The sequence below is a fragment of the Shimia sp. R9_1 genome (genome assembly GCF_017743775.1).
Lineage (GTDB): Bacteria > Pseudomonadota > Alphaproteobacteria > Rhodobacterales > Rhodobacteraceae > Shimia.
Genome location: NZ_JAGHRN010000007.1, coordinates 1 through 218211 on the forward strand (window position 1 = coordinate 1; position 218211 = coordinate 218211).

Consider the following 218211-nt stretch of genomic DNA (forward strand, 5'->3'; position numbering starts at 1 on the left):
GCCAAAAATGGCCCAAGATCAAAAGCGTCGCGGGATGGAGCAGCCCGGTAGCTCGTCAGGCTCATAACCTGAAGGTCGTAGGTTCAAATCCTACTCCCGCAACCAACAAATATCACAGTAGATCAATGCACTAGCGCCTCAAGAGGCGATCCTCGCGTTTGCGCTTCAAGAACCGTGGAAGCAATTGGAGCGAAGTCAGGGTGTGATATAAACGCTGCACAAAGTTTTGGGGTCTTGATTGCGCAGAGGTTTGGATGAAGGTCGGTTTTCGATCACACAGACAAAGCATTTATTTTTCTTTACGGGCAAGTATGGATTGGTTTACCCCTTTGGGGTGAGGAGCGAGTCCTCGATCCTAAACGAGCTCGAGATGTTTAGAATAAAACGCAATTTACAGCTCGGCTGTATCGGGATGTTCTTTTTAGCACTGACTTCGCCTTGCCATGGCCAAGATGGAAAAGAGACAAGTGCTTTGCGCTATTTGATAGCATCGGAAAATACACATATCTCAGATGCTATTGTGACTCTTTTTGATACATTCAACTTGGTTTTTTATGACGCTATCAAACTTAAACCGTCGAACCAGTTTGATTTCATATTTGTTCAAAAAGAGCACGCAATAGTCGATGGAAAGATATCAAGTGATACTTTGAGTGGTATTGAGGGCGACGTGAAGACGCGATTGCTTGAGGCAACCTCAGAAAGCGATGAATGTTACATAGAGAAATTTGATATCGAAGGGGGATGGTCACTTACAATTGTTGTTAGCACCACGACAAAAGATCTAAATAAGTCGCTGCAATGTTCTACCGTTGCGCTTTCTTATCATTTTACTATGCAATTACCTGCCGACTTAAATCAACATTGGCAAACGACCTATGTTGAACTGCTAGAAAAAAGGCAACAAGGTGACAGAGCCAAAGAATTCTAAGTCTGTAAGCGTTTTCGTAAAGCCACGCGATCCGAACCCCCCATATAAAGACTACCAAAATCCTATTGTTGACTCAGAGCAAAAGTTTGGGGGAGTCCATCAGTATCGGTGGTATCGTCGCTTTCTCGAACACGACGTCCTCCAGCAACTTTGGCGCAAAAAGTATCTCCAAAGATGTTGGAGGCGCGACTGTCATCATCGAAGACAACCAATCGATCACTGTGAAATCAAATACTGCGCCTCTTTCTGTCGGCGCTAACAGCGATGGGAACATTGTGATTGACGTGCAACCTGGCGCAAAAGTTGGTGGGACCGGGGTTGAGCTTTCTGGTGGAGTTACAGTCGAAATCAACCCTACTATAATCGCTCAGAACATTGGCACCGCACAGCATAACTATAATACTTGGACTGCAAATACAGGGTTTGCGCGGTTTCTTGGTGGGCTCCATAGCTTTATGAATGATCGGATTTATCAGTCCGCCGTAAGTGGTGTACGCTTGTCTTTCGCAGATGAGCGAGACTCGGGGGGTAGCGCAGGTTCCAGTAGCAGGCCTGCAGTCCCCGGCGGCTCGAATCCGACTTCAGGCCCGCAAGACCCCGGGGACTCTGGCGACAAAGATCCATGGAACGGAAATGATAACGACAACTCATCTCCGCCAGACAACGAAGGCTCCAACGGCATAAACGACGGCGGCTTAGGCGTCGGCGGCTCAAACGACGCTGATAACAACGGTCACGAGGATAGTGATAACGATAACAATGCTTCTGGCAGTGGAGGGTCTGCAGACCATACTGGTGAGGCAACGGGGCAGCATGATGGCAGTGACAACGACGCCTCGTGGTGGCCTGTTGTTATCGACCTTGATCAAGACGGGGTTGAGCTCGCATTTGGCAAACCGATTTACTTTGATTGGGATGACGACGGCTACTTAGAGGATTCCACTTGGGCGGCTGCGGATGATGGCTTCCTTGTCCTCGACCTGAATGCGGATGGCTCGCGCGGCGGGCGCGACGGCAAGATTGATCAGGCGCGCGAGATCGCCTTCTCGCTGTGGGGAAATGCCTCTGACACCGATTTGCAGGCATTGGGCCGTGCTTTTGACCTCAACCGCGATGGTGTGCTGAATGCCTCGGACGCGGTGTGGGCTGAACTGCGCATCTGGCAGGATCTGGATCAGGATGCTGTGACGGATGACGGCGAGCTGAGGACGCTGGCTGACTGGGGCATCACAGAGATCAACCTGACCTATGACAACGGTGCGGCGTTTGAGAACCGCGATGATGACATCACGGTGTTTGGCAATACCTTGGCAGGATTGGCGTCCTATACCCGTGATGGCGCGGTTGTGGCAGGTGGGGTAGGCGATATTGCGCTTTCGGCAAGCACGCACGGCTGGAAGCGGGTGGAGACCGATGCCGGGTTTGACCTGCTGTCAGAGACTGGTTTCGGTTTGCCGCAGCGCTACATTGACCTGTCGAAGTCCGGCTCTGCGAATTATACGAGCTCTGACTACGTTGTTGGTGTTCTTGGAGACGACAGAAGCAATGTTCTGAACACAGCTGGCGCTGTTTTGGGGGTGCTTCTGGACGGTGCTGGCGGGAACGACAGCCTGACTGGCACGGCTGTAAACGATACCCTCCTTGGTGGCGAAGGAAACGATACGCTCATCGGGGGAGATGGCGATGACCTATTGAGCGCTGGGGCCGGTGATGGTGGATGGCAGGAGCTATTAGGACAAAACGGAAATGACACCTACAGCTATGGCGTTGGCGACGGTAACGTACTGATAACTGGCGCGGCTGAGAATTCTTCCAGTGGCTCCGCTGATCGGATCATTTTCCAAGGCCTAAAATTAGAAGATGTAACTTTCGCTTTGGCAACGGATGCGACCTCGGCCAATGACGGTCCCATTCTTGATATCAACTGGTCCAAAAGCGGGCAGTCCGGGACGCTCCGCGTCGCCAATATGGGCGAACATATAGAGGAGTTTGTGTTTACAGATGGTACCAGCTACAACTCCATTAACATCGGCAGTCAGAACAACGATCAGATTGTTGGCGGTGCTGGCGACGATTTGATTGACGCTGCAAAGAATTATTCGATCCAATTTGACAACGTTCAAGGTGGTTTGGGTAGCGACACATATCTTGTTAAATCGAGCTACGGCAATCTGAGCATCAGCGGCGAGACTGAAGGTGGTGTCGATCATGACCGGGTCATCTTCACCGATCACAACTTCGAGGACCTGACGTTCAACCGCCACCCTAACCCTGCGCTGACCGACAGTCTTGTCATTACCGACAAATTTGGTCTCAACCTGCATATCACGGGTGCTGTTGGCTCCGATAACGGGATTGAAGAATTCATCTTCGCAGATGGCTCGACGTTCTATAGCGTTGATGAATTTGTACTTTCGTAGACAATCTTCCTGTAGGTGCCCGCGAAGGGAAAAAACAGAGCGGGTCGCCCGCTGTTTTTAGTTCAACTGATATTTCGCTCCAGCCTTCGCGATCCGTTCTGCGATTGGCTGGGGATGGTCTGCGGCCAACCTCTCAAGCGCTTCCACGTGGTTTGCCATAAACTCTGGGAACTCCTCCGCACTTACGCCCGATATCGCCACCCGCGTGACAAACAGCCCAAGCAATTGGGCGTCCAGCTCTCGCATTTTGGCCAGGCGGTTGGCCTTCACCACGTCACAAGGCAGCACGCCCGCACAGTTCTCGGTTAAGTCGATGCCAATGACATCTTCAAACTGCCGCCAGAGGCCGTGTAGGGGCCATCTGGCGCGGTTGCTGTCTGTGGTCGGTTTGCTGTAGCGCATGCGGCTCAGAGCGTCTGTGAAGGCATCTCCGATGATGTTGTGCTTACTACAACAACGTTCGGCACCGGTCCCAAGCGGCCATCAGCACTCGTTGAAAAGCTTACTCGACGCTGACGTGACGCGACATCGTCCAGACAAGCGCGCGCACTCCCCACTAATTGAAGCAACATCCCGCTAACGCAGCCGCGCAGTCTTAGAAAGACTTCCGCAGTGCCGATGTTCTTTCTGCACCAGAGAAGGCGAGAAGCGCGGAGACCTCATCTATCGCAGCGGTTCTCGCCTTTGGGCCAGGAGCGTGACATTTCTCATGTTAGTGCTTCAGCTTCGCTGGCATCGTCCCCTGGGCGGGAAGCGGTTCTTCGCTGCCAATGGAACCAAGGTCCGCTTTGCGCTAAATACTCGTTTGGTTTGCCGCCAGTCTAAGGCTATCCATGAATGACAATTACAGCTCAAGCGCATCCACGGAGACCGTGGAACCTTCAAACTACATTGGGACTACTGCATGAGTGAGACCGAAAGACGTCTGAAAGACCATTTGAATACAAACCAAGCAAAGCGTGAGCGAATGTGCTTGGAAATTCTATCAGTCCAAGACGATTACACCGATGTCCGCCCAAGGTTGCCAAAGGGTGGACCAGACGGGGGGCGTGATCTTCAAGGTTTCCATAAAGAAGACCTGCTATTTGGTGCTGTAGGTTTCGTGAACGATGCAACAGACTTGAAACAACATAGAGATCAAATCAAAGCGAAGTTCAAAGAAGACCTCGAAAACGCATTAAAAGTAAAGAAAGATGAGACCCCTCAACCGAAAGCTTTTGTCTTTTTTACAAATGTTGGTCTCACGCCAGGGATAATTTCGGGACTTCAAAAGCTTGCCTACGCGAAGGGTGTCGATTTTTGCGACATATTCGACCGCGAGAGGATCAGAATCGTTTTGGATTCAAATCGCGGCTATGCGATCAGATTTCGATATCTTGATATTCCCTTGAGTGATGCCGAGCAAAAAGACTTCTTCGGCGCTTGGGCTGACGAGATCAACTCGGCCATTGGCTCAGGGTTGAAGGGGATAGATCAAACAACCAAGAGGATTCAGTTCTTACTGGAATCTCAGATGCTGTTGAACAGCCTTGGGGCTATTGTGAAACTCGACACCTCAATTTGGGATGTTTGCAAGGGCGAGTTTTTCTTTCAAACGATGTTGTCTCTTAGGGTTCACTCCGAAGGCCTCATAGGCGTGACATTTGGAGGTGGAACAGAGGAAGTTACCGAAACGCTCGACGAGTGGAAGTCTAGAGCAGGTGGCCTGACCAGGAATGGACAGTATGGTTTTGGATTCAGTTGGTTAATACCCGAAACGCCTATGTACCAACGCTACGTTGACGGTGCAGAGAAGTTGGAACACCCAAGGAACACAAAAGAAGACGAACGTCTGGAGTATATTCGAACATCAAGTTCGAGCGGCATCTTGGAAGTTGACAAGTCGCATTTGTATTTTCGGGCGCTTTCCGAACCCTTTCTCGATAGATTTCAGCCGACCTGCAAGATGATAGAGCTGGATGGCTGTATGATACTTTTTGAATGTACGGCAGAGATCGCGGAACATATTGAACAAATCACTATTGTTGGGGGCGGCTACGAGCTATTGAAGCTTTCCAAGGCAGACTTTCGTCCGGTGAAAGGCAGCTATGATCGCCTGAAGGTTCCGATTGAGGGAAAACAAGAAGAAGACAGTCACGACTGGGTAACGCTCAGGCCATCTGAGATGTCTTCTTGTTTTTCAATTGATTTGATGTCGAAAACGCCCAGGCGTTACGATTGGTAACGGGGGCACCACAATAGAATGACTACCCGTCTTTCAGGTACAACAAGTCTGCGCCCGATACGCTTTGGCTTCTTGGTCCGTCCGAGTGACAAGAAATCCGTCAGCCGCATCATGCGCTGGTCCACCTGTCTTTGGGGTGGGCGTTGCAACCCGATTATCCCGGTAGGTCGCTACCCGGCGCAATGGCGATCAAGCGAGCCGTTTCTTCGCAAGCCAGACAGGGAAATTGCACGAGACTACATGCGCTTTTTTGAACCAGACATCATTGTTGAGGCGGAGTCAGGCTTAGCGGAGTCAATTGGCTTCGACGCTGTTTCCAACTCAAGTTTGGAATCGCAGCTTATCTCACTTGATGAACTCCACTCGAAGAAATGGACCGGCCACCGGATGGACCTGTACGTTGGTCAATCTGTGGTCGACATATATCAAGCCGACTATGAGGCTCGGCATCAATTTGTTCTTCGTGAAGATGTGCCAGCGCTATTGTTCAAGGAAGATCGGCTGGCGCCACTTGTGGAGGCAATTTTTGGCGCATTTCCACGAGAAGAGGATGCGGACTACTTCAAGAAACTCTACGAAAGCGCCTATTCTCCGAAGTTGGCAACTGCGGGCCCAGATATCTGGCGGTCGGTTTTTAGCGGTAAGGCAAAACCGCCATTTTATCCGACCTTCTTGGACTTGGAAATTGAACCCAAGATTCGAAGAGAAGCGACGTTCTTCATATTTGATCACACCAAGACCAGCGACTTGATCGACTATTGGAATACACGGCTCTTTGAGTCGCCAGTGTTCCCAGTGCCGCTATGCTGGCTGAATGAACTGAAAGGCTTTGTTTCGAACGCAATCCAAACCAATCATCGTCCGATCCCGAACAACAAGTTTGGGACAATGTTTACAAGTCAGGTGGTTTTCGCTCGGAGCGTTAGTGAAGAAGTTGCGAAGAGTGCCGTTGAATCATTTTCTTCCGATTGCCCCGACGGATCATTTTTCGTTGGCCGCTCCATGCACCCTAAGCACTCCGATAGCTGGAATGGACCGAGATGTGAGCGTCACAGCGTCAAGTCAGACGAGGCCAGATTGTCGCTGGAAGTCGAAGAAGGATCAGTCTCGTTCCCTATGCCGTATCCGAAATTTTCCGAGAGATTTGGCGGCGGACGTTATCGGTGGGCAAATGTCGTTAACCTCGGCGCACACGGTCCGAGTGACTTGGCACTCTGCTACCCATCAAACATCGAGGACCGCACTTTTCCGCACATCGCGATGGGGCAGCAGGGTCCGATTGTTTCACGCGAAGGTTGGGTTCTTCTTGAACACTACCAGGAGAGCAGCGGCTATCTGCGGATAGACTCAGGTACAGATGCCATCTGTCGTTGGCTGAAAAAGAAAAGAATTGAGGCCAAGCCTTCTTCCGCCGGTCGTATTGCGTCACAAATGGTTGAGAAGCTTGCATCTCTTCGTGCCGCCGACTTGATCGCGGACAAGGATACGATCCGGCTTTTGAACAAGATGGCGATGCAGGAACGCACAAGCAATTCGAAATCTACGTCCAATACCAAAACATTTGAAGGTCGAACTGCAGATACCGGGCGATGGCACGAACTCATAAAGAAGAGGGCGAAGAACTCACTTCGCTTTCGAGTTTCGCTTGAGCAGTTCACGAGCCGAGGCATCCTAAAGCTGGGACTTGGGCTGAATTGCCCACACTGCACCCACAGCAACTGGTACGGACTTGATGGAGTCGACTACAGCGTAACCTGCGAGCGCTGTCTTAAGGAGTTTTCCTATCCGCAGGGCAGCAAAGAGCCCCGATGGAAGTACCGTGTGACCGGGCCATTTTCTGTCCCAAACTTCGCTGAAGGTGCTTACGCTGTAACGCTTACGCTAACCACGTTCGCGAAGAGTCTATCTCCAGTTGGAGACATCGGCATGACCATGTCCACCGGTTTGAACCTCAAGTGCGACGCATTCGAGCGAGAGATAGATTTCGCTTTTTGGTACCGTAAAGAGCGAATGCTCGATCAAAAAAGCGAACCGCGTTTTGTTGTTGGTGAAGCCAAGAGCTTTGCAGAGGAAGCAATCGAGAAGGGCGATCTTGAAGCTCTTCAAGCGGTAGCGAAAGAACTCCCCGGAACCGTATTGGTCGTGTCAGTTTTGAAAGAGAATTTCTCGGAAAAAGAAAAACGGCTATTGGAGAAGCTGGTTCGTTGGGGTTGGGTACCGGTTGAAGGGCGTATGAGAGCACCTGTGATCATGCTGACAGGTGTTGAACTGTTCGCTGACTGGACGGTTGAAAAGTCATGGCAACAGAAAGGAACTCCTTACCCGGCTGACGCTGACATGAGCGTGTTTTCAGATTTGGAGTTGTTTGCGATGGAGACGCAGCGCATTCATTTGGGGATGGACTACTATTCTCATCTTGCAAAAAAACATAAGGCTAGAAAGCCAACCTAAACTCGAATCAAGGTCTGCTTTACGCTTGGGCAGCGGACTATTGCGTCGAGAAACGCGAACGGCAGGTTTGGGCCGTCCTCGATGGTAGCGTTGGCCTAACTCAGTGCAGTTGCTGCATCGGCTCCGATGACCGCGAAGGGCCCACTTTAACCGATGCTGCAAAGTCACCAAACGTCCGCTAAAGTCGTCTGGGGGAATGATCTAAGTGTCCAGCATCGATAGTGGACTCTGTGGGCGCGCGCTGTAAGTAGGTGGTAAAAGCGGTTTGGGGTGGCCGCTCACGACTAAGTTAAAGCCCCAGTTGTCCTTTCATCATAGCAAGGTATTCAGCGTCATCCATTGCCTTACGGGCTGCGATTACCTGCTCGGCATCCGGGCCTGCGATGTAGCGCAATTGATCGCTGCCATCTGTGGCGGCCTGCATGATCGTTTCTGCCACAAGAATGGGGTCAGATCCTTGTGAGCCAGCGGCTTGCATAGCGGCGAGCGCCTTGTCCATGAAGGGACCATACTCAGCCTGCTCCGGGTCATAGTTAATCATTGATCCAGTTGTTTCAGCAAAGTTGGTATTGATCATTCCTGGCTCGATCAGCTTCACTTTGATTCCTATGGACTCAAGCTCGTAGGAGAGTGATTCCATCATGCCCTCCACGGCAAATTTTGAACCGTGATAGAGCGTGCCAAGCGGGAAGGTGATTTTGCCGCCCATTGAAGAGATGGTGATGATGGTTCCGTCACCTGCTGCCCGCATGTAGGGAAGCACGTTTTTCGTGACCAGCAGCGCACCGATGACGTTCACGTCGAACTGCATACGGATCGCTTTTTCGGGCGTGGATTCCAATATGCCATATGCGCCGTAACCAGCATTGTTCAAAAGCACATCGATCTTGCCGAAGCGCTCAATCGCTTCAGCCATCGCGCCTTTGATGGTCTCTTCGTTGGTCACATCGAGAGCGGTCACCAACACATTGTCTAACGCGTTCAACTCGTCATCATCTTTTGGGTTGGACCGCACGGTTGCGACAACGTTCCAGCCCTTCTCCTGAAAGAACTTGGCGGTCATGCGCCCGATGCCGCTGGAGCACCCAGTGATTAGAATTGTTTGTGTCATATTCATCTCCTGTCATGGTCTATGTATGCCTCGCCGGATTGGCGAAATGGGGCGCGGTGCCAAACAAAAGACCGCGCCATTTTTAGTCATCCCGGTGGGCGCAATACTCACCGAATTAAATCAATGGGCTGTCATCAAAAGTCTTTGCCGTGCAGGCTGTCCAAGGCCATTTGTCCTGCGAGCTTGGCGAACCGGCCCCAGCTTTGATCAACCGAGTACTTGGACGCGTTCACCAACATGTGGTCCACTTGCTTTCGGTTCGTGAATGCGAAGGCAGACGCCCCAAAATCATCAATAATCACTGATTTCACGACGTTCTCAAAGTTCAGACCGTTGCCGAAATTGCCAACCCCGGAAACGAAGTCCTCAGTCGTCTCGCCACAACCGCCCCAAGTCAGATAGGCATTGAGCCAGATATTGGGTGGCACATTGTTGACTGCGATACCGCCATAGTCGAGTTCGTGAACGGCCAAGTGAACGGCGGCTTCGTTCGCTTTGAACGTGTCGTTGTCCACCAGCATCATGCAGCCAAGCGTGCCGAGCAGACGATTGTTGCAAAAGTCCACGGCTTTGGTGAGGAAATCGCCAGCGTCGCTTTCTGTATCCAATGGAAGTTCGCTGAAGATTTGGCAGAAGGCTTCATTGCTGACCGCAAAATCATCTTCACCGATGCCCGGAATGAACACGAAGTCACTGTTCGGGTGATTGCCGCCTTCGGGTTTTAACACCTCTGCGGTTGGCTGGTTTTCGAGGAACGCTTCCTTGGTCTTTGCAAAGCCCGGATAATAGGTAGAGGTTCCGAAGGTTGTCTCAGAGATCGCATTTCGCAGCGCATTGATGAACTGATCGCGCTGTGGCCAGTTTTTCGATGTGATGATCGTTTGTGGCCGTCCACAAACCGCACCGCCATTGAGCTTACCCACTGATGCCAGTTGGATCGCCCAATGCTCGATTTCCTTGTCAGTCCACTTCCCTGGCACAATAAGGCACGGGTTATTGCCACCACACTCTGAAACCAGCGGAGCGCTCGCTGCGTTCTGGATCGCATGAGCAACGCCGGTTGATCCGGTAAAGTAAATCGAGTGAAGCCCCTGGAGCGCGGACATTTCGCGTCCTTGATCGCCGTCGATGAAGGCCAACGCGCCGCGTTCAATAAGCGGGGCGAAAATCTTCGCCCACACTCTATCTGATTCCTCGTTGAGCTGGTGCGGCTTGTGGATTACGGCTTTGTTTTCCAAAAACAGCGCCATCGCCATCTCGATAGAGGAGCTATAGTTGCCTGCTCCTGAGACAGCGATAATGCCGGCAGGCCTGTCGAGCGGGTTGACCTGCTTTGGCTCACCGGCGACGTGGAGGAACCCTCTTACTTTGCCCGCAATCAGCTTGTCTTTTTTATAAAGCGGAAACACCTCGATCTCAGAGCGATCATCCGGCAATTGCTTGATGGCGATTGGCTCTGGCAGTTCTCCGTTAACAAGCGACTCATAGAGATGTCGGATCCCCATCAGTGTATTGCCCATCGCGTTGACGGTCGTCACGATTCCTTCCGAGTGTGAAACGCCCACTGCGCCAACCTGTTCATTCTTCATCGCTGCGTCGGCGGCACCCAATTCATCGCAGTATTTCAGGATGTTCTCCTGAATCTCCACAATAAGGGCTAGCCGTTCCACGACCGAGGTTTCGGCCCATGCTGTCGGATTGAGGCTGTCAAATGCGTCCTGCGCTTTCATGGGCAGTTCCTTAGGTAATGGATTGAATTCACAGAAATTTTTAACAAGCACTCAAAAAACCAACAATATCATTTGGTGCCATTAGACTTGCCGAAGAGGACGGATCACTCTGCTCGATTTGTCTTCGCCCTGTGGACGCGGTCCCGAAGCTCGGCCTCCCACTCACTTTGCGTCTCCTGATATTTGGCGACCATTTCCTCGTTTTCATGTATTGCGACGCCAGGCTTGTGAAGCTCGGCCGTCTCCAACATGCGGGTTCGCTCAAACGCGTCATACTCATCCATCATGCGTCCTGCGGCGTCTTTGCTATGCCCCAGAGCCTCCAACGCTGATCGCGCAGTGCGTATCGAGCTGTCATAGGTTTCACGGATGATGTCGCGGCACCCTGCATCCCACAGATCGAAGACGTGAAGGCGGTCATAGGCACGGGCAATCACATGTACATTTGGATGGGTTTCGCAAACATAACGGACGAGCTCAGTGGTTTGATCCTTGCCATCAATGGCAACAATCAAAAGCTTGGCTTCATCGATGCCCGCAGCTTTCAGGAGGTCGTGGCGAGTGGCATCTCCATAGTACACTTTGAGGTCGATTAGGCGCAGCATCTCCAATTGCTGGCTGCTGTAATCAACGACAGTCGTCTCATAGCCAGACGCACGCAATGCCGTATTGACGATTCCGCCAACGCGTCCATGCCCGGCGATGATGATACCCGAGTGATCTTCGATCTCGTCTGATGCGGTGTCCTCATCAGAAATGTAGCGCGGTACGATCAAACGCTCATAGACGATAAACATCAGCGGTGTTGCCAGCATTGAGAGCGCAACCACCAACAACAAAGTGTCGGCGACACCGCCAGGGATGACGGCATTTGCAACGGTGAAGGAGAGCAAAACAAAGCCGAACTCACCTGCCTGCGCGAGACCCAGACCAAAGAGCCATTGGTCGCTGCCTCGGATTTTGAAACCCCGTGCCAAAGCCAGCAATATGATGGCTTTGACCGCGATCAGGCCAAAGGTCAGCCCCATGATGGATCCGAAGCTGCCAAAGAGCAGATCGAAATCCATACCGGCGCCAACGGTCATGAAAAACACGCCCAGGAACAGGCCGCGAAACGGATCAATATCGCTTTCAATTTCGTGGCGATATTCGCTGCTGGCGAGAACGACACCCGCGAGGAATGTGCCAAGTGCCGGCGACAGGCCAACCATTGTCATCAGAAGCGCAATGCCAAGTACCACCATCAGGGCTGTGCTCACAAAGAGCTCGCGCAGCCGCGCTCTGGCAACAAAGCGGAAGAGGGGAGTGACGAGATATTGTCCGATCACAATCACCCCACCAATGGCCATGACCGTCACGATGGCGGTCTGCCAACCGCTGAGATGTTCAACCAGAGAAATGTTGAACCCGGAGCCGCTGTGATCGTCTGCGTGGCCCGAACCGTGGCTAAGCGCTTCGGTAAGCTCCGGCAGGGCGAGAAGCGGGACCAATGCCAGCATTGGGATTACAGCGATGTCTTGCGCGAGTAGCACAGAGAAACTGGACTGCCCGCCATCGGAGCGTGACAGGCCTTTCTCCTTCAGGGTTTGATTGACAATCGCCGTTGAAGAAAGAGCGAGCACCAAGCCAATAGCGAGCGAGACGGTCCAGGGCTGGCCGAGCACGAGAGCGATTAAGGCAAAGGCCATGGTCGTCAGACCGATCTGCAGGCCTCCAAGTACAAAAATTCGATTGCGAAGTGTCCAAAGCTCGCGTGGGTTCATTTCCAGGCCGATCAAAAACAGCATCATTACAACGCCGAACTCGGCGAAATGCTGGAGAGCGATGACGTCTGCTCCGATCGCGCCAAGTATGGGGCTGAGCGCAATGCCCGCGATCAAATAGCCAAGGACGGACCCCAGGCGAAACCGCGTCGCCAGTGGGACCGCGATCGCACCGGCAAAGAACAATGAAAATGTGATGAGCATGAAATCAGCCGACAAACTCAAACTCCCAGAAAAGGTTGATATGTGTCGCGCGCAGCCTGATGACCGTGCTGTCCTCGTTGTAACCCCGCCACTTCATTTATTTAGAAAATTCAGTTCAACCTTTGACACACCTCTCGCTTCCGCTGGGGTCTTGCCCGTCCAGCGTTGGAAAGCGCGATAGAATGAGTTTGGCTCTCGGTATGCCAACAAAAACGAGATTTCTTCGATGCTTAGATCTTCTTTGTTCAGATAGTGCATTGCCAGTTCCAAGCGCGTTGATGCGAGAACCTTCTTGAAAGTTTCGCCTTCTTCACTCAATTGGCGCTGTAGAGTGCGTTTGGATATGGCCATCTTTTCGCAGATCGCTTCAATACTTGCTTCTCCAGATGGCAACATTTCGCGTAGGGCGTTCTTAACCCTAGTTACGAAGACCACTTCCGGCTCCTGTGCTGCCATTCGGTCTCGAAGTTGCTTCTCGAATTCTGGCCAGGTTTCCTCGTTCTCGGTGACCAAGAGTAGATCAGCATCTTGCCGATGCAGAGAAATCTGTGCGCCTCTCTCAGGTTCGCATCCTAAGTATGAAATCGCTTCATCCACTGGATGTTCAATGAGTGGTAATTCTATGCGCGCCGGAACGATATGCCTGATGGTGTGGCAACGAATGCATTCCAACAGAAAGATTGCTTCAAACCAGACCATTTGCGGCGGGATTTGAATTTTTGGGTCTATTGATCCGATTGCGACATGCAGGTAATCACCTTCCTCGGAGACTTTCAGGGTTACCGGTGCCATCAGTGGTTTGAACACTGACAAGCGGTGAAGGCCGGTCCGAACATCAGGCGAACAAGAAAACGCAAACATCGCAGGTGTAAAATGCGCGTGTGCAAAGAGTTTGCCCAAAGTGAGCGATAAATCGGGGCGACCGGCTTCAGCTTCAACAGCTCGCCAAAGATCGAACACTTGCGAAGGCGTCAACTCGACACGCTCGTCGCGTGTCAAATCTGCGGTGAGCCGGGCTCGGCGCGCGATCCGCTCGGGTGAAATATTTAGTAATTTGGCCACCTGCGCGACGTATTTGGCCATGGGGTAAAGGCGGTTTGGCGTTTTAGCCTCCTATAACAGGGTTTTGGGTCACCCCTTAGTGTACGCGTCACTTCAAGTGGGCCATAGGCCTAAAGAAAATTGGCACGTTCAGATGGTATTTTGGCGCAATGTGATTGTCTGGTCGGTTGATTGCCCATGGGAAATGACCCGGTAGCCCAATAAATTTTCACTAAGGATTGTCCCATGCGTGCGAACGGCCCTGACGATTTGGGTTATGGAGTTATGGAGTGTTCAACATCGGGCTTTTGGAGTGTAATCAACGCTGGGCATTGCGCGCACAACGCGTCCGGTTCCTTACAACATTGAGCAACGCTTAACGAACCACGACTTCAAATATAATAAAACCTAAGTCGCGCTCGCCGGACACACTGTTGTCGATAGTCAGATTGGTCACCGGATAAAACCTAAACTCCGCCAGTGAAAATGCGAAGAAAGAACTAGAGTCAGTCTTGGCGATATGAGGGCAAGGCTCGCGGATATGCGGGCATCGTCTCCATAGCGGTCACTGGCGCAGCCGCAGCGAAAGCTCACTTTGTCCCGCATTGTGTAAGTTCGCATGAGTCCAGATATTGCGCTCGCAGCGAATGTTCGGACTAGAAGCCACGCTAAAGCGTTTGGCGGCCGTGAGATCGGCCGGTTCGGATCGCCTTTTTCAGTGCGACAGTTGCATTCACTTTGAAGCACTCATGGGACGGCAGAATTGTCAGCTAGTTATCTGTTGGCCTCTGTTCCACATTTTTCCAGTGTTTATTCTCGGGTAGTTGTCCTGCACGCTGAACGATGTCTCCGCAGGTGACCGGCGAAAAATTCCAGACATCGACACCAACATTCACCGAGTTTCGTGTGCCTTGCCAATTGTTGTGGACGTGGCCAAAGAACTGCAAAGCCCCTTTGCGAGCATGATTCCAGGTGATCATTGGGTAGTGACATAGAGTATTCAACTGGTTCTGCGGGCCATCACGCAGCTCGGCGATATGGGAGACGGAGTCCCAAGGAAGCTCAAGCGTTGGGTCAAGGTCATGGTTTCCAATCACGAGATGTCGTTCAGAACCCGGCAGTTGGGTGAATATCCGTTCGACATAGGCACCGTCTTTCGCTTTGGACCCAAAGGCAAAATCACCCAAAATCCACAGTTGATCTTCGGGCCCAATGACTTTCCACATGTTTTCTAAAAGCGCCGCATCCATCTGCGAGACAGACACGAATGGGCGTTTGCAAAAACGTATGATGTTTTCATGGCCGAAGTGGGTGTCGGCTGTGTACCAGATTGTCATGATCTTGTCATTTAGTTCAGTCAGCCCATTAGCCTTCGAAATTCCTCTGGCGTGTAATCCAACGCGAGCAACTTCAACAGGAGCAGCCCCAATGGGAGCTGTGTCTCGGTCCTACACAATTTGTCCGTTTCGACCGCCAGATCATATCCGCCACGCTTATTAATGCTGATTTTCAGCAAGCGCCCATTTAGGAAATCCCAAATAAGTTTTGGCCCAGGATATCCTTGATCGTCGGGATGGCTACCGAAACCAGAGCATTGCGTCATGACAGCAGGCAAAGCGACCAGCAGGCGGTCCCATGCCTGTTGTCTCTCGCGTGAGGTTAGGAGACCGCTATCGGGTGTGAGCTGTGAAGCGGAAGCTTTAATCGCGAATACCGGAGCAAACGTCGATTGGATTGATGATTGTTCCACGGAGTTTCTTGCTGTCACAGTTTGATCTCGCCGGCTGGTGCTGTTTTCTGCAGCGCCTCATTGATCTGCCGGTCCGTTTCATCTCGATTTGCCCGCGTTAGTGCGTAGTCAATCAGGCTGAAACGGATTGTCGTGTTGGCAACGCTATTCTGAACCGTGATCCGGAAAACCAGATCACAAGTCCCAATCCAATCTCCTTCTCTTGGAGATCTGAACTTATATATTGGCGAGCGACCAATTGCGGTTTTGCACGGGGCACCATCACTCAGGTAATCTGAAGACCCGACACCAACAGCACTCGGATTCGGATCGGCTGCTTTCAGGTCATGAACCAAAGTCCCCCCAGCATGGGCATAGATCATCTCAGATTCGTAAGTATCGAAGTGCTGCAACGACGGGGTGCCAAAGGCATCCTCGATTTGCTTGAATACCGATCCTGCAGAAGGCCGATCAGTCCCGGTTGCAACAATCACCCGCTCGACCCCAAGGACGCGTCCATCGAGAACACCGGTTGCAAGAGAAACATTGACCTCTTCATAGGGATCGCTGCCCATCCGAACGAATGGTGATACCCAAGGTGAAACTAATCGCTGTGCATACTCGAGCCGAAACGATCGCCCGTTTGAACTTTGCACATTCAAAGCGACGACTTCATCTTCCAGATTGCGATCAAAATATTCGGTAAGTGTTTCTGCAGCCTCCAATTTGGCGTTACCTGGGGCTACTCCTAGCACCATATAAGGGTGGCTAGTAACTTGGAGCACTGGCGACACCGGGGTTAGCGTGTCTTCCGCAACTGCCGACAATGGTGCGGCGACCAACAAGAATGACATAGAGGCCAGTCTGGCCACTCGACACGCCACGTCTAACATCTCTGATGACTCTGAAATCTGACATCCCATAATTCTCTTCCTCAACAGCAACTGAGCACGAATGTATGTTAAAACAGGTAGAGCTAAAACAGGTGATCCTCAATAGAATAATGTGTGAAGAGGACACCCAAAAGCCCACTGCGAGACATAGTCGCCCGCAATATGAGACTGCTTCGTGCGGAACGAGGCTGGTCGCAAGAACGATTGGCCGAAGAAGCCGGCTTGAACCGCACGTACTTGAGTGCGGTCGAACGGTCGGAGCAAAATATTTCGATCGACAATTTGTTCCGGGTGGCTACCGGATTGGGTGTTGAGAGCTGGACATTGCTTAAAGATCAATGAATTCAAATAAATACCTGGCAGGCTCACAGCTCTAACGTCAAAGGTAGTTTTAACTTTTAACCTAATAATATCAACAGCTTAGGTGTTGACGTGGAAAGGGGGCTCCGATTACCCTCAACCAACAAATGTTGGTGAGAAAATTGGAATACGGCGCAAAGATTTCAAAAAAAGAAGAGATAAAGGCCCGCCTCCGCACGAAGGGTCTTTCGCTTTCAGCAATCGCTCGTCGGCTAAATCTTCAGCCATCCACGGTTTCAGGCGTTCTTAGCGGGCACGCCCGATCGGTCAGGGTAGAACAGGAACTGGCAGAAGCTCTGGATACGACTGTCACCGAGCTTTTCCCAAACAGAATCTACAAATCGGAGGAAAAACAGTGAGCCCATAAAAATGAGAAAGCCTCAAATTTGCCTGGCCGCAAATTCGAGGCTCAGAGACAGTTCACCTCCATACTCTTAGGTGTAGCCTCTCCAAAATCACACAAAATGTCAAGCCGAAGCCGGGTTCGCCGAACCTGTTTTTGTGCTTGGGAAAATCGCTAAATGGAGAGCTTTATGAAAAGCACGACCAGACGGATCGTGGACCTCTTGTGGTGTCCCGATGAAACAAACACATCAATCGCTCGAAAAACTGGAAAGCACCGAGATTCAATTCGCAAATATCGAGCGAACATGCAGGTCTCAGGTTTGAACAAGATGGAGCTGGATGCGCTAAATGACGCCCAGTTGGATCGGTTAATCAAGGGACCTAAACGGGTACGATCACGCTTCTACGAGCCTGATCTGGACCAGGTTCTGATCAATAGGAAAAAGCCTGGTGTCACTCTAAGAATCTTACACGGCCAATATGTTGATGAAGTAAACAACTTCAACGACCCCAACTTGGTGCCCATGAGTGAAAGTCTATTCTATCAAAGGGTTAGAGAGTACAAGAAGACGCGCGGGCCAGAATTTCGCCACGAACATGTCCCTGGCGGCTCCCTACAGTTCGATTTCTCAGGGAAGAGGCCCACGTACGTTGACAATGGCGGGCGGGTCCTTTCAGCAGAGCTAGCGATTGCCGTCTTGCCATATAGCGGGCTTACATTCGCCATGGCGATTGCGAGTCAGTCTCTGCCACACTGCACTGAGGCTTTCGTGGCGGCATTGGAGTATTTCGGAGGTGTGCCGGATGATGCAGTCTTTGATAACTTCAAAGCAGCGGTAGACAAACCCCGTCGAGGGAGTGTGCCGGCAAAAATCAACCTGAATTTCCAAGCATGTCTGGACCACTACAGTCTTTTCCCAGATCCGACACGAACCTACGCGGCACGCGACAAGGGTATGGTTGAAAAAATGGTTCAGGAAGTTCAGCGGAGCTTTCTTGGCAAGGAACGTTACCTGAATTGCTATTCGCTATCTGATCTGAACGATAAGCTCAAAGAAGCGCTTGATGAAATCAACCATCGCCCCATGTCAAAGCACGCAGGGATGTCCCGATGGCAAATTTTCAAAAACCAGGAAGCCGCGTGTTTAGCCCCGTTACCCACCACCAGATATGAATTTGGACGCTGGCAGGTCGGGCTGACTGTCCCTCTCCACTATCATGTATTTGTGGACGGCGTTGGGTACAGTGTCCCCTCTCGTTTCGTTGGAGCTCAGGTCAATGTCAAGGCGACTGCGAATTCGGTTGAGATATTCACTGACGGGCTCCCGATAGCTATTCACCGACGATCAAATGAATTGTCTGGGCGAAAGACCAGCCCAGATCACTTACCTGCCCATCACAAAGCAATGACATCTTATCGCAAGGAAGCGGTGCTTCGATTTTCCGAAAGCTTAGGCCCGGTTGTCGCGACATTCGTCCAAGAGCATCTGAACTTGCACAGAAATGTCAAAGCAGCTGGCGATATGGTCAGAAAACTGTCGAACAAAATTCATCACTACGGTCGCCTGGCCGTCGAAAATGCAATCACAGAAGCCCTCAAGCGTGGTCAGATAAATGCGCTGGCCGTCTACGGTATTCTCGAACGCGGGAGTACCAGCTTTCAAGAAGATTTGCCGTCACCTTCGAAACCGACCGGTAATGTCCGAGGTGCTGAATACTACTCCGACGAGGGAGATGACTGATGCAGTTTCATACAGTACTTGAACTGGCGCGAGAGCTTCGTCTTTCTGGCCTTGCCGATGCACTGGAACAGCAGCAATCAGATTCCAGCCATGACGAGCTTTCGTTCACCGAACGTTTAGGGGTTCTGATGTTGTCAGAGAAGGAAAAACGCGACAATAACATGCTCGAACGCCTGACCAAAGACGCGCGATTGAAGCTGAATGCGGTGCCTGAAGAACTGAATTATTCGGTCGACAGAGGCTTTCAGTCAGCGCAGATGCGTGAGCTCCTTCAGTGCTCGTGGGTTAAGCGCGGATGGAACATCCTGATATCTGGTGAAACTGGCACAGGAAAAACCTGGATCGGATGTTGCATCGCAACGGCAGCAATCAGGAACGCGATCAAATCCAAGTATTATAAGGTCGATGACCTTCTATATGAGATGGCCTTGGCGCGAGCAGATGGCAACTATCTAAAGTTCAAAACCAAGCTGGAGAAATACGAGTTGTTGGTGCTGGACGACTTTGGCGTCACGCCAATGACGCAGCAGGGTAAATCTGACCTTTTGGCAATTGTCGAAGATCGTGTGCATTCACGATCGACGATCTTCATCGGACAGAGACCGTACAATGATTGGCACGCGTTCATCGACGATCCTATCATCGCAGACGCGGTCCTCGATCGGCTTTCCCACAACCGGTACCACATCAAGCTGAAAGGTCGCTCTAGACGAAAGAAGGAAGCGTCATTTGATGAGGCCTAGATATCAAACGTAACTTTCGTTTTGGTTCGGCGCTGATTGTTGTTTGCAAACAGCGCCGAACTTCAATTCCAAAGGATGCTGACTGGTTTTGGAATCTGCAATGTTGTGAACATCCTCCCAACTGCGTATCTCAAAGCGGTTGCGAAGCTGTTTTGAGCCAAGCCGCATTTCAAAACGCCAAACTTGGCTGGCGTCGCGATCTTTCAAGTCCAAAGTTGGTCTGTTCTGCGCCTCAAGGGCCGCATTCCAGATGGACAGCCACCCCATTTTGTTTTGCTGAATGATCTCTGCGCGTTTGTCGTAAATCGCAAGCTGGCGGTTGGCGACGGCCCCCGCACGCAGGCCAATCACGCGCGCACCGCTGGAAACTGTCGCTGTCTCAGCCACGCCAGTATATTCGGTCACTTTGGTGCCCGGTGGCACAACCAAGGCCTCTCTGTCTGGTTCAAACCACGGGGCGAGGTAGTCAACCGCAAAATCCGCTCGGGCAACGCGGAGCTGTGTTTCCACGTAAGGTATGCCAAAGGCAGACATGCAGTCCCTAAAGTGTCTCTCCGCGCCCTCTAAGCCGCCTGTCGCAAGCCCAAAGGCCCGAAAGTCTACGGTGATACCGGGATTGTTGGGAATGCGGTCCTCTGGGTCTTGAAAGAGCCAGACAGCGCCATGATCGCCTGTATGGGCGGTAAAGCCGCGTGCGCCTTTATTGGTGACGTTGAGGGTGATGTCTCCAAACTCCAAGACGCAGTCGCTAAGGGTCTCTTTGGCATGGGCTTTGGCAGAAAACAGCTCTTCGCGGAAGCTGGCTGGAATGTCTGTGGTCAGAGTGAACTTCAACCCATCAAATCCAGAATGCAGGATCACCCCGTCCATTTACGCTCTCTTTCGTTTTCGTATTCGTGGAGGGGGGTGTTACAAGACCCCCCTCTTTCGCGGCCTATCGCGCCGCAGTTGGTTTTGAGATGTAGGGAAAAGAAACGGGGGCCTTATGGCCCCCTTTTGTGCCTCCGGCGGGGCAGCATGTGTTTTGGGGCCGGGCATGGCCCGGCGCTGGGTCACTTTGCAGTCAGTTGACGGCCAATCCAGATTTCGGCGCGTTCTGCGCATTTAGCCAGATTGAGCAGGTCGGAATGATGGAAACTGTTGGTGTTGCGCCATTTGCCGGTGTCGGATTTGTAGCTGCGGGACAGATCAACAGAATAGAACCCGTCATTCTGCCAGACGGTGGCCGTGATCAGGCCGATTTTGAACTTATGTGCAGGCTGGTTTGCCATGGGGGGTGTCTTTCAATTGGAATGTGGTTTGAGCGGGGACACCACTTCATGCTGGCGCAAAGGATTTTGCGCACTTTCTACAGACATTTTGCTTCGGGACTGACCGGGATCTCGAGCTTGGGATTCGACGCTTATCGTCATGAGAAGAGAGCGGAGTCCCAATATCGCCGTCTATCTGTGGCGGGGTTTGAAGGTCGAAAATCGGCCGGTCGTTCGGCTGAGTCTTTTAAGTTAAGTAACGGTCGACTCATCTATGGCTCGCTCGATCAGAGATTGCAGGGATGTCGCAAATAGACCGCTTGCTTATGGGTCCCCTCTCACAGACTCGCTAGAACATTGCATTATATGTCATTTTCTGACTTAAAGATGTTGTGAGGGCTTGGAGGGGGTGTCGCTTTTGAACAATTCGCTGCAGGCTGGTTGGGTTTACGCTGAGGAACCCAACTCTGAAAAATCAAAAATCGACAGGGAGTCATTATGACAAAAAAAGACCAACAGCTTCTCAACCGACTGGCCGACGCAGCCCGCAAGGGCGGTATCTCGCGCCGGAGTTTTATGCATTATTCGTTGGCCGCAGGGATGACGGCGACCGGCGCCACGGGCTTGTGGACCACTCAAGCGGCCGCTGCGCCTCAAAAAGGCGGCACCTTCCGTTGGGGTATTCACGACGGCAACACCGGCGACACACATGATCCGGGCACGTACTTGACCAGGACGATGATTTTCCTGGCGCACACGCACCGCTCCTATCTGACGATGATCAACGGCGACGGCTCTCTGGGGGGCGATCTCGCAACCAGCTGGGAAGGCAGTGCAGAAGCGTCGCAATGGACCTTCAAGCTGAATGAAAATGCCAGCTTCCATAGTGGCAAAAAGCTGACGGCAACCGATGTGATTGCGTCGCTCAACCACCACCGGGGCGAGGATTCCACATCTGCTGCCAAAGCGCTTTTGGCGGATGTCACCGACGTTTCCGCTGATGGCGACTACACCGTTGTTGTGAAGCTGTCCGGCGGCAATGCTGACTTCCCGTGGCTGATGACAGACTATCACCTCGCCATCTGCCCAGCTAATGACGACGGAACCATTGATTGGAAATCCGGCGATGGCTCTGGCCCTTACAAGATCGATTCAGGCGAGTTCGGCGTTCAGTTCAGCCTCAGTCGCCATGATGGCTGGCACGGTGAAGGGGCCTACTTTGATGCGGTGGAAATCATCACATTGAACGATCCGAACGCCCGTCAGACCGCTTTGGTGACAGGCGATGTGGACGCGGTTTCGCTGATCGAGCTGAAAACTATGGCGCTGATGAGCCGCAACCCGAATGTGACCGTGCACAACATTCCATCTGCGGGTGCGATCACCATGCCGATGCTCACCGACATTGCGCCGTTTGACAATGTGGATGTGCGCAACGCCCTGAAACTGGCCATCGACCGCGACGAAATCATCGAGAAGATCGCCTTTGGCGCGGCCACCAAGGGCAATGACTTCCACCATTCGCCTGCGCAGCCCTATTGGCCTGAGGACATCCCGCAGCGCGAGTATGATCCGGATCAGGCCAAGTCCTTGTTGAAGAAGGCTGGTCATGAAGGGTTGGAAATCAGCATCAGCGTGGCAGACAGCGTCTACGCAGGTGCGGTGGATATGTGCGTGCTTTATGCAGAGCAAGCTAAGAAGGCTGGCATCAACATGAAGGTCGTGCGTGAGCCCAACGATGGCTATTATTCCGATGTTTGGCTGAAGAAGCCCTTCTGCGCCGTGTCTTGGGGTGCCCGCCCGACACCGGACGTGATGTACACGCTGGCATACAAAGACGACGCGGCCTGGAACGAAAGCCGCTGGCAGAACGCAGATTTCAACAAACTTCTGCTGCAAGCAAAGGCCGAGCTGGACGACACTCGCCGTGGGGAAATGTATCGCGACATGGCCATGTTGGCGCGCAATGACGGGGGCACGGTCATCCCCTTCTTCAACAACTTCGTCTATGCGAACCGCTCCAATGTTGGCACGCCGGAGGCTTTGGCGGCGAGCTGGGAGTGCGATGGCGCCCGCGCCGCGAGCCGTTGGTGGTTTACCGGCTGATAAAGCCTTCACAAAGAACGTGGAGCCCGGATGGACCGGGCTTCGCATCTCTGAGCCGTCAGACACAATAAGATGGCCAAAGGCCAAAAAGGCCGCTTCCGGCAGGTCGGACCCGTCGGAACATCAACAGGAGGGAGTCCATGGGGGACATTTCCAAACTCATAGCCAAGCGTCTTGGGCTTGGCTTGATCACGCTTGTTGTGATCTCCGCCATCATCTTTTTTATGGTTTTGCTGCTGCCCGGCGATCCGGCACAGGCCGTTCTTGGGCAAGGTGCTACCGAAGAAAACCTTGCGGCCCTGCGCGAGCAAATGGGGCTGAACACACATCCGGTTGTCCGGTATTTTGAATGGCTTGGCGGGGCGGTTACGGGCAATTTTGGAAACTCCATCGTCTCCGGAGATCCTGTCATGGATCTTATCTCTGACCGCTTTGTGAACACCCTATTTCTAGCAGCTTATGCGGCGGTGATTGCGGTGCCTTTCGCGATCACGCTGGGCATCATTGTGGCCTTGCTGCGCAACACGCTGTTTGACCGTGTGGCCAATGTGCTGACCCTGACGTCCATTTCCAGCCCAGAGTTTTTTCTTGGCTATATCCTAATTCTGTATCTGTCGGTGAAATCCAACATGTTCCCCGCCATTGCGAGTTTGAATGACGGCATGACCTTTAGCGAACTGTTGCACCGCACTTTCCTTCCTGCTTTGACTTTGGTGCTTGTGGTCACGGCGCATATGATGCGCATGACGCGTGCGGCAATCATCAGCCTTCTCGCCTCGCCTTACATCGAAATGGCCCGTCTCAAGGGCGCACCTCCGTGGAAAGTCGTTGTCAGGCACGCCTTGCCGAATGCCTGGGCCCCGATCATCAATGTTGTGGCGCTCAATCTGGCCTATCTGATCACAGGGGTAGTGCTGGTTGAGGTGGTGTTTGTGTATCCTGGAATCGGCCAGGCGTTGGTCGATGCCGTGTCCAAACGCGATTTCCCTGTGGTGCAAGCCATCTGCCTGATTTTCGCAGCTACATTTATCCTGCTTAATCTCGCGGCCGATGTCGGCTCCATCCTGACCAACCCGCGCCTGCGGCATCCGAAGTGAGGACAGACACATGAACGTATTTGTAATCTCATACTTCGCGATCCTGATCATCGCTTCCTGCCTCGCGGCCTTTTACGGTAAGCGCAGCATTTTCCTGACGCTCTTCACGCTCACACTGGTCAGCTTTGTTGTTGGTATCGTGGGCGGCGCGGGCGCGCTACGTGCCATCTCCATGGGCGCCATAATTCTGGCCTTCGCCGCCGGGGTCTCCTACTGCTTCCGTGAGTTCCTGGTGATCATCTCTCCAGCCAATGTGTCAAAAGAGCTGAAGACCGCGCCGCTGACTGCCGCGTTTGGTATGTTCATCATTTTCACCTACGCAATCGCGGGCATCTTTGCGCCTTGGATTGCGCCTTATGGAGAGTCTGAGGTCATATCTTCAGCTTTTGCGCCAGCCGATGAAAACATGCTGTTGGGCGCAGATCAGCTGGGCCGTGATATGTTTAGCCGCATCATCTTTGGCGCGCGCAACACTGTCGGCCTCGCGCTTACGGCAACGGCGGCGGCCTTCTTTATGGGGGCGACGGCAGGTCTGATCGCAGCCACACGAGGTGGCTGGATTGATCAGGCTTTGGGGCGCTTTGCGGATGTTATCATGGCGATCCCGTCGCTGATCTTCGCGCTGCTGATGCTGTCGATTTTCGGTCCGCATGTCTTTGTGATTATTGTGGCTGTGGCCATCATCTACGCGCCGCGTGTATTCCGCCTTACACGTGCGGTGGCTGGCAACGTCGTGGTTATGGACTATATCGAAGCTGCGAACCTGCGTGGCGAGAAGAACGCTTATCTCATTCGCAAGGAGATCCTGCCCAATGTCACTGCTCCGTTGGTGGCGGAGTTTGGTCTTGAGTTCTGCTTTGTGTTCCTGCTGGTCGCTGGCCTCAGCTTCCTGGGGCTGGGCATTCAACCTCCTACCGCTGACTGGGGCTCCATGGTGCGTGAAAACGCGACGCTGATTTCTTTCGGAGAAATCACACCCTTGATCCCGGCGGGGGCCATTGCGTTGCTGACGGTCGCCGTGAACTTTGTTGTCGACTGGATGCTGTTCCGGTCCTCCGGTCTGAAGGAGTGATAGAAATGTCCGCAGAAAACAAACAAGTCCTTCTGGACATCAAAGACCTTAAAATCGAGGGCTATACCGGTGAGGAATGGGTGCCCATCATCAAGGGGGTAGACCTCAAGCTACACCGTGGTGAGGTGATGGGCTTGATCGGGGAATCTGGCGCCGGCAAATCCACCATAGGCGCGGCCGCGATGGGGTTTTCCCGGGATGGCACGCGGATTTCCGGCGGCTCAATCGAGTTTGACGGTATGGAGCTGACCACAGCCACAGAAGGCGAGAAACGTGCCTTGCGTGGGGCCCGGATCGCCTATGTTGCGCAATCGGCGGCCGCGAGTTTCAACCCGGCACATAAGATCATCGATCAGCACACCGAAGCCCCGCTGCACTACCGCATCCAGAAACGACTGGAGGCGCAAGAGGACGCCACTGAGCTTTATCGGCGGCTGCGTCTCCCGAATCCGGAAGAGATTGGGTTCCGCTATCCGCATCAGGTGTCCGGTGGGCAGCTGCAACGTGCCATGACGGCGATGGCCATGGCATGCCGTCCGGATTTGATCATCTTTGACGAGCCAACGACGGCGCTGGACGTGACCACACAGATTGAGGTTTTGGCCGCGATCCGCGATATCGTGGATCAGTTCAACACGGCGGCGATTTACATCACCCATGACCTTGCCGTGGTGGCGCAGATGGCTGACACCATCAAAGTGCTGCTCAAGGGTGAAGAGGTGGAACAAGCACCAACCGAAGAGATGCTCGACAATCCTCAAGAGGATTATACGAAGTCACTTTGGGCGGTGCGCAGTTTCCAACGGCCTCAGAAAGATCGGCCCAAGGACGCCACTCCGGTTGTGTCCGTGCGTGGGGTGGATGCGGCCTATTCCGGCGGGCCCAAGATCCTCAATGATGTCTCTTTTGACATACACAAAGGCATGACCGTTGCTGTTGTTGGTGAATCCGGGTCAGGCAAATCGACCACTGCGCGAGTGATCACTGGCCTGCTGCCACCGTCCAAAGGTGAGGTTTTATTCAACGGAGAGGTCTTGCCGCCGAACTTCCGAAATCGCTCCAAAGACCAGCTGCGCCAGGCGCAGATGATCTACCAAATGGCGGACACAGCGCTTAATCCCAAGGTGCGTATCAGCGAGATTATCGGGCGTCCGGCGCAATTCTATTCCGGATTGTCTGGGGCAGCGCTCAAATCGCGCGTTGACGAATTGCTGGATTTGATCGAGCTGGAGCCGTCCAAATATTATAACCGCTATCCGCCGGAGCTCTCAGGTGGTCAAAAGCAACGGATTGGTATTGCTCGCGCATTGGCGGCGGAACCCAGTTTCATCATTTGTGACGAAGTGACTTCGGCGTTGGACCAATTGGTTGCAGAGGGTATTTTGCGTCTGCTGGACCGGCTCCAGAAGGAGCTCGATCTGGCCTATATGTTCATCACGCATGACCTTGCCACCGTACGCTCCATCGCAGATGAGGTGGTTGTGATGCAAAAAGGGAGGGTCGTGGAGCAGGGGCCGAAAAATGAGATGTTCACGCCACCGCACCATCCCTACACTGACTTGCTCCTGAGTTCAGTGCCGGAAATGGATCCAAACTGGCTAACTACACTGCTGGAGGAACGCGGGGTCGACAACGTCGGAGAGTCCGCTGGTCTTTGACACCATCAGATACAAAGGTTCAAGCCGCCTGGAGAGGTCTCGGGCGGTTTTTTATTCAATATGAAAGTGTTGCGCGCAGGGCTTTCAGCGGCGTATTGCCGACCATTGATCAGACGACGGCCATACCCGTGAGAACCAATGTGCCCAACAAAATGCCATAAAGTAGGATCACAGCCGGAAATGTACCCGCACGCGTGCGGTTATCGCGAATGACTTCATCACGTGTCAGCATGGCCAAATCCTCGTACCAGCTTTGGGCTTGATCTGTTCAGAAAGGTGAGGTTTTCAAAATTTCTGCCTCAAGCGGCACGTAGGGGATGCGCTTGAGTCTTGCAAGTGCAAAGGTTCGCTTTTTTGATTGAATTTGAGAGATTCCGCTGAGCGGCGATTGCAGGGCTTGCGTACATCGCAGCCGCGGTGGGTTTGCTTTGAGAACACGCTCCGCAGCCTGACTAAGGCCCAATAGGTAAGCGGCGAGCAGGCAGGACCAACAAAACGCGGCCCTGACCTCGTATTTACCGGCTTACCCCAGAACAGCTTTCACAGCGGCAACCGTTCCTGACACGATGTCATCCGCCTCTTCACGGCTCAGACAGAAGGGTGGCGCAAAGCCAAGGATATCGCCTTGCGGCATGGCGCGAGCGATGATTTTTGAATGCTCAAGCAGCGCCGCCGAGATTTGCGGCCCGATCTTGTCGCTTGCATCAAAGAAAGTGCGGCTGTCTTTGTCCTTCACAAGCTCAACGGCGCAGAGCATGCCTTCGCCACGCACATCGCCCACATGGGCGTGATCCGCCAGCGCAGCTGCCATGGTTTGGTTCAGATATGCACCAACTTCACCGGCGTTTTGCACGAGGTTCAACTGATCAATGAGCTTTAGGTTGGCAACGCCTGCTGCGGCGCCAATCGGGTGCGCTGAATAGGTCCAGCCATGGCCGATGGGGCCGTTTTCATCTGTGCCTTGCTCCAGAACTTGCCAGACCCTGTCGGACACGATGGAGCCAGAGAGCGGCGCATAAGCCGAGGTCAGCCCTTTGGCGATGGTGATGATGTCCGGCTCCATGCCGTAGTGATCGGAGCCAAACATAGTGCCAAGACGGCCAAAGCCCGTGACAACCTCATCCGCGACCAGCAGGATGTCGTGTTTCTTCAGCACGGCCTGAATCGCTGCCCAATAACCTGCTGGCGGGGGTACAATGCCGCCGGTGCCCAAGACCGGTTCGCCAATGAAAGCGGCGATGGTGTCGGCACCTTCACGTTCGATCAGCGCTTCCAGTTCGGCCGCGCAATGGGCGACAAACTGCGCTTCTGTCTGATCCAGGTTGTCGCGGCGATAGTAGTATGGCGCTTCGGTGTGGACCACCTGCTCAACCGGCAGATCAAATTTCTTGTGGAACAGTTCAAGCCCAGTTAGCGATCCGGTTACCAGCCCCGAGCCGTGGTAGCCGCGCCAGCGCGAAATGATCTTCTTCTTTTCGGGACGGCCAAGGATGTTGTTATAGTACCAGATCAGCTTGACGTTGGTCTCGTTTGCATCTGAGCCGCCAAGGCCGAAATAGACTTTGGACATGTTTTTCGGTGCGCGGTCTAGGATCATCTTAGACAGCGTGATCGAGGCTTCTGTGCCGTGACCTACGTAGGAGTGATAATAGGCAAGCTCCTTGGCCTGCGCGCCAATCGCCTCGGCTATCTCCTGACGGCCATAGCCAACATTCACGCAATACAGCCCTGCAAAAGCATCCAGCAGCTTGGTGCCGTCTCTATCCTCGATAAATACCCCACTGGCGGTCTTGATCACCCGGCTGGGGCTTTCGCCGCGCGCATGCTGCGCCAAATGTGTCGATGGGTGAAAAAAATTGTCGCGATCCCATTGGTCGAGTTGGTCGTTTCTTAGCATCTGTACTCCTTTCTTAGCCGTGTTGGATCACGCCCAATCACGGCAGGCATATTTGATCGCGGAGTGCCCTATGATGCTGAGCCTCGCGCCTTCGTAGCTTGGGCCGGGCGCATGCCTTGCCCGCGATGTGCGTCGGCGTACAAGGCGCTGTTTCTAAAGCCGAAAACCCTTTCGTATCGCGGGAGAAGGTGGCGGGTTCTTTCAGAGGATGTGACCAAATTTTGTGATTTGAGCAGATGAATCAGCTATCAGCATTGTCGCCAAGCAGCGCATTCAGAGGTGGTCCGGCTTTTCCCTTAACTGGCTTGGTCACAATATAGGTGAAATAGCGGGACAGGCCGATACGGGCCTCCAGCATCTCGTCAATCAGCCGTTGGTAGGCCTCGATGTCGCGGGTCACAATCTGCATCAGGTAGTCGAACCCGCCGCCAAGCGCCCAGCAAGCGGTGACTTCATCATAACGCTGCATGGCCGCCTCAAAGGTGCGGAAACTGGCGGCGGTATGATCTGCGATCTCGATGGAAACAAATACTGTTACATGCGGGGTCAGTTTTTTAAGGTTGATCCGTGCGCCATAGCCTTCGATCAGCCCGGCACTTTCCAGTTTTTTCAGTCGTTCCCAGCAGGGCGTGGGCGACAGACCGATCCTTTCGGCCAGCGCTGCTTTGGTAATTCGCCCTTCTTGAGAAAGAACAGACAGTATCTGGATATCGCGATCGTCGAGTTTCATCCGTCTATGCCTGAATAACGGTTCCGGCAGCGCCGAAGTATTTGCGGACATGGGTTGCGATTGCTGTGTCCTGCGCACCGGTGCCGGTGAGATCGCAGATGGTAATGCTTTCAGGCGAGGCGCGGCCCGGTTTAGCGCCTGTGATGACCTCTCCAAGTTCCGTGGGCGTGCCTTTGTTCCAGAGCCCGGCAGCCTTGGCCGCTTCCAGCTCGCCGGAAACTTCACATTGGCTGGCGCTGTCACAAACATATGCATCTGCGGCGACCAAAGCGGCGGGATCAATCTCGTTCTTGCCGGTCTGGTCTGAGCCCATGGCCGTGATGTGCAGTCCCGGATGTAACCATTTGGCTTTCAGCACCGGCTCGCGCGCGGGCGTGGTGGTGACCACCAGCTGAGATTGAGCGACAACCTCGGCGGCGTCCGGCATCGCCTCCGCCTCAATCCCCAGCGCCTTGGTCAGATCAGCGGCACAACTGGCGGCTTTCTCCGGGTCACGGCCATGTACCAAAACCCGTTTGAACGGGCGCACGAGATGGGCGGCGATCATTTGCAGGCGGGCCTGCACCCCTGTGCCAATCACTCCGGCGGTGACCACATCATCTGGAGCCAAGTGCCGTGCGGCTACAGCACCCGCTGCCGCGGTCCGCACATCGGTCAGATACCCATTGTCCAGAAAGAGGCTTTCCACCAGGCCGGTCTGCGCCGAGAACAGGATCATCAACCCATTAAGGCTTGGCAATCCCAGTTTGGGATTGTCAAAAAAACCGGGGCTAACCTTGATGGCAAAGCCGTCAAAGCCCTGAATATAAGCGGTTTTTACATCAACCTCACCATTGGTCTCGGGCAGGTCCATAGATAGGATCGGGGGCATCACCACCTTGCCGGAGGCCAGCGCCGCAAAAGCCTTTTCCACCACATCCACAGCGGTAAGGTCGAGTTTAACGGCCGCTCTCAGCTCTGCTTCGGTGACGACTTGAATGTCATGCGCCATAGGTTTTGCCTTTCATTGCTAGATCCCCGATCATCACATCCTGACCTGTCATGAGTTTGGCAAAGGTTTGCATGTCAAGATTGCGCCCTGTAATTACCGTACCCACGGGCCCGTCCGGCTTGGGCAGCTTGCCCGCAAGCATAGCCGCTTGGCCCACAACTGATGCGCCCTCAGCCACCATGCGATCCTCAAAGAACATGACCTGCATCGCGTGCAGGATTTCATCTTCAGTCACCAGAATCGTGTCATCCAGGAGATCGCGGCAGATAGGGTAGGATAGTTTGTTTTTTAGCCCAATGCCGCCGCCAAGGCTGTCTGCCAGCGAGGCAAATTCGGGCACTTCGACCGGTTCGCGCGCATGGATGGACGCATGCATGGCCGCGCCGCGCTCCATGCTGATGCCGATCACGGAGATATCGGGTTTGATCGCTTTGGCCGCCGTGACAATACCCGCGGCCAACCCGCCGCCCGATAGTGGCACAAGCAACATCTCCAAATCGGGCCGCGCCGCCAGCATTTCCAAGCCGATGGTGCCCTGACCGCTGATCACGTGGGGATCATCAAACGGGGAAATCTCCACCAGCCCTTCAGCCGAGCACAGGCGTTGGCTTTCCTGCATGGCTTCGTCTTGCGAGGTGCCGATGATCCGCACATCTGCGCCAAGCGCCTTGATCCCGTCAATCTTGGCCTGCGGCACCAGCCCGGACATACAGATCACCGCCTTCATACCCCGCAGGTTGGCCGCAAAACTCACCCCGCGCCCGTGATTGCCTGTTGAGCAACAGGTTACACCCTGCACCTCGTCAGGCAGAGCCATCACCGCCGACATCGCACCGCGCAGCTTAAAGGCGCCAACGGGCTGCATGGTTTCCATCTTCATCAAGAAGTCATGGCCCGCCACAGTCGTCATGTAAGGGGAGGGGATCAAAGGTGTATTGTCTGCCACGCCGCGAATGCGGTTCTGCGCATCCATAATGTGGTGAAGCTCAAGGGGCATTCCAGTCATCTGAGTTTGTCGCCTTCCTTGCTTGCCATGCTGACAAGCCGCAACCAGATTGATCGGGGTTCGCTCTGGGTGCCACAATTTGTGTACAACCCTATAGTAAGATTGCTTTGGCTAGCCCGTGAAAACGACATTCGAGCGCCGCTTTTTGCAATTAAGTTCCCTTTTTTTACGATTAGTTTGACTGTGAGGGGCGCAGTTTGATCATTGTTGTGCACAACTGCTATATTTTCATTCATGAGGTTGCAATGCCAGCAGACCACGTACCGTTCAGCCAAGCCGAATACGAACGCCGCATTGCCAAGACGCGAAGAGCAATGGAAAAAGCAGGACTGGACCTGCTGTTTATCACGGATCCGTCAAACCAAGCTTGGCTGACTGGCTATGACGGCTGGTCTTTTTATGTCCACCAAGGTGTGCTTCTGGGGCTTGAAGGCGAGCCGATCTGGTGGGGGCGCTATATGGATGCTTTGGGCGGGCGACGGACCTGTTGGATGTCCCACGACAACATTCACGGATACGCGGACAATTATGTGCAATCCACCGAGCGTCACCCGATGCAGGATCTTGCCAGCCACATCCGTGCACTTGGCATGGAAACCGCCCGGATCGGGGTGGAGATGGAGAACTACTACTATTCCGCCAAGGCCCATGGGGTACTGGTTGAGGAGTTACCGAACGCCAAGCTAATGGACGCAACCGCCATGGTGAACTGGCAGCGGCTGATCAAATCCGAGGAGGAAATCGCCTTCATCCGCAAAGCAGCGCGCATCTCCGAAAAGGTGATGCATACCGCCCTTGATCGCGCCGCGCCGGGCGTGCGCAAGAACGATCTGGTGGCCGACATTTTCCATGCTGGGATCTCGGGTGTCGACGACGATTGGGGCGATTATCCCGCGATAGTGCCTCTGACCCCCTCAGGTCTGGATGCAACCGCCGCCCATCTCACGTGGAACGGCGCCCCGATGCGTGAGGACGAAGCAACCTTCTTCGAACTGTCAGGCTGCTATCGCCGCTATCACGCGCCCCTGTGCCGGACGATCTATCTCGGCAAGCCGCCTGACGAGATGCGCGCCGCGGAACAAGCCCAGATCGAAGGCATCGCCGCCGGATTGGAGGCAGCGCGCGCGGGCAATCGAACTTGCGACATTGCCAGGGCGTTCCTTGATGTGCTGGCAAGGCATGGTATTTCGCGTGAGGGACGCATGGGCTATCCAATCGGGCTGAGCTATCCGCCGGATTGGGGTGAGCGCACGGCGTCGATCCGCATGGAGGACCAGACCGTTCTTAAGCCGGGCATGGTGTTCCACTTTATGCCCGCGCTCTGGATGGAGAGCTGGGGATTGGAGACAACCGAAACCATTTTGATCACCGAAAACGGGCCGGCCGAAGCCCTGTGCAATATGGATCGAAAACTCTTTGTGAAGGACTGACTATGAGCACACTTGCAGACACAAAGACCCTGCTTGCGGAGCTGATTGGTTTCCCCACTGTGTCGTCAGACAGCAATCTGCACATGATCCGGCATTTGGCTGAGCGGTTGTCTCATTGTGGGGCGGAGATTGAAGTCTGGCATGACGAGACCGGGACCAAGGCCAATCTGTTTGCCACGCTAGGTCCCAAACTTGATGGCGGCATCGTGTTGTCAGGGCACTGCGACGTGGTGCCGGTGGCCGATCAGGACTGGACATCTGACCCCTTCAGGATGGAAGAACGCGACGGCAAATGGTTTGGACGCGGAGCTTGCGACATGAAAGGGTTCATTGCTGCGGCAGTCGCCATGGCGTCGCATTATGCGGCGCTAGACCTACAGCGCCCGGTGCATTTCGCCTTTACCTATGACGAGGAAATCGGCTGTTTTGGTGCCCGCGCATTGGCCGAAACCCTGCGCGAAAAGGGCCTCAAACCGGCGGTGGCGATCATCGGAGAGCCAACCTCAATGCGGATCATTGAAGGTCACAAGGGGTGCTATGAATACACCACGCATTTCACCGGCCTTGAGGGGCATGGCTCTGGTCCCGACCGAGGTGTGAACGCGGTGGAATATGCTGTGCGGTATGTTTCGAAATTGCTTGAGCTAAAAGAAGATTTGCAGAGCCGTGCCCCCGAGGGTAGCCGGTTTGAGCCGCCGTGGACGACCATCAACACTGGTGCCTTGGTGGGCGGCGTGGCGCACAATGTGATCCCCGGCAAAGCTCGGGTGGAGTGGGAGATGCGGCCGGTACAAAAATCCGATGCTGACTATGTGAAGGGGGCGCTACACCAATTCTGCGCTCATATGCTCATCCCCGCGATGCAGCTCGTGCATCCAGATGCCGAGATCAAGACCGAGGTTATTGGCGAAGTTGATGGGCTGACCCCTATGGAGGAGAGCGAAGCCCGCGATCTGGTGATGGAGTTGACGGGTGCAAATGGCGCTGATGTCATGCCTTTTGGGACCGAGGCTGGCATTTTTCAGGGGCTTGGTATGTCCGTTGTGGTCTGTGGCCCCGGATCGATCGATCAGGCGCACAAGCCGGATGAGTATGTGTCTGTTGATCAGGTGAAGCAGTGCCTGGGCATGCTCGAACGCCTCGCGTCTAAGCTGGTCTGACCTGTTCTGGTAAGAGATGTACTCGCCGTTTATCAGGGCTGTAACTCAGGGTCTACCAGCTCTAGAGTGTCGAGCCTACCAAGGATTAAGTCCGTGACCGCAACCATGTTTGAAAATAGTGATTTCAAGGCGCGCGACCGCTTTGAAATTCTGCACCAAGAGCTTCGCAATCGCATCTGCTTGCTGGACTACGCCCCAGGCATCAAGCTCTCGGAAACAGAATTGGCCGAGGAATTTGGCGTTTCGCGCACTCCGCTCAGGCGCGTTTTGGCACGACTGGAAGGCGAAGGGCTGGTGCGCTCGGTTCAAGGCGTTGGAACTTTTGTGACTGACGTGAACATCGAAGAGTTGGCGCAGACCTATCAAATGCGTATGGAGTTGGCGGAATTGGTGGGCAAGTTGTCTCCGAAACAGCCGGACGCTGCTTTGTCTGCGCAGCTCGCCGATTTGTCGCGCCAGGCCAAGGCTTTGGTCCAAACGCCAGAGCCGCGCGCCTTTGCGCAGCTCAATATGGCGTTTTTTCTCGCGCGGCTTGCGCTCACCGACAATGCGCCACTGCGTGAGATGTCTGAGCGTCTTTATGTAAAGACGGCTCGGATCTGGCTGAAATCCTTTTTTGCTTCCATTATCGACCTCAATGAAGAAATCCGCGTTTTTGCACGTGAGGTTGATGAAGTCATCGCAGCGATCGAATTGGGTGATCTTCAGGCTGCTGCACTTATCCAGCGGGCCCACATCTCGATGAGCTACAGTCGTATGAGGGGCTGATTTCCGAGAGGCGTTTTTGCGACATCTGGACATGGCGGCAGTCAAGGGAAGCTGTGTCAGCGATGCGCTTGATGTTGGCGCGTGCGGGTTGGTCCAAGGCAGCGGACCGAAATGCGACCAGGCATGTCGCTCTGAAGCAAGCGTTTCTTTTCTATCGTTCAGTAGGTTTGCTTCATGGGGTCGAGGGTCGGCCCCTCTGTATTGATGTTTCGCTCGGCGGCGGGGGCACATGAACAGGCACTATAGCATGAACCGTAAGATCGACCCCACTCAAGGCAAGCGACTGGGCGATGGAACGGCAAACACGGGGGATCGGGTTGAGATCGGGCCAACCGCACTTGCTTTCTCGGAGTGGCGCGAAGCGGGGCTGGAGCTGCCTGACCTTGCCGAGATGCGCCGAGCCCGGCATCAACGCCTGACCGCGGCGATTGTAGCCCGAGGCTATGGGGGGCTTCTGATGTTTGATCCCCTGAATATCCGCTACGCAACCGACACGACCAACATGCAGTTGTGGAACACCCACAACCCGTTTCGGGCCTGTCTACTCTGTGCCGACGGCTATATGGTTCTCTGGGATTACAAGAACGCCCCCTTTCTGGCTGAGTATAATCCGCTTGTGCGTGAAAGTCGTTCCGGCGCGGATATGTTCTATTTTGCGCGCGGCGACCGGATCGGTCCAGCAGCTGACGCCTTTGCCGCTGAGGTGGCTGATTTGCTGGCTGCCCATGCCCCCGGGTATGCCAGGGTCGGTATCGACAAAATCCAACCTGCCGGGCTGGACGCGGTCCGCCGAGCTGGGTTGGAGTATCGCGATGGTGAGGAGGTTACAGAGCGCACGCGGGGTATCAAGACCGAACATGAATTGCGCGCCATGCGCTGCGCTGTCCATTCCTGCGAGCGGGCAATGGCCGTAATGGAAGACTTTGCGCGCAGTGAAATTCCGAAAGGCGGAGTAACCGAGGATGATGTTTGGGCCGTGCTCCACGCCGAGAACATCAAGCGTGGCGGCGAATGGATCGAGACAAGGTTGCTCACCTCGGGGCCGCGCACGAATCCCTGGTTTCAGGAATGTGGGCCACGTGTTATCTCCGAGAACGAAATCCTCGCTTTTGATACGGATTTGATCGGGCCATATGGCATCTGCGCTGATCTCAGTCGCACGTGGTGGATTGGTGATGACCTGGCTCCAGCCCATATGCGGGAGAGTTACGCGGAAGCCGTCGAACATATCCGTTACAACACGGCACTCTTGCGGCCCGGGCTACATATGACAGACCTGACACGGTCTCTGCACGTGCTTCAGGATAAGTATCAGGCGCTGAAATACTCCTCACCGATGCACGGGGTCGGTATGTGTGATGAATGGCCTATGATTGCTTACCCAGATCGGTTGGTCGAGGGCGCTTTCGACGCTGTTCTTGAGCCGGGCTTAACGCTCTGTGTCGAGGCGCTGGTGGGTGAGGTTGGCGGCGACCACATGATTAAGCTGGAAGATCAGGGTGTTGTAACGAACAGTGGATTCGAGACGATCTCAACCTATCCTCTGGATGAGCGTTTTCTCTAAAGGCGACAAGACATCGGTTTGCCAGATTCGGTGTGCGAGGCTTCGTTTATTCCGTGAGGAGTCTGTTCGCATCTCGGTATTGATGTCAGTAGCAGCTGGTGGCCTCGCGCCAGAGAAGGTTTGCGCGTAAGTGCAGTAGGTCAACGCCTTGCTAGTAAGACTGGTTCAGCTCATCCCGTGCCGGAATTTCTCTTTCACGTCGCGCGATATATGCCAGCAGTTCTTCGTCTTTGGCCTCATCCAGTTTGGGTTCCTGATATTCGCCAAGCAACAACCTTGCGCGTTGCAGTGCGCGCTCGGTGATCTCGACAGAGCCCTCCGCTGCCCATTGCTCAATCGAGTTGTTGTCAAACAACTCGGGCATGAAGAAAGCCGACTGGAAGTTTTCTTGAGTGTGCGGGTGCCCGAGATAGTGCCCGCCGGGGCCGATATCTGGCACCGCGGCAACCGCGGTGTCAAAATCCCCCCATTTTGGGCCTTCTGCCATCCGGTATCCCATCGCGCATTGCTCGGCGTCCACAATGAATTTGGCCACTGAGCAATGCATACCCGCTTCGTTCCAGCCCGCGCTGTGCCAGATGTAGTTTGCCCCCGCATGAAGCACCGCGGAAAGTGTCGATGCGCTCTCATAACCTGCTTGTGCATCAAAAGTTTTCGCGCCGCCGAGTGTGTTGGATGTACGCCAGGGCACATCATAGTAGCGCGCCATCTGGCCAATCATGAAATTCATGAGGCTGATCTCGGGCGTCCCCGCCATTGGTGCGCCAGACTTCATGCTCACGGTCGAAAGGTAGTGCCCGTAGATAGCCGGGCAGCCTCGGCGTATGATCTGAGTGTAGGCCAGCGCGCTAAGCGCTTCGGCATTGAGCTGCGCCACAGTCGCGGGCACGGATGCCGGCGTATTGGCGCCCCCCAAAACGAAGGGCGAACATAAAACAGGTTGATTGCGCCTACAAAACGCGCGCATCGCTCCCAGCATCGTTTCATCCCAGACAAGTGGCGAGTTCCCATTGCAGTTGCCCGTGGTTACAGCGTGGCTTTCCATGAAGGACTCGCCAAAGAGAATCGCGCACATGTCCATGACGTCTTCCGCGTTTTTTGGCGATGTGGTCATGCCCATAAATGTCTTGTCGGAGTATTTCATGGACGAATAGGTGATCCGCAGATGCCGATGGCTGATCGGATGATCATAGGGCTCGACAATGTGATGCGCGGAAGAATGCAGCGCAGGAGACATATGCGCCAGCTTGTGAAACATGGCGAGATCATCAAGGGTCGGATTGCGGCGCACGTCATCGAGGTCGCGTAAATAGGGCGCCCCGGTCATTGGCACAAAAATCGAGTGGTCCTTGCCAAACGGCAGGTTATTGGCCGGGTTGCGGGCGTGGTAAGTAAACTCGGTCGGGATCGACGCGATCAGCTCTCTCACCATGCCCCGGTCAAGATAAACGGTCTCGTCCACCACCTTGGCGCCGACGCTCTTCCAATCCTCAATCGCTATTGGATCGCGGAAATGCACGCCGACGTTTTCCAAAATATCCATAGACGCCGCATCAATCGTTTCCACCTGCGCACCGTCCATAACTTCGCACAACGGGATGTTTCGGCGGAGTGCGGGCTGCATGGTGACATCCAGAGTAGAGCGTAGCGCGCGACGCGCGCTGCGACCGCCAGATCGGGAACGGGATGTCATGGGTTTTCCTCCTCACCTTGGCATCTTCTCTTTGTCTTACGAAAAATACGGTTTGTATACAAAATGTATTTTTGTTAGCTTTCACTCAATCGGGCAACGGACAAACCACATGAAAGACGCCACTACTCACAAGAAGGCCAAATTGATCCAGCACCTAAAGGGTGCTGTCCTAACGCTTCAGCTGGAGCCGGGGCAGGACTTGGATGAGGCAGCGCTGTCTGACGCCTTTGGGCTGTCGCGGACTCCCTTGCGCGAAGTTTTTGCGCAGCTCGCTGGAGAGGGCTTTATTGAGCTTCGCAAAAACCGGGGTGCTTGGGTTTCGGCGATGACCCATACCACCTTGCGAGACTTCTTCCTTGCGGCTCCGATGGTCTATGGGGCGATCCTCAAACTCGCGGCGCGCAACGCTAAGTCTGCGCAAATCGAAGAACTGCAAGAGACGCAAGACCGCTTCAAGGCGGCGTTGCGCAAAGGGGCGCCAGAAGACCGTGCGCTCGCCAACAACCGGTTCCACGAGGTCACTGGCGATATGGCGGACAATATATATCTGCTGCCGTCCTTCCGTCGTCTCCTCATCGACCACGCACGTATCGGCATGACGTTCTACCGTCCACAAGACCGTGAGATGGCCGATAAACTGTCCGAAGCCAGCGCGCAGCACGACACCATCATTGAGGCCATCGCAGCGCGCGATGAGGACGCAGCTGAACGGCTTGCGGTGGATCATTGGAACTTGTCTCGCGAGCAGATTGAAAGATTCGTCACCCCTCGCAGCCTCGACATGCCGCTTGGCGGGGCGGCGCGCAAAACATCAGCATGAGAACGATATGGCCCCTATTTTTAAATTCGAAGGCATCTATACCCCCGTGGTGACGCCCTACCATGATGATGGCAGCGTAAATTGGGATGCGCTTGCGCAGGTGATTGAGTTTCTGGTCGAGGGTGGCGTGCACGGGCTGATCTCCGGCGGCTCTACAGGGGAGAACTACGCCCAGACCGTGGAAGAGCGGCTCGAGCTCGCACACTTCACACACAAACAACTTAGCGGTCGCTTACCACTGGTTGTTGGCACCGGTGCCATGCTCACGCCGGACTCTGTGGCTCTGGCCAGCGGCGCGCGGGCGTTAGGGGCGGAGGCCATCCTTTTGGCCAGCCCTCCTTATGCGATTCCCACAGATCGTGAAAATGCGCTCAATGCGCTCGCTATCGACAAAGCCGCCGATCTGCCGATCATGCTTTATAACTACCCGCATCGCACGGGCACAATGATGGGCGCGGAATTTCTGGACCGGGTCGGCCGCTCCCGCAATTTCTGCGGCATCAAAGAAAGTTCGGGCGATATCAACCGTGTCCATCTACTCGCCCGCGACTATCCGCATATCCAACTCGGATGCGGGATGGACGATCAGGCGCTTGAATTCTTCGCTTGGGGTGCGCCTTTCTGGGTCTGCGGCGGGTCCAACTTCCTACCAGTTGAGCATGTCGCGCTCTACAATGCTTGCGTTTTGCAGGGCGACTTCAACAAAGGTCGGCGCATCATGTCGGCTATGTTGCCACTGATGAATGCGCTCGAGCAGGGCGGCAAATTCATCCAGACCATCAAACATGGGGTTACCATGAACGGCCTTGCAGCAGGTCCCGTCAGACCGCCGTTAAAATCTCTCAACAAAGACGACAAACGCGCGCTCGAACAAGTGGTGCGCGTGCTCAAACGCAAGATCGCTGACATCGTGGCGGAGGATTGAAAATGACACTGCTGACTCATGACGAATACCAATCCATCGCGACCAGTCTGGACTTTCCGACAGGCGCATTCATAAACGGGGGCTACCGCCCAGCAATATCGGGAGACACTTTTTCCTCCTTGAATCCTGCGACGGGGGACAAGCTGGCCGATATAGCATCCTGCGGTGCTGAAGATGTCGACTTTGCGGTTGAGAAGGCGCGCGAGGCCTTTGAAGATGGCCGCTGGTCACGAAAGCATCCTTCAGAGCGAAAAGATGTCCTGATCCGGCTGTGCAAGCTGATTACACGAAACGCGCGTGAACTGTCCGTCATGGAAAGCCTGGACAGTGGTAAAACCATTTATGATTGCGAAACGGTGGACATTCCTGAAGCCATCAATTGCATCAAGTGGCATGCGGAGGCGATTGACAAAATCTACGACTCCGTCTCTCCCGCCTCTGATGACCACATTGCCATGGTGGTCCGGGAACCTTTCGGTGTTGTGGGGCTTGTGCTGCCTTGGAACTTCCCGCTCCTTATGCTGGCTTGGAAGATCGGCCCAGCGTTGGCTGCCGGGTGTTCGGTTGTTCTAAAGCCCGCTGAGGAAACGAGCCTTACGGCTTTGCGGGTGGCAGAGCTTGCGGCGGAAGCCGGGCTGCCTGCAGGCGTGCTCAATGTGGTTCCGGGAGATGGTCCGTCGGTGGGCGAGCCCATCGGGCGGCATATGGGTATCGATATGGTTTCCTTCACCGGCTCCACGACCACAGGCAAACGGTTTCTCGCTTACGCAGCAGAATCCAACGCAAAAGAAATTGTCCTTGAAATGGGGGGTAAGAACCCGGCCGTTGTCTTGGATGACGCCGAAAACCTGGACCGGGTCGCCCAGCATATCGTCAATGGCGCGTTTTGGAACATGGGCGAAAACTGTTCTGCCACCTCGCGTTTGATTGTCCATAGAGACGTCAAAGTTGACCTGCTGGCGCGTATTGCCCATCACGCCAAAGAGTGGAACGTCGGAGATCCGCTCAATCCTGAAACGCGCGTCGGCGCATTGGTCAGTGCAGCCCATTTCAAAAAGGTTAGGGCCTATCTCGACCAACCTGGCAAAGTCATCCTCGGCGGCACCGCCAAAGACGGCTTTGTGCAAGCCACAGTTATTGAAGTGAGCAGCAACGACGCAACACTCGCCCGTGACGAGATCTTCGGACCGGTCTTGTCGGTGATCGAAATTTCGAGCTTTGATGAGGCGATCTCGATTGCCAACGACACAGACTACGGGCTTTGCGCGTCGATCTTCACCGCCAATGTAAAACACGCGATCCGCGGGGCGCGGATGCTACAGGCTGGGACGGTGACGGTGAACAGTTTCGGTGAGGGTGACATCAGCACACCCTTCGGCGGCTACAAACAATCCGGCTTTGGTGGGCGCGACAATGCGATCCACGCCCATGATCAATACACGCAACTCAAGACAATCTGGATTGACCTTGCCGACGATACGGATGAGGCCGTGGAGTGACACGTTACGCGGCCAAATCGTTGCCTGTTCATCGGGGGGCAGCGGCTTGGAATGCGATCCTTGGCGATCAAGGCGAAGCCGCCGAACTGGACAGCGATATGACCGCTGACTTCGCTGTGATTGGCGGCGGTTTTGCGGGGCTTGCCGCCGCGCGGCGCCTGCGACAACTGCAGCCTGATGCGCGGATCGTCGTGCTGGAGGCCGGGCGCATCGGCGAGGGGGCATCTGGACGCAATTCAGGTTTTATGATCGACCTGCCGCATGAGCTTTCGTCAAAAGACTATGCCGGCTCTGGTGATGATCGCCTCATGACCCGTCTGAACCGTCAAGCTATTGCTTTTGGCAAAGCGGCGGTCGAGGACTACAGGATAGACCCAAATTTCTTTGACGAAGCGGGCAAAGTGAATGGTGCGGCAGGTGATGCAGCGCTGGCCCATAACGCGACCTATGCGCAGCACCTCGAGAGCATGGGCGAGCCCTTCAGCCTGTTGGATGCCAAGCAAATGCAGGACTTGACCGGGTCGGCACATTACAATGGCGGGCTTTACACGCCTGGCACTGTCATGTTGCAGCCCGCAGGATATGTGCGCGGACTGGCTGCTGGATTGCAGCGGGACGGTGTTCAAATTCTGGAAAACTCTGGCGTCAAAACTTTTGTCAAAGAAGGGCTGTCATGGAAGGTTGAGACATTGAAGGGCAGCGTTTCGACGGGGGCTGTGATCCTCACGGTGAATGGACATCTGGAAAGTTTCGGCGTGGCGAAAGGCCGGCTGCTTCACCTGTTTCTTTTTGCCATGATGACACCTGAACTGGACGCTGATCAAATCGCATGCATGGGGGGGCAGTCGAGATGGGGTATCACCCCGTCTGATCCGATGGGTACAACCATGCGCAGGATTGATGAAGGGCAGGGCGGCAACCGGATTATCACCCGAACAAGCGCTGCTTTGCGCCCAGAGATGCGCCCCACCGACACCGACATGAAACGTTCGGCGTTGGCAATGCGACGCAAGTTTGATCAGCGATATCCACAATTTGCAGATATGCAAATGGAGTATCACTGGGCTGGGCATCTATGCCTCAGCTTAAATGGTGTTTCCCACACGCATGAAGTCGAGAAAGGGGTCTATTCAGGCTGTGTGCAAAACGGACTGGGTGCGACGCGTGGTACACTCACAGGCATCACCGCAGCGGAATTGGCTTGCGGGGCGCGATCTGAAATCAGCGATCATTTTCGCTTTGAGGTTTCGGCACAAAAGCTTCCACCGAACCCGCTATTAGGATTCGGTGGCAACTTGTTTCTTCGTTGGAAAGAAATGCGGGCGCGGAATGAGTAAGAACTGCCGAACATCGCGTTCAGCGCTGTCAGACGGATTCGAATTCGTAACAGTCGAGCTCTCACTTAGTCTGCGCAAATTAGATTCCGAGGCTTAAAGTCAGGTGCCTCAGTGAAGTGCCTCTATACTCTGCAGCACAATGTCGTTCGGCAACGGCGGTTGCGTGCTCCCGCAGCCAATACTTTCCCTCAATAAAACAAGACATGTGAGCCAGTTTGAGGCTCATATAACGCGAACGCCTAAATCAAGCGGTGCTACAACTGTGCTACACCACACAGCAAACTTAGCCACACTGGTCACCCAGCTCCGCACTGCATCACAAGCCGCCCTCGGGCGGCTATTTGCATTTGCAACGCAACGAAGTGGAAGCACTGTAACGTGGACATTTTCCTTTGCTGAAGTAGTATTTCTTCCAATCCACGCAGGCTGAAATTGAAATGAATATACAGTGACATTGCATGGGCAATGATCTGAAGGGGTAAGTTGATGACGTTCGTGGTGGATTGACGGTGAACTATTGATGTCGCGAAGGTCCAGATAGTGTCATTGTCAAACGAATGATCGTTAGCGTGACAAGACCACCTAATACGGCTCTTTACCCAAAGCAACTCGAAACAAATTTGCCAAAGGCATCCGTTTTTGAAGCGGATCGGGCTTCGGGCGGGTAGACGAACCAGATCGGGGCATCTGGTTTCCAGAGCGTGCCCGGTGCGACCTCTACCAAACGTCCTTCCGCAAACTCATTCTGAACGGCCAAGCGGGATTTTATTGCAAGACCAAGGCCTTGTGAGACAGCTTCGGTTAATGTGTCCGAGTTGGAGACCAGCACGCTGGACCGCACCGTTGCATCCTTCCGTTTGCCTTTTGCATCCTTGAAAGCAATCCGCGTCTGCCAGGGCAGACAGACCCAAGGCAGATCTACGGTCGCTTCAATACTCTGCGGTTTTCCATGCTGCGCCAGAAACTCAGGTGATGCGCAAACGATGCGATGGTTGTCGCTGAGCTTGCGGGCAATCAGCGAGCTATCAGACAAATCCCCGACCCGCACGGCACAGTCCTGCCCCTCTGCAGAAAGCGCTACAAAACGATCCACCGCGAGAAAATCAAAAGTCAGCTTAGGATGTTCCCGTTGAAAAGCCGGCAGCGCGGGCAGAATGAAACGGGATAGTATCCACGGCGACATCGTCACACGGATATGGCCGGTCAGTTCGGCTGATCCGCTGCCCGCATCGCGCTCCGCCTGCGCCAGATCTGCGAGAATGGCTTCCGTGCGATCAAAGAAGATCTGTCCTTCGTCAGTCAGTTTTAACATGCGGCTGTTGCGGTGAAACAGCGTCAGCTTAAGCGCGGCCTCAAGTTTATTGAGCCGATGGCTGGCGGTCGCGGGCGATATGCCAACCCGCCGCGCACCGGCTGTGACCCCGTTTGCATCAGCGATGGCCACAAAGGTCTTGAGATCGTCAATGGAATACATTCGAAATCTTCAAACGCTAGTTTCAGATTATAGCATATTTATCTAATTTATTCGACTGCGCTACTCCAATGTCAGAGCTATGGAGGAGAGAAAATGAAACATCTGTTGAGTGCCGCCAGCGTGGTCGCCATTTTATCAAGCCCGCTCGCCGCGGCAGGGCTGGAAACCTATCTGGAGTTTCCCAAGGAGATGCCGCCGGGCAATCTGGCGATTGGGCCGGACGGCCGGATGTTCATGTCAGTGCACGAGTTTTACGGCCCGGAGCTGCGCGTTGTTGAGGTCATGCCGGATGGCAGCACAAAGCCCTACCCGACCGAAACCTGGGCCCGCGCTCCTGAAGAGGATGGCGATGGCTTGCGGGGCGTTTTGGGACTGCGCGCGGATCGCGAAGGCATTCTCTGGATGCTTGATGGCCAGGGCGAGGGGCAAACCGGTCGTGTTGTTGGCTGGAACACCAAAACCGAAGAGCTGCATGCGATCTACTATGTGGGGCAGCCCGCCGCGCGGCCGACATCATTCCTCAACGATCTGGCCATCGACCGGGAACACGGGGCGATTTACATCTCCGATACGGGTGACGGCGCGAACTCCGCAGTGATCGTGATCGACATGCAAACTGGGCGCGCTAGGCGCGTACTGGAAGGCAGCGCCTTCACCGTGCCGGAAGATATGCCGATGATCATCGACGGTCGCGAGATCAAGCTGGGCGGCAACCCCGCCAAGATCGGGATCAACCCTATCACCATCGATCCGACCAACACCTGGGTGTACTTTGCGCCGATGACCGCGTCGTCCATGTACCGTGTGCGGACAACCGATCTGCTTGATACGAGCTTGAGCGATGTCGACCTCGTAACCCGCGTCCAAAGATACGGAGACAAGGTCATCTCGGATGGGTCTACCGTGGATGCGGATGGGAATGTCTATATCACGGCGATGACAGACAACGCTCTTGGCGTCACAAAGCCCGATGGCACCTATGAAGTGCTGTTCCAATCCGACGAAGACTTGCCTTGGCCGGATGGCTTTTCGATGGGTGTCGACGGCTATGTCTATGCCACCATCAACGAATTGCACCGTTCACCGGTACTCAACGGTGGCGAAGACGCCTCGATCGGCACCTATCGCATCGTGCGTTTCCCGGCGCTCGGCACTGCCATCAGTGGGAGGTAAAGCATGCTGTATCGACTGGACTTCACGGTGGAGTATGACGCCACATTGCAGCAGCAGGGTCTGTTGGGTGTCTGGGCAGAGGAGGCTGAGGCGGCGCTTGGTGCCAAATCGGCGGGCGTTGTGAAAGACCTGTGGAAAGTGGTCGGAGAGCGCAAAGTGCTGGCGATTGTCGATGTCGATACCCCAGATGCGCTTGATCAGATCCTTTTTGATCTGCCGATCATGCAGAAGATGGGCCACCACGTTCAAGTCGACGTTCAGTCGCTGCGTCGTTACGAAGACTTCGCAGCAGACGTCAAAGACCGCATCGGTCGCTGAAGAGAAAGGCATCTTTCATGGCAAAAATGGTTCACTCCTGTATCCGGGTCCTGGAGGATGACAGGTCGATTGCGTGGTACAAATCCGCCTTTGATCTGGACATTGTTGATCAGCTCGATTTCGAGAGCTTTCGCCTCACGTATCTCGCAAACAAAGAAAGTGGGTTTGAGCTGGAGCTGACGCTCAACAAGGACCGGACCACACCTTATGAGCTTGGCGATGGCTACGCGCATTTGGCTTTTGTCGTGGAAGATGTCACCGCCTATCACAAAACCATGATCGCAAAGGGGCTCGATGTTGGCGAACTCGTCGAATTCGCACCTGATGGCGAACTGGTGGCGCGGTTTTTCTTCGCCACCGATCCGGACGGCTACAAGATTGAAGTCCTGCAGAAGGCCGGGCGCTTCAAATAGACTAGGGAGCAGGCGCATTTTAGGTGCGAGGCCGCAAAACAAGATGCGCCTGCATATCACAAACCTTCGGAGCCTTTAGGCAGAGCGAAAATGCAAGTGCTTTGCTCTGCTCGATTCCCATTCTTCGCACAGTTCCCAGCCAACGATAGGCGCATACAACTGACCTGAACTCTCCGTGAGACAGGCTATCTCAGCAGAGTCCGCAGCTCTAAGCTTCAGGAGATTGCACGCCACGGGGCTCTGGACAGAATGCAAACACCACCCAAACCAAAAGACGCTCGCAAACCGCTTCGGGAGGGGTTGCAGGCCGCCGGTCAATACGATGCGCTTCAAACAGCGGGGCGTTTTTTTCCGGTCGCCTGTGTCGCCTTGGAAATCACCCAGAAATGCAATCTGGACTGCACGCTTTGCTACCTGTCAGAACATGCGGAGCAAGCCCGTGATGTCCCTCTTGTGATCCTCTTCCAGCGCATCGCGATGGTTCATGCGGAGTATGGAGAAGGCACCAATATTCAGATCACGGGGGGCGACCCCACTTTGCGCGCCATCGAAGATATCGAAGCCATTTGCAAAGAGATCAAGCGCCTGAACATGCGGTCCTGCCTGATGACAAATGGCATCCGCGCCACCCGCCCGCGTCTTAAGCGCTTGGCTGCGGCGGGACTGAACGATGTGGCCTTTCACGTCGATCTGACACAGGAACGTCAGGGGTATGACAGCGAAATTGCTCTGAACAAAATCCGGGAGAAATATATCGCAAGAGCGCAGGGGCTCGGTCTGCGCATTCTCTTTAACACAACGGTTTATGAGGGAAATCTTGCTGAAATACCTGCGCTTTGTGCGTTCTTTAAAGGGCAATCCAGGCATTTGGCGTTGGTGTCTTTTCAGATGCAGGCGGATACAGGGCGCGGCACGGAGGACAAGCGTCGCACGGGGCTGACCCAAGATGTGCTGTCAAAGCAGATTGGCAAAGGCTTTGGCGTGGACTTCCCCTCAAAGATCGGGATCGGCCATTCTGGGTGCAGCCGCTATGATCATCTGGCCATCGCAGGTGACACCGCTGTCTCGATCCTTTCAGACACGCAACTGGTCAAACGCGCAATCCGCGCGCTGGAAGCCGCAGACACCGATGAACACGCCGTGGCCAATTCACGCAAAAACTGGCGCAAGGCCCCGCTCCATGATCCCAGCCTGATCTTACATGCGGGAAAAACACTCCTGAAAGTACTCTGGCGCCTCAGATCGGGGCTATTGTCCAGCCGTTGCGTGCCTTCGCGGATGAGTGTGGTACTGCATTCTTTCATGGATGCCAAAGCGCTGGAGCCCGAGCGTTGCGCCTCCTGCGTGTTTATGGTCGCCACAAGTCAGGGGCCTGTGTCCATGTGCGTGTTCAATGCCGAAAGGGATGCGCAGCTCTTTGCCCCAGTACCGCTTGAAAAGGGCAAGCAAAAGCTTTGGTGGAGCGCGGCCACCGGTGAGCTCACAGAAACCCCGGTAGAAGCACGCCCCGAGGTGCCAAAATTCAAAAACATGAAAGGCCGGCAACGCGCCAAAGCTGCCAGTCAACGGGAGCATTCTACATGATGCGCTACCTTCTTTTCCCACTACTTATGCTGCTGGGCGCCTGCGCCAGCATAGAGCGTGTGGCCTTGCCAAAGCCGACACTCCTGTCGCCGGGTTTTGCGTTGGCTGAAGACACCACACGCGCGCGCGTCGATCACACCGCATGGGATAGTTTTCTGGGCATATACGTCCGTCAGGATGCATACGGCATCAATCGTGTGGCCTATGGCGAGGTCACCGATGCCGATCGCCAGAAACTGCAGGGTTACCTTGCGGAACTTGCGCAAACCGAGGTTGAGGTTCTGACGCGAGAGCAGCAGCTGGCCTTCTGGATCAACCTCTACAACGCGGAAACTGTGGAGTTGATCCTGCAACATTATCCGGTCACGTCCATTCGCGACATCACCGACGGGGCCTTGTCTTTTGGGCCATGGGACCGTCCGGTCACAACGGTGGACGGTCAGGCGCTGACCCTCAACGATATCGAGCACCGCATCATCCGCCCGATCTTTGATGAACCACGCATCCACTACGCGTTGAACTGCGCTGCTGTTGGATGTCCGAATTTGATGAACCGCGCCTGGCGCGCCGCCACGCTTGAGCGTGATCTGGAGGCAGCGGAGCGCGCCTATGTCAACGACGACCGCGGCGTGCGTGTCGACCCAAACGGCGCTCTAACGCTTTCCAAGATCTACATCTGGTTTCAGGAAGACTTTGGCGCAAACGAAAGAGAGGTCTTGGACCGCCTGCAAAAGGTGGCAGATCCAGAACGGGCAGCGGCAATCTCTGCGCGCAAAGGTGTGAGGCGCTACGCCTATGACTGGTCGCTGAATGAAGCTTTGCAGTGAATGAGAATGCTAGAGTGAGAGCTTCTACCTCAGCCGGTTAACTTTTTTCTCGCAAAGCTGCCCTGACTGACCTGTCGCCTCCTAACCGGAAGATAGCGCCGCGCGCGAAAGAGATACGCTAGCCACTCTCTTGTGCACATCGCAATGTGGGTGGTTTCAGAGCTATAGAGGGCTTCGTAAGGGCACTATAGCTGCCCAGAAATGAAGGCATATCTTTGGTCGATCAGTGCAGCCAACAAGCAGTAACATTCATAAGGCTTTTGCTCTTCAGCTTTGGGCAGGGCAGGTGATGCCACGGCGGCTTATGAAGGCCCTCATGATGGCGTCCTGCATGACCTGGCTTGCCGGAGTTGCGCAAGCGAGTACGGATCAGGGATGCGCCGCGGCACCGGAACCGGTTGTTTCACTGGATCACGGCAGTCGCTACATCGCGGATGACAGTTCCCGCTCGATTGTTGATCCCACCTCAAACGCGGATGTGAATGCCCAACTTAAGCCGATCGATGCTTTTATCCGCAGCCTTGCCCAAGAAGCCAACAGCGTGCTTGCACAAAAAGGCGATCCTGCGCAAAGCGCCAATTGCGTGGTTGCTCAACTGGCCCACTGGGCCCGAGCGGATGCCCTTTCGGATCTTAAAAATCTCACAGCCAATTTTTCAGTTGGCTCTAGGTTGGTCGGATTTGCATTCGCCTATGCGCAGGTGCGCCCCTATGCAGATTTAACCCAGGAAAAGACTGTCATTGAGGCATGGCTGCTGCAGCGGGCCCGCGAGCAAATGGCGTTTTGGGAAGAAGATGCGACGCCCGGTTCCAAGCGTGGAAACTTGCGGGCCTGGGCGACACTCGCAATCAATCTGGCGGGGTTTCTGACCAAAGATGACAGTGCCTTGCGCTGGTCCGCTTGGTCGGCGACCTTTTTGCAATGTCAGGCTCTTGAGGATGGCAGTCTTCCGCAGGAGATGAAACGCGGAAAATATGCGTTGCACTATCAATTGCACGCCATCGCGCCCTTGGTTGTCACAACTTTGTTGCTGGAGAGGCAAGGTTTGTCCACTCGGGGTGTTTGCGATTGTGCGCTCGTCAGAATTGTGAATTTTGCCGTGAATGACCTGAAAACGGGTGAGAAGAGCCAGGCTCATTCGGGAAAAACACAGAGCTTTTTTGACGGGTCTGAGAGTTTGGAAAAGTACCAACTGGCTTGGCTTGAAGCCTATCTGCTTCTCTACGAAGATGCGCGATTGGAGCATGTTGCCGAAAGCTTGCGCCCGCTGTCGCATTCAAAGCTTGGCGGACGGCAAGATATTCTCTGGCAGGCCTGGGACCCGCGACACGATTTCTAAAACTGCTCGAAACGTTTTTCAACATGTGCGGCTCCGTTCCGACAGAAACGGAGCACACATGACATGCTCAAACATCATGTCTCCCGCGCAGAAGACGCATAGCGTGTGGAAGCCTCATAGTAGTCGTCAAACCCGATCCGTTCGCGGAGTTCGCTGAATGCCATCAGACCCGGGCGACTGTCTTCTCGCATGGCTTGCAGGCAGCTCACCATGGCCTGCATGGCGCTTGCCATGAGGGAGAGCGGGTAGGCGGCGATGGAATAGCCGATGTCTTTTAGGGCTTCGTTGGACAGATCGGGCGTTTCGCCGCCTTCAACGATATTGGCCATATGGGGCAGCGAAGAAATGGCGCAGATTTCCCGCATTTCCGCTTCGCTGCGCGGGGCTTCTACAAAGAGGATATCGGCGCCCAACTTGGCAAATTCTTCCGCGCGGGCAAGCGCTTCTGGTAAGCCATGTTCGTGGCGTGCGTCCGTGCGTGCTAGAATAAGGATGTCGCTTCCTTGCGAACGGAGCTCTTCCCGGGCATCGACTGCCGCGCGAATGCGGTCAAAGGCTTCGTCGCGTCCAACCACCGCTTTGCCGGGCGTGTGCCCGCAGCGTTTGGGGGCCAGTTGATCTTCGATCATCACTGCCGCACAGCCTGCACGGGCAAAGCCTTTCACGGTGCGTTTCACGTTCATCGCGTTGCCGTAGCCGGTATCGCCGTCGCCGATCAGGGGAATGTTGACTGCATCCGCAATATTGCGCGCCTGATCGACAACTTCGCCATAGCTCATAAGGCCAAGGTCCGGCTCGCCGATGCGGCTGGCGGATGTGGCGAAGCCTGACATGAACGTCAAATCATAGCCTTCCTGTGCAATCAGCTTTGCGGATAAAGCGTCAAAACAACAGGGCATGATGTGGCATCGGTCTTCGGCGAGAAGCGCGCGGAGCTTTGCGGCTTGGGTCATAGAGAGATCACCATTTGAAAGGAATGTAGAGCGCCAGATCTGGCACGATGTAGAGAATTGCAACAGACAGCAGCATCAGCGCGAGGAACGGCCAGACGCCGCGTGCGACCTCCCCAAGCGAAACGCGCGCAACCGCTTGGATCACATAGAGGTTCAGGCCAACCGGGGGCGTGATTAGCGCACATTCGACCATGATCACCATGAAGATGCCAAACCAGATCGGGTCAAAACCGAGGCTCATCGCAGCAGGGAGCAGCACCGGCGTCATGATCAGGATCATCGACAGCGCTTCAAACACAAGTCCCATCACCAGCAACACCACACAGACCAGCAAAATGAACACAAGAGGCCCGTCGATATTGGCGGCAATGAAGGCAGAAATATCCTGCGGGATCCGGTAAAGCGCGATGGCTTTGCCAAACACCTTCGCCCCGGCCACGATCAACAGGATTGCGGTGGTTGTGATGGCGCTTTCCCGAACCGCTTCCCAGAAGGTTGCCCAGGTGAGTGTGCGCAGCCAGAAGACTGTGATCAGTATAGCCGCAGCAAATCCAACGGCCGCCGCTTCGGTCGGGGTGAATGCGCCGGAATAAAGTCCCAGAACGATCAGCAGCGCGAGGGCAAAGGAGGGCAGGGCGCGGACAGAGCTTTGCAGGCGCTGTGCCATGTCCGCTTTCTCAACCGGTGTGTAGGCGGGGGAAAGGCGGGCATAAAGCATGGCAAAGGCCACAAAAAGCGCAACCAGCAAAAGGCCGGGGCCAATCCCGGCCAAAAACAGCGCGATGACGGATTCTTCGGCGACAAAACCAAATACAATCATCGGGATGGACGGTGGGATCAGAATTCCGAGTGTGCCGCCGGCCGCAAGCAGCCCATAGACAAAGCGCTTATCATAGCCACGGCTGACCATTTCCGGAATAGCGACTGTGCCGATGGTCGCTGCTGTGGCAACGGACGATCCGGAAATCGCGGCAAAGAGCCCGCAACTCAGGATCGTGGCCACCGCAAGCCCGCCGGGCCAGTGACCCACCCAGGCTTGTACCGCCGCAAAGAGATCACGCCCGACACCGCCTTTCAGCAGAACGTTGGACATCAGGAGAAACAGCGGAACAGCCAGCAGGATAAAACCATCCAGCGTAGAGAGAACAGCCTGAGGCGCCATCAGTGGAGAGAAGCCACCCAGCATCAACATGCCAAGCCCAAGCCCTCCGAGCGCAAAGGCAACAGGCACACCGATGAGCAAGAGAGCAAACAGGCAGGCGAGGATCAGGACAATGGTCATTCGTGGCTCGCTCCCAATGAGGCGACGTGCTGAAAACGCAGAGAGAGCAACTCAACTACGGCCTGAGCCGTCAGCAAGCCAAAGCCGACCGGAACGGAAAGCTCCGCAATCCAGCTGGGCAGGTTCAGAAGTGATCCGGTGGTGCGCCCACGCTCCCAACTGTCGTGAAATATGTCCCAGCCCCAGTAGGCAACGCAGGCAGAGAAAAGAATGAGCACCACCAAAGACAGCGCCACGCATAGGCGCTGGGCGGCAGGAGGCAGCAGCGCAGTGATCGCATTCACCGTGATATGACGACGGGTGCTGAGCACCCATCCCAGTGAAAGCAAGCAGCCCCAAATCAGACAGAGCTGGCTGAATTCTGCAGCCCAGATCGTGGGTTTGATAAAGAAATACCGCGCGATGACCTCATAGGTCAGCATCGCGCCCGTAGCTGCCACCAGGCACGCGCCAAGCAGCCCGGCGAAGCGCGAGAGTGTCGTAATCATATGCATGAAATCAGAAGCGGGCGGCTCTCATATAGCGCCGCCCGAACCCTTTTCTTAGTTGCTGCCAGCGGCGTTGAGAACGGTTTGACCGGCCTCACCGGACGCCGCGAGATAGGCGTCATAAACGGGCTGTGCCACGGCTTTCCACTGCGCAAGCTCATCATCGGTCAATTCAACGATGTTCATGCCGTTTTCCTTGGCTGCAGCATAGGCCTCAGCCTCAATGGACGCCATCTTGTTTCGTACACTGGCCTGCGCGACCGCTGCGGCCTCGGTGATGTGCCCGCGAATGTCGTCTGACAGGCCGTTCCACCACTCATTGTTGACCACCACAACAAATTCGATGTCCGCATGGTTCGTGACAGTGATGGTGTCCATCACTTCCCAGAGTTTGCGGGATTTCACGCCGGATACGCCGGTCATGCCCACATCAACGGTGCCGCGCTGATAAGCAAGATATTGTTCTGAGCCAGAGATCAGTGTTGGTGCGCCGCCCGATGCTGTCACGAAGTCACCAAGGGTTTTGCCGAAAACGCGCACCTTCTTGCCTTCCATGTCTGCCGGGGTGCGGATCGCGCCACCGTTGGACAGCATGATCGCGCCGCCATAGGCCTGCCAGTAAAGGACCTGCCCACCGGTCTTTTCGATCTCGGCCTCAATGGTCTCGCGCACCTCGGAGCCTTCAGCGACCGCCGCGCGTACTTTCTCTTCATTGTTCAGCAGGAACGGCATGTAGAAAACATCCACTACCGGTGCGTCGCCGACATAGCGGGTCAGAGACGCGACGCCCGCTTCAATGGCACCTGAGCCGACCGCCGCAGGCACTTCTTTGTCTTTATAAAGCGTTGCGCTGTCATAGATTTCCACGTCAATCGCACCGTCCGTGCGGGCCTCCACTTCCTTTTCAAACAGAAGCAAGTTTTGGCCCAGATGGCTTTTAAGCGGAAGTTGAAGCGAAATCCGCATCTTTTCCTGTGCCACAACCGCAGAAGCCGTCAGGGCAACGCCAGCGGCGGCCCCTAAAATAACTTTGAACATAATTTCCTCCCAAAGAATGCCCGCAGTACCGCGCGCAATTCACTGAACAATGCAATCAAATTTCTGTGAGCTTGGCAAGAATAAAGCCCCGCAAGCGTGTGGAGCACCAATGGTCTTCGCCTCAACGCCTATGTCAGGTTTCAAAATTCGCCGGACCTCACGATCAAGGTTCTGGAGAGGCAGGTTGAGTCGTCTATGGATCGGCTCTGAGGTCGTGTGGCGCTGGATCAGGGGATCGAGCGCCACAGGTTTTGTTCAGAAAATCGGGGAAACGGAGCAGTCAGCAGTCTTTTTCCGCTCGCTGCCCCGTCCCCAAAGCAAAGCGTTACGCCGCCATATCATCACGCATCTCTGCGCTGTTTTGCTGGCTGCCGATATCAAACGTCGCAACCGTGTCGCGCAGCTTGCTGGCATCTTTGGTCAGCGAGTTTGCTGTCTGTGAAGATTCATAGACCAGGCTCGCATTTTGCTGCGTGTTGTGGTCAAGGTTTGACAGGGACGCAGACACCTCAGACATTTGAACAGATTGTTCCTGTGTTCTGCCCGAGACCGCCGAAATCAATTCATTGATGTTATCCATCTCGGTTTTCACAGCCTTGATCAGCTCATCAACACGACCCGCCAGACCTTTGCCCTCCGATACGCGATCGTTGCTGGTTTTGCTCAGATCGCTGATCTTTGTTGCGGCATCCGAAGTATGCTGCGCAAGGCTCCTAACTTCGGTCGCCACCACGGCAAAACCGCTGCCGGATTGCCCCGCACGCGCCGCTTCCACACCTGCGTTCAGTGCCAAGAGGTTGGTTTGGAAGGCGATGCTGTCGATCAGGTCAGAGATCTGCAGAATTTCGACCGAAGATTCGGCAATGGACTTCATAGCGTCCATCACGCGGTCAAACTCTTCGGCCACATTGTTGGCGCTCTGGCCCGCTGTTTGGGCGGCTTCCCGCACCTTTTCCGCATTTTGCGAGGTTTGGCGGACAGAGTCTGTGAGCGATGTGGTCACCGCATTGGCTTCTTCCAGAGATGCGGCATGGTCATTTGCAGCTCGTGACACGCCATCCATCATTTTGGAGAGATAAGAGGCGCGATCGTCAAGCGTATCCGCACCCATGCGGGCCTTTGACACGATCTGTTTCAACTCCGAACGTGCAGTTTCCGCATAGGACAGAAGCTCCGCATAACGGCCTTCCAGATCTGTCGAGACCGGTTCTGCAAGATTGCCTGTGGCGATCTTTTTCAGAATGGTAGAAATCTCGCTGAAGGCTTTGTCCAATTTGGTCATCAAGCCGTTGGTGGCATCCACGATGCCCTCGCCGCCAGAAACATTGGTCTGAATGCGGCCGGAGAAGTCGCCAAACTGCGCGCGCTCAGCAATCTCCTGAACCTCTGCGCTCAACATCTCATTGTTGCGCGCAGCTTCGATCGCAACATTCAAGCTGCGGGCAAGCTCGCCAAACTCATCCTGGCGCTTTGCACCGGGGACTTCATCAACGGCCTCACCCTTGAAGTGGGACTGCATGGTGCGTGTCAACAACCCAAGGGGGCGCAGCATACCAAGCATAACCATCAAACCCATCAGCAGCACCGCGGCGATGATCACAAAAACCGAGATTTTTGAGGCTTGTTCCGCAGACTTATACTCTTCGGTCAAAGCAGAAATCTGTCCCGAAATCCGCAGCTCCGGCGACGCAAGGAACTCGTCCAGCGGCGCCATGATTTCTGCCTTATACTGGTGATACTGTTTGGAGTGCATCAGATCACGCGCGAGCGCAAAATCTGGCTCGGCGTTCACGGTATAGGCGCCGGTGCTATCCTGATAGATCCCTTTCACCGCATTCATTGCGCGGACTTCCAGCGCGACCAGCCCATCGGAATTTGCCTTGGCCTGTGCCAGAAGTTCGAACTCGGCGTCGGTGAAGCCCGCGTCTCTCATGAGGTCTTCAAGTGAGCGCGTAATGCCGCTGCCTGCGGGCACTGGATGGCCCGCCGCCACAAAATCCCAATAGATGCGATGATAATCCGAGGGTCTTTCCTTCTCACCGTTCCGGATTGCAAGAATGTCCATATATTGCGCTTCGTAGGCCGGATCGGCCGTCACCACATAGGTCCGCGCAAGCCGCGTGAGGTCATCGCTGGACTGGCGCAATTCGTCTGCAAGAAGGTATGATGTATATTGCTGCTCATAGGCGTTGCGCAGTGCTTCGCCGGATTGGGTCCGCATACTGCTGGTTGTATAGACCAAGAGCGCGCTCAGCAGGCCGATGGCGCTTAGAGCGATGCCTAAAATGCTAATTCGATTTCGAGCAAACATTTGATTCCCCGTTGGTACATGTTCAGGGACCGCTTTTGCATGGCGTTCGTTGATAACTAGATAATCAAAGGATGAAATTTTGAGCAGAAATTCTGCGTTTCCGGAGCTGTTAGCGCTGAGTTTTGATGAATTTAAGAAGATATTAGGATTTATGTCGGTTGGCGGAAGATCTTGATAAATATGCGAAAAATTTCTTCCAGAGGTTGTTTTTGATGTCCGAGGTCAAACAGGCGGTATTCTCAATCGGTGAACCCAATAATTTTGAGTGTCTGAAGCGTTTACATGTCTGATCGTGTCGCCTGTCTAGAGCCTCAAGCTGAGACTTTGCTGAGAGTAGGAGTGCTCATGCAGCGTATCTATATAGCCTGCCTTTAAAGAACCAAAGCGCCGCAAAGGGATTCTCGGTTTTGCGGGCGTGAGCGCTATTGGGGCAAGAGGCCGACCACCGACGATCAAATCTACTGACCGCAAGCGAGGGCGATTGGCACGCGGCATGTCGCAATAAATCAGAAGACGCGAGAGACTTCAGAAAAGGTCTTCCGCGCTGTCCCTCTATAAGAAACCCAGATTTCAACCACCTGTTGTGCGCTGCAGGTAACACGATCGCCGTTTTTTCAGCTTTCTACGCGACCGGATCACCGAAAATTGGCAGCCTTCGTTGCAAAGTGGTACGGAGATCCAAAGGCAAATTGGATCCGTCCTATCGGGCGGCGCTGAACAAGACGGAAGGCAAATGCATTTTCTGAGCTCTGGTTACCGTACGGGGTGCCATGCCCGGTATTGAAACCCTGGATGTGGTGCCCAACCACTGGGTGCGATCCATTCTCGCGTTGCCGCATCTTTCTAAGCACCGGCAGGAGGCGCTCGACGCTGCGGGGCTTTCTCGCCGCAGTCTGGAAGACATTGGCGGCCCAATCCCGCGCGGCTCTGAAACGGCGCTTCTGGATTTCTTTTCCGACCGTCTCAATAGCGCCTACGTTGGGGCCGAAATTGGTGTCGCGCTTGATCCGCGCAACAACTCGCTGCTGACATATATTCTGTTCAATTCACACACATTGCATGATGCGATCCACCATGTGCAGCGGTTCACGCCCATCACCCGGCCACGCGCGCGGATTGAGCTGCGAGAAACCAAAGATCACATCGATTTTATTGTCGACGGGGTTGGTCCGAACCTTCTGCTGAACCTCCACCTGATCGAATTCTCGCTTGGCGCGATGTTGGGGGCGCTGCGGACGGCCACCGACACGGCGGGGCTGGCAATCCAGGTCGGTCTGGCCAATCCGCGTCGAAACGGCCGGCGGGAACTGGCAGAGATCTACGGATGCCCAGTCCAGCTGGGCGCGGATCAGAACTATTTGCGCTTCCCTGTCTCGGTTATGGACACAGCCATTCGCGGGGCTGATGAGCATCTTCTGGGGCATCTGACCAGCTACGGCGAAGTGCTGCTCAGTCGCAATACACGCCATCCCGCAACGCTGGCTGAAACCGTTGAACGGCATCTGTTGCATGGCATGGCATCCGGTCGCCCCAAGCTTGGGGATACGGCAGATGCGCTGGGGATGTCTGAGCGCACCCTCAATCGCCGCCTTCAGATGGAAGGCACCAGCTTTCGCGATCTGGTGTCCAACACACAGATGAAACTGGCGCGTGCCTTTCTGAGTGACCCAAATCTGTCCTTGGCGGAAACCGCGCATCTTTGCGGATTTTCGGATCAGAGCAGCTTCACGCAGGCCTATCGCCGCATGACCGGAAAAACACCCAAAGCTGACAGAATATTGCTCATTAAAAGCAACGGGTTGCGATAATCCGCCGATGGCGAACTTCCTAAAAGGAATGGCCGTACATCAACATAAAATCTGTGTTTCAGTTGACCCAAGCGACCACCACTCGCGGAACGACTAACTTGAAACAAGGGCAAACAATTGATGTCAAACGGCACTTTCTCCGACTTCCTATCGGCACTTCTGGCGTTTGAGTCGGGCTGGGATCGGGATCGGTATGAAACCGGCGTCATTCAGGATTGGCAATTGGACACTTGGGCCGGAGGTCCGGTCAAGGATTTCTTCCCGGGCTACAACAGCTGGGGCGACCTGAGCGACAGTGAATGGGAGGCGATGGCCTATCGCTCAACCAATTCGCTTGGCTTTGTCGGGTTTCAATTTGGCGAAGCCCTTCTGATCGATCTCGGCTACTATGACGACGATCAGTTCTATGGCAACGGCGCCTCTACCAACACGTGGGATGGAAGTTGGACGGGGAAAAACGGCGTGACCTCTCTTGAAGAGTTCATGACCAAAGAGGCGCAGACGGTCGCCATTCAGGAGGCGTTTGGCCTCAACCTTCAAATCATCACCAACGGCTTGGAAAACGCGGGACAGAGTCTCGATGATTTTCTCGGTCAGACCACGACCTATACGGATGGGAGCGGCAATACCGTCACGGTGGAGCTGACGCTGACAGGCATTCTGGCCGCGGCCCATCTGCGGGGCGCTTACGGCACGCTGAATCTGTTGCAAAGCGGTGCTGTTTCCACAGACGAATATGGCACGTCGATCCTGCAATATATCGACCAATTTGGCGGCTATGATGCGGCGTCAGTGGAAGACATGATTGCGTTTTTTGAGGATCGCAAAACCGGCGACGAAGGGCTGGGGACCCCGGACGGAAGCACTGGTGGGGCAGACGGGGGTAATACTGGCGGGGAAACTGACAGCGGCTCCGACGGCACTGGGGCTGGAACCACGGGGACAGCGGTCGGCAACGGCACCGCTGGTGTCGACAAAGACAGCGCAAATGTGGTGCTGACATGGACCTATGGGGTGGCCGCACAGGTCACGGATTTTGATCCAGCCACAGATACAATCTTCGTTGATTGGATCTCCGCAAGCGATCTTGAAGTGATCGAAACCAACGGCTCTGTTGTGTTTTCCGTACCCTCCAATCAACAATCGCTTACGCTTGTTGGCGTCACATTGGCGGACTTGTCCGCAGCCAATTTCACCATTCTTGATAACTCGGCGGCGCAGAAAATCCTGAGCCTCATTGGGGATGGTGACAACACTGCAGACAACATCGAGCCAGATACGGACAGCGGTTCTAATACGGACAGTGATGCCGGCGAAGGGGGTGAAACCGGAGGCGGCACCGGCGACTCCGACACTGGCTCCGGGGACAGCGGCGGCGATGACGATGGAACGGATAGCGGCCAAGGCGAGGGCAATACGCCCGAGCCGACGCCAAGCGGGTCAGCAGAGGATTTTGATAACCCGGCGATCAACAAGACAAACGCGGATGTCGTGATCACCTGGGCCTACGGCACGGCGCGTGTCGTGGCGGATTTTGATCCTCAGAGCGATACCATATTCATTGATTGGATCGGTGCAGATGCGCTTGAGATCACCGAGGAAAATGGCTCTGTTGTGATTGCAGTGCCGTCCAACGCGCAGTCGCTGACTTTGCAGGGTGTCACGCTGGATATGCTTGTGGCGAGCAACGTTCACGCGCTCGATGCGACCGCGCGGGCTGAACTTTCCACGATTGTCGGGCAAGGCGATGGGCACGACGGTGGCTCAGATGTCGGGGATGGGGACACCAGCCACGGAAGTGGCGGCCATGGAGATGAGGGTCATGGAGGTGACGGCGAGGAAAGCGACGGGCATGGCGACGGCCATGATGGTGGCGCTGGGCACAGCCATATGCATGTCACGATCAGCTATGACAGCCCCGCACGTGTGATTGATGGCTTCCTGCCCAATATGGGGGATGTGATTGAAATCAGTGCTGATGTGACCGCCGCAGATTTTGAGATTTTTGAGGAATCCGGCGATGCACTGGGCCAGACCGTGCGGGTTGCGATCACCCAAAACGGCGTGACCACTCAGACCATTCTGACCGGCTTTGGCTTGGATGATCTCTCCATTGCCAATTTTTCAGCAGACAACCAGGGTGTGCTCAACGAAATTGCCAGCGCCATCGGCACCCAGATTTCCACCCCAAATGCGGGTGGTTACACCCTCAGCTATGACGCCGACGGCTCTAACCCGGCAGAAGTCACGGGCAGTACGGATGCGGGCGGACGGATCTTTCGGGCTGACAGCAACGCGGATGACATCGTTGGGTTTGATGCCTCCGTCGACCAGATCGATTTTGGCGGAACGTCGGTCCACGGCATGATCGTGACCAAATCTCTTTCGGGCGAAATTGTCATCGACAGCCCTTGGTCCGAGGCCGCCCAGATTGTTCAGGGGGTCACTTACCAGGATGTCAGTATCGAAAGCTTCGGCATCGTCAGGAACGAGCATTTTCGGCAGGACATGGGTGGTGTGATTTCCTGGGAGCAGGGCATTGGCCCCCGCGAGGCGGACACAGTCTACATCCGCAGTCACGAATACGGCAGAGCTGAGGTGATCGACAACTTTGATCCCACCTCAATGAAAATCAGCTTCCTCTACTTCGGCACCCGGGAACGTTTGAGCGTTGAGGATACCGAAGCGGGTTTGATGATCTCCTCTCTGCCCAGTGGGCAAAGCTTTACCTTCGCGGGGGTGAGTAAGGCTGATCTGATCCCGGGCTTGGTCGAGTTCCACTTTGATCAGGTGATGGAGGATAATCTAGAAACGCCGTTTGGCTTTGATCAGAATGAGGTCACGCTTGTCGATCGCACGGTTCTTCTGACACCGGAGGCCCCTCTTGGGGCCACCACAGATGGCTATCAGACCCGCACGGGCGATTTGACGGGCAGCACGGGTAATCCCGATGGTCCAGACCTTGGTGGCGGGGGCGATGGCGATGCAACCGAAACCGGCGGCAATCCTGATGACACGTCTGGTGGCGCAGGGCCAGGCGCGGCGCCCAGCGGTGTGGTGACCCTTGGAGAAGGCATCGATGTTGTTGATATCGATTGGAACTGGGGCGCGCGCACCACAATTGATGGCTTCAATCCCGATGAGGATATGTTTGATTTCAAGTCTCTCAGCGGAGATCAGGTCGACATCAGCGAAGTGGACGGCGATCTGCAGATTGAAGTCCTCAACAATGGTGGAAACGTCACCACATTCACCGGTCTTCAGGCTGAACAGCTGAGCCTTGATAACTTCACCGCAAGTCCAAACAATCCAATCCTTGATGAGGCTGGTTTGTTGATGGCGCAGCTGACCGAATATGGTTTTGACCCGTTGGGGTAACCTGTCTCAGGAAGGGGGCGCGCGCTGACCCTTCTTCCCCTTTGGTCCGGATTTGTTGCCCACGGTTTCGCGTGTGACAAGTCTCGACTGAACTTCAATTGGTGCTGGCGGGCGTTGATCAACAACCCAATTTGCAATGCCTTCGGCCGCCTGCCTGCCCATTTGTTGCACCGGCAAATGCACCGTCGTCAGACGTGGATAGGTTTCCGCGGAGGCCGGCAAATCCTGAATACCCATGACTGATATATCTTTGGGCACAGATTTTCCGGCCCGGTGCAGAGCGTTCAGAGCACCAAACGCGATGACATCTGACAGGCACAAAATGGCGTCATAGTCATTTGGCTGGCTGAGCAATTTCCGCACAGCCTGTGCCCCTCCCGCGACCGAAAGCTCCGTTTCTAGCGCGTTGCGCAGCGCGCCGCCCTGCAGCTCAGCGATGGCGTCAAGGCGCGCTTGTGTGCGGTCATTGAACGCTGTTGGACCATGAACCACCGCGACGTTTTCATGCCCCGATGACCTGAGGTGCTGATAGGCCAGCGCGGCTGCCTTGTGGTTGTCATATCCAATTGTGGGTAAACGATATTCCGGATCAAAACAGGAAATCACCAAGGCTGGCACGTCTCGGCGCTCCAGCATATCAAAGAGCGCCTTTGTGTGGGATTTGCCGGTGAGAACCAGCCCTTCCACCCCATTGTCCAAAAGCTCCTTTGCTTTGCGGGCTTCTTTTTCGGGGTCTTCATCCGTCGTCGCAACCACAAGCGAAAACCCCAGCTCCACAAGGCGGTTTTCCATCGCATTCAAGGTGATCGCAAAGATGTCGTTGTCCAGTGTTGGCACCAGCGCGCCAAGGATTTGAGTGCGGCCTGAATTGATGGCCCGCGCCGCGGCGCTGCGCACAAACCCAAGGTCGTCGATCACCCTTTGCACACGGGATCTGGTGGCTTCTTGCACCAGGTCTGGCGTGTTCAGAACACGGGAGACCGTTGCCACCGAAACCCCTGCTTCGCGCGCGACGTCGCGCAGGTTGGCGCGTTTTTTGTGAGAAGGTGGCCGTGACATTCTGCGACAATACGAGGGTTCTGTAACTGGTTACAGGAAAATCTTGACTCGTTGCGATTTTCGCCATGTAACTAGTTACATCAAATTAAAAGGAGAGTTGCGTGCAGCAAACGCCGGTTCTCAGAGAGTTTAGCAATATGGGGTTTGACGGCACCCGCCGCCGCTTCCCCGGCTTTCCCTCGCGTGCCCGGTTGCTGTCACAGGCGCTCTTTCCGCGAGAGGCCAGCCGGTTTGAGTTGAAGGCCGGTGACCTCCTGTCTTTTGAAACACCACTGAGCGCGCAACAGATCACCCTGCTGGTTTTGGATGCCCGAGGCCAGATTGCTCCCGGCGCTTTGGGCCTGTCTGCGAACGGGCGGCTGGATCTGGAGAGCTTTGACCACCGCGCGCTACTCGGCTGGAATGCCCGTCATGGCGGTGACGATCTTGATGGGGTCGTTGTCACTGAGGTCGAGGCAGACGGGCTGCTGGTGTTTGCGGCCAAGACAGATTGCACGGTTTGGGTAATCCGCGCCTTGCCGGTGGCGGCGCTGGTTTCCGGTGCGCATGTTGGCCAGATCTTCGTCACACGTACCGCCGACACCCCGAATATTGAGGACCTCCTCCCGCCGCCATTGGGGGAGATAAGAGATGAGTTCACGGTCAAGCGTGGCACAGCCATGGCCTATGAGCTGGCAGAAGGCGAGACCGTTCAGATCATCGATGTCGAGGGGCAGCAATGCTCCGATTTCACGGCACTCCGGGAAGATGCGCTCGACCGGGGGCTGGAGCGCGACATCGACAGCACCGCGACCCGCACAATGGTGCGCGGCGCCTATCCGGGGCCGGGGCTGCTGGATAAGTTCTATGACCGCGATCTGAACCCCATGATGCGCGTGCTGCAGGATACATGTGGCCGCCACGACGCCTTTGGCATGGCCTGCACCGCGCGCGGCTATGAGGAACGCGGTTTTCCCGGCCATTTGAATTGTTCTGACAACATCTCCCACGCAGTTGCCTCCTACGGGGTTGGGGCGCGTGTGGCGTGGTCCGCGATCAATTTCTTCTGGAACACTTGGGTTGATCACCAGTCCCATCAACTTCAGACCGAAGAAAGCCACTCTCGGGCCGGGGACTATGTGGCGCTACAGGCATTGCAGCCCTTGGTCTGTGCCTCAACGGCCTGTCCGGACGATCTTGATCCGATCAACGGCTGGAACCCCACCGACATACATGTGCGCATCTACAAAAAAGACGCACCGATCCGCCATGCCGTGGCCTACCGCGAAAAGGAAGATGCGCCCATGTCGATCAGCCAGCAGAGCGCCTTTGCGCCGGAAACCTCCAAGCTGACCAAGCGTTTTGCCCCGGCGCGGGATCTATGGGCGCCCGTCAGTTTCCCTGCCACCGGCGCCATCGGAGAGTATTGGGCCTGTCGCGAGGCGGTCACAATTCAGGATATGTCCGGCCTTAGGAAATTTGACATCATCGGCCCGGATGCGGAGCGGTTGCTGCAACGCGCCACCACCCGTGATGTCTCCAGATTGGCGGTTTGGCGCGGCAGCTACACCTTGATGTGTGATGAGGCAGGGCAGGTCATTGATGACGGCACGCTCTTCCGGCTGGGGCCTGAGCTGTTCCGCTGGTGCTGTGGCTCTGAGGAAAGTGGCCGACAGCTTGATGCGCTCGCCAAGCAAGAAGGCCTGCAAGTGCGTATCCATGCGATGGGCAATGCTCTGCCCAATCTGGCAGTCCAGGGACCAAAATCGCGTGACCTCCTGCGCAAGCTGACCTTTACCCAAAGCACGGTTCCGGCTCTCGATGATCTCAACTGGTTTGGTGTCACCGTGGCGCGGGTTGAGGATCGGGATGGTATACCCTTCATGCTCTCACGCTCCGGCTATACCGGAGAACTGGGTTACGAACTCTTCTGTGCGCGCGAAGACGCTGCCGCTCTCTGGCGGGCTGTTGTAACTGCGGGTGCGGAGTTTGGCATCACGCCCATGGGATCAGCGGCATTGGAGCTTCTGCGTGTGGAGGCGGGGCTGGCCGCCGCACATGCTGAATTTGCGGCGGGTGTGGATGCCTTTGAAGCTGGGCTGGGCTTCGCCGTCAGCCTCAAAAAGGATGGTTTTGTCGGCCATGCCGCACTGAGCCGGAACGCGCAAGCTCCGCGCAAGCTGCTGCGCGGGCTGTGGTTTGAAGGAGATGACGTGCCAGCACATGGCGCGCCAGTCTTCGCCGGAGAGCGTCCGGTGGGCCAGATCACCTCCGCTGTGCGCTCGCCGATGTTTGAGCGCGCCATCGCCATGGCGCGGCTCTCAGTGGAGTTTTCCGCCACCCACACAGCTTTGGAAGTGGGCCAGCTGGATGGCCACATGAAACGTCTCCCCGCCAAGGTGTGTGACATCCCATTTTACGACCCGAAACGAGAGAAGGCCCGAGCATGAGCGATGCGGTTGTCGAAATAGACGGCGTCTGGAAAATTTTTGGTGCTCAGGCGGATGAGGCCATGGCCGCGATCCGGTCAGAAGGCATTGGCAAGGCCGAGGTGCTGGAGCGCTTCGGCGCGGTTGTGGGCGTGAAAGACGCCAGCTTTCAGGTCGCTGAGGGAGAGATCTTTTGCCTGATGGGGCTGTCAGGCTCTGGCAAGTCGACACTTGTGCGCCACATCAACCGATTGATTGAGCCTACCGCCGGTGCCGTGCGCATTCTGGGCGAAGACATTGGCAAAATGCGTCAGGACGCCCTGCGGGCAGTAAGGGGCACCAAGATCGGCATGGTGTTTCAGAATATGGCCCTGCTGCCGCATCGCTCTGTGCGCGACAATATTGGGTTCGCCCTCGAGCTGCGTGGCATGGATGCGTATCACCGCGCACAGCTCGCGGATCAGGCGCTCGAAACGGTGTCATTGCACGGCTATGGGGACAGGCTTCCCTCAGAGCTCTCCGGCGGGATGCAACAACGCGTGGGGCTCGCCCGCGCATTGGCCGCAGATCCTGAAATCCTGCTGATGGACGAGCCGTTCTCCGCACTGGATCCACTGATCCGGCGCAATTTGCAGGACGAGTTTCTTGGGCTGTCCGAAAACCTGAAAAAGACCACAGTGTTTATCACCCATGACCTCGATGAAGCGATCCGGATGGGGGATCGCATCGGCATCATGAAAGACGGCGAGATTGTTCAGATTGGCACCGCCGAAGACATCGTCACCGCTCCGGCTGATGATTACGTGGCGGATTTTGTCGCGGGTATTTCGCGTCTCAAGCTGGTGTCGGCGTCCAAAATCATGGTGTCGCCAGATGCCTATCAGGCCAAGCGAAAACCGCTTGATCTGGCACTGGACCACCCGGAGGCCCGGCCGGAGGATGATCTGGACGCTCTTGTCGAGCTGAGCACGCACTCGGACTTGCCGGTCCTCATCAAGGCAGACGGCGCGCTTGTGGGCGTGGTCGACAAAAACACACTGTTGCACGGACTTCAGGGGAGTGCAGACCAATGAGCATGCAGGCGAGCACAGGGGCCGAACAGCGCAAAATCGAAGACCGCGACGTCTCGATCGAGGCGTTCTGCGTCACCAAAGTGGACTACTACGCCCCGATCTTTGAGCGCCACCAACGCGGGCAACTGCCGCGCTGGCATATGAATATCTGGGGCGTGATTGCGCCTTGGCTCTGGGCCGCCTGGCGGGGTGTCTGGCTGATGTTCTGGGTCTCTCTGGCAATCGACATCATTGCCATTGTCTGTCTCATGCAGGTGATAAAATTCGCCCCGCTTTTGGCAGAGGCACAACTAGATCCGAATGCCAATAAAACGCTCATTCCCCGCTACACCAACTGGATCAGCACCTACGGCACCATCGGCTGGATGCTCCTGATCTTGGGGCGTCTCTGGATGGGGAGTCAGGCGAACCGGTGGTACTACGACCAATACAATCGCTGGCGCATTGATCCGACTGTGGCCAGCGGCGTCACGCCAAAACGGTTGGGAATGGGATTGGCCATTATCCTGATCTGCAGCCCGATCACCACCTACCGCGCGACACAGCTGCGATTGGATGAACGGGCCTGTTTCAACCAGATCCGGGCCGCCGAAAGTGTCGAGAGCCTGATGGCGCAGTACCAGCTGCCCGACGTTGCCACGCTCGGCACAACGGTGCGTGCCGATGCCACTGCGGCGCAGGCGCTTTATGACCAGCTGGACGCGATTTCTGACCGCACCGCAGAGCAGAACACCGCCCGCAGTGCCGCCCGGCGCGATGCGCGTGACCTTGGGCGCAGCGCCGATCTGGTTGAGGAATATGCGGGCATCACAACACGGGACCGGTTTGACTGCTTCTTTATTGATGATTTCCCAACACTGGCACGCCTCGATCCTCCGGAAGACGTGACCTACCGCCGTGTCACAGATGACGCGGGCAATACCGAGGTTGTCGCGCAAATCAAACCGCCGGTTGAAGGCCGCAAAGTCACGCTGTTCACCTATTCTGCGGAAAGCATCGACATCTCCATCAACTGGCTGCGCGCCTCCTTTGCCGGAGCCTTTGACGCGATGACCAATGTGCTGCGGCAATCGCTCATCCGGGTGGAGGTCGCCTTCATGCAGACCCCCTGGCCGGTTGTGGCCTTCCTGTTTTTGGTGCTGAGCTGGACCTTTACCGGCATGGGCACCACGGCGTTCGTGGCCTCGTCTCTGGCCTTTCTCGCGCTGTTTGAGCTGTGGCAGATTGCCATGCAAACCATGGCGCTTGTGGTTGTCTCGACCGCGGTCTGTGTCTTTGTAGGGCTGCCAATCGGCATATGGATGGCGAAAAACAAAATCGCGCGTTTCTTCACCGAACCCATTCTGGACGTGATGCAGACCATCCCGTCGCTCAGCTATCTGGTGCCGGCGGTGGCCTTTTTTGGCATCTCACAGCCGCCTGCGGTTTTGGCCACGGTGGTCTTTGCGATGCCCCCCATGATCAAGCTGACAGCGCTTGGTATTCGGCAGGTGCCCGAAAGCACCAAAGAAGCTGCGCTTGCTTTTGGCGCATCAGAACGACAGCTCCTGCGCAAGGTGGAGCTGCCAATGGCGGTGCCTTCAATCATGGCCGGTCTCAATCAAACCATCATGCTGGCCCTCTCCATGGCCACCATATCCGCCTTCATCGGCGCCGAAGGCCTTGGCGCTATTGTGACGGCCGCGCTGGGCGATGCTCAGGCCGGCAAAGGCCTGCTTGCGGGGATCGCCATCGCGCTGGTTGCGATGATGATCGACCGCATCCTGCGCGGCATTCGAAACTCGTTCAGCCGCATCTAAACCAACCAAAAAACACACAGGGAGAACCTCTCATGAAAACTCTTAAGACATCCGTTGCACTGGCGGTCCTTCTCGGAGCGGCCGCGGGAGCCTCTGCTCAGGAGAAAGTCACCTTCTCAGATTTGAGCTGGAATGGGGCTCAGGCCATTGGCCATGTGCTCTCTACCATCATCGAAGACCAGATGGGCGGAGATGCGGAAATCGTGTCCGGCATGAACCAGGCCGCCGTGATCATGGCCGGTATGGACAAGGGCGATGGCTCCATCGACGTCTTTACCGACCTTTGGATGCCAAACCAGCAGGCGCTCTGGGACGAATATATCGATGGCAACCAGACCGTTGTGACCAACGCGCCTTATCAGGGCACGTCTAACATCTATGTGCCGTCCTACATGAGCGACACGGTCAAAAGCATTGAGGACCTCAAAAATCCCGAAGTGGCCGCCATGTTTGACACCGATGGCAACGGCAAAGGGGAATATTGGGCAGGCGACGTCACATGGGCCTCCACCAAGCGCTGGCAGATCAAGTTCAAATCCTACGGTCTGGACGGGCTGTGGGAGCCAAACATCGTGTCTGCCGACACGTTCAAGGCAGGTCTGGAGGCCGCGTATACAGCTGAGAAACCGCAGCTTTTCTACTATTGGACACCCGAAGCCATCCACGTCAAATATGATCTGACCGCCGTGCAAGAGCCAGCCCGGACCGATGGCTGCGAGGATGTGGATCTCGATGCAGAGGACTGGCTCGAAGTGTCCGAATTCAACTGCGTGATTGCCTCCAACGACATCTACGTCGCCTACTCAAAATCACTGGAAGAGCGCAATCCGCCGGTCGCGCAAATGCTCTCCAACGTGCAGTTTACCGGAGATGAGATCAACGGCTGGATCGTTGAGATGTTTGAAAACAAACGTGATCCGCGCGAAGTGGCCGAAGACTGGATCGCAGACAATATGGACACGGTGAAATCCTGGATTGAGGGCTAAGTCCGACCTGCCTTCAAACGGAAACAGGCCGCATCAGATGCGGCCTGTTTTTTGAATTTGAGTGCGGACGTTTCAAGTGATCGCCGAAAGAGGGCGCTTAGTTCTGCCCACGTGCTTCTTTTACCCAGGCCACAATCAGCTCGCGGGAGTCGCGATCCATCTCGATCGCATTTGGCGGCGGCATGGCGTGAGACAGACCGGCCTGCAGATAAATCTGATCCGCATGACGTGCCACATCTGCCTCGGTTTCCAGCACAACGCCTTTTGGGGGCCAGTGCATGCCCTCCCATGAGGGTTCGCGTGCGTGGCACATAGAGCAGTTCCCGATCACCGCATAATAGGCGTCTTCAAAGCGCTCCGCAGATGCGTATTTCTGCTCGTAAGGCGTCAGTTGACGTGCTTCTGAATCCTCATAGCTTTCACCTGAGCGCGCGGTGGACAGCCACGCAATCACCACCATGAGAACCGCAGTGGCAAGCCAGGTCCAGTTCGGTCCTTTCCCGGTTTTGTGCATGGTGTTGAAGTAGTGGCGGATGGTCACGCCGGTCAGGAAAATCAGGCTTGCGATGATCCAGGAATACTCCGTCGCAAATGCCAGAGGGTAGTGGTTGGACAGCATCAGGAACACGACCGGCAATGTCAGATAGTTGTTGTGGGTCGAGCGGACCTTGGCAATTTTGCCGTATTTCGCATCAGGCGTCCGGCCGGCTTTCAGGTCTGCCACCACAATCCGCTGATTGGGCATGATCTGAAAGAAAACATTGGCGGTCATGATGGTCGCCGTGAACGCCCCCAGATGCAGCAGCGCCGCCCGGCCCGTGAACAGCTGATTGTACCCCCAGGACATGAACACGAGGATGGCAAACAGCAGCAGCATCAACAGTGTGGGCTGTTCGCTCAGCTTGGATTTGCACATCGCGTCATATGCCAACCAACCAATCGTCAGTGAGCCGCCGCTGATCAAAATCCCCTGCCAAAGCGCCAGATCGGCTTTGGTTGGATCGAGCAAAAAGAGTTCGCCGCCAACCCAGTACACAATCATCAGCAGCGCGGCACCAGACAGCCAGGTCGTGTAGCTCTGCCACTTGTGCCATGTCAGGTGCTCGGGCATCTCAGCAGGCGCCACGAGGTATTTCACTGTGTGATAAAACCCACCGCCATGGACTTCCCATTCCTCTCCAAACGCGCCCTTGGGCAGGTGCTCGGCGGGTTTGAGCATCAGGTCGAGTGCGATGAAATAGAATGAGGCCCCAATCCAGGCCATCGCTGTGATGACGTGAAGCCAGCGTACTGAAAATGCGATCCAGTCCCACAAGATTGCCATATCGTACATGGCGGTCCTCCTAAAAGTCGTGTTCTGACACACTCTATTGGAGGCATGTTTATTCTGCTATCGCAGTCAAAAGCCAAGCAGTATCAAAAAAAACGAAACAATGGTCGGCTTTCGGGCCAGCTGCGCCGGGATGGTGCGTATGAATTGGGCGGATAGGCGGTTTCTGCGCGTCAGGATTGGCGGGGTCTGACACGCAAAAAAGCCCGGCATCATCAAGACACCGGGCCGCGCATGCAGTCAGGGGAGTGAGTGGAATGCGCAGAAAGCGTTAGAAATCGACCTCGATGGCGACGCCTTTTTTGACAGCCAGATCGACAACCGCCGCCGCAACCGCGAGATCCTGAAGGCCGACACCGGTGCCATCAAACAGCGTGATCTGATCTGGCGATGTGCGGCCGGCAATCGTGCCATTGATGACAGCGCCGATCTCGGCAACATCAGCGTCTTTGATCAGCCCCTGACCAACCGCGTGCTGCGCTTCGCCGATGGATACCGATTGGGCAACCTCATCGGTGAAGACGTTAGCCCTGACCAAAAGTTCCGCCTCAACCTCTTGTTTGCCCTTGGTGTCGGTGCCCATACAGGCGATGTGGGTGCCCTCTGAAATATGACCCGCCATCACCGAAGGTGAAAATGCCGAGGTGATGGAAATGATCACATCCGCCTCTCTCAGATCGGGCAACGCGACTGCCTCAAACGGCAGCCCGGCCTCATTGGCGACCTTCTCAATGTTTGGCAGCATTTCAGGGTGATAGTTCCAACCAATCACCTTTTCAAAGTTGCGCTGTTCCAGTGCCGCGCGCAGCTGGAATGTGGCCTGATGTCCCGCGCCAACCATACCAATCACCTTTGCATCTTCGCGCGCCAGATGTTTGATCGACACAGATGAGGCGGCAGCGGTGCGCAATGCGGTCAAGAGGTTGCCGCCAACCATCGCTTTGGCCTTCCCGGTGTCCGGATCAAACAGCAATACCGTGGACTGGTGGTTGATCAGATTGCGCTTTTCCAAGTTGTTGGGCCAATAGCCGCCTGCCTTCAACCCGAGGGTCAGTCCCGCTTGATCAAAGCCCCCTTTGAAACCGTAGAGCGCTTCCTCATGGCCGATGGCTTCGCGCACAACCGGGAAATTGTAGGCGTTGCCTGAGGCCATGGCTGCGAAGACTTTCTCCACAGCGTCAAAGGCCGCTTCCCGCGTCATCAGGTCGGCAATCTCGCGTTCAGGAACAATCAGCATATTTTTCTCACTTTGCGTTGGTGCGCCCGCGCGTCGGATCGGAAGAGAAACCGGCACACGGACGTCTTTCTGGCAGCTTCACCCTGCCGCCGCTTTTGCCTCAGGCGTTCAATCAATAGGCCCGGCCGCGCGCTGACACCGGCCAGACGCATTCCACCTTGCCATTGCGCACACCGACGTACCAATCATGCACATTTGCGGTTGGGTCACAGTGCCCCGGCACCAGTTTGAGCTTGTCATTCACTTTCAAGGCGCCGTTCGGATCCATGACAACACCGTGTTCGTCAGAGCATTTGATGTATTCCACGTCATCACGCCCAAAGATCACGGGCAGACCTGAATCGACGGATTGCGCCTTGAGGCCCGCGTCCACAATCGCCTTGTCGGATTTTGCATGGCTCATCACGGAGGTCAGGATGAAGAAAGCGTTTTCCCATTCGCCCTGATCGATGCGGTTGCCGTCTTTGTCCAGAATGCGGCCATAGTCCGCGTCCATGAAGGCGTAGGAGCCGCATTGGAGCTCGTTGTAGACGCCCGAATTGGACTCAAAATAGTAGGAGCCAGTGCCGCCACCGGAAACCAGCTCACATGTGATGCCCGCATCCTTCAATCCGGCAACGGCGTCTTCCACCATGGCAATCGCGATATCCAGTTTGGCTTTGCGATCCTCATAGCTGTCCATATGTTGCATGGCCCCCTGATAGGCCTGAATGCCGCTGAATTTCAGGTTGTCCGCCGCCTTGACCGCCTTGGCGATTTTCACGACCTCCTCGGTGGAGGTCACACCACAGCGCCCTGCGCCACAGTCGATCTCGATAAACACTTCCAGTTCTGTGCCATGTAGCCCTGCAGCTGATGATAGGTCGGCGACATTCTCCAGATCATCAACGCAAACGATGGTGCGGCTGCCGAATTTGGGCAGGCGGGCCAAACGGTCAATCTTGGCGGGGTCACGGACCTGATTGGACACAAGAATGTCTTTGATCCCGCCGCGTGCAAACACCTCGGCTTCCGAGACTTTCTGGCAACACACGCCAACCGCGCCGCCCAGTTTCTCCTGAAGCTTGGCCACATCCACCGATTTGTGCATCTTGCCATGCACCCGATGGCGCATGCCGTGCGCCTTGGCATAGTCTCCCATTTTCTTGATGTTGCGCTCCAGCGCATCAAGATCCAGCACCAATGCCGGTGTCTGAATATCCGCTTCGTCCATCCCCGGTTTGGCGGGAATGTCATAGCCGACTTCGAAATCATTGAGGTTGCTCAGGTCTTTCATTTCATGCTCCTCCGTCAGAATTTGCCCGCGCCTTGGGGCTGTCTCGATGTTTGGGTCAAGGGGCCGTGAGCCAGGGCAGGGTGTCGAGATCGACATTCCCACCGGTGACAATCAGGCCGACACGTTTGCCTTTGAAGGCCTCGGGGTTCTTCAGAACCGCGGCCATCGGCACCGCACTTGAGGGCTCCATCACGATCCTCAGGTGCTTCCAGATGAGTTTCATCGCGTCGATGATCTCTTGCTCAGAAGCGGTATAGATCTCGCTCACGTGGCTGGACACAAAGTGCCATGTCAGATCTTTGAGCGGCACAAGCAGACCATCCGCGATGGTCTTGGGGGCATCATCGGCAATGATATGACCCGCCTTGAAGCTGCGGTAAGCGTCGTCGGCCTGTTCCGGCTCGGCGGCAATCACCTGCGTTTCCGGCGCCAGCGTGGCGAGTGTCAGGCAGGTGCCCGAAATCATCCCGCCGCCGCCAATGGGCGCCACTACCGCATCGAGCCCGTCCACCTGCTGGACGAATTCCTTGGAACAGGTGCCCTGACCCGCGATCACCCGCGGATCGTTGTAAGGATGGACAAAATCGCCACCGCTTTCCGCCTGCACCTTGGCAAAGGTCTCCTCGCGCGACGATGTCGATGGCGCGCATTCGGTGATTTTGCCGCCATAGCGACGCACAGTGTCTTTCTTCGCTTGCGGCGCCGTGCTCGGCATAACGACATTGCAGGGAATGCCGCGTTTCATGGCGGCGTAGCTCAGGCAGGAGGCATGGTTGCCCGAAGAATGCGTCGCCACGCCTTTTGTTGCCTGCGCGTCATCCAATCCAAACACGGCATTGGTCGCGCCCCGCACCTTGAACGCGCCCGGTTCCTGAAAGTTCTCACATTTGAAGAACAGCTTGGCCCCGGTCAGCTCATTAAGATAGTCCGATGCCCGCACCGGGGTTTGGCGAATATAAGGCTTGATCCGCGCGTGAGCGCTCAGCATGTCGTCATAGGTCGGGATATACATTCCAGCTGCCTCTCTCTTATGCGGCGTCTTGCCGGGGCACAGCTGTGTTGCCGCGGTAATAGTCCTGCGCGGCGGCGACGCCTGAGCCCAGAGTGATATCCAGTCCCAAGTCGGCCATGCACATTTCAGCCGTGGCGATGCCGGACAGGGCCATCACATCGGTGAGGCTGCCCAGATGGCCAATGCGGAACACCTTTCCGGCCACCTCGCCAAGTCCAACACCAAAGGCGACGCCGTATTTGCTGGCCGCGTGGGTCACGATGTCGGTGGCGTTGAAGCCCTCGGGCGTGCGGATGGCGCTGACCGTATCTGAGTAAAGCGACGGGTCAGCGGCACAAAGGTCCAGCCCCCAGGCCCGCACAGCCGCCCGCACACCTTCCGCGATGCGATGGTGACGTGCAAAAACGTTTTCAAGCCCCTCATTGAGCAGCATGGTGCAGGCTTCATTCAACCCATTGAGCAGCCCAACGGCGGGCGTGTAGGGATAAGCGCTATTGGCATAGCCTGCGCGCATGTCGGCAATGTCAAAAAAGGTGCGTGGCAGCGCGGCGCTCTGGCTGGCCTCAACCGCTTTCGGGCTGAAGCCCACAATGGCCAGACCCGCGCTCAGCATGAAACCCTTTTGCGAGCCGGTCACCGCAACATCCACACCCCATTCATCCATGCGAAAGTCCATCGACGCGATAGAGGACACGCCGTCCACAAACAGCAGCGCAGGGTGCCCCGCCGCATCCAGCGCCCGGCGCACGGCGGCGATGTCAGATTTCACTCCGGTTGCGGTTTCATTGTGCGTGGCCAGCACGGCCTTGATTTCATGCTGCGTGTCTGCGCTGAGGATCTCTTCATAGCGCGCCGCCGGCAGGCCTTCTCCCCACGGGGTCTCCACAACCTGAACATCCAGGTCATGACGCTCGCACATGTCGATCCAGCGGTGGCTGAACATCCCATTGCGCGCCGCGAGAATTTTGTCGCCAGCCGACAGGCAGTTGGTCAAAGCGGTCTCCCAGCCTCCGGTGCCGGTGGCGGGAAAGATGAAGATTTCCGCGTTTGCGCTTTTGAGAATCTCGCGCACGCCTTTGCGGGCCGGATGCAGGATTTGCCCAAACAGCGGGGACCGATGGTCAATCGTTGGCATGTCGCAAGCCTTGCGCAGGCTTTCGGGAATATTCGTCGGGCCGGGGATGAAGACGGGGTTTTGAAAGCTCATGGATAATCTCCTTGCGTCACAGAAACGACGATAAGCAGGAGTGCGGCACCGCGATATTTTTTTGATTTTTGGTCGTGAAGTCCGGGTGGATCAAAAAATCTGTTTGTTGTCAGGTGCTTGATTTTTTTATATAATGAATTTGGTTTTCACTTCGAAAATATGAGTATTTATGGATTTTCAAGATAATCAGGTTTCGAACGCTCGAAAGTCCCGGGGAAGGCCCCGTGGCTGGGATGACAAGACCGCGCAGAACACGATCAAATCTCTGGATCGCGCCATGGAGGTCTTCGAATATCTCAGCGAGGCGCAAGGCAAGCCCTTGTCTCAACTCGCCGATGAGATGGGGCAATCTCCGGCCACGGTTTACCGGGTGCTGATCACGCTTGAGGGCCGCGGTCTGGTGGAATTTGATCGCTACGAGCAGGTCTGGCACATCGGCCCCCGCGCCTTTGTGATCGGGGCAAGGTATCTGCGCCGAACCAGCTTGGTCGATCGCGCCCGCCCAATCATGCGCCGTCTTATGGAAGAAACAGTTGAGACCGCCAATCTCGGCGTGGAACGCGAAGGCGCGGTGCTGTTTCTCAGTCAGGTGGAAACCCATGCCAGCATTCGGGCGTTTTTTCCACCCGGCACCCTGTCTCAGATGCACGCCTCTGGGATTGGCAAGGCACTCCTCGCACATATGGATGCTGACCGGCTGGAGCGTGTCCTCTCGGCCAACGCGCTTGAGGCCTTCACCGACTTTACCATCACAGACCGGGCTGCTCTGCACGCCGATCTCGCGCTAATACGCGAGAGAGGGTATTCGTTGGACAATGAGGAGAAAAATATCGGCATGCGCTGCATCGCTGCGCCGGTGTTTGATCTCAACAATGAAGCGGTTGCCGGGATTTCGGTCTCTGGCCCTACAAGCCGTGTTGGATCTGAAGAGATCGCCCGTTTCAGCCAACCGGTGTTGGAAGCAGCGCAAGCTCTGACCGTGGCCATCGGGGGAGAAGCGGCGTCAACAACGTCCTGAAGAACGGCGCACCGTGCTCGGGCTATCCGGGCTTAGTGTGCAGGCCATCCACGGAAGGTGTTGAGGCAGCCTGCACATTTGGTGCCTTTGGGGGCTTATTCCGCCGGTGCCGGAGCGTCTTCCACCACCGCGTTCTGGTTCACCATGTCGTCCTCACGGTGAAAGAGCGGATAGATATAGAGGAAGGCTGCAGAGATCAGGTAACCGGCGGTCACACCTGACAGTTCAGGCCAATGCAGGCTCGCGCCGTGGATGATACCAACCGCTGACATGGCTGACGCAGCCAGGGCAAAGCCTCCGGCATTGCGGAAGCGGCCATCAATCACACTTGCAACAATCGCGCCCCAAATAAGGCCCGTCAGAATGGCCCCTTGAGACAGGGCGAGATGGCCTTCAAAATGCGCCCCTTGCTGAAGCAGGGCGGCGGTCAGCGCCTCGTCACCAAGCTGAGGCAGCCCGGCAACCCCGACCGCACCCAAAGCGCCCATGAGGGAGCCCCATTTGACCATAAGAAAGGCTGAGACATGCGGCATCATCGCGATGGTCACAGCGGCCATATGCTCGGTTTTGACCGAATGCGCGGTGTTGGTGATCAGACTCAGCGCCACAAACACCAGAACCGGCGCGGCGGCGGCCACCGGTATAAGGTTGTTGAGGAAGGCCAGCAGCCCCAGAAAGGCAGCCACTGGAATGACCACGCCAACCCCGATGATATAGCCCGCACGCGCGCCCATGCGCTTGTAAGCCGGATGCCCGATATAGGCCGTGGTTGGGAAGGGCGAGCCAAACACCGCGCCCACCATGGTGCCCAGACCATCGGTGATCTGGCAGGTTGCCACAGGATAGTGATCCCCTGCCGCTTCCGCGCTCTCCACGTTGTTCATCGTCTCAATGAAGTTGTAGATCTGAACCGGTATCAGCACCAGAAACAGCTCCGGATTGGCAAACAGATGCTGAATGCCGGCAATCAGATCGCCGAAATAGGGCAGGGGCGCATAAAAGCCAACACCGTCCGCGCTCAACTTGGCCTCACCGATGCTCAGCGCCACGATTGTGCCCACGATCAAGGCCAACAGACCTGCCGGAATGTTATAAGGCAGGCGGAAGCGCCCAACGAGGCCCCAGAGAATGATGATCATTGAGGCAAAGCCGATGAACGGGTTCTCAAACACCGTGGCTAGCGGCACGGTGCCAATGAACACCAGCGCGATGCCGCACAGGGTGCCCAGCATCCCGGCGCGCGGCGTGACCCGTTTGAGCCACGGGCCAATCACCGCCCCCAGAGCGGCGACGATGCCCCCCATAAAGCCAGCGCCAATCCCGACCTGCCAGGCCAGCATCGGATCATTTGTGGACCAGTAGATCGGGCCGATCACACCAAACAGGTAGACAAACATAACCGGTGTCGAAATGCCGTAAGGCATCGCGGTCACATCACGCCCATGCTGGGCGGCGGCGCGTTTGGCGAGGCCGACATAGACGGCAATACCGGCGAGAATGGCTACAGCAGCGCCCGGCACGATCCGGCCGTAAACGATGTCTGCGGGCATGTTGAACACGAACTGACAGATCCCTGCCAAGACCATCAGATTGATCAGGTTGTCGGTAAACAGCGCCCAAAACGCGCTGAAATCGCTGCGGTGAAACAGCTTGTAGGTATAACTACCATCCCTCATTGGGACCTCCATCTGTTAGCCGTGTGGGCGGTTTCTCCTCAAACCGCGCACACGGCGTTTCTCACTGCGCCGCGATATGCGGAACAGAGCCCCAAACTTGGGGAATTGCGGCAGTTTCAGAGGTCAGAGCAGTGGTGACGTCGGCTTTAACAGTCGCGCCAATCTCTGCAGGCCGCTTGTCGCGGCTACCGCCTGCCCCGATAGGGCAGATAAAGGGTGCGATGGATCGCCCATCGCGGAATTCAGCACATCCGGGTTTGAACCGGGCGCGTTTGGTGTGAGAACCGGTCAGGCAGACATAGGCGTCGGCTCCCATCACAGGAAGCGCGACTGCACCACTTTGGCAGCGTATTTCATCCTGATGCGCCATGTGCCCTAGAGGCCTCCTCCGGTCCTATCCGAGGTTTTCAGATTGTCGGCAGTCTAGGGATTCTGATTGCGCAAAATAGCGGTGGCTTTCCCGAAATATTTTCAATGGATTTTTGATAAAGCACGCCGCGATTCAGGTGCGCTTTGCGCTGTTTGACGTATCTAGAACGCGCCCGCAACCCAGCGAACCCGCATAGGATGCACGGGTGAGGTGTAGTCTCAAAGAAACGCTTCGCGGGCCTCTCAAACGCCAATTTGATAACTTGACAAAAATAATAAGACAAATCTATCAGTGCGCAGCCCATGGCCGCCGCCATGGGAAACATTTTCAGGGAGAGACCCATGTCCGTCACATCATTGACGCGGGGTCTTTGCTCCGCCGCCGCAGCTCTGACGCTATCCATCGCGTCCGCCACGTTCGCATTTGCAGAGACCATCAAATTGACCGACATCGCCGGGCGCGTTGTCGAAGTAGAGAAAAATCCGTCCAAAGTGGTGATTGGCGAAGGTCGCATGATCTACTCCATCGCTCTGCTGGATCAGGAAAACCCGTTTGCCCGTGTCGTCGGCTGGAAAGACGACATGATCAACTATGATCCCGATGCCTACCGCAAATATCTGGCAACCTATCCAGAGATCGAGGATCTGCCGAGCTTTGGCAGCCCCTATTCTGACGAGTGGAATCTTGAGGCCGTGATCGCGCTGGGCACCGAGGTTGTGTTCATGAACCTTGGCAACCTGCTCAAGGCGCAGGAAAGCGGCATCATCGACAAGCTGGAAGAAGCCGGTGTTGCGACCGTCTTTGTGGATTTCCGCCAGAACCCGACAGAAAACGCCCTGCCCAGCATTCAGCTGATGGGCCGTATCTTTGACAAACGCGACGAAGCAGACGCCTTTGCCGATTTCTACCAGCAGCAAACCAAGCTGATCTACTCCCGCGTGGCGCAGATCCCGGCGGAAGAGCGCCCTATCGTCTTCATTGAAAACGCAGCGGGCTACAATCCAAACAAATGCTGCTCCACCTACGGCGCGGCAAACCTGGGCCGCTTGGTGGACCTGTCTGGCGGTCGCAACTGGGGCTCGCTCAAATTCCCGGGCTTTAAAACCAATGTCAGCCTTGAGGCCATCTTTGCGGATGACCCGGACGTGATCATCGGCACCGGTGCCAACTGGTCAGAAGCCAACCCGGACACCATCGCTGTGCTCTTTGGCTATGAGGCCGATGCCGCCACGGTGCAGGAACGTCTGGCAGGTCTTGCCGCACGTGAGGGATGGCCAGAGCTCTCTGCCGTGAAGAACGGCCGTTTCCACTCGGTCTACCACCAGTTCTACAACAGCCCCTACCACTTTGTGGCGATGCAGGCCTTTGCCAAATGGCTGCACCCGGAGCTGTTTGCCGATGTAGATCCAGAGGCCACCGTGCAAGAGCTGCATGACCGCTTTCTGCCGATTGACTATTCGGGCGTCTTCTGGGGCACCCTGAAATCCGGCAGCTGATCACGCTGCTCTTCGCCCCGATTGGCTTTGTGTCAGTCGGGGCTTTTTGCCTTAAGAGGATTTTTGATGAGTGCGGAACTGACAGCGCAGCAGATGCGGCAGAGCTATGGCGCGCAGGTCGCCCGGCGGTACGGCATGATTGGCGTGATTGCCACGCTTCTGGCCATAAGCTTCTTTCTGGATGTGGCGACCGGCCCCGGGCATTATCCACTGTCGACAGTGGCCGAGGTGTTTCTTGACCCGCTCTCACACGGTGTTCGGCTGAAGGTCATTGTCTGGGACTATCGCTTGCCGGTGGCGGTCACCGCCGTGCTGGTCGGCGCGCTGCTGGCCGTGGCCGGCGCGCAGATGCAGACCATCCTGAACAACCCGCTGGCAGAGCCTTTCACATTGGGCGTGTCTGCGGCGGCCAGTTTTGGCGCCTCCTTGGCGATCGTGCTCGGGGTTTCGGTGATCCCGGCGGTCGGCCCGCTGCTTGTGACAACCAACGCCTTTGTTTTTGCGCTTGCCACATGTGGGTTCATTCTCTTGGCCACACGCCTCAAAGGCGTCGGCTCTGAAACCATGATCCTCTTTGGCATCGCCATTTTCTTCACCTTCTCGGCGCTTCTGGCGTTGATGCAATATATGGCTTCTGAGGATCAGATCGCGCGGATTGTTTTCTGGATGATGGGCTCTCTCAGCCGCGCGAGCTGGGAAAAGATCAGCATCGGCGCGCTTCTCTTGGCCGTCGCAATCCCGTTCAACCTGCTGCGGACCTGGCCCATGACCGCCCTGCGCATGGGCGAGGCCACTGCAGAAAGCATGGGGGTCGATGTGGCCCGCTTGCGTGTGGAGATGCTGATCTGCGTATCGCTGCTGGCCGCGACAGCGGTGTCCTTTGTGGGCACCGTTGGTTTTGTCGGCCTTGTCGGGCCGCATATTGCCCGCCTTCTGGTTGGGGAAGATCAACGCTTCTTTGTGCCCCTGTCCGCCCTGGTGGGCGCATTGGTGTTGTCGCTCACATCGCTCATCTCCAAATCCATCACCCCAGGCATCATCTACCCGATCGGCATCATCACCTCGCTGATCGGGGTGCCGGTCTTCATCTCCATCATCCTCAGCACACGACGGGAGAAATTGTCATGACACTGCGTGTCACAGATGTGAATGCCGGATATGGCAAGGTGCAAATCCTGCGCGATGTCTGCCTTCCCGACATCGCCCCCGGCAGTTTTGTCGGGCTGATCGGCCCCAATGCCGCGGGCAAATCCACGCTGTTCAAAGTGCTCGCGGGGCTGCTTGCGCCCTCTTCAGGACAGGTAATGTTGCAGGGACAAGACATTACCCATCTATCCCGCAAAGAACGGGTGCGCCGCATCGCCTATATGCCGCAGGCCTTTGGCTGCAACGCTTTGCTTACGGTGTTTGAGAGTGTTTTGCTTGCGCTCAAACAAACCACAGGCTGGCGCGTGCGCAATGACAATCTGGACCGCGTGGCGGACACGCTCAACGCGCTTGGCCTGTCTCATCTTGCAGATCGTGGAATAGCGGATCTGAGCGGCGGTCAGGCGCAGATGGTGGCCGTTGCCCAAACCATCGTGCGCGCGCCGGATGTGATCTTGTTGGATGAACCAACCAGTGCGCTGGATTTGCATCATCAGCTGTCGATCATGACCTCAATCCGCAGCGAAATGGAGCGCAAGCACCCCATCGTGATTGCCGCTTTGCACGACCTCAATCTCGCAGCCAAATTCTGTGACCGTCTGGTGCTCCTGCGCCAAGGCGCCATCCTCGCTGATGGGACGCCAGAAGACATTCTTGCACTGTCAGAGATTGGCGCCACCTACCGGGTGCAAACCGATCTGGAGCGCACCAAACGTGGCGTGCTCTATGTGGACGCAAGGCTGTCTGCCTGAACGCAATCAAACGAAGAGGGGGCGCAGATCTGATCCGCGCCCTCTTTGCTTCGTTCCGCCTGCCCATCAATTTCACCAAATAACCTCTTCTGTCCGCTACGAAGTGGCGCGTGACGGCAACTCTTGTGTCGGCACGGGCGCCTGAACCGCGTTTTTTGTTTACCGGTTGTTTTGTTGGCGGCTAGGCTTGTCGCAGGTTGCACCTTTGGTTTTGGTATGTGCTCTATGCGGTTGTCTTTGCGTGATTGCGCCAGTTTTGTTCTCTGTTTTGCGGTTTGGGCTGTTCCCCTGCGTGCGCAGAGCTGGGATGCGCAAGCCACCCACAGCGTCAAAGGCGTCACCGTTTATGACGCCGACGTCCTGCTCACCTTTGCCGGCCAGGTTGCCTTCGAGCGTCACGGGCCGATCACAGCAGAACAGGTTGCCGCCGCGATTTCACAGATCTATCGCGAGGACGGCTATTTTCTGGCCGAGGCCCGTGTGGCGTCTGATGGCCGCGCAATCGTGGTGGATGAAGGTCACATTCAGGAGGTGATCATCGAAGGCGTCGACGCGCGCACATACGCCGCTCTGGAGCGTCTGTTTGCGCCGCTGATCTCTGTGCCTGCACTGCCGCTCAAACGTTTTGAACGCGCGGTGATGCTGGCAGAAGATATCCCCAACATTGACCTCTCCACCGAGATAGATTTCCCGTCGTCCAACGGGGCTCGTCTGCGTGTGTTGGTTGAGGAACAAGCCAAATCCGCAGGCACGGCCACGCTCGACAACCCGCCGCGGGAATTTGGTGAAGCCCTGAGCCTCTATCTGGCACAGGAATTTTATTCCGCCTTTGCTGTCGGCGATCTTCTCCGGCTTGAGGCCTCAGGCACCATCAACTGGGATCAGGACAACGAGGAGTCCCTTTGGGGCGCACTTACCTACCGTTTGCCTCTGCACAGCAACGGGCTTGATGGCGAGCTCTATTATGGCTCAGTGAATGCGCGCCGTGACATATCCGGCAGCTTTGCGAGAACAGAGATCGACGGGTAAAACCTAGCGCTCGCTCTGGGCTACCCGGTGGTCAGAGACGTTGAAAGCTATGGCTACCTGCTGCTGGATTATCGCCTGTCCCAATCAGATTCAGAAAGCGGCGGCGTTCCTCTGTCCAGCGAAGCGGATGTCATCGGTCTAACCTATCTTTACGGCAAGAGCTTCGCCAGCGGCGGGGCCTTGGAAGCGGGAGCCACGCTGTCTTTTGGAGAGAACGAAGACAGCAATACCGCACCGGGATTTGATGATGGAGATGCCTCCTTCTGGCATCTGCGCGGCGGTTTTGGATACGAGAGCCCGCTCAGCGCGCTTGCCGCCAATACTGCGTGGCGCACAGAAATCTGGGGCCAGTACACCAATGATCGACTGCCTTCTGTCGAAGAGTTCTTCCTCGGCGATCGCTACGGTTTGCGCGGCTACCGCTTTGACGAAGTGGATGGAGATTCCGGCGTCAGTGCTCTGTTCGAGCTGTCTCAAAGCTATTTTCCAGACACGCCCGGCATCAACCGTGTCTCGCCGTTTGCGTTTTTGGACCTTGGCTATGTGTCCAACAACGCACCTGCAGATTTTGAAGTCGATGACGCCACGCTGGCCTCTGTTGGGATTGGCGTCGACATCGACTTCCGCCGCAATCTCTTCCTGTCAAGCTACGTGGGATTTCCGCTGAAAGACGGCCCATTGACCGAGGCTGGGGATGCGGCCGCCTATATCGCTTTGACAACCAGTTGGTGAGGGGACCATGCGCAGACAAACACTGATGATGTTCCTTGCCACCTGCTTGAGCGCAGAGCTGTTCTCCGGTCCGGTCCTAGCGCGCGGAAACCACTACGGATGGTGTCGTGGAGTCGGTAATCCGCACCAATCCGCGCAGGGCTGCGGACAATCCGGATCACAGCACCACAATACCCAAACCTCTGGGCCTTCACGCCCGACAGCCACCCAATTGCCTCCCAAAGGCACGCCCAGCACGCCGCAATCTGTCGCAGTACCTGTTTTGGCCCCCACGGCGATGCCTGTCTTGGCACCCCAGAGAACGCCGATCGCAACACCAGTGGCCATCCCGCCTCAGGTGCCGCCCTTGATTGTCGCGCCGCCCCTTGCACCGCAGGCCACGCCTCAGGCAACCCCAACGCCCACACCCGTGGCTGTCCCCAACGCCGTGCCCACGCCGGTGATCGCACCGCCTCTGGTCCCGCAAGCGATCCCGACACCCACGCCCACGGCGGTTCCCACTGCGGTGCCGCCCTTGCCAAACGCGCCGGTCCCAACGCCACAGGCTGTGCCTCAGGCCACACACACCGCGATCCCTTACGCGGTGCCTGCCCGCATTCCACAGCGCGTTCCCGAGGTGATTGCGACCCCAACCGCAACGCCGCAGGCGATCCCTCAGGCGACACCAACACCCCTGCAAACACCAATAAAAACACCAGTGCCGACTCCCGTGGCGGTGCCCAACCAAATCCCTCAGGCCATTCCCCAGCCCGTTACCAACACCGCCAAACCTTCGGCGACCCATCTGGCAGTTCCCGGTCACAAGTCGCCCACCGGATATGCCGTCATTGTGCGCCCGAAGCCCCGCCCGGCAAAGCTCACCGCCCCCAAAGGGCAGACCGCAGCTTCCGCCACGCATCAGCCAAAGATCCAATCCGCACCCAAGAAGTTTCAGCACATCGCCGCCGTACCAGGACGACACGCGCCACATGATCCCCCGCGCTTCAAGGAGAGCGCTGCGGGTGAGGAATGGGAATGTGTCGCCAGCGGCTTTGGGCCACGCCGCACGGCAAATGCGAGAGGTCAATTGCTGGCATCAGGCGCGCTGCGCCACATCGGCAATGTGGACGCAATGGCCAGAGATGTACCGGCGCGCCACTTGAAACACTCGGGCTGCATCATCTCGATCAAACGGCGCAAATAGAAAGCCTGACAGCGATTTGCAGTTCTGCGCAGCAAGATCGCATCAGCCCTTCAAACAGGCGCACCGTCCAGCAGGATCAACGGTCTGCAAATTCACCGCCAAGAGCGGCGCTCCTCTGTTGACATGCCTTCAAGGCCTATCTAATTACCTCCGTTACCGGGCCCTTAGCTCAGCTGGATTAGAGCAGGGAACTTCTAATTCTCAGGTCGGGGGTTCGAGTCCTCCAGGGCTCGCCATTTTTCTGTTTTTCCGTAAGTGCTTACATGCTTGTGCCTTTGGCGTCGCACGCGTGTTTGAACACACTCCACAAAGCCAGCACCCGCCCTTTGTCACTCACGCAGACCTGTACAAGCAGGCTCACCAAGCCTGCTCTAGCAAGCGCACTGTTTCTGCAATGATCGGGCGGTTTATGTGACGTTCCAGCGTGACAAAACTGAGGCTCGCGGGCACCGAAACGGTCTCACAAATCACCAGACCGAATGTCTGCTTCTGGTGCAGAGCGATTGAGTCACGGCACAAACTCAACCCGATACCGGATCTCACCATCTCCAGCATTGACGCCTCCTGATCCACCTGCGCCACAACATTTTGGGTGCAGCCGTGCTCCTTGAACACACGTTGCAAAAGGCGATGATGCACCGACAGCTCCGGTGTGCCGATCCAAGGCAAGTTGGCAAGCTGTTTCCAGTCCGCATGTTCCGCCTGCGCCCCCCAGCCAGCTGGCGCAATGACCCGATAGTTGAAATCCGCGAGATGTACCGCGTGGATCGGGTTTTCGGTATCTGGAGTGGTGCTTGGAACATCACCGGGGCCGCTCAGATAAAACCCGGCGTCAATCTGTCCGCGGCTGAGCCACGAGAGGATATTTCCGCTCACTCCGTGCAGCAGATGCGTCTCGATGGCGGCATGCTCGCGCCGCAAGATCGCCAGCAAGCGTCCAAGGCGGATAAACTCGGGATCAACGATCGTGCCCAGTCGCAAGGTGCCACTGATCTGGCCGGACCGGCGCCGGGCGCTCCGGCGGAATTCGCTCATGGCCTCCAGCACATTCTCGGCCTTTGCCAGAATCGCTGCTCCATCGGGTGTGAGTTGCAGACCGGTTGTGGTGCGGGTGAAGAGGGTCAGACCGGTTTCCTCTGCAAGTCGCCTGATCTGATGGCTGATCGCTGGCTGGGTGAGATTGAGCACATCCGCCGCACGGGACACACTGCCCTCACGCGCCACGGTAACAAAGGCCAAGAGATTGTTAAGGTTCGAGAATCTGTCCATATAAAAATTTGTAATATAGCTCTGAGGTATTTGTCATTAGCTTCCCGCCGCTGAATGTCGAATACCTATGCATCAATTGCGTTTCGGGGAGGAAATGCAGATCAGTCTTTTGAACACAGCCCAATGGCGCGCTGTGTCAGGCGTTTCGCACTTCTCTCCCTCTGTAATCACGAACTGAGCGACCCGGTGGCAGAAGGATCAGACATGGCGGATCAAGCAAACGAATTTGACTACATCGTCGTCGGCGCGGGCTCTGCTGGCTGTTTACTGGCCAATCGCCTGAGCGCGGATCCTGCAAATCGTGTGCTTTTGCTGGAAGCGGGCAAGGCTGACACTTACCCGTGGATCCATATTCCTGTGGGCTATCTTTACTGCATCGGCAATCCCCGCGCTGATTGGCTCTACAAAACGCAGCCTGACAAAGGGCTGAACGGCCGCAGCCTGCTCTATCCGCGTGGCAAAACCCTGGGCGGCTGCTCCTCAATCAACGGCATGATCTACATGCGCGGACAAGCGCGCGACTATGACAACTGGGCTGCGTTGACCGGCGAAGCAGAATGGAACTGGGAAAATTCTCTGGAGTCCTTCAAATCGCATGAGGACCACTACAAACTGGATGATGGCGCTGACCCCAAAACCGGGGACAACAGCCGTTTCTCGGATATGCATGGCCACGGTGGCGAGTGGCGAATTGAGAAGCAGCGCCTGAACTGGGAGGTGCTGGACAGCTTTGCGGATGCCGCAGAGGAGACCGGCGTCCAGAAAACCGATGATTTCAACAGCGGCGACAATGCCGGCGTTGGCTATTTTGACGTCAATCAGCGCTCAGGCTGGCGCTGGAACACTTCCAAAGCCTTCCTGCGTCCCGCCAAAGCGCGCCCCAATCTGACAATCTGGACCGAAGCGCAGGCGGAAAAGCTGCTGTTTGATAAAGAAGGCGACCTGCGTTGTTCTGGGGTGCGTGTGAACCGCGCCGGTCAATCCGTTGAGGCCTTCGCGCGCAAAGAGGTTGTGCTGTCTGCTGGCGCGATCAACTCTCCGCAAATCCTTCAACTGTCGGGCATTGGTCCTGCGGACCTTCTGAAAAAGCACGGCATCGATGTGGTGATGGACCAGCCCTATGTTGGGGAAAACCTGCAGGATCACCTCCAGATCCGTGCGGTCTTTAAGGTGAAGGGCACCCAAACCCTGAACACCCTTGCCAACTCGCTGCTGGGCAAGGCCAAGATCGGGCTTGAGTATGTGTTCAAACGGTCCGGTCCCATGAGCATGTCACCGAGCCAACTGGGGGCTTTCACCCGCTCTGATCCGGGCCGCACGCATGCCAATCTGGAATACCACGTACAGCCGTTGAGCCTTGAGGCCTTTGGTGAGGATCTGCATGACTTCCCGGCCATGACCGTGAGTGTTTGCAACCTCAACCCCACCAGTCGTGGCCATGTGCGCATTGCCTCCGGCAACTTCCGTGACGCGCCAGAGATCACACCAAATTATCTGGATACCGAAGACGATCGCAAAGTGGCGGCCGACAGCCTGCGTCAGGTGCGCGAGATCATGGCGCAGCCTGCGATGCGCAAATATGCGCCAGAAGAGTTTAAGCCGGGCACACAGTACCAAAGTGATGAAGAGCTGGCGCGCCTTGCCGGAGACATCGCAAGCACCATCTTCCACCCCGTTGGCACCGTAAAGATGGGCAGCGATGATGATGCCACCGCCGTCTTGGATCCGCATCTGCGCATGCGCGGGGTGAGCGGCTTGCGGGTGGTGGATGCTTCGATAATGCCGGAAATCACCAGCGGCAACACCAACTCTCCTACCATCATGATTGCCGAGAAAGCCGCTGGCTGGATCCTGAACGGTCAATAACCGCGCAACTCAAATTCCTGAACGATCGGAGGACACATGCGTCATTCGTTTTCCAACCTGCCGTTGACCGGCGTGAAAGTCGTGGACTTCGGCCAGTATATCGCCGGCCCTGCCGTTGCGATGCTGCTCGGGGATTTGGGGGCAACGGTTGTGCACATCGACCCGCCCGAGGGCGCGATGTGGGACAGCCCGGCCAATGCCATGCTGAACCGCAATAAGGTCATCGTAAATCTCGATCTGAAAACGCCAGAAGGTCTTGAGCAGGCGCTTGCGCTATGTGCGGAGGCCGACATTCTTATCGAGAATTTCCGCCCGGGAAAACTGGCCAAACTGGGCATCGATTTTGCCGCCATGCGCAATGACCGTCCAGAGTTGATCACCCTCAGCATTCCGGGTTTCGCCTCTGACGACGAAGAACGCCGCGAGCTGCGCGCTTTTGAGAGCATCGTGGCCGCAAGTTCCGGTGTCTTCACCGACATGGGTCTGAACCGCGTGCTCATGGGTCTCAACCCGTCCTTCTCCCCATTGCCGCTATCTTCTGCCTATGCTTCCCAGATTGCCGCTTCGGCCACCGTGCTGGCGCTGCAAGCGCGGCAATTGACCGGGCAGGGGGACGCCATCGAGGTGCCTCTGGCTGCCGCGGTGATGGAGGGGCTTTGCTATAATTCCATCCACGTTGCGGACATGCCCCAGCGCTATCTGACCCAGCGCGAAGTAGAGATCGAGCGCCGCCGGATCGAAGGCCTGCCGATGAACGTAAGCTACGAGGATCTGCAGGAGCTTTTGGACCCGTTCTTCCGCAGCTACATGTGCAAAGACGGCCGGATGTTCTATGTGGTCTGCCCCAGCCACAAAAACCACGCGCGCCGCTGCCTGGAAGTGCTGGGGATTTACGACGAACTGGTCGAAGAGGGCCTGACCTCCGAAGAAGACACCTACAAGCCGTGGTCGGAGTGGGAACACAACACCTCGCTGGGCGTTTACCCCATGCCAAAGGACTGGGCCGATAAGATCGCTGCGCGCATGAAGGAGGTGTTTATGACCCGCACCTCCCATGAGTGGAAGAAGATGTTTGGCCGCGGCATGATCCCGGGCGCGCCGCAAAGGTGGCTCCAGGAGTGGATTCACGACGAATATGCCGAGACCTCCGGGCTGATGATCGACGTTTGGGATCCGGTCTACGGTGACATGACACAACCCGGGCCAGTGGTGTGGCTTGAGGAAAGCGGCGAAGAGGCGCTGAAGCCGGAACCGCGTCGCTGGGCCGGATTTGACGAAGCTCTGAAAATTCTCAAAAAGCACCGCACAGAATTGCCGGAGCCCGCTCAAACGGAAAGCCGCGAAGGCTGGCTGTCTGGCGTACGCGTCCTCGATCTATGCAACGTGATTGCCGGGCCTCACTCTGCCAGCTATCTGGCGCGCTTTGGCGCTGAGGTGATCAAACTGGATCCGGCAGAGCCGATGTATGATAGCTGGAACACCGTGATCTACGGCATGTCGCAGATGCGCGGCAAAAGCTCCATTCTGGCAGATATCACCTCGCGCCATGGCCGTCAGGTCTTTGAAGATCTGGTGAAAACCGTTGACGTGATTGTCTGGAATGCGCCGGACAATCAGATCCGTAAAATGGGGCTTGATGCCGACAATCTGCGCAAGCTCAATCCGGATGCGATCTTCTGTAAACTGGATTGTTTCAGCGGCGTCCGGCGGGGCACGCGGACCGACTATATCGGCTATGACGATCTGGTGCAGGCTGCGACCGGCATCATGCTGCGCTTTGGGGGGGCCATGGATCGCCCCGAAGAGCACGCCCATGTTGGCACCATCGATGTCATGTGCGGGTTTGGTGGAGCGTTGAGTGTCGCTGCGGCGCTCTATCAAAAGCATCGCTTCGGTCGCATTGGCCGGGGCCGCACCTCTCTGACGGCCAACAGTGGCCTGCTGCAGGCGCCTTTTGCCTTTGACTTTAAGGGGCGCGGTTTGTTCGACGAGCCTTCCGGCCCTGAGGCCAACGGATATGACGCTCTGACCCGCTTCTACTATACCGCCTCCGGCCGCTACATTCTGCTGAGCGCCTATGAGAGCGATTTACCACGTTTTGCACAGGTTGAAGGGTTGGAAGAGTTGCCAAACTTGCCCGAAGAAGAGCGCGCGGCCTATCTCTCTCAGGCATTCCAACTGCAGCCCGCCTCCGAGTGGGTGGCCCGTTTGCGTGCAGCAGATATTGCGGCCACGATCTGTGAAAACCTCGAAGCCCTGCGCGCGCTGAACACGCGTGAAAGCGACGGTCTGCCAGGGATTGACAAAGGCAGCTATTCTTTCTCGGTCTACCCCGATCATCCAAGCGGCCGCGAGGTGACACAACTTGATCCCTACGCCGTGCGTCCAGCGCAAAGCAAGGTCTATGCCCTTGAGCCCGCTGAGAAGTTCGGCACTTCCACGCGCGCGATTCTGCGCGACCTTGGCTATGCGGAGAAAGCCATTGAACAGATGATCGCCAGCGGCGATATCAGCACATCATGGGCTGACGAATATCTTCCAAGTTAATCCAACACACCGCTCCTGCTCGAAGGGGCGGTTTTTTGTGAGCGCGCCGCCATTTGGCTGAGCACTCCGAAACCGGAACATGTGAATTCTTGCGCCAAAAGGAGGAGTTATGGCCAAAGAACCCCCAATGATGGATCTGTCGATCCCAACGGCTGAAACGGGCTTTTATGCCGGCTTCAGCAAAACCGTAGCGATATCTTCCAAAATCCTGGTCAGTGCGCTGATCGTTTGGGCGATTTCTGTACCTGAAAACGCCGCCGCTGTTCTGGGCGCGATGAACGGCTTTCTTCTGAAGAATTTTGCTAGCTGGTACATCTATGCTGCGGCTTTCTTCACCATTGTTTGTGCGGCGCTGGCAGTGGTTCCCGCCACAGGCAGGCTGCAGCTTGGTCAGGCCGGGGATACACCTGAGTTCTCCAACTTCTCCTGGTTCTCAATGATGTTTGGTGCCGGGATCGGTATCGGGATGCTGACCTTTGCCACCGCAGAGCCGATGTATCACTTCGCGAACAATCCCAGCGTGATTATGGGGGAAACCACGGCATCCGGCGCGGACAACGTGACCTCTGCCTATGTTTGGTCGTTCATGCACTGGGGCTTTGTCGCATGGGCGTGTTATGCGTTGGTGGGGTTGTCGCTTGCTTACTTCTCCTATCGCCGCAACCTGCCACTGACCATTCGTTCCGGCCTGGCGCCGCTGTTTGGGGAACGTCTGTCAGGTGGCATCGGCCATGTTGTTGACGTTGTTGCTGTTGTGGCGACCATTCTTGGTGTGGCACAAACGCTTGGCTTTGGTGTGGAGCAATTCGTTTCGGGCCTGACCCGTATCGGTCTGGGCGACTGGCTGGTCAATGAGGCGGGCAAGCCGTCGACCGCTGGGATTGTCGTCTCGCTGGCTGTCATCATGGGCGCATCAACCCTGTCCGCGCTGTCAGGCGTTGGCAAAGGCATCAAATGGCTGTCGAACCTGAACATGGGTCTTAGCTTCTTCCTGCTGGCCTTCTTCCTGCTCTTCGGTTCGACCTTCTTCGGTCTCAGCGCTCTGGTGAACGGCTTTTTTGCTTATGTGACCCAACTGCCGGCCCTTCTGTTCACTGTCTGGAGCCCGGATGGCACCGAGACGGGTGACGCACTGGCAGGCTGGCAGGGTGGCTGGTCAGTGTTCTACTGGGCTTGGTGGATCGCATTTGCCCCCTTTGTTGGTGTGTTCCTGGCGCGTATCTCGCGTGGCCGCAGCCTGCGTGAGTACATCGTTGGTGCCATTCTGGTGCCTTCGTTGATGTGCTTCATCTGGTTCACTGTTGTTGGCGGCACCGCTATCGACCTGACGCTGAACGGTGGCGTGGGCGATGCAATCTCGGGCGCAGGTCAGTCAAACCAGCTGTTCGTGATGCTGGATCTGCTGCTGTCCCCGGCATTGGGTTGGATCATGGCTGTTATCGTTGTTGTTCTGCTGCTGACCTATCTGGTCACCACGGCAGACTCTGCGGTTCTGATCGTGAACACCATCAACGCAGCCGGTGACGAAAGCCCCCGTGGCCGTCCGCACATCATCTTCTGGGGTCTGGCACTTAGCTTTGTTGTCGGCGGCCTGCTGATGGTTGGTGGCCTTGGCGCTATTCAAACCGCCATGGTGATCGGCGCGCTGCCTTTCAGTTTCGTGATGGTTCTGATGGGCTTGGCTCTGATCAAAGCGGTTATCCGTGACGGCGTGCGCGAAAAGAATGGCGTTCAATCCGTACACCAGTAACTGAAACTATCGGTCGAGGGCGGTCATCTGCCCTCGGCAACATCTTTGCAATGCGATGGGCAGTTCCGTCTGACGCATTAAAAAAGCCGCCCAGAAATGGGCGGCTTTCTTGTTTTTCACGGCGTGGCGACCTTAGCCGATGATCGCGTTCAGTGTCGCGCTTGGGCGCATCACTTTCGCTTTCAGCTCCACAGACGGACGGTAGTAGCCGCCGATGTCTGCTGCTGGGCCTTGCGCCGCTGCGAACTCCGCCAGAATGGCCTCTTCGCCTTCTGCCAGCGCTTTGGCCACACCTGCGAACTCTGCCGCCAGATCGGCGTCGTCAGACTGTGCCGCCAAGGCTTCGGCCCAGTAGCGGGCAAACCAGTAGTGGCTGTCGCGGTTGTCAGGCTGACCGACTTTGCGGGAAGGCGAGCGGTTGTCGTCCAGAATGCCCTGAGTTGCGGCTTCTGCGGCCACACCCAGAACACCGGCTTTGGCGTTGCCTTTGACGTCCGCGAGGAAGTTCAGGCTTTCACCAAGGGCACAGAACTCACCCATGGAGTCCCAACGCAGGTGGTTTTCCTCAACCAGCTGCTGCACGTGCTTTGGTGCGGAACCACCCGCGCCGGTTTCAAACAGACCGCCGCCCTGCATCAGCTTCACGATGGAGAGCATTTTGGCGGAGGTGCCAAGCTCAAGGATCGGGAAGAGGTCGGTCAGGTAGTCACGCAGCACGTTGCCAGTGATGGCGATGCTGTCGTTGCCTGCGGTGATGGTTTTCAGGGACTGTGCGGTGGCTTCGCGTGGCGCGAGGATCTGGAACAGGTCCGCTTTGCCCGCCGCTTCCAGCGCAGGGGTCACGTATTTGATCAGCTCTGCGTCGTGGGCGCGGTTTGCGTCCAGCCAGAAGATCGCCTCGGAACCGGTCAGGCGCTGACGGTCCAGTGCCAGCTCAATCCAGTTCTCAATCGGCGCTTTCTTCACGGTGCAGGAGCGCCAGATGTCACCCGCTTCAACGTCGTGGCTGTGCAGGGTGTCCCCATTGGCGAGAACAACACGGATGGTGCCCTCAGCAGGCGCTTCAAAGGTGGTTGGGTGGGAGCCGTACTCTTCCGCCTTCTGTGCCATCAGGCCAACGTTCGCGACGGAGCCTGCGGTGGTCACATCCAGCTCGCCGTTGGCTTTGAAGAAGTTCACGGTCTCATCGTAAACGGAGGCGTAGCAGCGATCCGGGATCACACAGTTGGTGTCACCCTTGTTGCCAGCCTCATCCCAGCCTTTGCCGCCTGCGCGGATCACGGCAGGCATGGAGGCGTCGATGATCACATCGGACGGCACGTGCAGGTTGGTGATGCCCTTATCGCTGTCCACCATATACATGGAAGGACGTTCCAGCGCAGCGATCTCGGCTTTTATCGCCTCGGCATTGTCCAGCGTGTCGATGGCTGCCAGAACCGCACCCAGACCGGAGTTCGGGGAGCCGCCCGCTGCTGCGATGGCGTCGCCATGCGCATCCCAAACCGGGCCAAGCCATGCTTTGACCGCGTGGCCGAAGATGATTGGGTCAGAGACCTTCATCATGGTGGCTTTCATGTGCAGGGAGAACATGGTGCCGTCGGCTTTAGTGTCCTCAATCGCGTCAGCAAGGAACGCACCCAGTGCTTTGGCGGACATAAAGGTCGCGTCAGCCACGGTGCCTTCTTCCAGCGGCCAGCCGTCTTTCAGAACGGTCACTGCGCCGTCTTTGGCGACAAATTCGATTTTCGCGTCACCGGCCTGATCGGCAGAAATGGTCGCGGAAACTTCGTTTGCGTAGAAGTCGTTGCCCGGCATGGAGGAGACTTTGGTTTTGCTGTCAGACGCCCAGGCACCCATGGAGTGCGGGTTGTTCTGTGCAAAGTTCTTCACCGCGCGCGCGGAGCGGCGGTCGGAGTTACCTTCGCGCAGCACAGGGTTCACAGCGGAGCCTTTGATGCCGTCATAACGCGCGCGGATGGCTTTTTCTTCGTCAGACTGCGGATCTTCCGGGTAGGCTGGGATGTCGTAGCCCTGCCCTTGCAGCTCTTCGATGGCCGCAACCAGCTGTGGCACGGAGGCGGAGATGTTTGGCAGCTTGATGACGTTGGCATCAGGTGTCTTCACCAGCTCGCCAAGCGCGGCCAGATCGTCAGACTGGCGCTGATCGTCGGTCAGGTTTTCCGGGAAGGTTGCGATGATGCGGCCGGCCAGCGAAATGTCCGGTGTGCCCACGGTGATGCCAGCGGCAGACACGAACTTGCGGATGATCGGCAGGAAGGAGGCAGATGCCAGCTCCGGCGCTTCGTCTACAATTGTATACAGAATGTCTGGTGTCTTGTTATCAGCCATATTTATCACAACCTTTTTTAAGTCAGGGGTGTCTCTAGATTTGCGGGTTCTGGGCAGAATGCCCGAAGTAATCCGTGTGGTCCTTCCGCCGTCGAGTGCTTTTGGCGGCAGCTAAAAGCCCGCACGACGGCATCGTGCGGGCTCCGTATAGGCCGCATGCGGCCAAAGATCAATTCCGCGATCTCTCTCAGGCGGAGGCTTTTTGCCGCGCAGCCTGCATATGGACGTTGAGCACCTCAATTTGTGTCTCCGAGAGCCGCAGGCCCAGCTTTGAGCGTCGCCAGACCACATCTTCGGCTGCCCGCGCATATTCCTTTTCCATCAGCCAGCGCACTTCGGCCTCTGTCAGGGTTGCGCCAAAATCGACCCCCAGATCCGCCGCCTCTTTGGCGTCGCCCAGAAGGGACTCGGCCTCGGTGCCATAGGCGCGGATCAGGCGCTTGGCCCAAGCTGGTGTCAGGAACGGATAGCGGCTTTGCAGCGCGGCAATCTTGCCGTCAACCTCATGCACCTGAAAATCGCCGCCGGGCATGGCGACGCCCGCTGTCCACGGGGCGGTGGCTTCGGGGAAGAACGGCACAATCTTGGCCATCGCCGCTTCAGCCAGCTTGCGATAGGTGGTGATCTTGCCGCCAAACACATTGAGCACCGGCGCGCCGTTGTCATCCAGCTTCAGCACATAGTCGCGGGTCGCCGCGGTCGCGGAGGTGGCGCCATCATCATAAAGCGGGCGCACACCGGAATAGCGCCAGACAATGTCTTCCATCGTCACCGGCTTTTCAAAGTAGTTTGAGGCAAAATCACACAGATACTGCGCTTCTTCATCGGTGCAGGTCGGGGCTTCATCGGCGTTGGTGTGCTCCTGATCGGTGGTCCCGATCAGCGTGAAATCTTCCTGATAAGGAATGGCAAAGATGATGCGGCCATCCTCGCCCTGGAAGAAATAGCAGCGGTCATGATCAAACAGGCGCTTGGTCACAATGTGCGAGCCGCGCACCAGACGCACGCCCGCAGAAGAGTTCTGTTTCAGCACACCTTGAATGACATCAGCTACCCACGGGCCGCCCGCATTCACCAGCGCCTTGGCACGGGCCGTGCGGCGGGCGCCGGTCTCCACATCTTCCATCTCGATCTGCCACACACCATCGGTGCGCGCGGCAGAGAGCACTTTCGTGCGGGTATGGATCGTTGCGCCGCGTGCTTCGGCATCTCGCGCGTTCAGAACCACCAGACGGCTGTCCTCGACCCAGCAATCGGAATATTCAAACGCCTTGGCAAATTTGCCTTTCAGCGGCTTGCCCGCTTCGTCCGACTTCAGATCCACGGTGCGCGTGCCGGGCAGGATTTTGCGGCCCCCAAGGTTGTCATACATAAAGAGGCCCAAACGGATCAGCCAGCTGGGGCGGCGGCCCTTCATCCACGGCATGACCAGCGACAGAATGCGCGATGTCGGTGTGTCGTTGTCAAACCGCATGTCCTTATGCATCGGCAGCACAAAGCGCATCGGCCAGCTGATATGCGGCATGGCGCGCAGCAGGGTTTCCCGCTCAATCAGCGCCTCACGCACCAGACGCACCTCAAAATACTCCAGATAGCGCAGCCCGCCGTGAAACAGTTTGGTGGAGGCCGAGGAGGTCGCCCAGGCCAGATCGTTCATTTCTGCCAGTTCGACCGAGAGGCCGCGGCCCACCGCATCCCGCGCGATGCCGCATCCGTTGATGCCGCCCCCGATCACAAAGAGATCTACGGTGCTGTCTGCCTGCGCTGTCATGGGATTCCCTTTCGCGGAACGCTTACGAACATTTTCGCGCATCTTCGAACATTTTCGCGTCTGAGAGTCAAGAAAAACCACCCCCGCAGCGCAGGTTTTCATTGTAAATTCACAAAAACCCTGCCACGGCTGAAATCGCAAAACGAAGATAACCGAACATGCACAGCAGTTTCCGAGACCGTGAAATCCTCGAAATCGCCCGCACAGAGGGCAAAGTGACCGTCGAAGGGCTGGCCGCGCATTTTGATGTGACGGTGCAGACCATCCGCCGCGATCTCACCCAGCTGGCCAACGCCGGGCGGTTGGAGCGCGTGCATGGCGGCGCGGTTTTGCCCTCAGGCGTGCGCAACATCGCCTATGAAGAGCGCAGCCGCGTGAATGCAGAGGCCAAAGTCGCCATGGCACAGGCCTGCGCGGCGGAAATCCCCAATGGCTCAGCACTCTTTATCAATATTGGCACCAGCACCGAGGCGCTCGCCCGCGCGCTTCTGGGTCATGACGGCTTGCTGGTGGTCACCAACAACCTCAATGTGGCGCAAATTCTCTCCGGCAACGAACGCTGTGACGTCTTGCTGACCGGCGGCAAACCTCGCCCCGAAGATGGCGGGCTTGTTGGCCCCATCGCAGAGCGTATGGTGCGTGATTTTGCCTTTGATTACGCCATTCTGGGCTGCTCCGCGATCTCCGCGGACGGCGCAGCTTATGACTTTGCCATGGATGAAATCGCGGTGTCACAGGCCGCGCATCTCGGCGCACGCGAGACCTGGCTTTTGGCCGATCACAGTAAATTCCAGCGCAACGCCCCCGCGCGGATCTTGGATTTTGTCGAAGTAGACCGCCTGTTCACCGACGCGCTCCCCGAGGCGCTACAGATCATCTGCGCAGAGAAAACCATCCGCGTGCAGGAAAGCGGTTAGGCTGGCAGACAGGAGGGTCTGGCGAAGGGGCGCGAGAGGCCATCAGACCCGCTTGGCATTCGGTCTGCGCGGGCCAATGTAACACGATCACATTTTCTGCAGACAGGTGCCCCGTGACCGAGCTCACCATTGATCCTCAGCGTTTGAAATCCGTGCGCAAGGCGCGCAAGCTCGGGCGCCCCAAGCTTGCCAAACTTACCAGCCTCACAGAGCGTCAATTGACCAAGCTTGAAACCGCCTCCAAAGGTGCGGCTCTGCCAGAGACGACGGTCATCCGCATCGCCGGCGCGCTTGGCATTCCTGCGCTCGCGCTCACCGGTGAGTTGCCGTTGATTGAGGATGATCTGCAGCCGGCAGCCAAAACCTCATCCTGCAGCTGCTGCAGCTAAATGTGTCTCGGGCCGCGCCTGCCAGCGGCCCTAAACCGGCACCTGCAGCCCGGCTTTGACGCGGTCAATCACCACATTGCTGTGAAACCTGCGAATGTTCGGGTTGTCGTTGAACACCCGGCGGCTGAACTCTTCATAGGCCGTCATGTCCGGCGCGGTGACGACAAGAATAAAATCCGCCTGCCCGGTGACGTAGTAACATTGCTGCACATCATCCAGCTGCAGCATCGAGCGGCGGAACTCATCCAAAAGGTCGGTGCGTTCCCGTTCCATTTCGACCTCCACAATGAAGGTCATGGGCCGCCCCACGGCCTTGGCGGACACCACCGAAATATCCGCTTCAATCACGCCAATCTCCCGCAGCCGCGTGACCCGCCGCTGCACGGCGGAGCGTGAGACCCCCGCGATCTCTCCCAGCTCATCTGCGGTCAGCCGGTTGTTCTTTTGCAGCGCGGTCAGCAGCCGCCGGTCAGTGTCATCCAATGTCATGGCCAACTTGGTCGCTCATTTTTGAAAATGAGAGCACATTGCCTCTCATATGCCAATTTGAGGGCAAGATGCCCAGATCTTCGCGCTACCCTCCGCTCTGCACCTCTCTTCTGTCAACCCAAAGCAATCATTGCCATTCCCGCCTGCGGCACCCAATCTGGCCGATGAACTGGCCACAATCGGAACCACCCCATGCGCTTCACTCATGAGCACCACCACCACGTTGTCTTTGGCGACTGCGATCCGGCTGGCATCGTCTACTACCCCAATATCTACCGGTGGATGGACGGCACCTTTCAGCGGTTTCTACAAGCCTACGGCGGTCACGCGCAGGTCTGCGCGCACCTCGGGGCAAAGGGTCTTGGCCTCATGGAAACCCAAGCCAAATACCGCCGCCCGCTCAGGGATGGCGATCTGCTGACCATCCGCATGGAAATCACCGATTGGGCCGCCAAATCTTACCGTCTGTCCCATCTCGGATATATCGGGGAGGATCTCGCCTTTGAGGGCACCGAAGTGCGCGCGTTGTTTGAAATGCGCGATGGCCGGATGCGGGCAGGGGAGGTGGCACGTTTGAAATCCCTTTTGGAAAGTCCCCCAACCCCATGACCGATACCCTAGCCAACCCGTTTCGCAGCCAAGGCCTCCCGACCCGTCAATCTGATACGCTCCCCAGCCGGGATGCCGCAGCGGTGGCCAAGCTGCTCGCGCTTTGTCCGGCCCACGCCGAAACCCCGCTGCGCGATATGGCCGCTCTCGCGGCCACGCTTGGGGTGGCGCGCTTCCACATCAAAGACGAGCGCAGCCGTATGGGCCTTGGCTCCTTTAAAGCGCTCGGCGCAGCCTACGCCATCGCCCACGATGCGGCCCGCACAGCCCCGTCCGACTGGTCAAAAGCCCTGACGGGTCGCACCTATGTCACCGCTTCCGCAGGCAATCACGGCATGTCCGTTGCGGCGGGCGCGCGCATCTTCGGGGCCAAGGCGGTGATCTACCTCGCCCACACGGTCCCCGCCGCCTTTGGCGCCCGCCTTGAGGCACAGGGGGCAGAGGTCGCTTGGGCGGGTGACGACTATGAGGCCAGCATGGCCGCCGCCGAAGCCGCCGCAGAGGCCAACGGCTGGACGCTGCTCTCGGATAGCACATGGATGGGCAATGAGGCGTCGGGCTACCGCGTCATGGAAGGCTATCTGCAAATGGCCTCAGAAGCCGCCACGCAGATCCCCGCGCCGCCCACACATATCTTCCTTCAGGCCGGTGTTGGTGGCCTCGCCGCCGCCGTTGCTGCCTTTGCCCGCGCCACTTGGGGCGATGCGCCGCAGATCACCGTGGTGGAGCCCAAGGCCGCACCTGCGCTGATCGAATCCATCCGCGCAGGCCAGCTTGTGGACACCACCGGTCCGGTTTCCGATATGGGCCGTCTGGACTGCAAAACCGCTTCCATGGTGGCGCTCAATGGGCTGGCGGTGGATGCCGACACCTTCGTGACCATTTCTGAAGAAGAGGCCCGCGAGACAGTTGCGACCCTCACAGCCCACGGCATCGCCAGCACCCCCTCCGGTGTGGCCGGTGTTGCTGCCGCGCTGCTCAAGCGCCCGCAGCTCGGCCCGGACGCCCGCATCCTCACCATCGTCAGCGAAGGGCCGGAAGATGTCTGAGCCGATGCTAACCCGAGGCTTCCCCCCCGCAGAATTCCAAACCCGCATCACCCGGCTTCAAACAGCCATGGCCCGCGCAGGCCAATCCGCCCTGCTGCTCACCTCTGCCGTCGACATCTTCTACACCACGGGTTTTCTCACCCGTTTCTGGGAAAGCCCCGCCCGCCCGTGGTTTGTCCTTATCCCCTCAACAGGCATCCCCATCGCCGTGATACCCGCCATCGGCGCAGACCTCATGGGCAAGACATGGATCACCGACATCCGCACATGGGACGCCCCCTTTCCGGGCGACGACGGCCTCAGCTTGCTCAGCGACACCCTTGCTCAAATTGTCCCTGAAACCGGCACCATCGGTCTGCCCATGGGCCTTGAAACCCAGCTGCGCATGCCGCTGGCCGATTACACCCAGCTCAGGCAAACCCTCGCGCCGCGTCGCTTTGTCGACGCCACAGACACCGTCCAACGCACCCGCGAAATCAAATCCGAGGCCGAGATCGCCAAAATCCGCGCCACCTGCGCGGTGGCCGATCGCAGCTTTGCCCGTATCGCGGAATACGCCGCTGAAGGCCGCACCCACGCGCAGGTCTTCCGTGATTTTCAGCGAGTGCTGCTGGAGGAAGGTGCCGATTGGGTCAGCTACACCGCTGGCGGCGCAGGGCAGGGCGGCTACGGCGATGTCATCTCCCCCGCTGGCGATCAGCACCTCACCGCAGGCGACATCCTCATGCTCGACACTGGCGCAGTGCTGGATGGCTACTTCTGCGATTTTGACCGCAACTTCGCCATCATCCGCGCCGATGACGCCGCCAAACGTGCCTACGATGCGCTCTACCAGGCCACCGACCACGTGCTCTCCAGCCTGCGTCCCGGTAACCGCGCCTGTGACGTGCACGCCATGTTTGTCGACAGCCTCACCGCGCAGGGTGCCACCCCCGGCGGCGGGCGGCTCGGCCATGGCCTTGGCATCACGCTCACCGAATGGCCCAGCTTCACCCCACATGACACCACAGAGCTGCGCGCTGGCATGGTGCTCACGCTGGAACCGGGCGTGGAAATCGCTCCGGGCCTCTATCAAGTGCACGAAGAAAACATCGTCCTGCGCGAGCATGGCTGCGCGCTCCTTTCCACCCGCGCCCCCGCCGCCCTCCCGATCCTGAGGTAACCCTATGGACACCGTCCCCTTCACGCTCGGCACACCCGCCTCTGGTCACCACACATTGGGCCTCATCGTGCTCAAATTTGACGAAACGCTGGAACAGGATTTTCGCCGCCTCTTCCCCTCCCGCGACCTCGCGCTTTACACCAGCCGTGTGCCGTCCGGTGCCGAAGTCACCACCGACACGTTGCAGGAAATGTCCGAAACCCTGCCTGCCAGCGCCGCGCTCTTTCCGCCTGCCGCCCGCTTTGATGCGGTCGGCTACGGCTGCACCTCCGGCACCACCATGATCGGGGCCGCCAAAGTCGCTGGGCTGGTGCAACAGGGCGTAAACACCCCCGCGGTGACCGACCCGCTCACCGCCGCCATCGCCGCCTGCCGCGCGCTCAACATCACGCGCCTCGGCATGGTCACGCCCTATGTGGCCGAGGTCTCCCTCCCCGTGCAGCGCGCCTTTGAGGCCGCAGGCATTTCGGTCCCAGCGCTTGTGTCTTTTGGCGAGGCAGGGGAGGAAAACGTCGCCCGCATCACCGCAGACTCTGTCAAATCCGCCGCCCTCAAGGTGGGGCAACAGGCGGTTGATGCCGTCTTTCTCAGCTGTACCAACCTGCAGACGCTGGATGTGATCGCCGATCTGGAAGCCACCCTCAGCAAACCGGTGTTCAGCTCCAACACCGCACTCGCCTGGCATATGGTGCAGCTCTCCGGCGCGCCGCTTTCGCCGGAGGCACCGGGGCAGCTCTTTGCCCATAGATCAGCCAAAAACGCCACAAATGTCGCTCCTTGACCTGATCTGCCGATACCCCCCGCACAGGCTGGGGGCAATCAATATGCGGGAGAGATCATGAAAATCGGCTTCATCGGATTGGGCAATGTGGGCGGCAAACTCAGCGGCAGCCTGCTCAGAAACGGCAAAGAGCTTTATGTCCATGATCTGAACGTCGATCTGGTGGCGAACAAACTGGCCGACGGAGCCAAAGCGGTCTCTGGCCCGGCAGAGCTGATGCGCCTTTGTGATGTGGTCATAACCTGCCTGCCGTCCCCCGCCGCCTCAGATGCGGTGATGCAGGAGATGCTGCCGGAGGTGCGTCCCGGCAAAATCTGGATGGAAATGTCCACCACCGATGAAGCCGAGGCCAAGCGCCTTGGCGCGCTGGTCATCGCCGCAGGCGGCGCGGCGGTGGATTGCCCGGTGTCGGGCGGCTGCCACCGCGCGGATACCGGCAATATCTCCATCTTTGCAGGCTGTGACCGCGCCACATTTGAGCGCATCCTGCCACTGCTGACCACCATGGGGCGGCGTGTGTTGCACACCGGCGATCTCGGCTCGGCCTCAGTGCTCAAAGTGGTCACCAACTATCTCGCCACCGCGCATCTCGTGGCCAGTGCCGAGGCGCTCACCACCTGCGCCGCCGCAGGCATGGATCTCAACACCGCCTATGAGGCGATCAAGATCAGCTCCGGTAATTCCTTCAGCCATGAAACCGAAAGTCAGGTCATCCTCAACGGCTCGCGTGACATCTCGTTCACAATGGATCTGGTTAAAAAAGACATCGGCCTGTTTCAGGATGTGGCCGACCGCGCCGGCGTGCCGCTGGAGCTCAACCCGCTGATGATCTCGATGTTTGACGACGCCATCGCGCGCTTTGGGGCCAGAGAGTTCAGTCCCAACATCATCAAGCGGTTGGAGGAGGCCACCGGGCTTTCCGTGTTGGCCCCCGGCTTTCCGCCTGAGATGGTGGATGATGAGCCCGAAGAGCCCGGCTATGAGGTCGTGCCGCAGGGGCGCGGCTGAGACTGGCCGGTTGGGGCGTGCGCGCGGTTGGTTAGACGGTTGACGCCCATGCCCCGTCAACGTGAGAGGCTTCCTGATCACCCGGCCATGGCGGCATGGTGATGCATATGAATGTCAGCGGCACCTCGCCGGTGCACCGGTACTGAAACGCGGTTCCCACCGGAATATCAATCGACACACCGGGCGCGAGGGAGGTCACTCTTTCTTCGCGCTCGTCACGCCGCCAGATCTCCCCCTCTCCTTCCAGAACATACCAGAACTCGCTGACGCTCCGATGAACGGTTGCCCTGTTGATCTGGCCCGGGGGAACGGTGCTGTGGATCATATTCCCCGTAGTGCCATCCATAATGAAACGAATGTCGGCACCGGCGGGCGATTTGGCATCTGGGGCATCGGGTAGCACGGTTTCTTTCATATGAGACCTCCTTGAGCATTTGGCACCAATAGCAAAATACGGGCGCAGCATCGCCCAGTCTTCTCATTCCCTCAATATCCCGGGGGTGAGCCGCGTCTCATAAACTGTCCCGTGGACAGTTTTAGCGGCGAACGGGCGGAGCCCCACGCAGCTTGCTGCGGTGGAGGGGCTGGCCCCTCAACCCCCTGCGATGTCGCCCGGTTAACCATTTTGGGCCCCGATTTTCGCACCTCCGCGATACAGCCGCGATACAGACGCAATACCGACGTTCAAAACAGGCGATTTTCGCCGTTAACCTTTGGGCGTTCAGGCCTTTGGATGGGTGGCGTTATAGACTTCCATAAGACGTGCCGCATCGACCTGCGTATAGGTCTGCGTGGTCGCAAGAGAGGCATGCCCCAGCAGCTCCTGAATGGCGCGCAAATCACCTCCGGCGCTCAAGAGATGGGTGGCAAAACTGTGCCGCATCGCATGGGGGGTGGCGGTCGCGGGCAGGCCCAGCTGTTGCCGTGTCTTCTGCATGGCCATCTGCACAATCCGCGCACTCAACGGGCCGCCACGCACGCCGCGAAACAACGGCGTATCCCGGCTAAGATCATGCGGGCAAAGGGAAATATAATGGTCAACCGACACCCGCGCCGCGTCCAATACGGGCACGATCCGCTCTTTGCCGCCTTTGCCGAGAATGCGCAATGTGCTGGGCAGAGGGGCATCTGCGCCGGTAAGGCTCAGCGCCTCAGAAATCCGCAGGCCACAGCCGTAAAGCAGGGTGATCACAGCGGTGTCCCGAGCGCCGACCCAATCGTCTTTGGACTGTAACTCAACGGTTTCAAGCACTTGCTTGGCCGCATCCTCAGACAGCGGACGCGGCAGCTTGGCATTGAATTTGGGTGCGCGCGTCGCCAGAACCGCGGTTGGATCACAGCCTTCCCGCTCCGCAAGCCAGCGGAAAAAGCTCTTTACTGCCGAGAGCTTACGCGCCAGCGAGCGCGGCGCAATTCCGGTTTTTCGCGCGTTCGCCATCCAGCTGCGCATGTCCTGCACCGTCACCTGCATCAACGGCGCAAGCCCCTGAGGCGCGCCCTTGTGCAGGGTCAGAAAGCTCATGAATTCAATAAGATCGCGCTCATAGGCGGCGATGGTGTTGTTTGAGGCCGCCTCCAATGCGGCCTTATGGGCCAGAAAGCGCGTGATCGCGTCAGACGCTGCGGCGCTGATCACGCCAGCCAGCGGCGCATGGCGCGCTCAAAAACACCGGCAAAAAACGCCAGCAAATCAGTGCCTTGCTGTGGGGTGAATTGGTGCGGATCCTCCGCGCCCATTACCAGCAGTCCCGGCAGGCGGCCCTTGCCAAAATCCAGTTTCAGACAGGCTTCCGAGCGGATCCAGTCACTGTCTTCGCCATAGACCTCCGTGCGCACGCCCTGCACCTGGCGCAACGTGACCTGTCGTTGTGGTATGTTGCGCCCGCCAGTCAGGTAGTCCTCGACAAACCCCGGAGCCGCTGTTGACAGCACATCACCAAGCCGCGCCAGAGCATTGTCGCCTTCGGTTTCCTGCTCGGTTTCCAGCACCAGCCGGATCGCGTCCACACGCAGAATATCGGCCACTTCGCCGCCAAGATCATGGAGGAACCTTTCAAATTCCACCGGATCCAGCATCCGCAGGATCGCACGATGCACCTGATTGGTGCCCGCCAGATTGTCATAAGCCGCTGCAATCACGCTGCGGTGGGTGTCCTCCAGCCGGTCCAGACGCGCCTCAAGACGTTCCATGGCAATGCCACGCAGGTCGACAATATTGCCGCCCATGGTCTTTTCATTTGCCGCGATCAACGCGCGCATCAGATCGCGATCTTCAAGGATCACATCCGGCTGCGAGATGATTTTCTCACGCAACCCGTCTTCAATCTTAGGAGTGCTGCTCATATCGGTGCCATTTACGGTCGTTGCCCAGAGTCTACCAGAGCGTTCTGCCAAATGCCGCAACTTTTTGCGCCAATCCGCCGAACGGATGTCATTGGCGCAAAAATGTTTCGAGCGGCACCTTAGCGGGGCATGAGGCTCTACAAGGTCTTAGCCTGCTCCCGCAGTGCAAACTTCTGGATTTTGCCGGTCGAGGTCTTTGGCAATTCGCCAAACACAACTTTCTTTGGTGTCTTAAAGCCCGCCAGATGCTCACGGGCAAAGGAGATCACCTCCGCTTCTTCCGCATCCGCACCTTCCAACAGCTCGACAAAGGCACAGGGCACCTCTCCCCACTTCTCATCAGGCTTGGCCACCACAGCCGCCAAGCTGACCGAAGGATGGTGCATCAGCGTCGCCTCCACTTCGACAGAGCTGATGTTTTCACCGCCGGAAATGATGATGTCCTTGGCGCGATCCGTGATCTGGATATAGCTGTCGGGGTGCTGCACTGCGATATCGCCAGAGTGGAAATACCCACCGGCAAAGGCCTCTCGGGTCGCCTCCGGGTTCTTCAGATAGCCTTTCATAACGGCGTTGCCACGGATCATGATTTCGCCATCCGAGACGCTATCCATCTCAATCTGTTCCAGTTTTTCGTTGGTGACAGTCACCTCTTCGATGAAGGGCATCGTCACACCCTGTCGTGCTTTGATCGCAGCACGCTCTGCTGTGTCCAACCCGTCCCAACGGGTGTCGTCCCACAGGCATTCGGTGACAGGGCCGTAGACTTCCGTCAGCCCATAGATCTGGGTCACGTTGAAGCCCATGGGTTCGAACTTGGCCAATATGGCAGGGGCAGGTGGCGCACCTGCTGTGAAGACTTCGACCACATGATCAAAGCTGCGGCGCTCTTCCTCCGGGGCGTTCACCATCATATTGAGGACAATCGGCGCGCCTCCCATGTGGGTCACGCCTTCATCGGCGATGGCATCAAAGATCGGCTTTGCGGCAACGTCGCGACAGCAGATCAGCGTGCCCCCCATCATGGGCATCAGCCATGTGTGGCACCAGCCGTTGCAATGAAACAGCGGTACCACCATCAGATACACAGGATAGAGCGTCATCTGCCAGCTCAGAACCTGCCCCATCGCATTCAGATAAGCGCCGCGATGGTGGTACACCACGCCCTTCGGCTGACCCGTGGTGCCGGAGGTGTAGTTCAGCGCGATGCTCTCCCACTCATCCTGCGGCATGATCCAGTCAAACGCCGGATCTCCGGACGCTAGAAGCGCCTCATAGGCCATGTATCTGTCGCTCGCCGGGAAGCCTGCGGCGTCATCTGGCACCTCGACAATCGTGGGGCCATCGCCGTCCATTTCTGCAATGGCGGCCTCTGCAAGCGCCACAAAAGCGCTGTCTACGAGCACAACCTTGGCTTCGCCGTGCCCAAAGATATAGGCCACCGTGTGCACATCGAGCCGGATGTTGATGGCATTGAGCACCGCGCCGCAGGCAGGCACACCAAAATGCGCCTCTGCAGCTGCGCGAACGTTGGGCAACAGCGTGGCGACTACATCGCCTGAGGCCACACCCAGTTTGGCAAGGCCGGAGGCCAGCCGCGTGCAGCTTTCGTGGTAGTCTTTGTAGGTCAGACGGGTGTCACCACTCACCATCGCGATGCGGTTGGGAAACACCGTCGCCGCGCGTCTCAGTCCCGAAAGCGGTGTGAGCGGTACAAAATTTGCAGCGCATTTTTCCAAGCCAGTTTCATCTGCCATCCAACCCATCGACGCATCCTCCTTGTCGTCCACCGTTTCAGCGGTGTGTTTTTTGGTCTTCGAATAGAAACCCGTTAACCGCATCTGGATCAAGAAACTTTGGCGTTCTGGCGGCACTGAGTGTGATTCAGCGGAGCGCCAAATTCGGCTTTTGACACGGCAGATTTGCGGCGCGGCACCTTTTCGCCGCCATCGTTCGGACGTGATTTATAATAAGTTTGGAATGAATGATATTTAAGCAACTGAGATTGTTCACTCTTTTTCAACACTGACACAAAACAATCGCATTTGGGGCGCATTGCTTCCTCAGTGGGGGCGTGCAGTGGATTTATGGAAAGCGTTGGGGACTTCGCGGTGCCGATGGAACATCCGGTGGGATCAATTCGTGATAAGGCGATCAAGGCCTTGGCTGCGCGCAAACAGGCTGCGGGGATACGGCCTGTTCTGATCACGGCAGGCTGTGGATTTGTGCAAGGCACGCGGGTGGCGACACCCGGCGGCTGGGCAACGGTCGAAAGCCTGAGTGTGGGTGACGAAGTGCTCACCTTTGACGCCGGATTTCAGCGCATTATGGCGATGTCATCGGATCTGATCCTGTCGCCTGAACAGCTGACGCCAAACAAGCTGCGGCCCTTGCTGGTGCCCAAGGGCACTTTGGATAACCGTCAGGACATGATCGTGCAGCCGCATCAGGGCGTCTTGATTGAAAGCCCGACTGTGCGCGACAAATGGGGCGATCCGTTTGCGGTTATCCCCGGCGCTGCGCTGGAGGTTTTTGAGGGCGTTTCACGGCTTGAGCCTGCAGATGAATTGAGAGCCTATCTGCCCGCTTTTGCCGAAGATCAGATGGTGTTTGTCAACGGCGGTGCCCTGTTGTTTTCTCAATCTATCTGGGGGGTGCGGGCTGGTGTGCAGCCCCGCTTTGGCCACGCGGCCTATTACAACCTGATGCCGGTCTTTGAGGCCAAGGCGCTTTTGCAAAGCGGTTCGGTTCAGGCCGTCTATGGCAACCTGGAAGAGCTGCGCCGCGCCGCATAATCACGCCGCGCAGCACTTTCTAAATATCGTCTTTCACAACAAAAAAGCGCCCGCCAAAGGGCGAGCGCTTCTTGTCATCTGTCTGCGATGATTACGCAGCCGCTTTTGCTTCCGGGCCAAAACGACCGTAGAAGGTTTCACCCTTCTCTGCCATTTCGCGCAGCAGGGGCGGGCAGGAGAAACGCTCGCCATACTTCGCGGTCAGCTGGTCACAACGCTCTGCCGCCCAGGCTGCACCCACGATGTCGAGCCAGCTGAACGGGCCACCGGACCAAGGCATGAAGCCCCAGCCAAGGATCGCGCCCACGTCACCTTCACGGATGTCTTCCAGAACACCCGCTTCCAAAGAGCGCACAGCTTCCAGAACCTGAGGGAACAGCAGGCGGTGCTGCACGTCGATCAGCTCTGGCTGTTCTTCCAGAAGTGGGAACTTCTCGTTGAAACCTTCCCAGTAGTCCAGACGCTTGCCTTTTTCGTCATAGTCAAAGAAGCCAGCCTTTGCCTTACGGCCCAGACGGCCTTCTTCCACCATCCAGAAGGTCACATCGTCAGCGACGGACTTCGGATAGGCATCGCCCATCGCAGCCATAGTGGCTTTGGCGATTTTTGCGCCGAGATCCAAAGAGGTTTCATCCACCAGCTGGATCGGACCAACCGGGAAGCCAAGCAACTGTGCCGCGTGGTCCAGAAGTGGACGGGACACACCTTCGCCAGCCATCATCGTGCCTTCGTTGATGTAAGGGATGATGCAGCGGTTGGCATAGAAGAAGCGCTCGTCGTTCACAACGATCGGGGTCTTCTTGATCTGACGCACATAGTCGAGCGCCTTGGCAACGGCACGTGGGCCGGTTTCTTTGCCTTTGATGATCTCAACCAGCGCCATCCGCTCCACAGGGGAGAAGAAGTGGATGCCGATGAACTGATCTTTGCGCACGGATGCCTCGGCCAGACCGGTGATCGGCAGGGTGGAGGTGTTGGAAGCAAAGATCGCATCCTCAGGAATGATCGCCTCGACCTTTTTGGTCATCTCGGCTTTCACGCCCACGTCTTCAAACACCGCTTCGATGATCAGATCGACGTCAGAGAGGGTGTTGAGATCGGTGGTCGCAGTGATCTGCCCCAGCACGGCCTCTTTCTTCTCTGCGGTGATCTTGCCGCGCTTGATGCCCTTGTCGAGGAAGGTCTCAGAGTAGGATTTGCCGCGGTCCGCTGCCTCTTGTGAGGTGTCGATCAGCACAACTTCGATGCCGGCCTGCGCCGACACAAGCGCGATGCCCGCACCCATCATGCCTGCGCCCAGAACGCCGACTTTCTTGACGGTCTCATCGGCAACGTCAGGACGGTTGGCGCCTTTTTCCAGCGCTTCCTTGTTGATGAACAGGGATTGGATCATCGCAGAGGAAGACGGGTTCATCAGTACGTTCACAAACCAGCGCGCTTCGATCTTCAGGGCGGTGTCAAATGGCACCTGTGCGCCTTCATAGATCGCAGACAGCATGGCTTTGGCGGCCGGGTACACGCCCCAGGTGTTGCCGTTGACCATGGCAGATGCGCCTGCAAAGGTCATGAAGCCTGCTGGGTGATAAGGCTCGCCACCTGGCATTTTGTAGCCTTTGGCGTCCCAAGGCTTCAGGATGTCCGCGTCGGTTGCGTTCAGCACCCATTCGGTTGCCGCGGCCACTGGATCGTCCACCACTTCGTGGATGATGCCCGCTGCTTTGGCTTTCTTGGGGTCTACCAGCTTGCCTTGCAGCAAGAAGGGGGAGGCCGCCATTGCGCCCATCATACGGATAAAGCGGGTGGTGCCGCCCATGCCCGGGAAAATGCCAACCATGATTTCCGGCAGACCAATTTTGGCCTTCGGGTTGTCAGCCGCAAAGATGCGGTGTGTCGCCAGCGGGAGTTCCAGACCAATGCCAAGCGCGGTGCCGGGCAGGGCGGTTGCAATGGGCTTGCCGCCTTTGTTGGTCTTCGGATCCATACCCGCGCGCTCGATTTTGCGCAGGAATTTGTGGCCGGTCATGGTGAAGTCAAACAGCGCCTGCGCTGGCTCGTCACCTGCATCCGCACGGATGGTGCCCAGCACGTTCAGGTCCATGCCGCCCGCAAAGGTACTCTTGCCGGAGGTGATCACGGCCCCTTTGATGTCGTCGTTGGACAGCACTTCATCAATCAGCGCGTCCAACTCGCCAAAGGAGTCACGTCGCAGGACGTTCATGGATTTGTCAGCCACGTCCCAGGTGATGATGGCGACACCGTTGTCGCTGACGTTCATTGTGAAATCAGTCATGTCTCTTATCCTGTTGTCGGCGGATTACACGCGTTCGATGATGGTGGCTGCACCCATGCCGGAGGCGATGCAGAGCGTGGCGAGGCCAACTTCTTTGTCCTGACGCTCCAGCTCGTCGAGCAGCGTGCCGATGATGATCGCGCCGGTCGCGCCCAGTGGGTGACCCATCGCGATGGAGCCGCCGTTCACGTTCACCAGATCCGGATCCACGTCGAAGGCCTGCTGGAAGCGCAGCACAACGGATGCAAAGGCTTCGTTGACTTCAAACAGGTCGAAGTCGCTGATTTGCATGCCGGAATCCTTCAGGATTTTCTGGGTGGCAGGCACCGGACCGGTCAGCATGATGGTTGGGTCCAGACCGATTTTTGCGGTCTGCTTGATCACGGCGCGCGGCTTGATGCCGTATTTCTCACCGAATTCTTTGTTGCCAATCAGAACGCCAGCAGCCCCGTCCACGATGCCGGAGCTGTTGCCCGCGTGGTGGATGTGGTTGATCTTGTTCAGGTGCGGGTACTTCATGATTGCGAGCTTATCAAAGCCCGGCATCACTTCGCCTTGCTCTTTGAACGCTGGTTTCAGGCCGCCGAGGGACTGCATGTCAGTGCCTGGGCGCATGTATTCGTCGCGGTCCAGAATGGTCAGCCCGTTGATGTCTTTGACAGCCACGATGGATTTGTCAAAACGGCCTTCGTCCCAGGCCTGCGCGGCGCGGCGCTGAGATTCCATCGCCAGCTGGTCCGCCTGCTCGCGGGTGAAGCCGTATTCGGTTGCGATGATGTCTGCAGAGATGCCCTGAGGTACAAAGTAGGTGTTCATCGCCACGGAAGGGTCCACAGCAATCGCGGCACCGTCAGAGCCCATTGGCACGCGGCCCATCATTTCCACACCACCGGCGATATAGGCTTCGCCTGCGCCGCCTTTGATCTGGTTGGCTGCGAGGTTCACAGCTTCCATGCCGGATGCGCAGAAGCGGTTGATCGCCAGACCGGGGATGATCTCATCCAGTTCAGAGGCCAGAACCGCGGTACGGGCCAGACAGCCGCCCTGTTCTTTCACCTGAGTCACGTTGCCCCAGATCACATCCTCGACCGCGTGGCCTTCGAGGTTGTTGCGGGATTTCAGGTTGTTGAGCACGGTGGTTGAGAGGGCAACGGAAGTCACCTCATGCAGGCTGCCGTCTTTGCGGCCCTTGCCGCGCGGGGTGCGCACGGCGTCATAGATATAGGCTTCGGTCATTTTGGTCTCCTATGTCAGGCGAAATCAGGCTCGGTCGCTTGGGCGGCCGGGCATCAGGTCGTAGGGATGTTTCCATCCCGGTGTTTCAGAAATATTGGTCAGCCAACGGTCCATATTGGGCCAGTCGGCGCGATCAAACCCGAAGTTCTCCGGGTAAAACAGATAGCCGCAGCAGGTCATGTCGGCATTGGTCAGGCTGTCGCCGACAATCCAGTCACGTCCCTCAAGATGTTTGTTGAGCACATCATAGGCGCCGGTCAGGCGGCTTTGATTGAAGGCGATCACCTCTTTGGGCTGCTTGTCCGCCGGGATCAGATGCATCAGGAATCGGGTCACTCCGGCCACAGCGCTGAGCTTGTGGTTGTCCCAGAACTGCCAGCGCAGGATCTCGCGGCGTTCCGCAGCATTTTGGCCGCCATGTTTGCCTGATTTTTCAGAGACATAGTCCTGAATAACCGCAGATTGTGTGAGGGTCGTGTCACCGTCCACGAGCACAGGCGCTTCGCCCATCTCGTTCACATTGGCGCGGAAGTCCTCGCCACGTGTCTCTCCTGCGAAGAAGTCGACTTTCACCGGCTCCCAGGCAAGGCCCGACAGCTCCAGCGCCAGCGCGGCCTTGTAGGAATGCCCGGATTCCCCGAAGCAATAGAGTTTGATCGTCATGCCGTCCTCCCCTTGGCATATCGTGAATTGGGGGTTTCACACCCCCAAACCCCCGTGGAGTATTTTTGGCAGAATGAAGGGGAGCGCTTAAGCTGCCTGCGGGGTGGCCCCACTACTTCATTCTGCCAAAAATACTCTCGCCGAAGGCCTTCTTCGGCTTGGCTTGACAACGAGGCTTGCAGATGATGCGCGACAGTTGCTCCCATCACCGTTTTCTCGCATCCAGAGTTGCATTGAACTGGCGCAAGCGATGCGCCAGTTGATCGGTGTCTGTGACCGCGTCAAAATTCTCAAACAGAAAGGACAGCGCCTCGCCTTCATCCAATCCCGCTTCTGCCGCAAAGCTCTTGAGCTTGCGGTAGCCATCCTCGGTCATGGCGACCGGGAAGCGGCGGGTCAGGCGAAAACGTTTGGGCATCTGTTCTCCTTGGAGACGCCAGTGACTGAAGCAGCGGGCGGGGAAGACCCCGCCCAACCAGTGCATCAGAAGTTTTCGGCCGCCAGCGCCATGACGGTGTCACCGCCGGACTGGATGCGCGCCAGATGCATACCGGTCGCAGGCAGACGACGTGCCATGTAGTAGCGGCCGGTGGCAAGCTTGGTTTCATAAAACGCTGCGTCGCCTTCGCCTGCGGCGAGCGCCGCATTGGCCGCTTTTGCCATCTGCGCCCACATCAGGCCGAGGCAAACATGACCAAAGAGATGCATGAAGTCATTGGACCCGGAGAGCGCGTCGTTGGGGTTCTTCATGCCCGTTTGCATGAAGTACATGCCAGCGGCCTGAAGATCCTTGGAAGCGGCTTTCAGCGGCTCAATGAAGTCTTTCAGCGCTTCGTCTTCGCCATTTTCCTTGCAGAAGTTTTTGACGATTTCAAAGAAGGCCATCACGTGCTTGCCGCCATCTGCGGCCAGTTTGCGACCCACAAGATCCAGCGCCTGAACACCGTTTGCGCCTTCATAGATCATGGCGATACGGGCATCACGGGTGAACTGGCTCATGCCCCATTCTTCGATGTAGCCGTGACCACCGTAGACCTGCTGCGCCTTGACGGTCATGTCATAGCCTTCATCGGTCAGGAAGCCTTTGATGACAGGGGTCAGCAGGGAGATCAGGCCATCTGCGTCCTTGTCATTGCTGCGGTGCGCCTTATCGATCATGGTGGCGCCCCAGAGGATGAACGCACGCGCGCCTTCCACAAAGGATTTCTGATCCATCAGGGAGCGGCGAATGTCTGGGTGCACGATCAGCGGATCGGCTGGACCGTCCGGGTTTTTCACGCCGGTCACATCGCGGCCCTGCAGACGGTCTTTGGCATAGATCAGAGCGTTCTGATACGCGGCTTCCGCCTGTGCCAGACCCTGCATGCCCACACCAAGACGCGCTTCGTTCATCATGGTGAACATGGCACGCATGCCTTTGTTCAGATCCCCAATCAGGTAACCTTCGGCTTCGTCATAGTTCAGCACACAGGTGGAGTTGCCGTGGATGCCCATCTTCTCTTCGATGCTGCCCACGGACACGCCATTGCGTGCGCCGATGTTGCCTTCATCGTCCACAAGGAACTTTGGTACGATGAAGAGCGACACACCTTTGATGCCTTCAGGGCCACCAGGCACTTTGGCAAGCACGAGGTGCACGATGTTGTCGGCCATGTCGTGGTCACCGGCTGAGATAAAGATCTTCTGGCCGGAGATTTTATAGGTACCGTTGTCCTGTGGTTCCGCCTTGGTGCGCATCAGGCCCAGATCGGTGCCGCAATGCGGCTCGGTCAGGTTCATGGTGCCTGTCCACTCACAGGAGACCATCTTGGGCAGCCATTTGTTCTTCTGCTCATCGGTGCCGTGGGCAAGGATCGCCGCCGCGGCGCCGTGGGTCAGGCCCTGATACATGGTGAAGGCTTGGTTGGAGGCCGAGAACATCTCGCCAACCGCGGTGCCCAGAACATATGGCATGTTCTGCCCACCGTATTCTTCTGGCATATCAAGGCCGGCCCAACCGCCTTCTTTGACTTGCTCAAACGCATCCTTGAAGCCGGTCGGCGTGTAGACAACGCCGTTTTCCAGCCGGCAGCCTTCATGGTCGCCCACAACGTTCAGTGGCGCCAGCACTTCGCCGGTCAGTTTGCCTGCTTCTTCCAGCACGGCGCTGGTGAAGTCAGCTTCCAGCTCGTTGTAGCCGGGGATGTCGGAACCGGAGACATTTAAAACGTTGTGAAGGACAAACTGAAGGTCTTTCACGGGTGCGGTGTATGTTGGCATTTGGCTCTTCCCTTTGGGTGATCCGATACGGAGGTCTTGGCGGCGCGCTTACTGCGCAGCGTCTTTATGTGTGTCGAGGTCAGCGAGAAATCTCTCGCCCCATTTCAATTGCTCACGCAAATCGTCGATGGCTTCGGTGAGCTCATCACGCTGTTCTTCCATGTCCTGCAGGCGCTGCTGAGCCACTTCATAGGTGCGCTGCAGTTGGGTCGCTTGCTGGTCTCCCATGTCGTAGAGATCCAGAAGTTGGCGGATCTCCTCGAGGGAAAAACCAAAGCGTTTGCCCCGCAGGATCAGCTTCAGGCGTGCGCGGTCACGTTTGGTGAACAGACGTTTCTGGCCTTCTCGAATGGGGAACAACAGTTCCTTGGCTTCGTAAAAGCGCAGAGTGCGAGGTGTTACGTCAAAGGCGTCGCACATCTCGCGGATGGTCATCGTTTCTTCGCTCATAATTGCGTCCTTTCTTGAAGGAAGTTGAGGAACAAAATGGGCTTCGGGAATGGCGATACTATACCACTTGACGTTAACGTAAGTAAGACGTCACGTCATAAATTAAAGTGACGTTAGATCATTTCCGATTTCACGATTTGGTGCGCGCGCGTGGCATCCGATCCGCTCGATTTCGCTCAGGGCGCCGGGTGTTGCGTTGATATTGTGAGCAATTCACATGATCGGCCACACAGGCGATTGAACGCTCGCGCCCAAAAATAAAAGGGCCGCGCGAGTTGCGCAGCCCAAATCATCATGCAGCATGGAGGGGTTAGGCGTCGCGCCTTAACCGTTATCTTTCACAAGAAAAGCGGCGGTCTCATCGCGCAGCTCTTTGAGTTCACGCATCGCCTCTTCCAACGCAAGGCGCTGTTCTTCCAGCTCTGCATACTGGCGGTCCGCCATGTCCACAAAAGCCTGCATCTGCGCCGATGTGCCCTCATGTTCGTAGATCAGAAGCCACTGGCGGATGTCTTCCAATTTGATTCCAAATCGACGGCCACGCATGATCAAAGTCATCCGGGCGACCTCTTTGGGGCCGAAGAAGCGGCTGCGACCGGAGCGCTCAGGATGCAGTAGTTCAATATACTCGTAATATCGAAGCGTGCGCGGGGTCACATCGAACTTGGTGCACATTTCTTTGAAAGATAGGCGAGTATCAGTCATTGGCGTGGTCTCCTTGCGACCGCAAACTTAGTTTGCATCTGCAGCGAGAGCAACCGCCCCCTTGCGGCTGATTGAATTTGCCGCTCATAAATAGTCCGATGATTGCGGGAGGCGGAGCATGAACTCACAAAAGGCAAAGATGGCGGAGCATTTCATAAATGCGATTCCCCATTGTAAAGCGCTCAATATGAAGCTCACGGACATCGGAGATGGCAAAGCGTCCATGGAATTGCCCTATGATTCCAAAATTGTTGGCGATCCCGAAACCGGCGTTTTGCATGGTGGAGCTGTTTCTGCACTGATGGACACCTGCTGCGGTGCAGCGGCGATGTGCCACCCGTCTTCGCCCTCCGGCACAGCCACAATTGATCTGCGCATCGACTACATGCGCGCCGCAACGCCGGGGCAAACAATCCGCACCACGGCGGAGTGCTACCGCATCACGCGCTCGGTCGCCTTTGTGCGCGCCACCGCCACGGATGACGACACAGATCGCCCGGTCGCCACGGCCACTGGTGCCTTTACAGTGGAGCGTAAATGATGACCCGCGCACGACCGGAACCGGTTCAGGTGGTAAAGCAACGCCGTGATGCAGCGCTGAGTGCGCTGGTGCATGGCGTGCCGTACATCAATTTTCTTGGCATCGAATTTGAGCGTCGCGGTGATGAACTCACCGCGATTTTGCCGTTTGACGACAAGCTGATCGGCAATCCGCTACTTCCCGCGATCCATGGCGGGGTCACAGCGGGGTTTCTTGAAACCACAGCCGTGATTGGTCTGGCGTGGTCCGGCCTTTGGGATGACATCGAAAGTGGGCGGATCACCATGGAAGGCCTCACGGAGGGCCATCTGCCGCGCATGCCCAAAACCATTGATTTCACGGTGGACTACCTCCGCTCTGGTCTGCCGCGCGATGCCTATGCGCGGGCGCGGGTGAATAGGTCAGGCCGGCGCTATGCCTCCGTTCATGTCGAAGCCTGGCAGGATCAGCGCGACGTGCTTTTTGCGCAGGCCACCGGGCACTTTCTGATGCCTAAGCGGGATGACTGACAGCGCGCCGTCTGCAGGCGGGGTGGGGGAAATCACCCATCGTCGCATTCTGCACACGGCGCTGCCGATTGTTCTGTCCAATGCCACCGTGCCGATCCTTGGAGCGGTCGACACCGGGGTCGTGGGGCAGATGGGGGAGGCTGCACCCATCGGTGCGGTCGGGATCGGCGCGATCATTCTGGCGGGTCTCTACTGGATCTTTGGGTTTCTGCGGATGGGCACAACGGGCCTGACCGCCAAGGCCATCGGGGCCGGGCGGCAGGGCGAGGTGGCTGCGATGCTCACCCGCGCCGTGATGATCGGTCTTGCGGGTGGCCTGTTAGTGATCTCTGGGCAGGTCTGGCTGTTCCGCGCCGCGTTTTGGCTCTCTCCGGCCTCGCCAGAGGTTGAGGGGCTTGCCCAGCAATACCTGCAAATCCGCGTCTGGTCGGCGCCGGCCGCGATCGCAATCTACGGGCTGACCGGCTGGCTGATCGCGCATGAACGGACCAAGGCTGTTCTGGCGATCCAGCTCTGGATGAACGGGCTCAATATACTGCTCGATTTGTGGTTTGTGCTGGGGCTTGGCTGGGGTGTTGGCGGCGTGGCCACCGCCACAGTGATCGCCGAGGTCACAGGCGCCATGCTGGCGGTGTGGTTGTGTCGGGATGTGTTCCTTAACCCCGCATGGAAAGAGCGCGCACGCATATTTGACGCCGCCGCTTTGCGTGAAATGGCCACGGTCAACCGGGACATCCTGCTGCGTTCTTTGCTCCTGCAGGGCATTTTCATGTCCTTTCTCTTTCTCGGAGCGGACTTTGGCGATGTGACCCTGGCGGCCAATCAGGTGCTTTTGCAGTTTCTGGAGATCACGGCCTACGCGCTGGACGGATTTGCCTTTTCCGTAGAGGCGTTGGTCGGGCAGGCCTTCGGGGCAAAAGACCGGCAAACCCTGCGCAGAGCCTCTGTGATGTCAAGCCTGTGGGGCGTGGTCTGCGTGATCCTTCTGTCGCTCACGTTTGCGCTCACCGGCAGATGGATCATAGATGTGATGACAACCTCACCAGAGGTGCGCGCAGAGGCGCGTATCTATCTGCCGTGGATGGTGTTGGCACCCACACTTGGGGTGGCGGCTTGGATGCTCGATGGGATCTTCATCGGCGCCACGCAAACCCGTGAAATGCGCAATATGATGTTCATCTCGGCATTGGTGTATCTCTGTGCGGTGCTGGTGCTTTTGCCGGGTGTGGCAAACCATGGGCTGTGGCTTGCGCTGCTGATCAGCTTTGTGGCGCGGGGCGTCACCTTGGGACTGCGCTATCCGGCGCTTGAGGCCAAAGCGGCCTGAAGCCTCTGATTTCATTGTCGTAAAACCGCGACGTGCGTTTGGTCGGTCGGATGCGTTTTGCCGCGTTTTGCATGTGTTTTCGAAACCCCCTTGATCCGCTCGGCGAGTCGACGTAATTATATGAACAAGTGTTCAATAATGGGAGGAGGGGCTCATGTTCACGCACACCATGAATTTTGATCTGGGCGAGGACATCAACGCATTGCGCGAGATGGTGCACCGCTTCGCGCAAGAGCGCATCAAGCCTATGGCTGCCGAGATTGATCAGAAAAACGAGTTTCCAAATGAGCTTTGGAAAGAGTTTGGCGAGCTTGGTCTGCTGGGCGTCACCGTGCCGGAGGCCTACGGCGGTGCAGAGATGTCCTATCTGGCCCATGTGATCGTGGTGGAGGAGCTAGCCCGCGCAAGCGCATCGGTGTCGCTGTCCTACGGCGCGCATTCCAACCTCTGCGTCAACCAAATCAAGCTCAACGGCACGGAAGAGCAAAAGCAGAAATACCTGCCGCGCCTGATTTCAGGCGAACATGTCGGGGCGCTGGCGATGTCTGAGCCGTCTGCCGGTTCTGATGTGGTGTCCATGAAGCTGCGTGCTGAGAAGCGCAACGACCGCTACATCCTGAACGGAAACAAATATTGGATCACCAACGGCCCGGATGCCGACACACTTGTGGTCTATGCGAAAACCGATCCGGACGCCGGTCCGCGCGGCATCACCGCCTTCCTCATCGAGAAAGAGATGAAGGGTTTCTCCACCAGCCCGCATTTTGACAAGCTGGGCATGCGTGGCTCCAACACCGCAGAGCTGATTTTTGAAGACTGCGAAGTGCCGTTTGAAAACGTGCTGGGCGAAGAGGGCAAGGGCGTCGCAGTGCTGATGTCAGGGCTGGACTATGAACGTGTGGTGCTTGCGGGCATCGGCACGGGCATCATGGCGGCCTGTCTGGATGAGGTCATGCCCTACATGGTGGAGCGCAAGCAATTTGGCGCCTCCATCGGGAACTTCCAGCTGATGCAGGGCAAGATCGCGGATATGTACACCGCGATGAATTCTGCCCGCGCCTATGTCTATGAGTGCGCGAAAGCTTGTGATCAGGGGCGCATCACCCGTCAGGATGCGGCGGCCTGCTGTCTTTATGCCTCAGAGGTTGCCATGACACAGGCGCATCAGGCTGTGCAGGCCTTTGGCGGCGCAGGGTATCTGTCTGACAATCCGGTGGGCCGTATTTTCCGCGATGCCAAGCTGATGGAAATTGGCGCAGGCACCAGCGAAATCCGCCGTATGCTGATCGGTCGCGAACTCATGACTGCAATGAGCTGATGGTCGGGCGCGCTGCACATCGGGGTCCGCGCAAAGCAAAAGGGCGAACAACCGTTCGCCCTTCGCCAAGCTCTATGCGTCGCTCTGCATGGCAGAGTGTGAAGCGCTCAGAAGCGGTGCACGTAGCTTGCGGAGACCACAATCGGGTCGATTTCCGCTTTGCCGATAGCGCTGCCGTTAAGCGTGACATCGGAATCGATGTCGATCCAGCGCACATTGAAACGCACAGCGCCGCGATCAGAAACCGCATAGTCGACACCTGCGTTCAGCGCGAGGCCCCAGCTGTCATCCAGCTCGAGAGTGCCAAGCGCGGACTCTTCTTCAAAAAAGGTCGTGTAGTTGATACCCACGCCGAAGAACGGGGTGAACTTGCTGTTGGTCGGAATGTGGTAGTTCACGGACAGGGTGGGTGGCAGCTGCTTAACTTTACCCGCGGTTGCGCCACTCGCAAGCGTAACGGTGTGAGAGAAAGGCGTCGCCGCCAGCAGCTCAATACCGATATTGTCGCGGATAAAGTACTCAGCGGTGAAGACAGGACGTGTGTTGCTGTCGATGCTGGAGTCAGAAGTTTCGCCGGCCAGCAGGCCATTGCCGGATTTCGGGTTCACATTGCCAACACCAACACCCACGGTCCAATCACCTTGCGATTGCGCAAAAGCAGGCGCAGAAAATGCGGCCAGAGCGGCTGTCAGAGCCAGCGTGGAAGTCATACGTTTCATGGAGGATCTCATTTCATAGTCGTTATGAGGGGTTATGCGCGCAATGTGACCGACTCGCGGCTCCGCCGCACTGATCTAAATCAAATCCGCGTGAACAGTTGGCGCGGTCTACCTAAGCGACGCCATAACTGGGGGTCATATGAAGCTGCAATCTAAAGTTATCACGGGATCTGAGGATTTTGCCGCCAACCGCGCGGCCCATCTGGACATGCTCCAGACCGTGCAGTCCGCCGCAGAAAAGGCGCGGATGGGCGGCGGGGAGAAATCCCGTGCCCGTCACGAAAGCCGTGGCAAAATGCTCCCACGCCGCCGCGTGGCGGGGCTGCTTGATCCGGGATCGCCCTTTTTGGAAATCGGCGCGACGGCGGCGCATGGCATGTATGATGACGCCGCGCCCAGTGCCGGTGTTGTGGCCGGGATCGGGCGGGTCCATGGCCAGGAAGTCATGGTGGTCTGCAACGATGCCACGGTGAAGGGCGGCACATATTTCCCGATGTCGGTGAAAAAACACCTGCGTGCTCAGGAAATTGCCGAGCAGAACCATTTGCCCTGCGTTTACCTAGTGGACAGCGGCGGCGCCAACCTGCCTCAGCAGGATGAGGTCTTCCCGGATCGGGATCACTTTGGCCGCATCTTCTTCAATCAGGCCAATATGAGCGCAAAGGGCATTCCCCAGATCGCCGTGGTCATGGGTTCCTGCACCGCAGGTGGCGCCTATGTGCCTGCGATGTCGGATGTGACTATCATCGTGAAAGAACAGGGGACAATCTTTCTCGCAGGCCCGCCCTTGGTGAAGGCCGCAACCGGCGAAGTGGTCAGCGCCGAAGATCTTGGCGGCGGTGACATTCACACGCGCCTTTCCGGTGTTGCCGACTATCTGGCAGAGGATGATGCCCACGCACTCGCGCTGGCGCGCGAGTCTCTGAAACATCTCAACCGCACCAAGCCTCAGACCGTGGACTGGGCCAGCCCCGAAGAGCCCGCCTATGACCCGGAGGAGATACTCGGCGTGGTCCCCGGCGGTTTGCGCACGCCTTATGACATTCGCGAGGTCATCGCCCGCGTCGTGGACGGCAGCCGCTTTGATGAGTTCAAGAAACGCTTCGGGGAAACGCTGGTCTGCGGCTTTGCTCATGTGAAGGGCTGCCCTGTGGGCATCATCGCCAACAACGGGGTGCTCTATTCCGAAAGCGCCGCCAAAGGCGCGCATTTTGTGGAACTCTGCTCCCAACGCCATATTCCTCTGGTCTTCTTGCAAAACATCACGGGCTTTATGGTGGGGCAGAAATATGAGGCCGAAGGCATTGCCCGCCATGGAGCCAAGATGGTGACAGCCGTTGCCACCACCAAAGTGCCAAAAATCACCATGTTGGTGGGCGGCTCCTTTGGTGCTGGCAACTACGGCATGGCGGGCCGGGCTTATTCGCCTCGTTTCCTCTGGACGTGGCCCAACTCCCGGATTTCGGTGATGGGCGGCGAGCAGGCCGCAGGCGTGCTGGCGACGGTCAAACGCGACGCGATCGAGCGTCAGGGCGGGGAATGGTCCGCTGAGGAAGAAGCCGCTTTCAAGCAGCCAACCCTTGATATGTTCGAAGAGCAAAGCCACCCGCTCTATGCCTCTGCGCGCCTGTGGGACGACGGCATCGTTGATCCGCGCAAGACCCGCGATGTGCTGCATTTGAGCCTGTCCGCCGCGCTGAATGCCCCGATTGAGGAGACACGTTTCGGCGTGTTTAGGATGTGATGCCTCTCAAAAAGCGCAGAAGCCCTCAAGAAAAGAAAAGCCTGTCTTATGAAAAGGACAGGAGAGACAACTACGGTGAAAACCATAAGGGCTCGCGAAAAAGCGTGCCAAAACGCAAAGCGCTAGCCAATCGGTCATTGCGTAGGGCTGGCGCGACCATGTGGGAACAAAATCCGGAGCAGGGAGAAGACGTTTTCCTGCAAAAATCTTCTAAACGCTTCAAGAAGGCAGCACATCAGCCCCTGGGTGATTTCATTCGCACTAAGGAACAAGCGCGCAAAACGCGATTTGGTGCAAAAGCGCGGCGCCAGATTGAGAAGGCGAAGTTCGGTGACCTTTGAGTTTGGAGTGGTGCAGTCTGAGGCCCACCGCAACAAAATATAAACGGCCTTTCGTGCTTGCGCGCCGCTAAAACGTGAGCAGGAAAGCAACTAAAACAGGTCGGGAGGCCGAGATGTTTGAAAAAATCCTGATTGCCAACCGTGGTGAAATTGCCTGCCGCGTGATGGAAACGGCCCGCGCCATGGGGGTCAAAACCGTCGCGGTCTACTCGGATGCGGATGCGGGTGCCAAACATGTCGCGCTAGCCGATCAGGCGGTGCACATCGGTGGGGCCGCACCGGCAGAAAGCTATCTGAAAGGGGATGTGATCATCGCCGCCGCGCTGGAAACCGGCGCTCAGGGCATTCATCCGGGCTACGGGTTCCTCTCTGAAAATCCCGAATTCGTGGAGGCTGTCGAGGCGGCAGGCCTGACCTTCATCGGCCCCTCTGCTGACGCCATCCGCGCCATGGGGCTCAAAGATGCTGCCAAGGCGCTTATGGAGAAGGCCGATGTGCCTGTGGTGCCGGGCTATCACGGCGCAAATCAGGATCTTGCGTTTCTGGCCGAACAGGCAGATGCCATTGGCTATCCGGTTCTGATTAAGGCGGTCGCGGGCGGTGGCGGCAAAGGCATGCGGCTTGTGGAGAAACCTGCCGAATTTGCGGATGCGCTGGCCAGCGCACAGGGCGAAGCCACCACCGCCTTTGGCAACCCCGATGTGCTGATTGAGAAGTTTGTCACCAGCCCGCGCCACATCGAAGTGCAGGTGTTTGGCGATGGGACATCCGCGGTGCATCTGTTTGAACGCGACTGCTCTTTACAGCGTCGGCACCAGAAGGTGATCGAGGAAGCGCCCGCACCGGGCATGACCGAAGAGATGCGCGCGGCCATGGGTAAAGCGGCGGTGCGCGCGGCTGAGGCGATTGGCTACAAAGGCGCAGGCACCATCGAGTTCATTGTTGATGGCAGCAATGGTCTGCGGCCCGATGGCTTCTGGTTCATGGAAATGAACACCCGCCTTCAGGTCGAACATCCTGTGACCGAAGCGATCACCGGTGTGGATCTTGTGGAATGGCAACTACGCGTGGCCTCTGGGGAACCACTTCCCAAGTCTCAGGACGCATTGACCATCACCGGACATTCGTTTGAGGCGCGCATCTATGCAGAAGATGTGCCCAAAGGCTTCCTGCCCGCCACAGGCACGCTCAGCCATCTGGAGTTCCCCGCGCAGGCGCGTATCGACAGTGGTGTGCGTGCCGGGGACACGATCAGCCCTTGGTATGATCCGATGATTGCGAAGCTTGTCGTGCATGGCCCGACCCGCGACGTGGCACTGAAACAGCTTGAGCGCGCCCTGCGCTGGACCGATGTTGGCGGCACCGTGACCAATGTGAGCTTTCTGGCTCTGCTGGCGGCGCAGCCCGACTTTGTGGCGGGAGATGTGGACACGGGCCTGATTGATCGCAACATCGACACGCTGGCGCAACAACCTGTCGCCTGCACCAAATCCCGCGCCATCGCGGGACTGACGGCCATGGGCCTGCGCCCGTTGGACGGGTCGGCCCCCGCAAACACCTTGGTGCTCTGGTCCCCGCTCACCCATGTGGTCACGCTCACCCATAATGACGAGCGTTTTGATGTGGCGGTGCAGGTGAATGACACCGGCGCCTATTCTGTGCAGATCGGTGAGGCCAGCCACGAGGTCACCTACAAGACCGGCGCTTGGTGGGTCGATGACACCAAAACCCTCGCCCGCACAGCCCGCACCGGTAATGAGCTGACGGTGTTCTGGGGCAATGGCTATCGTTTCACGGTTGTTGATCCACTGGAGCGCGAAGACGAAGCCGCAGCGGGCGGCAATCTCATCGCGGCACCGATGCCGGGCCTTGTGAAGGCGATTTTTGCCGAGGCAGGACAAACCGTGGCGCAGGGCGACCGCTTGGCAATATTGGAGGCCATGAAAATGGAGCACTCCCTGCTCGCACCACGCGATGGCATTGTCGCCGACGTGCTTGTGACAGAAGGCGCGCAGGTGGAAGACGGCTCCGCCTTGATCCTGTTGGAAGAAGAGGAGACCGCAGAATGAGCATCAGATTGCACCATGTTCCATTCTCTCGGTCTTTCCGTGTCCTCTGGATGTTGGAAGAGCTGGGCCTTGAGGCCGAGATCATCGCGCACAGCATCCGCAAAGGCACCATGCGCGCGCCTGAGGTAAGGGCGATCAGCCCCGCCGCCCGCGCCCCCGCCATAGAGATCGACGGGCTGACCATGATCGAAAGCGGTGCCATTCTTGAGTATCTCGCCGAAACCCACCCTGAGGCGGGTCTTGGCGTGGCCGCCGGCGCTCCAGATAGGGCCAAATACCTCCAGCTCATGCATTTTGCCGAAACCCAGGCGGGTTTGATTGAGCACCTCAATATGCAGCATGTGTTCCTGCGTGATCCGGCGCTGATCTCCCCGACGGTCATCAAGCTCAATACCAAACGTCTGCAGGTGACCATGGCGGCGCTGGAGGGCATGTTGGGCGATCATGAGTTCCTTTTGCCCACCGGCTTTGGGGCGGCAGATATCATGATGGGCTTCAATCTCTATTCTGCGCCTTACTATGTGACCCTCTCGGAGTACCCCAAACTTGAAGCCTACCGCGCGCGGCTTGAGGCACGCCCCGCCTATCAGGCGGCCCGGGCCAAAGATGGCGCGCAGGAGTTTTACACACAGGATTTCTACCCGATTCCGGAAGGGGCCTGATCCATGGCGGAATATGTCGAGATCTTTGAGGTCGGCCCGCGCGACGGTCTGCAAAACGAAAAGCGACAGATCCCCACGGCGGAGAAGATCGCGCTGGTGGACTGCCTGAGCGAGGCGGGGTTCAAACGCATCGAGGTCGCGAGTTTTGTCAGCCCCAAATGGGTGCCGCAGATGGCAGACTCCGCGGCCGTGCTCGCGGGCATCACCCGCAAAGCCGGTGTGCGCTATGCGGCCCTGACCCCCAACATGCGCGGCTTTGAGGGCGCAGTTGCGGCGCGCGCGGATGAGATTGCGATCTTTGGCTCGGCCTCTGAAGGGTTTTCCAAGGCCAACATCAACGCAACCATCGCGGAAAGCCTTGAGCGCTTTGCCCCGGTTGTCGCGGCTGCCAAGGAAGCGCAGATTCCCGTGCGCGGCTACATCAGCTGCGTCACTGATTGCCCCTATGACGGTCTGACATCCCCGGCAAAGGTGGCGGAAGTGGCGAAACATCTCAACGATGTGGGATGCTATGAAATCAGCCTTGGTGACACCATTGGACAGGCCACGCCGGAAAGCATCACAGCCATGTTGCTGGCGGTGCTTGAAGAGGTGCCTGCCGCAAAACTGGCGGGCCATTATCATGACACCGCAGGCCGCGCGCTTCTGAATATCGAGGCGTCGCTTGCGCTTGGTCTGCGTGTGTTTGATGCGGCCGTAGGTGGTTTGGGCGGATGCCCCTATGCGCCCGGAGCAGCCGGCAATGTGGCGACCGAGGCGGTCGCGGCGCGGCTTGAAACCCTTGGCTATGAAACCGGTCTCGATCTGGCTGTGGTGTCTCAGGCGGCAGAGATGGCGCGCGCCATGCGTTTGCCCACGGAATAAGGACTGATCTTAATGCGCTTTGAAACGCTCTTGATTGATGTGGATGCACGCGGCGTCGCTACGCTGACGCTCAACCGCCCAGAAAAACACAATGCCATGTCCGGCACCATGATCACCGAACTCAAACAGGCTGCCGAAGCGCTTGGCGCTGATCCTGCGGTGCGCGTGGTTGTGCTGACCGGCGCGGGCAAATCATTTTGTGCGGGCGGTGATCTTGGGTGGATGCAGGCGCAGATGGCTGCTGATGCAAAGACCCGCTTTGTCGAGGCCCGCAAACTGGCGGAGGCCCTTCAGGCGCTCAACACCCTACCAAAGCCCTTGATCGGTCGCCTGCAGGGCAACGCCTTTGGCGGGGGTGTTGGCATGGCGAGTGTCTGTGATGTGGCGATTGGCGCTGACAGCCTGACCATGGGGCTGACCGAAACCAGGCTGGGTCTGATCCCGGCAACCATCGGGCCTTATGTGCTGTCGCGCATGGGGGAGGCGATGGCCCGCCGTGTGTTTATGTCGGCCCGCCTTTTCAAGGCCCCAGAAGTGGTTGCGCTTGGGCTTCTGGCCAAAGCGGTTCCTAGCGATGATCTGGACGCCGCCGTGGAGGCTGAAATTGTCCCGTATCTCTCCTGCGCGCCCGAAGCCGTGGCACGCGCAAAGGCGCTGGCGCGCAAACTTGGACCAACGATTGATGACGCGGTGATCGACCACACAATTTCTGAGCTCGTGGCCTGCTGGGAAGGGGCTGAGGCGCAGGAAGGCATCAAAGCGTTTTTCGCCAAAGAAAAACCGGCTTGGGTGCGCTAGGCTGGCACGGGGTGTAGCTCTCGCTGCACGCTGTCTGGTTCTGGGAGACGCAAGCCGATGCGCTGGATCTTTCTTTTCGTGTGCACCAATTTGCGCCTGCTCTTTGTGGTGAGCCTTTTGGCCAACCTTGCGCTTGGCGTACTCAACTTTGTGGTTCAGCCCATTTGGCGCGCCGCAGCTGTCACCAGCGCGCTGGCGCTTGCCGAAGTGAAATCTGAGGCCGAAGAAAGGCGCGCTGTCGCCAAGGCCCGCTCCAAAGAGAAAGCCAAGGCGCGCCTTCGGCGGGTGGCCGTCGCGGTTCCGGTTGTCGGCTTGGCTGCGGCAACCGCTTTTGAGTATGCGGCATATCAGCGCTGGCAAGCCGAGAACCCGACGCAAACCTTTGATGATTATGCCGCCGCAGTTCTTGCCAGCAGTCAGGAAGTGGCGGGCGAGGTGGCTGGCGAACTCACTGAAGTCTTTCCCGAATGGGCCACGCCAGATGTAAACGCGCTGATGCATGCCATGGAGGCCGGGCTGCAAAATCTGCGCCATTTTGCCGAAGCCGTCCCCACAGAGGCGCCGGAATAAATACGTAAGATCAGAGGGTAAAGCGTGCCAGAATGTCTTGCGCCTCTGTCTGAGGCAATGAACTTGCCGAAGCTGACGAAAACCCTGCGGTATTAACCAATTTTGGAATCAACCCTTTCGGCCACGGTCATTCACGAAGATTCGCGAGGCCACGCTGCAGGCTCTATTCTTTCACAGATGCAGTTTTTTGCCTTAAGCAATTCTTTTTTAATAGGAAACGTGAAATCAACTGACCGTGGGCATGCCATGCAAATTGTTGACCCAGACATGACGCGGCGGTAAACCCACGGAGAGTATTTAAAGCCATCTGACTGCACCAACTCGGCGTGCATGAAAGGAGCTACCATTGGAAGAGATGCTCAGGGAATATTTCCCCATTCTCGTCTTTATGGCCGTAGCGATCGGCCTCGGTCTTGTTTTCATTCTTGCCGCCGTTGTTTTGGCCGTTCGCAGCCCCGACCCCGAAAAAGTCAGCGCCTACGAATGTGGCTTTAACGCCTTTGATGACGCCCGCATGAAATTCGATGTGCGCTTCTATCTGGTTTCGATCCTTTTCATCATCTTCGATCTGGAAATCGCCTTCCTCTTCCCTTGGGCCGTCGCCTTCAAGGATGTGTCGATGATCGGTTTCTGGTCCATGATGGTGTTCCTGGCCGTATTGACCATTGGGTTCGCCTATGAATGGAAAAAAGGAGCGCTGGAATGGGAGTGATGACCGGTTCAAATACCGCTGGAGTTGACCGCGAGGTGGTCACGCAGGCCATCAACACAGAGCTTCAGGACAAGGGCTTTCTGCTCACCAACGCCGAAGACCTGATCAACTGGGGCCGCACAGGCTCCTTGCACTGGATGACCTTTGGTCTGGCCTGCTGCGCGGTTGAGATGATGCACACCTCCATGCCGCGTTACGATGCAGAGCGCTTTGGCATTGCACCACGTGCCTCCCCGCGCCAGTCTGACGTGATGATTGTCGCAGGGACGCTGACCAACAAAATGGCTCCCGCGCTGCGCAAGGTTTATGACCAGATGCCAGAGCCGCGCTATGTGATCTCCATGGGGTCCTGCGCCAACGGCGGCGGCTACTACCACTACAGCTACTCTGTTGTGCGCGGTTGTGACCGCATTGTCCCTGTCGACATCTACGTTCCCGGCTGTCCGCCCACCGCAGAAGCGCTGCTCTATGGTCTGCTTCAGCTGCAACGCAAAATCCGCCGCACGGGGACCATTGAACGATGAGCGAAGCCCTGAATGAACTTGGCGCCCACATCGAGCTGAAGCGCCCCGATTGTGTCCTGAGCTGGCACGTCGCCTTTGACGAGCTCACCATCGACGTGACACCCACCAACATTGTGGAGTTTGTCGATTTCCTGCGCTCCGACGCCACATGCCGTTTCTCCACGCTCGTGGACATCACCGCTGTGGACTACCCGGAGCGTTCCCGCCGTTTTGACGTGGTCTACCACTTCCTGAGCATGTTTCAGAACCAGCGCGTGCGCCTGCGCGTGGCGGCACGTGAGGAGGAGACAGTTCCGTCCATCACCTCCGTGCATCCGTCGGCCAATTGGTTTGAGCGCGAAGTCTTTGACATGTTCGGCATCATCTTCTCCGAGCATCCGGACCTGCGCCGCCTGCTGACCGATTATGGCTTCCGCGGCCATCCGCTGCGCAAGGATTTCCCGACCACCGGCTACACCGAAGTGCGCTACGACGAAGTGCAAAAGCGCGTGGTCTATGAGCCGGTTCAGCTCACGCAGGATTACCGCCAGTTTGATTTCATGTCGCCATGGGAAGGGGCCAACTACATCCTGCCCGGCGATGAGAAGGAGGGCACCTCATGATGGACGGCTCCAAATTTGATGACGGCAGCGTGGATGCGCTGAGCGGCGAACAGAAGATCCGCAACTTCAACATCAACTTCGGCCCGCAACACCCGGCGGCCCACGGCGTGCTGCGTCTGGTGCTGGAGCTCGACGGTGAAATCGTAGAGCGCTGCGACCCCCACGTCGGCCTGTTGCACCGCGGCACCGAAAAGCTGATGGAAAGCCGCACTTACCTGCAGAACCTGCCCTATCTCGACCGCCTCGACTATGTGGCGCCGATGAATCAGGAGCACGCATGGTGTCTGGCGATTGAAAAGCTCACCGGCACCGAAGTGCCACGCCGCGCTCAACTCATTCGCGTGCTGTTCTGCGAAATCGGGCGTGTGCTGAACCACCTGATGAACATCACCACTCAGGCGATGGATGTCGGCGCACTGACCCCGCCGCTCTGGGGTTTTGAAGAGCGCGAAAAGCTCATGGTGTTCTATGAGCGCGCCTGCGGTGCGCGTCTGCACGCCAACTACTTCCGCCCTGGAGGTGTGCATCAGGATCTGCCCGACAAGCTGGTGGATGACATCGAAGAATGGGCCATCGAGTTCCCGCAGGTGATCGCGGATATTGACGAGCTGCTGACCGAAAACCGGATTTTCAAACAGCGCAACGTCGACATCGGCGTCGTGACCGAGCAGGACGTGCTGGATTACGGCATGTCCGGTGTGATGGCGCGCTCTGTGGGCATGGCATGGGATTTGCGCCGCGCGCAGCCTTATGAGTGCTACAACGAGTTTGAATTCCAGATTCCGGTCGGCAAAAACGGCGACTGCTATGACCGCTATCTGATGCGCATGGAAGAGATGCGCCAATCGGTCAGCATCATGCGTCAGGCGATTGTGAAACTGCGCGAAGCTACCGGCGACGTGCTGTCGCGCGGCAAGCTGACCCCGCCCAAACGCGGTGACATGAAAACCTCGATGGAAAGCCTGATCCACCACTTCAAGTTGTACACCGAAGGCTTCCACGTGCCTGCCGGTGAGGTCTACGCCGCTGTCGAAGCGCCCAAAGGCGAATTTGGCGTCTATATGGTGGCGGATGGCACCAACAAACCCTACCGCGCCAAGCTGCGCGCGCCGGGCTATCTGCATCTGCAAGCGATGGATCACATCGCCACCGGCCACCAGCTCGCCGATGTCGCCGCCATCATCGGCACCATGGACATCGTGTTCGGGGAGATTGATCGGTGAATTTGACACAACTACGATCTCTTCTGTTTTTAGCTTTGGGGTTTGCGCTACTACTTGCGGAAGGCATGTGGACCCGCGCGGAAGCGCAACAAATTCAAGTCCCAACGTCGCAGGCCTTCATGCGGTGTGCCCTTAATGAAAGCCAACTAGGAGGGTCTCTGGATTTTTCAGTGGGTGATTTTGGAAGCTGTGATGCGGGGATGAGTTTTCAGAAACCGAACGGGCTCGGTACCTCAGATGTATCCGTGACGACGCTTGGCGCAGGAACAACCAAAGCGGTGTTCAAAATTTTGGAGACGCAAGGCGATCCGCTCTACAAATTTCTGTATGACGTTTGCCCGACGCTCTTTAACGGTATGTACGACCTCATGCAGCCTGGCAGCAAAATGGCTGAGTTGTCTCGAATACCAAACACTGATCTAGTTTTGCTAAATTGCAATATGACCCTTCCGCTTGGCAAAGAGGACGCTGAATAACATGCTCAGACGCCTTCACCACGAACAACCCGAAAGCTTCGCTTTCACCGCTGCCAACCAGATCTGGGCCGAGGCGCAGATCACCAAATATCCGGACGGCCGTCAGGCCTCTGCGGTGATCCCTCTGCTATGGCGTGCGCAGGAACAGGAAGGCTGGCTCACCAAACCCGCAATTGAGGCCGTCGCCGATATGCTTGGCATGGCCTATATGCGCGTGCTTGAGGTCGCGTCCTTTTACTTCATGTTCCAGCTGCAGCCGGTGGGCTCTGTCGCCCACATCCAGATTTGCGGCACCACCTCCTGCATGATCTGCGGCGCAGAAGATCTGATCGCGGTTTGCAAAGAGAAGATCGCGGCCAAGCCGCATGAGCTGTCAGCAGACGGCAAATTCTCTTGGGAAGAGGTCGAATGCCTCGGGGCTTGCACCAACGCACCTATGGCGCAGATTGGCAAAGACTACTTTGAGGATCTGACCGCCGAAGGCTTTGCCCAGATGCTCGATGACATGGCTGCTGGCAATGTTCCGACACCGGGTCCGCAAAATGGGCGCTACGCCGCCGAGCCTCTCTCCGGCCTGACCAGCTTGAAAGACTATGACAGCGGCCAGACGCAGTATAACGCCTCTGTGCAGCTCGCCACCGATATTGGCGATTCCATCAAACGCATCGACGGCACCGAAGTGCCCATTCTGACCCCATGGGTCGGCAAAGACGGTGTGGTTGCCGGACGCGCCGCAGAAGGCCAACCGCCCAAACCGGCGCCAACGCCCAAGCCCGCCGCCAAACAGGCCGAGGAGGCGAAGAAAGCGGATCAGAAAGCTGAGAAAAAAGCGTCCAAGCCCAAGGCCAAAGCCAAGAAAGTAGCCCAGGCGGATGCCGCCGATGATCTCAAACAGCTCAAGGGCGTTGGCCCGGCGCTGGAGAAAAAGCTGCATGATGCCGGCGTGACAACCTTTGCCCAGATCGCGGGCTGGACCGCTGACGACATCGCCGAGATGGATGGCAAACTGTCGTTCAAAGGCCGCATCGACCGCGATGGCTGGGTGGAACAAGCCAAGTTGCTTGCCGAAGGTGGTGAAACAGAATTCTCCAAAAAGGTCGCCAAAGGCGACGTATACGAGGATTAATTCATGGCGGCCCAAACCCAGACCCCTTCGGCAAAAGCCGGGCGCAAGGCCGCGCTCGTGATTGCTGGTACAGGTGTGTACTGGATTTTGGCCATTCTGATCGGCAATTGGCTTGAGCTGTCCCAACGGACACGCGGCCTGCTCGATCTGATTGCTCTGGCGGGGTTTGTTTTCGCCATTGTGATGATCTTCAATATCTGGCGCGCGCGTCAGACAGACGAAAGGTAACGGGATGCTCAAAGATCAGGACCGTATCTTTACGAACCTCTATGGCATGCACGATCGCACGCTCAAAGGCGCGCAGGCGCGCGGCCATTGGGATGGCACTGCCAAGCTGATCCAGCAGGGGCGCGATGCGATCATTGACACCATGAAAGCCTCCGGTCTGCGCGGGCGCGGTGGCGCGGGCTTCCCGACCGGCCTGAAATGGTCCTTTATGCCCAAGGAAAGCGACGGGCGTCCGGCCTATCTGGTGATCAACGCCGATGAATCCGAGCCCGGCACCTGTAAAGACCGCGAAATCATGCGCCATGATCCGCACACGCTGATCGAAGGCGCGCTGATCGCCTCTTTCGCGATGAACGCCCACACCTGCTACATCTATTTGCGCGGCGAATATATTCGGGAACGCGAGGCTCTGCAGGCCGCGATTGACGAAGCTTATGATGCGGGCCTGCTTGGCAAAAACGCCGCTGGTTCCGGCTGGGATTTTGATGTGTTCCTGCATCACGGCGCTGGTGCCTATATCTGCGGTGAAGAGACCGCACTGATCGAAAGCCTTGAGGGCAAGAAAGGCATGCCACGCATGAAACCGCCATTCCCGGCGGGCGCGGGGCTTTATGGTTGCCCAACCACGGTGAACAACGTGGAATCCATCGCGGTGGTGCCTACTATCCTGCGCCGTGGCGCTGAGTGGTTTGCCGGTTTTGGCCGCCCGAACAACGCCGGGACCAAGCTTTTTGCTATATCCGGTCACGTCAACAACCCCTGCGTCGTCGAAGAGGCCATGTCGATCTCCTTTGAGGAGCTGATCGAAAAGCACTGCGGCGGCATTCGCGGCGGGTGGGATAATCTCTTTGCGGTGATCCCGGGCGGCTCCTCCGTGCCTTGTGTGCGCGGTGAAAACATGCGCGACGCGATCATGGATTTTGACTATCTGCGCAACGATCTGGGCTCCGGTCTTGGCACCGCAGCCGTGATCGTGATGGACAAGCAGACCGACATCATCAAGGCGATCTGGCGTCTGTCCAAATTTTACAAACACGAAAGCTGCGGCCAATGCACACCGTGCCGCGAAGGCACCGGCTGGATGATGCGCGTCATGGACCGTCTGGTGCAGGGCAAAGCGGATGTCGAAGAGATCGACATGCTGTGGGATGTGACCAAACAGGTTGAAGGCCACACCATCTGCGCCCTTGGCGATGCGGCCGCATGGCCGATCCAGGGCCTTATCCGCAACTTCCGTGGCGAAATCGAAGACCGCATCAAAGCCAATAAAACCGGCCGTATGGGCGCATTGGCGGCGGAGTAAACGAACAATGGACTTAACTATGAAGACCTTTCTGAAATCACCACGTGCCAAGGTTCTGATGATCCTTGTGGCGGCCACCGCCCTGTCTGGCTGTGGCGAGGCGTTTCGGGACAGTTTCCGCAGCAAGCGCGACCGCGTGACCTTTGACGGGCACAGCTACAAAGCCAAGGCAAACAAAGTGTCGCGGGATACGCGCGATCATTTCTCTGTGACCGTTGCACGCGCCAATCAAAGCCTGCTCGGCGCGCGTCAGGCAGGGGAATATGAGGCGTTCAAATACTGCATCGCAGAATACGGAACGACAAACGTGGATTGGCTGGTTGGCCCAGAGGATGACACCATCATTCCGGTGGACGACAAAATCACGCTGGAAGGGTTCTGTCGCCCTTGATCGGATATCAGACATACGCGGGCTGTTATTGCCTAACAGACCTCTCCGCCGCTCTGTGCAGCTTGGCAAAGGATCGCTTTGCCTGTGCAAAAGGAGTGTGCGCATGAAACGTCTGATGTCCGCTGTTGTCTTGGGAAGTCTTGTTCTCGCGGGAGGGGCCTCGGCCAAACCATCGCTGCGGGATGTGAAAGAGATCTACGAGCCGCTTTACTGGGCGCTGGTTGCTTTTGAGATCGCTGATGTCTGTGACAGCCTCGATGGGCGCAAGCTCAAAGGCGCGACCGACGGCTGGGCGCTTGTCCGCAAAGCGCGCCAGCTGGGCTACACCAACGAGGAAATCCAGTCTTTTCTGGACTCTGACGACGAGAAGGCGCGCATGCGTGCCCGTGGCGAGGCCTATTTCAAACACAAGGGCGCCAGCTACGACAATCCGGAAACTTTCTGTGCGTTGGGGCGCGCCGAAATCGAACGAAACAGCCAGATCGGCGTGTATTTGAGGGCGAAGTAAGCCATGTCTGACCTCCGCAAGATCATCATCGACGACACCGAAGTCGAGGTAGAAAGCGCGATGACCCTGATCCAGGCCTGCGAAGTGGCCGGGATCGAAATACCGCGTTTCTGCTACCACGAGCGCCTGTCGATTGCGGGCAACTGTCGGATGTGCCTTGTGGAGGTTGTTGGCGGCCCACCCAAACCTGCCGCGTCATGCGCCATGCAGGTGCGCGACCTGCGCCCGGGGCCGGAAGGCCAGCCGCCCGTGGTCAAAACCAACTCGCCCATGGTCAAAAAGGCGCGTGAGGGCGTGATGGAGTTCATGCTCATCAACCACCCGCTGGATTGCCCGATCTGCGATCAGGGGGGCGAATGTGACCTTCAGGATCAGGCCATGGCCTACGGCATCAGTGAAAACCGCTTCCGCGAACCCAAACGCGCGGTGGACGATCTGAACCTCGGCCCGCTTGTGGCCACCACAATGACACGTTGTATTTCTTGCACGCGCTGTGTGCGCTTCACCACCGAGGTCGCGGGCATCACCCAGATGGGTCAGACCGGGCGTGGTGAGGATGCGGAAATCACCAGCTATCTGAACGAAACACTGGACAGCAACCTGCAGGGCAACATCATCGATCTCTGCCCGGTCGGCGCGCTGACCTCCAAGCCCTACAGCTTCACAGCCCGCCCGTGGGAACTGACCAAGACAGAAACCATCGACGTGATGGACGCGCTTGGTTCAAACATCCGCGTTGACACAAAGGGGCGCGAAGTGATGCGCATCCTGCCGCGCAACCATGATGGCGTGAACGAAGAGTGGATTTCCGACAAAACCCGCTTTGTCTGGGACGGCCTGCGCCGCCAGCGTCTCGATCAGCCTTACGTGCGCGTGGATGGCAAGCTGAAGCCCGCCACATGGGGGGAGGCCCTGTCCGCCGCCGCCGCCGCGATGAAGGGCAAAAAGGTGGCTGGTCTCATCGGGGATCTGGTGCCGGTTGAGGCGGCTTTCGCCCTGAAGCAACTGGTTCAGAGCCTGGAAGGCAACGTGGAATGCCGCACAGACAACGCGCGCCTGCCCATTGGCAATCGCGGAGCCTATGTGGGCACAGCCACCATCGAAGACATCGAGGATGCCAAGTTCATCCAGCTGATCGGCACCAACCCGCGCGAGGAAGCGCCGGTGCTGAATGCCCGCATCCGCAAAGCTTGGCTCAAGGGCGCGCAGGTGGGCTTGATTGGTCCGGCTGTGGAACTGACCTATGAGTATGCCCATATGGGCTCTGATCGCGCTGCACTGGCCGATTTTGCACAGCATGATTTTGACAAGGTGAAAGACGCGCCGTCGATTGTGATCGTGGGCCAAGGCGCGCTGCGCGAAGCCGACGGTCTGGCTGTGCTGGCCGCCGCGCTTGAGGCCGCAGAGAAATCCAACAGCAAACTGCTGGTCCTGCACAACGCCGCTGCGCGCGTCGGTGCCATGGATGTGGGTGCTGTCACCGAAGGCGGCATGGACGCCGCCATCGACGGTGCGGAGGTGATCTACAATCTGGGCGCGGATGAGGTCGAGATCGACGCCGGTGCCTTTGTGATCTACCAGGGCAGCCACGGCGATCGCGGTGCGCACCGCGCCGATGTGATCCTGCCTGCCGCCGCATACACCGAAGAAAACGGCCTCTTTGTAAACACCGAAGGACGCCCGCAGCTCTCCATGCGCGCCGGTTTTGCGCCCGGTCAGGCCAAGGAAAACTGGGCCATCCTGCGAGCGCTCAGTGCTGAGGTGGACGCGACTTTGCCCTATGACTCGCTGGCGCAATTGCGTCAGGCGCTGATCAAAGAGGTTCCGCATATCGGCAAAATTGATCAGGTTGCGGAAAACGAAGTGGCCGCGATTGACGCGGGGCCCCTTGGCAAGGCGACCTTCCTGCCAGCGGTAAAAGACTTCTATCTGACAAACCCAATTGCCCGCGCCAGCGCGCTGATGGCGGAGCTTTCCGCCACGGCCAAGGCGCGCGGCTCAGAACAGATCGCGGCGGAATAAGCACAGGATGACACGCCTTTCTCTCCATATCACGCTTGCAGCGGCCTGTGTCATCGGGCTTGCGGCCTGTGCCCCGCAATCGGGCACGGATGTGAGCCGTGGGGAGACCGCTTTTGTCCCCGACTATCAGGGGGTGGACACGCGGCTGCTGGAAGGGGATCTGGTGAATTTCCACGTTGCCATGACCGGCGCGCGGGATGCGGATGACGTGCATGATTATGCCGAATGCGCCGCCGCGCAATATACGCTGATCCGTGGCTTTGGCTTTGCCCGCCACGTGCGCACAACAACAGACAATCAGGGCGGACTTTGGAAGGGGGATGCGGTTTACACCATCTCCCCGGCGCTGCCCCGTGGTCTCAAAACGATTGACGCCGAAGTCATCGTCGCGAACTGCGAAGAAAACGGAATACCTACGGTGTGAGGACCCATGACTGATTTCTTTACCACCACATACCTCGGCATCTTCCTCCTGACACTTGGGCAGGTGCTTCTGGTTGTTGTGCCGCTTTTGGTCGCCTTGGCGTTCCTGCTCTATGCGGACCGGAAGATCTGGGCCGCTGTCCAGCTGCGCCGGGGGCCCAACGTGGTGGGCACCTTCGGTCTGCTGCAAAGTTTCGCGGATTTCATCAAATACGCGGTGAAAGAGATCGTCTATCCGGCGGGCGCAGACAAGGCGGTCTTCCTGCTTGCGCCTATGGTCAGCCTTGTGATGGCGCTGATTGCCTGGGCGGTGATCCCTTTTAATGACGGCTGGGTGGTCTCTGACCTCAACGTCGCCATTCTTTACGTCATGGCGATCAGTTCGCTAGAGGTCTACGGCGTCATCATGGGCGGTTGGGCCTCCAACTCCAAATACCCGTTCCTCGGCTCCCTGCGCTCTGCGGCGCAGATGATCTCTTATGAGGTGTCGCTGGGTCTGATCATCATTGGCGTGATCATCACCACCGGCTCCATGAACTTCGGCGACATCGTGAACGCGCAAGACGGCAAATACGGCGCGCTCAGCTGGTATTGGCTGCCGCATTTCCCGATGCTCTTCCTCTTCCTGATCTCGGCCATGGCGGAAACCAACCGCCCGCCGTTTGACCTGCCCGAAGCGGAATCCGAGCTGGTTGCAGGCTATCAGGTAGAATACAGCTCCACGCCGTTCCTGCTGTTCATGATCGGCGAATATGTGGCCATCGTTCTGATGTGTGCCCTCGTGTCGCTGCTGTTCCTCGGCGGCTGGCTCTCCCCGGTGAACTTCCTGCCCGATGGCATCTTCTGGATGTTTGCCAAGATCTGCTTTGTCTTCTTCATTTTCTCGATGGTGAAGGCAATCACCCCGCGCTACCGCTACGACCAGCTGATGCGCATTGGTTGGAAGATCTTCCTGCCGATGTCTCTGGCTTGGGTTGTTCTGGTCGCGTTCCTTGCAAAATTCGAACTCTTCGGCGGCGCTTACGCTCGCTGGGCGATTGGAGGCTGATATGACGGCAATCGACTACAAACGCGCCGCCGGCTACTTCCTGCTGAAGGATTTCATTGGTGGCTTCAAACTTGGCATGAAGTATTTCTTCAAACCCAAAGCCACCGTGAACTATCCGCACGAGAAAGGCCCGTTGTCTCCTCGTTTCCGTGGCGAGCACGCCCTGCGGCGCTATCCAAACGGCGAAGAGCGCTGCATTGCCTGCAAACTCTGCGAAGCGATCTGCCCGGCACAGGCCATCACCATTGATGCGGAACCACGTGACGACGGTTCCCGCCGCACCACCCGCTATGACATCGACATGACCAAATGCATCTACTGCGGCTTCTGTCAGGAAGCCTGCCCGGTGGATGCCATTGTCGAAGGGCCAAACTTCGAATTTGCCACCGAGACCCGCGAAGAGCTGTTTTATGACAAGGAGAAACTCCTTGAGAACGGTGCCCGCTGGGAAGCGGAAATTGCCCGCAACCTCGAAATTGATGCCCCCTATCGCTGAGTGAGGATCACAGGACCATGAGCGACAGCAAAAACCCGTATCAGGCGATGTTCGCCCAGTATCAGGAGATGGCGAAAGCCTTCAATCCGGCGCTGGAGAGCTTCACGCCCAAAGGGTTTGAGGCGCTCTGGCCCACCATGCCCAAGGACGTGATGGAAATGTTCTTTGGCAACACCATCAATCAGGGCGGGCTGGATGCCAAAACCCGCCTTCTGCTGACGCTCGGGGCGCTCACCATGCTGGGCGCGCAGGCGGATGCGCAAATGCGCCTGACGGTCCGCCATCTGGTGGAAGCAGAGGCCACAAAACAAGAAATCGTGGAGACCATCGGCCAGATGTCGATGTTCGCCGGTATTCCCGCCACCACCCGCGCGATGGAAATCGTGCAGGAGGTTCTGGCGGAAAAAGAGGGAAATGACACATGACCATGGCGGCATTAGCTTTCTGGCTGTTTGCGATTTGCGTGATCGCTGGCGGGTTTTTCACCGTCATCAGCCGCAACCCCGTGCATTCGGTGCTTTGGTTGATCCTCGCGTTTCTGAGCTCGGCGGGGCTGTTTGTCCTGCTGGGGGCGGAATTTGTCGCGATGCTCTTGATCATCGTCTACGTCGGCGCGGTCGCGGTGCTCTTCCTTTTTGTGGTGATGATGCTGGATGTGGATTTTGCAGAGCTAAAGGCGGGCATGGCCCAATATATGCCGCTGGCGCTGCTCATCGGTGTGATCCTTTTGATGCAGCTTGGCATGGCTTTCGGGGTTTGGCAGTTCGCCGATGAAGCGCAGGCGCTGCGCGGCGCGGTCACACCGACGGATGCGCATAACACCGAGGCACTGGGTCTGATCCTTTATGATCAGTACTTCCTGCTGTTCCAACTGGCAGGTCTGATCCTGCTTGTGGCGATGATCGGGGCGATTGTCCTGACCCTGCGCCACCGCAAAGACATCAAGCGCCAGAACGTGCTGGAGCAGATGTGGCGGGATCCAGCAGATGCGATGGAATTGAAAGACGTAAAACCGGGGCAGGGGCTTTAAGCCGCGCCAGAAGAGAAAAAGAACCGAGGGACCAAATATGATTGGTTTGGAACATTACCTAGGCGTCGCCGCGACGCTCTTTGTTATCGGCATTTTCGGCCTCTTCCTGAACCGGAAGAACATCATCATCCTTTTGATGTCGATCGAGCTCATCTTGCTGTCAGTCAACATCAACCTGGTCGCTTTCTCGGCCTTTCTGGGGGATCTTGTCGGGCAGGTCTTTGCGCTCTTTGTGATGACAGTCGCCGCAGCTGAGGCCGCCATCGGCTTGGCCATCCTCGTCTCCTTCTTCCGCAACCGTGGCACCATCGCGGTAGAAGACGTCAACGTGATGAAAGGCTAAGCGTTCATGGAAAAGATCATACTCTTTGCGCCACTGATCGGCAGCCTGATCGCAGGCTTCGGCTGGCGCATGATCGGCGAGAAGGCCGCGCAATATCTCACCACAGGCCTGCTCTTTCTGGCCTGTCTGCTCAGCTGGATTGTCTTCCTCGGGCTGGATGCGGAACACGTCAAACAGATCCACATTCTGGATTTCATCCAATCGGGCCATCTGGACACCGCTTGGGCGATCCGCGTTGACCGCCTGACAGCGATCATGCTGATCGTGGTCACCACGGTCTCCGCCCTCGTGCATCTCTATTCCATGGGCTACATGGCGCATGATGACAACTGGAGGCAGGGCGAGCACTACAAGGCGCGTTTCTTTGCCTATCTGTCTTTCTTCACCTTCACCATGCTCATGCTGGTCACCGCCGACAACCTTCTGCAGATGTTCTTTGGCTGGGAAGGTGTGGGTGTCGCCTCCTATCTGCTCATCGGCTTTTACTACAAAAAACCGTCCGCAAACGCGGCGGCGATCAAAGCTTTTGTGGTCAACCGCGTCGGCGATTTTGGCTTCCTTCTGGGCATCTTCGCGATCTTCTTCCTGACCGAGAGCATCAAGTTTGACGACATCTTCGCCGCGGCACCTGTTCTGGCGGAAACACAGCTTGAGTTCCTGTGGCGCGAGTGGAACGCGGCCAACTTGGTGGCCTTCCTGCTGTTCATCGGCGCGATGGGCAAATCGGCGCAATTGTTCCTGCACACCTGGCTGCCGGACGCGATGGAAGGCCCGACCCCGGTGTCCGCTCTGATCCACGCCGCCACCATGGTGACCGCTGGTGTGTTCCTGGTGTCGCGCATGTCACCGTTGGTCGAATATGCGGATGAAACCAAAGCCTTCATCGTGTTCCTCGGCGCAGCCACGGCCTTTGTCGCTGCCACCATTGGTCTCGTGCAAAACGACATCAAACGTGTGATTGCCTATTCCACCATGTCCCAGCTGGGTTACATGTTTGTGGCAGCAGGTGTTGGCGTTTACTCCGCAGCCATGTTCCACCTCTTCACCCACGCCTTCTTTAAGGCGATGCTCTTCTTGGGCGCGGGTTCTGTGATCCACGCGATGCACCACGAGCAGGACATGCGCAACTACGGCGGCCTGCGCAAAAAGATCCCATATACCTACTGGGCCATGATGATCGGCACGCTGGCGATCACCGGCGTCGGCATCCCGCTGACCCACATCGGTTTTGCAGGCTTCCTGTCCAAAGATGCGATTATCGAAAGCGCTTGGGCGGGCACGGCTGGCGGCTTTGCCTTCTGGGCGCTGGTTGTCGCCGCGATGTTCACCAGCTTCTACAGCTGGCGTCTGATCTTCCTCACCTTCTATGGCGAGCCGCGCGGCAACAAGCACACCCATGATCACGCGCATGAAAGCCCGATGGTCATGCTGATCCCGCTTGGCGTTCTGTCGCTCGGCGCGATCTTTGCCGGGATGATCTGGTTCGGCTCCTTCTTTGGCGATCATAACACGGTCAACAAATTCTATGGCGTGCCCGCCCATCATGCAGAGCACAGCGAAGGCCATGGAGACGAAGCCGCCCACGGCGATGATCACGCAGAAGCCAAAGCAGATGATCACGCACATGATGACGGCCACGCTGAGAAACATGGCGATGAAGATCACGCGGCGGTGGCGGCGGCGCATCATGGCGAAGCCCCTCAGGGCGCGATTTTCACCCACCCAAGCAACCATGTGATGGACGAAGCGCACCATGCGCCCAAATGGGTCAAGGTCAGCCCGTTCATCGCGATGGTGATCGGCTTTGTGATGGCCATGTGGTTCTACATCTGGGATCCATCCATGCCCGCCAAAACCGCAGCAAGCCAGCGTCCGCTCTATCTGTTCCTGCTCAACAAATGGTACTTTGACGAGCTTTATGACGCGCTCTTTGTGCGCCCGGCCCGGGCTGTCGGAGCGTTTCTTTGGAAACGCGGCGATGGCGATGTGATTGACGGCGGCATCAACGGTGTGGCCATGGGCATCGTGCCTTGGGTGACCAAAATGGCGGGCCGCGCCCAGTCCGGCTACATCTTCACCTACGCGCTGGCCATGGTGATTGGCATCGTGGCACTGATCACATGGATGACGCTCAGCGGAGGAGCACACTAATGAACGACAGCTTGCTCTCCCTGGTCACGTTCCTGCCGACCTTTGCCGCGCTGATCCTCGTGGTCTTCCTGCGGGGCGAAGACGAAATGGCACGGCGCAACGCCAAACGCGTCGCGCTGTTCGCAACAACCGCCACCTTCGTCATATCGCTCTTCATTCTGGCTGGGTTTGATCCAAGCAACCCGGGGTTCCAGTTCGTGGAACAGCGCGAATGGATCATGGGCATGACCTACAAGATGGGTGTGGACGGCATCTCCGTGCTGTTTGTCATGCTCACCACCTTCATCATGCCGCTGGTGATCTGGGCGTCCTGGGATGTTCAAACCCGCGTCAAAGAATATATGGTTGCCTTCCTGCTGCTGGAGACGCTGATGCTCGGCGTGTTCATGGCGCTGGATCTGGTGCTGTTCTACCTGTTCTTTGAGGCTGGCCTCATTCCGATGTTCCTGATCATCGGGATCTGGGGTGGCAAAAACCGCATCTATGCCTCCTTCAAGTTCTTCCTCTACACTTTCCTCGGCTCGGTGCTGATGCTGGTGGCGATGGTCGGCATGTTTGTTCAGGCAGGCACCACCGACATCCCAACGCTCATGACCCATGAGTTTGCCTCTGAAACCATGAATGTTCTGGGCTTCACCGTGATTGGTGGTGTGCAGACGCTGATGTTCCTGGCCTTCTTTGCCTCTTTCGCGGTGAAGATGCCGATGTGGCCAGTACACACCTGGTTGCCCGATGCCCACGTGCAGGCGCCCACGGCTGGCTCCGTGGTGCTGGCCTCGATCCTGCTGAAGATGGGCGGCTACGGCTTCTTGCGGTTCAGTCTGCCGATGTTCCCCATCGGCTCTGAGGTCATGACCCCGCTGATCCTCTGGATGTCGGCAATTGCGATTGTCTACACCTCGCTGGTCGCGCTGGTGCAGGAAGACATGAAAAAGCTGATCGCCTATTCCTCGGTGGCGCATATGGGCTATGTGACCATGGGCATCTTTGCCGCCAACCAGCAGGGCATCGACGGCGCGATCTTCCAGATGCTGAGCCACGGCTTTATCTCCGGCGCGCTCTTCCTCTGTGTCGGGGTGATCTATGACCGCATGCATACCCGCGAGATCGACGCCTATGGCGGTCTGGTGAACCGCATGCCAACCTATGCGCTGATCTTCATGTTCTTCACCATGGCCAATGTCGGCCTGCCGGGCACCTCCGGCTTTGTCGGGGAATTCCTGACCCTGATGGGTGTGTTCCAGGTCAACACCTGGGTGGCGCTGGTGGCGACAGCCGGTGTGATCTTCTCTGCGGCCTATGCGCTGTGGCTCTACCGCCGCGTGGTCTTTGGCGATCTGATCAAAGAGAGCCTCAAGTCTATCACCGACATGACCCGCCGCGAAAAGATGATCTTTGCACCGCTGGTGGCAATGACCCTCATTCTCGGCGTCTACCCGTCGCTGATCACGGACATCATCGGCCCTTCCGTCGAAAATCTGATTTCCAACTATGACACCGCTCTGGCCCATGGCGCTGCCGCCAGCCAGATGGCATCGCACTAAGGAGCGCTTGAGACATGATTCAGGCTGATCTGAATATCATCCTGCCGGAAATCCTCCTGGCGATTTATGCCATGCTCGCGTTGGTGGCGGTGGTCTACACCGGCAAAGACAAGATGGCGGGCATGCTCACCTGGATCACCGCCGGTGTGTTTGTGCTTCTGGCCATGTGGATCGGGGCCTCCGGCGCAGGTGACAATGTGGCGTTCAACGGCATGTTCCACGATGACGCCTTCTCCCGCTTTGCCAAAATTGCCATGCTGCTGTCTGGCGCTGCGGTTCTGGTGATGGGGCAGGACTACATGGCGCGGCGCGGCATGCTGCGCTTTGAATATCCGGTCCTCGTGTCGCTTGCGATGGTGGGGATGATGACCATGGTCTCCGCCGGAGATCTGATCACGCTCTACATGGGGCTCGAGCTGCAGTCTCTGGCGCTCTACGTGGTGGCGTCTTTCCGTCGTGACAGCGTGAAATCCACTGAGGCGGGCATGAAGTACTTCCTGCTGGGCGCGCTGTCGTCGGGCCTGTTGCTTTATGGCTCCTCCCTTGTCTACGGTTTTGCAGGCACAACGCAGTTCAGTGGCATCATCGACGTGGCTGGCCATGGCGACACTCCGCTTGGTCTGCTCTTTGGCCTGACCTTTGTGGTCGCGGGCCTCGCGTTCAAAGTGTCCGCCGTGCCGTTTCACATGTGGACGCCTGATGTCTATGAGGGCGCCCCAACACCGATTACCGCCTTCTTCGCCACCGCACCAAAGCTTGCGGCGATGGGTCTCTTTGCCCGCGTGCTGTTTGATGCCTTTGGTGGCGTGGTTGCAGACTGGCAGCAGATCATCGCGCTTCTGTCGGTGCTGTCGATGTTCCTTGGCGCAGTCGCCGCGATTGGCCAGCGCAATATCAAACGCCTGATGGCCTATTCCTCGATCGCCCACATGGGCTATGCGCTGATGGGGCTTGCCTCCGGCACCGCTTTGGGGATCGAGGCGATGCTGGTCTATATGGCGATCTACGTCACCATGAACATCGGCACCTTTGCCTTTATCCTGTCGATGGAGAAAGACGGCCAGCCGGTGGTCGATATTTCAGCGCTCAACATGTACTCCAAGCGTGCGCCTGGCCGGGCGCTGGCGATGCTGTTCCTGCTGTTCTCTCTGGCAGGTGTGCCGCCTTTCCTCGGCTTCTTTGGCAAACTCTATGTGCTGCGCGCCGCCTTTGATGCGGGCCTTGCATGGCTGGCGGTTGCCGGTGTGATCGCCTCGGTGATCGGGGCGTTTTATTATCTGCGCATTGTCTACTTCATGTACTTCGGCGAAGAGCGTGACGCGCTCGACGCACCACGGTCTCCGGTGCAGCACCTCATGCTGGTGCTGAGCGCGGCCGTGATGCTTCTGGGTGTGGTGAACTTCTTTGGCGTGGATACGGCCGCACAGGCCGCCGCCGTGGCCCTGCTGCAATAACCCGCTTGCCTTTTGCCATCCGGACGTTGATTGTGACGCGCCCCACGGGGCGCGTCGCCTTTTTTGAAAGCGCGCTACGTGAGGGCGCTTTTCGACCTGTAAGAAGATAAAAACACATGAGCAATTGGCCCGAGGGGTATGGCCGCCGCGTTCTGGCGGAAGTCGACAGCACCAATGCAGAGGCCGCGCGCATTGCACCGCAACTGGCCGCGCCTGAGTGGATCCTGGGCCTGCGCCAGACCAAGGGCCGTGGCCGCCGTGGCCGTGCCTGGGTCGATCCGGTTGGCAACTTTGCCGCCACCTTGGTGATGCGCCCGGCAGAAAGCCCCGATCAGGTCGCTCTGCGGTCTTTCGTGGCGGCTCTGGCGCTCTACGATGCCTTTGTCGCAGTGACGGGCCGCAGTGACGGGCTCGCGCTCAAATGGCCCAACGACGTGTTGCTGAACGGCGGCAAAGTGGCGGGCATCCTGCTGGAGAGCGCGGGCTTTGCGGGGGGCGCGGTCAGCCACATCGCCATCGGCATCGGTGTGAACCTTGCCCACGCGCCCGACACCGGCGCTGTCGAAGCACAGGCCACGCGCCCGGTCTCTCTGCTCTCTGAAACCGGCGCCTCCGTTGATCCGGAAAGCTTCCTCGAAGCGCTGGCCACCGCCTATGCCCGCTGGGAGGCACAGTTTGCCACCTACGGGTTTGAACCGATCCGCACCGCCTGGCTCACGCGCGCGGCGCGCATTGGCGAAGTCATGACGGCACGTACCACCCGTGAGGAGACCACCGGGACCTTTGAAACGGTGGACAGCGCTGGAAATCTGGTGTTGAAGACCGCGAAGGGCCGCATTGCCATAGCTGCGGCAGACATCTTTTTCTGATCCACGCAACAGGGGGATCTGCGCCATGCTTCTTGCCATCGACTGCGGCAACACCAACACTGTGTTCTCGATCTGGGACGGGGAGAAATTCCTGTGCACCCTGCGCACGTCGACCCACCATGCACGCACGGCAGACGCTTACTTCACCTGGTACTCGACCCTGATCAATCACTACGGCATCGACGCAGACATCACTGATGTGATCATCTCCTCCACCGTGCCGCGGGTGGTCTGGAACCTGCGCGTTTTTGCCGACCGGTTCTTCAACTGCCGTCCTCTGGTGGTTGGCAAGCCAGAGTGCAAACTGCCGCATCAACCGCGTGTGGATCAGGGCACCCAGCCGGGCCCGGACCGTCTGGCCAATGCGGTGGGCGCCTATGACCGCCACGGCGGCAATGTGGTGGTGGTTGATTTTGGCACCGCCACGAACTTTGATGTGGTCGCCGAAGATGGCGCCTATGTGGGCGGCGTGATTGCCCCCGGCGTGAACCTCAGCCTTGAGGCGCTGCACTCCGGAGCCGCCGCATTGCCGCATGTGGATGTCAGTCAGCCGGAAAAGGTGATCGGCACCAACACGGTTGGCTGTATTCAATCGGGTGTGTTCTGGGGATACACGGGCCTGATCGAAGGCATTATCTCCCGGATCAAAGCGGAATATGGCGCACCGATGAAAGTGGTGGGCACGGGGGGTCTTGCACCGCTCTTTGAGCAGGGCGATCACCTGTTTGATACCATCGAAGATGATTTGACGATGCACGGGCTGACCGTCATCCACGACTTTAACAAGGAGCAGGGCGCATGAGCGACCGCTTGATCTATCTGCCGCTTGGCGGTTCTGGCGAAATTGGCATGAACGCCTATGTCTATGGCTACGGGCCAGCAGACAATGAGCGTCTCATTCTGGTGGACATTGGTGTTGCGTTTTCTGACATGGAAACCAGCCCCGGTGTGGACCTGATCTTTGCAGACATTCGCTGGCTTGAGGAAAACAAACACCGGCTCGAGGCGATTTTCATCACCCACGGCCACGAGGATCACATCGGCGCGGTCGGGCATTACTGGGAGCGCCTCGGTGTGCCGGTCTACGCCCGCACATTCACCGCCAATCTGGCCCGTCACAAGATGGCAGATCGCGGCCAGCCCGAAGAGGTGGTGCGCACAGTCTCTGCATGGCCCGAAGTGACCGAAGCCGGCCCGTTCAAGGTTGGGTTCCTGCCGGTCAGCCACTCCATCCCGGAAAGCGCCGCTTTGGTGATCGACAGCCCCGCAGGCCGCGTGATCCACTCTGGTGACTTCAAGCTTGATGAAACCCCGCTGGTGGGAGAGCCTTTTGACCCGGCTTTGTGGGCAGAGGTTGCCAAAGAAGGCGTCAAAGCGCTGATCTGTGACAGCACCAATGTGTTCTCACCTCACGCAGGCCGTTCGGAGGCCTCTGTTGGGCCGGAGATCGAAGCACTGGTCGCCAAAGCGCCCAATATGGTGGTCGCGACCACCTTCGCCTCCAACGTGGCCCGCGTGAAAACATTGGCCGAGGCGGGCGAGCGGGCAGGGCGGTCCATCTGCCTCATGGGCCGCGCCATGCGCCGCATGATCGAAGCCGCCATTCAGACCGGTGTTCTGGACAGCTTCCCCAAGGTGGTCAGCCCCGAAGACGCCGCCAGCATCCCGCGTGAGAACCTGATGCTGCTCGTCACCGGCTCTCAAGGCGAGCGCCGCGCCGCCAGTGCGCAACTCGCCCGTGGCAAATACAATGGCATCAAACTGAAAGAAGGCGATCTCTTCCTCTTCAGCTCCAAAACCATTCCGGGCAACGAAAAAGGTGTGATCCGCATCATCAACCAATTCTCCGAGATGGGTGTGGATGTGGTGGATGACAGCTCCGGGAAATACCACGTGTCCGGTCATGCCAACCGCCCGGATCTCCAGCGTCTGCATGAGATTGTGAACCCAACGATGGTGATCCCGAACCACGGCGAACACCGTCACCTGCGCGAACATGCCAAGCTCGCCAATGAAGGCGGCCGCGCCTCTATCGTGGCGGTGAACGGCACCATGCTGGAACTCTCCGGCGACCAGCCCTCGATTGCGGGGTACGTCGAAACCGGACGCACCTATCTGGACGGCACCGCACAGATCGGCGCGCTGGACGGCATCGTGCGCGATCGTATCCGCATGGCGCTCAACGGCCATGTACTTGTGACCGTGCTGCTGGATGAAGATGATGAGCCGCTGGGAGATGCCTGGTGCGAAATCATGGGCCTGTCAGAAATGGGCCGCTCGCAAGCGCCGCTGGTTGACGTGCTGGAAGAGGACATCACCCAGTTCCTGGGGCGCGCCAAAGAGAAGACATTGGCGGATGATGACAAGCTTGAAGGCGAAATTCGCCGGATCGTGCGCAATTCTGCCCGTGATGAGATCGGCAAAAAGCCCGAAGTCACCGTGGTGGTCAGCCGCCTGAGCTGACCTGACCTTCAGGCCCGAAAAACAGAGCAAAAAAAGGGCCCCTCGGGGCCCTTTGTCGTTTCGCGCAGGCTGCGTTTAGCCCGCCGCGTTTTCCGCATCGCGTCGCTCTTCAAAGCTCAGCGCAATAAAGCTTGGCAGATGGTCGCCCATGCCCACCACGCGGTTGTCATCGCGCCGGTCATGACGGCCACGGCCGCGTCCGCGGTTTGAACGGCCACGTGGCTCTTCTTGCGCGGGCAGTTCCAGCGCCTCTACCACGTTTGGCTTCTCTTCGGCCTTCTTGGAAGTCTCTTCCTTCGGCTTGCGCGCTTTGCGCGGCTCCGGCTTGACCGGATTTTCCACGCGCGGGATCTCTTTCTGGATCAGCGCTTCCACCGCCTCAAAGGCTTTTTCGTCCCGCGGGTTGCAGATCGTAAACGCCTTGCCTTCACGACCGGCACGACCTGTCCGGCCAATGCGGTGCACATAGTCTTCGGCGTGACCCGGCACATCAAAGTTGAACACATGGCTCACACTTGGCACATCCAGACCGCGCGCCGCCACATCAGAGGCCACCAAAATACGCAGCTCGCCATTCCGGAAAGATTCCAGTGTCTTGGTCCGCTGCGACTGGTCCAGATCGCCATGGATCGGCGCGGCATCATAACCGTATTTCTTCAGCGATTTTGCGCAGATATCCACATCCGTCTTGCGGTTGCAGAAGATGATCGCGTTGCTGCAGGCCTCACCTTCGCCGTCGATCAGCGCGCGCAGAACCTTGCGCTTCTCGCTGCCTTCACGATCACGGCGGGAGGCTTTGAACATGACAACGCCCTGCTCAATGGTCTCGCTTGCGGTCGCCTGACGGGCCACTTCCACCCGCTCTGGGTTGGAGAGGAAAGTGTTGGTGATCCGCTCAATTTCCGGCGCCATGGTGGCGGAGAAAAACAGTGTCTGGCGGGTGAAAGGGGTGAGGCCAAAGATCCGCTCGATGTCAGGGATAAAGCCCATGTCCAGCATCCGGTCAGCTTCATCCACCACCATGACTTTCACGTCAGACAGGATCAGCTTGCCGCGCTCGAAATGGTCCAGCAGACGGCCCGGTGTGGCGATCAGCACATCGACGCCTTTGTCGATGATCGCTTCCTGCTCTTTGAAGCTCACCCCGCCAATCAGCAGCGCTTTGGTCAGCTTCAGATATTTGGAATAGGTGTCAAAGTTCTCCGCCACCTGTGCGGCCAGTTCCCGTGTCGGGCAGAGCACTAGGCTGCGCGGCATGCGCGCCCGCGCACGTCCCCGCGCCAGCAACGACAGCATCGGCAGGGTAAAGCTTGCGGTCTTGCCGGTGCCGGTTTGCGCGATGCCAAGAACGTCCCGGCCTTCGAGCGCGGATGGAATCGCCCCCGCTTGAATTGGGGTTGGCGTTTCGTAGCCCGCTTCGCTGATTGCTTTCAGCACCTTAGGGTTCAGGTTCAGGTCAGAAAATTTTGTCATTTGTATCCGTGGTTTACGGACACGACTTGGCCCGTAGCGGCTTTGGGATCAGGCCCGGCTGGCCCCGCAACACATGGCGATATCGATCCTCGGCGCCTTCTATCGCACAGAAGGCTTTAGGTCAATGAAACCAGCGAGTTCCCACCGGTTTGACGTAAAGTGAGAAACATTTGCCTCAAAAATCGGGGAAGTGTTTCCGGCGTTTCGCATCCAAATCCAGCACATGTTCCTGCAAGACCCCACGCTCCCGCAGGCGTTGCGTCAGCTCAGGTGTGGCCAGGCAGGCCTCCTCATAGAACCGCCGCAACCCATTCGGCTCCTTGGCCAGATGGGTAAAGAGCTTATGCAGATTGAGGCCGCCCTCATCTTCCGGAACAGCCGCCCCCAGCTCGTCGCGGTAAGACCCCTTTTTGTGGCGATAGGTGAAACTTTTCTGCCAATGATCCCACCCTGTGGTGTGCAGGTGCAGAAGCCTGGTATCGGTCAGCTCCATCTGCCCCGGGTTGCGCACCCCATTCTGCATCACATTGTGAATTTTCACTTTCATGTCGCTCTGTTTGGTGCGCATGAAGATTTTACCAGCCACATGGCTGACAAACCCGCCTTTCAGATAGGGCGCAAAGGTCGGATAAATTTCCGCCACCAGACGGCTGCGGTCATCTTTGTTGGCGATGAAGCTTTTAAACAGGCGCGGCTCCGTGCCTTCCTCCATAGGTGCCAGCGCCTCAGCAGGGCGCACACGCGCGGTCAGACAGCTCTCTGGCAGGGCGGCAAGCTGATCCGTGATAACACGCTCCGGCCATAAGAACTCATCCACATCAATGTGCAGCAGCCAATCCAGATCCTTTGCGCGGTGATAAGCGTGGCGCGCGTTGTAGGACTGGCGGTTCTGGTGCATCGGCGGGCGTTTGCCCCGCGCCTTGATCCAGTAGTTCTCGCCGGTGCTCACGGGCGTGATCTTCGGATGGGCCTTCAGCAGCGCCTTGGCCTCTGGATTTGGGGCGTCGAGATAGATCCAAAGATGGCTCGCCCCCAGCTCCAGATGGTGCGCGGTAAAGTTCAGGATGTCTTCGGCAGAGGCTTTGATGGTCGCGACCACACCCCAAGTTGGCTTTTGCGTCGTCATTTCCGTGCCTGTTGCCGCTCTCGTTTCGCCCGCATCTGCGACAGGCGCCGGAACACGCCGCCCGGTTCCGCAATCAGCTCCCCCAGCAAATGCTCAGCCAGCGGCGCAATCACCGGATCGGTCTTGGCCATTTCCCAGATTGGCGCGATCAGGTTGATATCCAACCCGCCATGGACCAGTGAAAACGGTTCCATATCCAGCGGGAGCCGGGTTTTCACCCGCTTGCCAAAGCCATGCTCTTTTTCAGGTGGCAGGCCGCTGAAACTGCGCTCAAACTCATAGAGCTTCATCATGCCAAAGAGCATCTTTAGGGCTTGGCCAACTTCCCTCTGCGCTGGCGTGTCTCCGTGATCGGCAAAGGTCTGCACCGCGCTCACCTGCCAACGCAGATTTAACGCACCAATCAGATGCGCATGTTCTTCTGCCCAGATCCGCCGAAACAACGCAGCGGTTTGCGGTGGTTGCGCGCGTTTGCGCAGGTTGGAAATCAGCTGCGCATTCAAAAAGGCCAGCGCGCTCTGCCCGACAAACTCTTCCGCGATCTGCCGACGCTTGCGCGCCCAGCTTGTCTTGGGGTCATCCGGCTGCTTTTGTGTCGCGCTCTCGGGTACGATTTCAGCCTTCAGCGCGGCCAGATCCGCATCCAACGGCGGCAGGTCTTCGGGACCAAAATCAAAGGGGTCGCGCCGCCCCTCATAACGCGCGAGCATATAGGCAAAGCCGCCCGGATAGGTGAGGGTGTCGTCGGTCATGGCGCGATGTTTGCACGGGGGCATCCCCCGTGCAATCTCAGACTGTATCAGACCATCATTTCCTTGGTGGCCGTCAGCGTCACATCCGGATAGTCGCGCGCCACGCGGTCGATATCCCATTGCAAACGCGTCAGAAACACCACGTCGCCATCATGGTCATAGCTGATGTGCTGCTTGTTCATGTCGGCAAATTTCTCAACCGCCTGACGCTCGCCATTGACCCAACGGGCCGAGGTGAACTGGCTCTGTTCAAAGCGCACCGGCAGGCCGTATTCCATCTCGATCCGGCTAGCGAGCACTTCAAACTGAAGCTGGCCAACCACACCGACGATGAAGCCGGACCCGATCATTGGCTTGAACACTTTGGCCGCGCCTTCCTCGGCGAACTGCATCAGCGCCTTTTCAAGGTGCTTCGCCTTCATCGGATCGCCTGCGCGAATGCCTTGCAGCAGTTCCGGCGCAAAGCTCGGAATGCCGGAAACGCGGAGCGCCTCGCCTTCGGTCAGCGTGTCACCAATCCGCAGTTGCCCGTGGTTGGGAATACCGATGATATCGCCTGCCCAGGCCTCGTCTGCGAGTTCGCGATCAGAGGCGAGGAAGAGCACCGGATTGGAAATCGCCATCGGCTTTTTGGTGCGCACATGGGTCAGTTTCATGCCGCGCTTGAAGTGCCCGGAGGCCATGCGCACAAAGGCCACACGGTCGCGGTGTTTGGGGTCCATATTGGCCTGAACCTTGAACACAAAGCCCGCGACCTTTTTTTCCTCTGGCGCAATCTCACGCGGCTGCGCGGTCTGCACCTGTGGCTCCGGCCCGTAAGAGCCAATGCCATCCATCAGCTCTTTCACCCCAAAAGAGTTGATCGCAGAGCCGAACCAGATCGGGGTCATATGCCCTTCCAGCACCGCCTGCGGATCAAGCTGCGGCAGCAGCTCCTTGGCCATCTCGACCTCTTCCTGCAGCTTCTCCAGCAGATGTGCAGGCACGTGGTCGGCCAGTTTCGGATCGTCCAGCCCGTCAATCTGAATGGTCTCGGCGATCACATTCCGGTCCGCGCGGTCCATCAGCTCCAGACGGTCGTTGAGCATGTCATAACAGCCCAGGAACTCGCGCCCCATGCCAATCGGCCAGCTTGCCGGTGTCACGTCAATCGCGAGGTTTTCCTGAATCTCGTCAATGATATCAAAGGTATCGCGGCTTTCGCGGTCCATCTTGTTACAGAAGGTCAGGATCGGTAGGTCGCGCAGACGACACACTTCAAAGAGCTTCTGCGTCTGGCTTTCCACACCTTTGGCGCCGTCAATCACCATTACCGCCGCATCCACCGCAGTCAGCGTGCGATAGGTGTCTTCGGAGAAGTCGCTGTGGCCCGGTGTGTCCACCAGATTGAAGCGGAAGTTACCAAAATCAAAGGACATCGCAGAGGCCGACACGGAGATCCCGCGATCCTTTTCCATCTGCATGAAGTCCGAGCGCGTCCGCCGCGCCTCACCTTTGGCACGCACCTGACCCGCCATCTGGATCGCACCACCATAGAGCAGGAATTTTTCCGTCAGCGTGGTTTTCCCGGCGTCCGGGTGCGAAATGATCGCAAACGTACGGCGGCGCGCAATCTCGGGCGGCAATTCGGGGCGGTTTGTGCTCGTGTCCAACATGGTCGCGCGTATAGGCGCGCGCGCTCATTTTCGCAAGGAAAAGCAGAGGGCAGGGCTGCGTGCAGCCCCGGCCGCGTTACTTGGAAGACGCCCGTTTCAACAGCTCCACCGCGTCCGGACGGTTCAGTAGGCTTTCATGCACTTCCAGATGCCCGACTGGCCCGCCACGTGTGCTGTTATTGGCCGCTTTGCGTTGCAGCCGCTCTGTGACCTCTTTGGGCACAGCCGGCCGCGTGCGCGTGTCCATCTGCATGGTTTCGGCCGAAATCCCTTCGGCAAAGATGATCTGATGGGTGTCAAACATCAGCTGGTAGTAATCTACAAAGCCACCTTCGGCGGCATAGACGGTCTCACCGTTCACCAGATGGCGCGCCTTGATCAGCAACTCGCTGCGCCCCACACCGATGTGGTCATGACGCTGATAGACAAACAGGCGATGGTCCGGGCTCACCCGCAGGTCGCCTGCATTGTTGAGCGTGCCTTTGGTGATCACAACCGGGGCAAATTCGCCGCTGGCGCGCTGCACCGAATGGCCGATCCAGCGCAATTCCTGCGGACCGTCATCGCGGGTCAGAACGCGGTCGCCCACTTTCAGGTCCTCGACCTTGCGCTGCTCTCCCGTGGCCATGGTGATATGTGTGCCGCTGGTAAAGCTGACACAGGCCAGCTGCGCGAGCCGCGTCGAGGCCGCATCCCGGTCGATCCCGACCAGCGCGTAATCGGTTTTGGGCGTCAAAGGCGCAAGCGCTGCGCCGTAAATCTGGACCACGCCGCCTGCGTCATCCACTTCAACCAGCACCAGCACTTCGATGGTGTCTCCGCTGGGGGGCATGAATGTGGCCACACAATCCAGAAAAACCCGCGCGTCTTTGGTGCCAAGCCCGCGGTCGCTGGCGACAAAATGCTGCCCGTCCGCATCGGTGCGCAATGACAGGCTTTTCACCTGCGCATCCATCGACAGCGCATAGATGTCATCCAGAACAAGCTCTTGGGCAAAAGACAAAGAATCCCCGAGGTTCGCGCCATCTGTGACGTGAAACGCTTCTGCGAGATACACAGGCAGCCGCTGGGACGGCATCGCGGTGTCCTGAACCTGTGAGTACATGGTCTACCTTCTCGTTACTTCTCTTATGGGCAGCGCCGGTCCCTAAAATTATCGTTCAATTGTGGCAGCAGAAAGCCGAGCCTTCGGCATATTGCTGGCATCCTTAGAGAATTAGGTATTTCTTAGCCACATTACAAAGGGGAGAATCGCATGGAATTGGGAATCAAAGGTAAACGCGCGCTCGTCTGTGCGTCCTCAAAGGGTCTGGGGCTGGGATGCGCCCGCGCTTTGGCCGCCGAAGGTGTGGATCTGATCATGAACGCACGCGGTGCCGAGGCGTTGGAAGCCTCCGCCGCAGCGATTCGCGAAGAGTTTGGCGTCAAGGTTGAGGCCATCGCCTGTGACGTGACCACGCCAGACGGGCAGGCCAAGCTCATTGAGGCCGCGCAGGGCGTCGATATTCTGGTCAACAACGCGGGCGGCCCGCCTCCCGGCATGTGGACCGATTGGGACCGTGACGATTTTATCTCCGCGCTGGATGCCAATATGCTTGCACCAATCGCACTGATCAAAGCGCTGGTGCCGGGCATGATGGAGCGTGGCTGGGGCCGTGTGGTCAACATCACTTCGGTGTCGGTGAAGTCCCCTATCCCGGTGCTGGGTCTGTCCAACGCCGCGCGCGCGGGCCTCACCGGCTATGTGGCGGGCACCGCCCGTCAGGTCGCAGGCACAGGCGTGACCATCAACAACCTGCTGCCCGGCATCCACGCCACCGACCGCGCCGTTGCGTTGGACACTGCCGTGACACAGCAACAGGGCATCAGCATGGAGGAGGCACAAGCCCAACGCGCCGCCACCATCCCCGCAGGCCGCTATGGCACAGCAGATGAGTTTGGCGCCACCTGCGCCTTCCTCTGTTCGCATCATGCGGGCTTTATCGTGGGTCAAAACGTGCTGCTGGACGGCGGCGCCTTTGCCTCTGCGATGTAAACGGGGGCAATAGATTTGGCGCGGGGTACTGGTGTGTCGCAAGGGTTTTCACTGAAAGATCATCTGTTTAACGCTGAAAGCATGGCGGATCTGGCGGCAGAATATGCCGCCGGTATTCCCGGCTTTGATGCGGAAGGCTTTCAGGCAGAAACTGTTGCCGGCTTTCCAGAACGTGAGCTGATGGAGCGCATGGAGTGGATTGCCGACTGCATCGAAAAACGCCTCGCGTCAGATTTTCTCTCCATGGCGGATCAACTGGAGGCCGCCATGCCCCCCGCGCTTGACCCCACACTCAAAGACGATGATTTCGGGCGCTTCATTCATGCGGTGCCCGGCATTCTCGCGGTGCGCCACGGGCTCGAAGACCATCGCGACCGCAGCTTTGATCTGCTGCACGCCGCAACACAGCGCTTTTCGATGGAGTTCTACATCCGCCCTTTCCTGAACCGCTGGCCAGAGGAGACCTTCGCCCGTCTCGCGGACTGGGCGCAAGACGAAAACTACCACGTGCGCCGTCTGGTCAGCGAAGGCACCCGCCCCAAACTGCCATGGGCCAAGAAGATCGACATCGACCCGCTTGCCCCCTTGCCGCTGCTCGCCCAGCTGCACAGCGATCCAACCCGCTATGTGACGCGCTCCGTGGCCAACCACCTCAACGACATTTCCAAGATCGACACCGAGGTGGTGGTGCAGCACCTCGCCGCTTGGCAGGCCGACGGCACGCAGGCCGCCAAAGAGCTCGATTGGATGACACGTCACGCCCTGCGCACCGCTGTGAAAGCGGGCCATCCCGATGCGCTTTCGCATCTGGGATTTGCCGCTGACGCGCCCGTCACGGTGCAAAACCTCAGCGTCGGCGCTGACAGCATTGTGATCGGCGAGGCGCTCAATGTCGCCGTCACGCTCAGCACAGATGCGCGCAGCGCCGTGCCGGTGATTGTCGACTACGTACTGACCTTCCACCGCCCGGAAGGCAAAACCGGCCAGAAGGTCTTCAAGCTCAAGCAGGGCAAAGTGCCCGCAGGTGGCCGTTTGGATCTGTCCAAGAAACACCCGCTCAAAGCCAACGCCTCGACCTTCAAGCTGCATGCGGGCCCGCATAAGCTTGCGGTGCAGGTCAACGGCAGGCAGCTTGCCGAAGTGGCATTTGAGTTGGTGGACGCAGGGTAATTCCTTTACAGGCTTTCACGTTTTTGTGGGGCGGCTGGTGCGAACAGTTGCTGCCTGCTAGGCGGAAAGTCTGACGAACTGGGGAAATTCCATGCAGGCCACCGCCATTATCACGATCTTCGCAGCCATCATTGTGCTCAGCCTTTTTGTCGCGCCGCGCCGCGCTTCGGTCGAAGGCTTCTTTGGTGGCCAATCTGTTTCCGGCAACGCGCCACAGCTCTGGACGCTGGTGTTTTCGCAAGTCACCACCTGGATCTTTGCCCGCTCGCTGATGAACGCCGCGATCCTCGGGTTTTACTACGGCATCGCGGGCACGCTTGCCTATGCGGCCTATTACGGCTCTTTTCTCACCGGCGGCTACATCGTCAATCACATGCGCACACAAGGCGCGCGCTCGGTGCAGGACTGGCTGACGGACCGCTTCGGCGCGGCAGGCACCACCGCTTATAACGTCGTCATCGCCCTGCGTTTGCTGTCAGAGGTCTTTGCAAACCTGCTTGTTGTGGGTCTGATCTTCTCCGCCGCCTTCCCCGAGGTTGCGAGCGCCAGCACCACCGCCATTCTGGTGGTCGGTATTCTGGCTCTGGCCTATTCCGCTTGGGGCGGTCTTTCAGCCGCACTGCGCACTGATGTGGTGCAGATGAGCCTTTTCCTCGTGGTCTTTGGTGCGGCCTTTGTGGCGCTGATCCTGCGCCCCGGCTTTGACCTCGGCGCGGTTCTGACCGCGCCCGGCGTCTCCGGCCCGCACAATGGCTGGGTGCTCTTGGTGGTCGCCGCGCTGCAGGTTTTCTCTTATCCGGTGCATGATCCGGTGATGATGGACCGCGGCTTCCTTGCCGACCGCGACACCACCCGCAAAAGCTTCCTGCACGCCTTCTGGATCTCCACCCTCTGCATCATAGCCTTTGGCTTCTTTGGTATTCAGGCCGCGCTTGAGGGGGCCGCTTACGAAGGCCAGTTGCTCGGCACTTGGTCCACAATGCTGCCAACCTGGGTGTTCACGCTGCTTCTGGTGTCTCTTCTGGTCTCAGCGCTCTCCACACTGGATTCCGCCCTCAGCTCCGCGTCCCGCCTTGTGGTTGAAGAGCTGCGGATAGCGCCGCGCACCCTCATGGGCGGCCGTATCGCCATGCTGTTCTTTGCTGTTGCAGGCGGCGCGCTGACCCTTTGGGGCAATCAGACCCTGTTTGATGCGGTGGCGGTCTCCGGCACGGCCTCGATGTTCCTCACACCGGTGCTGGTTGTTGGCTTGCTGAGCAACCGCACCGTGCCGCTGTGGTCCTATCTCGTCAGCTTTGCCGCCGCCATGATCGGCGCCATGGCCTATATGTTCCGCAGCTCAGAGCTGTTTGCAGGCCTGCTTTATGATGGCCACAAATACGAACAGCTCCTGCAAATCTGTCTGATCGTCTTGGTGATCGGTTTTGCCGCTGTGATCCTTGGCAGCCGCAGGGTTGATGCGCGGGTAGGGGGCTGATACATCTGCGCGAAACCCGATGGAAACCCTCGGGGATCGCAAGAGGCCACAGGTGCAGTCGCAGATCGAAACTCCCACACCCCGTCTTGAAATCCGCAACCTACGCCGCCGTTTCGGCAGCCGTCAGGTGGTGGACGACGTCTCCCTGTCCCTGCATTCGGGGCAGGTGACCTGCCTGCTCGGCCCGTCCGGCTGCGGCAAATCCACCACCCTGCGCATGATCGCCGGAGTGGACATGCAGGACAGCGGTGAGATCTATGTGGACGGCAATCTGATCTGTGACACGGTCTTCCGCGTCCCGCCGGAGCGCCGCCAAATCGGCCTGATGTTTCAGGACTTTGCCCTCTTTCCGCATCTCTCGGTGGCTGACAACGTCGCCTTTGGTCTGAAAGGCAGCCGCGACGCCAAACGCGCCCGCGTCGAGGAGCTTCTGGCCAAGGTGAATCTCGGCTGGGCCATCGACAAATTCCCGCATATGCTCTCAGGCGGCGAACAACAGCGCATTGCCTTGGCCCGCGCACTGGCCCCGCGCCCGCGCATCATGCTGATGGACGAGCCGTTCTCCGGCCTTGATAACCGCCTGCGCGACGGCATCCGCGACGAAACCCTCGCTGTCTTGAAAGAAGAAGACACCGCCGTCCTGCTCGTCACCCATGAGCCGGAAGAGGCCATGCGCATGGCCGATGAAATTGCCCTCATGCGCTACGGTAAAATTGTGCAGCAAGGCGCCCCTTACAACATCTACAACGCCCCCGTGGACAAGCAGGCCGTCGCCTTTTTCAGCGACATCAATGTGATCCGCTCCACCAGCAACGGCGCGCTGACAGACACGCCTTTCGGCCAGTTCCTGACCCCGGGTCTGGAGGATGGCGCACCGGTTGAGATCGTGATCCGCCCGCAGCATTTGAAGTTGGATTTTGACCGCGCCGGCCGCGGCCCGCTGCCCACGACGTCAGACGGCGTTGCGGCGCGCGGCGTTGTCACCCGTGCGCGCTTCATGGGCAACGAAAGCCTTGTTGAGTTCAGAATGGATCACGATGCCTCAGATCTGAAAGTCACCGTGCCCAATGTCTTCCTGCCCAAAGAAGGCACGGCGCTCTGGCTCACCATCCGTCGCGACCGCTGCTTCGTGTTTCCGGCGGAAGCCTGAGCCGCGCGGCCCACTTCATTCTGCCAAAAAATACTCCGGGCCAAATACGCTGGGGATGAATTGGCGCAGCCAAGAAGGGGCTGGCCCTTTGCCTAGCTCTGCGCCTCAAAGTCCCGCAGACTCTTCCCCGGCTCCTCCACAAACAGGCCGGGCAGGGGCGTGATCTCCGTGATCTGATCCACGCGCAGCTCCGCAAAGCCATTGCCGGTTTCATCCCAAACCGCCAGCACCCAGACCCGCCCCCAATAGCTCAGCTTCAAGGGCCGCACATCGCGCGTGCTTTCAGAGGTGCGCACATGCAGCTTCTGTTTGCCACGGATCGCGGTGCGCAGCGGCTCCAGATGGCGCATCGCCCGAGCACTCACATCAAAGGGATAGCTCGCAAAGCCAAAGCCCTGCGTCACCCCGCCCACCTCTTCTGGCAACATGGCGTCGATCTTGGCGCTCAGGCTTTCCGCCGCCTCCCGCAGCTCCCCCTCCATGCCGGTGCCCACCACCGCAAGCCCGATATGCAGCGCTTCAAGCTCCGCCTCCGTGAGGTTCAAAGGCGGCAGGGTCAGTGCCGCCTGCGCCCGGTATCCTGTGCCACGCGCGCCCTCGATCGCCACGCCACTCCCCATCAGCGTTTTCATATCGCGATAGACCGTGCGCAAAGAGACCCCAAGCGCCGCTGCCAAGTCCTCGGCCCGGTGCAGCTGCCCATCACGCAGCATCTCCATCAACGACATCAGCCGGTCAGCACGATTTTCCGAGGTTGCCATGGGATGATTCTCTCAATTTCTGCCCTCAAACAGACAACTGACAGAATAGTGACAAAAAGAGCGGGGAAAACCCGTGATTTGACTGGATTTACACCTGCGCTCGCCTTTTCGGGGGGCGGCTCAGGGGGTAGGTAAAAGGCAGATCACTACATTCGGGGCCAACGCCCCACCAAGAAGGAGAGACATCATGGGTATTGGAAACATCGGTCTGCCCGGCATTCTGCTGATCGCGGTTGTGGTTCTGGTGCTGTTTGGTCGCGGTAAGATCAGCGGTCTGATGGGCGAAGTCGGCAAAGGCATCACCTCGTTTAAGAAAGGCATCAACGAAGGCCAGCAGGAGCTGGAAGAAGACGCCGCAGATGCCGCCAAAGACGTGACCCCATCTGACGACAAAGACAAAGTCTGATCTGAGGCCAATCCAATATGTTTGATTTGGGTTTGCCGGAGCTCCTGGTCATTGGCGTTGTCGCGTTGATCGTGGTCGGGCCCAAGGATCTGCCGGTTCTGTTCCGCTCTGTGGGCCGCTTTGTCGGCAAGGCCAAGGGCATGGCGCGCGAGTTTTCCTCCGCCATGAACCAGGCCGCTGATCAGGCGGGCGTCAAAGACGTCACCGACACCATCAAAGGCGCCACTGACGGGCTCAACAAAGTGTCCAATCCGCTCAAAGCGGCCAGCGATGCTTTTGCCGACAGTGCCAATGAGGTGAAACGCTCCATGAGCTATGAGCCGGGGGCCGAAACCACCCGCCTGTCCAAAGAGCGCGCCGAGGCGGCTGAAAAGATCCGCAAAAAATCGGCAGAAATGGCGCAGGCCCGCTTGGATAAGGAAGCCGCTGAAAAGGCCGCTGCTGAGACTGCGGAGCAAGAGGCTGCGCCCAAGAAAGATGATGCATGAGCAACACCGACGAGATTGATGACAGCTCCGCCCCCTTGATTGAGCATCTGGCAGAGCTGCGCACGCGGCTGATCCGCTCCGTGCTCGCCTTCATCGTGGCGATCAGCTTCTTCTTTGTGCCGATTGGCGGGCAGTTCATCGCAGAACATGTGCTGCACTTCCTGGTGGCGCCCATTGTCGAGGTACTGCGGGATCTGGGCGATCCGTCCCCAACATTGCAATTTACCTCGCCGCAGGAGTACCTGTTCACGCTGTTCCGCATTTCCATGGTGGGCGGCTTTGCCTTGGCCTTCCCGGTAATCGGCTATCAGCTCTGGCGCTTCGTGGCGCCCGGCCTCTACAAAAGTGAGCGCGGCGCGTTTCTGCCCTTCATGATCGCTTCGCCGTTCATGTTCCTGCTGGGGGCCAGCTTTGCACAGCTCGTTGTGACCCCGCTGGCGATGCAGTTCTTCCTCGGCTTTGCCGATGTGGCCTCTGTGTTTGCCAACCTTATGGCGCCAGCCGTTGAGGACGTGCCCGGCACGGTCGCTGCGGCCACGCCGCAGGCAAGCGAAGGCGTACAGATCACCTTCTTTGGTAAGGTCAACGAAAGCCTGGATATCACGCTGAAGTTCATCATGGCCTTTGGTCTCTGCTTCCAACTGCCGGTGCTGCTTACGCTGATGGGCAAGGCGGGTCTGGTCAGTGCAGAGGGGCTCGCGTCGGTTCGCAAATACGCCATGGTGGGTATTCTTGTGCTGGCCGCGCTGGTGACTCCGCCTGATGTTGTGACACAGCTGATCCTCTTCACCGTGGTCTATGGCCTCTATGAGATTTCGATCTTCCTTGTGCGCCGTGTGGACAAACAGCGCATCGCCAAGCTCAAAGAAGAGGGCGTCTATTTTGAGGATGACGAAGAGGCCGAAGACCTCGCCGACGTCGACACCAAATAGAGCTCACAATGACCTTTTAGAAACGCGCCCCAATCGGGCGCGTTTTTCCTTTGTGTCATCCCCTTGTTGTTGCGCACAGAAAATGGTCTGTAACGACAGCAACACCGGAGGCCCGCCATGGATGACACCACTTTGACCCGCATCGCCGAAGCGCTTGAGCGCCTGTCCCCCGCGCCGCTGGCCGCGCCGGATTTTGCCGCTGAGGATGGGTTTGTCTGGCATGTGGATCCCGACCGGCTGGAACCGGTTCCGGAGATCAACCGCGTATCGCTCGATCTGCTTGTGGGTATTGACCGCTCTCGTGACACGCTTCTGGAAAACACCCGCCAGTTTGCGCGCGGATTGCCCGCCAACAACGCACTGCTCTGGGGCGCGCGCGGCATGGGCAAATCCTCCATTGTCAAAGCGGTGCATGCGCAGGTGCTCTCCGAAGGCCACGCTCTCAAAATCGTCGAGCTGCAGCGCGAAGACCTGCCCTCTGTTGCGCGGCTTCTGAACCTGCTGCGCGCCAGCTCCGAACGCTTTCTTCTGTTCTGTGACGACCTCAGCTTTAGTCATGACGACCAGCACTATAAATCGCTCAAAGCGGTGCTGGATGGCGGCATCGAAGGGCGTCCGGACAATGTGGTCTTCTACGCTACCTCCAACCGCCGCCACCTGATGCCGCGCGACATGATCGAAAACGAACGCTCCAGCGCCATCAACCCGTCTGAAGCGGTGGAGGAGAAAGTCTCCCTCTCAGACCGTTTTGGCCTCTGGCTTGGCTTCCACCCCTGCTCGCAGGATGACTACCTCGCGATGATCGACGGCTACTGCGCCGCCCACGGCGTTTCCGTTGACCCAGAGCGCCTGCGCGCGGAGGCCATCGAATGGCAAGCCACTCGCGGCGCCCGCTCCGGTCGCGTCGCCTGGCAATTCTTCCTCGATCTCGCAGGCCGCGAAGGCGTCAAAGTGTAACGCACACGGCGGCCTGCGCTTCTCATTCGTCAAATATCCCGGGTGAAGTCACAACGCCGTTGTGACGAGGGCAGCGCCCTCTCTGCGTGCACCTGTGTTGTGCGCGCCTCGGCTGCGCAGGCTAAAAACAGCCCCGCCACCAAGCTCAGTCACGCGGCGACTTATTTCAGGTAAGGCGCCGGGTCCACGCTGTCAAAACCATCACGCACTTCAAAATGCACAAAGGCGTTTTCTTCGGGCAGCTGCGCCATGGGCTGTCCGCGTTTCACATTGGAGCCTTTGGACACTTTCACATCGGCAACGTTGTAATAGACCGTCATCAGGTTGTTGGGGTGGCGCACCACCAGAATGGTCACATCATCCGCATCCGTGGTGATCGCCGCCACTTTGCCGTCTGCGGCCGCCAAGACCGGTGCACCGGCATCCCCCGCGATGTCGATCCCGTTGTTCTTGCCCTTGGCATAGGGGCGGATGATCTTGCCGGACACAGGATAGCCCATTGCAGCTTGGGACGCGCTCTGTTGCGCGCCCAGATCCGGGCTTTCAGGTTTTGGCGCAGCGGCCACTTTGGCGGCGGTCGCATCATCTGGTAGCGGTTTGGATGCGCTCGGTGGCGTGGGGGTGGGAGAGCCTTCCCCCGGCTTGGTGGTCGCCACGGTCGACACCGCAGCCGGTGCCGGTGCAGCAGCGCTTGGATCGGCTGGCGGGATCAGCAGGATCTGGTTCTCGCGAATGGTGAAATCGCTGCCCAACCCGTTCCATTCCGCCAGCGAGCGCACGGACACATTGTAAAGCCGCGCGATGGTGAAGGCGGTTTCCCCGCGTTTCACCTTATGGCGCACCGGCTCAAGCCCGGTCTGCGCGTTTTCCGATGGGGTTGTGACCGGGGCCGCTGCGGGGGCAAGCGAGCTGGTCTGCACCTCGGTGGTGTTGGCGCTTTCAATCGCCCCACCAGCCAGCGCGGCAATATCCACGCCGCCCGGAGGCACGATCACGCCAGTGCCCCCTGTGGCTGGCGATGGTTCAGCCACACGGTAGGGCAGCACAATCACCTCATCCTGACGCAGCTTCACGTCCGGCGCGATGCCGTTGGTGCGGCTGAGCTCCGCGACGGGAATGCCCACACGGGCGGACACATCCTGCAAGGTGTCGTCCCGCTGGGCCACAGCCACCTGATAGTTCGGATAGGAAATCACACCGCGGTTGTCGGGGTTGGGGCGCTTGGAGGTGGCGGTCAGCGCCGCATCAGAGGTGTCCAGCGCACTGCCCGCCGCATCGCCCCGCAGATCATAGTCAAACCCGCCTTCACAGGCGGCCAGCACGCTTAGGGCAAGTCCTGCGCTGATAAAGCGGGTGCGCTTTGCTTGCAAAAAAACCATCTCGATATCCTCACGTGCGGTCCCTTGCGAAGGGGTCTGATGCCATGACCGCTTTGGTTCTGTTTACTACATTGCTGCCCAGATGGGCGACGCTGCCCCCTTTGCCAAGGGGAAAGCCCTGAAAAATCAATCGTTTTCCCGGGCGACACCTTCCAGCAAAGGCACAAAGCGCACCGCCCGCAACTCGTCATAGTCAAACCCGTCTTCGGTGCGCCGCACCCGGATCAAACTCTGAACCGCGTCCGACTGCCCGACAGGCACCACCATGATACCGCCGATCTTGAGCTGCGCCAAGAGGGGCCCCGGCGGGTCCTCTGCCGCGGCGGTGACAATGATGCGATCAAAGGGTGCCTGATCGGGCAGGCCAAAGCTGCCGTCCCCGATCAGTGAGGTGATGTTCACGATGCCCATGGCGTCAAACACGCCGCGCGCCTCATGCACCAGCCGCTTGTGCCGGTCCACGGTGTAAACCCGCCGCGCCAGCTGCGCCAGAATGGCCGCCTGATAGCCCGAGCCTGTGCCCACTTCGAGCACCTTGTCACGTGAGGTGACTTCTAGCGCCTGGGTCATCAGGCCGACAACAGAAGGCTGCGAAATGGTCTGCCCGCAGGCAATCGGCAGCGGGGTGTCCTCATAGGCGCGCTCCGCAAACAGCCCGCGCACAAAGGGGCCACGGTCCACGGCCTCCATCGCGCCGAGCACCGCCGGGTCCGTCACCCCGCGCGAGCGCAGCGCAAAGAGGAACTGCATTTTGCGTTCTGCAAGCGCGTCCGGATCCATTATTCGATGTCTTTCAGTGCCTTCAGGGCGTCATGCGCGGTCAGATCGGCGCGCATCGGCGTGACAGAGATATAGCCGTCCAGATTGACAGCGGCGTCGGTGTTCTCTGCGGTTTTGACCTGCTGATTGCCGCCTTTGGCCCAGAGGAAACGACGCCCGGAGGGGGATGTGTGCGGCTCCACAGAGAAACAGGTGTCCTGCCGCAGCCCCTGCGCGACAACGCGCACGCCTTTCACATCCGCTGCCAGCACGGGGGGGAAGTTGATGTTATAAAACAGGCCATAGGCAGAGCCGTTTGGCACCTCGGTGGCAAGGATCTTGCGCAGCACATCGGCGCCATGCTGGCCTGCGGCCTCAAACGGATCTTCCGCCGTGTAGTTTTGCGGGCCCAAGAATTGGGAGAGCGCAAAGGAGGGGATGCCCTGCAGCGCCCCTTCAATGGCCGCGCCCAGAGTGCCGGAATAGAGCGCGTTTTCTGCAGAGTTGTTGCCCCGGTTGACGCCGGAGAGGATCAGATCGGGCTGCGCCTCTTTCATCACATCATGCACACCGGCCAGCACACAGTCCGCCGGGCTGCCCTCGGCGGCAAAGCGGCGCTCGCCCATTTTGGCGATCATGGTGGGGTGGGTGTAGCTGATGCAATGGCCGACACCGGATTGCTCAAAGGCCGGTGCCACACACCAGACTTCGCCCTCTGCTCCGGCGAGCTCGTTGGCGATCTTTTCCAAAACGGCCAAACCGGGCGCGTTGATGCCGTCGTCATTTGTGATGAGAATGCGCATGGTGCCTGCCCCCAAATCTCGCCGCGTCTCAAGGCCGGAACCTTGCTGATTTGCTTCTGTCTAGTTGAGCTGCCACGGCGGAGCAAGCGCCACAGTCTGCCATGTGGCGCATGGGACGGTGACTGGGGAATCACCGTCACACTTCACCTGTCAGACATAGGTCGCTTGCCTTAAGGCGGCGTCAGGCTCAGAGGTCGAGCTCCGCCATCAGCCGCGCCGCTTCATCGCGCGGATGGGCCAGCGTTGCGCGGTCTTCCCCGGGGAAGAAGCGGGCGCGCGTGCCGGTGGGCATGCCTTTGGGCGCGAGGATCGAAACCTTCGGTCCGATGTTTGCGGTTTCCGCCTGCCAGCTCTTGGCCAGCGCGATCTGCGCACCTTTGGTGGCGCCATAAGAGCCAAAAAACTTCTCGCCCGCACGCGGATCATCAAAAAACACCGCATGGCCCGCGTGGCCCAGAAGCGGGCTCAGGAAGGGGATCAACCGCCCCACAGCGTCCAGATTGATCGCCACGGATTTCTGCCAGTCTTTGGCGTCGATGTGATCTGCGGGCGTGAGCGGCGCACCATGGGCGGCGGTGTGTACCCACAGGTCCACTTTGCCCCAACGGTCATGGATCGAGCGGCACAGCTGCGCCATCGCATCGGCATTGGTGATGTCCATCGGCGCCAGCGTGGCCTGTCCACCCTTGGCTTGGATGCGGTCATCCAGCTCTTCCAGCGCGCCTGTGGTGCGGGCGACCGCAACCACGTGATAATCCGGCGCAAGCGCTTCGGCGAAAGCGGCCCCAAGGCCACGGGACGCGCCAGTGATCAGCGCGATCTTGTCGCCCGAAGGCGCGGAGGAAACTGGAGTATCGGTCATGGCCACTGGAATGCGGCCAATGGGCAGTAAGGTCAAGGGGCAAGCGCTGGCGTCAATGTCGCAGCGCTGCCCCTCGGTTGACCGCTATTTGGGCATCGACAGCCGTGTCGCGCCATGCCCGCTGTTGAGCACGATGCTGTGGGCGTCAATCGCCAGCACCTTGCCAGATGGCGTGCGATCCCCAGGTTGCACGCGCAAGGTCCGGCCGCTGCGCGTCATCAATAAAGCGCGCGGCCGTGTTTGTGATCCCATAACGCCAATCAGCGTCAGTCGAGATCGGTTCTTCAAGACACCGCTCTGTGTGGCCTGTTCGGCCACCTGCGAAGGCGTTCTGGAGGTCATGGGCTATCCCGGTGTGTGAGTGGTGGCGGCCTTATAGAGATAGCTCCGCTGACTGCCACCGCTGAATACCGGGATGTTGGTTAATGAAAGCTGAATGCCGCCGAGAATGCGCGAATGGCCCAATAAAATAAGCGGATTTCAGCCAGTCGGGGGAGGGAGGATTGGTCTGGGTTGAGGTGTAAATTGCCCCATTCGACCCTGAGGTGAGGCGGCGTCTTGGCAAGGCCGCCGAGAGGGGGCAGTCAGAGGTCTGGGCGAATGTCGTTGCCGGTTGCCGCGTAAAGATCCAGCAGGGCATCAAAGGTGATTCCCGCCTTTTGCGCCTCTGCCAGCGGCCCGTCCTTGAGGCTAAGCCTTGGCCGCTCCTGCGCCCCACCCGCGATCAGCGCGCCTTCAAGCGGGGTCTCGCTTTCAAAGCCGGGGATGTCATTCATCAGCCAGGCGGTACAGCCCTCAAACCCGGGCGTTTCGCCTGTGGCATCGTCGAGATAGCGGTAGAAATCAGCATCCGCCAAATGCGCCCAGATCACAAATTGCACGGCCTCGTCACTGCCCCTGATCGGCAGCGCCAGCATCGCCCGCACAAACCGCAGCCCGTCACATCGGCAGAGATCGGCGGAGAGCTTGTCGTCGCCAACCTCAAGAACCTCCTGCCCGCAGCCCTGCAAATCGCCATGCGGCCACGGATCCGGATGGTCATAGCCGATGTCGATCAACCCGCCAAAACTGCGCCCGCTCTTGGGGCTGACCCAGTCCGGATCATGCAGGCGACGCCAACGGCTATCCAGGGCAAGCAGGCTCACAGGTCGCTCAGCCCTGAGAGGTGGCCAAAGTTGCCCCGTTCCAGCTTGCGCCAGGTGCCGGAGCCTCCTTGATCTTCTTGCTCACCCGGCTGCTGTTTTCCAGATCGGCGAGATATTCCGCGGTCACACCGCCGGTGATGTACTCCCCGTCAAAGCAGGAACAGTCAAAGCGCGCGATCTCCGGGTTGCCTTCCTGCGCGGCCCAGATCAGGTCTTCGAGCTTCTGATAGAACAGCGCATCCGCGCCCAGTTCTTCGCGGATTTCCTCGATGCTCATGTCATGGGCGATCAGCTCATGTTTGGTGGGCATGTCGATGCCATAGACATTCGGGTGCGACACGGGCGGGGAGGCCGAGGCGATATAGACTTTCTTCGCGCCCGCTTCGCGGCACATCTGCACAATCTTCTTGATGGTGTTGCCGCGCACGATGGAGTCGTCAATCAACAGAATATTGCGCCCATCCATCTCACGCGGAATGGCGTTGAGCTTGCGGCGCACGGATTTCTGCCGCTCTTCCTGACCGGGCATAATGAAGGTCCGGCCCACATAGCGGTTTTTCACCAACGCTTCGCGGTAGCGGATGCCGGTGGCATTGCTGACCTCCAGCGCCACAGGGCGCGCGCTGTCCGGCACCGGAATGATCGCGTCGATCTCAAGCCCGCTTTCGGCAATCTGTTTGGCCAGTGTCTGCCCCATGCGCAGCTGCGCCTGATAGACGGACACCCCGTCGAGCACGCTGTCCGGACGCGCCAGATAAACATATTCAAAGATGCAGGGCGTCAACTCGCCCTCAACCGCCTGAAACTCATGCAGGTTGCCATCCATATCCACCAGCAGCGCTTCGCCGGGCTTCACATCGCGCATTTTCTCAAAGCCATTGATGCCAAAAGCCACGTCTTCGCTGGCAAAGGCATAGTCGTCACCTTCGCCATCTGCGGCGCGTTTGGCCACGGACAGGGGGCGGATGCCATGGGGGTCGCGGAAGGCCAGCATGCCAACACCGGCAATCAGGCAGATCACGGAATAAGCACCCTGCACCCGCTCCATGGTCATCTTTACACCGGCAAAAATATTGCGGATTGCATCGCCGCTGCCGTTCACTTTGATCGCGTCCGCCACTTTGTCCGCCAGCACGTTCAGCAGGATTTCACTGTCGCTGGTGGTGCGCAGATGACGGCTATACTTGCCGGTCACCTTCTCGCGCTGCGCATCTGTGTTGGTGATATTGCCGTTGTGCACCAGATAAATGCCATAAGGCGCGTTCACAAAAAACGGCTGCGCTTCGGCCGCGCTCAGGCTGCCCGCGGTGGGATAGCGCACATGGCCCATGCCCACGCGGCCGGTCAGGGTTTCGGCGTCGCTGGCCTGAAACACGTCTTTGACCAGACCATTGGCCTTGCGTTCGCGGAAAAACCCGCCGGTGTAGGTCACAACACCCGAGGCGTCCTGTCCGCGGTGCTGCAACATCAGCAGCCCGTCATAAATCTCCGCAAAAACATCGTCATTGCGATTGGCGATCCCCAGAATTCCGCACACGTGCAGCGCTCCTATCTTCGGACTAGGCTTGGCTAGATTGGGTGGTTAGGCACCTTCGCGACGCATGTGTTTGGCGCTTTTGGAAGGTCGGTGTCTCTGCACGTTGCGCGCGGGGCGCTTGGGTTCGGGTGCAAGTCCACCCGCCGCAAGAGGCGGCTGTGAATGGGGTATGGTTTCGCCCAATGATCACAGAGGTGGCTCCGAATCCCTGTTTCGTGCTGCGCCTGTCTTAAGCGCTCCGGTAATCTATGTCACGAAAGGATCACATTGGACGGGCCAGAAAGCGCGCCCTGTCGCCGCGTCGTTTTGGTTTTTGATCAAACGGTTAAATTAGTGGCGCAGAAAGGAGGGAAGGGCTGTGGCGATGCCTACTTTGCATCCACGCGCAGCTGCCCAATCCGTTTGCGCACCAAGTCGATATGCATCCGCGCGTGATAGGCGGTCTGCCGATAGGCCGGGGGCAGGCGCAGCTGCGAAATTTTGTAATCCACCGAATCCAGTGCCTTGGCGAGCCGCTTGAGGTCCTTGGCGCTTGAGCTGTCGCTGACCTTGGCCTCAATCTCGCGGATGTGGCTGTAGTGTTTCCAGACCTGCCAGCCGCGAAAATAGGAATAGATCATCGGGGCGATCCGCAGCAAGGGCAACAACAGGAACAGAATGGGCAGGATCAGCAGAAACAGCCGGTTGACCTGCGCCGCCATCCAATAGGGCAGCAGATTGTGCCAGGTCGACGGCCCCGTTTCGATCAATTGGCGGGCCACATTGTTTTCAGGCATGCCAATGCCTTCGGCCACTGGAAACGCTCCGCGCTCTGACAGGATGTCCCGCCCGGCATGCAGCTCTTTGGCTGCCATGGTCAGCCGGTTCACCAGCGCCGGATGCAATTTCGGATCAATCGCCATCTGCGCCTTTAGGGCCAACACATGCTGTGTTTCCGTGGGCTGCACCGGATCAAGCGCAATCGCCCCCACGGGGATATCAACGATATCGGCATACTCCATATGCCGCGCAATCGCCTGCGTGTAAGACAGCGGCAAAAGCGTGATCTCATCAGAGTTAAACGCCTGCGACAGATAGGGCGCCTCAATGCTGCTGACCAGAAAAGCCATGTCGAGCCCGCCTGCCTGCAGGGCGAAAATTGACTGCGCCGCGCCCAGCTCAAGCTCTTTGTTGTCCGCCTCGGGCAGGCCCACCGCCTCTCTGAAATCTGCAAAAGCGGCTGCGGTGCCGGAGCCAAGCGCGCCGCGCGAAATCTGCAGATCCCGCCACAACGCGGGATTTGAGGGCAATTGATGATCACTGCGCACAAGGAACAGCATCGGCTCATAAAACAGGCCGCCAATCGCCTCGGCCTTGCCCGGAGGCACCGTGATCCCGGCCTGCAAAAACGCGGCATCCACCGCGCCAAGCGTCAACAGTTCCGCATTGTCGACCGAACCGTTGGTGTAGAGGATCTGCACGTCAATGTCGTCACGCGCCAGAATATCGCGGTAGCGTTCCGCCATCAGCGCATAGGCACCGCCCCGCGCCCCCGCCGCCAGCGAGAGCGTTTTGGGCGGCAGCAAGACCGACACCACAAGGGCAATACAAAGCGCGACCGTCAGCGTCGTGAGGGCAATCCAAATGCGCATGAAAGGGCTCAAAATAGCTTGTTTCCCCGCACGGTAGCCGCCGTTTGTCCGCCAAACAAGAGGGCGGCGAACAGGCAGGCGCAATTGTATAAATCAGGCCGCCCCAAAGGACGTCTTGCGCACGCCAGCAAACACCAATGAGCTTTTGAAACCGAGATCGGTTGCCCCCGCGCATGAAAAAAGCCCGCCACCAACCGGTGCGGGCTTTCAGCAGGACTATGCAGAACGATGTGCTGTCTTACGCTTCGCAGACGCCAACCAGCTGTTCATATTGGGTGGTGATCCAACCCAGCGCTTCCTGTGGGTCGCGGTCGTCAATCTGGCGGGTGATGCGGCTGAATACTTCGGCCGAACGGCTGTCATCCACCATCGCGATAGACTGGCTGGTGATCACGGTCTCATAGACAAAGAAGGCAATCGCAACCAGCAGGATGCCGCGCAGCACTCCGAAGATAAAGCCAAGGCCCTGATCCAGCCCACCCAGTGCAGATCGCTGCACGATGGAGGAGAACAGCGGCGTGAACAGCGAGACCACCACCAGCGACAGCGCAAAAACAGCGGCAAAGGCGGCGATGATCGACAATTCACAGCTGTCGGCCAGATATTCACCCAGAATGGGCACTTCTTTGACCAGCGGCTGGAGAGATCCGGCAAACATGAAGGCCAGCACAGCGGCGGCAACCCACCCGGCGATGGCCATGGTTTCCCGCACAACGCCGCGGCTGTAGGCCAGCAGCGCCGAAATTACGATGATGCCCGCAACGACGGCATCGATGATGGTGAAACCTTCCATGTAGTCCTGTCCCTTATGACCGGCCCTGTGACCGGCCCCGGTTTGCCTTGCGGCGTCTGTTTTTACGTGCGTCCGTCCCCGTCAGCCCGCTCCGAATACTTCGCCCACAAAACTTGCCAAATCTCCAATACGGTTCAGCTTTATGCCATCAACTGTGTTGGTTTTGCCGCCCTTTGGCGCGATTGCCGATGAGAAACCAAGTTTTTGGGCTTCTTTCAACCTATTTTCCGTCTGACTCACCGCGCGCAGCGCGCCAGACAGGCTGATTTCGCCAAAAACCACGGTATCGGCGGGTAAAGCGCTGTCTTCTCGGGCGGAAACCAGCGCGCAGGCCACCGCAAGGTCTGCGGCTGGTTCGCCGATTTTCATGCCGCCCGCCACATTGAGGTACACATCCAGCCCCGCAAAGGGGATGCCACAGCGCGCTTCCAGCACCGCGAGAATCATCGCAAGCCGCCCGCTGTCCCAGCCGACAACCGTGCGGCGGGACTGGCTGTGCGGTGACGGGGCCACCAAGGCCTGCAATTCTGTCAGCACGGGGCGGGTGCCTTCGATCCCGGCAAACACCACGCTTCCCGGTGTCGGCTGGCCGCGATCAGATAGAAACAGCGCGCTTGGATTGCCCACTTCCACCAGCCCGCGGCCGGTCATTTCAAAAACGCCGATTTCATCCGCGGGACCAAAGCGGTTTTTGACGGCGCGCAGAATGCGGAACTGATGGCCGCGCTCGCCCTCAAAATAGAGCACCGTATCGACCATATGTTCCACCACGCGGGGGCCAGCGATTTGCCCCTCTTTGGTGACATGTCCCACCAGAATGATCGCCATGCCTTTGCGCTTGGCAAAGGCCGTCAGCTCATGCGCCGCCGCGCGCACCTGACTGACAGAGCCCGGCGCGCTGCCGACGTTGTCACTCCACATGGTCTGGATGGAATCGATGATGGCAAGCTGCGGCCGTTCGGCCTCCAGCGTGGTCAGGATGTCGCGCAGATTTGTTTCGGCGGCCAAAAGCACGGGGCTTTCCGTCAGCTGCAGCCGTTGCGCCCGCATCCGCACCTGCGCGCTGGCTTCCTCGCCGCTCACGTAGATGGTTTTGACACCTTGACGCGCAAACCGCGCGGCGGCCTGCAACAGCAAGGTGGATTTGCCGATCCCCGGATCGCCGCCCACCAGCAAGGCGCTTGCCGGCACCAGCCCGCCACCCAGCACGCGGTCAAGTTCCTTCACACCGCTGATGGTGCGCGGCGGCGGGGTTTCCTTGGTGGCCAGATCAGACAGCTCGATCCGCCGTCCCTTCGCATTGCCAAGCGCGCTGCCTGCGGGGCCCGCCCCGAAAGGCGCCTCTTCAACGATTGTGTTCCATTCGCCGCAGGTTTCACAGCGTCCCGACCATTTGGAGGAGACGGCGCCGCAGGCCGAACATGTGAATTGGGTTTTGCTCTTTGCCATTGTGCCGTTTTGGATCACGACCGCTTGCGGGTCAAATGGCTAATTGTCAGCGATGCCAGAATACAGCCGGTGAAAAGATAAAGCCCCCAGCCGGTGTAAACCGTTACATGGCCCGCGCCTTTGGCGATCACGATATAAAGCGCGATCAGAAAAACATCGCCCATCGCCAGCTTTCCCAGAAACTCCAGCGTGGGCAAAGCTTTGCGGCGCAAGAGACCAAACTGAATGAGCGCAATGCCGATGACTTTCAGATAAGGGGCAAAAATCGCCAGAAACGTCACCAGAAGCGCCAGCGCCACATCCGTGCCCCACAAAGATTGCAGCCCGGAGACAATCGAAATCTCGCTGAGACCAAAAATCGGCAGCAGGCCCGCGCGCATCAGCGGCGCAAACCACGCAATCGGAAACAGGATCAGCAGCGAGAGATTGGCCAGACGCAAAACAGACTTCATAGGAACAGAGCTAGCCTGCACAACCGCGCCGCGCAAGGTCGCCTCATGGGGGAATAGCGTCACTCTCTTCCCTCCTCATTTGCATGTTCAATCCTGCATGGCCTTTTGCATAAATGACCAGAACGGCCCCATCAGATAAGCGCCAAAGGTGGTGCTGCGCCCGGTAAAGACCACTGTCACCGGCATATCGGTGGCCAAAGTGGCCTCATCTCCGAGCGTGGCCAAAAGTGCTGCGTGGTCCTCCGCATCAATCTGCGCAATCCCGTCATAGCCCATCACCGCGCCTTCTGCATTGCGGCGGGCTTCTGGTGACAGTGAGGTGATCGTCGCTTGCACCCGCGGATGGCTGCGCTGCGGGAGCGCTGCCACGGTCAGTTGGCCAGGCATGCCCACCCGCAGCTGATCAATCACCTGAGGGTGCGCCAGAAAAGACACCTGATGCCGCGCGCTTGGGCGGGCCAGTGTCAGAACCGTTTCCCCGCGTGGGATGACCATGGCGGCCGTGTCAAAATAGAGCGCGGCAACAATGCCTGCTTCTGGCGCGTGAATCTGCGCCTGATCTATCTGAGCGCTCAGGCGCAAAATCTGCCGCTTCAGCCGTGGGATCGCCTCTTCGAGTTGCGCAAGTCGATCCAAAAGCTGCTGACGAAACTCGAGTTTTTCGCGCATGACTTGCATTGCGGCCTGAATGGCCTGATTGCGCAAGGAAGACACTTCTGCGCGGTCCCGCTCCAGCGCGGCTTCGAGCTCCAGAATGTCCTCGCCAAGCGCATCCATATCAGCGGCGCGAAAGGCGCCCTCGGCCCGCAAGCTGGCATATCGTTTGTGCCGGGCCAGCATGGACAGGCGCTGCTCCTCACGTCGTGCCATACTTTGCGAAAGATGGATCATCCGCTCCTCAAGCGCGCCTTCCAAGGTGGCACTCATGTCGGCGCGCAGTTGCATGGCGGTTTGCATATTGCGCATACGCCGCACAGCCATCTGCGCTGCATCGCTGGTTTGCGCGCCATCGACCGCTTGCGGCAGCCGGTCTGACAGCGCCGCCCTGATGGCTGCGCGCTCTTCGATCATCGGGGTCAGCGCGGCCTGCAACGTGTCCCGTTCTGCGCGTTCCTGATCCACATCGAGTGTCATCAACACAGCGCCACGGGCCACCTCTTCATGCTGGTCCACATGGATCTGCGCGATTTTTCCCCCAAACGGATGCTGCACGTCATAGCTTGGGCGGACGGCATTCAAATGCCCGGACGCCGGAATGGACGTGGCCAGCGGCGCGAGCGACGCCCAGAGCGCAAACAACACCAGGGCGCCAAATACTGCGATGCAACCGATGCGCAGAGGGCGGGTGACTCGGGTTGGCAGATCGGTACTGGCCGGGTCGGGGGCGGCGGAGAATGCGGCTGCGTCACTCAATGTTGGGGCACTCCCTGCAGGGAGACGGGGCGTGTGGAAACGGCGGCGCAATAGACCGACTGACCGTCAATGTTTTGAATATCAAACCGGTCGCTCATCTGGGAGATCACCGCCAAAGCCGCCTCATCTCCGGGCAGGTCGGCCATCTTTGTGCTGGGTTGGCGCAGCAGCTCGGCGATTTTGCGGATTTTGGCATCGGCCTTGGTGCGCCCCTCCTCAGTAACCGTGATTTCACAGCTTTGATCGGAGAGGAAACGGAACAGGAAAACCGCCTGCCGTGGTGCGTCCTGCGCGCCACTGGCCTTGGTGAGGGTGAAGAGCTCTGTTGCAATAAGCTCGGCCCGGTTTGAGAGATCCGCATCTGAAGCCCGTGTGAACTGTGCGCTGACCCAATCGGTGAGATCCTGAAGGCTTGTGTCGCGCAACGGCAGCTCAATGCGCCGTCGTCCGCTGCTCATACGGCCCAGAACCTCGCCACGCGCACCAAAATCCGCCATGCGTCCGTTTTCTAACAGTAAAACGTGATCGGCGAGTCCCATCAGGCCGGATCGGTGCAACACCATCACCACCGTGGTGCCCTGTTTTTTCAGGCGTGCGAGCACGGCACAAAGCTGCCGCTCGCCTGCGGCATCAAGCAGGGCATTTGGCTCATCCAGAAACAGATATTTTGGCCGGTGATAAATCGCGCGCGCCAGCGCAACGCGTTGTTTTTGCCCGGCGGACAGCAGATAGGGCGCCGCGCCGATATCTGTGTCATAAGACTGCGGCAGGGCAGAGATCAGGCCGTGTACTCCGGCATTTTTGGCCGCCTCCACCACATCTGCGTCTGAGATGTCGGGCGCAAATCCAGCGATGTTTTGAGCCAGGGTGCCGTGAAACAGCTTCGCCTGCTGCGGCAGGTAGCCGATGTGGGCGGTGTGGCTTTCGCTTGGCAGGGTTTTGATTTCTGTCTCATCCAGCCAGACGGTGCCAATGGGGCAGGGGGTTGCGCCGCTCAGCGCCTCAAGAAGGGTGGTTTTGCCGCTGCCAGACGGGCCAATGATCACAAGGCAATGGCCTTTGGGAATTTGGAAGCTGACCCGATCCAGACGGGGCGGGGCACCACCGCCGCGAGGGGAAATAAGCCCGTCACATCGCAGGGCGCCGGACAGAGAGGGGATCTCTGTTCCGTCTATTTGCGTGGGTGCCGGCAGGTGCCGCAAGTGTTGGTAGGCGGTGCGGAAGGTACGCATGTCGGGCAGGGCCGCGATCACCGTTTCAAAGCTGCTGACCGTTTTGGTCAAAATCAGGCTGGCGGCGATCATGCCGCCGGCGCTGAGGGCATCATTGACCACCAGTGCGGCCCCCAGACTGAGGCCAAGCAGCTGCGACATGCTGCGCACAAAAGCGCTGGCTGCGTTGCTGCTCGCTGATAGCGGGGTGAGCTGATCTTCGATTTGGTTGCGTTCGGCCATGGTGCGCAGAAGCTTGGCGATCAAATTGCGGCTGAGCGCGGCGAGGCCGGGATGGGCGGCAAGATCCTGCACGTCTTTTTGCGCGGTGGTTTCGCCATCTGCGCATTGCGCCAGAAGGGCGCTGCGATGTGCCATGAGGGTTTTGGAGCCGATGCGCAGCGTGGCAGCAGCAGCGATCAGAGCGCAGGTTAGGGCGACAAACCAGGGGTGAATGATCCATAAGACCGTCAGGAACATTGGCAGCCAGGGCAGGCTTAAGGCTGCGGTCGCCGTCGGGCCGGAGATTCCGGTTTTCAGCTGTGACAGGGCGGCAATCCGATCCTGTTGCTCTCGGGGGGGAGAGCTGAGGATTGCGGGCAGGCTGATCCGTTCGCCCCAGCGCGCGGCGCATTGCAAGGTGATGTCGCGCAACCCGTCGACCACAGATTGCAGCAGCAGTGCTGCGGCTGCAACCAGCAACAGCAGCGACAGGGTGTGAAGGTTGCCGGTCGGGATCACGCGATCCAGCACCTGCATCATGAAGATCGGGCTGATCAGCACGGCAAGGTTAGAGATCGCGCTCAGGCCGAGGAGCGGGGGCAGCAACCTTTTGAGTTGCGTGAGGGGTGAGGCGTGCATGCTGGCCTCAGAGCAGGAAGTTTGTTTCGTCCAGATCGTCCGGATCAACAGATTTCAGGATCAAACGGTCATTGCTTTCGCCGCCGGTGAGGGCGGAGAGGTCGATCACCGTGGCCCAGCCCTGATCCTGGATATGGGCCCGCAGATCATCATAGCTGATGTCATAGCTTGAGAGGTCGATCACATCGTGGTCCACCTCAAAGTCATGGATCATGTCGCGCCCGTCGCCAGCGGAGGCGACAAAAGTGTCCGCATCGCCGTCTTTCCACCAATTGCCGCCCCAGAGGTGGTCATTGCCCGAGCCTCCTGAGATCGTGTCCGCCCCGGCGCCGCCGACCAGTTTGTCATCTCCGCCATCGCCGGAAAGGCTGTCGTTGCCGCTTTGGCCGTGGATATAGTCGCGCCCCGCGCCGCCCTCGGCGGTATCAGCGCCTTCACCCATTGTGAGATTGTCATTGCCTGCGCCGCCGCTTGCAAAGTCATCTCCTGTGCCGGCCATGATGCGGTCGCTGCCCGTATCGCCATGCAAGGCATCATCATCCGCGCCACCGTAGAGCGTGTCGTCACCGCCGCCGCCGTGCAGGGTGTCGTCGCCTTCGCCGCCCCGCAGATCGTCATTGCCGCCCTGATCGCTGAGCAGCTGCGGGTTGCGCAGCAGGATCGTGCTGTCAGTATCCACAGGGGCGAATGGATCAGGCGCGCGCGGGTCGACCGCACCATCGTTGCTGCCGGTGCTTTGGGCTTCGGCCATGAATTCGGAATAGGCGGTGCCTGCAGCCCAGTCGACCTCTACGCGGTAGATGCCCCCTTCGGCGGCGGTGCTGCCATCCAGATCATGGTCACCACGGTTGAGGCCAAAATAGAGGTTGCCCTCGCCATCCATGAAGACTGCGCCATAGGCGCCTTTGGGCATGCCGGAGCTCATGCCATCATCATAAAGCGTCGCAGTGATGGGCACGGAGCTGATGGCGGGGCTGCCGCCGTTGGGCACATCAGACACATCGATGCGGTGCACCGCACCCGGCTCGCCATTGCGGCCCGGGGATTCCACCGCGTAAAATGCGCCGTCCTGCGCGTTATAGGCCACGTCATAGGAACGCCCGCGAAACAGCCCGTCCGGCAGATCGTAGTTGATCGCCTGTGGATTGCCATTGGCATCAAGGGTGTCCACATCAATCTTGGTGACGCGGTTGAGGCTGGTTTGGAAGGTCCAGAGGTTCCCCTCGTCATCAAAATCGCCCACATAGTCCGCCACCGGTGTTTCCCCGACCCGGTAGGCGTAGCCTTCTGCATCGACCATCACCAAATCCCGTATGGAGACGGGATTGCCAAGCGCGTCGGTGCCGTTGGCTTTGGCGATGCCGTAGATCAGGTCATCTTCGGTGTTGAACCCAATGGCATTGATGCGCAGCCCGGTTGGGTGGCCGGCCAGTTCATATTGCTCGGTTTCCGGGTCAAACACATTGAGTTGCCCGTCGATCATCTGGAAAAGTTTGGATTGCCCGGGGGCAAAAGCCGCAACATGGGTTGTGTCTGCGCCGACTGTGACTTCCTTGAGGTAATAGGGCACGGGGCCAACAAAGATAATCTCGGAGTCCGTTTCTGGCGGGGCCACTTCTCGCAGGGTCAGCCCGCCGGCCTCGCCCGTGCCTGAGACCTCAAAGCTATGGGTTTCAAACACACCGGAGGTGGTCTCCACCGTGCCGATAACCTCTCCGTTCCAGAGCACCTCGACCTTGCCGCAGGCCGCGCCACCGGCAAGGTTGGCGGCCAACTCAAAGCTAACAGTATATGTTTCGCCAGCCTCGGTTTGCACCGACTGGCTGAGGGCGGTTTCGCCATCTGCCTCGCTCAAGGACCAGCCGCTTTGTGCGGCCATCTGACTGAGCGTGGCGGCGCCGCCGCCTGATCCGCTCAGCAGGTTGTTGTTCTGCAAATCGCCAAAAACCAGATCGTGACCCGCCCCGGCATTCACCGTGTCCGCGCCCATTCCGCCGACCGCCACATCGTGGCCGTCTTCCAGATTGAGCAGGTCGTCGCCTGTACCGCCGTCCACCGTGTCATTCCCGGTGCCTGCGTTCACGGTGTCGTCCCCTGCGCCGGAGGAGAGCAAGTCCTCCCCTCCGTTGCCCAGGACAACGTCGTCGCCGGCGCCGGTTGAAATCACGTCATTGTAGCTGCGGTTGGCGGCATCCCCGTTGGAGACAATGGCGTCAGGGTTATAAACCCAGCGCCCATCGACAAAGATCCACTCATTGCCCACCATATCCCCGGCGGCGAGGTCATTGCCCGCCCCCGATGTGATGGTGTCATCCCCGGCGTGGCCGTTTATCTTGTCCACGCCCGCGCCTGTGGTGAGGGTGTCGTCGCCCGTCGTGCCAATAACCTGATTGACCGGCGTCTGCGGCTCGTTTTCTGGCATACCAATATACCTTTTACCAATACACGCAGAACATTCTGAGAACAGAAGGTTGATAAAAGGTTAAATTATGCCGTGTGCCTTAGGTGGGCTGATCTCCTAAAGCGAGAGCACTCACCGCACCGCCTCGATTGGGCCTTCGGCGCTGCCCGAAATGAACTGGGTCACATAAGGATCGCCGCTGGCATCCATATCCGCCACGGGGCCGGTCCACTGGATCACCCCGCCATGCAGCATGGCCACATTGTCGGCAATCGCGCGCACAGAGCTCATATCGTGGGTGATGGTCATGGCCGTGGCCCCCATCTCCACCACGATTTCGCGGATCAAGTCATTGATGACGCCCGACATAATCGGGTCCAGCCCGGTGGTTGGCTCATCAAAGAAGATGATGTCAGGTTGCGCCGCAATCGCGCGGGCCAAGCCCACACGTTTCTGCATCCCGCCGGAAAGTTCGGACGGGTAGAGATCCGCCACATCCGGTGTCAGCCCCACGCGGCGCAGCTTTTCGATGGCAATCTCGCGCGCCTCGGCCTTGGGGCGTTTCAGGCTGCCGCGCAGCAGGCGGAAGGCCACATTCTGCCAGACAGACATACTGTCAAACAGTGCGCCGCCCTGAAACAACATGCCAAACTGGGCCAGAAATGCATCGCGGTCCCCGTGGGTGGTGTCTTTGCCATCCACCATGATCTGGCCGCTGTCCGGGCTCACCAGCCCCAGCACCGACTTCAGCATCACCGATTTCCCGGTGCCGGAGCCGCCGATGATCACCATGGAACTGCCTTTGGCAATCTCAAGGTTCACCCCGCGCAGCACCTGTTTGGGGCCAAAGCTCTTATGGACGTTGTCAAAGCGGATCATGAGGAGAAAAACAGCCCTGTCAGCACAAAGTTCGCGGCGAGGATCAACACAGCTGCGGCCTGCACCGAGCTTTTGGTGGCCTGGCCCACACCCTGTGCGCCGCGGCCGGAGTTCATCCCGAAGTAACAGCCCATGACCGCAGAGATCACACCAAAGGCGCAGCCTTTCACAAGGCTTGAGACAATGTCATTCAGATGCAGGAAGTTTGTGGTGTTCCGCACATAATTGGCTGGATTGAAGCCAAGGTTTTCCGTGGCCACCAGAAAGCCGCCATAAATACCAATCACATCGCCGATGCCCACCAGCACCGGGACCACAATCGCGGCGGCCAGCACACGTGGCGCGGTCAGATATTTCATCGGATGGGTCGACAGCGTCACCAGCGCGTCAATCTGCTCGGTCACCTTCATGGTGGCGATCTCGGCGGCAATCGAGCTTGTCACCCGCGCGGCCACCATCAGGCCGACAAGCACTGGGCCCAGTTCGCGCACCATACCAATGGCCACGATTTGCGGCACCACGCTTTCCACGGAAAACCGCGAAGAGCCGTCATAGATCTGCAGCGCCAGCGCACCGCCGGTGAAGATCGCGGTCATGCCCACCACAGGCAGGCTCAGCCAGCCGATGTTAAACAGCGCATTGAGAAACTCGCGGCCGTAAAACGGCGGGCGGAAGATATGGCTCAACGCCCCCCAAAGGAACAGCGCCACATCCCCGATGGTGTTGAGGATCGACAGCGTGTTGCGGCCAATCGCATTCAGAGGTTTGAGCAGAACACTCATGACACTTTATAGCGGCGCTGATAGCGCTGCCCCATGGAGGTCAGGATTTCATAGCCGATGGTGCCTGCCGCATCGGCCAGTGTGTCCACCGACTGGTGCTGGCCCAGCAGCTCCACCTCACGGGGTTCTTCTGACAGGTCGGTCACATCAATGCCGATCATATCCATCGAAATACGGCCAATCAGCGGACAGCGGGCCTCACCGGCAAACACGTCGACCTTTTCGCCCATGGCGCGGATGATGCCATCCGCATAGCCTGCGGCAATGGTCGCCACGCGGCTGTCACGCTCGGCAATCCAGGTGTTGGAGTAACCCACGCTTTCGCCTGCCGGCACATCGCGCACCTGAATGACAGGGATGCTGAGCGTTGTTACCGGCGTGGCTTCAACGAAGGGCATCCCGCCATAGAGCCCCACACCCGGACGGGTCAGATCAAAGTGATAATCAGACCCCAAGAGAATACCGCCGGTTGCGGCCAGCGAGCGGGGCACATCCAGCCCGTCGGTCATCTCTTTGAACGCGGCAAGCTGGCGCGGGTTCATCGGATGCTCCGGATCATCGGCGCAGGCCAGATGCGACATCAAAAGCGTTGGCCCGCGTTGCAGCACCAATTCGCGCACCGCGTCCCACTCCGGCGCTTCCAGCCCAAGACGGTTCATACCTGTGTCCAGCTGCACGCCAAACGGGTGCGCGGGCAGGGCTTCCACATGGCGAACGATTTGATCCACCGAGTTCAGCATCGGGGTCAGCCCCAGATCGCTGATCATATCGGTGTCGCCGCGCATATGACCGCTGAAGATATTGATCTCCGGATCCGGTCCCACCGCCTGTCGCAGCGACGCGCCTTCTTCGGCGGCAGCGACGAAAAAGCGGGTCACACCGGCGCGCATCAAAGCCCGCGCCACGCGGTCCGCGCCCAAACCATATCCATCCGCCTTCACCACGGCGGCGGTCTCTGCGCTTGTGCGCGCATCCAGCGCCCGCCAGTTGTGCAGCAGCGCGTCCAGATCAATTGTCAAAGTTGCAGTAGCCATGAAGGCGTTTGTTGACGCCTCACCGCACAAGGTCAAGGGCTAAGACGTGGCGAATTTTCGGATGCGGGGCTCTGTTTCGCTGTTGCGCAACGTCCGCTGCATAAACGATCTCGATTTGGCGGCTTTGTGAAAATGGCACCTACGCAATACCGTAGGGATACCGACGCGATACCGACGTCCCGTTTTGGCGCTGAGACGCCGTTTACCTTTTGATTCGTTCGCTCAAAAAAAACGCGGAGGTCAGTACTCCTCCGCCCCTCCCTGCTGCCAGGGCTGCACAAGGTTGCCAAAGCGGGTGAACCGCCCCTCAAAGCTCAGCTCCACCGTGCCAATCGGGCCGTGTCGCTGCTTACCCAAAATCACCTCGGCCTTGGCGTGCAAACGCTCCATGCGCTCCTGCCAGGCGGCCATCTCATCCAGACGGTCATCCGAAGGCTTTTCACGCTCCACATAGTATTCCTCACGGAACACGAACATCACCACGTCGGCGTCCTGCTCGATCGAGCCCGATTCCCGCAAGTCACTGAGCTGTGGGCGTTTATCGTCGCGGCTCTCCACCGTACGCGAAAGCTGGGACAGCGCGATCACCGGGATATTGAGCTCCTTGGCGATGGCTTTCATGCCCATGGAAATCTCCGCGATCTCCTGCACCCGGTTGTCTGCTGTGCCGCGGCAAAGCTGCAAATAGTCGATGATCAACAGATCAAGCCCGTGGGTCCGTTTGAGGCGCCGCGCCCGCGCCGCCAACTGCGCAATCGGCAGGGCTGGGGTGTCGTCAATGAACAGCGGGCAGGCTTCAAGGTCTTTCGCGGCCTGCACAAACCGGCGGAATTCCTCCTCGGTCATGTCCCCCTTACGGATCTGCTCAGAGGGGATCTCAGCCGCCTCAGACAGGATACGCGCAGCCAGCTGTTCTGCTGACATTTCAAGGCTGTAGAAGCCAACCACCCCGCCTTCAACGGCTCCTTCAGAGCCATCCGGCTTGATACCTTTCTTGTAGGCTTTGGCCACGTTAAACGCGACGTTGGTGGCCAGCGAGGTTTTCCCCATCGAGGGACGTCCCGCAAGGATCAGAAGGTCTGACGGGTGCAGGCCCCCGAGCTTCTTATCCAGATCAATCAGACCGGTGGAAATCCCGGCAAGACCACCCTCCCGCTGATAGGCGGCGTTGGCGGTGTTCACAGCCTCTGTAACCGCCTTTAGAAAGCTCACAAACCCGCGTTCTGAGGAGCCTTGCTCCGAGAGCTTGTAGAGCGCCTGTTCGGCCTGAACGATCTGCTCTTTCGGCTCCAGTTTGATGTCGGCTTTCTTGGCTCTGGTGGCAATGTCATTGCCCAGCCCAATCAGCTCGCGCCGCATCGCCAGATCATAGATGATCTGTGCGTAATCCCCTGCCGCAAAAGCAGAAATTGCCGCGCCCGCCAGACGCAGCAGGTACGCCGGACCACCCAGTTCTTTCAGGCCTTCGTCGTCTTCCAGAAAGGCCTTCAGCGTCACAGGGGAGGCCAGATTGTTCTTCGCAATCCGCGCCGCAGCCACCTCAAAAATCCGCGCATGCACCGGCTCATAAAAATGCTCGGAGGTGATGATCGAGGCGACCCGGTCAAAGATGTCGTTGTTGGTCAGAATCGCACCCAGAAGCTGTTGCTCAGCCTCAATGGAATGAGGCATTGGGTCTTCTTCAGGTGCTGCCTCAGCGCCCGGATTGATACTCGAAATTTCGTTCATGATCTTGCCCAACTGCCCCCTAAGCGTCGGTTGTAACAACCGCACTTATGCCGGGCAAACTGTATGTTTCTGTGGAACACCTGTGGATAACTGCTGTCCACCCGATATTGTCAAACGAAGCGGCACCTCGTCAACATATAGGGTCAAAGCAGCGTTCTCACGCCCGCACATCAGGCCGGCGTGAGACAGATTTTGCCGATGGGTTGGCCTTAGCCGTTCTTGCGGGCCTCTTGCCAGGCGCGCGGATCCTTGAGGAAGGTTTCCACCTCCGCCAGCGTCTCTTCAGAGAAGGCACCCTGCGCTTTGGCTTCGGCCAGCACATCCCACCAGGTGCAGAGATAGTGCAGCGCCACCCCATGGTCGCCGAGGGTTTTCTCGGTCTCCGGGAAGATGTCATAGTAGAAGATCACTGCGGTGTTGCCACAGCTTGCACCGGTCTCGCGGATCGCATCCACAAAAGACAGCTTGGAGCCGCCATCGGTGGTCAGATCTTCCACCAACAGCACGCGCTCGCCTTCGCTCATCGCGCCTTCGATGCGGGCGTTCTTGCCGTAACCCTTTGGTTTCTTGCGCACATAGGTCATGGGCAGCGCCATGCGCTCTGCCACCAATGCGGCAAAAGGGATGCCTGCGGTTTCGCCGCCAGCGATGTTGTCAAACGCCTCAAATCCGGCTTCGCGCATCACGGTGACGGTCATGAAATCCATCAGCGTGGCACGGATGCGCGGGAAGGAGATCAGCTTGCGGCAGTCGATATAGCTTGGGGACGGCAGGCCGGAGGCCAGCGTGTAAGGCTCATCGGTGTTGAAGTTCACCGCGCCAATTTCCAGCAGCATACGGGCTGTCAGGCGGGCAATTTCTTCTTTCGGCGGGAAGGCGGTTGGGATCATCTCAATGTCCTTTGGCAGCAGTTATTGGTCGGCGACGTTCCAGAACACGTCAAAGCCCGGATCAAACACAGTGACCGGCCCGTCAGAGCATTCAATTTTCTCTGGGAAAACGGCGGCTTCGGCGCCTTTGGTCAGCGTGAGCTTGGCGTCGTTCACAGGCAGCCCATAGAAGCTCGGGCCATTGCGGCTTGCGAATTTCTCCAGATTCTCAAGCGCGTTTTCTTCTTCAAACACATGAGCCAGAAGCGCCATTGTGTTGGTCGCGGTGAAGCAGCCCGCACAGCCACAGGCGTTTTCTTTCAAATCGTCCACATGCGGTGCACTGTCGGTGCCAAGGAAGAACCGTGCATCCCCCGAAGTCGCCGCTGCGCGCAGGGCCAGGCGGTGCTCTTCGCGTTTGGCCACAGGCAGGCAGTAATAGTGCGGTTTGATGCCGCCCACGAGGATGTGGTTGCGGTTGATGATCAGGTGGTGCGTGGTGATTGTTGCGCCCAGATCGGTCGCATTGTCTTGCACATAGGCAACACCGTCCTTGGTTGTGATATGTTCCATCACAACGCGCAGACCCGGTGTGGCTTTGCGGATCGGATCCAGAACGCGGTCGATAAACACCGCCTCGCGATCAAAAATATCAATGTCGTGGTCGGTGACCTCGCCATGCACACAGAGCGGCAGGCCGATCTCGGCCATTTTTTCCAAAGCCGCGCGCACGTTTTTGAAGTTGGCCACGCCGCTTGCAGAGTTCGTGGTTGCGCCAGCCGGATACAATTTCACGGCTTTGATCAGCCCGCTGGCATGTGCCGCTGCGATATCTTCGGGGTCACTGTCCTCGGTGAGGTAAAGCGTCATCAGAGGGGCGAAATCCATGCCCTCCGGCAGCGCCGCCATAATGCGGTCTTTATAGGCTGCGGCCTGCGCGCCGGTCACCACAGGTGGCACCAGATTCGGCATGATGATCGCGCGGGCAAAATGGCGAGCGGTTTCAGGCAGAACGGCTTTCAGCATCGCGCCATCGCGCAGATGCAGGTGCCAGTCATCGGGGCGGGCAATCGTCAGGCTTTGGGTCATGCCTGCGCCTTACACAAAAGCAGGTGTGCTGGCTAGCCTTTGATGTGATGGTTTTGGGCGTTTAGCCTGCAAGCCGCCCTTGCTCGGCAGCCCGCGCCAATCCATTCAGATGCCGCAGGAAGCGCGGCGCTTTCAGGCGACGTGCCACATTGGCACAGAGCAGGGCGCTGACAAAGGGCCGCTTTTTCCCGCTCACCGCATCCAGCAGGCGGTTGAGGTAAGGCAAATGCCCCCGCCGCGCCCGATAAAGCTTGTAAAAGGCGCCGCGGCTGAGTGTTCCCGCCCCGGCTTTCACAAGAACCCGATAGAGGATTTGCATCTCCAGCAGATCGTTTTCGATCGCGGCACCAAGAAAGGGCGTTGGGAGGAGGGTGCTGTTGTCGATGGAAAAGAGCGTCGCATGCATCGCATCCAGAGCTTCACGCGGATCATAGATCACAAAGCACCGGTCCGCAGAGGCCGCCATCTGAGGGGCAAACCCGTATGGTCCCTCAAACGCCAGTCGCCGCGCCTTTGGGAAACGGTGGTCCCAGCCAGCCAGTCTTGGCGCGAGGGTCGCTTGCGGCTGTACCACCACAACTTGCGCTTCTGGGGCTGCCGCAGAGAAGGCCGCCGCGGCATAACCGCAGGGGCCTGTTCCATAAAACACCACTTCGTCAAAGCGCTCAAAAAAGCCATCGGCTTTCAGTTGGTCAAAATAGGCATACACCGCCGGATCGCGAAACCAGGTGTCGCCATTGCTGAGAATACAAAGATGTGACCAGCCCAGCTCACGAACCAGCTCCCAGCCCAGCGGCTGCCCGGTGTCCGCACGTGACTGAATGCCGTCAATGGTTTCAAAGGTCACCAAGAGGACAGGTTTGTCTTCGATCAGCGTGGCGCAGTGTTGTCGGCCCAAAGGTAGGAAATGGCCATGTTTTTCAACCACATCCTTCAGCTGTCGCAGCCAAGCCGCTTTGGACAGGCCGAGCATTGGCGTGTCAAACCCATTGGGTGAATCCTGCATTTCTTTTCCCTTTGGCGCCCGGTTTGTCCGGTTGTGTGGCGTCCATTTTTGGCTCTTGCCGGACAGAATAGGAACCATTTGCGGCAGAAATGTGGAGCGGCGCGGTTTTTCTACAACTTTTGTCCCAGCCCCCTGCGCTTGACCTTCCTGCATGGGCTGTGCAGCCTGACGCGGTGATTTATGATGCGGGACGCAAGGCGGGGACTTATGCAAGCCATTGAAAGTATTGACGCGGTTCAATCCATGCTCGCGGCGGAAGGCTACGTCTGTGGCCGCCCATTGGCAACGGTGGTTTTTCTGGCTCTGCGCCTCGGGCGTCCGATTTTTCTTGAAGGAGAGGCGGGTGTCGGCAAAACCGAAATCGCCAAGGCGCTTTCGGCGGCCCTCAATCGCAATTTGATCCGTCTGCAATGCTACGAAGGATTGGACGCGGCCAGCGCTGTATATGAATGGAACTTTGCAGCGCAGATGGTGGCAATCCGAACCGCGGAGGCAAGCGGCGGCGCAGATCGCGCTGCGCTTCAGGAAGAGCTCTTTAGTCAGGACTACCTCGTGGAACGCCCGCTGCTCAAAGCCATGCGGTCTGACCCTGCCGGGGCGCCGGTGCTCCTTATTGATGAGCTGGACCGGACGGATGAGCCTTTTGAAGCCTTTTTGCTGGAAGCATTGAGCGATTTTCAGGTGACGATTCCGGAGCTTGGCACAATCAAAGCGCCAGAGCCCCCCATCGTGATTGTCACCTCCAACCGGACGCGTGAGGTCCACGACGCGCTCAAGCGCCGCTGCCTGTATCATTGGGTGGATTACCCAGACTTTGAGCGCGAGATGTCTATTTTACAGGCCCGTGCGCCGGAGGCAGCCGCCAGTCTGAGCCGGGAGGTCGTGGCCTTTGTGCAGAAGCTGCGCACCGAAGATCTGTTTAAGAAACCCGGTGTCGCGGAAACCATTGATTGGGCCAAATGTCTGCTGGCGCTCGATGTTTTGACGCTCAGCCCGCAGGTGATTGCGGACACGCTCGGCGCGGTTCTGAAGTATCAAGACGATATCGCAAAGCTACAGGGATCTGAGGCCAAGCGGCTTCTGGACGAAGTGCGCGCGTCCTTGGAGCCGGCCTGATGTTTCCTCTTGCCTTAAATATCCCGGGGGGTGCGGGGGGCTGGCCCCCCGTTTGGCACGATGCCTGAATACCTCCCGCTCGACATTCCGGAAGACCCCAAGCTGACGCAGAACATCACGTGGTTTGCACGGGCTTTGCGCAAAGCCGGTTTGCCGATTGGCCCGGGGCGACTGCTGGATGCGATACAGGCTGTTGAGGCAGCAGGTTTCACCAGCAAACAGGATTTTTATTGGACGCTGCATGCGTGTTTTGTGTCACGCCCTGAGCACCGCACCACCTTTGCGCAGGTGTTCCGGCTTTATTGGCGAGACCCGCGATATCTTGAGCACATGATGTCCATGATGCTGCCCGCCGTGCGCGGCGTGCAGGAAGATCGCACAGCCCAAGCAGGGGAGAAACGCGCCGCGGAGGCGCTGCTTGACGGCGCAAACGCTGAGCTGCCGGAGGCGGAAACGCAGGAGGAAGACGGCACACAGATCGAGATTGACGCCTCCATGACGATGTCATCAGAGGAAAAGCTGCGCACGCTGGACTTTGAGCAGATGAGCACCGATGAAGTTGCCCAGGCCAAGCGCATGCTGGCGCGGCTAAAATTGCCTGTGCAGCCCATTCAATCCCGGCGTACCAAAGCGGATCCTCTTGGCTCGGGCGTGGATTGGCGCGCCACCATGCGCAAATCCATGCGACAGGGAGGAGATCTCTCCGAAATCGCGCGCAAGAGCCGCCGCACGCGCTGGCCCAATCTTGTGGTGATCTGCGATATTTCCGGCTCCATGAGTCAATACAGCCGCATGGTGCTGCATTTTCTGCATGCCGTGGCCAATCAAAAGGGCGCGGGATGGGCGCGGGTGCATGGCTTCACGTTCGGCACGCGGCTGACCAACATCACACGCCATCTCGCAACCCGGGATGTGGATGCTGCCTTGGCCGCCGCTGGTGCTGAGGCGCAGGACTGGGAAGGTGGTACGCGGATTGGCGAATGTCTGCACGCCTTTAACCGGGATTGGTCACGTAGGGTGATGGGGCAGGGCGCAGTTGTGCTGCTGATATCGGACGGTCTGGATCGCGGTGCCCCCGAGGATCTCAGCAAAGAGATGCAACGTCTGCATCTGTCTGCGCGGCGGCTCATCTGGCTCAACCCTTTGCTGCGGTGGGAGGGGTTTGCCGCCAAAGCACAAGGCATTCGCGCCATGCTGCCCCATGTGGACAGCTTTCGCGCTGGCCATTCTATTGCGTCTATCGAGGCCTTGGCGGAGGCTTTGTCTCGGCCGGATGACATCGGAGAGAAGGCGCGGCTTTTGCAGGGAATTCAATAAGCTGGCGTGCCTGTGTGCGATGGGAGCGAGGCCAAGTGGTCTTGTGTTACGCAAAGGGCTCCCCCATGTTCAGCCGAGACGAGGGAGATCATCATGAGCCAATCACCTAAAGACGCGCCCGAGCTGGCGTTGGAGTGGCACCGCGCAGGACGAGGCGCAGCGCTGGCAACGGTGGTGGAGACCTGGGGGTCCGCGCCTCGACGTGTTGGCGCGCAGATGGTGGTCTCCGGTGACGGGCAGATCGAAGGCTCGGTTTCAGGCGGCTGTGTCGAAGGCGCGGTGATGGTCGAAGCGATGGACGCACTCGACAGCGGCAAAGGCACCCTGCTGGAATTTGGCGTGAGTGATGGCGATGCGTTTGCTGTGGGCCTTGCCTGCGGGGGCACCATCAAGGTTTTGGTGGAGCCGGTGGGGGCGGTTTTGGGTGAAGAGGTGCTGGCTGAGCTTGTGGCCGCCCGTGCGGCCCGTAAAGCGGTGGCCTATGTGTGTGATGCTGAAACCGGAGGTGGCGCGCTCATCACGGAAGGTTTTGAAGAGCGCTTCCGCATGGACCGATCTGGCGTTGAGGAAGACGGGCGTTTTGTTGCCATCCACAATCCCCCTTTGAGAGTGGCTGTGGTTGGTGCGGTCCACATCGCACAAGCGCTGGTGCCCATGGCACGCATTGCGGGGTTTGATCCGGTGATCGTTGACCCGCGTTCCGCCTTTGGCTCAGAGGCGCGGTTTCCCGGCGAGAAGATCATCGAGGATTGGCCTGACGAAGCGATGGAGCAAATCGGGCTTGATGCACGCACCGCGCTTGTATTGCTGACCCATGACCCGAAGTTGGACGACCCCGCGTTGCACATCGCTCTAAAATCCAAAGCTGTTTATATCGGGGCGCTTGGAAGCACGCGCACCCATGCAAAACGGGTGGAGCGTCTGGCAGAGGCCGGATTTGAGGTAGCGCAGATTGCGCGTATTCACGGGCCGATTGGCTTGGACATCGGCGCGGCCAGCCCCGCAGAGATTGCTGTTTCGATTATGGGCGAACTGCTCCGCGTGTTGAGGAAAGGCGCATGAAGTTCGGCTCTGTTGCCCTTGCAGAAGCGGAAGGGGCGATTCTCGCGCACTCCTTGGTGCTGCCTGCATCAAGGGCCGATGACAAACCCACGCGCGTTCCGAAAGGAACCTGTCTCACCTCCGAGGAACTTTCTGCTTTGGCCCGCGCAGGAATGGAAACAGTCACCGTTGCGCGGCTGGAAGATGGTGACGTGGATGAAGACTCTGCGGCCGCGCAACTGGCATCTGTTCTGCTGGAAGGCAAAGCGCGCGCGGGATTTCGGGCCACCGGCGCAGGTGCCGGGCGGGTCAATCTCTACGCCAAAGGCTGTGGTTTGGTGCGCATCAATGCGGATATGGTCAATCATATCAATAGCGTTGATCCCATGATCACATTGGCGACCGTGCCGGACCGCCATCGTGTCGATGCGGATGGTATGGTCGCAACGATAAAAATCATCTCCTATGCGGTGCCGCAGGCAGCGCTGGATGCTGTCTGTTCTGTGGTTGAGGACGCTCTCGTGTTGCATCCTCCGATTTTCTCTTCTGCGACGCTGATTGAGACCACAATCGCTGGCGATACGCCTTCTGACAAAGGTCGCCGCGCGATGGCTGGGCGTGTGGAGCGCATGGGTATGACGTTGTCGCCGCGTGTGCTTGTCGCCCATGAGGTCGGCGCGCTGGCCAGCGCGATTGAGCAGGTGACAGGTCAGGTTATTTTTGTGCTCACGGCCTCGGCAACGTCGGACACATTGGATGTGGCCCCGCAGGCTTTGCGTGAGGCCGGGGGCACTGTGGAGCGCTTTGGCATGCCGGTGGATCCGGGAAACCTTTTGTTTCTTGGCCGCTTGGGTGAAAAGCCGGTGATCGGTTTGCCAGGCTGCGCCCGATCTCCGGCGCTAAATGGTGCGGATTGGGTTTTGGAACGCGTTGTCTGTGGCGAAGAGGTCAGCCACAGTGACATCGCGGCCATGGGAGTTGGCGGATTACTCAAAGAGATCCCAACGCGCCCCATGCCACGCGAGAAAGGTGTTTAACCGCAGCAGGCTCGGTTTTTTATGCACATACGACCAATGTCTAAACGCATTCTCCCGATCCTTTGAAAAAGCGGGTTCTCAATCGCCAAGGGGGCTGCTTTACTCCTGAGCAATGACAAAGCCACTAATGCGGGAGGAGCCAATGTCACAGGTCACCATGACTGTGAACGGCAAGCAAATGTCCGGAGATGCCGAAGGACGCACTTTGCTCAGTCAATTTTTGAGAGAAACCCTGGGCCTGACAGGCACACACGTTGGATGCGACACAAGCCAATGCGGCGCTTGCGTTGTGCATGTGGATGGCGTTGCAGTGAAATCCTGCACCATGCTGGCCATGGAGGCAGACGGGGCAGACGTATCGACCATCGAAGGTCAGGCTGCGGCTGATGGCACATTGAATGCTCTGCAGCAGGCCTTTCAGGATCATCACGGTCTTCAGTGCGGCTTTTGCACGCCGGGCATGATCATGTCCGCAGCAGACCTGCTCAAAGCCAATCCCAAGCCAACCGAGGCAGAGGTGCGCCATCATCTGGAAGGCAATATCTGCCGCTGCACAGGCTACCACAATATCGTCAAGGCGATCATGGCGGCCAGCGGTCAGGACGTGAGCAGCATCGCTGCCGAATAAGACTGTTCGCTGCGCAGGAGGAGGCGCGGACGAACGTGTTTGAGATCACGGACCGGGCGTCGAGAGCCGCAAGATGCGCGCACCACCCCGGTTATTAGGGAGGAAAGACATGCCAAAAGATCATGGCATCGGCGCCAGCCCCAAGCGGCGCGAAGACGTGCGGTTCCTGAGTGGGACCGGCAACTATACGGACGATATCAATGTGAGCGGGCAGGCCTATGTGCACTTCCTGCGCTCCGATGTTGCGCATGGCCGGATCACGTCCATCAACACCGAAGCCGCCGCGGCCATGCCAGGCGTCTTGAAGATTTTCACCGGTGCGGATTTTGAAGGTGTGGGTGGCATTCCTTGTGGCTGGCAGGTGACGGACCGTCACGGCGAGCCGATGCAGGAACCCGCGCACCCGGTGCTGGCGCAAGGCAAGGTGCGTTATGTTGGCGATCAGATCGCCGCTGTGGTTGCCGAAACGCTTGAGCAGGCGCGCGATGCGGCTGAGGCCATCGAAGTTGATCTGGAGGAGCTGCCAGCCGTTGTGGACATGAAAGCCGCGCTGGCGGACGGGGCCACCAAGGTTCACGACGATTTGACCTCCAATCTTTGCTATGACTGGGGATTTGTTGAAGAAAACAAACCTGCGGTTGATGCGGCCTTTGAGGCGGCGGCGCATGTGACCACATTGGAGCTGCGCAACAACCGGCTTGTTGCCAACCCGATGGAACCACGCGTTGCGATTGGTGATTTCAACCGTGGCACCGGTGACAGCACGCTCTACACCACAAGTCAGAATCCCCATGTAATCCGCCTTCTGATGGGCGCATTTGTGTTGGGCATTCCTGAGCATAAATTGCGCGTGGTTGCGCCGGACGTTGGTGGCGGGTTTGGGACCAAGATCTTCCACTACGCCGAAGAAGCGTTCTGCACCTTTGCGGCCAAAGCGCTGAACCGTGCGGTGAAATGGACCTCAACACGGTCTGAAGCCTTCATTTCTGATGCGCATGGCCGCGACCACGTGACCAAGATCGAATTGGCGCTGGATGCGGAAAACAACTTCACGGCCATTCGCACCGATACCCATGCGAACATGGGGGCCTACCTCAGCACCTTCGCGCCATCGGTTCCGACTTGGCTGCATGGCACGCTCATGGCGGGGAACTACAAGACGCCCTTGATTTATGTAAACGTCAAAGCGGTCTTCACCAACACGGTGCCTGTTGACGCCTATCGCGGCGCGGGTCGCCCGGAAGCGACCTATCAGCTGGAGCGGGTGATCGACAAAGCCGCACGCGAGCTTGGAGTTGATCCGATCGCGCTGCGCCGCCAGAATTTCATCACGGAGTTCCCCTATGCCACGCCGGTGGCGGTCGAATATGACACCGGTGATTATCACGGCACCATGGATGCACTTGAGAAGATCGCTGATTTCTCGGGCTTCGAAGCGCGCCGCAAAGAAAGCGAAGCGCGTGGTAAACTGCGTGGCCTTGGTGTGAATTGCTACATTGAGGCTTGCGGCATCGCGCCGTCCAATCTGGTTGGTCAGCTTGGTGCGCGGGCGGGTCTTTATGAGAGTGCAACGGTCCGTGTGAATGCGACCGGTGGTCTGGTCGTCATGACAGGCAGCCACAGCCATGGGCAGGGGCATGAAACCTCCTTCCCGCAGGTGATTGCCGAAATGATTGGTATCGACGAAAGCATGGTCGAGATCGAGCATGGCGACACCGACAAAGCCCCAATGGGGATGGGTACCTATGGCTCCCGCTCGCTTGCGGTTGGTGGCTCTGCGATGGTCCGCGCGACCGAGAAGATCATTGCCAAAACCAAGAAAATCGCCGCACACCTGCTTGAAGCTGCTGAAGCGGACATCGAGTTGAAAGACGGTACATTCTCCGTCGCGGGCACGGACAAATCCGTGGCCTGGGGTGATGTGACACTGGCCGCTTATGTGCCTCATAACTACCCATTGGAGGACATTGAGCCGGGCCTGGAAGAGACGGCGTTTTATGATCCGGCTAACTTCACATATCCTTCTGGCGCTTATGCCTGTGAGGTTGAAGTGGATCCGGAGACCGGGAAAGTCACCATCGAGGCGTTCTCTGCCGCAGATGACTTTGGCAATGTTGTGAACCCGATGATCGTTGATGGTCAGGTTCACGGCGGTATCGGCCAAGGCATCGGTCAGGCGCTGTTGGAAAACGCGGCTTATGATGAAAACGGTCAGCTCTTGAGCGCGTCTTACATGGATTACGCGATGCCGCGTGCCAGCGATGTGCCGTTCTACAGTGTCGACCACTCCAGCCAGACGCCTTGTACGCATAACCCACTGGGCGTGAAAGGCTGTGGCGAGGCTGGTGCAATCGGTTCACCACCCGCAGTTGTCAACGCTGTGGTTGACGCGCTGCAATCCGGTGGCCACAAAGTTGATCATGTAGATATGCCCGTGTCGCCATCGCGCGTCTGGGCGGCGATGAACGCCTAAGGAGGAGACATCATGTATAATTTTGATTTTGAGAAGCCCTCCACAATCGCGGATGCGGTTGCTGCTTTGGGCGCGGAAGAAGCGCAGGCTCTTGGTGGCGGACAGACTTTGATCCCCACCCTGAAACAGCGCTTGGCCAGCCCGAGTAAACTGGTGAGCCTCAAAGGTATCAGTGAAATGCAGGGGGTCTGCATTGCGGATGATGGGGCTGTTTGCATCGGTGGCGCCACTTGTCACTCAGATGTCGCAGGAAGTTCGGATGTTTTTGCCGGCCTTGCGGGCCTTGCAGGTGGCATCGGTGATCCAGCGGTACGTGCGCGCGGCACCATTGGTGGCTCTCTGGCCAACAATGATCCTGCGGCCTGCTATCCGGCGGGCGCCCTGGGCTGTGGTGCGACGATCATGACAAACAGTCGTGAAATCGCCGCAGACGACTACTTTGAGGGCATGTTCACGACCGCGCTTGAGGAAGGCGAGATTGTCACCGAAGTGCGCTTCCCTGTGCCTGAGGCATCCAACTATCAGAAATTCGAACAACCCGCTTCCCGCTTTGCGCTGGTCGGTGTGTTTGTTGCGAAATTCGCTGATGGGGTCCGTGTTGCCGTGACAGGCGCGTCTGAGGAAGGTGTGTTCCGTTGGACAGAAGCAGAAGCAGCACTTTCTGCCAACTTCTCAGCCGATGCCATCGCGGATCTGAAACTGAGTTCGGATGGCATGATTGCTGATTTGCATGGCACTTCTGAATATCGCGCGCACCTCGTGGGTGTTTTGACACGACGCGCGGTTGCAGCAGCGGCCTAGAGCGCCTTATAGTTTTGAAAAATGGGAGGGCGGCTGTTAGATCAGCCGCCCTTTGCTTTGGAAAGGCGACAAATGATTCTCGATATTTGGAACAGTTTTCAGCGGCTGCCGCTGTGGGTGCGGATTTGGATGTGCGTGGTTCTGGCGCCAATCAACATGGTCCCGCTTTTCTGTATCGGCACACATCCCTCGGCCATCTGGATCGCTTTGCTCTCTGTTATGGGGATGCTGGTGAACCTGCCGATTCTGATCAAAGAGCGTGGCTTCTCCGCGGCGTTGTCCTTTCCGCATTTGATATTCTGGGTGCCGCTTGTTGTGATTTTGCTCACACGCCCGCCGTTTCTGGAAGGAGCAACCGGTGCCTATGCCAGCGTCCTTTCGGTGCTTCTGATCGTAAACATCATTTCTCTGGGCTTTGACGTCAGAGAGGCGGTCAAATGGCTGCGCGGTGCGCGCGACATTGCATGAGGCAAAGAAAAAGCCCCGGCCAAAGGCTGGGGCTTGAACGTTTGTTATGACCGTTCGGCTTACTTGGAGATTGGGCCGATCATCATGATCATTTGCCGGCCTTCCATCTTGGGCATGTTTTCCACTTTGCCCAATTCTTTGATGTCTTCAGCCACACGCTCCAGAAGCTCACGGCCGAGATTCTGGTGGGCCATCTCACGGCCACGGAAGCGCAGGGTGACTTTCACCTTGTCGCCTTTTTCGAGGAACTTGATCACGTTGCGCATTTTGACGTCATAGTCATGCGTGTCCGTGTTCGGGCGGAACTTCACCTCTTTGACCTCAATGGTCTTCTGCTTTTTGCGCGCCTCGGACTCGCGTTTCTGCTGTTCATATTTGAACTTGCCGAAATCCATGATCTTGCAAACCGGAGGGTTCGCATTTGGGGAGATCTCAACAAGGTCCAGACCAGCTTCTTCGGCCATTGTCATGGCTTTGGCCGGGTGCACGACTCCGACGTTTTCGCCGTCTGCGCCAATCAAGCGGATTTCGGGAGCGCGGATGCGCCCATTGATACGAGGTCCGGTGTCACGCTGTGGCGGTGCGTTATGAGGTCTGCGGGCTATCGTTTTGTTCCTTCGATGGTGAATACCTATGAGTGGCTAATTTATTCGCGCTTGCGCGGCGATACAACCGCCGAATCCGCGACTGTGATGCAAATCCCGCGCCTTTCCCCCTTGAGAAGGAGGGCAGCAATCACGAGATGCATGGCGCAGGGGGCGCACTCGGTTTGGTGGCGCTCCGTTTTTTGGAGTGTGGTAATGAGAAGCCTTGTCTGGAGCATCTTCGCTTTAAGCACAGCTTTCGGGACATATGTTGTCTGGCAGAATGCTGTCAGCCCTGCAGCGTCGTCATCGGTGTCGAATGCTGCAGAGGTTTCTGAGCAGCCAGTTTCAGAGACTCTCGAAAGTACTCCACATGCTGAAAGCCCGCGGACTCAAGAGAGTGCGCTGGAGGCGCTGTTCACACCGGAAGGCTTTGATTTGAAAGAGGTTTGTGCGCTGATCGATGCGGCGGACATGGGGGATTTGCAAAAGGCGGCGCTTAAGGCAACGCTCGTGGATTCTCTTGAAAACCCTGAGTTTCTCCAACAGACTCTGGAGAATGCCAAAGATGCCTTAGGCTACTGAGTGCAACAAAAAACGCCCCCAATCGGGGGCGTTTCGTTATGAATTCTTGCCTTTAGTCGAGGAAAGCTTTTTCCACCACATATTGTGCAGGCTTGGAATTTGCACCTTCCTCAAGACCCGCTTCTTCGAAGAGCTCCTTGAGTTCGAGGTTGAAGGCCAAATTGCCACAGATCATTGCGCGGTCGGTTTCTGGGTTCAAAGGTTCGATTCCCAGATCTTCAAATACCTCGCCAGAGCGGATCAGATCGGTGATCCGGCCCATTTTGGGGCTCTCTTCACGGGTGGTGGTAGGGTAGTAGCGAATCTTCTTGTGGAAGTCCTCGCCCATCAGCTCTGCGAGCATTGCATCGTTGCGGATGCTTTCGATGAGGTCGCGACCGTAAGTCAGCTCACCAACTTCGCGGCAGGTGTGGGTGATGATGACTTCATCGTAATCTTCATAAGTCTGCGGCTCGCGCAGCAGCGAAGCAAACGGGGCAAAGCCGGTGCCAGTTGCAAAGAACCAGATGCGCTTACCTGGCAGCAGGGCGTCGTGCACGAGCGTGCCAACAGGCTTGGGGCGCAGGATGATTTCATCACCCGGTTTGATGTGCTGCAGCTTGGAGGTCAGCGGGCCGTCTTGCACTTTGATGGAGTAGAACTCCATTTCCTCATCCCACGCCGGGGAGGCGATGGAATAGGCGCGCAGAAGCGGTTTTTGCTTGCCTGTCTTGGGGTCTGGATCGCCCATCAAGCCAATCATGACAAATTCGCCCGACCGGAAACGCAGAGACGCAGGGCGTGTGCAGCGAAATGAGAACAGGCGGTCAGTGTAGTGCTTCACCTCTGTCACAGTTTGCGCGTCAGGAAGGGCGGGCACTTTTACGGATTTTTCTTCGGTCACAGGCGTTTGCTCGGTCATATCAAAACAGGCGGGATTGCCACGCCTCCTCATCTAACATCTCTGGTGGGGTTTTGAAGGTATATCAGCGATGCGGCTTTGACATATCGCAAAGCCGCACCACTTTCTGCGACACGCTTTAGCCGCGCATCCGGGCTTGGTAGTCGTTAGCTTGCCAGTTGGCGCGGAACTTCCATTCCTCTTCTGGCTGGCGGGTGGACAACTCTTCAGAGATTTCCACCTCGTCAAAGCCACAGCGGCGTGCCATGGCATATTGATCTGAAATAACGTGGCCTTTCGCGCGCAGTCGGCCATTGTAGCCAGCTAAGCGCAGCTGGCGGGCGATGGTAAAGCCGCGGCCGTCTGCAAAGCTTGGGAAATCCACGCGGATCATCTTCACGCCTGCGAGCTGCGCAATAACAGCTGCCGGGTCGGTATCTGAAGGGACGTCAAGCGCCGCCACATCATTTGCGGCTTCATCCAGCGGCACAAAACCAAGGGTCCAGTCGTCGGCGCCAAAGCCGTTGTCTGTCACGATCACAGTCATGTTTTTTCTCCGGTTCGCACTATTTTGCCATCGACAAAATGAATGCCACATTCTTCTTTGTCCTGACCGCGCCAGCGGCCGGAGCGGGGGTCTTCGCCTTCTGCCACCGGCGAGGTGCAAGGCGCACAGCCGATGGAGGGGTAGCCTTTGGCCACAAGCGGGTGACGCGGCAGGCGGTTTTCTTCCATATAGGCACGCACGTCATCCGGTGCCCAATGGGCCAGCGGGTTGACTTTGATGCGGCCTGTGAAGTCTTCGATTTCAAAGAACTCAAGCGCGGCACGCGTGCCGGACTGGAAGCGCTTGCGCCCCGTGATCCAGCCATCATAGCCACGCAGGGCTTTTTGCAGCGGGCGGGTTTTGCGCAACGCACAGCAGGCATCGGTGTCGTGCTGGTGCAATGTGCCATCCGGGTCTTCTGCGGCCAGCGTGGTGTCGCTTGCGCGGATCACCTGAACATTTTCCAGACGCAGTTGCTCTGCCAAATCCTGCTGGTAGACAAGTGTCTCCGCAAAGAGCATTTCCGTGTCCACGAAGAGCACGGGAATCTTGCGGTCCACAACGGCCGCCATGTGCAGCAGCACAGCGGATTCCGCGCCAAAAGAAGACACCATTGCCAGTTTCCCGGCCTGAGGATCCTTCAAGGCAGCTTCCATCACCGCCGTCGCAGAATGATGGCGGTAGCGCGCGTTCAGCGCATCCACCTTTGCCTGCAGCGGATCCACGCGCTCTGACCCCGGGGCTTTCCCGGTGGTCAGAGGCGAGGTCAGTGGCGTGAGGCCATTATGCTGCATTCGCCTGCGCCTCTGGGTAGAGGTGAGCCTTGAACGGCGCGAGGCCGAGGCGGCGGTACGCTTCCAGGAAGGTCTCTTCCGGACCTTCGCGCAGCTCCAGATAGCCTTTCACGAGGCGCTCAATTGCAGGCACGATTTCATCGTATGCAAAGCCAGGGCCGGCGCGCTCACCGATGGAAGCGGTCCAGGTAGCATCGCCACCGAGTGTGATCTGGTAGTTCTCAACACCGGCGCGGTCGAGACCGAGGATGCCGATGTGACCCACGTGGTGGTGGCCACAGGCGTTGATGCAGCCTGAGATCTTGATCTGCAGGTGGCCGATGTCGTGCTCAAGCTTCAGCTCTTCAAAGCGGGTTGCGATTTGCTGCGCCACAGGGATTGAGCGCGCGGTTGCCAGCGCACAGTAGTCCATGCCGGGGCAGGCGATGATGTCGCTGACAAGACCAATGTTGGCCGTGTGCAGGTCCGCCTCACGGAGTGCCGCGTAGATCGCTTGCAGATCGGATTTATGCACGTGCGGCAGGATCACGTTCTGCTCGTGGCTGATACGCAGCTCGTCATGCCCATAATCACGCGCGATCTGGGCCAGAACACGCATTTGCTCCGCGGTTGCGTCGCCCGGGGTTTTGCCCTGCTTTTTCAGCGAAACCGTGACAATGGTGTAGCCCGGCGCGCGGTGCTCGGTGAGGTTTGTGTCGACCCAGCTGCGGAACATTGGGTTGGCGTCGTAAGCCGCTTCAAACTCTGCGACCGGCGCGTTGCGGAAGGCAGGTGGTGCAAAATGCGCTTTGATGTCTGCAAACAGATCTTGATCGACACCCGAGAAGGTTGGACGCACGCTTTCATAGCGCTCCTCAACCTTGGCACGGAATTCGTCCAGGCCGGTTTCATGCACGGTGATCTTGATGCGGGCTTTGTATTTGTTGTCGCGGCGACCAATCTGGTTCCAGACGGAGACGGTTGCCTCGATGTAAGGCAGCAGGTCTTCGCGCGGCAGGAAGTCGTTGAGGACTTTGCCGACCATAGGTGTACGGCCGAGGCCGCCGCCAACCAGCACTTGGTAACCTGTTTCACCAGAGTCGTTTTTCACGATGCGAACAGCCAGATCGTGCGCCTTCAGAACGGCACGATCGGCCTCGCCAGCACTCACGGCGATTTTGAACTTGCGACCCATGAACTGGAATTCAGGGTGATCGGTGGACCACTGACGGATCAGCTCCGCGACCGGGCGTGGATCTTCCAGCTCGTCTGCTGCTGCGCCCGCAAAATGGTCTGCGGTCACGTTGCGGATGGTGTTGCCGGAGGTCTGGATGGCGTGCATGCCAACTTCGCCCAAAGCGTCCAGCATATCAGGCACATCTTTGAGTTTTGGCCAGTTGTACTGGATGTTCTGGCGGGTGGTGAAGTGGCCGTAGCCTTTGTCCCATTTCTCTGCAAGCAGCGCCAGCGTGTCCATCTGCGTGGAGCTGAGGGTGCCATAAGGAATGGCGACGCGCAGCATGTAGGCGTGCAGCTGAAGATAGAGGCCGTTCATCAGGCGCAGAGGCTTGAATTCATCCTCGGTCAGATTGCCGGCGATGCGGCGCTCTACCTGTGCACGGAACTGACGATTGCGCTCGGCCAGGAAGGCTTTGTCAAAGTCGTTGTATTGATACATGGGTGGACCTTTTCGCGTTTGTCTCAGGAGAGGCCGATCAGACGGCCTGACCATCCTGGTTTGCGGCGTCTGCCTGTTTGCCGTGGAAGTAGTTTGACGGGCCGGTGCGGCGGAATTCTTCGCGGAAATGGGTTGGCTCAGGGCCGTTTTCTCCGGCGACCGCATCCGCCAGATAGGCGCCTACGACTTCGCTAACCTGTTGAGAAGCCTCAAGAAGGCGCAACTGTGCGTGGGCTTCATCAGTTAGTAACTCTGCTTCGGTCAAATCACGTGACCAATTGTCTTCGGCTGTGAAGTAAATCACGTCGCCTTCCAACAGGGCGTTGGCGGTGATGACTTTGGGTGTGAATGCGCGGGGCATTTGTCCGACTCCGGTGTTTGACTTTGATCCATATATAGGAAATATTCCCCCTCAACCGCCAGATACTGGCGAAAATAGAAACGTGCGTTTCGGTGTCAGCGGGGATCTGCGCCGATGTTCCAAAAACTGAGGGGAAATGGAATGGCGTTGCGCATTGACGACATGGATAAGAAAATTCTTGGGGAGTTGCAACGGGACGCAGCGCAATCTCTCGATGAAATTGCCAAACGTGTGGGGTCTTCGAAGACTCCGGTGTGGAACCGGATCCGGAAATTGCGCGAAGGCGGGGTCATTCGCCAGCAAACCGTTCTCCTGGATGCCGAAGCCCTTGGTTTTGATGCCTGTTTCTTTGTTCTGATCCGCACCAGCGAACATGAAGCCGATTGGCAGGCGAAATTCCTGAAAGCTTTGCGGGAGCGGCCTGAGGTGCTGGAAGCGCACCGGCTGGCGGGGGACATAGACTATATCCTTAAAGTGCAGGTGCAGAATGCGCGCGCTTACGACATCTTTTATCAAGCTTTGATCTCAGAGGTGAAGGTCCACAACGTGACCGCCTTGTTATCAATGGAAGAAATCAAATCCACGAGCATGCTACCGCTCTGAGCGGTAAGATTTGGCCGTTTTTTGCAAAGCCGCCTGCAGGCGTGTCTGTATCGCGTCGGTATTGCGGCTGTATCGCGACAGTGCAATTTCGCGCCTTTGCACCTTACCGCAACGGTCGATGCTGTAAGATTTAGGCCGCAGCCGATCTGACCCAAATTGGACCAGATCGGCCTGTTTTCCAGCGCCTCTAGGGACGCATGAGCAACCAGATCATCGCGCCGATGAAGGCGAAGGTAGAGAGGTTGAGAACTGTGTTGAGCAGATCACCGATCAGCATGATGCACCTCCTGACGCAGGCCCCGGATCAGACAGACACAGAGCAGTACACAGACAAAGACAAAAGGTAGGGCGCCAATCGCGATCAGCTTTTTGACCGCATCGATTGAGCCGGACAGGATCATCGCGGCCCCCAGCAGGCCGAGCAGCATGCCCCAGACCAAGCGGACCTTCGGGCTTGGGTCGGGATCGCCGCCGGTTGAGAATGTGCCGAGCACAAAAGCCGCGCTCACCACGCTGGTGACGATGAAGAGGAAGGCCGCCAGAATGGTGGCGATGGTGGTCAGTGTCGGCAGGGGCAGGCGCTCCAGTAGGCCAAAGGTGACACGTTCCACATTGGTCTCTGCCATCAGGAGCAGATCACCGCTGCCATGCAATGTGTCAAACAGACCAATGCCGCCAAAGGCACCAAACCAGATCACTGAGAACACGGTTGGGCCAATCAACACGCCCAGCACAAACTCGCGAATGGTGCGGCCTTTGGAGATGCGGGCAATAAAGACGCCGACAAATGGCCCCCAAGCGATCCACCAGACCATATAGGTGAGGGTCCAATCCTGAAACCATGTGTCCAGATCGTCGCCAAAGAAGGTGAGGGTTTCAAAGCCACGGGGGATGGCGGCAAAGACATAGTCGCCAAAGCCGTTGAGAATGGAATTGAGCAAAAATTCCGTGGGGCCGAGAATGACGGTGTAGAGCACCAGAGCGATGGCGATGATCATGGCGGTGTTGGAGAGACGCGCCATGCCGGTGCCGAGATCCACGAGCAGGGGTGGCAGGTAGGCGGCGACCATCACCACAAACACCGCAGCCACAAGCCATGTGGCGGCTTTGTCGCCGCCCATCATAACGTCGATGCCGTCGGCCACCTGAAACACACCCATGGCGATGGAGCCACCCACGCCAATGGCAATGGCAACAATCGCCATGAAATCAGACAGCCCCCCAACGAGCTTTGCCCATGTTTCGTTTGGGAAGAGCGTTTCAATCGGGCCGCTGACCAGCATCGGGGCCCCTTTGCGGAAGGTGAAATAGGCGATGGCGAGCGCTGTGATGCCGTAGATCGCCCAGGCATGGATGCCCCAGTGGAAATTTGTGGCCAGCAGAGCCTGCTGAGCGGCATAGGGCTGTTCCATGAAACTTTGGGCAAAGGCAAAATGGGTCAGGGGTTCGGCAACGGCCCAGAACAGCAAGCCCACCCCCATGCCCGCCGCAAAGAGCATGGCAATCCAAGAGGGCGTGGAAAACTCCGGCCGATCATCATCGGCTCCAAGGCGGATGTCTCCAAATCTGGAGAAGGCCAGCCAGATACACAGGAGCAACATGCCGGAGACAGAGAGCATGACAAACCAGCCGCGGCTCTCAAAGTATTTGGCAACCACTGTGGAAGCCAGACGTACGAGGCTGTCCGGGTCCACGACACCCCAAGCGCCGATCGCTGTGATCAAGGTGCAGGAGGTTGCAAGGGTGAGCTGCGAACGTGTCACGGTTTGCCCTCCAACATCTCAGGGCAAGCGATGTGTTCTGTCGTGCGGTTGATCCTCATAGCCTGCTCCTAACAAAGCCTACTTTGGTGGTGAAAGTGCCGGTCCGGTGCGCAAGGGAGAAGTGTCTGCCCTTATGCGTCTTCGTTCGTTTGTAGCCAAAAGACAGGTGGTCTCGCCAATGGCTTCTGGCGCTGTGTCATAGTGAAAAAAGTGAATATGTGAAGTAAAATTTCAAAAGTTAGTAAAAGATTAATAAATTAGACAGGTGCCCTAATGTTGTGCAACGCTTGGATCACTGGACTTCGTGCAAAAGGGGTAGACTATGTCTGAGACCAAAAAAATGCTCGATCCGGACCCAAGAGTCTGGGATTTCGAAACGGAATACGAGCTCGGGCAGGACAACATCAGGCCATTCGGACTTGATATACACAATCCTGTATTTCTTATATCTAGTATATTGATCTGTGCGTTTGTGCTGATCTCGCTGGCCAATCAGGAAGCCTCTGCGGCGTTCTTTGGATGGCTCAGGCCGTGGCTGACCAGCACCTTTGATTGGTTTCTTGTTCTTTCTGTGAATGCGATCACGCTGTTTGTGCTGGCGCTTGTTGTGCTGCCGGTTGGCTCTGTGCGGATTGGCGGCAAAGATGCGCGGCCGGATTATTCCTATGCGGGCTGGATCGCGATGATGTTTGCCGCTGGCATCGGGATTGGCCTGCTGTTTTTTGGCGTGCTTGAACCGGTCTATTATAACTTTTCCGAAGGCGGCGGTGCGCGGCCACTGAATGTGGATGCCAGCCAGCCGGGCAATGAATATATCGGCGTTGTGGGCACCATTCACCACTGGGGGCTTGAGGCCTGGGCGGTCTATGCCGCGGTGGGGCTGTCGCTGGCGATTTTCTGTTACAACCTTGATCTGCCGCTGACGCTGCGCTCTGCGTTTTATCCGATTTTGGGGGATCGCGTCTGGGGCTGGTGGGGCCACACCATTGATATTCTGGCGGTTTTTGCCACGCTGTTTGGCCTGACCACTTCGCTTGGTCTGGGTGCACAGCAGGTGGCCGCCGGATTGAATGAGGTGTTTGGCATTGAGCCTACCAACACGGTTGTGGTGCTGTTGATCATCGGGATCACGGTGATTGCACTGGGATCGGTTTTGATGGGCATGGATGCCGGGGTGAAGCGCCTGTCAGAGATCAATATGATTATGGCGGTGGCCTTGTTTGTCTTTGTGATTTTGGTCACGGGCGTGGGCACCGCGATTGCGCGGTATTTCTCTGTGATGACGGATTATGTGGCGATGCTTCCGGCGCTCTCAAACCCGTTTGGGCGAGAGGACACGAGCTTCTTCCATGGCTGGACGACGTTCTATTGGGCCTGGTGGATCGCGTGGTCGCCGTTTGTGGGGATGTTCATTGCGCGCATTTCCAAGGGGCGGACCGTGCGTGAATTTGTGCTCTGTGCCTTGATCGCGCCGACGGCGGTTTGTGCGCTGTGGATGTCCACCTTTGGGGGGGCGGCGATTGACATGCTGAACGCCGGTGGTGCGGAAGGCGTGAAGGCGACCGTGATTGACGCCTATAAGCCTGAGGGCGCGCTGTTTGGCTTCCTCAAGGAGCTGCCGCTTTACTCGGTGGTGGCGCCGATTTCGCTGGTGCTGATCGTGATCTTCTTTGTGACCTCGTCAGATTCCGGCTCGCTGGTGATTGATACGATCACTGCAGGCGGGAAAATGGATGCGCCGGTGGTGCAGCGGGTGTTCTGGTGCACGCTGGAAGGTCTGGTGGCGATTGCGCTTCTGCTGGGCGGCGGGTTGGCCGCGCTGCAGGGGGCGGCGGTGTCCACGGGCATTCCGTTCACGCTGGTGGTGCTGATGATGTGCTACTGCCTGTGGCTGGCGCTCAAAGCTGAGCGCGCCAAGATGTAAAGAGAGCTGCGGGCGCGTCTTTGGGGGCGCGCCCGCGCAGCGTTTAGGTGCGACGCAGGGCGCTGGCGAGCACCGCGATCATGAGCGCAAGGCCGGCAAGCACGGCAAAAGACACCCGAAGAGATGTGGCATTGGCGATAAACCCGATCAACGGCGGGCCAAGCAGCATGCCGCCATAGCCGAAGGTGGCGGTGCCAGCGAGGGCTTTGCCCGGCGGTACAACGGGATCATTGGCGGCGCGGCTGAAGGCCAGCGGGAAGATCAGCGCATAGCCCAGACCCATGAGCACAAAGCCCGTCAGCATGATGGCGGGCACGGGAAAGAGCACGGTGAGCAGCGCGCCGATGGCGGCGACAAAGCCGCTGATGCGGGCGGCGGTGACGGGGGGCACATGGCGGGTGATCTGGTCTCCGGCGAGGCGCATGGCCACCATGGCGACAGAGAACAGCGCATAGCCCATGGCGGCCCAGTTTTCCGGCGCGTTGCCGATGTCGACCAGATAGACCGCGCTCCAATCCGCAATCGCCCCTTCGCCCATGGAGGCACCAAGCGCCAGAAGGCCCACAAGCACGAGGGGGCCGGTGGGTAGGGAGAACACCGGCGCCGGGTTGCTGCGGTTGGTGGGGGAGGTCCACGGGATCTGACCGATCCAGAGCATAAGCGCAGTCCAAGTGCCGCCGATGGCGATGAAATGCCAGAGCGGCGCAATCTCAAGGCTGATCGCGCCGTAGCCGCTGGCCGCACCCAGCCCTGCACCAAGGCTCCACATGGCATGATAAGAAGACATTTGCGGACGTTTGGCCCAGCGTTCCACCTCAGCGCCCCAGGCGTTCATGGTGACATCCATCGCGCCGTGCGCGGCTCCGAAGAGAAAGAGCGCCGGGGCGAGAAACCAAATGCTGGGGGAGGCGGCAAGCGCAACGAAGAAGATCAGTTTTGCTGCCGCGATGGCGCGGGTCACCGCTGCGGCACCGTAGGTGTCGGCCAGCCGACCGGCGATCGGGAAGGCGCAGATCGCGCCGCCGGCGAGCAAGAGCAGAAGGCCGCCCAGCTCGGCGTGAGACAAATCATGGGCGGTCTTGAAAGCCGGGATGCGCGAGGCCCAGATGCCAAAGAGCCCGCCGTTGAGGGCAAACATCGCGGCGATGGCGCGCCATGCGCTTGGTCTTGTCAGATCTGCCGGGGCGGGGGCGTGCGACGGCGCGGCGTCTGGTGCGATATGTTCAGAAGTCATCGGAACGTGTCTGGCTTGAGGCCGTATTTGGCAAGTTTGTCATACATGGTTTTGCGCGGCAGCTTGAGGGTCTCGGCCGCTGCGGCGGCGCGGCCTTGGTGTTTGCGCAGGGCTTCGGCCAGCAGGGAGCGCTCCACCTGTGCCATCTGCTCGGCTAGACCAAGCGAGGCGCTTTGGGTTTCTTCGCCGGGCAGGCCCAGCACAAAGCGCATGGCGACACTCATCAGCGCGCGGGCATTGCCGGGCCAGTCCTGCGCCATGAGGCCGGAGATCACTTCCGGCGTGACCTCGGGGGCGGTGACACCTGCCTGTTCGGCGGCCTGAGCAACGTATTGGCGGAACATCACCGGAATGTCCTCGGGGCGTTCAGACAGCGCGGGTATGCGGACCTGCAGCGCATCCAGCCTATAAAAGAGATCGGCATGCAGGCGTGCCTCTTGCACGGCTTCTGACAGATCTGCCGCGCTGCCAAAAATCAGGCGGGGATGGTCTTCGGTTTCCAAAAGCGACAGCAGCGCAAACTGGGTTTGCATCGGCATGGCCTGAATTTCATCCAGAAACAGGCTGCCGCCTGCGGCGTCCTCGACCGCCTGTTCAAAGCGCGCCACATCCATGTCGATGGTGGTGTGTTTGCCAAATGGCCCTTTGCTGAAGGGGGAGCACAGATGCACCACTTCGGCCACTTTGGAGATGCCCGCGCCGGGCGGGCCGCTGACCAGAACTTCGGCTGGGATGCGCGCAACGGAGCGCACCCGACGGCGCAGGGTCTCAGACTGGTCGGAGACACCAAAAATCCAGCGCGCAGCAGCGTCGCCGGTTTCAAGCTGGGCTTTCAGACGGCGGTTTTCGAGCGCCATGGCCCGGGCCTTTTGCGCGCGGTTGATCACGGCCACAAGCTCTGTTGGCGCGCAGGGTTTTTCCAGAAAGCCAAATGCCCCCTGCGTCATCGCTTTTACGGCCATGGGAATGTCGCCTTCGCCCGTGAGCAGGATCACTGGCAGTTCGGCGTCAGCTTCTTTGGCGAAATTCAGAAGATGAAAGCCATCCCGCCCCGGCATGCGCATGTCAGAGAGGATCACGCCGGTGAACTGAGCGGTGATGTGATCTTTGGCCTCGACAAAGGAGCCTGCGGCAATCACGGGAAAGTCTTCAAGTTCAAGCGTTTGCGTGAGCGCCTCGCGCACCACCGGATCGTCGTCCACGACGAGGACCGGCGTGGGAGCCTCGGGCAGGGGGGAGGTCATGCGGCGCTCTCCTGTGGCCAGCGTTCCAATTCAACGGTGAAGAGCGCGCCGCCTTCCGGGTGATTGCTGCCCCGGATGTTGCCGCCAAAGCTCTGGACCAATCCGTAGCTGATAGAGAGGCCGAGGCCCATACCCTCAGAAGAGCCAACTTCTTTGGTGGTGTAAAACGGGTCAAAAATCTTGTCGGGCGCGTCAATCCCTGGCCCGGTGTCGCGGATCAGCACACAGAGGCGCGGGGTGGATTGAATGGTGATGTCGATCTGACGGGTGGGGCGGTTGGCCATGGCGTCAGCAGCGTTGGTGATGAGGTTGACAAAGACCTGCCCCAAACGCACCTCGCCGCCGCGCACATATACCGGGGTCTTGAGCGCGTCCGGTGACCAGTTGAGGGTGATGTCGTCCTGCAGCAGGCGCGGCTCTGTCAGCTCAACGGCCTGCGTGATGACGGCGGCCAGATCAATGCGGCCTGTTGGTTCGTTTTCATTGCGGGCAAAGGCACGCAGGTTCTTGATAATACGGGCCATGCGTGTGGCCATCTGTGAGATGCGCGTGAGGTTTTCGCCTGCCTTGCCGCTGTTGTCCCGTTCCAGAAAGCGCGTGCCGTTTTCGGCAAAGGTTTGAATCGCCATGAGTGGCTGGTTGAGTTCGTGGCTGATGCCTGCACTCATCTGTCCAAGGGCAGAGAGTTTTCCGGCTTGCACCAGATCGGCCTGTGCCTTTTTGAGCGCGGCTTCGGCTTCCTCGCGCTCGGTGATTTCGCGGCGCAAAGCCTCGTTGGTGGCGCTGAGCGCTTGAGTGCGCAAGGTGACGCGGTTTTCTAGCTCGGCATTGGCCTCTGTCAGAACCCGGCGGCGTTCCAGAACCTGCAGTAGGATCAGCCCAAAGATCATAAAGATCGCGGCGATGGTACCTGCCTGCAGCCCGGCGATGCGGCGTGCGAGGCTGACGTCGACGATGGCTTCGGCCACCATATCGATCACCGGCAGATCCTGCACGATGTGCAGCCCGCGCGCAGGGATGTAAGGCCCCCAGTCCAGTTGCCAGATTTCAAAGCCTGCGCGGGTATATGATCTGAAGGTCGGGGCCTTTCCCTGCGGGGGGATCAGGCTTTGCCCATCGGGGGAGCGTTTCCAGAACACCAGCTCGGAGCGGTTGGAAATGAAGACTTCATTCAGATCGTCGATAAAGAACACGGTGGGGCCGTCGCCGCGCCAGTTGCCTTCGACATCTTCCACATCGACCACCACTGTGAGCACGGCGCTGACCGTGCCATCTGAGGAAAAGCTTGGAACAGAGTAGTAAAAGGCGCGGCGGTCAAAACGCAGGTCGACTTCGTGGTGAGCGCCCAATGCGCCCTGAAGGGCGCGCCTGAAATAGGGTGTTTCAGACAGCGCGTTGGGGGGCGGGGCACTCGCCTGTGCAGTGGCAAGAATGGTGCCGTCTGCGCGGGCATAGATGAGATCCAGCGCGGCGGTTTTGTCTGCGGCCTCAAGCAGAAGGGCGTGGCCGCGTTGGGCGGTGGTGATGGCCGGGTTGTTGGCCAGGGCCAGCAGGGTCGGGTGCTCTGCCATCAGCACGGCAAGCTCTTGATATCGCTTGAGTTGTGCGGTCAAGCGATCAGCGCCCAAAGCCAGATCGGCCTCGCCCCGGCGGGCCAGCTGTTCCAGCGCTTGACCATAGCCATAACGCCAGACCCCACCAGTCACAGCGAGCACGGTGAGCAGGAAGATCATCAGAATCGCCGCGCGGTGGCGGATCCAGGTACGCATGGGCGTGACCCTAGCGATTTTGCGGCGGGGCTGCGAGTCGTCGTGAATTTGGGCATGTGTCGCGGTGTGCGGGCGAGGGCTGCGGTGTGCGTGGGAGAATTTTGACGTGCCCCCTTGCTCTGGAATGAACAATCGTTCAGTCTCTGCGGATCAGCACATGGGGATGACGTAAGGAGCGCGCAGGGGATGCCGATCAAGAACCGCTTTGCAGAGATGCAGGAAGAGATCACCGGCTGGCGCCGTCATTTGCATGCCCATCCGGAGCTGATGTTTGATGTGCAGGAGACGGTGGCCTTTGTAGAGGCGCGGCTGAAGGAATTTGGCGTGGATGAGATCACGCTGGGGATTGGCCGCACCGGTGTGGTGGCGGTGATCAAGGGCCGCACGGACACCAAGGGGCGTGTTGTCGGGCTGCGTGCGGATATGGATGCGCTGCCGATCGAGGAGATCACCGGGTTGGACTATGCTTCCACGGTTCCGGGCAAGATGCATGCCTGCGGCCATGATGGGCATACAGCGATGCTGCTCGGGGCGGCGAAATACCTTGCGGAGACGCGCAATTTTGACGGCACGGCGGTGATGATTTTCCAGCCGGCCGAAGAAGGCGGCGGTGGCGGCAAAGAGATGTGTGATGACGGGATGATGGACCGTTGGAACATTCAGGAGGTCTATGGCATGCACAATGCGCCGGGGCTGGCGGTGGGCCAGTTTGCCATCCGGCCCGGTGCGCTGATGGCCTCAGCAGATGAGTTTGAGATTGAGGTGACCGGCAAAGGCGGTCATGCGGCGGAACCTCATGCTGCGGTCGACACCACATTGGTTGCAGCGCAGATTCTTGTGTCGCTTCAGTCGATTGTGGCGCGCAATGTGAAGCCGATTGAACGGGTGGTGCTGACGGTGGGCACACTTGAGACCGACAGCAATGCCTCCAATGTGATTGCGCATAAGGTGCGCATGAAGGGCACGGTGCGCACGCTGGACAACGACAACCGCGCTTTGGTGGAGCAGCGTATCCGGGAGGTGGCGACCCATACGGCGCTGGCCTTTGGTGCCACTGCGGAGGTGACCTGGGAGGATGGCTATCCGGTCACCGTGAACCACGAGGCGGAGACCGCATTTGCGATTGAAGCTGCGCAGGCGGTGGCGGGGGAGGCCAATGTGGACCCGGATGTGGATCCGATCATGCCTGCGGAGGATTTCTCCTTCATGCTGGAGGAGCGCCCGGGGGCTTATATTCACCTTGGCAATGGCGACAGCGCGCAATGTCACCATCCGGCCTATAACTTTGAAGATGAGGCGATCCCCTTTGGCAGCAGCTGGTATGCTGAGATGGTTGAACGCCGGATGCCCGTAACAGACGTATAAGACCCGATCAGGAATTACACACAGATGCCTATTAAGAACCGTTTTGCCGAGCTGCATGCCGAGATCACCGAATGGCGGCGTGACATTCATGCCCATCCCGAGGTGCTTTATGAAACCCACCGCACGGCGGCGCTTGTGGCGGACAAGCTGCGGGAGTTTGGCTGTGACGAGGTGGTCAGCGGTGTGGGGCGCACGGGTGTGGTGGGCATCATCAAAGGCAAGACCAATGCGTCTGGCAAGGTGATCGGCCTGCGTGCAGACATGGATGCGCTGCCGATGCAGGAGCAGACCGGGCTGGAGTATGCCTCAACCCATGAAGGGGCGATGCATGCCTGCGGACATGACGGGCACACCGCTATGCTGCTGGGCGCGGCCAAGTATCTGAGTGAGACGCGCAACTTTGATGGCGCTGTTGCACTGATCTTTCAGCCCGCCGAAGAAGGCGGCAACGGCGCCTTGGCCATGGTGGAAGACGGGATGATGGACCGTTGGAACATTCAGGAAGTCTACGGTATGCACAATCAGCCGGGCATGGCTGTGGGCGAGTTTGGCGTGCGTAAAGGGCCGCTGCTTGCGGCGGTGGACTTCTTCACCATCCATATCGAGGGCAGAGGCGGCCATGCGGCACACCCCCAGGACACGGTGGATCCGACATTGATCGGCACGCAGATGCATATGGCGCTGCAATCCATCGTCAGCCGCAATGTCGACCCGGTGGAGCGCGCGGTGGTGTCGGTGACGTCGTTTCAGACCGGATCCGATGTCTATAATGTGATCCCGCACACCGCCACGCTGAAAGGCACGGTGCGCACTTTTGTACCGAAGACGCAGGACATGGTGCAGGCGCGCATCGAAGAGATTGTGACACAGGTGGCGGAGAGCTTTGGCGGCAAAGCCACGCTGGATTATCAACGCATTACGCCTGCGACGATCAACTCAGAAGAGCAGGCGGCCTTCGCCGAAGATGTGGTCACTGCGATCTCCGGCAGATGCAATCTCGCGGATATCAGCATGGGCGGCGAGGATTTCTCCTACATGTTGCAGGCCCGGCCCGGTGCCTTCATCATGATCGGCAATGGGGACAGCGCGTCTCTGCACCATCCGGAATATAATTTTGACGACGATGCGATCCCCTACGGGAGCAGCTTTCTGTCGGAAGTGATCGAGCGCCGCATGCCAGCGGCCTAAGGCAAGAGTTACAGAGAGGAAACGAGATGCCAACCAAGAACCGTTTTGCAGAGTTGCATGATGAAATCACCGCATGGCGACGCGATCTGCACGAAAACCCCGAAATCCTGTTTGAAACCCACCGCACCAGCGCGCTTGTGGCCGAGAAGCTTGAAGCTTTTGGCTGCGATGAGGTTGTCACAGGCATTGGCCGCACCGGAGTTGTCGGTGTGATCAAAGGCAAGGAAACCGGCTCCGGCAAAGTGATTGGCCTGCGCGCAGATATGGATGCGCTGCCGATCCATGAGCAGACCGGTCTGGACTATGCCTCCAAAACGCCGGGTGCGATGCACGCTTGCGGCCACGACGGCCACACTGCGATGCTGCTTGGCGCGGCCAAATACCTGAGCGAGACCCGCAACTTTGACGGCACCGTGGTTGTGATCTTTCAGCCGGCCGAAGAAGGCGGCGGCGGCGGCAAAGAAATGTGTGATGACGGTATGATGGACCGCTGGGGCATCCAGGAGGTCTACGGCATGCACAACTGGCCAGGCATGCCGCTTGGCAGCTTTGCAATCCGTCCCGGATCCTTCTTTGCGGCGACTGACCAGTTTGACATCACCTTTGAGGGCAAGGGTGGTCACGCGGCCAAGCCGCAGGAGACCGTGGACACAACCGTGATGGCCGCGCAGGCGGTGGTGGCGCTGCAGACCATCGCAAGCCGCAACGCCAACCCGGTGGATCAGGTGGTGGTGTCTGTCACCAGCTTTGAAACCAGCTCTAAGGCTTTCAATGTGATCCCACAGAAGGTGCAGATCAAAGGCACCGTGCGTACCATGAGCGCGGACATGCGTGATCTTGCGGAACAGCGGATCAAGGCGATTTGTGCCGGTATGGCCGGAACCTTTGGCGGTACAGCGGATGTGACCTATCACCGCGGCTATCCGGTGATGGTGAACTCTGAGGTGCAGACCGAGTTTGCCGCTGAGGTGGCAAAATCCATATCCGGTCAATGTGAGGAAGCCCCGCTGGTGATGGGCGGCGAAGACTTTGCCTTTATGCTGGAAGAGCGCCCCGGTGCCTACATTCTTGTGGGCAACGGCGAAGGGGGCGCGGCAGTGCATCATCCGGAATACAACTTCAATGATGAAGCCATCCCCGCAGGCTGTAGCTGGTGGGCGGAGATCGTTGAGAAGCGGATGCCAGCCGCTTAAGTAAAGAGAAGGCCGCGCTGAAGGGCGCGGCCTTTATTATGTGTCGACTACCTTAGGCGCGCGCCTGCAAGGCCCTCAGGGGAATTGGCAAGTCTTAAGACGCCAGCCGCTGTTCCAGATGTGCTGAAAGCGTGTGCAGCAGATGGGTCTTGTTAATCGGTTTTGACAGGAACATATCCATCCCCGCCTCAAGACAGGCCTGTTTGTCGCTGGCAAAAGCATTGGCCGTAAGGGCAATAATGGGCGGCTGTTTGATCGGCAGATCCCGGATGATGCGGGTGGCTTGAAGGCCGTCGAGCTCGGGCATCGACATGTCCATCAGCACCAGATCAGGGCTGTCGAGTTTGCAATATTCCACAGCTTCGACACCGTTTTCGACCTCAATCAGTTCCAGCGGATAATCCGCGAGATATTTGCGGATCAGCAGGCGGTTGGTTTTGTTGTCCTCTGCCAGAAGAATACGGGTGCCATAGAGATGTTCGGGGGCAAACTTGAGATGCTCAACCTCGGTCTCTGTTTCGCCGATGGGGGCCTTGCCCATGATGGTGGCGGAGAAGCAGGCGCCCTGATTGTATTTTTCGCACAGGCTGATATCGCCGCCCATCCGACGCGCGAGCATGGTCGAGATGGTGAGGCCAAGGCCGGTGCCGCCGAAGGATCGCGTGATCGCGGCGTCGGCCTGGGAAAAGCGGTCAAAGACATGGCGTGCCTGCTCTGGTGAGATGCCGATGCCGGTGTCGATGACGTCAATGCAGATGCCAAATTCGGTGCCCGGTTGGCGGCTGACAACAACCCGCACGCCGCCTTCGATGGTGAATTTCACCGCGTTGCCGATCAGATTCATCAGGATCTGGCGCAGGCGGCCGTCATCGGCGCGCAGCTTTTGGGGGACACCCTCTTTGTATTCAACCGTCAGGAAGAGGCCCTTTTGCTCGGCTTTGTGGCGCAGCAGATCAGCCACGCTGTCGATGCAGCGGTGCAGGTCAAAATCAACCTCACAGACGTCGAGTTTGCCGGATTCAAGGCGGGAGAGATCCAGAATGTCGTTGATGATCTTAAGCAGCGCGTGGCCGGACTCGCGGATCGTGGTCACATTTTGCTTGTCCTCGCTGGATAGCGGAGATTCAGAGAGCAGTTCGGACATGCCGATGATCGCGTTCATCGGCGTGCGGATTTCGTGGCTCATATTGGCGAGGAATTCGGATTTTGCGCGATCCGCGGTCTCTGCGGCGCGTTTGGCTTCGGCCAGTTCGGCCTCATAGCGCTTTGTCTCGGTGATCTCCCGCTCAATGCCGATGCTCATGACCACCTTGCCGTCTTCATCCAGTACTGGGAAAATATTGGTATCCACCCAGATGAGTTTGCCGGATTTGGTACGGTTGAGGATTTCGGTGTGAAAGCGCTCGCCCCGCTTCTGGTGGCGTTTGATCGTTTCGATTGTGTAGGGGTCGGTTTCCTTTGCATTGAGCAGCTGGCCTGCGTGGCGGCCTACGGCGTCGTCAAAGGCGTAACCGGTCATCCGTGTGAAGCCGTCGTTCACCCAGATGATTTTGCCGGTTGGATCAGACAGCAGCACGCTGTCGGAGGCGTGTTTGGCGACCAGAGAGAGGCGTTCAAGTTCCTCGTCGCGTTTTTGCAGTTTCACGATCATCGCGCGGCGCTGCTCTGACAGGCGGGCGGCGGCAATGGTCGGGGTGAGGACAAGCAGTAATGCGCCCAAGAAGAACAGGCGCACGCCTACCATATCTTCGGCATATTTGATCCAGCCGTTTTTTGGACGGGCGGCGATTTGCCAGGTGCCATTGGGCAGCTGTATGTCCATTAGAATGGGGTCGTCGTTCAGGACATCTGGATTTCCAAAGAAAAGCTCGCCATCGGCGCCTTTTCCGTCCTTGCCGATCAGCGCGATATCCAGCGTCAGCTCCGGGTCACGCAAACCAGCGCTCTCATAAAGATGTTCGGCATCGATCACGGCGGCGATCAGACCCCAGAAGCGGCGCTCGCCGCCGCGCTCATCCCAAACCGGCAAGCGGGCGATCAACCCGACGCCGCCTTGCACCAAATCGAGGGGGCCGGCGATGGCCATCTTACCGGTGTCTCGTACCTGATACGCAACGCGCCTGCGCGCCTCATTCTCATGGTAATTCAAGCCTAAGGCGGGGCGGTTGCTCTCCAGAGGATAGACGCGGTTGATGATCAGATCGGGGGCAGCGGCGATGTTGATGAATTCCATGGTGCCGCCTGTGATGCGGCTCATCAGGGCGCTGTAGCGCTCCTGAGACATGTCCAGGTCATCTGAGAAGGCCGCCACAATGCCGCGTACAAGCTGAATGCGGGCGCTGACTTCGCCTTCGATCTGTGCCCGCAGGCGGCTTGTTTCACTGGACGCGAGGTTGCGCTGTTCCTGAAGGGCAATCTTGTTGTTTTGATAATCTGCATAGAGCGCGAAGGAGGAGACGACCAGCACAGCGATGAACGACGGGAGATAGGCGCGTCGAAAAACGGGCGTTAAAATCCTACGCAAATGGGCGGTCAGTTGCATTCGTATTCCGGTCCTTTTGTCCGGCCGCAGGGGGCGCATTGACTCTGCATGAGGCATATTAAGGGGGATTTAAGATCCATACGCCGCTGAGCGGGCCGGATGTCATCAGGGTTGTGTGACGTTGGATGGCGAAAACTTTGCTCAATCTAACCTGTCGAGAAAAATTATTGTTTTACAGTATTTTAAGTTTGTCGAGACACACAGCTCTATTAATATTTATGGGTCCAAGCTTCCGTCGAGGCAAGATAAAGATATAGTTTGCATAGATTTTTCTGAAGAAAACCCAGCAGGCATTGTCGAGATCAGGAGCGAGGCTGCCGGAGCGGTGTCTCTCCTGTAGAGCGCTGAGGCGGTCTCCTGTGAATCGACGCGCACTTTTCGGACATGTCTGCGGGGCGTGGCAAACAGGGCCGATCTGTGTATAGAGGAGCCTGCCGCCGCGCTTGGGCGGGCCGCACAAAAAGGGACCTCTTCTTGACGCAACACCCGCTTGTTCTCGGATGGCAATTGCGCAGCTACCTTGCGCTGCGCCCACTCTTGCAACCCTTGATGCGTCGCGTGGTCGCCAAGCGCGTGGCAAAGGGCAAAGATGATCCCGCACGCAGCCCGGAAAAACTGGGGCAAAGCTCTGTGCTGCGCCCTGAAGGCACGGTGATCTGGCTGCATGCGGTGGGATTGGGTGAAGTGCTGGCGCTGCGCCCCTTGCTCAAGGAGATGGCCCGGCAGGCACCCAATGTCTCCTTTCTGGTGACGTCGACCGCACGCAGCTCGGGGCAGGTGATGGGGGCGAACCTTCCGGCCAATACCATCCACCAGTTTCTGCCGCTGGACGGCCCCCGGTTTGTGGCGGCCTTCCTCGATCACTGGCAACCGGATCTGTCGATCTGGTCGGAGCAGGATCTCTGGCCCGGCGCCATTTGTGATACAGCGCGCCGGGGCATTTCGCTGGCCTATATCAATGCGCGGATCACGGAAGCGGGCCACAAAAGCCGTGCCCGGTTTCGCTCTGCCTTTGGGGATCTGATGCGGCTGTTTGATCTGGTCGCTGGACAGGACGCAGACAGCGTGGCGCGCCTGCGTGATCTGGGGGCGCAAGCGCCCCGCCAAATGGGATCGCTCAAACCGGCGGCTGATCCGCTTTTGGTGGATGCGGCGGCTTTGAACGCTGTGAAGGCTCAGACCGAAGGCCGGACAGTCTGGGTTGCGGCCTCTACACATAAAGAGGATGAGGCGCTGGTGATCGCCGCGCATCAAGAGCTTTTGCGCGCCGAGCCCACCGCGCTTCTTATACTGGCCCCACGTGTGCCTGACCGCCGTGCAGAGATTGGCGATGCGCTGACCGACGCCGGATTGTCTTATGCTCTGCGCAGCACAGGTGCGACGCCATCGGCGGAAGTTCCGGTCTATATGGCAGACACATTCGGGGAATTGGGTCTGTGGTACCGTCTGGCAGACATCGCCTTTGTCGGAGGCTCTGCGGGCGAGGTGGGTGGGCATAACCCGTGGGAGGCGATCGGGCAGGGATGCGCGGTCTTGCATGGCGCCAATACCAGCAATTTCAGACAAGACTATGCTGATCTGGCGCAGGTGGGCCTTGCTACAGAATGCGCGGGGGCTGGTGCGGCCGCACATATTGCCGACGTCCTCGCCAATCTGGACAAGGCCGGAGATGCAGCGCAGGTGCAGCAGAAAGCGGAGGCTTTGGTTGCACGCGCGCGCGAAGGTCTCACGCCTCTTGCCCGCGATTTGCTTGCGCTGCTAAGGGCTGCGCCATGATCCTGACGCTCTTCAATCTGATTTACCGGCTGCTTTGGGTACCTTTGCTGCCACTTCTGATGATCTATCTCTATATGCGGGGGCGCAAAGACCCGCGGTATCTGCGCCATGTCAAAGAGCGCTTCGGCTTTTACGGGCGCGCGCTGCCGCAGGATGCGATCTGGTTTCATGCGGTGAGCCTTGGTGAAGTGCGCTCTGCCCTTGGAATGATCCGGCTCGCACTGGCGCGTGGCGATAAGGTGATCCTCACCAACTTCACCCCTGCGGGACGCGAAGAGAGTGAGCGCCAGTTTGCCAAGGAGATTGCCGAGGGCCGCCTTGCGGTGCTGTGGGTGCCCTTGGACATGCACTGGTGCCTGCATCGGTTTTACCGGGCCTGCCGTCCGCGCTTTGGTCTCACCCTGGAGGTGGAGATCTGGCCTGCGATGATCGCAAGTGCCCGCCGCGCCGGTGTGCCGCTTTATCTGTGTAACTCTCAATATACGTCAGGGGCCTTTGCCAAAGACAGCAAGGGCCTGCGTTTGCGGCAACGTGTGATTGCCAGCGTGGCCGGCGCCTTTGTCAAATCAGAGATACAGCGCGCGCGCTTTGCCTCTGTCGGGGTGCAGAACATCACGGTCACGGGCGAGCTGCGATTTGATCAGCCGATCCCGGAGGCCTTGCTTGATGCGGCGGCGCAGGTTCGCCCGCAGCTCACCGCGGATGGCCGTCAGGTGATCACAATTGCCTCAGGCGTCGCCGGGGAAGAAGAGATCTTTCGCGATATGATCCTGTCGCTGCGCGCCGCCGCCGCCAATGACAGCGCCCCGGCGCCCCTCTTTGTCTATGTGCCACGTGCGCCCGAACGCTTTGAGGCGGTTGGCCGGATGCTGCAAGACGCAGATCTCTCTGTAGGCGTGCGCAGTCAGCTGGCTGAGGTTGGCACAGCGGGGCTGGCTCTACTTGGAGAGGCCTTGGCGGATATGCCCGATGTCCTGCTGGGCGACAGCTTTGGGGAAATGTACTTCTATCTTGGTCTGGCCGATCAGGTCATCGTGGGTGGCGGCTTCACCCCGGCAGGGGCGCATAACATCATTGAGCCACTGGCGGTTGGCAAACCTCCAATCACTGGCCCGGAAACTTGGCCCATCGAATTTCCCTTTGCAGAGGCCGAAGCGGCCGGCGTGGCCAAAAGCTTTGACACACCTGAAGCGATGGCAGCGGCGCTCTGGCCCCCAAGAGAGGCCCCGCTCAAAGAGGCCGCGATATTCATGGCCGAACACCGCGGCGCCAGTGAGCGTACATTGCAGGCGATGGATCAGGTGCTGATCTCACAAAGCGAAAAGTCTGACTGAACATATAAAGGACATATAAAGGGGGGCATGATGCGCCCCTTTTTCACGTCTCGGGCAGGGCGAGTCGATGGGTGCTATGGTTTGCCAAGGCAAAACGGGCGGTTTCAGCGTCGGGAGTGCCCCGTTCTCAGCGTCAAAGGCCGCTGCTCCAATTTTTTCACTTCCCCAAACCCCTTAAAAACAGGGCTTTTGCGAAAAAAACATGCAGTCGGGCAGTTTTTTTCATTTTCCTGTCAAAAAGCGCTTGCGACTCATCCGTACCAGCACTAGAACCCCTTCACCGGCGGCGCTGAGGCGCACAACGGCGGGACGGACTGGCTGGGAGCGACGCTCTGGGTTGGGAAGTTCTGGAAATATCGAGCAGTATCAGCGGGTTGCGCTAGGAAGTTTTTCGGCGCGGTCTGGTGGTTTTGTCTCTGGGGTTCTTTTTTGGGATCCGACGTTATTTGACATTGTGATGACACTGAAGAGATATGAGGGCGGTTTGGTTCTTTCGATGAACAAACACCTGCATATCGGCTCTTAGGCTTCGGCTGATAATAGAGTTTACAACAGCTTCACT

190 protein-coding genes and 2 tRNA genes are annotated in these 218211 nt (G+C 58.0%); 109 read left to right on the forward strand and 83 right to left on the reverse strand.

Features of this window, described 5'->3' with window-relative positions; translation table 11 throughout:
* Positions 1-28: 28 nt before the first annotated feature.
* The 3 genes from J7399_RS18335 (at position 29) to J7399_RS18345 (ending at position 3351) form a co-directional block, all read left to right on the forward strand.
* Positions 29-105 (forward strand) — tRNA-Met (locus tag J7399_RS18335).
* Between the two features lie 265 nt (positions 106-370).
* The gene (locus tag J7399_RS18340) at positions 371-931 is read left to right on the forward strand and encodes a hypothetical protein (RefSeq protein WP_209088604.1); all 561 of its coding nucleotides are present in this window, start codon (positions 371-373) and stop codon (positions 929-931) included.
* Positions 932-1017: 86 nt separating this feature from the next.
* On the forward strand, positions 1018-3351 hold the full coding sequence (locus J7399_RS18345) for a hypothetical protein (RefSeq protein ID WP_209088607.1): 2334 nt from the start codon (positions 1018-1020) through the stop codon (positions 3349-3351).
* Positions 3352-3408: 57 nt separating this feature from the next.
* Here the strand turns inward: J7399_RS18345 and J7399_RS18350 are convergent, their stop codons facing one another.
* Positions 3409-3753, reverse strand: coding sequence for a hypothetical protein (locus J7399_RS18350; protein ID WP_209088610.1), 345 nt, complete (start codon positions 3751-3753; stop codon positions 3409-3411).
* Positions 3754-4255: 502 nt separating this feature from the next.
* Here J7399_RS18350 and J7399_RS18355 point away from each other — a divergent pair.
* Together J7399_RS18355 and J7399_RS18360 are read left to right on the forward strand one after the other, a co-directional pair.
* Positions 4256-5575 (forward strand): hypothetical protein, encoded by a 1320-nt coding sequence (locus J7399_RS18355; RefSeq protein ID WP_209088613.1) that lies wholly within the window; start codon positions 4256-4258, stop codon positions 5573-5575.
* Between the two features lie 18 nt (positions 5576-5593).
* Entirely contained in the window at positions 5594-8026 is a 2433-nt protein-coding gene (locus J7399_RS18360; protein ID WP_209088616.1) for a hypothetical protein, read from the forward strand.
* A gap of 289 nt (positions 8027-8315) precedes the next feature.
* Here J7399_RS18360 and J7399_RS18365 read toward each other — a convergent pair whose 3' ends face one another.
* The 6 genes from J7399_RS18365 to J7399_RS18390 all read right to left on the reverse strand — a co-directional run bounded on the left by J7399_RS18365 (position 8316) and on the right by J7399_RS18390 (position 16329).
* Positions 8316-9137 carry an SDR family oxidoreductase gene (locus J7399_RS18365; protein WP_209088619.1) on the reverse strand — a complete coding sequence of 274 codons (822 nt, stop codon included), beginning with the start codon at positions 9135-9137 and terminating at the stop codon, positions 8316-8318.
* Positions 9138-9271: 134 nt separating this feature from the next.
* Positions 9272-10867 (reverse strand): aldehyde dehydrogenase family protein, encoded by a 1596-nt coding sequence (locus J7399_RS18370; RefSeq protein ID WP_209088622.1) that lies wholly within the window; start codon positions 10865-10867, stop codon positions 9272-9274.
* A 104-nt stretch (positions 10868-10971) separates the two neighbouring features.
* Positions 10972-12834: a cation:proton antiporter gene (locus J7399_RS18375; RefSeq protein WP_209088625.1), complete on the reverse strand. Its 1863-nt coding sequence runs from the start codon at positions 12832-12834 to the stop codon at positions 10972-10974.
* A gap of 93 nt (positions 12835-12927) precedes the next feature.
* Complete coding sequence (locus J7399_RS18380; RefSeq protein WP_209088628.1) at positions 12928-13917, reverse strand: AraC family transcriptional regulator; 990 nt, start codon at positions 13915-13917, stop codon at positions 12928-12930.
* Positions 13918-14645: 728 nt separating this feature from the next.
* Positions 14646-15212, reverse strand: coding sequence for a metallophosphoesterase (locus tag J7399_RS18385; protein WP_209088631.1), 567 nt, complete (start codon positions 15210-15212; stop codon positions 14646-14648).
* 427 nt (positions 15213-15639) lie between these two features.
* A complete protein-coding gene (locus J7399_RS18390; protein ID WP_209088634.1) occupies positions 15640-16329 on the reverse strand; it encodes a hypothetical protein in 690 nt (229 codons plus the stop codon).
* A gap of 330 nt (positions 16330-16659) precedes the next feature.
* Between J7399_RS18390 and J7399_RS18395 the strand changes: the two genes are divergently transcribed.
* From J7399_RS18395 to istB, 3 genes are all read left to right on the forward strand, one after another.
* Complete coding sequence (locus tag J7399_RS18395) at positions 16660-16839, forward strand: helix-turn-helix transcriptional regulator (RefSeq protein ID WP_247742969.1); 180 nt, start codon at positions 16660-16662, stop codon at positions 16837-16839.
* A gap of 551 nt (positions 16840-17390) precedes the next feature.
* Positions 17391-18944: an IS21 family transposase gene (gene istA / locus J7399_RS18405; protein ID WP_209088643.1), complete on the forward strand. Its 1554-nt coding sequence runs from the start codon at positions 17391-17393 to the stop codon at positions 18942-18944.
* Entirely contained in the window at positions 18944-19687 is a 744-nt protein-coding gene (istB, locus tag J7399_RS18410; protein WP_209088646.1) for an IS21-like element helper ATPase IstB, read from the forward strand. Before istA ends, istB begins: the two co-directional genes overlap by 1 nt.
* 3 nt (positions 19688-19690) lie before the next feature.
* On the opposite strand, the gene J7399_RS18415 is transcribed toward istB, so the two are convergent.
* Together J7399_RS18415 and J7399_RS18420 are read right to left on the reverse strand one after the other, a co-directional pair.
* Positions 19691-20557 carry a hypothetical protein gene (locus J7399_RS18415; protein ID WP_209088649.1) on the reverse strand — a complete coding sequence of 289 codons (867 nt, stop codon included), beginning with the start codon at positions 20555-20557 and terminating at the stop codon, positions 19691-19693.
* A 182-nt stretch (positions 20558-20739) separates the two neighbouring features.
* Positions 20740-20958 (reverse strand): hypothetical protein, encoded by a 219-nt coding sequence (locus tag J7399_RS18420; RefSeq protein WP_209088652.1) that lies wholly within the window; start codon positions 20956-20958, stop codon positions 20740-20742.
* 477 nt (positions 20959-21435) lie between these two features.
* Here J7399_RS18420 and J7399_RS18425 point away from each other — a divergent pair, with 477 nt between their 5' ends.
* The 4 genes from J7399_RS18425 to J7399_RS18440 all read left to right on the forward strand — a co-directional run bounded on the left by J7399_RS18425 (position 21436) and on the right by J7399_RS18440 (position 26870).
* Positions 21436-23043 carry an ABC transporter substrate-binding protein gene (locus J7399_RS18425; RefSeq protein ID WP_209088655.1) on the forward strand — a complete coding sequence of 536 codons (1608 nt, stop codon included), beginning with the start codon at positions 21436-21438 and terminating at the stop codon, positions 23041-23043.
* A gap of 140 nt (positions 23044-23183) precedes the next feature.
* Positions 23184-24140 carry an ABC transporter permease gene (locus J7399_RS18430; protein WP_209080243.1) on the forward strand — a complete coding sequence of 319 codons (957 nt, stop codon included), beginning with the start codon at positions 23184-23186 and terminating at the stop codon, positions 24138-24140.
* Positions 24141-24150: 10 nt separating this feature from the next.
* The gene (locus tag J7399_RS18435) at positions 24151-25212 is read left to right on the forward strand and encodes an ABC transporter permease (RefSeq protein WP_209080245.1); all 1062 of its coding nucleotides are present in this window, start codon (positions 24151-24153) and stop codon (positions 25210-25212) included.
* A gap of 5 nt (positions 25213-25217) precedes the next feature.
* Positions 25218-26870, forward strand: coding sequence for an ABC transporter ATP-binding protein (locus J7399_RS18440; RefSeq protein WP_209080247.1), 1653 nt, complete (start codon positions 25218-25220; stop codon positions 26868-26870).
* A gap of 109 nt (positions 26871-26979) precedes the next feature.
* On the opposite strand, the gene J7399_RS21135 is transcribed toward J7399_RS18440, so the two are convergent.
* From J7399_RS21135 to eutB, 5 genes are all read right to left on the reverse strand, one after another.
* Positions 26980-27102 carry a hypothetical protein gene (locus J7399_RS21135; protein WP_280637754.1) on the reverse strand — a complete coding sequence of 41 codons (123 nt, stop codon included), beginning with the start codon at positions 27100-27102 and terminating at the stop codon, positions 26980-26982.
* Positions 27103-27393: 291 nt separating this feature from the next.
* On the reverse strand, positions 27394-28767 hold the full coding sequence (locus J7399_RS18445) for an aspartate aminotransferase family protein (protein WP_209088658.1): 1374 nt from the start codon (positions 28765-28767) through the stop codon (positions 27394-27396).
* Positions 28768-29008: 241 nt separating this feature from the next.
* On the reverse strand, positions 29009-29497 hold the full coding sequence (locus J7399_RS18450; RefSeq protein ID WP_209080251.1) for an Lrp/AsnC family transcriptional regulator: 489 nt from the start codon (positions 29495-29497) through the stop codon (positions 29009-29011).
* Positions 29498-29501: 4 nt separating this feature from the next.
* Complete coding sequence (locus J7399_RS18455) at positions 29502-30488, reverse strand: cyclodeaminase (protein WP_209088661.1); 987 nt, start codon at positions 30486-30488, stop codon at positions 29502-29504.
* Positions 30478-31494, reverse strand: coding sequence for a hydroxyectoine utilization dehydratase EutB (eutB, locus tag J7399_RS18460; RefSeq protein WP_247742970.1), 1017 nt, complete (start codon positions 31492-31494; stop codon positions 30478-30480). The genes J7399_RS18455 and eutB overlap by 11 nt, the downstream gene beginning before the upstream one ends.
* Positions 31495-31739: 245 nt before the next feature.
* On the opposite strand from eutB, the gene J7399_RS18465 reads away from it, so the two are divergent.
* The 4 genes from J7399_RS18465 (at position 31740) to dddP (ending at position 36416) form a co-directional block, all read left to right on the forward strand.
* Positions 31740-32924, forward strand: coding sequence for a M24 family metallopeptidase (locus J7399_RS18465; RefSeq protein WP_209088664.1), 1185 nt, complete (start codon positions 31740-31742; stop codon positions 32922-32924).
* Positions 32925-32926: 2 nt separating this feature from the next.
* Positions 32927-34084 (forward strand): acetylornithine deacetylase, encoded by a 1158-nt coding sequence (argE, locus tag J7399_RS18470; protein WP_209088667.1) that lies wholly within the window; start codon positions 32927-32929, stop codon positions 34082-34084.
* A gap of 93 nt (positions 34085-34177) precedes the next feature.
* The gene (locus tag J7399_RS18475; RefSeq protein WP_348539482.1) at positions 34178-34852 is read left to right on the forward strand and encodes a GntR family transcriptional regulator; all 675 of its coding nucleotides are present in this window, start codon (positions 34178-34180) and stop codon (positions 34850-34852) included.
* 229 nt (positions 34853-35081) lie between these two features.
* Positions 35082-36416 (forward strand): dimethylsulfonioproprionate lyase DddP, encoded by a 1335-nt coding sequence (dddP, locus tag J7399_RS18480; RefSeq protein ID WP_209088670.1) that lies wholly within the window; start codon positions 35082-35084, stop codon positions 36414-36416.
* 151 nt (positions 36417-36567) lie between these two features.
* Here the strand turns inward: dddP and J7399_RS18485 are convergent, their stop codons facing one another.
* Positions 36568-38109 (reverse strand): trimethylamine methyltransferase family protein, encoded by a 1542-nt coding sequence (locus J7399_RS18485; protein WP_209088673.1) that lies wholly within the window; start codon positions 38107-38109, stop codon positions 36568-36570.
* 109 nt (positions 38110-38218) lie between these two features.
* Between J7399_RS18485 and J7399_RS18490 the strand changes: the two genes are divergently transcribed.
* The 4 genes from J7399_RS18490 to J7399_RS18505 are packed head-to-tail and all read left to right on the forward strand — an operon-like array spanning position 38219 to position 42690.
* Positions 38219-38929: a GntR family transcriptional regulator gene (locus J7399_RS18490; protein ID WP_209088676.1), complete on the forward strand. Its 711-nt coding sequence runs from the start codon at positions 38219-38221 to the stop codon at positions 38927-38929.
* 7 nt (positions 38930-38936) lie between these two features.
* Positions 38937-39854 (forward strand): dihydrodipicolinate synthase family protein, encoded by a 918-nt coding sequence (locus J7399_RS18495; protein WP_209088679.1) that lies wholly within the window; start codon positions 38937-38939, stop codon positions 39852-39854.
* Positions 39855-39856: 2 nt separating this feature from the next.
* Positions 39857-41353 (forward strand): aldehyde dehydrogenase, encoded by a 1497-nt coding sequence (locus J7399_RS18500; RefSeq protein WP_209088682.1) that lies wholly within the window; start codon positions 39857-39859, stop codon positions 41351-41353.
* On the forward strand, positions 41350-42690 hold the full coding sequence (locus tag J7399_RS18505; protein ID WP_209088685.1) for an FAD-binding oxidoreductase: 1341 nt from the start codon (positions 41350-41352) through the stop codon (positions 42688-42690). The genes J7399_RS18500 and J7399_RS18505 overlap by 4 nt, the downstream gene beginning before the upstream one ends.
* Positions 42691-43285: 595 nt before the next feature.
* Here the strand turns inward: J7399_RS18505 and J7399_RS18510 are convergent.
* The gene (locus tag J7399_RS18510) at positions 43286-44164 is read right to left on the reverse strand and encodes a LysR family transcriptional regulator (RefSeq protein ID WP_209088688.1); all 879 of its coding nucleotides are present in this window, start codon (positions 44162-44164) and stop codon (positions 43286-43288) included.
* A gap of 93 nt (positions 44165-44257) precedes the next feature.
* On the opposite strand from J7399_RS18510, the gene J7399_RS18515 reads away from it, so the two are divergent.
* From J7399_RS18515 to J7399_RS18540, 6 genes are all read left to right on the forward strand, one after another.
* Complete coding sequence (locus J7399_RS18515; RefSeq protein WP_209088691.1) at positions 44258-45337, forward strand: L-dopachrome tautomerase-related protein; 1080 nt, start codon at positions 44258-44260, stop codon at positions 45335-45337.
* A gap of 3 nt (positions 45338-45340) precedes the next feature.
* Entirely contained in the window at positions 45341-45655 is a 315-nt protein-coding gene (locus tag J7399_RS18520; RefSeq protein WP_209065408.1) for a muconolactone Delta-isomerase family protein, read from the forward strand.
* A 17-nt stretch (positions 45656-45672) separates the two neighbouring features.
* Positions 45673-46068 (forward strand): VOC family protein, encoded by a 396-nt coding sequence (locus J7399_RS18525; protein ID WP_209065407.1) that lies wholly within the window; start codon positions 45673-45675, stop codon positions 46066-46068.
* 249 nt (positions 46069-46317) lie between these two features.
* Positions 46318-47652 (forward strand): radical SAM protein, encoded by a 1335-nt coding sequence (locus J7399_RS18530; protein WP_209088694.1) that lies wholly within the window; start codon positions 46318-46320, stop codon positions 47650-47652.
* Entirely contained in the window at positions 47649-48479 is an 831-nt protein-coding gene (locus J7399_RS18535; protein ID WP_209088697.1) for a DUF547 domain-containing protein, read from the forward strand. Before J7399_RS18530 ends, J7399_RS18535 begins: the two co-directional genes overlap by 4 nt.
* 331 nt (positions 48480-48810) lie before the next feature.
* Positions 48811-49818 (forward strand): alginate lyase family protein, encoded by a 1008-nt coding sequence (locus J7399_RS18540; protein ID WP_209088700.1) that lies wholly within the window; start codon positions 48811-48813, stop codon positions 49816-49818.
* A gap of 74 nt (positions 49819-49892) precedes the next feature.
* On the opposite strand, the gene J7399_RS18545 is transcribed toward J7399_RS18540, so the two are convergent.
* The 5 genes from J7399_RS18545 to J7399_RS18565 all read right to left on the reverse strand — a co-directional run bounded on the left by J7399_RS18545 (position 49893) and on the right by J7399_RS18565 (position 55890).
* Complete coding sequence (locus J7399_RS18545) at positions 49893-50771, reverse strand: isocitrate lyase/PEP mutase family protein (protein ID WP_209088704.1); 879 nt, start codon at positions 50769-50771, stop codon at positions 49893-49895.
* 7 nt (positions 50772-50778) lie between these two features.
* Positions 50779-52053, reverse strand: coding sequence for a TRAP transporter large permease (locus J7399_RS18550; protein WP_209065404.1), 1275 nt, complete (start codon positions 52051-52053; stop codon positions 50779-50781).
* Positions 52050-52541, reverse strand: coding sequence for a TRAP transporter small permease (locus tag J7399_RS18555; RefSeq protein WP_247742971.1), 492 nt, complete (start codon positions 52539-52541; stop codon positions 52050-52052). Before J7399_RS18555 ends, J7399_RS18550 begins: the two co-directional genes overlap by 4 nt.
* A gap of 54 nt (positions 52542-52595) precedes the next feature.
* Complete coding sequence (dctP, locus tag J7399_RS18560; protein WP_209088710.1) at positions 52596-53579, reverse strand: TRAP transporter substrate-binding protein DctP; 984 nt, start codon at positions 53577-53579, stop codon at positions 52596-52598.
* Positions 53580-53904: 325 nt separating this feature from the next.
* Positions 53905-55890: a methyl-accepting chemotaxis protein gene (locus J7399_RS18565; protein WP_209088713.1), complete on the reverse strand. Its 1986-nt coding sequence runs from the start codon at positions 55888-55890 to the stop codon at positions 53905-53907.
* A gap of 770 nt (positions 55891-56660) precedes the next feature.
* Here J7399_RS18565 and J7399_RS18570 point away from each other — a divergent pair.
* Together J7399_RS18570 and J7399_RS18575 are read left to right on the forward strand one after the other, a co-directional pair.
* Complete coding sequence (locus J7399_RS18570) at positions 56661-57698, forward strand: AraC family transcriptional regulator (protein ID WP_209088716.1); 1038 nt, start codon at positions 56661-56663, stop codon at positions 57696-57698.
* A 120-nt stretch (positions 57699-57818) separates the two neighbouring features.
* Complete coding sequence (locus J7399_RS18575; RefSeq protein WP_209088720.1) at positions 57819-61076, forward strand: 1,4-beta-glucanase; 3258 nt, start codon at positions 57819-57821, stop codon at positions 61074-61076.
* Between the two features lie 6 nt (positions 61077-61082).
* Here the strand turns inward: J7399_RS18575 and J7399_RS18580 are convergent, their stop codons facing one another.
* Positions 61083-62135, reverse strand: a complete 1053-nt coding sequence (locus tag J7399_RS18580; RefSeq protein ID WP_209088723.1) for a LacI family DNA-binding transcriptional regulator — start codon at positions 62133-62135, stop codon at positions 61083-61085.
* 101 nt (positions 62136-62236) lie between these two features.
* On the opposite strand from J7399_RS18580, the gene J7399_RS18585 reads away from it, so the two are divergent.
* Genes J7399_RS18585 through J7399_RS18600 form a run of 4 tightly spaced genes read left to right on the forward strand, consistent with a single transcriptional unit; the run spans position 62237 to position 68401 of the window.
* A complete protein-coding gene (locus tag J7399_RS18585; protein ID WP_348539483.1) occupies positions 62237-64564 on the forward strand; it encodes a DUF1989 domain-containing protein in 2328 nt (775 codons plus the stop codon).
* On the forward strand, positions 64561-65616 hold the full coding sequence (locus J7399_RS18590) for a glycine betaine/L-proline ABC transporter ATP-binding protein (protein WP_209088726.1): 1056 nt from the start codon (positions 64561-64563) through the stop codon (positions 65614-65616). The genes J7399_RS18585 and J7399_RS18590 overlap by 4 nt, the downstream gene beginning before the upstream one ends.
* Entirely contained in the window at positions 65613-67415 is a 1803-nt protein-coding gene (locus J7399_RS18595; RefSeq protein WP_209088729.1) for an ABC transporter permease subunit, read from the forward strand. The genes J7399_RS18590 and J7399_RS18595 overlap by 4 nt, the downstream gene beginning before the upstream one ends.
* A gap of 32 nt (positions 67416-67447) precedes the next feature.
* The gene (locus J7399_RS18600; protein ID WP_209088732.1) at positions 67448-68401 is read left to right on the forward strand and encodes a glycine betaine ABC transporter substrate-binding protein; all 954 of its coding nucleotides are present in this window, start codon (positions 67448-67450) and stop codon (positions 68399-68401) included.
* 97 nt (positions 68402-68498) lie between these two features.
* Here J7399_RS18600 and J7399_RS18605 read toward each other — a convergent pair whose 3' ends face one another.
* The 5 genes from J7399_RS18605 to bhcA form a co-directional block, all read right to left on the reverse strand.
* Entirely contained in the window at positions 68499-69734 is a 1236-nt protein-coding gene (locus tag J7399_RS18605; protein WP_209088735.1) for a urate hydroxylase PuuD, read from the reverse strand.
* A gap of 268 nt (positions 69735-70002) precedes the next feature.
* A complete protein-coding gene (bhcD, locus tag J7399_RS18610) occupies positions 70003-70968 on the reverse strand; it encodes an iminosuccinate reductase BhcD (protein WP_209088738.1) in 966 nt (321 codons plus the stop codon).
* Positions 70969-71080: 112 nt separating this feature from the next.
* A complete protein-coding gene (bhcC, locus tag J7399_RS18615) occupies positions 71081-72244 on the reverse strand; it encodes a 3-hydroxy-D-aspartate aldolase BhcC (RefSeq protein WP_209088742.1) in 1164 nt (387 codons plus the stop codon).
* Positions 72245-72299: 55 nt separating this feature from the next.
* Positions 72300-73256: a beta-hydroxyaspartate dehydratase BhcB gene (gene bhcB, locus J7399_RS18620; protein WP_209088745.1), complete on the reverse strand. Its 957-nt coding sequence runs from the start codon at positions 73254-73256 to the stop codon at positions 72300-72302.
* 16 nt (positions 73257-73272) lie between these two features.
* Positions 73273-74463 (reverse strand): L-aspartate--glyoxylate aminotransferase BhcA, encoded by a 1191-nt coding sequence (gene bhcA, locus J7399_RS18625; RefSeq protein ID WP_209088748.1) that lies wholly within the window; start codon positions 74461-74463, stop codon positions 73273-73275.
* Between the two features lie 169 nt (positions 74464-74632).
* Between bhcA and bhcR the strand changes: the two genes are divergently transcribed.
* A complete protein-coding gene (bhcR, locus tag J7399_RS18630; RefSeq protein WP_209088751.1) occupies positions 74633-75481 on the forward strand; it encodes an HTH-type transcriptional regulator BhcR in 849 nt (282 codons plus the stop codon).
* Positions 75482-75576: 95 nt separating this feature from the next.
* Here the strand turns inward: bhcR and J7399_RS18635 are convergent, their stop codons facing one another.
* Together J7399_RS18635 and J7399_RS18640 are read right to left on the reverse strand one after the other, a co-directional pair.
* Positions 75577-77157 (reverse strand): xanthine/uracil/vitamin C permease, encoded by a 1581-nt coding sequence (locus tag J7399_RS18635; protein WP_209088754.1) that lies wholly within the window; start codon positions 77155-77157, stop codon positions 75577-75579.
* 61 nt (positions 77158-77218) lie between these two features.
* The gene (locus J7399_RS18640) at positions 77219-77527 is read right to left on the reverse strand and encodes a hypothetical protein (protein ID WP_209088757.1); all 309 of its coding nucleotides are present in this window, start codon (positions 77525-77527) and stop codon (positions 77219-77221) included.
* 341 nt (positions 77528-77868) lie between these two features.
* On the opposite strand from J7399_RS18640, the gene J7399_RS18645 reads away from it, so the two are divergent.
* The 7 genes from J7399_RS18645 to J7399_RS18675 all read left to right on the forward strand — a co-directional run bounded on the left by J7399_RS18645 (position 77869) and on the right by J7399_RS18675 (position 84101).
* On the forward strand, positions 77869-79023 hold the full coding sequence (locus J7399_RS18645; RefSeq protein WP_209088760.1) for an ABC transporter substrate-binding protein: 1155 nt from the start codon (positions 77869-77871) through the stop codon (positions 79021-79023).
* A gap of 66 nt (positions 79024-79089) precedes the next feature.
* On the forward strand, positions 79090-80151 hold the full coding sequence (locus tag J7399_RS18650) for an iron ABC transporter permease (RefSeq protein ID WP_247742972.1): 1062 nt from the start codon (positions 79090-79092) through the stop codon (positions 80149-80151).
* Positions 80148-80921 (forward strand): ABC transporter ATP-binding protein, encoded by a 774-nt coding sequence (locus J7399_RS18655; protein ID WP_209065385.1) that lies wholly within the window; start codon positions 80148-80150, stop codon positions 80919-80921. Before J7399_RS18650 ends, J7399_RS18655 begins: the two co-directional genes overlap by 4 nt.
* Before the next feature lie 225 nt (positions 80922-81146).
* Entirely contained in the window at positions 81147-81950 is an 804-nt protein-coding gene (locus J7399_RS18660; protein WP_209088763.1) for a hypothetical protein, read from the forward strand.
* 27 nt (positions 81951-81977) lie between these two features.
* Positions 81978-82682: a ShlB/FhaC/HecB family hemolysin secretion/activation protein gene (locus J7399_RS18665; RefSeq protein ID WP_209088766.1), complete on the forward strand. Its 705-nt coding sequence runs from the start codon at positions 81978-81980 to the stop codon at positions 82680-82682.
* A 7-nt stretch (positions 82683-82689) separates the two neighbouring features.
* A complete protein-coding gene (locus tag J7399_RS18670) occupies positions 82690-83865 on the forward strand; it encodes a hypothetical protein (protein ID WP_209088769.1) in 1176 nt (391 codons plus the stop codon).
* Positions 83866-84023: 158 nt separating this feature from the next.
* Positions 84024-84101, forward strand: a tRNA-Arg gene (locus J7399_RS18675).
* Positions 84102-84222: 121 nt separating this feature from the next.
* Here J7399_RS18675 and J7399_RS18680 read toward each other — a convergent pair.
* Complete coding sequence (locus J7399_RS18680; protein WP_209088772.1) at positions 84223-85134, reverse strand: LysR family transcriptional regulator; 912 nt, start codon at positions 85132-85134, stop codon at positions 84223-84225.
* A gap of 204 nt (positions 85135-85338) precedes the next feature.
* Between J7399_RS18680 and J7399_RS18685 the strand changes: the two genes are divergently transcribed.
* From J7399_RS18685 to J7399_RS18695, 3 genes are all read left to right on the forward strand, one after another.
* The gene (locus tag J7399_RS18685) at positions 85339-87000 is read left to right on the forward strand and encodes a GMC family oxidoreductase N-terminal domain-containing protein (protein ID WP_209088775.1); all 1662 of its coding nucleotides are present in this window, start codon (positions 85339-85341) and stop codon (positions 86998-87000) included.
* 36 nt (positions 87001-87036) lie between these two features.
* Positions 87037-89547: a CoA transferase gene (locus J7399_RS18690; RefSeq protein WP_209088778.1), complete on the forward strand. Its 2511-nt coding sequence runs from the start codon at positions 87037-87039 to the stop codon at positions 89545-89547.
* Positions 89548-89656: 109 nt separating this feature from the next.
* On the forward strand, positions 89657-91297 hold the full coding sequence (locus tag J7399_RS18695; RefSeq protein ID WP_209065378.1) for a BCCT family transporter: 1641 nt from the start codon (positions 89657-89659) through the stop codon (positions 91295-91297).
* A 132-nt stretch (positions 91298-91429) separates the two neighbouring features.
* Here the strand turns inward: J7399_RS18695 and J7399_RS18700 are convergent, their stop codons facing one another.
* Together J7399_RS18700 and glpD are read right to left on the reverse strand one after the other, a co-directional pair.
* A complete protein-coding gene (locus J7399_RS18700) occupies positions 91430-93646 on the reverse strand; it encodes an NADP-dependent isocitrate dehydrogenase (protein WP_209088782.1) in 2217 nt (738 codons plus the stop codon).
* 187 nt (positions 93647-93833) lie between these two features.
* A complete protein-coding gene (gene glpD, locus J7399_RS18705) occupies positions 93834-95417 on the reverse strand; it encodes a glycerol-3-phosphate dehydrogenase (protein ID WP_209088785.1) in 1584 nt (527 codons plus the stop codon).
* A 158-nt stretch (positions 95418-95575) separates the two neighbouring features.
* On the opposite strand from glpD, the gene J7399_RS18710 reads away from it, so the two are divergent.
* Entirely contained in the window at positions 95576-96334 is a 759-nt protein-coding gene (locus J7399_RS18710; protein ID WP_209088788.1) for a DeoR/GlpR family DNA-binding transcription regulator, read from the forward strand.
* 113 nt (positions 96335-96447) lie between these two features.
* Positions 96448-96723 carry a helix-turn-helix transcriptional regulator gene (locus J7399_RS18715; RefSeq protein WP_209080019.1) on the forward strand — a complete coding sequence of 92 codons (276 nt, stop codon included), beginning with the start codon at positions 96448-96450 and terminating at the stop codon, positions 96721-96723.
* 30 nt (positions 96724-96753) lie between these two features.
* Here J7399_RS18715 and J7399_RS18720 read toward each other — a convergent pair whose 3' ends face one another.
* A complete protein-coding gene (locus J7399_RS18720; protein WP_247742979.1) occupies positions 96754-97212 on the reverse strand; it encodes an Lrp/AsnC family transcriptional regulator in 459 nt (152 codons plus the stop codon).
* A gap of 192 nt (positions 97213-97404) precedes the next feature.
* Between J7399_RS18720 and J7399_RS18725 the strand changes: the two genes are divergently transcribed.
* From J7399_RS18725 to J7399_RS18745, 5 genes are read left to right on the forward strand one after another with little or no spacing between them, the layout of a single operon-like run.
* Positions 97405-97821 (forward strand): acyl-CoA thioesterase, encoded by a 417-nt coding sequence (locus J7399_RS18725; RefSeq protein WP_209088791.1) that lies wholly within the window; start codon positions 97405-97407, stop codon positions 97819-97821.
* Positions 97818-98870: a pyridoxal-phosphate dependent enzyme gene (locus J7399_RS18730; protein WP_209088794.1), complete on the forward strand. Its 1053-nt coding sequence runs from the start codon at positions 97818-97820 to the stop codon at positions 98868-98870. The genes J7399_RS18725 and J7399_RS18730 overlap by 4 nt, the downstream gene beginning before the upstream one ends.
* On the forward strand, positions 98863-100032 hold the full coding sequence (locus J7399_RS18735; RefSeq protein WP_209088797.1) for a Xaa-Pro peptidase family protein: 1170 nt from the start codon (positions 98863-98865) through the stop codon (positions 100030-100032). The genes J7399_RS18730 and J7399_RS18735 overlap by 8 nt, the downstream gene beginning before the upstream one ends.
* Positions 100033-100036: 4 nt before the next feature.
* Positions 100037-100813, forward strand: coding sequence for an aspartate/glutamate racemase family protein (locus tag J7399_RS18740; RefSeq protein WP_209088800.1), 777 nt, complete (start codon positions 100037-100039; stop codon positions 100811-100813).
* A 57-nt stretch (positions 100814-100870) separates the two neighbouring features.
* Positions 100871-101821 (forward strand): NAD(P)-dependent oxidoreductase, encoded by a 951-nt coding sequence (locus tag J7399_RS18745; RefSeq protein ID WP_209088803.1) that lies wholly within the window; start codon positions 100871-100873, stop codon positions 101819-101821.
* A 31-nt stretch (positions 101822-101852) separates the two neighbouring features.
* On the opposite strand, the gene J7399_RS18750 is transcribed toward J7399_RS18745, so the two are convergent.
* The 4 genes from J7399_RS18750 to J7399_RS18765 form a co-directional block, all read right to left on the reverse strand.
* Entirely contained in the window at positions 101853-102236 is a 384-nt protein-coding gene (locus tag J7399_RS18750) for a cupin domain-containing protein (protein WP_209088806.1), read from the reverse strand.
* A 306-nt stretch (positions 102237-102542) separates the two neighbouring features.
* A complete protein-coding gene (locus J7399_RS18755; RefSeq protein WP_348539484.1) occupies positions 102543-103457 on the reverse strand; it encodes a tyrosine recombinase XerC in 915 nt (304 codons plus the stop codon).
* Positions 103454-104164 carry a DUF484 family protein gene (locus J7399_RS18760; RefSeq protein WP_209065367.1) on the reverse strand — a complete coding sequence of 237 codons (711 nt, stop codon included), beginning with the start codon at positions 104162-104164 and terminating at the stop codon, positions 103454-103456. Before J7399_RS18760 ends, J7399_RS18755 begins: the two co-directional genes overlap by 4 nt.
* Positions 104165-104301: 137 nt before the next feature.
* Positions 104302-105930: an AMP-binding protein gene (locus tag J7399_RS18765; protein WP_209088809.1), complete on the reverse strand. Its 1629-nt coding sequence runs from the start codon at positions 105928-105930 to the stop codon at positions 104302-104304.
* A gap of 321 nt (positions 105931-106251) precedes the next feature.
* Between J7399_RS18765 and J7399_RS18770 the strand changes: the two genes are divergently transcribed.
* Positions 106252-106959 (forward strand): Hint domain-containing protein, encoded by a 708-nt coding sequence (locus J7399_RS18770; protein ID WP_209088812.1) that lies wholly within the window; start codon positions 106252-106254, stop codon positions 106957-106959.
* A 91-nt stretch (positions 106960-107050) separates the two neighbouring features.
* On the opposite strand, the gene J7399_RS18775 is transcribed toward J7399_RS18770, so the two are convergent.
* The 7 genes from J7399_RS18775 to J7399_RS18805 form a co-directional block, all read right to left on the reverse strand.
* Positions 107051-109249, reverse strand: coding sequence for a 3-hydroxyacyl-CoA dehydrogenase NAD-binding domain-containing protein (locus tag J7399_RS18775; RefSeq protein ID WP_209088815.1), 2199 nt, complete (start codon positions 109247-109249; stop codon positions 107051-107053).
* A 24-nt stretch (positions 109250-109273) separates the two neighbouring features.
* A complete protein-coding gene (locus J7399_RS18780) occupies positions 109274-110485 on the reverse strand; it encodes an acetyl-CoA C-acetyltransferase (RefSeq protein WP_209088818.1) in 1212 nt (403 codons plus the stop codon).
* A 24-nt stretch (positions 110486-110509) separates the two neighbouring features.
* Entirely contained in the window at positions 110510-111148 is a 639-nt protein-coding gene (locus J7399_RS18785; protein ID WP_209088821.1) for a glutathione S-transferase family protein, read from the reverse strand.
* Between the two features lie 205 nt (positions 111149-111353).
* Positions 111354-111566, reverse strand: a complete 213-nt coding sequence (locus J7399_RS18790; RefSeq protein ID WP_209080043.1) for a hypothetical protein — start codon at positions 111564-111566, stop codon at positions 111354-111356.
* A 65-nt stretch (positions 111567-111631) separates the two neighbouring features.
* Positions 111632-113407 carry an acyl-CoA dehydrogenase C-terminal domain-containing protein gene (locus tag J7399_RS18795; protein ID WP_209088824.1) on the reverse strand — a complete coding sequence of 592 codons (1776 nt, stop codon included), beginning with the start codon at positions 113405-113407 and terminating at the stop codon, positions 111632-111634.
* Between the two features lie 48 nt (positions 113408-113455).
* Positions 113456-113857: a MerR family DNA-binding transcriptional regulator gene (locus J7399_RS18800; RefSeq protein WP_209065359.1), complete on the reverse strand. Its 402-nt coding sequence runs from the start codon at positions 113855-113857 to the stop codon at positions 113456-113458.
* A 324-nt stretch (positions 113858-114181) separates the two neighbouring features.
* The gene (locus J7399_RS18805; RefSeq protein ID WP_209065358.1) at positions 114182-114562 is read right to left on the reverse strand and encodes a MerR family DNA-binding transcriptional regulator; all 381 of its coding nucleotides are present in this window, start codon (positions 114560-114562) and stop codon (positions 114182-114184) included.
* Between the two features lie 118 nt (positions 114563-114680).
* Between J7399_RS18805 and J7399_RS18810 the strand changes: the two genes are divergently transcribed.
* The 4 genes from J7399_RS18810 to J7399_RS18825 all read left to right on the forward strand — a co-directional run bounded on the left by J7399_RS18810 (position 114681) and on the right by J7399_RS18825 (position 118257).
* A complete protein-coding gene (locus J7399_RS18810) occupies positions 114681-115103 on the forward strand; it encodes a PaaI family thioesterase (RefSeq protein WP_209065357.1) in 423 nt (140 codons plus the stop codon).
* Positions 115103-115612, forward strand: coding sequence for a PaaI family thioesterase (locus tag J7399_RS18815; RefSeq protein ID WP_209088827.1), 510 nt, complete (start codon positions 115103-115105; stop codon positions 115610-115612). The genes J7399_RS18810 and J7399_RS18815 overlap by 1 nt, the downstream gene beginning before the upstream one ends.
* Positions 115605-116939 carry an MATE family efflux transporter gene (locus tag J7399_RS18820; RefSeq protein WP_209088830.1) on the forward strand — a complete coding sequence of 445 codons (1335 nt, stop codon included), beginning with the start codon at positions 115605-115607 and terminating at the stop codon, positions 116937-116939. The genes J7399_RS18815 and J7399_RS18820 overlap by 8 nt, the downstream gene beginning before the upstream one ends.
* 154 nt (positions 116940-117093) lie before the next feature.
* Positions 117094-118257: an isovaleryl-CoA dehydrogenase gene (locus tag J7399_RS18825; protein WP_209088833.1), complete on the forward strand. Its 1164-nt coding sequence runs from the start codon at positions 117094-117096 to the stop codon at positions 118255-118257.
* A gap of 107 nt (positions 118258-118364) precedes the next feature.
* On the opposite strand, the gene J7399_RS18830 is transcribed toward J7399_RS18825, so the two are convergent.
* Positions 118365-118976, reverse strand: coding sequence for an OmpW family outer membrane protein (locus J7399_RS18830; protein ID WP_209088836.1), 612 nt, complete (start codon positions 118974-118976; stop codon positions 118365-118367).
* 139 nt (positions 118977-119115) lie between these two features.
* Here J7399_RS18830 and J7399_RS18835 point away from each other — a divergent pair, with 139 nt between their 5' ends.
* From J7399_RS18835 to J7399_RS18980, 30 genes are all read left to right on the forward strand, one after another.
* A complete protein-coding gene (locus J7399_RS18835; RefSeq protein ID WP_209088839.1) occupies positions 119116-120720 on the forward strand; it encodes a carboxyl transferase domain-containing protein in 1605 nt (534 codons plus the stop codon).
* Positions 120720-121061 (forward strand): hypothetical protein, encoded by a 342-nt coding sequence (locus J7399_RS18840; RefSeq protein ID WP_209088842.1) that lies wholly within the window; start codon positions 120720-120722, stop codon positions 121059-121061. Before J7399_RS18835 ends, J7399_RS18840 begins: the two co-directional genes overlap by 1 nt.
* Positions 121062-121174: 113 nt before the next feature.
* On the forward strand, positions 121175-123130 hold the full coding sequence (locus J7399_RS18845; protein ID WP_209088845.1) for an acetyl/propionyl/methylcrotonyl-CoA carboxylase subunit alpha: 1956 nt from the start codon (positions 121175-121177) through the stop codon (positions 123128-123130).
* Positions 123127-123792 (forward strand): glutathione S-transferase family protein, encoded by a 666-nt coding sequence (locus J7399_RS18850; protein ID WP_209088848.1) that lies wholly within the window; start codon positions 123127-123129, stop codon positions 123790-123792. The genes J7399_RS18845 and J7399_RS18850 overlap by 4 nt, the downstream gene beginning before the upstream one ends.
* Before the next feature lie 3 nt (positions 123793-123795).
* Positions 123796-124656 (forward strand): hydroxymethylglutaryl-CoA lyase, encoded by an 861-nt coding sequence (locus J7399_RS18855; protein ID WP_209088851.1) that lies wholly within the window; start codon positions 123796-123798, stop codon positions 124654-124656.
* Positions 124657-124668: 12 nt separating this feature from the next.
* Positions 124669-125454: a crotonase/enoyl-CoA hydratase family protein gene (locus J7399_RS18860; protein WP_209088854.1), complete on the forward strand. Its 786-nt coding sequence runs from the start codon at positions 124669-124671 to the stop codon at positions 125452-125454.
* A 57-nt stretch (positions 125455-125511) separates the two neighbouring features.
* On the forward strand, positions 125512-126024 hold the full coding sequence (locus J7399_RS18865; protein WP_209088857.1) for a hypothetical protein: 513 nt from the start codon (positions 125512-125514) through the stop codon (positions 126022-126024).
* Between the two features lie 346 nt (positions 126025-126370).
* A complete protein-coding gene (locus J7399_RS18870) occupies positions 126371-126736 on the forward strand; it encodes an NADH-quinone oxidoreductase subunit A (RefSeq protein WP_209065345.1) in 366 nt (121 codons plus the stop codon).
* On the forward strand, positions 126727-127260 hold the full coding sequence (locus J7399_RS18875) for an NADH-quinone oxidoreductase subunit B (protein ID WP_209065344.1): 534 nt from the start codon (positions 126727-126729) through the stop codon (positions 127258-127260). The genes J7399_RS18870 and J7399_RS18875 overlap by 10 nt, the downstream gene beginning before the upstream one ends.
* Positions 127257-127862 carry an NADH-quinone oxidoreductase subunit C gene (locus J7399_RS18880; RefSeq protein ID WP_209088860.1) on the forward strand — a complete coding sequence of 202 codons (606 nt, stop codon included), beginning with the start codon at positions 127257-127259 and terminating at the stop codon, positions 127860-127862. Before J7399_RS18875 ends, J7399_RS18880 begins: the two co-directional genes overlap by 4 nt.
* The gene (locus tag J7399_RS18885) at positions 127862-129085 is read left to right on the forward strand and encodes an NADH-quinone oxidoreductase subunit D (protein ID WP_209065342.1); all 1224 of its coding nucleotides are present in this window, start codon (positions 127862-127864) and stop codon (positions 129083-129085) included. Before J7399_RS18880 ends, J7399_RS18885 begins: the two co-directional genes overlap by 1 nt.
* Positions 129082-129561, forward strand: a complete 480-nt coding sequence (locus tag J7399_RS18890) for a hypothetical protein (RefSeq protein ID WP_209065341.1) — start codon at positions 129082-129084, stop codon at positions 129559-129561. Before J7399_RS18885 ends, J7399_RS18890 begins: the two co-directional genes overlap by 4 nt.
* 1 nt (position 129562) lies before the next feature.
* A complete protein-coding gene (nuoE, locus tag J7399_RS18895) occupies positions 129563-130687 on the forward strand; it encodes an NADH-quinone oxidoreductase subunit NuoE (protein ID WP_209088865.1) in 1125 nt (374 codons plus the stop codon).
* 3 nt (positions 130688-130690) lie between these two features.
* On the forward strand, positions 130691-130915 hold the full coding sequence (locus J7399_RS18900) for a DUF5337 domain-containing protein (protein ID WP_209065339.1): 225 nt from the start codon (positions 130691-130693) through the stop codon (positions 130913-130915).
* Between the two features lie 4 nt (positions 130916-130919).
* Positions 130920-132218, forward strand: a complete 1299-nt coding sequence (gene nuoF / locus J7399_RS18905; protein WP_209088868.1) for an NADH-quinone oxidoreductase subunit NuoF — start codon at positions 130920-130922, stop codon at positions 132216-132218.
* 19 nt (positions 132219-132237) lie between these two features.
* The gene (locus J7399_RS18910) at positions 132238-132609 is read left to right on the forward strand and encodes a hypothetical protein (protein WP_209088871.1); all 372 of its coding nucleotides are present in this window, start codon (positions 132238-132240) and stop codon (positions 132607-132609) included.
* Between the two features lie 103 nt (positions 132610-132712).
* Positions 132713-133117 (forward strand): DUF5333 domain-containing protein, encoded by a 405-nt coding sequence (locus J7399_RS18915; RefSeq protein ID WP_209080072.1) that lies wholly within the window; start codon positions 132713-132715, stop codon positions 133115-133117.
* A gap of 3 nt (positions 133118-133120) precedes the next feature.
* Complete coding sequence (gene nuoG, locus J7399_RS18920) at positions 133121-135139, forward strand: NADH-quinone oxidoreductase subunit NuoG (RefSeq protein WP_209088875.1); 2019 nt, start codon at positions 133121-133123, stop codon at positions 135137-135139.
* A gap of 7 nt (positions 135140-135146) precedes the next feature.
* Positions 135147-135563 carry a hypothetical protein gene (locus J7399_RS18925; protein ID WP_209088878.1) on the forward strand — a complete coding sequence of 139 codons (417 nt, stop codon included), beginning with the start codon at positions 135147-135149 and terminating at the stop codon, positions 135561-135563.
* A 6-nt stretch (positions 135564-135569) separates the two neighbouring features.
* Positions 135570-136610: an NADH-quinone oxidoreductase subunit NuoH gene (gene nuoH, locus J7399_RS18930; RefSeq protein ID WP_209088881.1), complete on the forward strand. Its 1041-nt coding sequence runs from the start codon at positions 135570-135572 to the stop codon at positions 136608-136610.
* Between the two features lies 1 nt (position 136611).
* A complete protein-coding gene (gene nuoI, locus J7399_RS18935) occupies positions 136612-137106 on the forward strand; it encodes an NADH-quinone oxidoreductase subunit NuoI (protein WP_209065332.1) in 495 nt (164 codons plus the stop codon).
* A 17-nt stretch (positions 137107-137123) separates the two neighbouring features.
* Positions 137124-137531 (forward strand): carboxymuconolactone decarboxylase family protein, encoded by a 408-nt coding sequence (locus J7399_RS18940; protein WP_209065331.1) that lies wholly within the window; start codon positions 137124-137126, stop codon positions 137529-137531.
* A gap of 2 nt (positions 137532-137533) precedes the next feature.
* Positions 137534-138136 carry an NADH-quinone oxidoreductase subunit J gene (locus J7399_RS18945; RefSeq protein ID WP_209080216.1) on the forward strand — a complete coding sequence of 201 codons (603 nt, stop codon included), beginning with the start codon at positions 137534-137536 and terminating at the stop codon, positions 138134-138136.
* 37 nt (positions 138137-138173) lie between these two features.
* Positions 138174-138479, forward strand: a complete 306-nt coding sequence (nuoK, locus tag J7399_RS18950) for an NADH-quinone oxidoreductase subunit NuoK (RefSeq protein ID WP_209065330.1) — start codon at positions 138174-138176, stop codon at positions 138477-138479.
* Positions 138480-138485: 6 nt separating this feature from the next.
* Positions 138486-140630: an NADH-quinone oxidoreductase subunit L gene (gene nuoL, locus J7399_RS18955; RefSeq protein WP_209088884.1), complete on the forward strand. Its 2145-nt coding sequence runs from the start codon at positions 138486-138488 to the stop codon at positions 140628-140630.
* The gene (locus J7399_RS18960) at positions 140630-142174 is read left to right on the forward strand and encodes an NADH-quinone oxidoreductase subunit M (RefSeq protein ID WP_247742973.1); all 1545 of its coding nucleotides are present in this window, start codon (positions 140630-140632) and stop codon (positions 142172-142174) included. Before nuoL ends, J7399_RS18960 begins: the two co-directional genes overlap by 1 nt.
* Positions 142175-142188: 14 nt before the next feature.
* Positions 142189-143628 carry an NADH-quinone oxidoreductase subunit NuoN gene (nuoN, locus tag J7399_RS18965; protein ID WP_209088889.1) on the forward strand — a complete coding sequence of 480 codons (1440 nt, stop codon included), beginning with the start codon at positions 142189-142191 and terminating at the stop codon, positions 143626-143628.
* 116 nt (positions 143629-143744) lie between these two features.
* Entirely contained in the window at positions 143745-144497 is a 753-nt protein-coding gene (locus J7399_RS18970; RefSeq protein ID WP_209065326.1) for a biotin--[acetyl-CoA-carboxylase] ligase, read from the forward strand.
* A gap of 25 nt (positions 144498-144522) precedes the next feature.
* Entirely contained in the window at positions 144523-145299 is a 777-nt protein-coding gene (locus tag J7399_RS18975; RefSeq protein ID WP_209080084.1) for a type III pantothenate kinase, read from the forward strand.
* Positions 145296-146960 (forward strand): ribonuclease J, encoded by a 1665-nt coding sequence (locus tag J7399_RS18980; RefSeq protein ID WP_209088892.1) that lies wholly within the window; start codon positions 145296-145298, stop codon positions 146958-146960. Before J7399_RS18975 ends, J7399_RS18980 begins: the two co-directional genes overlap by 4 nt.
* A gap of 75 nt (positions 146961-147035) precedes the next feature.
* Here J7399_RS18980 and J7399_RS18985 read toward each other — a convergent pair whose 3' ends face one another.
* The 5 genes from J7399_RS18985 to J7399_RS19005 form a co-directional block, all read right to left on the reverse strand.
* Positions 147036-148433: a DEAD/DEAH box helicase gene (locus J7399_RS18985; protein ID WP_209080087.1), complete on the reverse strand. Its 1398-nt coding sequence runs from the start codon at positions 148431-148433 to the stop codon at positions 147036-147038.
* 175 nt (positions 148434-148608) lie between these two features.
* Complete coding sequence (locus J7399_RS18990; RefSeq protein ID WP_209088895.1) at positions 148609-149559, reverse strand: glycosyltransferase family 2 protein; 951 nt, start codon at positions 149557-149559, stop codon at positions 148609-148611.
* Entirely contained in the window at positions 149556-150311 is a 756-nt protein-coding gene (locus tag J7399_RS18995; RefSeq protein ID WP_209088898.1) for a hypothetical protein, read from the reverse strand. The genes J7399_RS18990 and J7399_RS18995 overlap by 4 nt, the downstream gene beginning before the upstream one ends.
* Before the next feature lie 47 nt (positions 150312-150358).
* Positions 150359-151966 carry a peptide chain release factor 3 gene (locus J7399_RS19000; protein WP_209065320.1) on the reverse strand — a complete coding sequence of 536 codons (1608 nt, stop codon included), beginning with the start codon at positions 151964-151966 and terminating at the stop codon, positions 150359-150361.
* A 76-nt stretch (positions 151967-152042) separates the two neighbouring features.
* Positions 152043-153071: a Hint domain-containing protein gene (locus J7399_RS19005; RefSeq protein ID WP_247742974.1), complete on the reverse strand. Its 1029-nt coding sequence runs from the start codon at positions 153069-153071 to the stop codon at positions 152043-152045.
* Positions 153072-153221: 150 nt separating this feature from the next.
* On the opposite strand from J7399_RS19005, the gene J7399_RS19010 reads away from it, so the two are divergent.
* The 4 genes from J7399_RS19010 (at position 153222) to J7399_RS19025 (ending at position 157798) form a co-directional block, all read left to right on the forward strand.
* A complete protein-coding gene (locus J7399_RS19010; RefSeq protein ID WP_209088901.1) occupies positions 153222-154001 on the forward strand; it encodes an SDR family oxidoreductase in 780 nt (259 codons plus the stop codon).
* A gap of 15 nt (positions 154002-154016) precedes the next feature.
* Positions 154017-155171, forward strand: coding sequence for a DNA alkylation repair protein (locus tag J7399_RS19015; protein ID WP_247742975.1), 1155 nt, complete (start codon positions 154017-154019; stop codon positions 155169-155171).
* Positions 155172-155262: 91 nt separating this feature from the next.
* Positions 155263-156648 (forward strand): sodium:proline symporter, encoded by a 1386-nt coding sequence (locus J7399_RS19020; protein WP_209088904.1) that lies wholly within the window; start codon positions 155263-155265, stop codon positions 156646-156648.
* Positions 156649-156667: 19 nt separating this feature from the next.
* Positions 156668-157798 carry an ABC transporter ATP-binding protein gene (locus tag J7399_RS19025; protein WP_209088907.1) on the forward strand — a complete coding sequence of 377 codons (1131 nt, stop codon included), beginning with the start codon at positions 156668-156670 and terminating at the stop codon, positions 157796-157798.
* Positions 157799-157890: 92 nt separating this feature from the next.
* Here the strand turns inward: J7399_RS19025 and J7399_RS19030 are convergent, their stop codons facing one another.
* Positions 157891-158559, reverse strand: a complete 669-nt coding sequence (locus J7399_RS19030; RefSeq protein ID WP_209088910.1) for a YafY family protein — start codon at positions 158557-158559, stop codon at positions 157891-157893.
* A 187-nt stretch (positions 158560-158746) separates the two neighbouring features.
* Between J7399_RS19030 and J7399_RS19035 the strand changes: the two genes are divergently transcribed.
* The 4 genes from J7399_RS19035 (at position 158747) to J7399_RS19050 (ending at position 161342) form a co-directional block, all read left to right on the forward strand.
* Positions 158747-158965, forward strand: coding sequence for a twin-arginine translocase TatA/TatE family subunit (locus J7399_RS19035; protein ID WP_209065315.1), 219 nt, complete (start codon positions 158747-158749; stop codon positions 158963-158965).
* Between the two features lie 17 nt (positions 158966-158982).
* On the forward strand, positions 158983-159453 hold the full coding sequence (tatB, locus tag J7399_RS19040; RefSeq protein ID WP_209088912.1) for a Sec-independent protein translocase protein TatB: 471 nt from the start codon (positions 158983-158985) through the stop codon (positions 159451-159453).
* On the forward strand, positions 159450-160385 hold the full coding sequence (locus J7399_RS19045) for a twin-arginine translocase subunit TatC (protein ID WP_209088915.1): 936 nt from the start codon (positions 159450-159452) through the stop codon (positions 160383-160385). Before tatB ends, J7399_RS19045 begins: the two co-directional genes overlap by 4 nt.
* 117 nt (positions 160386-160502) lie before the next feature.
* The gene (locus J7399_RS19050; RefSeq protein WP_209088918.1) at positions 160503-161342 is read left to right on the forward strand and encodes an ATP-binding protein; all 840 of its coding nucleotides are present in this window, start codon (positions 160503-160505) and stop codon (positions 161340-161342) included.
* A 161-nt stretch (positions 161343-161503) separates the two neighbouring features.
* Here the strand turns inward: J7399_RS19050 and J7399_RS19055 are convergent, their stop codons facing one another.
* The 21 genes from J7399_RS19055 to J7399_RS19155 all read right to left on the reverse strand — a co-directional run bounded on the left by J7399_RS19055 (position 161504) and on the right by J7399_RS19155 (position 185425).
* Positions 161504-162721 carry a LysM peptidoglycan-binding domain-containing protein gene (locus J7399_RS19055; RefSeq protein ID WP_209088925.1) on the reverse strand — a complete coding sequence of 406 codons (1218 nt, stop codon included), beginning with the start codon at positions 162719-162721 and terminating at the stop codon, positions 161504-161506.
* Positions 162722-162847: 126 nt separating this feature from the next.
* A complete protein-coding gene (locus tag J7399_RS19060) occupies positions 162848-163501 on the reverse strand; it encodes a protein-L-isoaspartate(D-aspartate) O-methyltransferase (protein ID WP_209065310.1) in 654 nt (217 codons plus the stop codon).
* Complete coding sequence (gene surE, locus J7399_RS19065) at positions 163501-164283, reverse strand: 5'/3'-nucleotidase SurE (protein ID WP_209065309.1); 783 nt, start codon at positions 164281-164283, stop codon at positions 163501-163503. The genes J7399_RS19060 and surE overlap by 1 nt, the downstream gene beginning before the upstream one ends.
* Before the next feature lie 187 nt (positions 164284-164470).
* Positions 164471-165145, reverse strand: a complete 675-nt coding sequence (locus J7399_RS19070; RefSeq protein WP_209065424.1) for an SDR family NAD(P)-dependent oxidoreductase — start codon at positions 165143-165145, stop codon at positions 164471-164473.
* An 84-nt stretch (positions 165146-165229) separates the two neighbouring features.
* Positions 165230-165487: a hypothetical protein gene (locus J7399_RS19075; RefSeq protein ID WP_209065308.1), complete on the reverse strand. Its 258-nt coding sequence runs from the start codon at positions 165485-165487 to the stop codon at positions 165230-165232.
* A 242-nt stretch (positions 165488-165729) separates the two neighbouring features.
* Entirely contained in the window at positions 165730-166290 is a 561-nt protein-coding gene (locus J7399_RS19080; protein ID WP_209088928.1) for a DUF2199 domain-containing protein, read from the reverse strand.
* A 7-nt stretch (positions 166291-166297) separates the two neighbouring features.
* Positions 166298-167827, reverse strand: coding sequence for an amidophosphoribosyltransferase (gene purF, locus J7399_RS19085; protein ID WP_209065306.1), 1530 nt, complete (start codon positions 167825-167827; stop codon positions 166298-166300).
* Positions 167828-168195: 368 nt separating this feature from the next.
* Positions 168196-169458, reverse strand: a complete 1263-nt coding sequence (locus tag J7399_RS19090) for a TAXI family TRAP transporter solute-binding subunit (protein ID WP_209088931.1) — start codon at positions 169456-169458, stop codon at positions 168196-168198.
* Positions 169459-169696: 238 nt separating this feature from the next.
* Positions 169697-170251: a CvpA family protein gene (locus J7399_RS19095; RefSeq protein ID WP_209065304.1), complete on the reverse strand. Its 555-nt coding sequence runs from the start codon at positions 170249-170251 to the stop codon at positions 169697-169699.
* Positions 170252-170332: 81 nt separating this feature from the next.
* On the reverse strand, positions 170333-171700 hold the full coding sequence (gene radA, locus J7399_RS19100; RefSeq protein WP_209065303.1) for a DNA repair protein RadA: 1368 nt from the start codon (positions 171698-171700) through the stop codon (positions 170333-170335).
* 14 nt (positions 171701-171714) lie between these two features.
* A complete protein-coding gene (locus tag J7399_RS19105; protein WP_209080224.1) occupies positions 171715-172152 on the reverse strand; it encodes a paraquat-inducible protein A in 438 nt (145 codons plus the stop codon).
* An 87-nt stretch (positions 172153-172239) separates the two neighbouring features.
* Positions 172240-173565 (reverse strand): HlyD family efflux transporter periplasmic adaptor subunit, encoded by a 1326-nt coding sequence (locus J7399_RS19110; RefSeq protein WP_209088934.1) that lies wholly within the window; start codon positions 173563-173565, stop codon positions 172240-172242.
* Positions 173562-175637, reverse strand: coding sequence for an ATP-binding cassette domain-containing protein (locus J7399_RS19115; RefSeq protein WP_209088937.1), 2076 nt, complete (start codon positions 175635-175637; stop codon positions 173562-173564). Before J7399_RS19115 ends, J7399_RS19110 begins: the two co-directional genes overlap by 4 nt.
* A 7-nt stretch (positions 175638-175644) precedes the next feature.
* Positions 175645-178059 (reverse strand): calcium-binding protein, encoded by a 2415-nt coding sequence (locus J7399_RS19120; protein WP_209088940.1) that lies wholly within the window; start codon positions 178057-178059, stop codon positions 175645-175647.
* A 111-nt stretch (positions 178060-178170) separates the two neighbouring features.
* Positions 178171-178917, reverse strand: coding sequence for an ATP-binding cassette domain-containing protein (locus tag J7399_RS19125; RefSeq protein WP_209065299.1), 747 nt, complete (start codon positions 178915-178917; stop codon positions 178171-178173).
* The gene (locus J7399_RS19130; protein ID WP_209065298.1) at positions 178914-179699 is read right to left on the reverse strand and encodes an ABC transporter permease; all 786 of its coding nucleotides are present in this window, start codon (positions 179697-179699) and stop codon (positions 178914-178916) included. The genes J7399_RS19125 and J7399_RS19130 overlap by 4 nt, the downstream gene beginning before the upstream one ends.
* The gene (gene alr, locus J7399_RS19135; RefSeq protein WP_209065297.1) at positions 179696-180733 is read right to left on the reverse strand and encodes an alanine racemase; all 1038 of its coding nucleotides are present in this window, start codon (positions 180731-180733) and stop codon (positions 179696-179698) included. Before alr ends, J7399_RS19130 begins: the two co-directional genes overlap by 4 nt.
* Before the next feature lie 240 nt (positions 180734-180973).
* Entirely contained in the window at positions 180974-182461 is a 1488-nt protein-coding gene (locus tag J7399_RS19140; RefSeq protein ID WP_209065296.1) for a replicative DNA helicase, read from the reverse strand.
* Positions 182462-182670: 209 nt separating this feature from the next.
* Positions 182671-183351 (reverse strand): orotate phosphoribosyltransferase, encoded by a 681-nt coding sequence (locus J7399_RS19145; RefSeq protein ID WP_209088943.1) that lies wholly within the window; start codon positions 183349-183351, stop codon positions 182671-182673.
* Positions 183352-183372: 21 nt separating this feature from the next.
* Positions 183373-184419 (reverse strand): dihydroorotase, encoded by a 1047-nt coding sequence (pyrC, locus tag J7399_RS19150; protein WP_209065294.1) that lies wholly within the window; start codon positions 184417-184419, stop codon positions 183373-183375.
* A 61-nt stretch (positions 184420-184480) separates the two neighbouring features.
* Positions 184481-185425 (reverse strand): phosphoadenosine phosphosulfate reductase, encoded by a 945-nt coding sequence (locus tag J7399_RS19155; RefSeq protein WP_209088946.1) that lies wholly within the window; start codon positions 185423-185425, stop codon positions 184481-184483.
* 207 nt (positions 185426-185632) lie between these two features.
* Between J7399_RS19155 and J7399_RS19160 the strand changes: the two genes are divergently transcribed.
* The 8 genes from J7399_RS19160 to J7399_RS19195 all read left to right on the forward strand — a co-directional run bounded on the left by J7399_RS19160 (position 185633) and on the right by J7399_RS19195 (position 194306).
* Entirely contained in the window at positions 185633-186541 is a 909-nt protein-coding gene (locus tag J7399_RS19160; protein WP_209088949.1) for a MoxR family ATPase, read from the forward strand.
* 60 nt (positions 186542-186601) lie between these two features.
* Positions 186602-187858: a VWA domain-containing protein gene (locus J7399_RS19165; RefSeq protein ID WP_209088952.1), complete on the forward strand. Its 1257-nt coding sequence runs from the start codon at positions 186602-186604 to the stop codon at positions 187856-187858.
* A 93-nt stretch (positions 187859-187951) separates the two neighbouring features.
* Positions 187952-188920: an XdhC family protein gene (locus J7399_RS19170; protein ID WP_209088955.1), complete on the forward strand. Its 969-nt coding sequence runs from the start codon at positions 187952-187954 to the stop codon at positions 188918-188920.
* Positions 188917-189936 carry a molybdopterin-binding protein gene (locus J7399_RS19175; protein ID WP_209088958.1) on the forward strand — a complete coding sequence of 340 codons (1020 nt, stop codon included), beginning with the start codon at positions 188917-188919 and terminating at the stop codon, positions 189934-189936. Before J7399_RS19170 ends, J7399_RS19175 begins: the two co-directional genes overlap by 4 nt.
* Positions 189937-190078: 142 nt before the next feature.
* Positions 190079-190564 carry a (2Fe-2S)-binding protein gene (locus J7399_RS19180; protein WP_209065288.1) on the forward strand — a complete coding sequence of 162 codons (486 nt, stop codon included), beginning with the start codon at positions 190079-190081 and terminating at the stop codon, positions 190562-190564.
* A gap of 109 nt (positions 190565-190673) precedes the next feature.
* Positions 190674-193037 (forward strand): xanthine dehydrogenase family protein molybdopterin-binding subunit, encoded by a 2364-nt coding sequence (locus J7399_RS19185; protein WP_209065287.1) that lies wholly within the window; start codon positions 190674-190676, stop codon positions 193035-193037.
* A gap of 12 nt (positions 193038-193049) precedes the next feature.
* A complete protein-coding gene (locus J7399_RS19190; RefSeq protein WP_209088962.1) occupies positions 193050-193838 on the forward strand; it encodes a xanthine dehydrogenase family protein subunit M in 789 nt (262 codons plus the stop codon).
* A gap of 72 nt (positions 193839-193910) precedes the next feature.
* On the forward strand, positions 193911-194306 hold the full coding sequence (locus J7399_RS19195; RefSeq protein WP_209088965.1) for a hypothetical protein: 396 nt from the start codon (positions 193911-193913) through the stop codon (positions 194304-194306).
* Between the two features lie 59 nt (positions 194307-194365).
* Here the strand turns inward: J7399_RS19195 and infC are convergent, their stop codons facing one another.
* A complete protein-coding gene (gene infC, locus J7399_RS19200; RefSeq protein ID WP_209065422.1) occupies positions 194366-194911 on the reverse strand; it encodes a translation initiation factor IF-3 in 546 nt (181 codons plus the stop codon).
* A 195-nt stretch (positions 194912-195106) separates the two neighbouring features.
* On the opposite strand from infC, the gene J7399_RS19205 reads away from it, so the two are divergent.
* Entirely contained in the window at positions 195107-195475 is a 369-nt protein-coding gene (locus J7399_RS19205) for a hypothetical protein (RefSeq protein ID WP_209088968.1), read from the forward strand.
* A gap of 52 nt (positions 195476-195527) precedes the next feature.
* Here the strand turns inward: J7399_RS19205 and J7399_RS19210 are convergent, their stop codons facing one another.
* The 5 genes from J7399_RS19210 to J7399_RS19230 all read right to left on the reverse strand — a co-directional run bounded on the left by J7399_RS19210 (position 195528) and on the right by J7399_RS19230 (position 199714).
* Positions 195528-196376 carry a ferredoxin--NADP reductase gene (locus J7399_RS19210; RefSeq protein WP_209089021.1) on the reverse strand — a complete coding sequence of 283 codons (849 nt, stop codon included), beginning with the start codon at positions 196374-196376 and terminating at the stop codon, positions 195528-195530.
* 118 nt (positions 196377-196494) lie between these two features.
* Positions 196495-196902 (reverse strand): DUF934 domain-containing protein, encoded by a 408-nt coding sequence (locus tag J7399_RS19215; protein WP_209080158.1) that lies wholly within the window; start codon positions 196900-196902, stop codon positions 196495-196497.
* A complete protein-coding gene (locus tag J7399_RS19220; protein WP_209088970.1) occupies positions 196899-197696 on the reverse strand; it encodes a phosphoadenylyl-sulfate reductase in 798 nt (265 codons plus the stop codon). The genes J7399_RS19215 and J7399_RS19220 overlap by 4 nt, the downstream gene beginning before the upstream one ends.
* Positions 197686-199353, reverse strand: coding sequence for a nitrite/sulfite reductase (locus J7399_RS19225; protein ID WP_209088973.1), 1668 nt, complete (start codon positions 199351-199353; stop codon positions 197686-197688). Before J7399_RS19225 ends, J7399_RS19220 begins: the two co-directional genes overlap by 11 nt.
* A 37-nt stretch (positions 199354-199390) precedes the next feature.
* Positions 199391-199714: a DUF2849 domain-containing protein gene (locus J7399_RS19230; protein WP_209088976.1), complete on the reverse strand. Its 324-nt coding sequence runs from the start codon at positions 199712-199714 to the stop codon at positions 199391-199393.
* Between the two features lie 141 nt (positions 199715-199855).
* Here J7399_RS19230 and J7399_RS19235 point away from each other — a divergent pair, with 141 nt between their 5' ends.
* Entirely contained in the window at positions 199856-200317 is a 462-nt protein-coding gene (locus J7399_RS19235; RefSeq protein ID WP_209065420.1) for an Lrp/AsnC family transcriptional regulator, read from the forward strand.
* Positions 200318-200580: 263 nt separating this feature from the next.
* On the opposite strand, the gene J7399_RS19240 is transcribed toward J7399_RS19235, so the two are convergent.
* Positions 200581-202080: a BCCT family transporter gene (locus J7399_RS19240; RefSeq protein ID WP_209088979.1), complete on the reverse strand. Its 1500-nt coding sequence runs from the start codon at positions 202078-202080 to the stop codon at positions 200581-200583.
* Positions 202081-202402: 322 nt separating this feature from the next.
* On the opposite strand from J7399_RS19240, the gene J7399_RS19245 reads away from it, so the two are divergent.
* A complete protein-coding gene (locus J7399_RS19245; RefSeq protein WP_209088981.1) occupies positions 202403-204004 on the forward strand; it encodes a BCCT family transporter in 1602 nt (533 codons plus the stop codon).
* A 43-nt stretch (positions 204005-204047) separates the two neighbouring features.
* Here J7399_RS19245 and J7399_RS19250 read toward each other — a convergent pair whose 3' ends face one another.
* Genes J7399_RS19250 through J7399_RS19260 form a run of 3 tightly spaced genes read right to left on the reverse strand, consistent with a single transcriptional unit; the run spans position 204048 to position 208251 of the window.
* On the reverse strand, positions 204048-205238 hold the full coding sequence (locus J7399_RS19250; protein ID WP_209088983.1) for an MFS transporter: 1191 nt from the start codon (positions 205236-205238) through the stop codon (positions 204048-204050).
* Complete coding sequence (locus J7399_RS19255; RefSeq protein WP_209088986.1) at positions 205235-206482, reverse strand: sigma-54 dependent transcriptional regulator; 1248 nt, start codon at positions 206480-206482, stop codon at positions 205235-205237. The genes J7399_RS19250 and J7399_RS19255 overlap by 4 nt, the downstream gene beginning before the upstream one ends.
* Positions 206479-208251 (reverse strand): ATP-binding protein, encoded by a 1773-nt coding sequence (locus J7399_RS19260; RefSeq protein ID WP_209088989.1) that lies wholly within the window; start codon positions 208249-208251, stop codon positions 206479-206481. Before J7399_RS19260 ends, J7399_RS19255 begins: the two co-directional genes overlap by 4 nt.
* Before the next feature lie 186 nt (positions 208252-208437).
* Between J7399_RS19260 and J7399_RS19265 the strand changes: the two genes are divergently transcribed.
* The 3 genes from J7399_RS19265 to J7399_RS19275 are packed head-to-tail and all read left to right on the forward strand — an operon-like array spanning position 208438 to position 211997.
* A complete protein-coding gene (locus J7399_RS19265) occupies positions 208438-209616 on the forward strand; it encodes a M20 aminoacylase family protein (RefSeq protein ID WP_209088992.1) in 1179 nt (392 codons plus the stop codon).
* Between the two features lie 24 nt (positions 209617-209640).
* Complete coding sequence (locus tag J7399_RS19270; protein WP_209088994.1) at positions 209641-210804, forward strand: M20 aminoacylase family protein; 1164 nt, start codon at positions 209641-209643, stop codon at positions 210802-210804.
* Between the two features lie 26 nt (positions 210805-210830).
* On the forward strand, positions 210831-211997 hold the full coding sequence (locus J7399_RS19275) for a M20 aminoacylase family protein (protein WP_209080188.1): 1167 nt from the start codon (positions 210831-210833) through the stop codon (positions 211995-211997).
* 94 nt (positions 211998-212091) lie between these two features.
* On the opposite strand, the gene J7399_RS19280 is transcribed toward J7399_RS19275, so the two are convergent.
* A complete protein-coding gene (locus J7399_RS19280) occupies positions 212092-214539 on the reverse strand; it encodes a response regulator (RefSeq protein WP_209088997.1) in 2448 nt (815 codons plus the stop codon).
* 474 nt (positions 214540-215013) lie between these two features.
* Between J7399_RS19280 and J7399_RS19285 the strand changes: the two genes are divergently transcribed.
* Both J7399_RS19285 and J7399_RS19290 read left to right on the forward strand, forming a co-directional pair.
* On the forward strand, positions 215014-216315 hold the full coding sequence (locus J7399_RS19285) for a glycosyltransferase N-terminal domain-containing protein (RefSeq protein ID WP_209089000.1): 1302 nt from the start codon (positions 215014-215016) through the stop codon (positions 216313-216315).
* Positions 216312-217649 carry a glycosyltransferase N-terminal domain-containing protein gene (locus J7399_RS19290; RefSeq protein WP_209080194.1) on the forward strand — a complete coding sequence of 446 codons (1338 nt, stop codon included), beginning with the start codon at positions 216312-216314 and terminating at the stop codon, positions 217647-217649. The genes J7399_RS19285 and J7399_RS19290 overlap by 4 nt, the downstream gene beginning before the upstream one ends.
* Positions 217650-218211 lie beyond the last annotated feature (562 nt).

Bases quoted from the DNA above. Each gene is read 5' to 3' on its own strand.
- J7399_RS18340 (WP_209088604.1), top strand. From the start codon at position 371: ATGTTTAGAATAAAACGCAATTTACAGCTCGGCTGTATCGGGATGTTC.
- J7399_RS18350 (WP_209088610.1), bottom strand. From the start codon at position 3,753: ATGCGCTACAGCAAACCGACCACAGACAGCAACCGCGCCAGATGGCCC.
- J7399_RS18355 (WP_209088613.1), top strand. From the start codon at position 4,256: ATGAGTGAGACCGAAAGACGTCTGAAAGACCATTTGAATACAAACCAA.
- J7399_RS18360 (WP_209088616.1), top strand. From the start codon at position 5,594: ATGACTACCCGTCTTTCAGGTACAACAAGTCTGCGCCCGATACGCTTT.
- J7399_RS18365 (WP_209088619.1), bottom strand. From the start codon at position 9,137: ATGACACAAACAATTCTAATCACTGGGTGCTCCAGCGGCATCGGGCGC.
- J7399_RS18370 (WP_209088622.1), bottom strand. From the start codon at position 10,867: ATGAAAGCGCAGGACGCATTTGACAGCCTCAATCCGACAGCATGGGCC.
- J7399_RS18375 (WP_209088625.1), bottom strand. From the start codon at position 12,834: ATGCTCATCACATTTTCATTGTTCTTTGCCGGTGCGATCGCGGTCCCA.
- J7399_RS18380 (WP_209088628.1), bottom strand. From the start codon at position 13,917: ATGGCCAAATACGTCGCGCAGGTGGCCAAATTACTAAATATTTCACCC.
- J7399_RS18385 (WP_209088631.1), bottom strand. From the start codon at position 15,212: ATGACAATCTGGTACACAGCCGACACCCACTTCGGCCATGAAAACATC.
- J7399_RS18395 (WP_247742969.1), top strand. From the start codon at position 16,660: ATGAGACTGCTTCGTGCGGAACGAGGCTGGTCGCAAGAACGATTGGCC.
- istA (WP_209088643.1), top strand. From the start codon at position 17,391: ATGAAAAGCACGACCAGACGGATCGTGGACCTCTTGTGGTGTCCCGAT.
- istB (WP_209088646.1), top strand. From the start codon at position 18,944: ATGCAGTTTCATACAGTACTTGAACTGGCGCGAGAGCTTCGTCTTTCT.
- J7399_RS18415 (WP_209088649.1), bottom strand. From the start codon at position 20,557: ATGGACGGGGTGATCCTGCATTCTGGATTTGATGGGTTGAAGTTCACT.
- J7399_RS18420 (WP_209088652.1), bottom strand. From the start codon at position 20,958: ATGGCAAACCAGCCTGCACATAAGTTCAAAATCGGCCTGATCACGGCC.
- J7399_RS18425 (WP_209088655.1), top strand. From the start codon at position 21,436: ATGACAAAAAAAGACCAACAGCTTCTCAACCGACTGGCCGACGCAGCC.
- J7399_RS18430 (WP_209080243.1), top strand. From the start codon at position 23,184: ATGGGGGACATTTCCAAACTCATAGCCAAGCGTCTTGGGCTTGGCTTG.
- J7399_RS18435 (WP_209080245.1), top strand. From the start codon at position 24,151: ATGAACGTATTTGTAATCTCATACTTCGCGATCCTGATCATCGCTTCC.
- J7399_RS18440 (WP_209080247.1), top strand. From the start codon at position 25,218: ATGTCCGCAGAAAACAAACAAGTCCTTCTGGACATCAAAGACCTTAAA.
- J7399_RS21135 (WP_280637754.1), bottom strand. From the start codon at position 27,102: ATGCTGACACGTGATGAAGTCATTCGCGATAACCGCACGCGTGCGGGT.
- J7399_RS18445 (WP_209088658.1), bottom strand. From the start codon at position 28,767: ATGCTAAGAAACGACCAACTCGACCAATGGGATCGCGACAATTTTTTT.
- J7399_RS18450 (WP_209080251.1), bottom strand. From the start codon at position 29,497: ATGAAACTCGACGATCGCGATATCCAGATACTGTCTGTTCTTTCTCAA.
- J7399_RS18455 (WP_209088661.1), bottom strand. From the start codon at position 30,488: ATGGCGCATGACATTCAAGTCGTCACCGAAGCAGAGCTGAGAGCGGCC.
- eutB (WP_247742970.1), bottom strand. From the start codon at position 31,494: ATGACTGGAATGCCCCTTGAGCTTCACCACATTATGGATGCGCAGAAC.
- J7399_RS18465 (WP_209088664.1), top strand. From the start codon at position 31,740: ATGCCAGCAGACCACGTACCGTTCAGCCAAGCCGAATACGAACGCCGC.
- argE (WP_209088667.1), top strand. From the start codon at position 32,927: ATGAGCACACTTGCAGACACAAAGACCCTGCTTGCGGAGCTGATTGGT.
- dddP (WP_209088670.1), top strand. From the start codon at position 35,082: ATGAACAGGCACTATAGCATGAACCGTAAGATCGACCCCACTCAAGGC.
- J7399_RS18485 (WP_209088673.1), bottom strand. From the start codon at position 38,109: ATGACATCCCGTTCCCGATCTGGCGGTCGCAGCGCGCGTCGCGCGCTA.
- J7399_RS18490 (WP_209088676.1), top strand. From the start codon at position 38,219: ATGAAAGACGCCACTACTCACAAGAAGGCCAAATTGATCCAGCACCTA.
- J7399_RS18495 (WP_209088679.1), top strand. From the start codon at position 38,937: ATGGCCCCTATTTTTAAATTCGAAGGCATCTATACCCCCGTGGTGACG.
- J7399_RS18500 (WP_209088682.1), top strand. From the start codon at position 39,857: ATGACACTGCTGACTCATGACGAATACCAATCCATCGCGACCAGTCTG.
- J7399_RS18510 (WP_209088688.1), bottom strand. From the start codon at position 44,164: ATGTATTCCATTGACGATCTCAAGACCTTTGTGGCCATCGCTGATGCA.
- J7399_RS18515 (WP_209088691.1), top strand. From the start codon at position 44,258: ATGAAACATCTGTTGAGTGCCGCCAGCGTGGTCGCCATTTTATCAAGC.
- J7399_RS18520 (WP_209065408.1), top strand. From the start codon at position 45,341: ATGCTGTATCGACTGGACTTCACGGTGGAGTATGACGCCACATTGCAG.
- J7399_RS18525 (WP_209065407.1), top strand. From the start codon at position 45,673: ATGGCAAAAATGGTTCACTCCTGTATCCGGGTCCTGGAGGATGACAGG.
- J7399_RS18530 (WP_209088694.1), top strand. From the start codon at position 46,318: ATGCAAACACCACCCAAACCAAAAGACGCTCGCAAACCGCTTCGGGAG.
- J7399_RS18535 (WP_209088697.1), top strand. From the start codon at position 47,649: ATGATGCGCTACCTTCTTTTCCCACTACTTATGCTGCTGGGCGCCTGC.
- J7399_RS18540 (WP_209088700.1), top strand. From the start codon at position 48,811: ATGACCTGGCTTGCCGGAGTTGCGCAAGCGAGTACGGATCAGGGATGC.
- J7399_RS18545 (WP_209088704.1), bottom strand. From the start codon at position 50,771: ATGACCCAAGCCGCAAAGCTCCGCGCGCTTCTCGCCGAAGACCGATGC.
- J7399_RS18550 (WP_209065404.1), bottom strand. From the start codon at position 52,053: ATGACCATTGTCCTGATCCTCGCCTGCCTGTTTGCTCTCTTGCTCATC.
- J7399_RS18555 (WP_247742971.1), bottom strand. From the start codon at position 52,541: ATGATTACGACACTCTCGCGCTTCGCCGGGCTGCTTGGCGCGTGCCTG.
- dctP (WP_209088710.1), bottom strand. From the start codon at position 53,579: ATGTTCAAAGTTATTTTAGGGGCCGCCGCTGGCGTTGCCCTGACGGCT.
- J7399_RS18565 (WP_209088713.1), bottom strand. From the start codon at position 55,890: ATGTTTGCTCGAAATCGAATTAGCATTTTAGGCATCGCTCTAAGCGCC.
- J7399_RS18570 (WP_209088716.1), top strand. From the start codon at position 56,661: ATGCCCGGTATTGAAACCCTGGATGTGGTGCCCAACCACTGGGTGCGA.
- J7399_RS18575 (WP_209088720.1), top strand. From the start codon at position 57,819: ATGTCAAACGGCACTTTCTCCGACTTCCTATCGGCACTTCTGGCGTTT.
- J7399_RS18580 (WP_209088723.1), bottom strand. From the start codon at position 62,135: ATGTCACGGCCACCTTCTCACAAAAAACGCGCCAACCTGCGCGACGTC.
- J7399_RS18590 (WP_209088726.1), top strand. From the start codon at position 64,561: ATGAGCGATGCGGTTGTCGAAATAGACGGCGTCTGGAAAATTTTTGGT.
- J7399_RS18595 (WP_209088729.1), top strand. From the start codon at position 65,613: ATGAGCATGCAGGCGAGCACAGGGGCCGAACAGCGCAAAATCGAAGAC.
- J7399_RS18600 (WP_209088732.1), top strand. From the start codon at position 67,448: ATGAAAACTCTTAAGACATCCGTTGCACTGGCGGTCCTTCTCGGAGCG.
- J7399_RS18605 (WP_209088735.1), bottom strand. From the start codon at position 69,734: ATGTACGATATGGCAATCTTGTGGGACTGGATCGCATTTTCAGTACGC.
- bhcD (WP_209088738.1), bottom strand. From the start codon at position 70,968: ATGCTGATTGTTCCTGAACGCGAGATTGCCGACCTGATGACGCGGGAA.
- bhcC (WP_209088742.1), bottom strand. From the start codon at position 72,244: ATGAAAGACCTGAGCAACCTCAATGATTTCGAAGTCGGCTATGACATT.
- bhcB (WP_209088745.1), bottom strand. From the start codon at position 73,256: ATGTATATCCCGACCTATGACGACATGCTGAGCGCTCACGCGCGGATC.
- bhcA (WP_209088748.1), bottom strand. From the start codon at position 74,463: ATGAGCTTTCAAAACCCCGTCTTCATCCCCGGCCCGACGAATATTCCC.
- bhcR (WP_209088751.1), top strand. From the start codon at position 74,633: ATGGATTTTCAAGATAATCAGGTTTCGAACGCTCGAAAGTCCCGGGGA.
- J7399_RS18635 (WP_209088754.1), bottom strand. From the start codon at position 77,157: ATGAGGGATGGTAGTTATACCTACAAGCTGTTTCACCGCAGCGATTTC.
- J7399_RS18640 (WP_209088757.1), bottom strand. From the start codon at position 77,527: ATGGCGCATCAGGATGAAATACGCTGCCAAAGTGGTGCAGTCGCGCTT.
- J7399_RS18645 (WP_209088760.1), top strand. From the start codon at position 77,869: ATGTCCGTCACATCATTGACGCGGGGTCTTTGCTCCGCCGCCGCAGCT.
- J7399_RS18650 (WP_247742972.1), top strand. From the start codon at position 79,090: ATGAGTGCGGAACTGACAGCGCAGCAGATGCGGCAGAGCTATGGCGCG.
- J7399_RS18655 (WP_209065385.1), top strand. From the start codon at position 80,148: ATGACACTGCGTGTCACAGATGTGAATGCCGGATATGGCAAGGTGCAA.
- J7399_RS18660 (WP_209088763.1), top strand. From the start codon at position 81,147: ATGCGGTTGTCTTTGCGTGATTGCGCCAGTTTTGTTCTCTGTTTTGCG.
- J7399_RS18670 (WP_209088769.1), top strand. From the start codon at position 82,690: ATGCGCAGACAAACACTGATGATGTTCCTTGCCACCTGCTTGAGCGCA.
- J7399_RS18680 (WP_209088772.1), bottom strand. From the start codon at position 85,134: ATGGACAGATTCTCGAACCTTAACAATCTCTTGGCCTTTGTTACCGTG.
- J7399_RS18685 (WP_209088775.1), top strand. From the start codon at position 85,339: ATGGCGGATCAAGCAAACGAATTTGACTACATCGTCGTCGGCGCGGGC.
- J7399_RS18690 (WP_209088778.1), top strand. From the start codon at position 87,037: ATGCGTCATTCGTTTTCCAACCTGCCGTTGACCGGCGTGAAAGTCGTG.
- J7399_RS18695 (WP_209065378.1), top strand. From the start codon at position 89,657: ATGGCCAAAGAACCCCCAATGATGGATCTGTCGATCCCAACGGCTGAA.
- J7399_RS18700 (WP_209088782.1), bottom strand. From the start codon at position 93,646: ATGGCTGATAACAAGACACCAGACATTCTGTATACAATTGTAGACGAA.
- glpD (WP_209088785.1), bottom strand. From the start codon at position 95,417: ATGACAGCGCAGGCAGACAGCACCGTAGATCTCTTTGTGATCGGGGGC.
- J7399_RS18710 (WP_209088788.1), top strand. From the start codon at position 95,576: ATGCACAGCAGTTTCCGAGACCGTGAAATCCTCGAAATCGCCCGCACA.
- J7399_RS18720 (WP_247742979.1), bottom strand. From the start codon at position 97,212: ATGACATTGGATGACACTGACCGGCGGCTGCTGACCGCGCTGCAAAAG.
- J7399_RS18725 (WP_209088791.1), top strand. From the start codon at position 97,405: ATGCGCTTCACTCATGAGCACCACCACCACGTTGTCTTTGGCGACTGC.
- J7399_RS18730 (WP_209088794.1), top strand. From the start codon at position 97,818: ATGACCGATACCCTAGCCAACCCGTTTCGCAGCCAAGGCCTCCCGACC.
- J7399_RS18735 (WP_209088797.1), top strand. From the start codon at position 98,863: ATGTCTGAGCCGATGCTAACCCGAGGCTTCCCCCCCGCAGAATTCCAA.
- J7399_RS18740 (WP_209088800.1), top strand. From the start codon at position 100,037: ATGGACACCGTCCCCTTCACGCTCGGCACACCCGCCTCTGGTCACCAC.
- J7399_RS18745 (WP_209088803.1), top strand. From the start codon at position 100,871: ATGAAAATCGGCTTCATCGGATTGGGCAATGTGGGCGGCAAACTCAGC.
- J7399_RS18750 (WP_209088806.1), bottom strand. From the start codon at position 102,236: ATGAAAGAAACCGTGCTACCCGATGCCCCAGATGCCAAATCGCCCGCC.
- J7399_RS18760 (WP_209065367.1), bottom strand. From the start codon at position 104,164: ATGAGCAGCACTCCTAAGATTGAAGACGGGTTGCGTGAGAAAATCATC.
- J7399_RS18765 (WP_209088809.1), bottom strand. From the start codon at position 105,930: ATGGGTTGGATGGCAGATGAAACTGGCTTGGAAAAATGCGCTGCAAAT.
- J7399_RS18770 (WP_209088812.1), top strand. From the start codon at position 106,252: ATGGAAAGCGTTGGGGACTTCGCGGTGCCGATGGAACATCCGGTGGGA.
- J7399_RS18775 (WP_209088815.1), bottom strand. From the start codon at position 109,249: ATGACTGATTTCACAATGAACGTCAGCGACAACGGTGTCGCCATCATC.
- J7399_RS18780 (WP_209088818.1), bottom strand. From the start codon at position 110,485: ATGACCGAAGCCTATATCTATGACGCCGTGCGCACCCCGCGCGGCAAG.
- J7399_RS18785 (WP_209088821.1), bottom strand. From the start codon at position 111,148: ATGACGATCAAACTCTATTGCTTCGGGGAATCCGGGCATTCCTACAAG.
- J7399_RS18790 (WP_209080043.1), bottom strand. From the start codon at position 111,566: ATGCCCAAACGTTTTCGCCTGACCCGCCGCTTCCCGGTCGCCATGACC.
- J7399_RS18795 (WP_209088824.1), bottom strand. From the start codon at position 113,407: ATGCCAACATACACCGCACCCGTGAAAGACCTTCAGTTTGTCCTTCAC.
- J7399_RS18800 (WP_209065359.1), bottom strand. From the start codon at position 113,857: ATGAGCGAAGAAACGATGACCATCCGCGAGATGTGCGACGCCTTTGAC.
- J7399_RS18805 (WP_209065358.1), bottom strand. From the start codon at position 114,562: ATGACTGATACTCGCCTATCTTTCAAAGAAATGTGCACCAAGTTCGAT.
- J7399_RS18810 (WP_209065357.1), top strand. From the start codon at position 114,681: ATGAACTCACAAAAGGCAAAGATGGCGGAGCATTTCATAAATGCGATT.
- J7399_RS18815 (WP_209088827.1), top strand. From the start codon at position 115,103: ATGACCCGCGCACGACCGGAACCGGTTCAGGTGGTAAAGCAACGCCGT.
- J7399_RS18820 (WP_209088830.1), top strand. From the start codon at position 115,605: ATGACTGACAGCGCGCCGTCTGCAGGCGGGGTGGGGGAAATCACCCAT.
- J7399_RS18825 (WP_209088833.1), top strand. From the start codon at position 117,094: ATGTTCACGCACACCATGAATTTTGATCTGGGCGAGGACATCAACGCA.
- J7399_RS18830 (WP_209088836.1), bottom strand. From the start codon at position 118,976: ATGAAACGTATGACTTCCACGCTGGCTCTGACAGCCGCTCTGGCCGCA.
- J7399_RS18835 (WP_209088839.1), top strand. From the start codon at position 119,116: ATGAAGCTGCAATCTAAAGTTATCACGGGATCTGAGGATTTTGCCGCC.
- J7399_RS18840 (WP_209088842.1), top strand. From the start codon at position 120,720: ATGCCTCTCAAAAAGCGCAGAAGCCCTCAAGAAAAGAAAAGCCTGTCT.
- J7399_RS18845 (WP_209088845.1), top strand. From the start codon at position 121,175: ATGTTTGAAAAAATCCTGATTGCCAACCGTGGTGAAATTGCCTGCCGC.
- J7399_RS18850 (WP_209088848.1), top strand. From the start codon at position 123,127: ATGAGCATCAGATTGCACCATGTTCCATTCTCTCGGTCTTTCCGTGTC.
- J7399_RS18855 (WP_209088851.1), top strand. From the start codon at position 123,796: ATGGCGGAATATGTCGAGATCTTTGAGGTCGGCCCGCGCGACGGTCTG.
- J7399_RS18860 (WP_209088854.1), top strand. From the start codon at position 124,669: ATGCGCTTTGAAACGCTCTTGATTGATGTGGATGCACGCGGCGTCGCT.
- J7399_RS18865 (WP_209088857.1), top strand. From the start codon at position 125,512: ATGCGCTGGATCTTTCTTTTCGTGTGCACCAATTTGCGCCTGCTCTTT.
- J7399_RS18875 (WP_209065344.1), top strand. From the start codon at position 126,727: ATGGGAGTGATGACCGGTTCAAATACCGCTGGAGTTGACCGCGAGGTG.
- J7399_RS18880 (WP_209088860.1), top strand. From the start codon at position 127,257: ATGAGCGAAGCCCTGAATGAACTTGGCGCCCACATCGAGCTGAAGCGC.
- J7399_RS18885 (WP_209065342.1), top strand. From the start codon at position 127,862: ATGGACGGCTCCAAATTTGATGACGGCAGCGTGGATGCGCTGAGCGGC.
- nuoE (WP_209088865.1), top strand. From the start codon at position 129,563: ATGCTCAGACGCCTTCACCACGAACAACCCGAAAGCTTCGCTTTCACC.
- J7399_RS18900 (WP_209065339.1), top strand. From the start codon at position 130,691: ATGGCGGCCCAAACCCAGACCCCTTCGGCAAAAGCCGGGCGCAAGGCC.
- nuoF (WP_209088868.1), top strand. From the start codon at position 130,920: ATGCTCAAAGATCAGGACCGTATCTTTACGAACCTCTATGGCATGCAC.
- J7399_RS18910 (WP_209088871.1), top strand. From the start codon at position 132,238: ATGAAGACCTTTCTGAAATCACCACGTGCCAAGGTTCTGATGATCCTT.
- J7399_RS18915 (WP_209080072.1), top strand. From the start codon at position 132,713: ATGAAACGTCTGATGTCCGCTGTTGTCTTGGGAAGTCTTGTTCTCGCG.
- nuoG (WP_209088875.1), top strand. From the start codon at position 133,121: ATGTCTGACCTCCGCAAGATCATCATCGACGACACCGAAGTCGAGGTA.
- J7399_RS18925 (WP_209088878.1), top strand. From the start codon at position 135,147: ATGACACGCCTTTCTCTCCATATCACGCTTGCAGCGGCCTGTGTCATC.
- nuoH (WP_209088881.1), top strand. From the start codon at position 135,570: ATGACTGATTTCTTTACCACCACATACCTCGGCATCTTCCTCCTGACA.
- nuoI (WP_209065332.1), top strand. From the start codon at position 136,612: ATGACGGCAATCGACTACAAACGCGCCGCCGGCTACTTCCTGCTGAAG.
- J7399_RS18940 (WP_209065331.1), top strand. From the start codon at position 137,124: ATGAGCGACAGCAAAAACCCGTATCAGGCGATGTTCGCCCAGTATCAG.
- J7399_RS18945 (WP_209080216.1), top strand. From the start codon at position 137,534: ATGGCGGCATTAGCTTTCTGGCTGTTTGCGATTTGCGTGATCGCTGGC.
- nuoK (WP_209065330.1), top strand. From the start codon at position 138,174: ATGATTGGTTTGGAACATTACCTAGGCGTCGCCGCGACGCTCTTTGTT.
- nuoL (WP_209088884.1), top strand. From the start codon at position 138,486: ATGGAAAAGATCATACTCTTTGCGCCACTGATCGGCAGCCTGATCGCA.
- J7399_RS18960 (WP_247742973.1), top strand. From the start codon at position 140,630: ATGAACGACAGCTTGCTCTCCCTGGTCACGTTCCTGCCGACCTTTGCC.
- nuoN (WP_209088889.1), top strand. From the start codon at position 142,189: ATGATTCAGGCTGATCTGAATATCATCCTGCCGGAAATCCTCCTGGCG.
- J7399_RS18970 (WP_209065326.1), top strand. From the start codon at position 143,745: ATGAGCAATTGGCCCGAGGGGTATGGCCGCCGCGTTCTGGCGGAAGTC.
- J7399_RS18975 (WP_209080084.1), top strand. From the start codon at position 144,523: ATGCTTCTTGCCATCGACTGCGGCAACACCAACACTGTGTTCTCGATC.
- J7399_RS18980 (WP_209088892.1), top strand. From the start codon at position 145,296: ATGAGCGACCGCTTGATCTATCTGCCGCTTGGCGGTTCTGGCGAAATT.
- J7399_RS18985 (WP_209080087.1), bottom strand. From the start codon at position 148,433: ATGACAAAATTTTCTGACCTGAACCTGAACCCTAAGGTGCTGAAAGCA.
- J7399_RS18990 (WP_209088895.1), bottom strand. From the start codon at position 149,559: ATGACGACGCAAAAGCCAACTTGGGGTGTGGTCGCGACCATCAAAGCC.
- J7399_RS18995 (WP_209088898.1), bottom strand. From the start codon at position 150,311: ATGACCGACGACACCCTCACCTATCCGGGCGGCTTTGCCTATATGCTC.
- J7399_RS19000 (WP_209065320.1), bottom strand. From the start codon at position 151,966: ATGTTGGACACGAGCACAAACCGCCCCGAATTGCCGCCCGAGATTGCG.
- J7399_RS19005 (WP_247742974.1), bottom strand. From the start codon at position 153,071: ATGTACTCACAGGTTCAGGACACCGCGATGCCGTCCCAGCGGCTGCCT.
- J7399_RS19010 (WP_209088901.1), top strand. From the start codon at position 153,222: ATGGAATTGGGAATCAAAGGTAAACGCGCGCTCGTCTGTGCGTCCTCA.
- J7399_RS19020 (WP_209088904.1), top strand. From the start codon at position 155,263: ATGCAGGCCACCGCCATTATCACGATCTTCGCAGCCATCATTGTGCTC.
- J7399_RS19025 (WP_209088907.1), top strand. From the start codon at position 156,668: ATGGAAACCCTCGGGGATCGCAAGAGGCCACAGGTGCAGTCGCAGATC.
- J7399_RS19030 (WP_209088910.1), bottom strand. From the start codon at position 158,559: ATGGCAACCTCGGAAAATCGTGCTGACCGGCTGATGTCGTTGATGGAG.
- J7399_RS19035 (WP_209065315.1), top strand. From the start codon at position 158,747: ATGGGTATTGGAAACATCGGTCTGCCCGGCATTCTGCTGATCGCGGTT.
- tatB (WP_209088912.1), top strand. From the start codon at position 158,983: ATGTTTGATTTGGGTTTGCCGGAGCTCCTGGTCATTGGCGTTGTCGCG.
- J7399_RS19045 (WP_209088915.1), top strand. From the start codon at position 159,450: ATGAGCAACACCGACGAGATTGATGACAGCTCCGCCCCCTTGATTGAG.
- J7399_RS19050 (WP_209088918.1), top strand. From the start codon at position 160,503: ATGGATGACACCACTTTGACCCGCATCGCCGAAGCGCTTGAGCGCCTG.
- J7399_RS19055 (WP_209088925.1), bottom strand. From the start codon at position 162,721: ATGGTTTTTTTGCAAGCAAAGCGCACCCGCTTTATCAGCGCAGGACTT.
- J7399_RS19060 (WP_209065310.1), bottom strand. From the start codon at position 163,501: ATGGATCCGGACGCGCTTGCAGAACGCAAAATGCAGTTCCTCTTTGCG.
- surE (WP_209065309.1), bottom strand. From the start codon at position 164,283: ATGCGCATTCTCATCACAAATGACGACGGCATCAACGCGCCCGGTTTG.
- J7399_RS19070 (WP_209065424.1), bottom strand. From the start codon at position 165,145: ATGACCGATACTCCAGTTTCCTCCGCGCCTTCGGGCGACAAGATCGCG.
- J7399_RS19075 (WP_209065308.1), bottom strand. From the start codon at position 165,487: ATGACCTCCAGAACGCCTTCGCAGGTGGCCGAACAGGCCACACAGAGC.
- J7399_RS19090 (WP_209088931.1), bottom strand. From the start codon at position 169,458: ATGCGCATTTGGATTGCCCTCACGACGCTGACGGTCGCGCTTTGTATT.
- J7399_RS19095 (WP_209065304.1), bottom strand. From the start codon at position 170,251: ATGGAAGGTTTCACCATCATCGATGCCGTCGTTGCGGGCATCATCGTA.
- radA (WP_209065303.1), bottom strand. From the start codon at position 171,700: ATGGCAAAGAGCAAAACCCAATTCACATGTTCGGCCTGCGGCGCCGTC.
- J7399_RS19105 (WP_209080224.1), bottom strand. From the start codon at position 172,152: ATGAAGTCTGTTTTGCGTCTGGCCAATCTCTCGCTGCTGATCCTGTTT.
- J7399_RS19115 (WP_209088937.1), bottom strand. From the start codon at position 175,637: ATGCACGCCTCACCCCTCACGCAACTCAAAAGGTTGCTGCCCCCGCTC.
- J7399_RS19120 (WP_209088940.1), bottom strand. From the start codon at position 178,059: ATGCCAGAAAACGAGCCGCAGACGCCGGTCAATCAGGTTATTGGCACG.
- J7399_RS19125 (WP_209065299.1), bottom strand. From the start codon at position 178,917: ATGATCCGCTTTGACAACGTCCATAAGAGCTTTGGCCCCAAACAGGTG.
- J7399_RS19130 (WP_209065298.1), bottom strand. From the start codon at position 179,699: ATGAGTGTTCTGCTCAAACCTCTGAATGCGATTGGCCGCAACACGCTG.
- alr (WP_209065297.1), bottom strand. From the start codon at position 180,733: ATGGCTACTGCAACTTTGACAATTGATCTGGACGCGCTGCTGCACAAC.
- J7399_RS19140 (WP_209065296.1), bottom strand. From the start codon at position 182,461: ATGAACGAAATTTCGAGTATCAATCCGGGCGCTGAGGCAGCACCTGAA.
- J7399_RS19145 (WP_209088943.1), bottom strand. From the start codon at position 183,351: ATGATCCCAACCGCCTTCCCGCCGAAAGAAGAAATTGCCCGCCTGACA.
- pyrC (WP_209065294.1), bottom strand. From the start codon at position 184,419: ATGACCCAAAGCCTGACGATTGCCCGCCCCGATGACTGGCACCTGCAT.
- J7399_RS19155 (WP_209088946.1), bottom strand. From the start codon at position 185,425: ATGCAGGATTCACCCAATGGGTTTGACACGCCAATGCTCGGCCTGTCC.
- J7399_RS19160 (WP_209088949.1), top strand. From the start codon at position 185,633: ATGCAAGCCATTGAAAGTATTGACGCGGTTCAATCCATGCTCGCGGCG.
- J7399_RS19165 (WP_209088952.1), top strand. From the start codon at position 186,602: ATGCCTGAATACCTCCCGCTCGACATTCCGGAAGACCCCAAGCTGACG.
- J7399_RS19170 (WP_209088955.1), top strand. From the start codon at position 187,952: ATGAGCCAATCACCTAAAGACGCGCCCGAGCTGGCGTTGGAGTGGCAC.
- J7399_RS19175 (WP_209088958.1), top strand. From the start codon at position 188,917: ATGAAGTTCGGCTCTGTTGCCCTTGCAGAAGCGGAAGGGGCGATTCTC.
- J7399_RS19180 (WP_209065288.1), top strand. From the start codon at position 190,079: ATGTCACAGGTCACCATGACTGTGAACGGCAAGCAAATGTCCGGAGAT.
- J7399_RS19185 (WP_209065287.1), top strand. From the start codon at position 190,674: ATGCCAAAAGATCATGGCATCGGCGCCAGCCCCAAGCGGCGCGAAGAC.
- J7399_RS19190 (WP_209088962.1), top strand. From the start codon at position 193,050: ATGTATAATTTTGATTTTGAGAAGCCCTCCACAATCGCGGATGCGGTT.
- J7399_RS19195 (WP_209088965.1), top strand. From the start codon at position 193,911: ATGATTCTCGATATTTGGAACAGTTTTCAGCGGCTGCCGCTGTGGGTG.
- J7399_RS19205 (WP_209088968.1), top strand. From the start codon at position 195,107: ATGAGAAGCCTTGTCTGGAGCATCTTCGCTTTAAGCACAGCTTTCGGG.
- J7399_RS19210 (WP_209089021.1), bottom strand. From the start codon at position 196,376: ATGACCGAGCAAACGCCTGTGACCGAAGAAAAATCCGTAAAAGTGCCC.
- J7399_RS19215 (WP_209080158.1), bottom strand. From the start codon at position 196,902: ATGACTGTGATCGTGACAGACAACGGCTTTGGCGCCGACGACTGGACC.
- J7399_RS19220 (WP_209088970.1), bottom strand. From the start codon at position 197,696: ATGCAGCATAATGGCCTCACGCCACTGACCTCGCCTCTGACCACCGGG.
- J7399_RS19225 (WP_209088973.1), bottom strand. From the start codon at position 199,353: ATGTATCAATACAACGACTTTGACAAAGCCTTCCTGGCCGAGCGCAAT.
- J7399_RS19230 (WP_209088976.1), bottom strand. From the start codon at position 199,714: ATGCCCCGCGCATTCACACCCAAAGTCATCACCGCCAACGCCCTGTTG.
- J7399_RS19235 (WP_209065420.1), top strand. From the start codon at position 199,856: ATGGCGTTGCGCATTGACGACATGGATAAGAAAATTCTTGGGGAGTTG.
- J7399_RS19245 (WP_209088981.1), top strand. From the start codon at position 202,403: ATGTCTGAGACCAAAAAAATGCTCGATCCGGACCCAAGAGTCTGGGAT.
- J7399_RS19250 (WP_209088983.1), bottom strand. From the start codon at position 205,238: ATGACTTCTGAACATATCGCACCAGACGCCGCGCCGTCGCACGCCCCC.
- J7399_RS19255 (WP_209088986.1), bottom strand. From the start codon at position 206,482: ATGACCTCCCCCCTGCCCGAGGCTCCCACGCCGGTCCTCGTCGTGGAC.
- J7399_RS19260 (WP_209088989.1), bottom strand. From the start codon at position 208,251: ATGCGTACCTGGATCCGCCACCGCGCGGCGATTCTGATGATCTTCCTG.
- J7399_RS19265 (WP_209088992.1), top strand. From the start codon at position 208,438: ATGCCGATCAAGAACCGCTTTGCAGAGATGCAGGAAGAGATCACCGGC.
- J7399_RS19270 (WP_209088994.1), top strand. From the start codon at position 209,641: ATGCCTATTAAGAACCGTTTTGCCGAGCTGCATGCCGAGATCACCGAA.
- J7399_RS19275 (WP_209080188.1), top strand. From the start codon at position 210,831: ATGCCAACCAAGAACCGTTTTGCAGAGTTGCATGATGAAATCACCGCA.
- J7399_RS19280 (WP_209088997.1), bottom strand. From the start codon at position 214,539: ATGCAACTGACCGCCCATTTGCGTAGGATTTTAACGCCCGTTTTTCGA.
- J7399_RS19290 (WP_209080194.1), top strand. From the start codon at position 216,312: ATGATCCTGACGCTCTTCAATCTGATTTACCGGCTGCTTTGGGTACCT.